This is a genomic window from Aerophototrophica crusticola (genome assembly GCF_012913305.1).
Taxonomy (GTDB): Bacteria; Pseudomonadota; Alphaproteobacteria; order Azospirillales; family Azospirillaceae; genus Niveispirillum; species Niveispirillum crusticola.
Genome location: NZ_CP051775.1, coordinates 941,969 through 1,167,980 on the forward strand (window position 1 = coordinate 941,969; position 226,012 = coordinate 1,167,980).

Here is a 226,012-nt window from a genome sequence, read left to right on the forward strand (position 1 = left end):
ACCCCGTCGAAGGCTTCCGCGGGAAGGCCCGGATCGGCCAGGTCCCGTTCCCAGACGGGGCAGCCGCTGTATGCCCGCGCCGCGGCGGCAAGGGTGGGGGAGCCGTCCAGGCCGACGGCGCGGTGCCCGGCCGCGGCGAAAGCCTTCAGGTCCCGACCGGGGCCGCAGCCCAAATCCAGGATGTCCGCCGCTTCCTTGGCGATGGCTGCCAGGAAGCGCCGGCGGCTGTCGCCTGTGTCATGGCCCAGCAGGGCAGTCCCATACTCGGCGGCGTGTGCCTCGTAATGGGCGATGCTGCTCACCGGATCGCCCCCTGCCGCCTCAGCTGCCACAGCAGCAGGGGCGCCGACAGGATGGGGTGGCGGCGTTGCCAGGGCGTCATTTCCAGCCTCACGCCGGAATGCCGCTCGATCTTCCAGGTGATGTAGTCCACCCCGCCGACGAAGGTGAAGGCCGCCTTCGCCAGCCGGCTGACATTCAGTGCCTTGCCCGCGAGCCGCCGCAGGGCCCAGCCGCGCCGCGCGGCCTTCCGCTGGGCTGGCGTGAGGGCCGGGGCCAGCGCCCCGCCGCCAACCTCCCGCCAATCGAGCCCCGCCTGGGCCAGGGCGGGGCGGAACAGGTCCCGGTAGCGGGCAGGGTCGTGGCCGACGATGCTCACGGCCCGCTCCCCCGTCTCCACCCGCAACTCGGCCGCGTAGGTGTGGCGGAACAGGGCGTCCCAATAGTCCAGCGGCGTCCCCTGGTCGGGGCCGAGTCGGGCCGCCCAGGCGCAGGCCGTGGTGGTTGCCGTCGCCACCAGCCCCGCCGCCTTGTTCCTGGCCGCCGCATCACGGGCGTAGGCAAGGCGGGCAGGCTGGGCGAAGCGGGCCCAGATGGTGGTGTCCAGGCTGCCCGGCCGGACGGCGCGGGCGAACTGGTCCGGCCGCATCACCGCCACCTTGGCCCGGAGGATGCGGCCGTCCACCGGGACCTCCCAATACTCCACCGTCGGCGGCAGCAGCCGTGTGGCCAGGGCCAGCCCCGGGCTGCCGTGCCAGGCGCGCAGGGAGTCCACCAACACGTAGAAGTCCAGGATGCCGTCCAGATCGCCGGTGCGCAGGATGGAGCCGTAGAACAGCACGGCCGCTACGGTGCCGCCACCCTTGGCCGCCAACGCGTCCACCATGGGCCGTGTGCCCGCGGGGATGGGCCGGTCCAGTTCCGCCGCCAGCACCTCCGCCAGGGCGGCGCTCATGGCACGACGAAATCGATCAGCGGCCCGCTGGACAGGTGCACCACACCGCCGGGGCCGGGCTGGTAGACCTCCCCGTCCAGGATGAAGGGCCGGGTCAGGCCCCAGGTCAGCCGGTCGGTCACGCCGCTGCGATAGCCGTCCCGCTTCATCCAGCGTGTGGGCTTGCCGCGCAGGATGCGGGGCAGGGCGCAGGCCAGGTGCGCCGGGTTGGCGGCCACGTCCAGGTAACGCACGGACCCGTCCCCCTCACCCCAGAAGGGCCAGAGGCCAAGCATCAGCCGGTGCAGCGTGGTAGCCAGGGTGATGAAGCGGCTGCCGGCGGGGCCGTTGCAATCCGGCGTCACCACCGACATGGGTTCCCCCGCCAGCCAGCCGTCCCGGTCGTTGCCCACCAGGGCGCGGCCCAACACGCCGGCCATGGTGGCGATGACGGCGGGCCCCTGGGTCAGGCCCTTGGCATGATAGCCCTGGGCCAGCTCGGTCCCCCGGGTGAAGGCGCCCGCCCCGGCGAACATGCCCAGGACCGGCGCCTGGCTGCCGTCGGCCCAGCTCACCTCCAGCGCGTGGCGGCGGCGGATATGGCCGCCCAGGGTGCCTTTCCGCGCGCCCTCCACCAGCCGAGCCAAGCCTTTCAGCCCGGGGCCGGGCGTGCCCACGTCGGCGGCGATCAGGTTTGTCTTGCCCGACGCCAGGATGCTGAGCTGGGGCAGGCTGTCGCCATAGGCCTGGGGCAGGGCGGTCAGCACCTCCCGCACCGTGCCGTCGCCCCCGTCCACGCAGATGATCTCCACCCCGTCCCGGGCGAAGTCGGCCAGCACGTCCGACAGCTCCGCCGGTGTGGCGGGCTCGGCGAAGTAAAGGCCCAGCATGGCCGCCGCCCGGTCGCGCGCGTCCGATCCCGCCGCCTTGTTGCGGGTGCTCTTGGGGTTGCGGATCAGGCCGAGGCGGACCATGGCGTCACGTCAGCTCGCCAGCCAGGACCGGATCGGGCCGGCGCGGCGGGCGGCGAGTGCCTGGAGGATCTGCACCATGTGGACGCCGAAGCAGAACAGGGTCCACAGGGCCACCGCCACCATGCCCCATTCCGGCCGGTCCGCCACGGCGAAGCCGGTCAGCAGCAGCAGGTTCGGGTTGCGGCGGGCGGTGATCAGCCGGAAGAAGCTGTCGAACCGGCGCCAGATGTGGATCTCGATCTTGAACACGGACAGGAAGACACCCTCCTGCACCCGTTGCAGCACATAGCCGCCCACGACGATCCAGAAGACCAGGTCGGGGTACAGCGTGTCATACCCGTTGGACCAGAGGCCCACCATCCAGGCCCAATACCAGAAGGGCGGGTGGACCAGGTCGATGCCGTGGTCGAAGACATTGCCCCACTTGCTGCTGGTCAGGGTGACGCGGGCCAGCTTGCCGTCCACCGTATCCAGGAAGGTCATGCCCCACGCGGCGGCAAGGCCCAGCAGGAAATGCCCCTCCCAGAACATCCAGAAGGCGATGCCCACCAGCACGGCGCTCAGCGTCGTCACCATGTTCGGCGTGATGCCCAGCAGGGCACAGGCCTTGGTCACGTGCCGGGCCGGCCAGGGCCAGACATATTTGGTCACCAGGTCGGTGACGCCCTTGTAGCTGCCGGCGAACATGCGCTGCTCGATCCTCGGCAGGGCCTCCGGCGTCAGCCGCAGCAGGAAGGGCGGCTCCTTCTTGCGCAGGGCGTTGTTGTAGGTGCTGGTCAGCTCACCGGGGCCCACCACCCGCAGCCGCTCCCGCAGTTCATCCGGCACGACGCGGGATGAGCCCAGCATGGACGCCACGGCGGCGGCGTCGGCAGGTTCCACATGGGCGGCCACCGGCTCCCCCGACCGGCTGTCCACCAGGATGGTGCCCGGTGACTTGGCCAGGTCGCGCACCAGCGCCTCGTCGAACACCCAGTCCGCGCGCAGCAGGATCTGCGGGAGGCCGCCGTCGAACCCGTCCCAACCGCGCACGTCGGTGATGCCGCTGCGCACCAGGGACCGGCGCAGCCGCTCCGCCGAGGTCATGCCCCACAGGCGCACGGGGCTTTCGCCCACGATGGCGCCCTGGGGTTTCCGTGCCGTTTGGGTGTCGTCCTTGCCCACGTCCGCCGCCAACTCTAGAACCATTGCCACGCGCTGCTTCATACCTGGGGTGAGGGGGTTTGCCTACCCACCCGCGTGACGGTTGCGTGACATGGTGGCATGGTTGCCACTTTCATCCCCTGGCCGTCACCGCGGGCAAGCATGGTCGCCTTTCGTTTCGCGCATCTCTCCGACCCACACCTGCCGCTGGTGCCTGGGGAAACCAAGGCTTCGCACCTGTTTTCCAAGCGGGCGCTGGGGTTCCTGTCCTGGCAGCGCAAGCGTCGCCGCATCCACAGCCCTGCCATGCTGGCGCGGCTGGTGGAGGATGTGAGGGCCGCTGCCCCCGACCATGTGGCCGTCACGGGGGACCTGGCCAACATCGCCATGGCCGGGGAATTCGCGCGGGGGCGGGATTGGCTGCGTTCCCTGGGCAACGCGGAAGCTGTGACGGTCATCCCCGGCAACCACGACACGCTGGTGCCGTTCCCCTGGGACGAGGGGCTGGGACTCTGGACCCCCTGGATGGCCGCCGACCCGGGGCAGGAGGGGGAAGGGCCGTTCCCCGCCGTGCGCGTGCGCGGCCCGGTGGCCTTCGTCTGCCTCAACTCCGGCCTACCCACCCCGCCGCTGCTGGCGACCGGCCGGTTGGGTCCGGCCCAGATCCGCGCCGCCCGCGACCGGCTGGAATCGCTGGGCCGCCAGGGGCTGTTCCGCGTGGTGCTGGTCCACCACCCCGTGGCATCGGGCGTGATCTCCCCCCGCAAGGCCTTGTCGGACCAGCAGGATTTCCGCGCCATGCTGGCGGGGGTGGGGGCGGAGCTGGTGCTGCACGGCCATGCCCACCGGAGCTGCTTCAGCACCGTGCCGGGCCCGTCTGGGCCCATCCCGTGCCTTGGCGTTCCGTCCGCCTCCTCCGCCCCGTCACGCCGCCGGGCGGACAGCCACAAGGACGAGCCGGCGCGCTGGCACCTCCTGTCCGTGGCGCGGACGGCGGAAGGCTGGCGCCTGACGGTCACGGCCCGGGGACCGAAGGCCAGCGACGGCGGGTTCGGGACGTTGGGGGAGTATGTCATGGACCTGCCGGCGGCAGCGGCCTTGCCGTCTGCCCTCAGTAGCGCAGCCTGATGGTCACGCTGTTGTCGCCCGCCTTGGCGTCGAACCGCACCTCCTGGAACCGGGGCAGGCCCAGGGTCGTCTCCGCGTTGTTGGAGAAGCCATAGCCTTCCTTCGGCATGCCAAGCATGGTCCGGTTGAAGTCCTTGTCCCCGTTCTCATCATGGTACACGGCGATGGCATAGCCGCCAGCCTCCGGCGCGGGCAGGCAGATGCTGGTGGCGGGGACGGTCGCGGGCACCCGGATGCGGGCGATCTTGCCGGTGCGGGCCAGGAACTTGTCCGGGTCGTCAGGGTAAAGGGTGATGGTGACGTTGCCCGCCGCCCTGCGCACCCCCTCTACCGTCAGGTTCAGCCGCACTTCCCCGTCACCGCCGTCACAGGCGGGGGCAGGGGTGGCGGCAAAGGCCTTCGCGACCCCGGCCAGCATCAGGATCGAGAGGGCGAGGCTGGTCTTGCGCATGCGCGGGTCCTGGTCTGTCGTGCCGGGGAAGGGGCCGGGCAAGGCTCGCAGTCTAGGGCTGCCGTCCGCCCCGTCCACCCCTTTCGGGACATGGCTTGTCCAACCCGGGATCAACCGGCGGTGTGATGGCCGTCATCGAACGAAGGGCATTGGTGGTGTCATGCTTCGCTTTCTCGGGCATCACCCGCCTGGCCGGGGTCGCGGATCGTTTGGCAGGTGACATGATTGGCACTAGAGTAGCGCCGCGCCGCCGGCACCCCTGCCCATGTCCCGACACACCCGGTTCCCGATGCAGCCCAACGCGACCATGCTGAAGTTCGGCTATCCCGCCACCCTGGTGGCGGAGACGGAGCACTGGTGCGTGCTGGTCCGGCCGCAGCAGCCCACCCTCGGCTCCCTGGTGTTGGCCTGCAAGCAGCCGGCGGCCGCCTTTGGGCAGGTGGACCCGGCCGGGTTCGCCGGACTGCAGCCCGTGGTGGCCGCGGCCGAGTCCGCGCTGGCGGACCTGGTGGGCTACCAGAAGATCAATTACCTGATGCTGATGATGGTGGACCCCGACGTGCACTTCCATGTCATCCCCCGCTATGAGGGGAGCCGGACGTTCGAGGGTGTGGAGTTCAGGGACGCCGGTTGGCCCGGGCAGCCCGCCCTGTCCCCGGCCGTCGCCCTGGCGGACCCGGTGCGCGATGCGCTGGTGGCCGCACTGAAGGCCCGCTGGCCGGGGCAGGCGGCCTGATGGGGAGATTCCAGACCCAGGGGCGGGGCCGTCCGTGACAGACCTCGCCCAACCGGCCCCCGCCTTGGCACGCCCGGCGGGACGGGCCTGATCGATCGCTATATCCTGGTGGAGCTTGCGAAGCCGCTGCTGGCATCGCTGGCCGTCGTGCTGGTGGCCCTGCTGATGGAGCGGGTGCTGCGCCTGTTCGAGCTGCTGGCCCAGCATGGCGGCGCCTTCGACACGGTCATCCTGATGGCGGCCAACCTGGTGCCGCACTATCTGGGCCTGGCCCTGCCGGCGGCCTTCTTCATCAGCATGTTCGTCATCGTCGCCCGCATGGGGGAGGACAACGAGCTTGACGCCCTCCAGTCCAGCGGCCTGTCGGTGGCCCGGATCGCCCGCCCGCTGCTGTTCACCGGCTTCGGGCTGATGGTGTTCAGCGTGCTGCTGTTCGGTTTCCTGCAGCCCTACAGCCGCTATGCCTACCGCGCCCTGTTCCATGTGGTGACCAATACCGCCTGGGACGCCACCGTGCCGGAGACCAGCTTCGTGCAGGCCGGTGACGGGGTCACCATCAGCGCCGACATGGTGGACTCCACGGGGCGGGAGCTGACCGGCGTCTTCATCCACCAGCTCCGCCCCGACGGGGAGGAATGGGTGACCACCGCCGCCGGCGGGCGGCTGGACGCGACGCCCGACCGCAGGCGCATCCTGCTGACCCTGGAGAACGGCACCCAGCTCCGCACCCGACCCGACGGGCGGCAGCAGTTGCTGGACTTCAACACCCTGACCGTTGACCACCCCTTCAACCTGGAAGCCCCGCCCTTCCGCGCCCGCGGCGGCAGCGAGCGGGAACTGACCCTGCTGGAGCTGTGGCGGGAGATGCACGACCCCACCTCCCTGCTGCCCAAGCGCAAGCTGGCAGCGGAGTTCAACGGGCGGCTGGTGCGGGCGGTGACGCTGCCGTTGCTGCCCCTGCTGGCGGTGCCCATGGGCATGGCGGCCAAGCGGGCCCGCCGCGGCCTGGGCATCACCCTGGCCGCGGTGATCCTGGTCGTCTACCACCACTCCGTCCAACTGGGTGAGAGCCTTGCGGACGTGGGCCGGTTGCCGCCGGGCATCGGCGTATGGGTGCCCTTCGTGCTGTTCACCGCCCTGTGCCTCTGGCTGTTCCACCGGGCCCAGGTTCGGCCGGGGACAACCCCTTCGTCAACGCCTTCGAGCGGATGGACGCCCTGCTGCACCGGCTGGGCCGCAGCCTGCCGAAGCGCCGGAAGGAGCCGGCGGCATGAGCACGCCCGTCCTGACCCGCTATCTGACCCGGATGTTCGTCACCCGCTGCCTGGCGGTGCTGCTGGCGCTGTCGGCCCTTCTGCAATTGCTGGACCTGCTGGACGCCGCCAGTACCGTTTTGGAACGGGGCGGCGGGGCGGGGGACCTGGCGCGCTACATCGGCTACCGGCTGCCGGTGATCGTGGAGCAGGTGGTGCCCCTGTCCGTGCTGGTGGGAAGCCTGTCCACCCTGTGGACCCTGGCCGGGGCGAATGAGGTGGTGGCCATGCGCTCCATCGGCATGACGCCGTACCAGCTTCTCGGTGCCCTGTTCCCGGCGGCCATCGCGGTGGGCCTGCTGCATCTGGTCCTGTCCGACCAGGTGGTGCCGCGGGTGGAGCGGGGCTTCATCGACTGGTGGGCCAGCACCACCCCGCCCAACGACGAGCCGGAGGTGCCCAAGCCCCTTTGGTTCCGCCTTGGGGACCAGGTGGTCACCGCGAAGGTGGTCGCCCGCGACGGGCGGCGGCTGGAAGGGGTGGAGGTGTTCCGACGCACGGCCGACGGCGCCCTGGTCGCCCGCCTGACCGCCGAGGCGGCCATCTATGACGGCAAGGCCTGGACCCTGGCCAACGTGGCCCGGACGGAGCTGGAGCCCACCCTCGTCACCACCCGGGCGGAGACGCAACCCTGGGACACCGCCCTGACCCCGTCCAACCTGCGGGACCTGAGCGCGCCCACGGACCGCCAGCCCGTGTCCCGCCTGCGGGGCATCCTGCGCGGCACCTATGCGGGCACGGAAAGCCGGGCCTTCTACCAGACCCGCCTGCATGAGACCTATTCCGGCCCCTTCGCCACCCTGGTCATGCTGCTGCTGGCCGCGCCCGTGGCCCACGGCCTGCGCCGCCGCGGCGGGGCCATGGGCAACATGGCGCTGGGCGTGGTGATCGGGCTGGCCTTCCTGCTGGTGGACGGCCTCCTGGCCGCCATGGGGGAGGCGGGGAGCATGCCCCCGTTGGTCGCCGCCTGGGCACCGACCCTGTTCTTCGCCGCCGTGGGCGGGGCGATCCTGGTGCATGTGGAGGGGTAGCGACGCCACTCCAAACCTGTCGCGCCCGCGACACAGGCATGCCCGCAACCCGGCCCTGCGACTCCCGATGTCTTGATAGGTCGGGCGAACACCCATAGTTTCTGGGGATTCCGCATCGCGGCAGCGGTGCCTTGACGGTATCAGACAAAGGGGCAAGGGCATGTGGGGCGACGCGTGGCGCGGCCGCAGCTATGACCTGGGCAAGATGAACCTGCGCGACCTGACGGTGGCGTACTGGACCTATCCGGCCATCCAGGCTTATGCGGCGTTGGCCCTGGTGGCGGCCGTCCTGTCCCTGTCCCTGACGACGGACTGGCTGCGCTTCGGCCTGGTGATCCTGGTGGCGTCGCTGGTCTACCCGCTGGCCTGGTACGGCATCCACCGCTGGATCCTGCACGGACGCTGGCTCTACAAGATGTCCTGGACGGCCGCCCTGTGGAAGCGCATCCACTTCGACCACCACCAGGACCCCCACAAGCTTGAGGTGCTGTTCGGCAGCCTGCTGAACACCCTGCCGACCATCGCCGCCATCACCCTGCCGGTGGGTTGGCTGATCGACGGGCTGCCCGGCGCGATGACGGCCCTGGCCACGGGCTTGGCCACCACCTGCTTCTATGAGTTCTGCCACTGCATCCAGCACCTGAACTACAAGCCGCGGAACGCCTACTTCGCCCGGATCAAGCAGCTCCACCTGTCCCACCACTTCCATAACGAGGACGGGAACTACGGCATCACCAGCTTCCTGCCCGACATCCTGTTCGGCACCTTCTACAAGGACGCCAAGGAGCGGCCGCGCAGCCCGCACGTGTTCAACCTGGGCTACGACGTGAAGGAGGCGGAGCGGTATCCCTGGGTGATGGAGCTGACCGGTTCGCCGCCGCGGGACCGGCCGCCCCGGGCCAACGCCAACAAGACCGACACCGACCTGAAGGCCGTGTCGTGAGTGCCGCCGAAGCCCTGGCCCCGCGGGATGCCTCCCTGCGGGTGGTTCCGGTGTCGCCGGACGACAAGGCGGCGATGGCGCGCTTCATCCGGCTGCCCTACCGCATCAATGCCGGGACCCCAACTGGGTGCCGCCCCTGCTGATGGAGCGGGAGGAGTCCCTCTCCCCCGCCAAGAACCCGTTCTTCGGGCATGCCGAGGTGCAGTTCTTCCTGGCCGTGCGGGACGGGCGGGACGTGGGCCGGATCAGCGCCCAGGTGGACAAGCTTTCCCCCCTCACGGCCGATGGGGTCGGCTGTTTCGGCATGATCTGCGCCGAGGACGACCCGGACATCTTCGCCGCCCTGTTCGAGGCGGCAGAGGCTTGGTTGCGGGCCAAGGGCATGCGCGCCGCCCAGGGTCCCTTCAATCTCTCCATCAATGAGGAGATGGGCCTGCTGGTGGCCGGCCACGACACGCCGCCCGTCATGATGATGCCCCACGACCAGCCCTATGTGGCCCGCCGGATAGAGGCGCTGGGCTATGCCAAGGCGAAGGATGTCTACGCTTACTGGTATGACATCCGGAAGGAACTCCCCAAGTATGTCCGCCAGATGCTGGAGCGGAAGCTTCCTGGCCAGGTCGTCCTGCGCAAGCTGGACATGAAGAACTATGCCCGGGACGTCCGGTACCTGACGGAGATCTTCAACGACGCCTGGATGGGCAACTGGGGCTTCGTCCCGTTGACCGACGCCGAGACGGAGCATCTGGCCACGTCGCTGCGCCCGCTTGTGGTGGCGGACATGGTCTGGTTCGTGGAGATCGACGGGGAGCCAGCGGCCTTCGGCGTCTGCCTGCCCAACCTGAACGAGGCGATCCGCGATCTGGGCGGCAGCCTGTTCCCCCTGGGCTGGGCCAAGCTGCTGTGGCGGCTGAAGGTGTCCGGCGTGAAGACGGCCAGGGTGCCGCTGATGGGCGTGAGGCAGAAGTTCCAGGTGGGCCTGTCTGGCGGCATCCTGCCGTTCCTGGTGATCAACGGCATGCGGGAGAACGCGATCAAGCGGGGGATCGAGTTCGTGGAGCTGTCCTGGATCCTTGAGGACAACCTGCCCATGCGGAAGATCAACGAACGGATCGGCAGCATCCCCTACAAGACCTATCGAATCTACGGCAAGGCCCTGTAGCGCTGCCATGGCCCCCGTCACCACCCTGGTCCTTGCGGGCTCCCGCGGGGCGGAAGACCCGGTCGCCAAGCTGGCCGGTGTCAGCCACAAGGCTTTCGCCCCGGTGGCGGGTGTGCCCATGCTGGTCCGTGTCGTCCGCGCCCTGCTGGCCACCCCTGACGTGGGCACCATCGCCGTCGCCATCGAGCGGCCGGAACTGGTGCGGGAAGACGCGGAACTCTCCCCCCTGCTGGACAGCGGGCGGCTCGTCCTGCTGCCGGCGGAGGGCAGCCCCAGCCGCAGCGTCGTGGCAGCGCTCAAGGCCCTGGGCACGCCCCTGCTGGTGACCACCGCCGACCATGCCCTGCTGCGGCCGGAGTGGGTCAGCCACTTCCTGGCCAACCTCCCCGACGATGCCGACGTGGTCGCCGCCCTGGCCCGGGACAGCGCCGTGCAGGCCGCCGTGCCTGGGACGCAGCGCACCTACCTGCGCTTCGCGGACGGCCGCTTCAGCGGCTGCAACCTGTTCGCCTTCCGCACCCCTGCCGCCATGCGTGCCGCGGAGGTCTGGCGGCAGGTGGAGGCGCAGCGGAAGCATCCCTTGAGGATGATCCGGCTGCTGGGTCCCTGGGCCGTGTTCCGCTTCCTCATCGGGCAGCTCAGCCTGGGTGCCGCCCTGGCCCGCCTTGGTGCCATCACCGGTACCCAGGCCGCCGTGGTGGAAATGCCATTCGGTGCCGCGGCCGTGGATGTGGACAAGACAGCGGACCTGGAATTGGCCGAAAGGCTGCTGGCGGGGCGATAGGGCAGGGCGCTCAGCCGCCCAACCGCGCCCGGACTATCTCCACCGCTTCGGCTACGGCCGGGGTCCAGTCGCCCTGGACCCGCTGCCGGGCGAGGTGCAGGGTCGGGTACCAGGGGGTGCGCGTGCCCGCGGCGCCCCAGCGCCAATCCGCGTCCTGGTGCAGCAGCGCGACCGTCGGCACGGCCAGCGCCCCGGCCAGGTGGGCGGCCATGGTGTCCACCGCCACCATCAGGTCCAGACTGCACATGGCTTCCGCAAGCGCCTCCAGCCTGTCCACCGCCCCGTCGCGGACAGCGGGGAAGGCCGCCAGCTCTTCCCGCGCGGGGCCTTGCTGCAAGCTGACAAGTTCGACCCCGGACAGGCCCAGCAGTGGCTCCAGCGCGGCCAGGGGCAGGGACCGCCTGGCATCCCATCCCCCTGCCTGCCAGACCAGGCCCACCCGCATCGCCTCCCCCGCGGGCCTGACCCGGCGTGGCAAACCACGGCCGAGGTACGGCACGTCGTTCGGAATGGTGTGGGGCAGGGTGCGCAGGGCATGGGACAGTTCCATGCTCTCCACCTGCACCTCCCAGCCGCGTTCTTCCACCAGCAGGTCGTCCGCCTCGCCCAGGGCCACCGCCTCGGCCACGCCGGGGCAGTCGCGGGCGAGCGACAGCAGCTCCGGCTGGATTTCCACCGCCACCCGGCAGCCCTGCGCCTCCAATGCCGGGGCGTAGCGCAGGAACTGCACCGAGTCGCCCAGCCCGTGATAGCAGCGCACCAACACCCGGCGCCCTGCCAAGGGCGTGCCGTCCCAGACGCAGCGGGTGTGGTAGGGCGTCCAGGGCCGGTTGAAATCTTCCGGGGCCCGACTGGCCAGCACGCTGTCGGACAGGCGCCAGGCCCACTCGTACCTGCCCAATAGCATGGCCGCCTTCCAGCGCGCCTCCACCTCTGCCAAGGGATCGGCGCCCAGCCGCTCCGCCCGGCGGAACAGGGCGGCGGCCCGCGCCACCCGTCGCGCCTCCAGGGCCCTCGTCCCGGCCCTCAACAGCGCCTCGGCCTGGGGTCCCGTGCCGAACCCGCCGTCAGCCATGGGCGGCCATTCCCGCCGACAGTTGGGCAGCCCCGGCCAACCGCTTCTCCAGCAGGATGCGCCGGCCGCCGGAGCTGCGGATGGTGGGCGCCACCCGGTCCCAATGCTTCGGCACGGTCAGGTAGCCCAGCCGGGCATAAAGTCGCCGGGCGGTGAGGTTCGTCTCCTCCACCTCCAGGGACAGGCCCGTATGCCCACGCCCCATTGCCAACCCCTCCAGCGCGCCCAGCAGCCGGGCGGCGATGCCCTTGCGGCGGAAGGCGGGTTGCACCCGAAGGCCCCAGACCATGGGCAGCTTGCCGGCGGCGGCGGGGCGGTAGTCCGCCCAGGCCTGGCCCACGGGCACGTCGCCCACGGCGGCCACCAGCATGTCCACCTCACCCAGGTGCTGGCGCTGGTGGATGGCCTGGAACAGGTCGCGCTGGTCGCGGAAGGCGCCGGACCATTCCAGCCCCTCCAGGTCCTGGGGCCCGCAGGGGCGGATCACCACGTCCAGGGACAGGGTAAGCCGGTCCAGGGACCCGCACCGCCAAAGCCCGTCCATCCGAACCCGCTCCCCTCACCGGACACTGCCGCAGCAACGGCGGCGGCGGGGGAGGGTTCCTCACCAGCGGCATGAGGCCATGGTTCATGTCACGGGAGGCGGGCGCCCGGCGTTTCAGGGGGCCGTTGATCGGTCCAGATCAACGGCCGACAAATCAAGTCCGCCCGAGGGCGATGTCCACCTCGCGCCCCCGGCCGTACTGGTCGAGGAACTGCATGAACTCCATGTTCGTCGGCCCGACGCGGCGGTACAGCGGCTTCACCGCCTCCACCAACTCACCCCCGCGGCCCAGCAACCGGTCGCCGATCTCCAGGATGCGCAGGTTGGGCCAGGCGCGGTCGCGGATCCGGAACACCTCCTCGATCGCTTCGGCGGCGGGCCGGTCGGGCCGGGCCTGGGCCAGGATCAGGGCCATGGACGCGGTGGAGCGGGACACGCCCATGTGGCAGTGGACCAACAGGTGGGCGCCATCCCCCTCGGCCTCCAGCTCCTTGCCGAAAGCCAGCAGGGCCTCGACATGCGCCTGCTCCGGCGCCTGCTTGCCCTCCAGCTCCTCGATGATGTCGTCGAAGCGCAGGTCCAGCCGGGCATGCTCCCCATAGCTGCCGAAGGCGGGCGGCGCCTCTCGGCCCGGGTCCATGATGGACAGCACGTGGCTGACCCCCACGGCGCAATGGGCGCCCAGTTCCTCGATCCCGCAGACGGTGATGCGGAAGGGGACGAAATCGGACTGGCTCACGGCTCGGCACTCCGGTCGACGGGTCGGGCGGGCCAAGCTGTACCCGCTTTCCCGCCCCCTTGCCAGCCGACAACCGGCGGGGTGGGGCAGCCGTTGCCCCAAAAGCGAAAGGGCCGCCCCAGTGGGACGGCCCCTCGTCATTGGTCGGAGTGAGAGGATTCGAACCTCCGCTCTCCTGCTCCCGAAGCAGGCGCTTTACCAGGCTAAGCTACACTCCGTCAGGCCCCGTCGTCGGGGTGGGCGGCTATATAGCGCCCTATCCCGGACACTGCAAGCGTTCAATCACGCTTGCGATGCAGGGATTTCAGAAATCCCGGTCGACGACGAAATCGATCACGTCCAGCAGGGCGCGCTTCACGGGGGAGTTGGGGAACAGGCCCAGCGCGTCGCGGGCCACGGCGCCGTAATGGCGGGCGCGCTCCACGCTGTCGCGCAGGGCGTTGTGTTTCACCATCAGCTCGATGGCCCGCTCCAGGTCGCCGTCCTGCTGCTCCATCTCCTCCATGGTGCGCCGCCAGAAGCCGCGCTCCTCCTCGCTGCCGCGGCGGAAGGCCAGGACGACGGGCAGGGTGATCTTGCCCTCGCGGAAGTCGTCGCCGATGGTCTTGCCCAGCCGGGCCTGCACGGCGGAATAGTCCAGCACATCGTCCACCAGCTGGAAGGAGATGCCCAGGTTCAGGCCGTAGGAGCGCAGCGCGTCCTCTTCCGCCGCCGGGCGGTTGGCCACCACGGCGCCGATGCGGCAAGCGGCAGCGAACAACTCCGCCGTCTTGGCCTTGATCACCTCCAGGTAAGCTTCCTCGGAGGTCTCCGTGTCGTTGCTGGTGGTGAGCTGCAGCACCTCCCCCTCGGAGATGACGGCGGAGGCGTTGGACAGGATGCGCAGCACGTCCAGGCTGCCATCCTCCACCATCACCTGGAAGGCGCGGGCGAACAGGAAGTCGCCCACCAGCACGGACGACTTGTTGCCGAACACGGCGTTGGCGCTGGCCTGGCCGCGGCGCAGGTCGCTCTCATCCACCACGTCGTCATGCAGCAGGGTGGCGGTGTGGATGAACTCCACGCAGGCCGCCAGGGCCTTTTCCCGCCCGCCCTGCGCGCCGCACAGCTTGGCGGCGGCCAGCGTCAGCACCGGCCGCAGCCGCTTGCCGCCGCCCGCCACGATATAGCCGGCAAGCTGCGGGATCAGCTCGACAGGGGAGTGCATCCTTTTCAGGATGATGTCGTTGACGTCCCGCAGTTCCGGCTCGACCAGGCTGATCAAGGCGTCCAGCGCGTCCGTACCGCCCTTGCGGCGCTTGGGATCCAGGGTGGTGACGGTGGCCAAGGATGCGCTCCTGAACGACGGGGGTACCGACAAAGGGCGGGCCGGGTTGACGGCCCCGCTTTGGTTGGGGAGCATAACTGTGAACCCACGGGGGTCAAGGCCCCGGCGGATTCGCCGCAGACCGTATGGGGACATGCCCGCCATGCCAGCCGGGGAGCCATGAAAGAGCTGCTGCGCACCAACAACCCGGTGGAGCTGTCCTTCCTCCAGGCCCTGCTGGCCGACGCCGGCATCGAGTCGCTGGTCCTGGACCAGCACACCTCGATCCTGGAAGGCAGCATCGGCGCCATTCCCCGCCGTCTCGTGGTGGATGATGAAGATTACCACGCCGCCCGCCGCGTCCTGGCCGAGTCCGGCTGCCTGCCCGATGGCTGAGGTGGGGGAGACGGCGCTGCTGGGCGGCCGGGTGCGGCTGCTCCAGCCCGAAAAAGGTTACCGCGCCGCCATCGACCCGGTGTTCCTGGCCGCATCCGTGCCGGCGAGGGAGGGGGAACGGGTGCTGGAGCTGGGCTGCGGCACCGGCGCCGCACTTCTCTGCCTTGCCGCCCGGGTGCAGGGATGTGCCCTGACCGGGTTGGAGCTGCAACCCTTTGCCGCGGGTTTGGTCAGGGAAAGCGCCGACCTGACCGGGGTGGCTGACCGGGTCACGGTGGTGGAGGGCGACCTGTCCGACCCGCCGCCCGACCTGAAGCCCAACAGCTTCCATCATGTCATGATGAACCCGCCCTTCCATGAGGCCGGCCGCCATACCCCCTCGCCCCACGCCCACAAGGCCCAGAGCCATGGGGAGGGCACGGCGGACCTCGCCGCCTGGGTGCAGGGTGCCCTCCGCTTCCTGAAAAGCCGCGGCACCCTGACCGCCATCTACCCCGCCGACCGGCTGGAGCATCTGCTGGCCTTGTTGGCCGGCCGGTTCGGGGACATCCGCGTCTTCCCCCTCTGGCCCCGCCAGGGCTTGCCCGCCAAGCGCGTCATCGTGCAGGCCCGGCGTGACGCCCGCGGCCCCACCTTGCTGCTGCCCGGCTTGGTGCTGCATGGGGAGGGAAGCGGCTATGCCCCCCAGGCGGAAGCTGTGCTGCGGGATGCCGCCCCCCTGGATTTGTCCGGCAACAATCCCAACCTATAGGGTCATGTCCATCCGGTCCCGCCTGCGGAAGCTGTTCCGCCGCCCCGCCCGCCCCCTCGTCACCGTCCTGCGTCTCTCCGGCGTCATCGGCGCCGGGGTCGGCCCCATGCGCGGCGGGCTGTGCATGGAGTCCACCGCCGAGTCCATCGAGCGCGCTTTCGCGCCGGATGAGCTGAAGGCCGTGGCCCTGGTCATCAACTCCCCCGGCGGCAGCCCGGTGCAGTCCGCCCTGATCGGCAATCGCATCCGCGCCCTGTCCGTGGAGAAGAAGGTGCCCGTGGTCGCCTTCGTGGAGGATGTGGCAGCCTCCGGCGGCTATTGGCTGGCCTGCGCGGCGGATGAGATCATCGCCGATGCCGGGTCCGTGGTCGGATCCATCGGCGTCATCTCCGCCGGGTTCGGCTTCCAGGATCTGATCGCCAAGCTGGGCGTGGAGCGGCGCGTCTACACCGCCGGCCGCAACAAGGCCATGCTCGACCCCTTCCGCCCGGAGCGGGAGGAGGATGTGGAGCGGCTGAAGTCCCTCCAACTCGAGATCCACCAGAACTTCATCGACTGGGTGAAGTCCCGCCGTGGCGATAAGCTGCGGGCCGACGACGATACTCTGTTCACGGGGGAGTTCTGGACCGGCAAGCGCGGCCTGGACCTTGGCCTTGTGGACGCGCTGGGCGACGTGCGCACTGTGATGCGCGCCCGGTATGGGGAGAAGGTGCGCCTTGCCCTGGTCGAGACCCGCAAGCCCTGGCTGGCCCGCCGCTTCGGCCTGTCCGGCAGCAGCCTGGGCGCGGAGGTGGCGTCGGCCGTCGTCTCGGCGGCGGGGGAACGGTCCCTGTGGGGGCGGTATGGGTTGTGAGTTACCCACCCGCGGAGCCGCAAGCTGTGCTAGGGCTTAACCACTGACACCCCAGGTCGGCCGCCCATGTTCTCAAAGCTCCTCGTCCTCGCCCTGCTGATCGCCGTGGCCTGGTACGGCATGAAAGCCTACCGCCGCATCCAGGAGGACCGCGCCCGCGCCATCAAGCGGGGGAGGGGCCGGCCCCGGCCAAGCCCAAGACCCCGGCTGTCATGTCGGAGGACATGGTGAAGTGTACAGCCTGCGGCGTCTATGTCGCGCCGGACGCGCAGGCTTGCGGCAAGCCCGGCTGCCCCCAGCGGGGATGACCGCCTTGTCCGAATTGCCTGGATTCCGGCTGCTCCCCTGCCTTGATTCCACCCAACCGCCCGACTAAGGTGCACCGCACCGCAACATCGGGCAGAGTACCAAGGGCATGGCAGGCGGCACGGGCGCGAAGCCCCTCAGTTTCCAGGGCGTCATCCTCACCCTCCAGAACTTCTGGGCGGAACAGGGCTGCCTCGTCCTCCAGCCCTATGACATGGAAGTGGGCGCCGGCACCTTCCACCCGGCGACCACCCTGCGCGCCCTGGGCCCCGACACCTGGAACGCCTGCTACGTGCAGCCCTCCCGCCGGCCGAAGGACGGGCGGTACGGGGAGAACCCGAACCGGCTGCAGCATTATTACCAGTTCCAGGTCATCATGAAGCCGTCCCCGCCGGACATCCAGGACCTGTACCTGAAGTCCCTGGTGGCCCTGGGCATCGACCCCGCCCTGCACGACATCCGCTTCGTGGAGGATGACTGGGAAAGCCCGACCCTGGGCGCCTGGGGCCTGGGCTGGGAGGTCTGGTGCGACGGGATGGAGGTGACCCAGTTCACCTATTTCCAGCAGGTGGGCGGCATCGAGTGCAACCCCGTCGCGGCCGAGCTGACCTATGGGCTGGAGCGGCTGGCCATGTATATCCAGGGTGTGGAGAACGTCTACGACCTGGACTTCAACGACGCCGTCGGCAACCGCCCCGCCAAGAAGTACGGCGAGGTGTTCAAGCGGGCGGAGATCGAGTACAGCGCCCACAATTTCGAATTCGCAAACACGGAAATGCTGCTCCAGCACTTCCAGGACGCGGAGAAGGAATGCGCCGCCCTGCTGGACCGCGGTCTGGCCCAGCCCGCCTATGACCAGTGCATCAAGGCCAGCCACCTGTTCAACCTGCTGGACGCCCGCGGCGTGATCAGCGTGGTGGAGCGCCAAAGCTACATCCTGCGCGTCCGCACCCTGGCCAAGGCCTGCTGCGAGTCCTGGCTGGCCGACCGCTTCCGCCGGGAGCGGGCGGCGTGACCCCCTGCTTCGACATCGCTCCGAAAAATTGACATCCACGAACACACACAAACACACGCACGAACACGCACAGGGGAAAAGATGGCTGCGCCGCAGGCAGTATTTCTTTTTGTGAATGTCCGTGAGTGTATTGTGCGTGTTCGTGAATGTTTACTGCACCATCCCGCAGGCGTTGAGCGCCTGAGAAACACCTGACCGGACCCCCGCCCCATGGCCGAGCTTTTCATCGAACTGTTCATGGAAGAAATCCCCGCCCGCATGCAGGTGCGGGCCGCGGAGGATTTCCGGCGGCTGGTGACGGACAAGCTTGCCGCGGCGGGCCTGTCCTTCGATCACGCGGAGGCGCACAGCACCCCGCGGCGGCTGGCCCTGGTGGTGGATGGCCTGCCCACGAAGCAGGCCGACGTGCGGGAGGAGCGCAAGGGCCCCCGCGTCGGCTCCCCCGAGCAGGCGCTGGCCGGCTTCCTGAAGGCGGCGGGCCTGACCGACATCTCGCAAGCGGAGCAGCGGGACACCGGCAAGGGCGTGTTCTACTTCGCCGTGATGGAAAAGCCGGGCGGGCAGACCATCGACGCGCTGCCCGCCATCATCGACGCGGCGATCCGGGAGCTGCCCTGGCCCAAATCTATGCGCTGGGGCGATGCCCAGTTCCGCTGGGTCCGGCCGCTGCACGCCATCACCGCCCTGTTCGACGGCCAAGTGATCCCCGGCGCCCTGACCCTAGGTACTTCTGAGCCGGCGCCGGAGGCGTCCGACGGCACCGTCTGCCTGGCGGGGGAGGTGACGGCCACCGTCCTGCGCTATGGCAACATCACCTACGGCCACCGCTTCCTGGCGCCCGACGCCATCACCGTGACTGGCTTTGCCCAGTATGCCGAGGCCCTGCGCAAGGCCTGCGTGATCCTGGACCGGGAGGAGCGCAAGCGCCTGATCCTGGACGGCGCGCGGAAGGCGGCGGAGGCCGAAGGTTACGTCCTGAAGGACGACCCGGGCCTGTTGGAGGAGGTGGCGGGGCTGGTGGAATGGCCCGTCGTCCTGACCGGCGCCATCGACCAGCAGTTCATGGATGTGCCGGCGGAGGTGCTGACCACCTCCATGCGCACCCACCAGCGCTATTTCGCCCTCGAAACGGCCGACGGCAAGCTCGCCCCCCGCTTCGTTGTGGTGGCGAACCGACCCACGGCGGACGGCGGCAAGGCCGTGGTGGCGGGGAATGAGCGTGTACTGCGGGCGCGCCTGTCTGACGCCAAGTTCTTCTGGGACCAGGACTTGGCCACGCCGCTGGAGACGCGCCGCGAGGCCCTGGCGCAGATCACCTTTCACGAGAAGCTCGGCACCATGCTGGAGCGGGTGGAGCGGATCGAGAAGCTGGCCGTGGAGATCGCCGGCGCCCTGAACTACGACGCCGAAATGACCGATCAGGTCCGCACCGCCGCCCGCCTGTGCAAGGCCGACTTGGTCACCGGCGTGGTGGGGGAGTTCCCGGAAGTGCAGGGCATCCTGGGCGGCTACGTCGCCCGCGCCCAGGGCCAGCCGGCGGCCGTCGCCACCGCCATCGCCGACCACTACAAGCCCTTGGGGCCGAGCGACCGCGTACCCACCGACAAGGTGGCCGTCGCCGTGGCCCTGGCCGACAAGATCGACACGCTGGTGGCCTTTTTCGGCATCGACGAGAAGCCCACCGGCAGCCGCGACCCCTTTGCGCTGCGCCGTGCCGCGCTGGGCGTGATCCGGCTGGTGGTGGAGAATGGGCTGCGGATAAATCTTTCGACGCCATTAACAAAAGCCTATGGTCCTGTCATCGCTTCAGTCTCCAGAACTGGATTGCTTTTCAATTACGATCATAAATCGAACGAGGATTTCTTCTTCCAAACATATGAGGGCTGGCTAAGTCAGAATCATCGCTTGGGCCTGCTTCGGCAGAAACCAAAGTCGATGAAGGACTTACAGATCGACATGGATAACGGTGATTGGCAGGCCGTGCTTCCGGCAGCCGAGCTTGCAAACGACCTCCTCACCTTCTTCGCCGACCGCCTGAAGGTCACCCTCAAGGACAAGGGCGTCCGGCATGACTTGATCGACGCGGTGTTCGCCCTGGGCGGCCAGGATGACCTGGTGCTGTTGCTGAAGCGGGTGGACGCGCTGGCCGGGTTCGTGACGTCAGAGGACGGGGCGAACCTGCTGACCGCCTACAAGCGGGCCGCCAACATCCTGCGGATCGAGGAGAAGAAGGACGGCACCACCTTCTCCGGCAAGGTGGACGTCACCAAGCTTGCCCTGGCGGAGGAAATGGCCTTGTTCGGCGCGCTGGAGGACACCGGCGCCACCGTCGGCCCGCTGCTGGAGGCGGAGGACTTCACCGGCGCCATGAAGGCCTTGTCGGCCCTGCGCGCCCCCGTGGACGCCTTCTTCGACAAGGTCACCGTCAACGCGCCGGAACCGGAGCTGCGTGCCAACCGCCTGCGCCTGCTGTCCCAGATCCGCGACACGCTGAACCGCGTCGCCGACTTCTCCCGCATCGAGGGCTGAGCCATGGCCCAACCCCGCCCCCCGCAGCCCGACAAGGGGCTGGGCAGGGGTGCGGGGGTAGTGGAATTACCGGCTGTGGCGCCTGGATTTGTTGCAATGCAACAAAGCGCGTCGTGCAAGTCACCGGATGTCACCCCGGCCTTGAGCCGGGGCCCTTGGGAAAGCGGATGTGCCAAGGGGTGGCAGTGGGCTTGTGGAGGCGTATTCGGGCTTTCGGTGTGCTGCATCGGCCGATCCCAAGGGCCCCGGCTCTCCGCTGCGCTCCGGCCGGGGTGACTTCCAGTGCCCTGCACATCCCTGCCCCTCCTGCGACCCGCTGCCGCCCCCGGCTGCGTCCTTCGCGGCGGCGGTCTGGCTCAGCAGGCGTAATCCCCCAGCGCGACCCTTGGATTTCCCGCGCTTTCGGGAACACGCTCCCCCAATGCGGCGTATTCCCCATCCAATCAGGATCGATTTCCGGCCATTTGACCGCGATCCGATCCAGCGCTTACCTTCCACGCACCCGCGCCGGCGGGCCTGCGTTTTTCCCCACCCAACCTTAGGACAGGACCGGGACCATGACGAAGTGGGTCTACAGCTTCGGTGAAGGCAAGGCCGAGGGCCGGGCGGACATGAAGAACCTGCTGGGCGGCAAGGGTGCCAACCTGGCGGAGATGTCCAACCTGGGCCTGCCGGTGCCCCCCGGCTTCACGATCACCACAGAGGTCTGCACCTGGTTCTACGCCAACGGAAAGCAGTACCCGGCCGAGCTGCAGGGGGAAGTGGCCGCCGCCCTGGCCAGCGTGGAGCGGATCGTCGGCACCAAGTTCGGCGACCCGGACAACCCGCTGCTGGTCTCCGTCCGCTCCGGCGCCCGCGCCTCCATGCCCGGCATGATGGACACGGTGCTGAACCTGGGCCTGACCGACGTGACCGTGGCCGGGTTGGCCCGCCGGTCCGGCGACGCCCGCTTCGCCTATGACAGCTACCGCCGCTTCATCCAGATGTTCGGCAACGTGGTGCTGGGCGTGGACCACCACCATTTCGAGGACGTGCTGGAAGAGGTGAAGCGCGACCGCGGCCTGTCCTATGACACGGAGCTGAAGGCCGAGGACTGGCAGTCCGTCATCGCCGGCTACAAGCAGGTGGTGGAGAACGAGCTGGGCCGCCCCTTCCCGCAGGACCCGCAGGAACAGCTGTGGGGCGCCATCGGCGCGGTGTTCAGCTCCTGGATGAACCAGCGCGCCATCACCTACCGAAAGCTGCACGACATCCCGGCCAGCTGGGGCACGGCGGTGAACGTGCAGGCCATGGTGTTCGGCAACATGGGCGACGACTGCGCCACCGGCGTCGCCTTCACCCGCAACCCCAGCACGGGTGAGAACCTGTTCTATGGCGAGTACCTGATCAACGCCCAGGGTGAGGACGTGGTGGCGGGCATCCGCACGCCGCAGCACCTGACCATCGCCGGCAAGGACGCCAACGGCTCCACCCTCCCGGCCATGGAGGAGAGCATGCCGGAGGTGTTCCGGCAGTTGGATGAGGTGCGCCTGAAGCTGGAGCGGCACTACCGCGACATGCAGGACATCGAGTTCACGGTGCAGCAGTCCAAGCTCTACATGCTGCAGACCCGCACCGGCAAGCGCACCGCCGCGGCCGCCCTGAAGATCGCCGTGGACATGGTGGGGGAGGGGCTGATCTCCGAGAAGGAAGGCGTGCTGCGGATCGAGCCCAAGTCGCTGGACCAGCTGCTGCACCCCACCCTGGACCCCAAGGCCAAGCGCACCATCATCGCCAAGGGCCTGCCCGCCAGCCCCGGTGCCGCCAGCGGCAAGGTGGTCTTCACCGCCGAGGAGGCGGAGAAGGCGGCCGAGCATGGGGAGGCGGTGATCCTCTGCCGCGTGGAGACCTCGCCGGAGGACATCCACGGCATGCACGCCGCCCAGGGCATCCTGACCACCCGCGGCGGCATGACCAGCCACGCCGCCGTGGTGGCCCGCGGCATGGGGCGCCCGTGCGTGGCCGGTGCCGGTGAGCTGCGCATCGACTACAAGCGCGGCACCATCACCGTGCGCGGGGTGGAGGTGAAGGCCGGTGACGTGGTCACCATCGACGGTTCCACCGGTGAGGTGATGCTGGGCGAGGTGCCCACCATCCAGCCGGAGCTGTCCGGCAACTTCGCCGAGCTGATGGGTTGGGCCGACCGGTTCCGCCGCATGAAGGTGCGCACCAACGCGGAGACCCCGCTGGACGCCCGCACCGCCCGCAAGTTCGGGGCGGAGGGCATCGGCCTCTGCCGCACGGAGCACATGTTCTTCGACGCCGACCGCATCATCGCGGTGCGGGAGATGATCCTGGCCGACACGGAGGGTGGCCGCCGCGCCGCCCTGGCCAAGATCGCGCCCATGCAGCGCCAGGACTTCGTCGAGCTGTTCAAGATCATGAAGGGCCTGCCGGTGACCATCCGCCTGCTGGACCCGCCGCTGCACGAGTTCCTGCCGAACAGCGACGCGGAGATGGCGGAGGTGGCCAAGGCCGCCGGCACCGACATCCAGAAGGTCCAGCACCGCGCCGTGCAATTGCACGAGGCGAACCCCATGCTGGGCCACCGCGGCTGCCGTCTGGGCATCTCCTACCCCGAGATCTATGAGATGCAGGCCCGCGCCATCTTCGAGGCGGCGGTGGCCGTGTTCAAGGAGACCGGGGAGACGGTGACGCCGGAGATCATGATCCCGTTGGCCGGCACCAAGAAGGAGCTGGACATCCTGAAGGCCGTCATCGACCGCGTGGCGGGGGAGGTGGCGCAGGCTTCCGGCCACACGGTGGATTACCTGGTCGGCACCATGATCGAGCTGCCGCGCGCCGCCCTCCAGGCCGGGCAGATCGCCCAGACGGCGGAGTTCTTCAGCTTCGGCACCAACGACCTGACCCAGACCACCTTCGGCATCAGCCGCGACGACGCCGGCAGCTTCCTGCCCGACTACCAGCGGGCCGGCATCTTCGAGCACGACCCCTTCGTGACCCTGGACACGGAGGGCGTGGGTGAGCTGGTGAAGATCGCGGCGGAGCGGGGCCGCAACACCCGGGGCGATATCAAGCTCGGCATCTGCGGCGAGCATGGCGGCGACCCGTCGTCCATCTACTTCTGTGAAAAGGTGGGCCTGGACTACGTCTCCTGCTCCCCCTACCGCGTCCCCATTGCCCGCCTCGCGGCGGCGCAGGCGGCCATCCTGGGCGAGCAGGCGGCCAGCGAGGCTTGATCACCTCCGTGTAGGTCGGATTAGGCGCCGCAAGGCGCCGTAATCCGACGGCCTAGCGACGGATGTCGGATTACGCATCGCCAATCCGACCTACGAAAAACCCCCGGGCCTCGCGACCCGGGGGTTCTTTCATTCCAACCCCAAGCCTCAGCGGCTGCCGCCACCGCCGCCGCTGCCGCCGGCGGACCCCGTGGTGCCCGGATTGTTGGTCAGGCTGCCGGTGGGATTGCTGGTCCCGCCCATGTTCTCCCCGGCGGAACCGACGGTGCCGCTGGTGTTCGGCGCGCTGCCGGAGCGGCTGGCCGCGTTGGACCCAGCCTGGGAACCCTCACCGTCCGTGTTCCGGCTCAGCGAGACGGTGTTGTCGTCATATTCGAACTCCTTCATGGCCTGGAGCTGGTCCTGGGTCAGGCTGCTGACCTGCACCTTGTCCTGGCCCGGCTGGATCTGCGCCTGGGTCATGTCCACGGCCACCGTGCGTTCCCCGATTCCCAGGAAGCCGCCGCTAGAGATCACCAACTGCTTGGCCTGGCCGGTGGAGGGGTCCAGCACCACGTCCGACACCTCGCCCAACTCCTGGCCATTGGCGCCGACCACGGTCTTGCCCATCAGCTCCTGGGCGGACTGGCGGTCAAAGGCGGTGGTGCCCATGCCGGTGCTGCCCATGTTGTCGCTGCCGGTCATCCCGGCGGTGGTGCCGGCCGGGTTGGTGCCGGAGGATTCGGGTGCCATGCTGCCGGGGGCGCCGGCCGACGTCGTATCGGACGTGCCACGGTCCATGGATTGGCTGCTGTCCCGGTTGGTATCGCTGGGGGTCACCGGGGCAGGGCTGCTGCTGGCCGGCGGGCTGCCGGTGGCGCTGTCGGTCCCGGCAGGGCTGCCGCCGGGACCGGTGCTGCCCTGGGCGTAGGCTGCGCCCGACAAAAGAAGGGCGAGGGCCGACGTGGCCCCGATCAGGTCCTTGCGCATGGTGCTCTACTCCCGCGTTCTGGGTGGCCCGGCCACGGCCGGGCTTTCCACCCATCAACACGCGGGCGTGCCGCTTATTCCCGCGGGGCGTGCGCGCGAAAGGGTCACATCCCCACTGCGCTGCCGCGAAGCTGCTCGGCGATCTGGGCCAGCCGGTTGCCCAGGTCGCGGGTGGCCTGGGCATTGGCCGCCTCTGACTGGCGGTTGGCGTTGCGCAGCCCGTCGATGGAGCGGGACAGGTCCACCGACAGCCCGTCCAGCCGCAGCACCCGCTCCCGCAGGTTCTGGGCCAGGTCGGTGATGACCGCCAGATCGGTGCTTTCCCGCTGGCGGTTGGCCTCCACCAGCAGCTTCACCGCGTCGGCGCTGCCGTCCAGCCGCTCGCCCAGCCGTTCCACCGCCGCCAAGCGGTCGCGCAGGGCCTCCGCGATGGCGGCCAGCTCCTCCGCCCCCCGCTTTTCCTCACCGGACGCGATCAGGGCGTGGACGGCCTCCGTCGCCGCCCCCAGCCCGGCGGCCACGCCCTCCACATGGTCCAGACGGTCCTTCAGGCTGGCCACGAGGGCCAGGGCGTCGCGCACGCTGTCCGCCTCCCGGCTGTCCGTGCTGGCCACCAGGGCATGCACCGCGTCTGTTGCAGCGCTGAGGCCCGCCGCCACCTCCAGCAGCCGTTCGGGCGTGCCGTCCTCCCGCCGTGCCGCCAGCTCATCCGACAGGGACTTCAGCCCCTCCACCACCTGCTCTTGCCGCACGGCGGTGCGGGCCAGGGCGTCGGTCGCCTCCGTGGCGCCGGCCATCAGGCTGCGGGCTTCCTGCCGCAGGTCGCCCGTCACGTCGCGCAGGCGGGCCGTGGCATCGTCCACGCCGCCCGCCAGGGTCTGGGCCAGGCGCTGGGCCGTGCCGCCGATTTCCTGCACCCGGTCGGCGATCTGGGCGGCGCTGCCGCGCATGCGGGCCAGCAGGTCCGCCATGGCCTCCTGCTGGCCGGGTTCCACCTTGCGCCGCTCGAACTCCGCCCGCAGGTCCTGGCCGGTACGGCGCAGGGCATCCACCGCGTCCGCCATCTCCCCCGACCGGGCGGAGATGTCGCCCAGCAGCGCCTCGTACCCAGCCTGCACCTGCTCCATCTGGTCCGCCAGCGGTTCCAGCTTGTGGGTGGCGAGGTCGGCGGAGGATTCCATGATGGTCTGCGCCCGGGCCATGCCGTCCAGGGCGATGTCGAAGCGGTCGTTCAGGCCGGCGGTGCGGTCCTCCAGCAGGTCGGCGGCCCGGGCCACCTGGGTGCCCGCATCCTCCAGCCGGGCGCTGGCCTGGGCCGTGGCGCTGTCCAACCGCTCCGTGGCGGCACCCAGGGCCGCCACCAGGGCCTTCTCGCCTGCGTCCACCGCCTCCGCCGCACGGGCCAGGCGGTTGCCGGTCTGCTCGGCGGAATTGGACAGCAGCTCGCCAGAGGCCTTCAGCAGCTTCACGGCGCTCAGCAGGTGCGACTGCGCCTCACCCATGCTGGCCATCAGGCCCTGGGCGGCCTCCCGCGCCTGGGCGCTGGCGGCCCGCATCTGGCCGTCGCTGCCGGACAGGCTGCGCATGGTGCTGTCCACCTGCTCCCCGGCCGTGGAAAGGGTCTCCGCCAGCGTGTCGGCATGGCGGCGCAGGGTCTCCACGACCCCGTCCAGCCCGCCGCCCGGCCCCTCCGCCTCGAAGGCGCGGATGCGGGACACGGCGTGGGCCAGGATTTCCGTGGCCTGCCGGACCTCGCGGTTGCTCTCGCTCACCGTGCGCACGGCGGCGGTGCAGAGGTTGTTCACCTGGGAAAGCGTGTCGGTGAGCTGGGTCTTGGTGTCAGTGACCATACGGCCCACGTCGGTGCCCAGCACCGCCAGGGTGCCGCCGGCGCCGCGCAGCCGGGCCGACAGGGCCTCGAACAGGTCGGCATAGTCCCCTTCGAACTTCAGCCGCATCCGCCCGCCGTCGGTGAGGACGGAAATGTCCGGCACCTCAGCCGCCGCCTCGCGGAAGCCGTCCACCGCCCGGGCCAGTTCCCCGAATTCATCCCCGCGCGTCGTCCCCCAGACGGGGCTGCGCCAGTCACCCTTCGCCACGGCGGCCACGCTTGTGCCCAGCTCCGCCAACGGCCGCAGCACGCGGGCATGCACCAGCACCAGCACGGCGGCCAGCAGGGCCAACAAGGCCGCCACCGCGCCGGTGCCCAGCCAGAAGCCGCGGGCGGCGGTGGCTTCCAGCCGGTCCAGCGCCAGCACCGATTGGGCGCGGCGCAGCTCCGCGATGCGGTCGGCCAGGGCGGCGTGGCGGGTCAGCAGGGCGACGCCGGTGCCCCCGCCCAGGGCCTGCGGCCTGTCCCCCGCGGCGGCCAACGCCTGGCGGTAGGTCTCCAGCAGGCGCTTCAAGTCGGCGGCGAGCTGCGACTCGGTGGGCGTCAGGCGGGTCGCCTCGAAGCCGCGCAGGGACTGCTCGGCTGCCTCCAGGTCCTTGCCCATGGCCGCCTTGGCGTCGGCGGAGCCTGTCTCCGCGAACAGGGCCAGGTTTTGCAGGAATCCGCCATGGCCCAGCCGGTCGCGCACCCCGTCCAGCAGCCGGGCCTTGGCCTGGGCGTCCCCCGGCGTCTCCAGCAGGGCGGATTGCACCTTGCCGAACCAAGCCAGGTGGAAGGCGGCCGCGGCGGCCAAGCCCCCCACCACCAGGACGGCGACGACCGTGATCGCCGCGCTGAGGCCGCGCAGCGAGGACAGCCGCGATGCCTTGCCCCGGTCCATGTCCGCCCCCCTGTAACCGATCTTGTGGTGTACCGCGGAGACGCTAACAAATTGTTGCCCCCTCATCATCCTTTCGTTCGGTCAGGGCCGCCCCGGGTCTGGACGAAAGGGGGCGCATCTGGCAGGCAGGAGGCCATGCGCGTCCTGCAGATGATCTTTTCCCGCAACTTCCGCGGGGCCGAGCGGCACGTGGCCGACCTCGCCAACGGCCAGGCGGGGCGGCATGACCTGCTGCTGCTGCTGCGCGCCGATCATGAGGAGGACGGCGCCTCCATCATGCGGGCCCTGGACCCGGCCGTGCCGGTGCGGCTGGTTCGGCCGTCGCTCCTGGGCTGGGACAGTTGGCGGGCGGCGCGGGCCTTTCGGCCTGACGTGGTGCACAGCCATGGCGGGCGGGCAGGCAAGGTGGCGGGCGCTTGGCTGCGGCGCTGGCCGCGGCTGGCCACCATGCATTTGGACTACCGCCCCGCCTGGTACCGCCGCCAGGACGCGCTGGTGGCGCCGACGGGCTGGCAGGCGGAGGACGCGCGGGCCAAGGGCTTCACCGGGTCGATCCACAGGTTGGACCTGTGGGTGAAGCCCGCCTTGCCACTGACGCCCGGGCAGGTAGCCGCCTTGCGCGCTGAACTGGGTGCTGGGCCGGGCACGGCCCTGCTGGGGGCCGTTGGTGCGCTGATCCCGGTGAAGGGCTTCGACACCCTGGTCCAAGCCTTCCGCCGCCTGCCCGGCGACCATCTGCGGCTGGCCTTGGTGGGGCAGGGGCCACAACGGGCGGAGCTGGAATCCCTGGCCCAAGGGGACCCGCGCATCCGGTTCGCCGGCTTCCGCGACGATGCCGCGTCGCTCTATCAGGCCTTCGACCTGTTCGCCTTCCCCTCACGGGAGGAACCCTTCGGCCTCGTGGCGCTGGAGGCGCTTGACGCCGGACTGCCCGTGGTCGCGACGGACACGAAGGGCGCCCGGGCCACCCTTGGCCCTGGCGGGTTGGTCCCGCCGGGCGACGTGGACGCCCTAACGTCGGCATTGGCCGCCCGGCTGAGCCAAAGCCTGACCAAGCACCGCCCCGACCTGTCCCGCTGGTCCATGGAGCGGCATCTGGTTGGATTGGATGAAGTCTACCAAGGGCTTCGTAGGTCGGATTAGGCGCGCCAGCGCCGTAATCCGACGGCCAACGCCGAATCCGCCATCCGGCCTTCGGTCATCTGATACCAGTGGCCGTTGATCGTGACCGATCAACGGCCCCCTCAGGCGCCGGGCGCCCGCATCCGCGGGCTTGGCTCACGCGGGCACGGGCCCGCGGGCCGGCGGTCGCCGGCCTCCAGGCGCATGAGTCAAAAGCTCATTCGCCTGGTATGAGACGTCGGATTACGCTTCGCTGACCCGACCTACGCCCCTGCCTTCTCCGGCAGCCGAACCCACTCGGGCACCTGCGGCACCAGCCGCGCCTCCCCGGCGGTCAGGTCGGCCTCCAGCGCGTCCAGCCGGACCAGGGCGAGGGCTAGGCCGTCCGCCCCGCTGCGCACCTCCCCGGCCTCCCGCTCCCCGGCCATGACCAACGTGCCCGGCGGGGGCAGGGGACCTTGCACCGCCACGGGCAGCAGGCGCTTCTTGACCAAGCCACGGTACTTGGTCCGGGCGGTCAGCTCCTGGCCCACATAGCAGCCCTTGTCCCAGGCCACGCCGCGCAACTCGTCAAAGCCGTTCTCCAGCAGGATGGACTTGTCCACCACCAGGTCGCGGCTGCCGTCCGGCACGCCCAGCATCAGGCGCAGCCGGTCCCAATCGGCGAAGCTCCCCTGGGCCAGATCGGGCGTAGCGCCGGCGGGCAGCAGCAGGCGTGCGCCCAACCCGGCCAGCCGCGGGTCCGCATAGGCCACGCCCCCGCGAACGCCGCCACGGTCCCCGGCTCGCCGGCCAGCCCCACCGCTTCCGTGGCACCATCACCGATCACGGCGAAACTCGCGAACTGGTCGGTCACATCCGCCAGCTCGACCTTGCTGCGCAGCTTGTACATGCGCAGGCGCCGGTACAGGTCGTCCCGCCGGCCTGCCTCGCACTCCAGCAGCAGCCGTTCCCCGTCCGGCACCACGAAGAAATCGTGCAGGTACTTGCCCTGCGGCGTCAGCAGGGCGGCCCAGACGGCGCGGTCGGGCTTGGCCACGTCGTTGCTGACCAGCCCTTGCAGGAACGCCACCCGCTCCGGCCCCGACAGGGCCAGCACCCCGCGGTCGGCCAAGGGAACGAGGGTGGATACCGGGGGACGGGACGACTCGCTCATGGTCGGGGGCCGGCTGCACGGAAGGGGGATGGTCCCCAGACGTAGGCGCTCCCCATCGGCACGGCAAGGCCGCCCTGCGGCGAGTCGCACCTGCCCGCCTTGGCAAGGGCGCGGGCCGGCGTCTATAAGCGGCCTTCGGGGGGCTTGACTGCCCCGATCCCAACCCGATGGCCTGCTGCCGGTGGACGTCCTCTTCATCACCTCGAACCGCCTGGGCGACGCGGTCCTGACCACGGGGCTGCTCGGCCATCTGGTGGACACGCTGCCCGCGGCCCGATTCACCGTCGCCTGCGGCCCGATCCCGGCGCCCCTGTTCCGCACCGTGCCGCGCCTGGCCAGGCTGATCCCCCTGCGCAAGCGCCGCTGGTCCGGCCATTGGCTGGAGTTGTGGGCGCAGGTGGTGGGTACCCGCTGGGATCTGGTGGTGGACCTCCGGGACAGCGCCGTCTCCCGCCTTATCCCCGCCCGGCGGCGGGCCATCTTTCGAAATCGAAAGCTCGGTTTGCACAAGGTGGCGGAGTTGGCGGGCGTGCTGGGCGTGGACCCGCCGCCGTCCCCCCGCCTCTGGCTGGATGCGGAGACCCAGCGGGAGGCCGCGGCCCGCCTGGGGCCGGGCAACTTCCTGGCCCTGGGCCCGGCGGCCAACTGGACCGGCAAGGAATGGCCTGCCGAGCGCTATGCCGACTTGGCTGAACGGCTGACCGCCCCGGGCACCCCCCTGGCCGGGGCGCGGGTGGTGGTGCTGGCCGGCCCGGGGGAGGAGCAGCGCTGCCGCCCCGTCCTGGACCGGCTGGGCGACCGGGCCATCAACCTGGTGGGCAGGACGGACCCTTTGCTGGCCGGGGCCTGCGTGGCCCGGGCGCGGCTGTTCGTCGGCAATGATTCCGGCCTGATGCATGTGGCCGCGGCGGTGGGCACGCCCACGCTGGGCGTCTTCGGCCCCACCCCGGTGGAGACCTATGGCCCTTGGGGCGAGCACTGCCGTTACGTGCTGGCCCCCCGGGTCGAGGGGGACACGCCGGAGGACCGCATGCGCCGTATCACGGTGGAGGAGGTGGAGCAGGCCGCCCTCGGCCTGCTGGCGCGGACGCCGGAACTGGCCGCATGGTGACGGCCCCCCTCCAGGAGGACCGGCCGCAGCCCCGCCCGGACGCGTTGCCGCCGGCAGTGGACAGCTTCGCGCCGCCCTTCCTGCCCCTGGTCATGGGCCTGCTGGCCCCCGGCCTCGCCATCCTGGCACCGCTGGTGCCCCTGGGCATGGCGCCCCTGCTGATCACGCTGGCGGTCCTGGCCGGGGGGCTGGTGCTCTGGCGGACCCGCCGGCTTCCGCCCCTTCCGCGGGACATGCTGCTGCCCCTGGCCCTGTTCTGGGCCCTGGGCACCGTCAGCATCGCCTGGACACCCGTCCCCATGGACGGCTTGGCCCAATCCATCACCTTCGTGTACGAACTGGTACCCGGCTTCCTGCTGATGGGCGGGATCTGGGCCCTGGGGAACGGGCAACGGTGCCGACTCCGCCGGGTGGTGGTGGTGGCTTTCGCCATCGGCTTGGGTCTCTATGCCGTGGAAAGCCTGTTCGGACAGCCCCTGTACCACCTGGCCAAGTGGCTGGAGGGCACGAAGGTGGCGCAGGAACGGGCCTTGAACCGGCCGTCGGTCATCTTCACCGTCCTGGTCTGGCCGGTGGCGCTGCTGCTCTGGCAGCAGGGCAGGGCGTGGGCCGCCTTCCTGCTGCCGGCCGCCTATGGCCTGTTGACCCTGGCCACGCCCAGCGCCTCCGCGGTGGCGGGAATGGCGGGCGGGCTGCTGCTGCTGCCCCTCGCCTGGTATCGGCCACGGTTGGCCGTGTGGCTGCTGGCCGCCCTGCTGGTGGGCGGGTTCCTGTTCTGCGTGCCCGTCGCGGGCCTGCTGGCGGGGCTGGGGTTGGAGAAGCATCCCGACTTCCCCTTCAGCTTCGCCCACCGCATCGACATCTGGCAGTTCGCCGCCGAGCGGGCGACGGAGCGGCCCTGGTTCGGCTGGGGTTGGACGCCTCCCGCGCCATCCCGGAGGGCAACCGGGTCACGGAAGGTCTGGCGCTGGAGCGGCCGGTCATGCCTTTGCACCCGCACAACCTGTTCCTCCAGGCGCGGCTGGAACTGGGCTGGGTGGGGTCCGCCCTGCTGGCGTGGTTCGGCGTCGTGCTCCTGGCCCGCATCGGCCGCCTGCCCCGGGCACCCCGCGCCTTTGCCCTGGCTTGCTATGGCTCGTCGGTGCTGGTGGCCTGCTTCGCCTATGGGGCGTGGCAGACCTGGTGGGTCTGCACCCTGCTGCTGGCCGGCTTCCTGTTCGTGGGCGTGGCGGAGCGGCCGGGGCTTACGGCTTCCGCACCAGGCAGTCCCCGCCCGCTTCCTTGATCCGGCGGCACAGATCCTCGGCCGCCGCCTTGTCCGGCAACCCGCCCAGCAGGATGCGTGTGTAGACGCCCTTCGCCCCCAGGTCCACCTGGGCAAAGCCGGCCTCCCGGTCGCCCAGCACGGCCGCCAGCCGCCGACGCTGGGCCTGCCATTCCTTCTCCGCCTCCGCCCGGCTGGGCAAGGCCGCGAGCTGCACGGCCCAGGCACCGGCGGCGGGTTGGGGCGGCGGTGTCGGTGCCGGGGCGGGCGCCGCCGGGACAGGGGCCGGGGGCGGTCCGGCTTCCCGGGGCGTGGGGACGACCAATGGCTCAGGTTCCGGCCTCGGCGGCGCCGCGGCGGGGGGAGGGGGCGAGGCGACGGCCTGGGGGGCAGGCCTGGCCGGCACCTGGGCGACAGCGGCGGGCCGCGGCGGGCCCTTCAGCGGCTGGTTCGACCGGCGAAGGGCCTCCGCCTTCATGGCCGGGCTCGCCTCGGCCTCGATCTCGCTGCGCAGGCGAATGGCGGTGACCACATTCTGCCGTTCCGCCAGGATGGCCCAGCGCAGGGCTTCGGTCAGGTCCTTGGGCGTGCCCAGGCCGAAATAGAACAGGGTGGCCGCGTTGTTCTGGGCATTGGCATCCCCCGCCTCCGCCGCGGGGACCAGCAGGGCCAGGGCCTTGGCATAATCCGCCGGCACCTCCTCCCCGAAGGCGTAAAGGGTCCCGGCCGCGCTCATCGCCCCCACATGGCCCGAGGCGGCAGCCTTCTCCAGCCAGACCAGGCCCGCCGCCGGGTCCTTGTCCACGCCGCGGCCCTGCAGCAGCATCTGGCCGACCAGGAACTGGCCGGTGGGGTCGCCGGCTTCCGCGCTGGCCAGGAAGGCCTTGTGGGCTGTGGTGAGGTCCCCTGCCGCGAACGCCTTCCGCCCGACATCCAGGTCCGCCCGCACAGGCGGTGCCGCGCCCCAGGCGACCAGGCCGGCAAGCAGCAACATGGGGACCAGGCGGGACATGGGCGGGACCATCGGTGGTGGGGCGACCGGCCCCTAACATGCCGGACCGGCACGCCCCGGCAAAGCCCGTTGGAGGTAGCGCACCCCTTTCGCGGGCAAGTGGCGCGCCAGTCCTTGACGGCGGGGTCCCGGACGCGGTTCAACCCATCCCCACATCGACCGACCGCGCCGGAGGGCCCATGGCCGCCAAGAAGAACCCGCTGAACCTGAACCCCCTCCAGCTCAAGACCCTGACCCTGTTCCAGGCCCTGGCCGAGTTCGAGGAGATCGCCCGTCCGGCCGGCGACGGGGAGGTGGAGGTGCTGGAGATGCCCTTCACCGCCCATGGCAACCATTTCCACCTGGGCCCCTGGCTGGTCTATGCCCAGGATGCCACCGGCCTGCGCAACCCCGCCCCCTGGGCGGTGCTGGAGCGCAAGGGCCTGATCCGCGGCAACTTCCCCATCAGCGTGGTGCTGACCCGGGCGGGCCTGGAGTATGAGACGGGCATGCGCCGCCAGATCCTCCAGGGCTCCGACCACTGATCCCGGCAAAGAAAAAGGGCACGGGAGCCGCGGCCCCCGTGCCCTTCCGGTTCAAGCGGATGCTTACTCTGCCACCGCCGGCATGGGCCGGCCCAGGGCGGTGTCCAGGTAGTCGTCCACGATCTTGCCCAAATCGTCCGCCCGCTCCGTGAAGAAGTGGTTGGCACCCTCCAGCTTCTGGTAGGCGATGCGGATGTCCCGCTGGTGGGACAGCTTGTTCACCAGCCGCTGCACGCTGGCCTCCGGCACGATATCGTCCCGGTCGCCATGGACGATCAGGCCCGAGGCGGGGCAGGGGGCCAGGAAGCTGAAGTCGAACATGTTGGCCGGCGGGGCCACGCTGATGAACCCGTCGATCTCCGGACGGCGCATCAGCAACTGCATGCCGATCCAGGCGCCGAAGCTGAAGCCGCCGATCCAGCAGGAGGAGGCGTTGGGGTTGTAGGTCTGCAGCCAGTCTAGCGCGGAAGCCGCGTCGGACAACTCCCCCTCACCCCGGTCGTAGGTGCCCTGGCTGCGGCCAACGCCCCGGAAGTTGAAGCGCAGGGCGGAGAAGCCGCGCTTCGTGAAGGCGTGGAACATGGTGTAGACGACGCGATTGTTCATCGTCCCGCCATGCTGCGGGTGTGGCTGGAGCAGCAGCGCGATGGGCGCGTTCGGGCCCTTGGCGTGCGTGTAGCGGCCTTCGATGCGGCCGGCCGGCCCGTTGATGATCACGTCAGGCATTGTTCACCGGTCCCGCGTCGGGCCGCCCGTCCGGGCGGGCATGGATCTGGCATGGCAGCGGCTTGGCCCGGAGCAATTGGTCCGGCCGCCGAAATGTTCGGTAAATGGCCGAAAGGCCAGGAAAAAAACTGGGAGGTGGAATACTTGACCCTCCTGGTAGGTCTTCTTATATCGCACCCTAGGGGTGTCGGGGGACATGGCTGGCGGCCGCAGGCGCGACAAACGCCCAGGCTTTCAGCGGTGTCCCGCAGGTACCCACTTCTGTCCGCGGTGGGGTGACCCGCCCGGACAGGGCGCGGACTATACCACAGCGGGTGGCAGCCTATTCAAGCCTCTTCGCGTGGTGGCCGCGAAGGTCACCGGGGCCGGGCCGTACCGGTGCGCGGGGGACCTGGGGACGGGGCGTCATGACCGCCTGTCGGACAGGTTTTCCGAGCGCCGTGAAGGGCCTTGCCGGGGTTGGGGCGTCACTCCATCTCTGGCGCCTGAGGGTTTGCGGATTTTCCCTGTCTGGGTGTGGCGGGGTGGTCCGTCGGGCCGGGCCCTGCACGGGGCCGCGTCCCGGGGCAACCGGCGGCAGCAGATCGCCGGGACAATGGGCAAATGACGGGCAACGCGCCTGCGCCGATGGCCAGGCCTTATGAACGGAGGGGTACAGTGAGGCTCAGCACCAAGGGTCGGTATGCCGTCATGGCGATGGTAGACTTGGCGAAGTCCAGCAAGGGGCATCCGGTGGCCCTGGCGGAGATCGCCGACCGGCAGGAAATCTCCCTGTCCTACCTGGAGCAGCTTTTCGCGAAGCTGCGCAAGGGCGGGCTGGTGAAGAGCGTCCGCGGCCCCGGCGGCGGCTACCTGCTGGCCCACCCTTCGGACGTGATGCGCATCAGCGACATCATCCTGGCCGTGGACGAGCCCATCCGCACCACCCGCTGCGCCGCCAACAGCCCCAACGGCTGCCACGCCAACAAGACCCGCTGCCTGACCCATGATCTGTGGGAGGAGTTGGGCAACCAGATCCACATGTACCTGTCCTCGGTCACCCTGGCCGACGTGGTGGAGCGCCGCGTGCTCTCTTCCAGCCAGATGATCGTCCAGGACGCCCGCCGCGCCCCCGTGCCGGCGGAGTGAGGCGGGGAGGGCACCCGGTCGGATGCCGGCAGCCGCTGGCGAGGTTCGCCTCGACAGCGGCAGGCCGCCGACCGGCGGCCCGCGGCTCCATGGCCGCGCAAGCCTGGCCGCGGATGCGCCCGCCCGGCGCTTGAGGGCGAGATGAGTATCTATTTGGATTGGAACGCGACGGCGCCGCTCCGGCCTGAGGCCAGGGCGGCGCTTGTCGCGTCGCTGGACCTGCCGGGCAACCCGTCCTCGGTCCATGGCTTCGGCCGCCGGGCGCGCCGGGTGGTGGAGGATGCGCGCGCCCGGGTGGCGGCGCTGGTCAACGTCCCTCCGTCGCAGGTGGTGTTCACCGCCAGCGGGACGGAAGCCAACAACCTCGCCCTCCGCGCCACGGGCGTGGCCCGGCGGCTGGTGCTGGCGACGGAGCATGCCTCCGTGCTGGAGGCGCGGCCTGACGTGGAGGTAGTCCCCGTCCACCCCGACGGCTTGGTCGACCTGGACGCGCTGGCCCGCCTGCTGGCCGGTGGGCCCGGCCCGGCCCTCGTCTCCGTCCAGGCGGCAAACAATGAGACGGGCGTGATCCAACCCTTGGGCGACGTGGCGGCCCTGGCCCGCGCCCATGGTGCTTTCCTGCACAGCGATGGGGTCCAGGTGGCCGGGCGGCTGCCGCTGGATCTCATGGCCCTGGGTGTGGACCTGTTCACCCTGTCCGCCCACAAGATCGGTGGGCCGCAAGGCGTCGGCGCCCTGGTCGCCGCCCCCCGCGTCGGCCTTGAGCCCATCCTGCGCGGCGGCGGGCAGGAGCGGCGGCAGCGGGCGGGGACGGAGAACGTGGCGGGAATCGCGGGCTTCGGCGCGGCGGCAGAGGCGGCGATGCATGACCTGGACGCCTATGCGCGGTTGGCGGACTTGCGTGACCGGCTGGAGGAGCGGCTGCTGGAAGCGGTGCCGGAGGCGGTCATCTTCGGCCGTTCCGCCGCCCGCCTGCCCAACACCACCTGCGTTGCCCTGCCCGGCATCCCGGCAGAGACGCAGTTGATGCGCTTCGACCTGGCCGGCATCGCCGTCAGCAGCGGGGCCGCCTGTTCCAGCGGCAAGGTCAAGGCCTCCCACGTCCTCACCGCCATGGGGGCCGGGGCTAACCTGGCGGGCTCTGCCATCCGGGTCAGCCTTGGCTGGACCACGACCGAAGCCGAGCTGGACCGCTTCGCCAGCACCTGGGTCGCCATGGCGAAGGGACTGCGCAAGGCGGCGTGACGGGATGTCCCATGCCGTCCGCGCGGTTGTCATCGGAGCGTTGGTCGCCCATCCTCCCGGCCCATGAGCAATGACCGCCCCCGCCCCGTGCCCGTCCAGGGCGACCTGGGCCCCTGCTGGTTCTGCGGCAAGGGCGTCAGCCCCCGCGCCCTGTTCTGCCATGCTTGCGGCAGCGTGCAGCCGCCGGCGGACCTGGACGCCTTCGCCCGGCTGAACCTGCCGACCCGCTTCGACCTGGAAACCACCGCCATCGAGCGGCAGGCCACCGGCTTCCGCCGCATCCTGGACCCCGCCCGGTTCGAGGCCAAGGGCCAGCGGGAAAAGGCCATGGCCGAGCGGCAGCGCACCGCGGTGGGGTCCGCCGCCGCGATCCTGTTGGACCCGCTGCTGCGCGCCCGCGCCCTGCTGGGCCTGAACGGGCTGGAGCCCGGCCCCGCCGGGCCGACCCTGGCGGAATGGGAGATCGAGCTGGCCATCGCGCCCGACGCCATCTCCGTGGACCGCGTCGCCGCCCGCATCTCCGCCGCCGTCGGCACGGAGCTGCGGCAGCTCTCCACCGCCTTCCGCCTGGGCGACCTGGACCAGGCGGCGATGCTCGTCGGACGGCTGGAGGGGCTGGAGCGGGCGGGGGAGGCGGCCCACCGCCGGCGGCGCGACGTCTCCGCCTGACGTGGCCGCCCCGCCAGCCAATTAGGCACCCGCGGAGAGGGGACCCGCGCTGAAACGGCACTGGACTTGACGCGGGCGGGCTTCTAACAACATCCCCGATCACGGGGCGGACACGTCCGCCGGTTGTCTGGTTTGGGAGTTCTGGCGCGATGCCGAAGATGGTGTTCATCGAGACCGACGGGACCCGCCGCGAGGTGGACGCACCCCTGGGCCTGTCGATCCTGGAGGTGGCCCGCCGCCACAACATCGACATCGAGGGGGCGTGCGAGGGCTCGCTGGCCTGCTCCACCTGCCATGTGGTCGTGGACCCGCAGTGGTACGACCTGCTGCCGGACGCCAGCGAGGACGAGGAGGACATGCTGGACCTCGCCTTCGGCCTGACCAAGACCTCCCGCCTGGGCTGCCAGATCCGCATGACCGAGGAGCTGGACGGCCTGACCGTGAAGCTGCCCGGCGGGTCGTGAGCCCCGTGGCGGGCGCCGCCCTGCCGGACCTGGCCACATCAGGCGGCCTGTTCGCGCGCCTGCGCGACGCGGCGCGGCCGTCCTGGGAAAGCTATGTCGCCCATCCCTTCGTCAAGGGCATGGGCGACGGCAGCCTGCCGGAAGCCAGCTTCCGCCATTACCTGGTGCAGGATTACCTGTTCCTGATCCACTTCGCCCGCGCCTACGCCCTGGCCGCCTACAAGGCGGACAGTCTGGCGGACATGCGGTCGGCGGCCCGGTCCATGTCCGCCATCCTGGACCTGGAGATGGGCCTGCACGTGAAGTACTGCGCCGGCTGGGGCCTGTCGGAAGCCGACATGGCCGCCACGCCGGAGGCCCAGGCGACCCTGGCCTATACCCGCTTCGTGCTTGAGCGCGGCATGGCCGGCGACCTGCTGGACCTGCATGTGGCCCTCGCGCCCTGCGTGGTCGGCTATGCGGAGATCGCCGCCGGGCTGCTGGCCGACGCGGCCACCAGGTTGGACGGCAACCCCTACCGCGCCTGGATCGAGATGTATGCCGACCCGGAGTACCGGACCGTGGCCCATGCCCAGGTGGAGTTGCTGGACCGCCTGTCCTCGGCCCGGGGCGGGGAGGCCCGCTTCGCCGACCTGACCCGTACCTTCGATGCCGCCTCCCGCCTGGAGGCCGGCTTCTGGGAGATGGGGCTGACCCTGGCGGGTTGAGCCTCCGGGGGAACCCCCATGCCTGCTGACCGCCTGCGCTGGCTAGCCCCATTCCTGGTGCTGCTCGCCCTGCTGCTGCCGCCCATCGGTGGCGGTTTGGCTAAGGAGGTGGCGGCGGGGAAGGATATCCTCGGCCTCGCATTCCTGCGCAACGCCGTTGGCGCCGCCATCCTGCTGGCCCTGGTCCGGCCCTCCCTCGCGGGGCTGACGGGGGAACAGTGGCGCGCCGCCCTGTCCCTGGGCGCCGCGCTGGCCGTGATGAACGCCAGCTTCTACCTCGCCATCGCGCGCCTGCCCCTGGGCGTGGCCGTGGCGGTGGAGTTCCTGGGGCCGCTGTCTGTGGCCGTGCTGGGCAGCCGCCGGCCGCTGGACTTCGCCTGGCCCGTGCTGGCCCTGGCCGGCGTGCTGCTGCTGACGCCGCTTGCCGGGGTGGAGCACCTGGACCCCGTGGGCCTGCTGTTCGCCCTGGTGGCCGGAGCCGGGTGGGCTGCCTATATCCTGACGACGGCCCGGGCCGGGCGGCTGATCCCGGGGCTGGACGGCTTGGCGCTGGCCCTTGCCTTCTCCGCCCTGCTGACGGCGCCCGTGGGGCTCTGGTCGGCCCCATCCTTCCTCACGGACAGCCACACCATCCTGCTGGTGCTGGGGGTGGCGCTGTTCTCCACCGTGCTGCCCTATATGCTGGAGTTCGTGGCCCTGCGGCAGGTGCCCACCGCCGTGTTCGGCATCCTGCTGAGTACCGAACCGGCCATCGCCGCCCTGGTGGGCTTCCTGCTGTTAGGGGAACGGCTGGGCCTCCAGGCCTGGACCGCCATCGCCCTGGTCAGCGCCGCGGCGCTGGGGTCGACCTTGTGCCGTAGGTCGGATTAGGCGCGTCGCGCCGTAATCCGACGATCCCCTGTACCGACGCGTCCTGTCGGATTACGCGGCCTCCCGGCCGCTAATCCGACCTACAGTCCCGAAATGAAACGGGGAGGTGGTCGCCCACCTCCCCGTCGCGTCATTCCGGACTGTACCGGGGCCAAGCTTACTTGCGGCTCCACCAGCCCCGCTTCGGCGCCTCCACGGGCGGGTTCACCACCACATGGGGGTTGGCCGGGGGCTCCTCGGGTGCAGCCTCGGCAGCCGGGGCCGGCGGCTCGGTGGCCGGCTCACCCGACACGTCGGGCGGTGCGTCCTGGAAGGCCGGCTGGTTCTCCGGGGCCGGCGGCTCCGCCACGGCCACGGTCTCCGTGGCGATGGCGGTCTCGGCCGGGGCCTCGGCGGCCGGGGCCACCTTCTTGCGGCTGCGGCTCGGGCGCTTCGGCTTGGCCGGGGCGGGCTCCTCGCCGGCCGGGGCCTCCGACGCCACCGCGTCGGCGACGACCGGGGCAGGGGCCTCGGCCGCGGGGGCGGCCGTTTCCTCCGCCGCGGGCTCAGCGACCTTCTTGCGGCTGCGGCTCGGGCGCTTCTTCGGCTTCGGCTCCTCGGCGGGAGCGGCGGCCTCGGCCACCGGCTCCGTCACCGTCTCGGCCGGGGCAGCTTCGGCGGCGAGCACCGGCTCGGCCGTCTCCACCACCGGGGCCACGTCGGCCGTGGCGGCGGGCAGATCGTCGGCGACCGGCTCGGCGCCGTCCTCCGCTGTGCCCTCGTCGCCGCCTTCGGCACCCTCGGCGCCCTCGGCGGACACGCCATCACCCTCGAACCGGCCGCGGCCACGGCGGCGACCACCGCGCTTGCCGCGACGGCGACGACGGCGCTCCGCCGCCTCGGCTGCGGTCTCGCCCGGCACGGCGCCCTCGTCAGCCTCCTGCGCCTCGGCGCCCTCGGAAGCTTCCTGGCCCTCATCGGCCGACGCCTCGGCCCCCTCGGCATCCGCCTCGGAGTCACTGCCCTCGGCGCCGTTCGCCTCGAAGCGACCATCGCCCCGCTCACCACCACGGCGGCGGCGGCGGCGGCGGCGGCGGCCGCTCCGGTCACGGTCGCCGTTCCCGCCGTTGGCCTCACCGGCCTGGGCGCCATCAGAAGCCTCGGCCTCTTCCTCCTCGGCGGCGTCCATCGCCTCCTCTGCGGCCTCGGCCTCCAGGTGGCGCTCGGTCTGGGCGAAGACCTTCTCGGCCTGGACCGGGGCGGCGGCGGCCACGTCATCACCGGGCTGGCGGGCGCGCAGCCGCTCCAGCCGGTGGTCCGGGCCGTTCAGGTGGTCGTCCGCCATCAGGTAGACGCGCAGCCCATGCCGCCGCTCGATGTCGGCCAGCACCTCGCGCTTGTGGTTCAGGATATAGAGCGTGACGCTGGTGGCGCAGGTCACCGTCACCTCGGCGGAGCGGCGGCGGATTCCCTCCTCCTCGATGGCGCGCAACACGGCCAGGGCCGCGCTCTCCAGCGACCGGACCATGCCGGTGCCCTGGCAGTGCGGGCAGCGCTCGAAGTTGATCTCCTGCAAGGACGGGCGCAGCCGCTGGCGCGACAGCTCCAGCAGCCCGAAGGCGCTGATGCGGCCCAGCTGGATGCGCGCCCGGTCGGCCCGCATGGCCTCCTTCAGGCGCTTCTCGACGGCCGCGTTGTTGCGGCTGTCCTCCATGTCGATGAAGTCGATGACGATCAGTCCGGCCAGGTCGCGCAGGCGCAACTGGCGGGCCACCTCGTCCGCGGCCTCCAGGTTGGTCTTCAGCGCCGTCTCCTCGATGTTCCGCTCCTTGGTGGAGCGGCCGGAGTTGACGTCGATGGCGACCAGCGCCTCGGTCTGGTTGATGACGATGTAGCCGCCGGACTTCAGCTGCACCACCGGGTTGAACATGGCCTCGATGGCGCCCTCCACCTGGAAGCGGTGGAACAGCGGGATGGCCTCGTCCTTGTAGAGCTGGATCTTCTTGGCATGGCTGGGCATCAGCATCCGCATGAAGTCCTTGGCGGTGCGATAGCCTTCCTCGCCCTCGACATGGATCTCGTCGAAGTCGTTGGCGTACAGGTCGCGGATGGACCGCTTGATCAGGTTCGCCTCTTCATAGATCAGCGCCGGGGCGACGGATTGCAGCGTCGTCTCCCGGATGCTGTCCCAGAGGCGCATCAAATATTCCAGGTCGCGCCGGACCTCGGGTTTGCTGCGCTCGATGCCGGCGGTGCGCAGGATGACCGACATGCCCGTGGGGATGTCGAACTCCTCCAGCATCTCCTTCAGGCGCTTGCGGTCGGCCGGGTTGGTGATCTTGCGGCTGATGCCGCCGCCGCGCGGCGTGTTGGGCATCAGCACCGCATAGCGGCCGGGCAGGGACAGGTAGGTGGTCAGCGCCGCACCCTTGTTGCCGCGCTCCTCCTTGGTCACCTGCACCAGCAGGATCTGCCGCCGCTTGATGACTTCCTGGATCTTGTAGGACTTCATGGGCCGGCGGCGGGGGGCGCGCTCACGCCCGGCGGTCTCGCCGTTGGCGGGACCCTCGTCCTCGTCCTCCTCGACGTCGTCCTCGCCGGGGAAGCGCACCGTCTCGCTGACGGTCTCCTGCCCCTCGACGGCGGCGGGCATGCTGCGGCGCAGGCCGTTGCTGTGCTGGAACAGGGAGGAGGTACCCAGCTCCCCGCCCTCGGACCCCTGGGCCAGGGGGCTCACGCCCTCGGCAGTGTCGCCGGCGGCCTCCGCAGGCTCCGCCGTGTCGTCGGCCGCCTGCTCGGCGCTGTCCTCATAACCGGCATCGCCATTGTCCTGGCCGGCGGAACTGTCGCCGCCCTCCGCCAGGATGGGGGCGGGGGAGGGGGCGCCAACCTCGTCCCTCACCTCGAAGTCGCCGGGCTGGTCCTCGACGCTGCCGCCGTCGGCGTCGCGCTCGGCGCGGGCCAGTGCCCGGGCCTCCCGCTCATCCTCCAGCTCCTGCTGCTCCCGCATCAGGGCTTCGCGGTCGGCGACCGGGATGCGGTAATAGTCGGGATGGATCTCGCTGAAGGCCAGGAAACCGTGCCGGTTCCCGCCATACTCCACGAAGGCGGCCTGGAGCGACGGCTCCACGCGGATCACCTTGGCGAGATAGATGTTGCCCTTGAGCTGCTTCCGGGAGGCTGTCTCGAAGTCCAGCTCTTCCAACCGGTTCCCATTCACCACGACAACCCGGGTCTCCTCCGGATGCGTGGCGTCCACAAGCATACGCTTGGCCATATGTCGTCCCCGTGGCCTGACCGGCGACCCGCGCGACGAACGGGCCAGCCGGCAGTAGCCACCGTCTGGTGCGAGGCATGTCGGCGCGGGACCTTTGTGGCCTGTCGAACGGCGCTCCCCCCGAAGGCGAAGCGGCCAGGACGGGCCGGGGGCCGCCGCGGCCGGGCCCGGACCCGCAGGGCGGGGACGGAACCAACCTCGTGGTTTCCACAGCACCGCGGGCCCTGAAGCGCCTCAACCCTCTGGTCGCGAGGCGGGCGCATACGGCCGGCAGCACGGGTCCCGGGGGCGACGCCGGCGCCCCGGAAAGGGGCGCGGTGGCAGGGTGCGGTTGTCGCGGTTGGGGAGGATAAACATCCATACCCACTTCCACAATGAAAGAATTTGTCCCGATCGCTCTATCCCATCGATTGTCGTGATGCGGGGCCGCCACAGCCGCGGCGACTGTGGTCCGGATGAGACGCGGACTCATGAACGCCCTTGAAGTGCCTGATTCCTGGAAAGTATAAGCGGTAAGGGCGGCTCACCGCCGTCACCTGATTCGGGGGCCTCCGGGTGGTATCCGGCCTGGGACATCGCGCGCGCCGCCTGCTGGCGGGGATCAGGGCCGGGCTGCTGGCCCTGGCCTGCGCCGCCCTGTCGGCCGGTCCCGTGGCGGCGGCCGGGAACGTGCGGCAACCCGCGGTGGCACCGGTACAGACCGCTGCCATGCCCGCCGTGCCGTCCACCGCCGCGGTCCTGGATGCCCGGCTCGGCGCCCACCCCGACAAGACCCGCTTCGTCCTGGACCTCACCCGTGACACGGATTTCCGGGTGGAGGTGCAGCGGGACCCCTGGCGCGTCCGGCTGGACCTGCCGGACCTGGCCTGGTCCGTGCCGAGCCTGCCCGCCGGCAAGGGCCTCGTCTCCGCCATCATCAAGGACCCCACGGCCAAGGGTCGTCTGCGGCTGCTGCTGGCCACCACGGGGCCGGTTCGCGTGGCCTCGGCGGAGGTGATCCCGCCCCGCGACGGCCGCCCGCCCCGCTTCATCCTGGACCTGGCGCCCGGCGACGGCAGCCTTGAGGGCAAGCCGCTCGGTACCCTGGCGGCCCTGACCGTGCCGCTCGCCCCGCCGGTGCCGGAGGTGCGGGACCAGGCGGTCCCCGCCACGCCGAAGGCCATCGCCGCCGCCGGCCTCGCCGCCCCCGTTCCCGTCCCGCCGCGCAAGCCGGCGGAGCGGCAGAAGCCCATGATCGTCATCGATGCCGGCCATGGCGGCCAGGACCCCGGGGCCATCGCCGTGAACGGCAAGAGGGAGAAGGACATCACCCTGGCCATGGCGCGGGAACTGCGCCAGCAGTTGCTGGCCACCAAGCGCTACCGCGTCACCCTGACCCGCGACGGGGACAGCTTCATCCCCCTGCGCGACCGGGTCGGCATCGCGCGGGAGCAGGGGGCCGACCTGTTCATCAGCCTGCATGCCGACAGCATCGGCCGGTCGGAGGTGCGGGGCCTGTCCGTCTATACCCTGTCCGACAAGGCCTCCGACCGGGAGGCGGAGATGCTGGCCCAGCGGGAGAACCGGTCCGACGCCATCGTCGGGCTGGACCTGTCCGACCAGCCCAAGCAGGTGGTCAACATCCTGATCGGCTTGGCCCAGCGCGACACGATGAACGAGTCCCGCCGCTTCGCAAACCTGCTGGTGGACAGGATGGACCCGCAGGTGACGGTGCTGCCGTCGCCGCTGCGTTCCGCCGGCTTCGCGGTGCTGACCGCGCCGGACGTGCCGTCGGTGCTGGTGGAAATGGGCTACCTCTCCCATCCGAAGGACGCAAGGCTGCTGACCAGCAGCGCCCACCAACGGCGGCTTGCCGCGTCCCTGGCCCGGGCGGTAGACGGCTATTTCGGCCGGGGCGTGTCCTCCGGCCGGTCATGAGCAGGCCATAATCGGCCTTACGCTGTGCTAACATCCGGGCCGGGTCGCGGGACGCTGCCCGGTGGCGGCTTTTCCGTGTTTAGCCGACGGGCCGTGCCAGGGGCATGGCCGATGCGGCAGGTTGGGTGAGATGAAGCGCATCATCGTCGGGATCGTGGCGTTCATCGCCGTGCTGGGCGGCATCGGCGTCGGGGCCGCGGCCTGGGCCTTCTGGCACTATGGCCAGGACCTGCCGGAGTACCGGCAGCTTGCGGACTATCGCCCGCCCGTGGCCACCCGCGTCCATGCCGGCGACGGCCGCCTGGTGGCGGAATTCGCCCAGGAGCGCCGGGTCTTCGTGCCCATTCAGGCGATCCCCAAGCGTGTGTCCCGCGCCTTCATCTCCGCCGAGGACCAGAACTTCTATGAGCACCGGGGCGTGGACTGGTTCGCCGTCGTCCGCGCGCAGCTCCAGAACATCAAGAACCTGGGCTCCGACCGCCGCCCCATCGGCGCCAGCACCATCACCCAGCAGGTCACCCGACTGTTCTTGCTGAACAACGAGGTGTCCTACGTCCGCAAGATCAAGGAAGCCATCCTGGCCCACCGGATCGAGCTGGCCATGTCCAAGGACCAGATCCTTGAGATCTACCTGAACGAGATTTTCCTGGGCAACCGGGCCTATGGCGTGGGCGCCGCGGCGCTGAACTATTTCGACAAGGCCCTGGACGAGGTGACCATCGCCGAGGCCGCGTTCCTGGCCAGCCTGCCCAAGGCGCCGGACCGCTACTTCCGCGACCGTTTCCGCGACGCCGCCATCCAGCGCCGCAACTATGTCATCGGCCGCATGCTGGAAGACGGCTTCATCACCAAGGAGGAGGCGGAGCAGGCCTCGGCCGAGCCGCTGCGCTTCCGCGACACCACCGACCAGGAACTGGTGCAGGCCGACTACTTCGTGGAGGAGGTGCGGCGCGAGGTGGCCAACGTCTATGGGGAGCAGGCGCTCTATGGCGGCGGCCTGTCCGTGCGCACGACCCTGGAGCCGGAAATGCAGGGCCTCGCCACCCGGGCCCTGCGCGCCGGCCTGATCGCCTATGACCGGCGCGACGGCTATCGCGGCCCCGTGTCCAGGTTGGAGGGCATGGACAGCTGGAAGGACAGGCTGGCCGACGTGAAGGCACCGGCGGGGGCCGAGGGCTGGCATCTCGCCGCCGTGCTGGAGGTGTCGGCGGAGGAGGCGCGCATCGGCCTTGCCGACGGCACCCGGGGCCGCATCCCCCTGTCCGAGCTGAAATGGGCCCGCAGGACCAAGGGCGGGGAGTTCGTGGGCCCGCCCGTCCAGAAGGCGTCCGATGCCGTCAGCGTGGCCGACGTGGTGCTGGTGGAAAAGCTGCCGCCCCAGCCGGCCAAGGCCCAGGCGCCGTCCAAGACCAAGGACGGCAAGCCCGCCAAGCCGGCCGCGGAGGCCCCGGCGGCCACGGACCTCTATGCCCTGCGCCAAGTGCCGGAAATCCAGGGTGCCCTGGTGGCCATGGACCCGCACACGGGCCGCGTCCTTGCCATGGCCGGCGGCTTCAGCGCGCGGATCAGCGTGTTCAACCGCGCCACCCAGGCCCTGCGCCAGCCCGGCTCCGCCTTCAAGCCCTTCGTCTACCTGGCGGCCCTGGACCAGGGCTTCACCCCCAGCTCCCTGGTGCTGGACGCGCCCTTCGCGCTGGACCAGGGCGGGGGGTTGGGCAAGTGGAAGCCGTCCAACTACTCGGAACGCTTCTACGGCCCCACCCCGCTGCGGGTGGGCATCGAGAAGTCCCGCAACGTCATGACCGTGCGGCTGGCCCAGTACATGGGCATGGAGCCGGTGGTGAAGGTGGCCCGCGACTTCGGCATCTATGACAACCTGCCGCCACAGCTCTCCATGGCCCTGGGGGCGGGGGAGACGACGGTGCTGAAGATGACCACCGCCTATGCCATGCTGGTGAATGGCGGCCGGAAGATCACCCCCACCTTCATCGACCGGGTGCAGGACCGCACGGGCAAGACCATCTACCGCCACGACAACCGCCCCTGCGAGGGCTGCGCCAACCCGCTGCCGGAGAACTCGCCCGCGGAAGTGGCGGATGCCGCGGCACCCTCCGTCGTGCCGGTGAACAGCACGGCCGCCACCCAGGTGGTCGACCAGGCGGCGACGACCGTGCCTGCCGACCCGGGCGCGGTCCCCGTCGTGCCTGACGACCGGACTCAGGTCGGTGATCCCCGCACCATCTACCAGATGGTCTCCATGCTGGAGGGGGTGGTTCAGCGGGGGACGGCCGCCCGGCTGAAGGAGTTGAACCGGCCCCTGGCCGGCAAGACCGGCACCACCAACGATGCCCACGACGTCTGGTTCATCGGCTTCTCCCCCGACCTGGTGGCGGGCGTCTTCGTCGGTTTCGACACCCCGCGCTCCCTCGGCGACAATGAGAGCGGTTCCAGCGTGGCCGTGCCCATCTTCAAGGACTTCATGGAAGGGGCCCTGAAGGACCAGCCGACCACGCCCTTCCGCGTGCCGCCGGGCCTCAACCTGGTGCGCGTGGACCCGGAGACGGGCCGCCCCGCGGCCTTTGGTGCCCGCAACGCCATCTGGGAAGGCTTCATCCCCGGCACCGAGCCGGGCGCCGATGAGGGCGTGCTGGACGGCGGTGACGAGGGGGCGGGCTTCGTCTCACAGTCGGATACCGGCGCCCCCGGCCAGCCCTCCACCCAGCCCGCCAGTGTGGGTTCGGGCACTGGCGGGGTGTATTGATCCCGTTCAGCCCCCGGAGCCGGAAATTTTCAGACCCCGCCGGAGCTTCCGGCGGGGTTTTTCGTACCAACTGCGACAAACCTTCACATTTCGTGGGGGAATTGATCCACGTCAGGGAGACGGGGCAAGTAGGGGTTTAGACATCTCTCCCGTGAAGCATAACCAAAAGTGCTTGCCGCCAAGAAAAGTTAGCTGGCAGCACAATGAAGGAGAGCTTGTCATGAAAGGTTTTGGCGTCCTGGCTGCTGCGTCCTGCGCCGCTATTGCTCTGCTCGCCGGGTCCATGTCGGCCGAGGCGGCCAAGAGCCAGGGGGATCTGCTTGTCCGCCTGCGCGCCATCTACATCGAGCCGGACGTCTCCAGCTCCCTGAAGCTCGGGAACACTGCCATTGCCGGCAAAGTGGATGCCGATTTCCAGGTCGTGCCCGAGATCGACTTCAGCTACTTCCTGACGGACAACATCAGCCTGGAGCTGATCGCCGCCACCGCCAAGCACGATGTGTCGGTGAAGGGCAGCCCGCTCGGCGCCAATGTCGACCTGGGCCATGTCTGGGTCCTGCCGCCCACCCTGACCGCCCAGTACCACTTCGCCCCGAAGGCCGCCTTCAGCCCGTATGTGGGCGCCGGCATCAACTACACCATCTACTACAACCAGAAGGATGGTGCGGCCCGGAGCGTGAACTACGACAACGACTTCGGCCTGGCCCTGCAGGCTGGCGTGGACTACTGGATCAACGACAAGTGGTTCATCAACCTGGACGTCAAGAAGCTGTGGCTGAATGCCGACGCCAAGGTTGACGCTGGTCTGGGCACGCTGATCAACGCCAAGGTCGACCTCGACCCGTGGATCTTCGGCGTGGGCGTCGGCACCAAGTTCTGATCTGCCGATCCCGGTCTGAAGCGTAGGACGGCGTCCGGGTGACCGGGGGCCGTCCCGGCGGCGACCGCCGCCGCGCGGGCTCATGCCCGCGTAAGCCAAGCCGCGGATGCGGCGCCGGCGATTGAGGCGCAAGAAAAAGGGGCGCGGTCCTTCGGGGCCGCGCCCTTTCCCATTTCGGCATCGTCATTGATGGGGCTTGGCGATCCGGGCCATCGCCGCTACATAAGCCCGTTCATGCAACGGGCCGCTTCCGGCCCACGACCGACGACCGAACGGAGACCGCCATGCGGGCCGAGATCCAAGCGGTGGCCGAGGACATCGAAAAGTCCTTGTCCCTGCTGAGGAGGCATCTTTGACTGGGAGAAATCCCTCTTCCGCCTCGACGAACTGAACGCGCTGACCGAAGACCCCAACCTCTGGAACGACCCGGAGCGGGCGCAGAAGCTGCTGCGTGAGAAGAACCAGCTCGACACCGCCCTGACCGGCACCAAGGGCGTGGAGAAGGACTTGAAGGACGCCCTGGAGCTGGCCGAACTGGCCGAGCTGGAGGGTGACCAGGCCATGCTGGACGAGGTCCAGGCATCCCTGGCCGGCGTGCGTGACCGCGCCGCCAAGCTGGAGCTGGAAAGCCTGCTGTCCGGTGAGGCCGACGCCAACGACTGCTTCGTGGAGGTGAACTCCGGCGCCGGCGGCACCGAGTCCCAGGACTGGGCCAACATGCTGCTGCGCATGTACACCCGCTGGGCGGAGCAGCACGGCTACAAGGTGGAGCTGCTGGACGAGACGCCGGGCGAAGAGGCCGGCATCAAGTCCGCCACCATCCAGGTGAAGGGTCACAATGCCTATGGCTGGCTGAAGACCGAATCGGGCGTGCACCGGCTGGTGCGCATCAGCCCGTTCGACAGCCAGGCGCGCCGGCACACCAGCTTCTCCTCCGTCTCGGTGACCCCCGTGATCGACGACAAGATCGTGGTGGACATCAACGAGAAGGACGTGAAGACCGACACATACCGCTCGTCGGGCGCCGGCGGCCAGCACGTCAACAAGACGGACTCCGCCGTCCGCCTGACCCACCTGCCCACGGGCATCGTGGTCGCCTGCCAGCAGGAGCGCAGCCAGCACAAGAACCGGGCCAAGGCCTGGGACATGCTGCGTGCCCGCATCTATGAGATGGAGCTGCGCAAGCGGGAGGAGGCGGCGGCCGCCCTGGAGGCGACGAAGACGGAGATCGGCTGGGGCCACCAGATCCGGTCTTACGTCCTGCAGCCCTACCAGATGGTGAAGGATCTCCGCACCGCTGTGGAGACCAGTGACAGCGGCGGCGTGCTGGATGGCGACCTGGACCAGTTCCTCCAGGCAGCCCTGGCCCACCGCATCAAAGGGCATGAGGACGCGGCGGCGTAACAACCGACCGGTCCGGGTTACGCTTGGTGGCGGCGGTTCCCCTAGGGGCCGCCGCCATTTTCTTTAGGTCACGTGTTTGGGTCGGCTAGCACAAGGACAGGATGTTGGACTTACAGAACGGTTGCCTAAACAAACGATAGTTGCCAAAGAATTATGCACTCCTATACTTTCGTCTAGGATGCCCTCATCCGAATTCGCTATCATCGTCCCCGCCGAATCTCACCTGCCGCGACGGTGATGCATGCCCACCGCTGATTTCCTGCGCAACCTGACCATCCCCCAACGCTTGTCCGCCATCGTCGGCGTGTTCGTGCTGGGCATCCTGCTGCTGATCGCGTTCAGCCTGTATGCCCTCCAGGGTTCGGTCATGGACGGACGCAAGACCCTGGCCCAGTCCGCCGTGCAATCGGCGCACAGCGTGGTCGCCGCCTATGGGGAGCGGGAGGCCAAGGGCACCCTGTCCAGGGCCGACGCGCAGGCCGCGGCCTTGGCGGCCCTGCGCGCCATGCGCTTCGACGGCGGGGAATATGTCTGGGTGAACGACACCCGTCACGTCATGGTCATGCACCCGGTCAAGCCGGAGCTGGACGGCAAGGACATGTCCGGTTTCAAGGACCCGGCCGGCACCCAGATCTTCCAGCTTTTCGTCAGCACGGCAACGGCTGCCGAGGCAGGCGGCTTCGTGGATTACATGTGGCCCAAGCCCGGCCATGACGAACCGGTGGCCAAGACCTCCTATGTCCGCCAGTACCAGCCCTGGGGCTGGGTCATCGGTTCCGGCGTCTATGTGGACGAGGTCCAGGCGGAGGCCTGGCGGGAATCGGTGATGGTGCTGGCGGAGGCCTTTATCGTCTCCACCCTGGCCATCCTGCTGGCCGTTTGGGTGGGGCGGGACCTGCTGCGCGCCTTCGGCCGCCTCACGACCGCCACCCAGAGGCTGGCGGACGGGGCGCTGGAGACGGAGATCGCCGACAGCGACCTGCGGAATGAGATCGGCGCCATGGCCCGCGCCCTCACCATCTTCCGTGACGGCCTCGCCACCGCCCGCCGCCTCGCCAGGGAACAGGCCGCGGAGCAGGAGGCCAAGCTGCGCCGGCAGGAGGCGCAGGAACAGCTCGCCCGCGACTTCAACGCCGCGGTCAGCGGGCAGCTCCGCGCCGTCGCCGCCGCCGCGACGGAGCTGGAGGCCACCGCCGCTTCCCTGTTGCAGCAGGCGGAACAGACCGGCAGCCTGTCCGACCGGGTGGCCGACCAGGCCGGCCAGGCCCGGTCCAACTCGGAGGCCGTGGCCGCGGCGGCGGAGGAGCTGACCGCCTCCACCGGCGAGATCGGCCACCAGGTGGAACGCACCACCATGACCACGGGGGAGGCGGTGGAGAACGCCGCCCAGGCGGAGACCATCGTCAAGGACCTGGCCGCCGTGGTCACGGACGTGAACGCCGTCGTCTCCTTCATCCAGGACATCGCCGCCCAGACCAACCTGCTGGCCCTGAACGCCACCATCGAGGCTGCCCGCGCCGGGGAGGCCGGCAAGGGTTTCGCCGTGGTGGCGGGGGAGGTCAAGGCCCTTGCCAACCAGACCGCCCGGGCGACGGAGGACATCCAGGCCAAGGTGCAGGCCGTGCAGGCGGCCGCCGCCCATGCCGGCCAAGCCATCAACGCCATCGCCCGCACCGTCGCCGCGGTGGATGAGAGCAGCACCGCCATCGCCTCCGCCGTGACGGAGCAGGGCGCCGCGACGGATGAGATCAGCCGCAACATCCACCACGCCGCCCACATGACGGCGGAGGTGGCGGCCAGCATGGGCCAGATGCGGGAAAGCGCCATCTCCACCAAGGCGGCCTCCACCCAGCTCTTCGCCGCCGCCGGCGAGCTGTCGGAGAAGGCCGAGGGGCTGCGGCGGGAGGTGGAGGACTTCCTGTCCGCCATGGCCAGCGCCCAGGATCGCCGCCGCTTCGCCCGCCGCGACATGGACCTGCCGGCCGCCCTGACCCTGCCCGGCAACCGCAAGGACCCGTCCCGCACCGGCCAGGGCCGCCTGCTGAACCTGTCCGACGGCGGCGCCGCCGTGCGCGTGGACCTGCCGGCCCATGTGGGGGAGGAAGTGACCCTGGAGCTGTCCGGCGAGACCCTGGCCGGCCGCGTCGTGGACGTCACAGACGGCGTCATCCGCCTGCAATTCCGCCACGACGACCGCACCACCGCCGCCGTCCACAAGCTGCATGACCGGCTGCTGGCCGCGTAAGTCCCCCTCTCCCCACCGGGGAGAGGTCGGACGCGCAGCGTCCGGGTGAGGGGGTGGTGCCGCGGCACCGACCTCCGCAGTCTTCCTGCTCCCGGCCCCCCCCTCACCCCAACCCTCTCCCCGGAGGGGAGAGGGGGTAGAGGCCGTGGCCCGTCACGCCCCCCGCCGGCTCTCCACCCACTGGCCCACCACCTCCTCCAGGATCGGCAGGGTGACGCTGCCGTTGGTCAGGACGGCGTCGTGGAACCCGCGCAGGTCGAAGCGGGGGCCCAGCTTGGCCTTGGCCTGCTCCCGCAGTTCCAGGATGCGGTTCATGCCCACCTTGTAGGCGGTGGCCTGGCCCGGCCAGACGAAGTAGCGCTCGATCTCGTTCTCGTTGTCGGCCAGGCTGTTGGCCGTGTTGTCGTTCATCCACTGGATGGCCTGCTCCCGGGTCCACTGCTTGGCGTGGATGCCGCTGTCCACCACCAGCCGCCCGGCACGGAACAGCTCGGAACAGATGCGCCCCGCCTCGGAGATGGGCTCCTTGTAGAAGCCGTGCTCCTTGGCCAGCCGTTCCGTGTACATGGCCCAGCCCTCGCCATAGGCGGTGTCGAAGCTGAAGCGGCGGAAGGTGGGCAGGCCCGTCATCTCCTGGGCGATGGCCACCTGCATGTGGTGGCCCGGGATGGCCTCATGGTAGCAGAGCGCCTCCAGGTCGTGCCGCGTCTGCACGCTCATGTCCGACAGGTTGGCATAGAACACGCCTGGCCGGCTGCCGTCCGGGCTGGACTGCTCATAGAAGGCGGACGGGGTCGCCTTCTCCCGGAACGCCTCCACCGGCTTCACCACCACGGGGGCCTTGGGCTTGGTGCCGAACAGCTCATCCAGCCGGGCACGCATGGCATCGATATAGCCGGTGGCCGTGGCCAGGTACTCCTTGCGCCCTTCCTCCGTGTCCGGGAAGCGGAAGGACTTGTCCGTGCGCAGGTGCGTGAAGAACTCCTGCACCGTGCCCTTGAAGCCCAGCTTGGGCAGGACCTGCCGCAACTCCTCATGCAGCCGCGCCGTCTCCTTCAGGCCCAGCGCATGGATCGCCTCCGGCGCCAGGGGCAGGGAGGTGTGGTTCAGGATCATGGCCTGGTAATAGGCGGCACCGTCCGGCAGGGACCAGGCGCCCCGGCTCTCCTTCTGCCGGGCCGACAGCCCCTCCACCACGGTGATGAAGCGCTGGTAAGCCGGGGCCATCCGCTCCGCCAGCGCCTTCGTCCCGGCGGTGGCCAGGGCGTCCTTCTCCGCCGCCGGGGCGTCCACCGCCGCCAGCTTCTCCTTCAGGTTCGCCAGCAGGGCCGTGTCAGGCTTGCCCGCCTGGAACGGCGCGCCCTCCAGTACCGCCTTGGCCGAGATCAGCAGGCGGTTGTAGCTGAAGGCCGGCAGCAGGATGCCGCGATTGGCCTGTTCCGTCAGGTAGGTGCTGGCCGCGTCCATCACCTCCGGGATGCGCTCCAGCCGGGCCACATAATCCTTGGCGTCGGCCAGCGACTCGATGGCGTGGAAGCCGATCAGGAAGGACGGGATGCCCGTGTGCGGGCCGTACAGATGGCTCACCCCGCATTCATGGAAGCGCCAGGGGTGCAGGCGGATGCGCTCCGCCATCTGGTTCTCGAACAGCCGATGGCTGACCCGCGCCGCCGGGGACAGGCGGGACAGGTCGAAGCCCTTCAGCCGCTCCAGGTTCGCCTTTGATATGGCCTGCGTCTCTTCCCGGAACGCCTCATCCACCACGGTCCAGCGGTCATGGGGGCCGGGCATCTCCAACTGGGTGCGCAGTTGCGGGTCCCGCGTCAGGTCGCGCTGCCAGGCCTCCTCCAGGAAGGCGTTCAACCGCTCATCATCCGGACCGGGCGCCGCCGGCGCGCGCGGCGCCTGCGCCAGGGCGGACAGGGCCAGCGGGGCGGCGGACAGGGCCAACAGGCTGGCCAGGGTGGTGCGGCGGGTCATGGCGATGGACATGGCGGTTCCGGCAAGCGTCGGGGCGGGCCCGGGCATCCTAGCCTGACCGCAGGAAGCGCCAACCGGCAAGGTGTAACGGACGTGTAAACGGTCCCGTAAACGGGAACTCCCCGACGACACTGCCATTCTCTTGCCACCAGACCGCGCCAGCCTTTCCCGGTTTGACAAACCCAGGAATCCCGCCATGACCGCCCGCGCCTTGCCCCTGATCCTGGCCGCCAGCCTGATTGCCGCGCCGGCCACGCTGGCCCAGACCCGCGACCCCGGGGTGCGGATGCGGGACTGTGCCGAGACCAGCCTGACCCCCGACCAGCAGGCCGCCCTGGTCAAGGCCACGCAGCAGGAGCTGGCCATCTCCGGGTTCGATGCCGGCAAACCCGACGGCACCTATGGCCGCGGCACGGCCCAGGCCATCCGGGCCTACCAGAAGGCCGCCGGCATGCCCGTCACGGGCTGCCCCAGCCAGTTGCTGTTGGAACGGCTGCGCTTCGGCATGCCCAAGATTTACTCCCCCACCCGGCCCCAAGCCCCCTCCGACGTGGTCCTGATCCAGGAGGAACTGCTGCGCCGCGGCTACTGGCCCGGCCCGGCAGACGGCCGCGCGGGCAAGCTGACGGAGGAAGCCATCCGCCAGTTCCAGGTGGACACGGACCAACCCCTGACCGGCGAACCCACACCGCAGATCCTGACCCAACTCAAGGTGGGGAACCAGAACGCGCGGCGGTGATCCCTTCTTGTACGTCGGATTGGCGAAGCTTAATCCGACACCCATCCGGCGCCGGAAGCTGTCGGACTACGGCGCATCCGCGCCTAATCCGACCTACGAGGCCAACGGCTCGTACCAATCCATGGGGAAGCCGGCCTTGCCGCGGCTGACGTCGTTGAAGGGCCGCTTCAGCTCGCCCTTGAAATAGGTCCGGACCAACTCCTGCCACCAGGCCCCGGCATCGCGCCCCGCCGCGTCGGCGCAAGCCTGGAACCAGCGGCGGCCGGCGGCCACGTGGCCGATCTCCTCGTCATGGATGGTCTGGAGCACCTGGCCGCTCTCCGGGTCGCCGGCCTTGTGCAGGCTGCCCACCATGGAAGGGGTCACGTCAAGGCCGCGCGCCTCCAGCACCATGGGGACCACGGCCAGCCGGGCCGGCAGGTCGTGGGCCGTGGCCTCGCTGGCCTGCCACAGCCCGTCATGGGCCGGCAACTCGCCATAACCGCTCCCCATCGCCTCCAGCCGCCCCTGCAACAGGGCGTGGTGCTTGGCCTCGTCATCCGCCACGGTGACCCAGTCGTCGTAGAAGGCGCGGGGCAGGGGGCTTCCATCGGGCAAGGCCTGGAACCGGGCGACGATGTCCCAGGCCAGGTCGATGGCGTTCAGTTCGATATGCGCCAGGGCATGCAGCAGCGCCACCCGCCCCGCCAAGCTCTGCGCCTTGCGCCGCTTCGGCATGTCCCGGGGCAGCAGCAACTGCGGCCGCTCGGGCCGCGCCGGCCGGTCGGGCGGGCGCGCCATCCCCACCGCCGCGATCCGCCCCTCCCGCCACGCCGCCGCGAAGGCACGGGTCAGCCGTACCTTGTCAGCCGGGGCGGCGGTGGTCAGCACCGCCACGGCGGCGTGGGAAAGGGTCTGGGGCAGGGTGTCCATGCCCGCCAGATGGGCGCGATGCGCGACTGTCGTCAAGACTTTGCAGGGCACGGGAGGTCACCCCGGGCTTGACCCGGGGCCCTGGGGATCGGTCGATGCAGGGCACCGAAAGCCCTTTTCCCTTATCCTGTGATCCGCTGCCGCCCCTTGGCAAATCCGCTTTCCCAAGGGTCCCGGCTCAAGGCCGGGATGACATCAGGTGACCTGCACACGAAGGGGGGCTTTCACTCCCCCTGCTTCAGATAATACTCCGCCGGCATCTTCGGCGTGTAGTAATGGCCGGATTCCATCAGGGCGCGCTCCTTCTGCGCCTGGACATGGTCCAGCACGGGAAGGGACCAGGCGGCGCCCAGCATGCCCACCCAGATCAGGGCAGTGATGGCGCGGTCCTTCAGGGTGGCGGGGGCAGCGGGGGCGGTCTCGGCAGTGCTGGTCATGGCGCGGGTCCGTTCCGTCGTGTGACGGCATGAATGCGCCTTATTGATTGCCCAGGGCTTAACCGCGGTGGGGCCGGGCCGCGACCGCGGTGGGACATTTTCGGGGCGGTCCCGCCATCTTCCTTAACGAGGCCCCGTCACCCGCCCCGCGCCACGAAATGGGGGTTGAGGAAGCCCGGCTTGCCATAGGGCAGGGGCTGCCCGTCCATGGTGTCCACGGCCCCGCCGGCGCCCAGCAGCACGGCATGGCCGGCGGCGGTGTCCCACTCGCAGGTGGGGCCCAGGCGGGGGTACAGGTCGCCGCGCCCCTCGGCGATGCGGCAGAACTTCAGGCTGCTGCCTGCCACCACCCGCTCCGCCACCCGCAGGTTGGCCAGGTAGCCGTCAAGCTCCCGGTTATCGGCATGGGACCGGCTGGTCAGCACCGTCAGCCCCTCCGGCGGCACCGGCCGCACCCGGATCGGCTCATCCGCCTGCCCCGGCAGACCGCGCAGGGCCGTCCCCGGACCGGCGGCGGCGAAGCACTCCCCCGTGACCGGCAGCAGCACCACGCCCAGCACGGGCGTGCCGTCCCGCACCAGGGCGATGTTCACCGTGAACTCCCCGTTGCGGCGGATGAATTCCTTGGTGCCGTCCAGCGGGTCCACCAGCCAGAAGGTGCCGCCGGTCACGTCCGGCGTCAGCCCGGCGGCGGCCTCTTCCTCCGACACCACGGGGATGTCCGGGGTCAGGCAGCGCAGCACCGGCAGGATCACCGCCTCTGCCGCGTGGTCGGCGGCGGTCACCGGGCTGCCGTCCGCCTTGCGGGTCGTATCGCAGCCCGCCTCGTAATGCAGCAGGATGGCTTTCGCCGCCTCCTCCGCGGCGCGGCGGACGGGGGGCAGCAGGGCGGGGAGGTCGAGGGGCATCAAGGTCACTCCGCCGCCAGGGCCGGGGCGCCCTGCCGGATCAGGCGCCAGAGCTTCTCCGGCGTGGCAGGCATGTCGATGTGGGTCACGCCGTACGCCGCCAGCGCGTCCACCAGGGCGTTGATCACGGCCGGGCAGGCGCCGATGGTCCCGGCCTCTCCCGCACCCTTCATGCCCAGGGCGTTGGTGGTGCTGGGCACGGGGGCCAGGGTCAGGTCAACGGTTGGCATGTCCGCCGCCCGTGGCAGGGCATAATCCATGAAGGACCCGGTCAGCAACTGGCCACTGTCCGGGTCGAACACCGCCTGTTCCAGCAGGGCCTGGCCGATGCCCTGGGCGATGCCGCCATGCACCTGGCCCGCCAGCAGCAGCGGGTTCATCACCGTGCCGAAATCATCCACCACGGTGTAGCGGGTGACCCGCGGCACGCCCGTTTCCATATCCACCGCCACCTCGCAGACATGGGTGCCGTTGGGGAAGGTGGGGGCGGGGGGCTGCCAGCGCTCCACCACGGCGAAGGCGTTGCCGTCGGCATCCGCCGTCGCCTTCGCCGCCACCTCCGCCAGGCGCAGGGTGCGGTTGCTGCCCTGGGCGAAGAACAGCCCGCCCTCCGGGTCCACGCGGAAGCCCACCTCGGCCTCCGCCACCTCCAGCAGGCCGGCCGCCACGATCTTCGCCGCCTCGACCAGCTTGGCGGCGCCCGCGCGGATGGCGGCACCGCCCACGGGCACGGAGCGGCTGCCGCCGGTGCCCTGGCCATAGGTCACCCGGTCGCTGTCGCCCTGTACCACCTCGACGTCGTCCAGGCCCACGCCCAGGCTTTCCGCCAGCACCTGCTTGTAGGCGGTCTCATGCCCCTGGCCGTTGCTCTGCGTGCCGATCAGCACCAACACCTTGCTGGCGGGGGACAGGCGGATGTCCGCCTGCTCCGGCGGCCCGCCCGAGCATGCCTCGATATAGCTGGCGATGCCCAGGCCCAGCAGCTCCCCCTTGGCCCGCGCCGCCGCCTTCCGCGCCGAGAATCCGTCCGCGTCCGCCCGTTGCAGGGCCGTTTCCAGCGTTCGGCGGAAGTCGCCCGTGTCGTACTTGTGCCCCAGGGGGGTCTGGAAGGGCATGGCTTCAGGCGGGATGATGTTGCGGCGGCGGATCTCCACCGGGCCCAGCCCCGTCTCCCGCCCCGCCTTGTCCACCAGCCGCTCGATGAGGTAGGCCGCCTCCGGCCGCCCGGCGCCGCGATAGGCGTCCACCGGCTGGGTATGGGTGAACACGCCCCGCACCCGGGCATGGATGGAAGGGGTCCGGTAGATGCCGGAGAACATGCGGCACTGCCCGTCCGTGGGGATGAAGGGCGCGTAGTTGGACAGCCATGCCCCCATGTTGGCGATGCAGTCCACCCGCAGGGCCAGGAAACGGCCATCCGCGTCCAACGCCAGCTCGGCCTTGGTCAGGTTGTCCCTTCCATGGTCGTCGGACAGGAAGGCCTCCCCCCGCTCCGAGGTCCAGCGCACCGGCACGCCCAGCTTCTGCGTGGCAAAGGCGGCCAGGGCATATTCGGGGTAGGCGAAGATCTTCATCCCGAACCCGCCGCCCACGTCGGTGGTCAGCACATGGAACCGGTCGGCGGGCACGCCGAACACCTTGGCCAGCATGTCCCGCTGCATGTGGACGCCCTGGCTGGAGACCCAGATCTTGGTCCGCCCCGTCGCCCCGTCGAAGCTGGCAAGGCAGCCGCGGCCCTCCATGGGGTTCGGCACCAGCCGCTGGTTGACGACATCCAGGGTCACCACCCGCGCAGCACCGGCGAACGCCGCGTCCACCGCCGCCGAATCGCCCTTCTCCCAATCGAAGCACAGGTTCCCCGGCGCGTCCCCATGCACCAGGGCGGGGGAGGACAGCGCGTCCCCCGTCACCACCACCGCCGGCCTGTCGGCATAGTCCACCAGCACCAGCTCCGCCGCGTCGCGGGCCTGGGCGGCCGTCTCCGCCACCACCACGGCCACCGGCTCCCCCGCATGCCGCACGGTGCCGGATGCCAGCACCGGCCGGTGCTTCATGGCCATGGTCGTGCCCGCGCGCACCTTCAGCGGCACGACGCAGGGGATGGGCTTCAGCCCCGCCGCGTCCAGGTCGGTTGCCGTGTAGACGGCCTTCACCCCCGGCGCGGCCAGGGCCGCGGCGGTGTCGATGGCGCGGATGTCCGCATGGGCGTGGGGGCTGCGGACCACGGCCAGGTGCAGCGCGCCTTCCAGCCTGATGTCGTCCGTATACCGACCTTCCCCCGCAGCAGGCGGGCATCCTCGGTGCGGGGGACGGGCTGGCCGATGCCGAACTTGCTCATGGGCGGGCGACTCCCTGGGGGCGGGGAGGGGGATCATAGGCCCGCCCGCTGCCGCGGGTCAGCAGGAACCTGCTGCGCCCTGGCCGTTACCGCTGCTACCCTGACGGCAGGAGGATCAACACCATGTGCGGTCGTTTCGTGCAGGCCACCCCGGTGGCGGAGCTGGCGCGGATGTTCGGCGTCCCGGAGCTGCCGAACCTGGAGCCCAACTGGAACGTCGCCCCTACCCAGGACGTGTCCGTCATCGGAAGGGGGAGGACGGGGGCCGCCACCTGCGCACCATGCGCTGGGGCCTGGTGCCCTTCTGGGCCAAGGACATCGGCATCGGGTCCAAGATGATCAACGCCCGGGCCGACGGCATCGCGGAGAAGCCCGCCTTCCGGGAGGCGTTCAAGCGCAAGCGCCTGCTGATCCCCGCCGACGGCTTCTATGAATGGCAGGCTGCGGAGGGCGGCAAGAAGCAGCCCCTGTATTTCAAACCGGCCGACGGCCGCCCCCTGGTCTTCGCCGGCCTGTGGGAAAGCTGGAAGGGTCCCAAGGAAGCCCCGCTGGACAAGGCCCTCTTCACCACGACCATCATCACGACAGACGCCAACGCGTTCATGCGGCCCATCCATGACCGCATGCCCATGATCCTGGAGGAGGGCGACTGGGACACCTGGCTGGACCCGGAGGCCGACCGGGATACGCTGCTGTCCCTGCTGAAACCGGCGCGTGACGGCGGACTGGTGGCCGTGCCAGTCTCCACCCGGGTGAACTCCGTCCGCAACAAGGGGCCGGACCTGGTGGAGCCGGTGGGCGCCGCGGGCACGCTGATATGAGGGGCGCTCTCCCCCTGGCCCTTCTGCTGCTGGCGGCACCACTTCCCGCTGCGGCGGGCGCGGGCAAGCCGATCACCGGCACCCCTTCCGCAAGGGAGGGGGACGTGCTGGTGGTGGGCGGGCAGGAGGTGCGGCTCTACGGCATCGACGCGCCCGACCAGGGGCAGCGCTGCGAGAATGTCCGCGGCAAGGACTATGACTGCTTCGAGGTGTCCCGCAAGGCGCTGGAGGTGCTGGCCGGCACCGAGCCGGTGAGCTGTGAGACGCGGCCCGGCGGCGGCCGCATGCAGGTGGGCGTGTGCAAACGCCCCGACGGGCAGGACATCGGCGCCGCCATGGTGCTGACCGGCTACGCCCTGGCGTACCGATCCGTCTCCACCAACTACCTGCGGGAGGAGGCCCAGGCGGTCTCCCGCCGTCGCGGCCTGTGGGGTGGGCGGGTGGAGCCGCCCTGGCTCTGGCGGTCCCGCCAGTTGGAGGAAAAGCTCAACCAACGCCCCACAGCCATGACGCGCTGACGGGCGCCCGCCGGTTTCCCGGGGACGACCGTCGTCACGCGAACCTTGGACCCGGTATCATGCCAGGCGAGTGAGTTTTTGACTCATGCGCCTGGAGGCCGGCGACCGCCGGCCCGCGGGCCCGTGCCCGCGTGAGCCAAGCCCGCGGATGCGGGCGCCCGGCGCCTGAGGGGGCCGTTGATCGGTCACGATCAACGGCCACTGGTATCAGTACGTCGTCGTGCTGCGGCGGCCCGCGATCATGCGGTAAAGCGCCAGCAGGACGACCGCGCCCACCACGGCGCCGATGAAGCCCGCCCCTTCGCCCGCCCGGTACCAGCCGATCGCCTGGCCCAGGTAGGTGGCGACGAAGGCGCCGGCGATCCCCAGCAGGGTGGTGATGATGAAGCCACCGGGATCCCGGCCGGGCATCAGGAACTTGGCGACGATGCCGGCGAGCAGGCCGATGATCAGCGTCACGATGATGGACATGTATTTCCCCCGTTCTGCGTTCGGGCCCCGACGGGCTCCCGGTCGCATGAACGTCCATCAGGGAAAAGTGGTTCCCGGCTTTTCCGGGCGGGTTACCCGAACCCGGCTATTCCGTCCCGTGGCGGGGCACCAGCCGCCCCTGCTGTTGCGGCAGGGTGAAGGTGTCGCGCCGCCCCGTCAGCGCATAGAAGGTGCTGCGCAGCAGCCGCCAGTACAGGGGGCTCCGCTCCGCCAGGAAGCGGTTGCGGAAGGTCTCCCGGTCCGACACCCGGTCCGGCGCGATGAAGGCCGGGTGCAGCAAGGGGAACCGCATGGGCGCGACCGGCGCCCCGGCGAATCCGGCGCGGAAGCCCGTGGTGCTGGCGTCGGGCCGGAAACCCAGGTTGCTCACCAGGTTCACGTTGGGCACGGCACATAACGCCCCGTTCAGCCAGGCGCTGAGCTGGAATCGGTAATGCCAGGAGTTCAGCCGCCCCTCATAGGTGTTGTTGAACCGGGCGCCCCAGAAGCGCGCTGCCTCCTCGTCGCCCAGGATGTCGATCAGCCAGCCGCCGTCCCGCACCCGGGGCCACAGGCTCATCCCCATGTCCAGTTGCGCATAGGCCCGCCGCCAGGTTGCCCAGCCCCAGCTGTGGTGGAAGATGCTGAAATGGTAGCTGTCCCGGGTCCGTGCCCGGCCGTTCAGGAAATTGTTGCCGGCGATGCTGCCCACCCGCGGGTCGTCGGCATAGCGCTCCAGCAGCTCGTCGCAATAGCGGAAGAAGCTGGGGTGGGGCAGGCAGTCATCTTCCAGGATGATGGCCCGGTCCACCGCCTCGAACACCCGGGTAAGCCCGCCATGGATGCGGCGGCAGAGGCCCAGGTTCTCCTCCGCCTCGTCGCGCACCACCTCGCAAGGCCAATCCACCCGGGACAGGGCCGCCCGCGTCGCCAGGCACAGCTCCCGCTCCCCAGGACGGCCGGGGCGGGGGCCGTCGGCGATGATGAACAGCCGCCGAGGCCGCACCAGCCGCACCGTCTCCAACATCCGCGCGGCCAGGTCCGGGCGGTTGAAGACGATCAGCACGACAGGTGTCTCGACGGGGACGATCATCAAGCGGATTTCCGACCGGACGGTGGGCAGGTCCCCCGGCAAGGGGACGGGCATGGGCCACTATTGCGGCTCAAGTTCCGAACCGGAAGCGTGCAAGGTTAGTAGTTCACGCGGGTCCTGCCCCGGATGCGCGGGGTGACAGGCGGGCGATCCCCGCAATTCAGGGGTATGCCGACAGGCCAGGTCCCAGGACGCGAAGCGGCAATCCCCGGGGAGGGGCGGCCGTGCTTGCTTCGGTCTTGTAGGGGAGGACGGATGGTGGGCGCGGTAGGGATTGAACCTACGACCCCCGCCGTGTGAAGGCGATGCTCTCCCGCTGAGCTACGCGCCCATCCGTCGTCGGTGGAGCGGGCTTATAGGGCCCCTGCCGGGACCTGTCAAACCCCTTTTCGCACCCGCGCGGCGTTTTCTTTTCCGATCGCCCGGAAAGCCGCGCAACGCCTTGTGCCCCGGGTGCGTTCGACTATCTCTAACCGACAGAAGGCCCCAAGCCAGGATCGCGCCATGGCACTGCCCCGCACCCGGATGCTGTTCCCGCTGCTCACAGCCGGCCTCCTCGCCGCCGCACCGGCCAGGGCGGAGCTGGGGCCGAAGCCGGGGGACTGGTCCCTGGGCTATGCGGTCTATGTGGGCGGGGTGCATGTTCTGGACGCCACGGCCCATGTGGGGCTGGGCTCGTCCGACTACCGCATCGGCCTCGCCGCCGCGACGGAAGGCTTCCTGGGCCGGGTGGCGAGCTGGAAGGCCGACGTGGCGTCCCATGGGGTGCTGGAACCGGGCGCCGCCGGCCCGCTGCGCCCCAACTTGTTCCGCTCCCACGGGGCGTGGCAGGACAAGCCGCGCAACACGGTGGTGGAGTATACGGCCGACGGCCTGCCCAAGGTCACCGTCGCCGACCCCCGCCGGAGAAGGACCGGGAACCCGTGCCGGAGAACCTCCGCCCCAACACGGTGGACCCCATGTCCGCCGTGGTCGTGGTGCTGCAGGCGGTGGCACAGGGGCAGGGCTGCAAGGCCACGGTGCCCGTCTATGACGGCCGCCAGCGCTATGACCTGTCCTTCACGCCCAAGGGGACGGAGGACATCGCCAAGTCGGACCTGTCCGTCTTCGCCGGTCCGGCGCAGGCCTGCGGGCTCGACTTCAAGCCCGTGGCCGGCCGCTGGAAGGAGGACCGCGCCCGCCGCGACCGGGATGAGGAAGGGCGCCGCCGCAACCCCCGCGACGTCACCCTCTGGGTCGCCCCGGCCCAGGCCGACCGCCCGCCGCTGCCCGTGCGCCTGGAAAGCGATTCCCCCTGGGCAAGGTGGTGGTCCACCTGTCCAGGCTGGAGCGGGTGGGCGGGGAAAAACGGGCGGAGGCCAGGTAGGTCGGATTAGCGGCCAACGGCCGCGTAATCCGACGGCCCGACGGGACTTGCGAATTCGAAAGTTCGGTTTCGCAGGCGTTGGATTACGCGTCTGCGACGCTAATCCGACCTACGAGGCCGCCAACCTTTCCAACGCCTCCGGCAACTCGTCGAACCGGTCGATGATGATGTCCGTGCCCAGCTCCGACAGGGGCATGCGCGGGTAGCCATAGGCCACGGACACCACCGGCATCCTCGCCGCCCGCGCGGCCAGCACGTCATTCTTGTTGTCGCCGGTCATCACGGCCCCGTCCGGCGTGCCGCCCAGCTGCTCCACCACCCACAGCAGCGGCTTGGGCGAAGGTTTGCGTTCCGGCAGGGTGTCACCGCCGCAGACCGCGTCCAGCAGCCCGCCCATCCCCAGCTCCCCCAGCACCTTGTGGGTCAGCACCTGGGGCTTGTTGGTGGCGAGGCCCAGCCGGTGGCCCGCCGTCTTCAACCGCTCCAGCGTTTCCCTGACCCCGGGATAGATGCAGTGCGGGTCGGTGGGGATGGTGGCATAGATTTCCAGGTAGCGGGCCAGCACGCCCGGCAGCGCCCCCGGCGCCAGCGGCTCCCCCGTCGCCTCGAAGCCCCGCTCCACCAGCCGGGCGGCGCCGTCGCCGATGAACATGCGGATCTGCGAGTCGGTCACCGGCGGGCGCCCATGCTCCGCCAGCAGGTGGTTCAGCCCCTCGCCGATCTCCGGCGCGCTGTCGATCAGGGTCCCGTCGAAGTCGAAAACAAGGACCGGGAAGCGGCGCAGGGCGGTGCTGGTCATGGCAAGGTCACCAACGTTTGCGTGGTCTCCGAACGGGTGATATGGCACCTAGGCCGTTCCCGCCATCCAACAATGCACGTGCCCCGCCCCATGAGCCACCGTCCACTCGCCTGCGTCATCCTTGCGGCCGGCAAGGGTACCCGGATGAAGTCCGCCTTGCCGAAGGTGCTGCACCCCTTGGGCGGCAAGCCCATGGTCAACCATGTGGTCGACACGGCGCTGAGCCTGTCGCCCGACAAGGTGGTGGTGGTGGTCGGCCCCGGCATGGACAACGTGGCCGCCGCCGTCGCCCCGCACCCCACCGTGGTGCAGGTGAACCAGCGCGGCACCGGCGACGCCGTCGCCGCCGCGCGGGGGGAGCTGGAGGGTTTCCAGGGCGACGTGATCGTCCTCTATGGCGACACGCCGCTGATCCGGGCGGAGGTGTTGCGGGCCATGGTGACCGCACGGGCGGAGAAGGACGCCGCCGTGGTGGTCATGGGCATGCGGCCCGCCGATCCCGGCGCCTATGGGCGGCTGGTGGTGGGGGCCGACGGCGGCCTGGACGCCATCGTCGAGTTCCTTGACGCCACGCCGGAGCAGCGGGCCATCACCCTGTGCAACGCCGGCTTCATGGCATTCGACGGGGCCCGGCTCTGGACCCTGGTCGACGGGATCGGCAACGACAACGCCAAGGGCGAGTACTACCTGACCGACGCGGTGGCCGTGGCCCGTTCCAAGGGCTGGGCCTGCGCCGTGGTGGAGGGGCCGGTGGAGGATGCCATCGGCGTCAACTCGCGCGCCGAGCTGGCGGGGATCGAGCGCATCTTCCAGGACCGGCTGCGCAAGGCCGCCATGGACAACGGCGCCACCCTGCTGGACCCGGCGACGACCTATTTCTCCGCCGACACGAAGCTGGGCCGGGACGTGGTCGTCGGCCAGAACGTGGTGTTCGGGCCGGGGGTCGAGGTGGGCGACAACGTCACCATCAAGCCCTTCTGCCACTTCGAGGGCGTGCGCATGGCGGCGGGCGCGGAGATCGGCCCCTTCGCCCGCCTGCGTCCCGGCACGGTGGTGGAGGAGGGCTGCCATATCGGCAACTTCGTGGAGTTGAAGAACACCACCCTGGGCAAGGGCTCAAAGGCCAATCACCTGGCCTATCTGGGCGACAGCGACATCGGGTCGGGCAGCAACATCGGTGCCGGGACGATCACCTGCAACTATGACGGCTTCCTGAAGCACCGCACCACCATCGGCGATGGCGTCTTCGTGGGCAGCAACAGCACCCTGGTGGCGCCGGTGACCCTGGAAGACGGCGCCTATGTGGCCGCCGCGACCACCGTGACCCGCACCGTCACCACCAACTCCATGGCCATCAGCCGGGTGCCGCAAGAGGTCAAGGAAGGCGCCGCCGCCCGCTTCCGGGACCGCAAGAAGGCGGAGAAGGCGGCCAAGGCGGCCAAGAAGGGGTGATCGCCCCGACGGTCTGCCTTGCGCAACCGTCGGGGGTTCCAGCAGCGTCTCCCAGGGGTTAAGGTGCCGGCCAAAACCGGAACCTGGGAAGAAGCGCCATGGACCAGCACGTGAAGGATACGCCCACCGCCCTCGGCCTGAAGGACCCTGGCCTGTTCCGGCAGCAGGGCTTCGTGGCCGGCGAGTGGGTGGACGCCGACAGCGGCAAGACCATCCCCGTCACCAACCCGGCGACGGGGGAGACGCTGGGCACCATCCCCGACATGGGTGCGGAGGAGACCCGGCGCGCCATCGAGGCGGCGAACGCGGCTTGGCCCGCTTGGCGTGCCAAGACCGCCAAGGAGCGGGCCGGCATCCTGCGCAAATGGTTCGAGCTGATGCTGGCGAACCAGGAAGACCTGGCCCGAATCATGACGGCGGAGCAAGGCAAGCCCCTGACCGAGAGCCGGGGGGAGATCCTCTATGCCGCCAACTTCCTGGAATGGTTCGCGGAGGAGGGCAAGCGCGTCTATGGCGACGTGATCCCCACCTTCAAGGCCGATGCCCGCATCGTGGTAGTGAAGGAGCCCATCGGCGTCACCGCCGCCATCACGCCCTGGAACTTCCCCGCCGCCATGATCACCCGCAAGGCCGGCCCGGCGCTGGCTGCCGGCTGCCCCATGGTGATCAAGCCCGCCACCGCCACCCCCTACAGCGCCTTCGCCATGGCCGTGCTGGCGGAGCGGGCGGGCGTGCCCAAGGGGGTGATCTCCGTCGTCACCGGCTCCGCCCGCGCCATCGGCGGGGAGATGACCGGCAACCCCATCGTCCGCAAGCTGTCCTTCACCGGCTCCACGGAGATCGGCAAGGTGCTGATGCAGCAATGCGCCGGCACGGTGAAGAAGGTCAGCATGGAGTTGGGCGGCAACGCCCCCTTCATCGTCTTCGACGACGCGGACCTGGACGCCGCCGTCAAGGGCGCCATCGCCTCCAAATACCGCAACGCCGGCCAGACCTGCGTCTGCGCCAACCGCATCCTGGTGCAGGAGGGCGTGTATGACGCCTTCACGAGCAAGCTGGGGGAGGCGGTGCGCGCCATGAAGGTGGGCAACGGGGCGGAGGAGGGCGTGCTGCTCGGCCCCCTGATCGACTCGGCCGCCGTGGAGAAGGTTGAGGAGCACATCCAGGACGCCCTGTCCAAGGGCGCCAGGATCGCCCTGGGCGGCAAGCGTCACGGCCTGGGCGGCAGCTTCTTCGAGCCCACCATCCTGACCGACGTCACCACCGACATGAAGGTGGCGCGGGAGGAAACCTTCGGCCCCCTGGCGCCCCTGTTCAAGTTCAAGGACGAGGCCGAGGCCATCCGTATGGCCAACGACACGGAGTTCGGCCTCGCCGCCTATTTCTACAGCCGCGACATCGGCCGGGTCTGGCGGGTGGCGGAGAGCCTGGAATACGGCATCGTCGGCATCAACGAGGGCATCATCTCCACCGAGGTCGCCCCCTTCGGCGGCGTCAAGGAAAGCGGCATCGGCCGCGAGGGCAGCAAGTACGGGATCGAGGATTACCTGGAGATCAAGTACCTGCTGATGGGCGGGGTGAAGTAGGCCGCCTGTAGGTCGGATTAGGCGCGCCAGCGCCGTAATCCGACGGCCGACGGTGAAGCCGTCGGATTACGCGGCCACGGCCGCTAATCCGACCTACGACGCTCACGCCGCCCGCCTCGCCCCCGCCACCGCCTCCACCACCCGGACCGCCTCGCCCAGCCCGTCCTCCGCCCGCACCTTCTCCCCCAGCGCCGCGGCGCGGGCGCGGATTCCTTGGTCATCCAGCGCCCGCCGGATGGCGGCAGCCAGGGTGTCCGCGTCCAGGCTGCGATAGGGGACGCTGCCGCCGCTGATGCCCAGTTGCCCCGTCCGCCAGGCCCAGAAGAACTGGTCGGCCAGGAAAGGGACATGCACCCCCGGCTTGCCGGACCGTACCGTCGCCCCGGTCGTCCCGGCCCCGCCATGGTGGACGATGGCGGCCATGTGGGGGAAAAGCTGGCCGTGGGGCGCGGCCGCCAGGGGGAACACGGTGTCCGGAAGGTCCGCGGCCCCCAGCCCGCCCCAACCGCTGGCCAGCACGGCCCGGCAGCCGGCCTTCCCAATGGCGGCGAGCAGCAGGTCGGTGGTGGCCTTCGGGTCCCTCGGCTTCATGCTGCCGAAACCCACATAGACCGGCGGAGGGCCGGACTCCAGGAAGCGAGCCAGCTCCGGCGGCAGGGTCCAGGACGGTTCCTCCAACCACCAATAACCGGTCACATGGACATGGTTCGGCCAGTCCGTCGGCACCGGCACCACATGGCGGCTGTAGCACATCAGGATCGGCCGTTTCTCGCGCCGCATCCGCCCGAACGGCCCGAAGAAGGGCTCCGGCCCCAACCCGAAGGCGGCTTGGCGGCCCAGGTTCGTGCCGGGCCGCATCATCTGCCAGAAGAACTGGCCCAGCACATGGTGTTGCAGCTTGTAGGCCAGCCCCGGCAGGGGGCGCCTGGGCGGTGGCACCAAGGGGCTGGGAAAGGCTGACGTGGGGTATAGGGGCTGCGGGTAGGCGGCGACATAGGGGATGCCCCAGGCCTCCGACACGGCCGTGGCGGTCAGGGCGGAGCCGCCGCCGGGCACCAGCACGTCCGCCCCACGGCTGGCCTCCCGCCCGATCAGGGCCCATTCGGAGGCGTATCTCTTCACCATGTCGCGCATGGCGCCAGCCACGGCGACGGGGCTCGCCCCCTCGTCGAACATGCGCCGGCCGGCCTCGCTGTCCAGGTCGTCCTGGATGTTGCCGGTGACAGGGTGCAGCGTGACGCCCCGGCCCGCCACCAGCCCCTCGAACTGCGCGTGGGTGACCAGCCGCACCTCATGCCCGCGCCCGGCCAGCGCCACGGCCAAGGCGGCGAAGGGCTGCACGTCGCCGCGGGAGCCCAGGGCGGTGACGGTGACGATCATGTATCTGCCTCCGGATGCCTCAACCTGCTGCCCCTTCCACGGACCGCGTGCCCTTTCTTGCCGCGCGCGACCCAACAGGGGCATGGATACCCCTTTCGCCAGCGCAACATGATCCCCGAAGTGGACCGCCGAATGCCCGCGTGACCGCAACGCACCCCAACCGGACATTAAACGTGTTTGTACTGCGCCTGACCGCACACCACGCACCGCGAGGGGACCATGCCCGCACAGCCGCGCGTACTGATCGTCGAGGATGACGCCGTCACCGCCCTCATGCTCCAGAACGTCCTGTCGGACATGGGGTGTGAGATTTGCGGCCTCGCCTCCACGGCCCCTCGGGCCGTCGCCCTGGCCGATTACCACCGCCCCGACGTGGCGCTGGTGGATGTCCGCCTTGCGAAGGGTACGGACGGGTTGGCCGCCGCCAAGGAGATGCGCGACTTCCTGAAGCTGGACGTCCTGCTGATGACCGGCTGGCGGCTGGAGGATGACGGGGAAGGCATCAACCTGCCCCTGATGCAGAAGCCCCTGGACCCCACCCGCGTGAAGGACACCGTCCGCCAGATCCTGGAACGCCGCAAGGCCCCCGCCATCGCCGACGCCTGACCGGGGCAATTTCCCTTAATCGCCCGTCCGCGCCGCCGGCCGGGGCATAGGCCCCCGGTCGGCGGCGTACCCGTTCGGGGCATGGCTGGGCCGACGCTGGACCCCATGCCCCCGTCCGTGGCACACCCCATTTACCCCAGGGTGAATGGCCCGGTGTCCCGGGCGGCAACGGAGGATCGGCGATGGCGCGCTTCGACTATGACCTGTTCGTGATCGGGGCCGGTTCCGGCGGCGTGCGGGCGGCCCGGATCGCAGGGCAGCACGGCGCAAGGGTCGCCATCGCGGAGGAGCGCTACTTCGGCGGCACCTGCGTGAACGTGGGCTGCGTGCCGAAGAAGCTGTTGGTCTTCGCCGCCCATTTCGGCCACGACTTCGAGGATGCCGCCGGCTTCGGCTGGGACGTGCCGCAGAAGCCCACCCTGGACTGGGAGCGGCTGAAGGCCAACGTGGCGGGGGAGGTGGGCCGCCTCAACGGCATCTACCGCCGCCTGCTGGAAGGGGCGGGCTGCACCATCTTCGAGGGCCGCGCCCGCATCGCCGGCCCCAACACCATCAGCATCAACGGCCAGACCGTGACGGCGGAGCACATCCTGGTGGCCGTGGGCGGCTGGCCGGAGCTGCCGGACCAGCCGGGGGCGCAGGAATATGGCCTGACATCCAACGAGATGTTCTCGCTCCCGAAGTTCCCCAAGCGCCTGATCGTGGCGGGCGGCGGCTATATCGCGACGGAGTTCGCCTGCGTCTTCAACGGCCTGGGCGCGGAGGTGACGCAGCTCTACCGCGGCAAGCAAATCCTGCGCGGCTTCGACCGTGACGTGCGGGAGTTCCTGGGGGAGGAGCTGGTCAAGTCCGGCATCAACCTGCGCTTCAACACCATCATCAGCCGGATCGAAAAGTCCGGCGATTGCCTGATGGTCAGCCTGTCGGACGGGCGGGAGCTTGAGGCGGACGCCGTGCTCTACGCCATCGGCCGCCGGCCCCACACGGCGGACCTGGGCCTCGAGACGGTGGGCGTCGAGCTGGACGACAAGGGCGCCATCCGGGTGGACGCGGACTACCAGACCACCGCGCCCGGCGTGTACGCCCTGGGCGACGTGACCAACCGCATCAACCTGACCCCCGTCGCCCTGGGGGAGGGCCATGTGTTGGCGGACCGGCTGTTCGGCAAGATGCCGGACCGGGCGGTGAACTATGACAACATCCCGACCGCCGTCTTTTCCATCCCCCCCGTCGCCACGGTGGGCATGCCGGAGGAGGAGGCGCGGGCCAAGGGCATCCCGGTGGACGTCTACCGCACCAACTTCAAGCCCATGCGCAACGCCATGGCCGGCCGTGAGCAGCGCACCCTGATGAAGCTGGTGGTGGAGCGGGAAAGCCAGAGGGTCATTGGCGTGCACATGGTGGGCGCCGACACGCCGGAGATGATCCAGGCCGTCGCCGTGGCCATGAACGCCGGGGCCACCAAGCAGACCTTCGACCAGACAATCGGCCTTCACCCCACCGCGGCGGAGGAGTTCGTCACCATGCGCACCAAGGCGCCCGAGCCGCTGCCGATGGATTGACACCCCCGAAAAGAAAAGCCCCGCCGGTGGGGACCTGGCGGGGCTTGAAGTCGTACGAGTGACCGGACCGGCAGGGTAAGGGAGGGGAGACGTGCCGGACCGGTACCGACTGAGCGGGGAACGATCAGTAAGGCGAAACTAATCCCCTGGCCCCGGCCCCGCTGTGACGGTGGTCACGCCGGGTTAAGGTCGATCAGCTCGCCGTGCAAAGCACACGCGGGCATGCAGAATTCGATGATGGACGGGGCGACCTCCGCCGGGGTGCGCAGGGTCTTCGCGTCCTCCCCGGGGAAGGCCTTTTCCCGCAGCTTGGTCGCCACCGGGCCGGGGTCCACCAGGTTCACCCGCAGGCTGGTCTCCAGCGTTTCCGCGGCCCACATGCGCCCCATCATGTCCAGGGCGGCCTTGGAGGCGGCATAGGCGCTCCAATAGGCGGTGGGCTGGCGGCCCACCCTGTCGGTCAGCAGCACGGCGCGGCCGGCGTCGGACCGGCGCAGCAGCGGGTCCACGGTACGCACCAGGCGCATGGTAGCCGTGACGCCCACGCCGAACACCCGGTCCCAATCCTTGGGGTCCGCATGGGCCAGCGGGCCGATGGTGCCGAGCTGGCCCGCCGCGTGGACGAACACGTCCAAGCGCCCGAACCGCTCATAGATCGCCGGGCCCAGGCTGTCCAGCTTGGCCCCGTCCATCAGGTCCTGCGGCACCAGCGTGGCGCTGCCGCCCACGGCCTTGACCCGATCGTCCACCTCCTCCAGCCCGCCAACGGTGCGGGCCACCAGCACCACATGCGCGCCTTCCGCGGCCAGCCGCTCCGCGACGGCGGCCCCGATGCCGCGGGAAGCGCCGGTGACGAGCGCGACACGGCCGGTCAGGCGGCCGGTGGGGGAGGGGGTGGTCATGATGGGATCCGGATTCTTCTTTGTAGGTCGGATTAGGTGCGCAGCACCGTAATCCGACGTCTCTGATAGGGGTAGGCAGTCGGATTACGCGGGCTTGCGCCCGCTAATCCGACCTACGGGGACGGCCGTCAAGCCCGCCGCTCCGCCAACTGGTGCACGTCCGCGGGCCGGGGGGCCTCGAAGTCGGTCAGGGGGATGGGGTAGTCGCCGGTGAAGCAGGCGTCACAGTACTGGGCCCCGGCATCGCGCTTGGCGTGGCCCAGGGCCTTGTAAAGGCCGTCCAGGCTGATGAAGGCCAGGCTGTCGGCACCGATGAAGCGCCGCATCTCCTCCACGCTCAGCTTGTGGGCCAGCAGCTTCTCCTTCTCCGGCGTGTCGATGCCGTAGAAGCAGCTATGGCTGGTGGGCGGGCTGGAGATGCGCATGTGCACCTCCTTGGCGCCGGCGTCGCGCATCATCTCCACGATCTTCACGCTGGTGGTCCCGCGGACGATGCTGTCGTCCACCAGGATCACGCGCTTGCCCTGGATATAGGCGCGGTTGGCGTTGTGCTTCAGCTTCACGCCCAGCCGGCGGATTTTGTCGGTCGGCTGGATGAAGGTGCGGCCCACATAGTGGTTCCGGATGATGCCCAGGTCGAAGGAGATGCCGCTCTCCTCCGCATAGCCCAGCGCCGCGGGCACGCCGCTGTCCGGCACGGGGATGACGATGTCCGCGTCCACGTTGCTCTCGATGGCGAGCTGCGCGCCGATCTTCTTGCGCACTTCGTAGACGGAGTGGCCCTCCATGAAGCTGTCGGGCCGGGCGAAGTAGATGTACTCGAAGATGCAGAACTTGGACGGGGCGGACTGGAAGGGGCGCAGGGACTGCACCTGGCCGGCCTCCAGCACCACCATCTCACCCGGCGCCACGTCGCGGATGTACTCGGCGCCGATGATGTCCAGGGCCACGGTCTCCGACGCCAGCACCGGGTGCTCCCCCAGCATGCCCAGCACCAGGGGGCGCACGCCGGACGGGTCGCGCACGCCGATCACCTGGTCCTTGCCCAGGCAGACCAGGCTGTAGGCGCCCTCTACTTGCCGCAGCGCCTCCACCAGACGGTCGATGACGTTGCCGCCGCGGGCGGTGGCCATCAGGTGGATGATGGTCTCCGTATCCGTGGTGGACTGGAACAGGCAGCCGCGCCGCACGAGCTGCCGCCGCAGCATCAGGGCATTGGTCAGGTTGCCGTTGTGCGCCAGGGCGAAGCCGCCGAACTCGAACTCCGCATACAGGGGCTGCACGTTGCGCACCGCCGTCTCACCGGTGGTGGCGTAGCGCACATGGCCGATGGCGGCGTTGCCCTTCAGGCTCCGCATCACGGCCTCGGAGCCGAAGATGTCGCCCACCTGGCCCAGGGCGCGGTGGCTGGGGAAGTCGCGCCCGTCGAAGCTGACGATGCCCGCCGCTTCCTGCCCGCGGTGCTGCAGGGCGTGCAGGCCCAGCGCCACCAGTGCCGCCGCGTCCAAGGGGCCGAGCACGCCGAACACGCCGCACTCCTCGCGGAGCTTGTCGTCATCGAAGGGGTGGGTGGTGAGCATCGGCGGTCTGCCTTCCATGCTGGGACGTCGGGGCCAGGCCTATCGTCCGGCCGGGGTGGGCTGGGGGGCCTGGGGGTCGGGGGTATCGGTGTTCTTGATCAACTGGTCGAGCCGGCCCAGCGCCTCGCCGTTATAACCCTGATCCGCGGCGGGCGCACCCGCCTTGGTCGCCCCGGCTGGGGCGGGGTTGGACAGGCGTTCCAGGGCCTGTTTGGCTTCCATGGCGCGCCGGGCCTGCTCCTGCGCCTCCCGCGCCGCGCGCTGGGCGGGGTCCAGGGTGGTGTCCGGCAACAGGCCGCGGATTGTCTCCGCCCCCGCGGCCATCAGGGGCCGGGTACGGGCATTGGCCAGCCAGTCCGGCGGCGTGTCGGGCCAGAGCCACTGGCTGAACATGAAGGCCAGGCTGACCACCGCCGCCCCGCGCACGGCGCCGAAGGCGAAGCCCAGGCTCCGGTCGATGGCGGACAGGCCGCTGTCCTGCACCCGGCCGGACACGGCATGGGTCAGCATGGAAAAGGCGATCAGGGCCACCGTGAACACGCCCAGCACGGCGGCGCCGTCGGCGATGATCTGGGTGCCGATGTACTGGCGGGCGACAGGGGCCGCGTGGGGAAAGGCCCAAAGGGTGGCGAAGGCGGCGCCGATCCAGGCGGCGATGGACAGCACCTCCCGCGCGAAGCCGCGGGCGAAGGCCATGAGGGCGGACAACAGGACGATGACGATGACCGCCACGTCCACGGGGTTCAGGCCGTTCCCGTCCATCGCCTTACCCCTTCACCCGGGCCGGCGCCCGCGGCGGCACGTTGCCCGGCTGGAACAGCGGCAGCAGGTCCGACAACTGGTCCAGCTCCAGCCGCTTCAGCCCGTCGTCGCCGGCATTCCCGCGCGACCGGCGGGGCGACGGCATCAGGGCGCGGCCGAAGCCCAGCTTCGCGGCCTCCTTCAGGCGCTGGTCGGTCTGGCTCACGGCGCGCACCTCCCCCGACAGGCCGATCTCCCCGAACACCACGGCGTCGGCCGGAACCGGCTCCCCCGTCAGGCTGCTGACCAGGGCGGCGGCCACGGCCAGGTCGGCGGCCGGCTCCGTCACCTTCAGCCCGCCGGCGACGCTCAGATACACGTCGTTGGCGCCGATGGCGACGCCGCAGCGCGCCTCCAGCACCGCCAGCACCATGGCGAGGCGCGCCGAGTCCCAGCCCACCACAGCCCGCCGCGGCGTGCCCAGGGGGGAGGGGGCTACCAGCGCCTGCACCTCCACCAGCACGGGCCGCGTGCCCTCCAGCCCGGCGAAGACGGCGGTGCCGGTGATGTCGCCGCGGCGGTCGGCCAGGAACAGCTCCGACGGGTTGGTGACCTCCACAAGGCCGTCCTCGCCCATCTCGAACACGCCGATCTCATCCGTCGGGCCGAATCGGTTCTTCACGGCGCGCAGGATGCGGAACTGGTGGCCGCGCTCGCCCTCGAAGTACAGGACCGTGTCCACCATGTGCTCCAGCACGCGGGGGCCGGCGATCTGGCCGTCCTTGGTGACGTGGCCGACGATCAGCAGGGTGATGCCCCGGCGCTTGGCGACGCGGATCAGTTCCGACGCGCTGGCCCGCACCTGGGCAACGGTGCCCGGCGCGCTGTCCAGCGTGTCCACATACATGGTCTGGATGGAGTCGATCACCGCCACCCGCGGCCCCTCCGCCGTGTCCAGGCTGGCGACGATGTCGCGCACGTTGGTGGCGGAGGCCAACTCCACCGGCGCGTTGACAAGGCCCAGGCGGGCGGCGCGCATGCGTACCTGGTCCACCGCCTCCTCACCGCTGATATAGGCGCAGCGCACCTCCTGCGCAAGGCAGGCCGTGACCTGCAGCAGCAGGGTGGACTTGCCGATGCCCGGGTCGCCGCCGATCAGCAGGGCCGAGCCGTGGACGAGGCCGCCGCCGCAGACCCGGTCGAATTCCTGGATGTGGGTCATGCGCCGCGGCGCGTCGCTGGACACGCCGGACAAGGGCACGAACTCGATCCGCTTCCCGGACGCCTTGCCTAGGCCTTTCGGCACGGATTCGGCGGCCTGCTCCTCCACCAGCGTGTTCCACTCGCCGCAGGCCTCGCACTTGCCCGCCCATTTGGGAAAGCTGGCGCCGCAGTTCTGGCAGACATAGCGGGTGTTGGCTCGGGCCAAGGCCAGGGCTCCGGTTCATGACAGGCGCGTTTCATATAGCGCCTTCGGCCGATGGATCGGAGTGCCTCATAACACGATTGCGTTGGACGCGGGGACCCCACACGGGGTAGGGCACGGAATGTCACTCTATGCGCGCCGCCGTTGATCGTGACCGATCAACGGCCCCTCAGGCGCCGGGCGCCGCCATCCGGCGGCTTGGCTCACGCGGGCACGAGCCCGCGGGCCGGCGGTCGCCGGCCTCCGGGTGCATGAGTTGAAGCCTCAAGCACCCGGTGCCACCGGGGTCGATGGAGGTGTCAGGCGGCGTCCAGCGTCGGGATGCGCTCGATCTCCGCCGCCATCTCCCGCCGAAGTCTGGCCAAGTCATGCCGGGCCTGGAGAGTCAGCCAGAGGTCCGGCCCGTTGCCGCACAGCTTGCCCAGGCGCAGGGCCATGGCGGGGGTCACCGCCGCCTTCTCCGCCAACAGCCCATGCAGCGCTTGGCGGGACACGCCCAGCAGGGCGGCGACATCCGATACCGGCTTGCCGAGGGCGGGCAGGATGTCCTCCCGCAGCAGTTCGCCGGGATGCATGGGGGGCAAGGCGGTCATGGCCGGGCTCCGGTCAATGGTAATCCTCGATATCCACGTCGACGGCGTCGGCACCGTCCCACCCGAAAGTCAGCCGGTAGTTGCCGCTCACCCAGACCGACCAACGCTTCGGCTTCCCATGCAGGCCGTGGAACCTATAGCCGGGAAGGTTCATGTCCTCCGGGCGGCCGGCCGCGTCCAGGGCCAACAGTTGGCGACGGACGCGCTCACGGTTTTCAACCGGCAGACGCCGTGGATCCCCGGTGTCCCAGAACTGCTTCAACACCTTGTTCCGAAAATCGCGGATCATGCGGTGATGGTCGCATGGGCACGCGTGAGTGTAAAGTGTCGCTTTACGCGCCTTGCCCCTCTGCCGGCACCAGCACCACCGCCGCCCGGCCGGGGATGTGCCAGCCGTCCTCCTGCTCCACGGGGGAATAGCCCAGGCCGCCATATCTGGGGTCCTCGCTGGACCAGCAATGGCACCAGCCGGCGCGGGTGGGGGCGCCCAGCAGGGGCTCGGGGGCGGGGGACAGGTGCAGGTCCGGGCCCAGGTTCACCAGCAGCACGCGGTCCCCCTCCGGCCCGAACCAGCGCAGGACAAAGCATTCGGGCGCCAGCACCGATCCGTCCAGCACGCTGGCGTCCTGGCGGCGAAACACCGGGTCCTCCCGCCGCAGGGCCAGCAGGTCGTGGTGCAGGGCCAGCCACTCTGCGTTGGTCTCCCGCTCCCCATGGTCCAGCTTGCAGGCCTCGAAGGTCTGGCGGTCGGCGGGGTCGCACAGCTCTTCCTTCACCTCGCTGTGGGCTATGGACTGGAACTGGTTCAGGAACTCCCGCCGGCCGCGGCGCACGGCCTTGGCCAGGTCGCCCGAATGGTCGGCGAAGTAATGGAAGGGGGTGCTCGCCCTGAACTCCTGCCCCTGGAACAGCATGGGCGTGGCGGGGATCAGCAGCATGTAGGCGGTCATGGCCCGCAACTGCCCCGGCCCGGTCAACCGGTCGATCCGCCAGCCGCGGGCGGAGTTCGCCACCTGGTCATGGTTCTGCAGGAAGGACACCATGGCCGCCTGGGGCTGGCCGAAGATGTTGCTGCCGCGCCGCTTGCCCTGCCAGACATAGTGCTGCCCGGTATAGAGGAAGCCGTATTTGGCGGCGGAGACGAATTCCTGCGGGCTGCCCCGGTAATCCTTGTAATAGGCCTCACGCCGGCCGGTCAGGGCGACGATGGCCGTGTGGTGGAGGTCGTCGTTCCACAGGGCGTCCAGCCCATGGCCGCCCTGGTCCCGCGGCAGGACCTGGCGCAGTTCCTGCGGTTCGTTCTCCCCCACGATGAAGGTGCCGCGCTCGCCTCCCGCCTCCCGCACCGCCGCCGCGACCTCGGCGATGATGTGGGGGGTGCTGGCGTCGAAGATCTGCTGGGTGGCGTCCAGGCGCAGCCCGTCCAGGTGGAACTCCTCCACCCAGTAGCGGGCGTTCGATACCATGTAGTCGCGCACCGGCCCGCTGTCGGGCCCGTCGAAATTCAGGGCGTCGCCCCACTCGTTCTCGTACCGGTCGCTGAAATAGGACTTGGCGAACTGGGACAGGTAGTTCCCGTCAGGGCCGAAATGGTTGTAGACCACATCCAGGATCACCCCCAGGCCCAACCCGTGCGCCCGGTCCACGAAGCGGCGGAAGTCGTCGGGCGACCCGTAAAGCCGGGTGGGCGCGAACAGGTTCACCCCGTCATAGCCCCAGCCGAAGCTGCCGGCGAAGTCCGCCACCGGCATCACCTCCAGGCAGGTGACGCCCAGGTCGCGCAGTTCCTCCAGCCGCCCGATGGCGGCGTCCCAGGTGCCCTCCGGCGTGAAGGTGCCCACATGCATCTCATAAAGGACCATGCCCTCCCGCCGGACACCCTCCCAGCCGTGGTCGGTCCATTGGAAGCTGGCGGGGTCCACCACCTGCGACGGGCCGTGGGGACCGTCCGGCTGGAAGCGGGACATGGGGTCGGGGTAGAGGTAGTCACCGCCGTCCAGGCAGTATTTGTAGCGGCTGCCGGGCTTGGCTTCCGGTACCAGGGCGGCGAAGAATCCGTCCCCCTCAGGGTTCAGCGGCAGTTCCGCCCCGTACTCCAACCGCAGGGCCACGCGGGACCGGTCGGGCGCCCAGATACGGAAATGCACCCCGCCGCCGGGCTGTACCTCCGCCCCCTGCGGCAACCGCCGCGCCGCCGAGCCCCGCCTCGCCATGTGCATGTTCCCTGATGGCCCCGACCAGAGGCGACAACCGGGCGGGCAGGGGAAATGTCCCGTGACGAAGAAAGGGCCGGCCACGGGGATGGCCGGCCCCTTGTCGGGCATAAGTCCAGGAGTGCGGGCCTACTTGCCCATTCCGCCCATCATCATCGGCGCGTAATCCTGGCCGTTGACCAGCAGCTGGCCCGTCTCCGTCACCTGGATGCGGTAAGTGTGGGTGGTGGCACCCTCCGGCGTCTTCCCGGCGGTGCCCATGCCCTGGGCCATGCCCAGCAGCATGGCGGCCTGGGCCCGGCTCTCATCCGCCTTCTGTCCGGGCTGCGGGCTCAGGGCCTTCACCGCCTTGTCCAGGTCGCGCAGCACAAGGGTGAAGTCCGCGACGGCGTTGAACGGTGTGCCGGGCTTCAGTTGCGTGGAGCCTGACATGTCCAAGCCGGCACCCGGCGCGGTCGCCGCCACCTTTTCCACCTTCAGCACGGCGCCGGACTGCATCACGGCCCCCATCAGCGGCATGATGGCAAGCTGTTCCGCCGCGGACCGCTCGGGCGAGCCTTCCTCCCCCGTGGACTGGGCGGCCAGCAGGCCCTTCATGGCCGGGCCCAGCGCCGCCAGGGGCAACTTCTCCGCCGAGAGCTGGATGGTCATGCCGGTGGGCACCAGCTCCTGCATGGGCGGGGTGGGGGACATGGACAGGCCGCCATAGCCGAGGCCCAGGGACACGGTCCCCTGGCCGTCGCCGGCCTTGGCATAGCCCAGGCTGTACTGCGCGTCGCCCAGGGACACCCGGTTGCCGTCGCCGGAGACATCCAGCCCCTTGACGGAGAAGGTCATCTTCATGGTGCCCAGCACGTCGAACATGCGGCCGACGTCGTCGAACATGGCGGCCACCTGGGCCGGGGCCGGGTCGCCGCCCGTGGACGCCGCCTCCAGCGCCTTCACCTTTTCCTGCATGGACCGCGCGACGGCCATGTAGGCCGCCATGTCGGTGCCGCTGGTGGTCATGGCCACCCGCGCCTCGCCCAGGCTGAAGCCCGGCCCGGCGGCCTGGGCGGCCCGGAAGCCGGTTGCGGCGTAATCCATGGCGATGTCGAACTTGCCGGGGGCGGACTGGGTGCCCTTGGTCGTCCCGGCGATCCCGTCCACGCTGCCCAGCACCGTGGCCCCCTCGGACAGCACGACCTTGCCCACGGACAGGGTCGAGTCCACCGTCGTATCGAACTGCGGCAGCCAGACACCCGACAGGGTGCCGCCGGCGATGCCCACCGTCACCGGGGTCCCGCCGTCCGCCGGCTTGGCCGTCATGGTGGCGGGCAGGGCGGCCTCGAACTTGTAGTTGCCGTCCTCCAGCGGGGTGACCTTGGCGGTGAGCACGCCGGCGTCGAACGTGCCTGCGCCGTCGGCCAAGTGGGCCAGCACCCGGGCAGGGTGACCTCGTAATGGTCCTTGGCGGGCTTCGCCACCGGCCCGCCCTGGATCTCGATGGTGTAGCTGCCGGGGCTGTCGGCCAGGTAGAGCGGCAGTTGCTGCTTGATGCCGTTCTCGATCTTCCGCGCGCCCGCCTCATCGATCTGCGGTCCCTTCTCGCCGCAGGCGACAAGGGCAAGCAGGGTGCTGCCAGCAGGGCGGCGCGGAAGGGATGGCGAAGCATGGCGTCTCCAGGACGGGTTGGCGCGGGCCGCGCCCGCAAGCCCGCACAAACTATAGGAGTAGGGCGTTCCCGTCCACCGGCTGGGGGGCGGTCAGAACCGCAGGGCGAAGGCCGTGCCGCCCCCTTCCGCCGGGGCCACGGCGATGCTGCCGCCATGGGCCAGCATGATCTGCCGGGCCAGCGACAGGCCCACGCCCGACCCCTCACGCTTGGTGGTGAAGAAGGGGACGAAGATCTTGTCCGCCACCTCAGGCGGGATGCCCGGCCCATTGTCCGCCACGGTGACCAGCACGCGCCCGCCCTCGTCCAGGTGGGCGGTGACCTTGACCACCCCGTCCTCCCGCCCGCCCAGGGCTTCGACGGCGTTCTTCAGCAGGTTGATCAGGATTTGGTCCAGCAGGTCCGGGTCGGCGGACACCTCCAGCTGCGGCGGCAGGACCAGCGCCTCGAACCGGATGCGCTTTTCTGCCATGGCGGGGGTCATCAGCCGTTCCATCCGGTCCACCACGTCCCGCACCTTCACCCGTTGCAACTGGGGCTTGGGCACGCTGGTGAACTGGCGGTAGCGCTCCACGAAGCGCAGCAGCCCGTCGCTGCGGCGGGCCACCGTGTCGATGGCCTGCTCCGCGTCCTGCATCTCCTCCGCCAGGTCGGGACGGTCCTCCACCTTCTCCCGCAAATCCGCCAGCACCGCCTGCGCCGTGCGGGTGAGGGAGGAGACGGGGGTGAGGCTGTTCATCATCTCATGCGTCAGCACCCGCACCAGGTCCTGCCAGGCCTTGACCTCCGTCGCCTCCAGGTCGCCGGCGATGTTCTGGAGGGAGACCAGCAGCCGCGGTTCCCCCAGCAAGGTCAGCTGCGTCGCCGCGACGGTGAGCTGCTGCGGCCCGCCGCCCACGCCGGCCGCCACCCGCAGCAGCAGCCGGTCGCCCGGCTTCAGCTCCCGCAGCGCGTCCTCCACCGTGTGGCCGTCCGCCGTCCGCCGTGCCAGGTCCTCAGGCCCCAGCAGGCGGCGGGCAGCGTTGTTCAGCAGCTCCACCCGCCGGCCCTGGCGCGGCTCCGGCCAGACGGCGGCCAGGGCCACGGGCACATGCTCCAGAAGGGCGTTCAGGTACTCGGCCTGCCGCTCCGTGTCGGCGCGGGTGGCCTTGAACCGCTCCAGCACCGTGGTGAAGGCGGAGCCCAGCTCATCGAAGGCACTGCCCAACCCCCTCATGCCGAAGGTCTGGCTGAAGTCGGAATGGGCGATGGCGGTCAGGAAGCGGGACAGCTCCCGGTTGGTCGTCGTCACCGTGCGCAGCAGCCCGCCCACCTGAACCAGGATGGCGACGGCCACCAGCAGGGTCGTGGCGCGATACTCCGTCGCCACCAGCAGCACGCCCAGCAACATGGAGGACAGCGCCAGCAACGCCACCCGGACCGTGACGTTCAGCTCGAACCGCTTAGAGCCCATGGCGGCCCCCGTGGGATTGGCCTGGGTGGGAGACCAGCCCCCTCTCCCAGGGGGAGGGGGATCGCGTTGCGCCCGGTGGTGCAGGGTTCCCCATCTCACAGCCCATGCTTTTCCATCCGCCGGTAGAGGCTGGCCCGGGTGATGCCGAGGTCGTGGGCCGCGTGGCTGATGTTGCCCTGGTGCTTGGTCAGGGCCCGGCGGATCGCCTCCTTCTCCACCGCTTCCAGGTCCAGCGTGTCCAGCACAAGGGCCGCGTTCCCGCCCGGTGCCGCGGCCGCGGCGGAGGGCGCCGACGCCGCCGGCTGCTGCCCTGAGGTGGAGGGGAGGGAGAAATCCTCCGCCTCCAGCACCTCACCCCCCGCCAGGATCATGGCCCGTTCCACCGCGTGGCGCAGGGCGCGCACGTTGCCGGGCCAGCGATAGGCCATCAGCCGCCGCAGCGCCTCAGCCGACACCCGCTTGGGCGGCATGTTGTATTTGCGGGCGTACATGCCGATGAAGTGGTCCAGCAGGGCGGGGATGTCCTCCGGCCGGTCGCGCAACGGAGGCAGGTGCAGTTCCACCGTGTTGATGCGGTACAGCAGGTCCTGCCGGAACACGCCCTCCTTGTTGAGCTGCTCCACCGGCATGTTGGTGGCGGAGATCAGGCGCACGTCGATGGGGATGGGCTTGGTCCCACCCACCGGCACCACCACCCGCTGCTCCAGCACGGTCAGCAGCTTGGATTGCAGGTGCAGGGGCAGGTTGCCGATCTCATCCAGGAACAGGGTGCCGCCGTTGGCCGCCACCAGCCGGCCCACCCGGTCCTCCCGCGCGTCGGTGAAGGCGCCCTTCTTGTGGCCGAACAGCTCGCTCTCGAACAGGCTCTCCGCCACGGCGCCCAGATCGACGCTGACGAAGACCTGGTCGCGCCGCTTGGAGCGGCGGTGGATTTCCCGGGCGATGACCTCCTTGCCGGTGCCGTTCTCCCCCAGCACCAGGACGTTGGCCTCCGTGGGGGCGGCGCGGTCCAGCAGGGTGAAGACCCGCGCCATGGCGGGGCTGGACCCGATGACGGGGATGGGCGGCCCGTCCAGGGCGGCGGCCAGCTCCTTGGCCTTGCCGCCCAGCTCCTGCGCCTCGCGGCGGGAGGCGGTCAGCTTCAGGGCGGAATGCAGGGTGGCCACCAGCCGCTCGTTCTGCCAGGGCTTCAGCACGAAATCCGCCGCCCCCTGCTTCATGGCGTCCACCGCCGTGCCCACGTCGCCATAGGCGGTCATCAGCACGATGGACAGGGTGGGGTCGATCTCCAGGATGCGCTTCAGCCACTGGAAACCCTCGCGCCCCGTGTTGGCGCCGATGGCGAAGTTCATGTCCAGCAGGACGGCGTCGAACCCCTCATCCTTCAGCAACTGCGGGATGCGGTCCGGCCGCGGCTCGGTATGGCAGGCGATGCCTTCCCGCTTCAGCAGCAGCCGCGCCGCCACCAGGATGTCGGCATCGTCATCGACGATCAGAACCCGTCCCGCCACGTCCAATCCCCCTTCACGCAGCCCGTCCGCCGGTGGCCCGTTCGTCGGGCGCCCTTGTGTCCGTCCATGGACAGCGGACTGTCCGGAAGCGTACACCCCGAACGGGGTGCCGCGCAGCCGGAATCCGGCAAATCCGCCGTCTCCAGGGGCACCGGCGCCCCTGGCATGCCCCTTGCCTGCAAACCCCGGGCCTACATGGGGGAGCGGAGGGGGGACACCATGCTAAGCCACTATGCGAGCATCACGCTGCGGACCCTGGCCCGGCACAGGCTCTATGCCGCCATCAACCTGTTCGGCCTGGCGGTCGGGCTGGCGGCGGCGCTGCTGATCCTGGTCTATGTCCGGCATGAGACCTCATACGAGCGGCACTTCCCCGACCTGGACCGCATCTTCCGCATCGGCGAGGACTCCGCCGACCCGGCGCGCCAGGGGCCTGTGCGCTTCACCTTCGTCTCCCAGCCCATGGCGGACCTGATCCGCAGCCAGAAGGACAGCCTGGGCGTGGAGGCGGTGACGCGGGTGGAGCCGGGCCGGCCGGCCCTGACCCGCGGCGACAACCCGCTTTATCAGGACGTGGCCTATGTGGACCCGGACTTCCTGCGCATCTTCCGCTTCCGGTTCGTGGCAGGGGACCCGGAAACGGCGCTGGCCACCCCTGACAGCCTGGTCCTGTCCGAGACGGCGGCCCGCAAGTTCTTCGGTGACGAGGACCCGCTGGGCCGCACCCTGACCAGCAGCCGCGGCACGGCCTTCCGCGTCACCGCCGTGATCGCCGAGCCCGAGGGGCCCAGCGCCGTCTGGTTTGAGGCGCTGATGTCCACCGCCGCCCCCGGCTTCGGCGCGCCGCTCTGGATCAACAGCAATGGCCCGGTCTATGTACTCACCAAGCTAGGCGTCACGGCGGCGGACCTCCGGCAACGGCTGGAGGCCGTGGTCATCCCCCTGATCCCCCAGGACGTGCGCGACGACTCCAACGGCATCAGGCTGACGCCGGAGCCCATGGCCGACACCCACCTGCATTCCGGGCGCTGGGACAGCCTGACGGAGCCGCCCGCCAGCGCCGGCACCGTGTATGCCATGGCGGGCATCGCCCTGCTGCTGCTGGGCATGGCGGCCATCAACTACACGAACCTCGCCACCGCCCGGGCCAGCCTGCGCACGCGGGAGGTGGGCCTGCGCAAGACCGTCGGCGCCAAGCGGCGACAGCTCATCCTGCAGTTCCTGGGGGAGTCCGTCATCGTCGCCGCGGGCGGGCTGGTGCTGGCCCTGGTCCTGACGGAGATCCTGGCCCCCGGCTTTGCCGACCTGGTGGGGATACGCCTCTATGTCAGCCCCTGGTCGGACCTGCCGCTGATGGCCGGCGCGGTGCTGCTGACCCTGGGCGTGGGCATCGCCGGCGGGGCCTACCCGGCCTTCTTCCTGTCCGGCATCCGCCCGGCTGCCGTGCTGCGGGCGGGCAAGGGTGGGGTGGGGAGCGCCGGCCGGCTGCGGGCCTTCCTGGTGGTGGTGCAGTTCTCCGCCGCCGTCGCCTTGGCGGCCGCGACCCTGGTGGTCCTGCAACAGACGCTGCACGCCGCCTCCGCCGACCTGGGGTTCGACAAGGAGAACCGCGTCGTCCTGCGCGGCATCGGCCATCCCGACGTGCGGCCCCGGCTGGACGCGCTGAGGGCGGAACTGCTGCGCATCCCGGGTGTCCAGGCCGCCTCCGCCTCCTGGATGGTGCCCGGCGGGCAGGGCAACCAGAGCCGGGACATCAACCGCCCCGGCGCGCCGGAGGCCGACCGGGTGAACGCGGAGATCTACCGGGCCGAGCATGACTTCCTGTCGGTCCTGGGCGTCCGCATGGTCGCCGGCCGGGGCTTCGACCCGGCGCGGGCGGAGGATGAGATGCGCTTCGCCGAGGGGGCGGAGGGCACGCGCACCTTCAGCACCATCCTTAACGCCACCGCCGTGCGGCAGTTGGGTTTCCCCTCGCCAGAGGCCGCCATCGGCCAGTTGGTGACCACCAGCGACGACACGCCGGTGCCCACCCAGCTCCGCGTCATCGGGTGGTGGAAGATTTCCGGTCCCGCAACGCCCGCAACGCGCTGCGTCCCATGCACTTCGTCTATGGCGACCTGCAGTACAGCTACAATTTCCTGCTGCTGAAGCTCAGCCCCGGGGCGGACGTGCCCAAGGTGCTGGCCCAGGTGGATGCCGTCTGGCGGTCCATGTTCCCCCGCATCCCCGTGGCCCGCGGCTTCCTGGACCAGTCCATCGAGCGGATGTATGAGCGGGAATGGCGCATCGCGGGGGTGCTGGGTGCCTTCGCCGGCCTGACCATCGCCATCGCCTGCCTGGGCCTTTACGCCCTGGCCGCCTTCGAGGCGGAGCGGCGGACGAAGGAGATCGGGGTGCGCAAGGTGCTGGGGGCGGGGTGATGGACATCGTCCGCCTGCTGGTCTGGAACTTCTCCCGCCCCGTGCTGATGGCGAACCTGGTGGCCTGGCCCTTGGCTTGGCTGGCCATGAGCCGCTGGCTGGCGGACTTCGCGTTCCGCATCGATCTGGGCCCGTCGCCCTTCCTGGCCGCCGGCCTTGGCTCCCTCGCCATCGCCTGGGTGACGGTGGCCGGCCATGCCGCCCGGGTGGCGCGGGAACGGCCGGTGCGGGCCCTGCGCTACGAATGACCGGGAAAAGGGGGCGGTGCCGCCGACCCACGTGGCACCGCCAGGTTGGGAGGATCAAGGGCGTGTCCACGCTTGGCGTAAACACACCCCGGCGGCGACCGCCGCCGCGCCCGCCCCGACCGCCCCTGAGCCGGGGGCGACCGGGGAACTGAAAGGGTCAGTCCGCGTCGTTGGGCCCGCGCCCCCGGTTGGGCCAGACGGTGGCGCAGATGCCCGCCAGGGTCTCAAGCCCCGGTTCCGGGGTGAAGGGCTGGTTCAGGATGGAGTTCTCGTCGTGCAGCAGCAGCCCGACGAAGGTCTCCGCCAGGATGTAGGCGCCGGTCCCGGCCAGACGCTTGCCGCCGCCCACCACCTCCGCCTCGCGCAGGACATAGTACCAGAGCGGGGTATGGGCCTCGATCTCCTCCCGCACGGCCGGGTCCAGGGTCTCCAGGCCCAACTGGTCGTTTGACAGCGGCACCGCCCCGATGGCGCGGGCCACGGCTTGGCCGCTGGGCAGGCAGGCGGCCCGGCCCCGCAACAGGTTGCGGGTCGCCAGCACGGGTTCCGTGCCGTCCGGGATCCCGGGGGGCTTCAGGTTCGCCAGGGCCCCCGCCAGCTTCGCGTCGAACCGCCGGCTGAAGTTGCGGGGGACGGTGGGCTCGTCCCCCGACAACTCGGACAGCTCGAAGAAGAAGTCCCAGTTGATCCGGGCATCCTCCGTGATGGGATGGCTGCCGTTCAGGTCCAGGTCGCCGGGCACGAACAGCCGGCGTCCCCGCGGCTGCCCACCAGTGCCCATGTTCAGGCTGTACCCGCCTCGGACCTGCGAATGCCCGAACCGGAAGGCGGCGAAGGCGAACTCCACCGGCATGATCAGCTTGGTCGGGCATTGCGAGACCATGTGCCGGTAGCGCGGCACGTCCCGCAGCATCGCCGCATCCACCGCTGCCCGCCCGGCGATGCGGGGCAGGTAATCGTTCAGGACCACATGCTGGTAATGCTGCACGGTCTTCCGCCGGGCCGCCTCATAGCGCGCCAGATCCCCCGCGGCACCCGGCGTGTGGCCGAGGAAGCGGTTGTAGAGCCGCATGAACACCGTGTGCAGCTGGGCGATGATCAGGTTCTCGGAATTGCGCGGGTCGCCCAATGTCCGGGACACCGACGGCGACGCGCCCTCCGGCAGGTCGGCGGCGGCGACCTCCTGGGCTGGCGGGCCGAAGCCGCCCTCACCCAGCCTCAGCCGCAAGGTGGCGGGGTCATAGAGCGGGGCGCTGTCGCTGTAGGCGGGACCCGTGCCGAAGACGGAGTCCAGGTCCAGCCGGGGCGTGCGGCCATTGTGGACGGTGGAGAAGTCGAACACGCCATCCGGGTCGGGCGGCGTGCCGGCCGACAGGGTGATGTCGTGGTCCACGAACTGGCCGAAGAAGGTGAAACCTGCGGGCTGGGTGGAATCCAGGTCGGCCGTGGGCGGCCCGGGCGGCTCCACCATGGTCTCGGCCAGCTTCTTCAGCGCCTCGACGCTGGGCTGGGACCTGTCCTGCTCGAACAGGATGCCGAACGAGGTCGGCGTGTCCCCTGACGCAAGGAAGACATCCTGGCTGCCCTTCTTGGTCACCGGTATCCCGTGGTGCATTTCCCTCTCCCTGTCCCGTATGGATTGTTGTCCACGATCCCTTTTCCTGGCCGCGACTACCGGGGAGTTGACTACGGGTTGTCGATCACAGACAGGCATCATCACGGACGATATACCGGCTAGGTATATCGTACCGCCATGTTCCCGGCACCGGTTCCGGACCATCCTTCCGCACTGGCGGATCGGCGGCGGCCCACCCCCATCCGCGGAAGCGGCGACGCATGTTCCTGTCCGTTATCACCGTCCCAAGTGTCCGCCAGCGGACACTGTCCGGATGCGCACACCGCCTGATGTCGCAGGCGATGCAGGAATCCCGCGGCTTTCCGGACTGGCACAACCCTTGCGGATAGGGCGTCGACAGCGGGGGCAGGGGCGCCCCCTTCGACAACAAGGGATGACGACCATGGCCACGAACCCGGACCCCACCGGCCCCGCCCGCTCCGCCTGGGAGCGGATCGAGGAAATGGTGACCGACGTGAACCCGGACCTGTGGCTCGCGGGGGCCGTCTTCGCGGTGATCGTGCCATGGCTCAACATCCTCGTCTGACCGTCGTCCCGCCAGGAGGGGATGCACCAATGCCTATGGACCGTCGGGTCGAGAAGACGACCTGGAAGAAGCATCGCTCGAAGGCCGCGGCGGCGGCCGTCGCCCTGCTCGTGCTGGGGGGCGGCTACGTGGCGTTCTCAGGCAGCGGCGGGCAGACCGTGCGCATGGCGGCGGAGCGGCTGGCTATCTCCCCCGTCACCGAAGGGACCTTCGAGGACTTCATCCCCGTCCGCGGCGCGGTGGAACCCCTGACCAGCATCTTCCTGGACAGCGTGGAAGGCGGCCGGGTGGAGCGCCGCTTCGTGGAGGCCGGCCAGATGGTCAAGGCCGGCCAGCCGCTGGTGGAGTTGTCCAACACCGACCTGCAGCTGGAGGTCATCAGCCGCGAGGCCCAGGTGATTGAGCAGCTGAACCAGCTCCGCACCGTGGAGCTGGGCCTGGAGACCACCCGCCTGTCCAACCAGCGGGAACTGGTGGAGGTGGAGTACCGCATCACCCAGCTCGGCCGGCAGCTGGACCGCCGCTCCACCCTGGTGAAGAGCAACGCCGTCTCCCAGGCCCAGTTCGAGGACACCAAGGACGAGTTCGAATACCTGCAACGCCGCCGCACCGTCCTGAAGGAGCAGCAGCAGGTCACCGACCGGCTGCGCAGCGAGCAGTTCACCCAGTTGAAGGCCGCCACCACCAAGCTCCAGGACAACCTGGAATTCACCCGCAAGAACCTTGAGAACCTGGTGGTGAAGGCGCCGGTGGACGGCCAGCTCACCTCCCTTGAGGCGGAGGTCGGCCAGACCAAGCAGCGGGGCGAGCGGCTGGGCCGCATCGACCGGATGGACGGCTTCAAGGTCGTGGCCCAGGTGGACGAGTTCTACCTGCCGCGCCTGAACGTGGACCAGACGGCGGAAGTGGGCATCGGCAGCGGCACCTATACCCTGCGCGTGGCCAAGATCTTCCCGCAGGTGCGCGACGGCACCTTCCGGGTGGACCTGGAATTCCAGGGCGACGCGCCCAAGGACATCCGCCCCGGCCAGACCCTGCAGCTCCGCCTGCGGCTGGGGGCCAACAGCACGGCCCTGCTTATCCCCAACGGCGCCTTCTACCAGGACACCGGCGGCGACTGGATCTTCGTGGTGGACGCCGACGGCAAATACGCCACCAAGCGCCGCGTCCAGCTCGGCCGCCGCAACACCCAGGTCATCGAGGTTCGCGGCGGCCTGGAGAAGGGGGAGCGGGTCATCACCTCCGCCTACGGCGACGCCACCAAGATGGACCGCATCCAACTGAATTGACGAATTTGCCCCTCTCCCCACCGGGGAGAGGGTCGGGGTGAGGGGGTGCCGGGAGCAGGCCGATGGCCACAACCCCGACACCAAGCGCAGATGCAACGATGTCGGGGTTCCCGATGGTCACCCCGACCTACGACAGGGAAACCAACCACATGCTGAAGCTCGTCAACCTGACCAAGGTCTACCGGACGGAAGAGGTGGAGACCACCGCCCTCAATTCCGTGAACATCCACGTCAAGGACGGGGAATTCGTGGCCATCATGGGCCCGTCCGGCTGCGGCAAGTCCTCGCTGCTGAACATCATCGGCATGTTGGACAACCCCAGCTCCGGCGAATACTGGTTCGCGGGGGAGGACGTGGCCGGCTATGGCGAGCGCAAGCTGGCCGACATCCGCAAGCGCAACATCGGCTTCATCTTCCAGAGCTTCAACCTGATCGATGAGCTGACGGTCTTCGAGAACGTGGAGCTGGCGCTGCTCTACCACGACATCCCGGCGCGCGAGCGCAAGGAGCGGGTGAAGGAGGCGCTGGAGAAGGTGCGCATCAGCCACCGCGAGGGCCACCTGCCGCAGCAGCTTTCCGGCGGCCAGCAGCAGCGCGTCGCCATCGCCCGCGCCGTCGTCTCCCGTCCCAAGATGCTGCTGGCGGACGAGCCCACCGGCAACCTGGACAGCGCCAACGGCGACGAGGTCATGCGCATGCTGACCGACCTGAACGGGGAGGGGACCACCATCGTCATGGTCACCCACTCCATGCCCCACGCCCAGTATGCCCGCCGCATCATCAACCTGTTCGACGGACAGGTGGTGGCCGAGAACCTGCGCGCGGCGTGACGCGGCCAAGAAGCTGACAAGAAGCCGACCATCGGCCGGAGAAGACCCATGTTCCGGAACTACGTCACGGTTGCCCTGCGCAACCTGGTCAAGCACAGGCTTTATTCCGCCATCAACATCGTCGGCCTGGCGGTGGGGTTGGCGGCCTGCATCCTGATCCTGCTGTTCGTGCGCAACGAGCTGACCTTCGACCGCCACATCGCGGACGCGGAGCGCGTCTACCAGGTGATCATGCGGGCCCAGTTGCCCGGGCGCCCTGCCGACACGGTGGCCAACACCCAGCTTCCCATGGGCGACGCCATGAAGGGCGCCTTCCCGGAGGTTGAGCTGCGCGCCGCCATGGTCCAGCAGAACATGACCTTCCGGACGGGGGAGAAGCTGTTCTCCGAGACCGTCTTCGCCGCCGACCCCGAGTTCCTGCAGATCTTCGACCTGCCCTTCCTGGAGGGCGACCGCCCTACGGCCCTTGAGGACCGCAGCGGCATCATCCTGTCGGAGGAGGTCGCGCGGAAATACTTTGGTGACGAGCCGGCGCTGGGCCGCGTCATCACCGTGGACGGGCAGCATGATTTGCGCGTCTCCGGCGTCTTCAAGAAGCTGCCGCCCAACACCCACCTGCAGTTCGACGTGCTGGCCCCCATCGGCTCCCCCGCGGTGCGGAACCTGGAACAGACCCGGGCCAACTGGGGTGCCATCAGCTCCACCACCTACGTGAAGCTGAAGCCCGGCGTGGACGCGGCCGACTTCAACCAGCGCTTCCTCGCCTGGTCCAAGACCGCCTTCCCCGAGATCCGCAGCCCCAACGGCATCGTGAAGCTGTCCGACATCTTCACCCCCAGCATCCGGCCGCTGCTCTCCATCAACACCGACCCCATCGCCACCTCCATGCGGCAGGGCACGGCCATGACGGAGATCTACACCTTCTCCGCCGTGGCGGTGCTGGTGCTGGCCATCGCCTCCATCAACTTCATGAACCTGGCCACCGCCCGGGCCACCCAGCGGGCGCGGGAGGTCTCGGTCCGCAAGGTGGTGGGCGCCAGCCGCGCCCAGCTCGTCACCCAGTTCGTCAGCGAGTCCGTGCTGCTGACCCTGGTGGGCCTGGTCCTGGCCGTGGCGCTGGTGGAGCTGGTCCTGCCCGCCTACTCGGCCTTCCTGGGCAAGGAGCTGAGCTTCAACTTCCTGTCCGACCCGGGCCTCGCCGCCATCCTGCTGGGCCTGACCGTGTTGGTCGGCATCGCCGGCGGCACCTACCCGGCCTTCTTCCTGTCCGGCTTCAAGCCCGCCGCGGTGCTCAAGGGTGCCTCGTCGGGCGTGGGCGGCGGGTCGGGGCGGCTGCGTATGACCCTGGTGGTGGTGCAGTTCGCCATCTCCATCGCCCTGATGGTGGCCACCGCCATCGTCTACGGCCAGTTCCTCTACGCCCAGAACAAGGACCTGGGCTTCGACAAGGAGAACCTGGTGGTGCTGGAGGGCTTCTCCACCCGCGCCATGCGGGAAAAGGCCCGCTCCGTCGCCGAGCTGATCGCCAAGGACCCGCGCGTGGCGGCCGCCTCCGCCACGGCCATCACCCCCGGCACCTTCGACGAGAACAACACCAACGTGCGCATGCCCGGCCGCGGTTCCAGCGAGCTGCTGGTGGTCCGGAACGAGCCGGTGGACTTCGACTTCTTCGACACCATGGGCATGAAGCTGGTCGCCGGCCGCATGTTCGACCGCAACCGCGGCACCGACTACGTGACCCGGCCGGAATGGATGCGCCCCGGCGGCCAGCGCCCGGCCGGCACGCCGGAAGACTTCCAGATGCCCGCCGCCGTCATCCTGAACGAGACCGCGGTGAAGCGGCTGGGCTTCGCCTCCAACGAGGCCGCCCTGGGGCAGACCTACCTGGCGGGTGCCGGGCAGGGGGCCAGCTACAACTTCACCATCATCGGCGTGGTGCAGGACTTCCACTTCCGCTCCGTCCGCGACCCCATCGCCCCGGCGCAGTTCTACGTGGACCCGGTGCAGTTCGACGCGGTTGCGGTGCGGGTCAAGCCGGGTGACGTGCCGGGCGCCCTGGCGGCCATCGACAATGCCTGGAAGCAGTTCTTCCCGGACACCCCCGCCCAGCGGGTCTTCCTGGACGACCGCATCCAGCAGCTCTACGACCAGGAGCGGCAGATGGCCACCATGTTCGCCGCCTTCGCCGGCCTGGCCATCATCATCGCCTGCCTCGGCCTGTTCGGCCTGGCCAGCTTCACCGCCGAGCGCCGGACGAAGGAGATCGGCCTGCGCAAGGTGCTGGGCGCCAGCGTCCCGGACATCGTCCGCCTGCTGGTCTGGCAGTTCAGCAAGCCGGTGCTGGTGGCCAACCTGATCGCCTGGCCCATCGCCTGGTACGGGATGGGCCACTGGCTGCAGGGCTTCACCTACCGCATCGACATGAACCCGGCCCTGTTCCTGGGCGCCGGCGTGGTGGCCCTGGCCATCGCGTGGCTGACGGTGGGCCTGCACGCCGCCAAGGTGGCCCAGGCCAAGCCGATCAAGGCGCTGCGGTACGAGTAAGGGCGGGCACGGGGGTGGGGAGGGGGCTCGCCCCCTCCCCGGCGTTGGGGAACGACGATCATGCTGGGCAACTGGACCACGGTGGCTGTGCGCAACCTGCTGCGGCACAAGCTGTTCACCGCCATCAACATCCTGGGCCTTGCCGTCGGCCTGGCGGCGGCCCTGCTGATCGCCGTCCATGTGCGGCATGAGCTGTCCTACGACCGGTTCCACGCCAAGGTGGACCGGATCCACCTGGCCTGGTCCACCCAGTTCATCCCTGGCCGCACCCCGGTGCCGAGCCCCGTCTTCAGCTTGCCCATGGGCCGTGTCCTGGCGGAACAGGTGCCGGGGGTCGAGGCGGTGCTGCAAGTCACCCGCACCGCACAGGTGGTGAGGTTGGGGGAGGAGACGCGGCTCCTGCGCCTTGCCACGGCATCCCCTGCCTATTTCCGGATGTTCGACGTGGAGGTCCTGTCCGGTGACCCGGCCACCGCGCTGGAAAAGCCCTACAGCCTGGTCCTCAGCGCCAAGGAGGCCCAGGGCCTGTTCGGCACCACGGACGTGCTGGGCCGCACCCTGCCGCTAGCCAACGGCACCATCCTGACGGTGACGGCGGTGGTGGGCGACCCGCCGGTCAACAGCGATGTCCTGGCCCCGGCCCTCGTCTCCATCAGCACGCCGCTGCCCTTCCTGGAGCGCATCCGGGAGAGCTGGGGCAACAACTCCTTCCGCACCTTCGTGCTGCTGCAGGAAGGGGCGGCGCCGGATGCCGTGCGCACGGCCATGCAGGAAGCGGCCAAGCGCAGCTACCCCAACTACAACGAACCCGGCAGCGGCCAGTTCAGCTTCCTTGTCGAGCTGACGCCGCTGGCGAAGCTGCACACCAACCCGGACATCCTGTTCAACGCCACCTCACCGGAGGTGATCTGGGCCTTCATGGCCCTGGCCGTCCTGATGCTGGCGATCGCCGGGATCAACTTCGTCAACCTCTCCACCGCCCGGGCGGGGCTGCGGGCGCGGGAGGTGGGGCTGCGCAAGGCGTTCGGCGCCCGGCGCCGCGCGCTGGTGGCCCAGTTCATGGGGGAGGCGGTGCTGCTGACCCTGGTGGCGGGCCTCATCGCCGTCGCGCTGGTGGAGCTGTCCTTGCCCGTCGTCATGGAAATGCTGGGCGTCCAGATCGACGCGGCCCACCGGTCCTTCGGCACGCTCGCCATGCTGGGGATGGCCCTGGCCGTGCTGGTGGGCATGGCCGGCGGCGTCTACCCGGCCCTGGTGCTGTCGGGCTTCCGCCCAGCGGTGGTGCTGCGCGGGGGCAAGGCCACGGGCGGGCCGGGGCGGCTCCGGGCGGTGCTGGTGGTGGGCCAGTTCAGCGCGGCCATCGCCCTGGCCGTCTGCACCTGGGTGATCCTGGACCAGACCCGGCATGCCCAGTCCGCACGGCTGGGGTTCGAGCGGGAGAACCTGCTCCTGCTGCGCGGCGTCCCTGACGGCGGGAACCCGACCTGGGTCACGCTGCGCGACCGGCTGCGGCGGGAACCGGGGTGCTGGACGCCTCCGGTGCCGCCTGGGTGCCCACCGACCAGTCGGAATCGACCAGCAACTATGTGGTGCTGGACGGCCCCCGGGCGGGGGAGGAGACCACCCTCCGCACGGAGCGCGCCGACCACCGGTACCTGAAGGCCATGGGCGCCACCCTGATCGCCGGCCGCCTGCTTGACGAGCAGCGCGCCACCGACCGGGTGCGCGGGACGCCGGATGGCGGCGCCGAGTCCGTCGATGGCAGGGAAACCGGGGTGGTGGTGACCCGGTCCCTGGTCCAGCTCATGCGCTGGGGCACGCCGGAAGAGGGGCTGGGCAAGGCCATGACCCTGGGCCGTGGCGACGGCGCCCTGCGCCTGCGGGTGGTGGGCGTGGTGGACGACGTGCAGTTCGGCTCCGTCCGCCAGCCAAAGGTGCCCACCGTCTTCCTGGCGGACCCGGACACCACCACCCTTCTGGTGGTGCGGGTGGCGCCCGATACCCTGCCGGGCATCTTGGGCCGCATCGACGCCCTGTGGAAGGAAACCTATCCGGAGCGGCCGGTGAACCGCCAGTTCATGGATGAGGAGGTGGAGAAGCTCTATCGGGCGGAGCAGCGCCAAGCCCAGGTGCTGGGCCTGTTCGCCGGCCTTGCCATCATCGTCGCCTGCATGGGGCTGTTCGGCCTCGCCGCTTTCCAGGCGGAGCGGCGGACGAAGGAGATCGGCGTGCGCAAGGTGCTGGGCGCCGGGTCCTTCGACATCGTGCGCCTGCTGGTCTGGCAGTTCTCCCGCCCCGTGCTGGTGGCGAACCTGATCGCCTGGCCCGTCGCCTGGTACGCCATGGGGGAGTGGCTGTCCGGTTTCGCCAGCCGGGTCAGCCTGGACCCGCTGGTCTTCGTCGCCGTCGGCGCCGTGGCCCTGGCCATCGCCTGGGTGACGGTCGCCGCCCACGCCATCCGCGTCGCCGCCCGCAAGCCCGTCGTGGCCCTGCGGTATGAGTGAGCATGTAGGTCGGATTAGCGAAGCGTAATCCGACGGTCACCGTCGCCGTCGGATTACGGAGCCTTGGGGCTCCTAATCCGACCTACGGCCACCTCCGCCAACACCCCCGCACCCGGCCCATCCGCCCGGCCGGGTCGTCCCAGGTCACCCGCAGTTTCCCATCGTCCCGCACCTCCGCCCCTGCGGGCGGTTCCACCCCGGGGCGCAGGCCCAGCACGGCGCCTTTCGGCCCGATATCCAAACTTTCCACCCCTGCCCGGCGGCAGAGCAGCTTCAATTCGGCAAGGTCCAGCAGCGCCTCCGCCTCCGCCGGCAGGGGCTGGCCGGGGTGGCGGAGGTCGGCGGCCAGGGCGTCGCGCTGGGCCGGGTCGGTCATGCGTGACAGGCGGGCATAGATTTCCATGCGGCGTCCCGGCTCCGGCACCAGGGCCGGGGGCAGCAGCGCCGGGCGGTCCAGGGCGATGCGGGGGGACCAGGTCGCATCAGGCGTTTCCCCCTTTGCCGCGGCCATGGCGTCCCGCACCAGGGCCTGGAACAGAGCGGGGCCCACGTCCCTCACATGGCCGGACTGGGCCTCCCCCAGCAGGTCGCCGCCGCCGCGCAGCTCCATGTCCCGCTCCGCCACGGCCCAACCGGCGCCCGGCCCCGTCAGGGCCGCCAGGGCGTGCAGCCGCTCCATCCCCTGGGGGGAGGGCGGCCGGTCCTCCGGCCAGGTCAGGTAGGCCCAGGCCTGCCGCCGCGACCGCCCGACCCGGCCGCGCAGCTGGTGCAGCTGGGCCAGGCCGAATCGGTCGGCCCGGTGGACGATGATCGTGTTGGCGTTGGGGATGTCCAGGCCGGTCTCCACGATGTTGGTGGCCAGCAACACGTCGCAGCCGCCGCGGGCGAATCGCTCCACCCGGTCCTCCAGCTCCTCCGGCCGCAGCTTGCCATGGGCCTCCACCAGCCCCAGCTCGGGCACCAGCCGGCCCAGCCGCTCCTTCATCGGTTCCAGGTCGTCGATGCGCGGCACGATGACGAAGCCCTGGCCCCCCCGGGCCGCCTCCCGCCGCAGGGTGTCCCGCAACAGCCCGTCGGACAGGGTCACGGCCTCCGTCCTCACCGGGCGGCGCTCTGCCGGCAGGGTGGTGATGATGCTCACGTCCCGCAGCCCTTCCAGTGCTTGGCGCAGGGTGCGGGGGATGGGGGTGGCGGACATGGCCAGGGTATGGGTCCCGGCGGACAGCTCCCGCAGCCGTTCCTTCTGCTTCACGCCGAACCGGTGCTCCTCATCCAGCACCAGCAGGCCCAGATCCCTGAAGGTGACGCCCTTCGCCAGCACCGCGTGGGTGCCGACGACAAGCCGCAGGGACCCGTCGGCCAGACCCGCCTTCACCGCCTTGGCGTCCGCCGCCGGCTGGCCGCGGCCAAGATAGCCTGTACTGACCGGGAAGCCGGCGAAGCGGTCGGCGAAGTCCTCCAGATGCTGCCGGGCGAGGGGGGAAGTGGGTGCCACCACGGCCACCTGCCGCCCGGACATGGCCACGGCAAAGGCCGCCCGCAGGGCCACCTCCGTCTTGCCCACGCCCACGTCGCCCACCACCAGCCGGTCCATGGTGTGTCCGGCGGCCAGGTCGGCCAGCACGGCGTCGATGGTGGTTTCCTGGTCGGGAGTCAGCTCGTAGGGGAAGCCGGACAGGAAGGCCCGCCAGGCCCGGCGCGGCGGCTTGATCGGGGGATGACGCGTGGCCTTGCGCCGGGCCGCCGCTTCCAGCAGGGCCCGGGCCATCTCCTCCGCCTGGGCCTTGGCCTTGTCCAGCCGGTTGGCCCAGCCCTGGCCGCCCAGCTTGTCCACCCCGGCGCCGGGCCCCGCCGGATGCAGCAGGTCCAAATTCTCCACCGGCACGAACAGGCTGTCGCCGTCCTTATAGACCAGCTTCAGGCAGTCGTGCGGCGCCCCCGCCGCCTGCACCGCCTCCAGCCCGTCCGCCAGGGCCACCCCATGCTCCGGGTGGACCACCAGCGCGCCCAGGGCCAAACCCGCCGATTCCGGCAAGGTGGCCGGACCCGCCACCTTGGCCGCCCCCTGTTTCAGCAGGTCCGTCCGGGCCAGCACCCCGATCCCTGGGGCCGTGAAGCCGGACTCCAGCGGCAGCACCGCCGCGGCGATGGTCCCCGGCGGCAGGGCCTGGGCCTCCGCCCAGTCCTTCACCACCGCCCCATCACCCAGCCCCCGCCGGCCCACCAGGCGCGCCAGGGCCAGCGCCTCCGACGGGCGGGACACGGCGGCCACCAGGCGCCGCCCCTCTTTCCGCCAGCCCTCCAGGAAGCTGCGCAGGCCGTCCAGGTCGTCCGGGTCCGGCACTGTCTCCAGGTGGCGCCCACCCCGGTCGTCCGCTTTCCGCCCCGTTTCCGGCGGGTCGTCGTCCAGTGACGTGACCTTGCGGGTCGCGAGCCCGAAATCCCAGTCGGCCGCGCCCAGGAAGGCGCTCGCCACCGGCACGGGCGGGTAGGGCGGCAGGCCGGCCTTGCGGTCCAGCTCCATCCGGGCTTGCCGGCGCCGGTGCGCCTCGGTGATCTCCGCCAGCCGCAGGTCGCGCACCCCCTCCGCCCGCTCATCCAGGCTGACGGGGCAGCCGGGCAACAGGTCGAACAGGCTGTCCATCCGGTCATGGAACAGGGGCAGCCAGTGCTCCACCCCCGACGGGCGGCGCAGGCCCGCCACCCCCTCCCGCACCGGGTCCCGTCCCGCCGCGGGCCCGGCCAGGGCCGCGTAGCCCCCCTCGAACCGCCGCGCCGCCGCCGTGTCCAGCAGCAGTTCCGACGCCGCACCCAGGGTGACGCGCTCCACCGGCTCCCCATCCAGGGTGAGCTTGTCCAGGGTCCGGCCGGATGGGTACTCGGCCAGGACCACCGCGTTGTCCACCGCCCGGTGGATACGCAGCCGGGTGCCGTTCACCATGGCCTCCCCGGGCTCATCCGCCTCCGGCAGCAGCACATGTCCCAGCCGCGCCAGCTCGGCCCGCAGGGCGTCCGGGTCAAGCTCCTGCCCGGCCGCCAGCTCCACCGCCGCCCCGGCCAGCGCCTCCCGCCCCGGTACTCGGCGCAGCAGGCTCGCGGCGGTGGCCAGCACGATGGCCGGCCCCTCCACCTCCCCCCGCGCCAGGGCGCGAAGGCTCTCCATCCGCCGGGCCATGATGCCGACGCTGGGGAAATCCGGTCATAGGGCCGCGCGTCCCAGGCCGGGATGGGGAAGACCCTCACCTCGGGCGCGAAGAAGGCCAGCGCCCCTGTCAGCATGTCCAGCCGCCGCCGGCTTTCCGCCACATGCAGCAGCGGCACGGGCCCTGCCTGCCGCGCCAAGTCGGCGATCACCTGCGCGTCCCACCCCTCCGGCGCCCCCGCGGCAAGGCGGCGGGTGCTGGTCGGGGGCAGGGGGCTGTCCGGGGGCATGGCAGGGTCCGTCTTGGGGGCGGTGGGGGAGCAACCCGCGCCGCCGCCCGTCGTTCCGTGGCGTCAATGCTGCTCCACCACCCGCACCAGCTGCTTCCCCGCGCAGGCGGGGGTCCATAGTTCTTCAAACGACGGTCGTGTGGGGGGGCGGGTCAAAAACAGTGGACCCCCGCCTTCGCGGGGGAGGCGGGGGTCCTTGTGTCCAGGTGGGGACGACAGCAGCTGTGTCGCTGCCTACCCCTCCCGCTTGCCGTGGCTGGCGCCGCCCTGGCCGCGGCCGGTGCGGCTTTGCAGCTCGTCGATCTTCTCCGACGCCTTGGCCTTGGTCAGGTCGGCGTCGAACGTCTCCCCGGCCTCTTCGGACAGGGTCTTCAGATAGCTGGCCTGGGCGCCGGTCATGGGCTCGTCGCCGGTGGTCCAGTCCTCCGGGTCCTTCACCCGATTGCTGGGCGTGTTGCCCACATCCTCGGTCTTGGGATTGGGCGCGTGCTGCTGCTTGTCAGCCATCTCGGTTCTCCAAAACAGGAACAGATAGCGAACAAGTGATGGCGGCATTGGTTCCCGTCTGGCAGGCGGCGCCACGGTCGGCTACACCAAATCCCAGACCGGAACCATGAGGCGGACATGAGGATCGAGGAGCAACTGGCGATCAAGCTGCTGGCCCAGGCCTCCGCCATGCTGGGCCGCGCGGTAAACGAGACCCTCTGCACGGAACCGGACCGCCGGGTCGTCCGCGGCATGGTGGCGGAGGCGAAGGAACTGCTCCAGGAGTTCGAGGAACAGTATTTCGACGACCCGGCGCCGAAAGCTTAGGCCGCAGGGCAGTCCAGCGCGGCGCCCCAGCTTCGGAACACCTGGCCGCGGCTGTCCTGGCGGGGGGAGTGGCCCTTGCCCCGGGCCGCGGATTCCAGGGCGCGGCAGGCCCGTTCGGCCGCCGCGGCGTTGGCGAAGGACTTGCCTTCCAGCGGGGAGAACAACGGGGCTGAGGCGTAAAAGCGGAAACCGGTGCGCTCGGCAATGATGATGCCGGCCGTGCTGCGGCCGGTCTCGATGACGATGGCGTTGCTCATTCCAGTATACCTCTGGCCGCTGGCGGGGTGCCGCGGCGCGACGGACCTTTTGGGCTCGGGATGGTGGCTGTGGCGGGCCGATACGGCCGGCCTCAGCGTCCGGGCATGCGACAACACATGGGACCGGCCCATTGGTTGCCGCGAGGGTTACGCGCAGAGGGGGTATGTTGGCCTGATATCCGTGGCAGAACCATGAATCGCATGGCGCCCTTCCTCCTGGACAGACCGGAGAACCACGAAGGGACTTCGTGGCGCTTTAGCGTTTGGTGACGCGGCGCAAGCTGCTTCCGTCAAATCTCCGCGGGCCCTGAGGCGGCGGGCCAGTCCGGGGCCGAAGCCTTGACGTCAGAGTTAAGCACGCGACGGCGCCTGTCAATGCCCGACAAAGGGGAGCGTGCGCCATTTCGCGCTGCTGGCATGCGGAATTCACTCTAACAACGCATTCACGATGTAATTTAATGAATTCTACGCAGACAGGTTGACAAGCCTGCCCGCATGGGGAAGCCTCCCCAAGCCGTGAAATACCGACCCGGCCAAGACCCAACCCCCGAGGGGTGCCATGTCCTTCATCCGCCGCCTTGCCCTGACCTCCGTTGCCCTGCTGTCCCTCACCGCCGCCGCGCAGGCTGCCGACCCCGTGGTGGTCCGCGCCGGCTACATCCCCGTGCTGGGGGCGGCCCAGGCCTTCGTCATCGACAACCTCGGCTGGGATAAGGAGGCGGGCTTCGACCTGCAACTGAAGCAGTTCGACAGCGGCCCCAACATGATCCAGGCCCTGGCCTCCGGCACGCTGGACAGCTACATCGCCGGTGTCGGCCCCGTGATCGTGGCCAAGAGCCAGGGCATCGGCGTGCGCATCGTCGCCGCCACGGCACTGGAGGAGCTGGTGGTCGCCGCCGGGCCGGAGCTGGCCGCCACATCAGGCAGCGCGAAGGAATCCTTCGCCGCCCTCTCCAAGAAGCTGGGCCGCCCGCTGAAGGTCGCCACCCAGCCCGCCGGCTCCGTCCCCAACACCATGCTGCAATACTGGCTGTGGGAGCGGGCGGGCATCGACAAGGCCGCGGTTGAGCTGGTGCCCATGGGCATCGACGCCACCCAGCAGGCCCTGCTGGCCGGTGCGGTGGATGCCGCCATCATCCGTGAGCCGGCGCTGACCATCATCACCGACCGGAACCCCAAGGTGAAGGTGCTGGCCTATGGCGGCGACATCCTGCCGAACCAGCCGGGCAACGTCATCGCCTTGACCGAGGAGTTCATCAAGAAGCACCCGGACGTGGCCCAGAAGCTGGTGGACCTGACCGTGCGCGCCACCGAGCTGATCCAGAAGAACCCGGACGTGGCCGCCAAGGCCGTGGAGTCCGCCATCGGCAAGGGCATCATCGACGCCAAGACCATGTCCCGCGCCCTGGCCTCCAAGGCCGTGCGCTTCAATGTGGACCCCACGGTGATCGTCGAGCAGACGGCCATCCTCCGCGACTACCAGGTGAAGCTGGGCGCCGTGAAGCAGGCCCCCGCCCTGGACGGCCTGTTCGACGCGACCTTCTATGAGAAGGCGGCGAAGAAGAAGTGACGCCGCTATGATGGCCCGGCGCAGTGGGGCATGGCCCCATCGCGCCGGAGGCCGGCGACCGCCGGCCCGCAGGCACGTGCCTGCGTAAGCCAAGGGTGCGTGAGCGCCCGCCCGGCGTTTGAGGGAACATGTAAGCGGTATGCCTAAGCCTTCACAATCCAAGCGCCTGCTGCTGGCCTTCGCCGGGGTCGCCGCCTTCCTGTTGCTCTGGGAGGCGGTGCCCTGGTTCGGGCTGGTGCGGCCGATCCTGTTGCCGCCGCCCTCCGCCATCCCGGAGACCTTCTGGCGGGAGGTGCAGTCGGGCGCCTGGCATACGGCGGTGCTGAGCAGCCTGGGCCATTACCTCTGGGGCCTGTTCCTGGGCTCCTTCCTGGGTGTGGCGCTGGGCGTGCTCGCGGGGATGAGCCGGTCGCTGGAGGACTTCACCAGCTGGGTGGTGCGCCTGCTGCGGCCCATCCCGGGCTTGGCCTGGGTGCCCTTCGCCATCATCTGGTTCGGGGTCACGCCGTCCGCGGCCATCTTCATCATCGTGGTCGGCGTCTTCTGGATCAACTTCTTCGCCGCCCTGGGCGCGGTGCAGGCCGTCGACCGTGACCTGATCGAGCTGGCGGACGCCTTCGGCCACCGCGGGCCCGTGGCCAAGCTGTTCAAGGTGATCCTGCCCGCCAGCGTCTCCCCCATCATGGCGGGCCTGCGCACCGGGTTGGGGCAGGCCTGGATGGCCGTTGTGGCGGCGGAGCTGTTCGGCGTGCCGGGCCTGGGCCAGCGCATGATGCAGGCGTCCAGCCTGCTCGCCACCGACATCGTGGTCGTCTACATGATCACCATGGCCGTGCTCTACGGCATCATCGACTCCACCTTCGTCGCCGTGCGCGACCGGCTGCTGCGGTGGAAGGCATGATCAGCATCAAGGACCTGTCCCTGGCCTTCCCGGGGGAGCGCGGGCCCACCACCGTGCTCCAGGACTTCGACCTGACCATCGGGCGGGGGGAGTTCGTGGCCGTCGTCGGCGCGTCCGGCGTCGGCAAGTCCACACTGTTGCGGGTCATCGCCGGTCTGGTCAGGCCGCAGTCCGGCAGCGTGGTCTCCGACCAGGGACCCACCCCTGGCCGCCGGCCCTATGCCCTGGTCTTCCAGGACTCCCGCATGCTGCCCTGGCGGCGGGTGGTGAAGAACGTGGAGTTCGGGCTGGAGGGCCTGGGCCTGCCGAAGGCGGAGAAGCGCCGCCGCGCGCTCGACGCTCTGGCCCTGGTTGGGCTGAAGGACAAGGCCGACCGCTGGCCGCACCAGCTTTCCGGCGGCCAGCGCCAGCGCGTGGCCATCGCCCGGGCCCTGGCCGTGGACCCGGACCTGTTGATGATGGACGAACCCTTCGGCGCCCTGGACGCCATCACCCGCCAGACCCTGCAGGATGAGCTGGTGGATCTCTGGCAGCGCACGGGCAAGACCATCCTGTTCGTCACCCACGACATCGACGAGGCCGTGTACCTCGCCGACCGGGTGGTGCTGCTGGCCGGCAGCCCCGCCGGCGTGCGGTCGGAGGATCAGGTCACCACCCCACGCCCGCGCCGCCGTGACGATGCCCAGGCCCGCGCCACCGCCGCCGCCATCCGCGACCGCCTTTCCGACTATGTGGAGCAGGGGGCTGGCATCTGACCCTGGTCCGGGACCTATGACTTTCCTGCGCCTTTGTTGAATTCCGCCTGCCGCAGACCTAGCCCCATCCGATCTTTCGGGTTAGTACTGTCGGCGGGGAGCGGCTCGTGATGCCGGCTCCGGTCAACAGGCGGGCAGGGGGCGGCATGGTGGATCTGCTGGAACGGCCGGACACGCGGGCGGGCGCGGGCGACATGGACCCATCCCCCGCCCGGCTTCCCCCTGCATCGGCCGCCCCGATTGCAAGCCTCGGCCCGCTGTCGGGCGAACTCCGGCAGGAGTGTGAGGCCATGCTGCGCCATGCCCTGGGCCAGGGGATGGCCCTGCCGCCGGACGTGATCGCCCTGACGGCCCCGCTGGACCGGCCGGAACCCCCGACCCTGGTGGAGGTGGCCGCCCTGCATGGCCGCCTGGCCCAGGTCATCGCCCCCGCGTCCCCGCGCACCGTCTGGCTGCTGCAGAACGACCCCTACCGCGACTCCCTGCTGGGCGCGTTCGGTGCCTTGCCGAACATCCGCCGCATGTTGCTGGCGACACTGGTCTTCCTGGGCCTGTTCATCCTCACCAGCCTGTCCGACCAGGTGAACGACCAGACCGTGTCGAAGGACATGCTGGAACTGGGCGGTGCGGAGCTTCTGCTGGTCCTGACCTTCATGATCTGCGCCGCCGGGCTGGGGGCCTGCTTCCATGCCCTTTACACGGCCCACGGGTACGTGACCAAGGGGACCTATGACCCCCGCTATGACAGCTCCTATTGGATCAAGATCGTGCTGGGGGTCGTGGCCGGCCTGCTGCTGTCCCAGGTGATCCCGGTGGAGCAGCAGACGGCGCGGGACGTCTCCATGACCAAGCCGCTGCTGGCCCTGGTGGGCGGCTTCTCGGCAGAGCTGGTGAACACAATCCTCCAGCGGCTGGTCCAGACCATCCAGTCCCTGTTCAAGGGCGACCCGTCGGAAAGCCAGGACGCCAAGGAAAAGGCCATGAAGGCCCAGGCGGACCGGGACCTGGGCCAGCGCAGCCTGCTGGCTGCCAGCGACGTCTTCGCCCTGCGGGAGGCCGTGGCCTCTGGCGCCCCGCCGGAAAAGGTGTCGGCCCTGGCGGACCAGGCCATCGGCACCCTGCTGCCAGAGGCGGCGGACCGGCTGAAGCAGGCCACCACGGCAGCACCGGCGCCCTGACCGGGGGCGGTCACTTCTCCTCGGAGTTCCCCAGCGCCTTGCGCAGCCGGCGGACCCCCAGCCAGACCGCGGCGATGACCACGGGCACCGCCAGCGCCCCCATGGTCTCCTTGGGGAAGTGGACTCCCAGGGCCGGCAGCCCCTCCACCATGTACTTGCCCAAGCCCAACAGGTAATAGGCGATGGCGAAGACCGACAGGCCTTCCACCGCCTCCTGGATACGCACCTGGGCGGCGGTGCGCTCCTCCAGGCTCTTCAGGATCTCGGCGTTCTGCTCCGCCCGGTGCACGTCCACGCGGGTGCGCAGCAGCCCGCTGGCCCGGGCGATGCCGTCGGCCAGGTCCTCCTGGCGGCGGGCCACCGCCTCACAGGTGCGTACCGCCGGTCGGAACCGTCGCTCCAGGAAGCTGCCCAGCCGTTGCAGCCCCTTGATCCGCTCCTCCCGCAAGCCGCCGATCCGCTGTTCCACCAGCTCCGCATAGGCGGCCGTGGCGCTGAAACGGTAGCGGCAGCGGCTGGACAGGGCCTCGGCCTCCGCGGCCAGCCGGGTCAGCTCATCCAGCAGGCGGTGCTCCTCCGCCGCGTCGCCGGCCGTGTCGGGGGCGGCGGTGCGGGCCACGATCTCCGCCAACCTTTGCTCCATCCGTGCCAGGGGCCGGCCCGACTCGCGGGCGGGGATCAGGCCCATCAGGGCCATCATGCGATAGGTCTCCACCTCCAGCAGCCGCTGCACCAGCCGGCCCGACCGGTTGGGCGACAGGGCCACGTTGCGCACCAGGATGCGCACATGGCCGTCCGGCCCCATGCGGAAATCGGTCCAGACCAGCGCGTCCCCGCCATGGACGATGCTGCCCACCACGTCGCCGCTGGGGAAGTACAGGGCCAGGCTCTCCGGCCCGTGGAACGGCTCCGTGTCCACCTCCAGCTTCAGGTGCACGGCCGCCAGCCGCTCCCCCGGCAGCCGGGCGATCCAATCGGCCAGGGCGGGCGTCAGGGCGCTCCAGTCGTCGCCGTCCGCATCGGGCACCGTCTCCACCACCATGACGGAGGTGAATTCCGTGTGCCGCTCCCACTTCACCCGGCGGCCCTCGACCTCAAGCTGGACCTGCCTTGCGTCCGCCGGTGGTTCGGGAAGGCCATGGGCCTGGCACAGGGCGGCCAGGTGGCTGCGGTCGCGGGCCAGCTCCCCCGTCAACTGGGCCACATGGGTGATCCGCGCCGGGCTGTTGATGCGCATGGACGGGCGCGCATGCACCTCGTCGTTCAGCATGGCGCGTAGGGGATGGTCCACCGGGCGGACCGGTTCCTGCTCGAGCGGCACGGCGATCCTCCGATCGGTTCGCTCCCATCATGACCCCTGAACAACCCCGCCGCCAAGCTGCGCGTCTCGTCGCAGCCCATCAAGCGGGTGCCCGTCCCCTCTCCCTGGGGAGAGGGTGTCGAGCGAAGCGAGGCGGGTGAGGGAAGTGGGCGTAGGAACCGACGCCAAACCACCTCGTCTCGCGGATCCCGTCCCCTCATCCGGCGCTGGCGCGCCACCCCCGGATCAAGTCCGGGGCAGGCTTTCTCCCCAGGGAGAAGGGGCAAGGCTCAAACGTTCGCCCCCCGGCCCCTTGCCTGGGGCCGGACCCAGCGGTGGGCGCCGGTCTGGAAGGACAGGTTGCCGGTATAGCCCGCCACGTCCAGGCTGGCGCGGAAGATGCCGCCCAGCTCCTGGGTCAGGCCGGTGGGCAGCAGGTCCCGGGTGCGGACCACCAGGTCCAGTTGGCCCGGCCGCACCAGCCCGTCCAACTGCATGGGCCCCAGCCGGTTGAAATCCAGGTCCAACAGGAAGCGCCGGGCCTTCTCCTTCTTCTCCCCCTCCGCCTCGGCCTCCTCGTCCCCGCCTTGCGGACATAGAGTTGCAGCCGCGTGACCTGGGCCTGTTCGGCGAAGGGCAGGGCGTAGCAGCGCCAGCCTTCCGGCAAGGGCTCCTGCGCCCGGGCCTGGATGGCGCGGAAATCTTCGGACAGGCGGGACAGCAGGTCCTGCCGCCCGGCCTTGGACAGGGCGCCCTCTCCCTGTTCACCCAGCCAGTCCGCCGCCTCACCGCCCCGCAGGGCTGCCAGGAAGAAGGCGATGTTGGCGGCCAGCCGCTTGTTGGGCTGGGGCAGGATGGCGGCCGCCAGGGCCTTGGCAAGGCTGGGGTCCGTGGCGACCAGAACGGCCATGGCCTCCTTCAGGGCCGGCCAGTCCCGGCCATGCAGCGGGTCGATGGCGGGCAGTGTGGGCGCCGCCAGCTCCGGCGCCAGCACCGCCAAGGCCAAGGCGGTGCCCGGGGGCAATCCTTGCGGGATGCGGGCCTGGAGCAACAGGGTCCCTTGCGCCGTGGTCACCAATGGCTGCCCGGCCAGGGACGTGCCCACAAAGGTGCCGGGCAAGGTCGGCTCCTCCGCCGGGACGGGCGCGGTGATGCCGGGCGCGGGCAGGCCCTCGGCCGCACCGCCCAGGGACAGGATGCGCACCTGCACCGGCTGCCCCGCCGTCAGCCGGGGAACGGACGCCTCCACCGCGCTGCCGAAGGGGCGGGCCAAGGGTGCGGCCGGCACGGCGGGGCCTCCCTCGGAACCTGTTGCGGCAGGTATTCCGGTCGCCGGCGTCGGCAGGCCAGGCCCTGCCGGGGCTGGGGCGGCCGGGGCCAGGTTCGGATTATCCGGTGCCATAGGCGGAGAAGGGAGCGGGACCGCTCCGCCGGGGGGAAGCGGGGGCGGCTGCGCGCTTCCGGTGGCTGCCGGGAGGGGGATGCCGGCCGGGGACGGGGTACCGTCGGCCCGGCCGGGACGGGCAAGGCCGTGCCGGCTCGGGCGGGCGGGGTCTCGGCCGTGGGGGCACCTGCAACGGGGCCGCCAGCCGATGTACCGGGACCCTGGGGTGGGGGTGGCGTCCGGCTCCCGTCCGCAGGGGCTGTCGGCACGGGGGTTGGCGTTGGCGCGATCGGGACAGGCCCGGCAGAGACGGGTGGGGCCGGCGCTGCTCCTGCCACGGCCGGCTGTGCCGCCAGGGTGGGGGTACCCACCGGGATGGCGGCCCCTTGGCTCCCGCCTGCCGCCGCCACGCTGGGGCCGGCCTGCCCCTGGGATGGTGATGGGCTTGGCCCGGACGGGGCCTGGGTGGGCGTGGCAGGACCCGCCGACGCTGGTGCCGCCGGCTGCGGCGGGATGCCGGCGGGACCGTCGGGGTGGCAACAGGGCCCGGAGGGGATGGGGCTGCCGCCAGGGTCGGCGTCGCGCTTCCCGGCAGGCCGGCCGGCGCGAGCGGTCCCCCCGGCATGGGGACTTGGGCCGTACCGCCTGTCCATTGCCCCGGCTGTAGCTGTCCCTGGGCTGGCACGGTACCGCCGGCCGTCACCGGCGTGGTGGCCTGGCCGGGGACTGTCGGTGCCGGTGGCTGGGGTGCCGGGGCTTGGCCATTCGGAGCCGTCATTATCGCTGGCCCGGTCTGGCCGAACATCCCGGCGGGGTCCGGGCCCGTCCTGGCTAGGAAGCGGCCATAGGCGGCGATGGCGCCGGGCAGGGCGTTGTTGCCGGGCAGGAAGGTCTCGGTCCCGACCGTGCCCGGTGGAACTTGCCCGGTGCCTGGTGGGCCGGGGTTGTGCCGGGGCTGGCCCTGCGGTTGCGGCGTGGTGCCGGGATCGGGGACCGGGGCAGGTTGGCCAGGGATGCCAGGAAGGATGTGGCCGCCGCCGGAACCGGCTTCGTGGCGGGGCTGGCCGGGGGTGGTGTGGGCGCGGGGGCGGCCTGCGACGGGGTTGCCGCAGGGACGCTGCCCTGGGGCTGCTCGGGGCTTCCGCCGCCGCCGGTGCTGCCGCCCGTGGGCCGGAACAGGCCCAGCCCCGCCGACGGGGCCGGTGCGGGCGCGGGGGTGCCGGAAGCGGCCGGGGCCGGGGACTCGCCACCGGGGGACGGCCGGGCCGGACTGGCCGCCGGGTCCTTGGGCGGGTTCTGCTTCGGCGGTGCCGCCACCAGCACGGCACTCACCACCACGCCCGGCTGCATCACCGGTTGCTGCGCTTGCGGCGGCGGGGTCGGGGCCTGTGCCTGTGCCGCGGGGGCGGGGGCCTGGGCCTCCGCCGGGCGGGCCAGGGGGGCTAGGGCGGCGGCCCTCATGGTGGCGCCGGGCACCTGTGGCGGCACCTGCAACGTCACCGGACGGTCCGTGGGCAGGGGGCTGCTGGTGCGGACCTGCACGTCGCCCGCCTGGGTGCGCAGGGTGGCCGTGCCTTCCTGCTGCTCCACCACCTTGCCCGCCAGGGTCAGCGCCTGGGGCAGGCCCGCCAGCTTGTCCGGCAGCCTGGTGACCAGCACGTCCCCAGCGGGACAAGCCCCGCCGTCCCGCCGGCCACGGGGCCGGCGGCGGTGAACAGGCTGCTGGTGATGCTGGCGCCCGTCATGGCCGGGGCCGGCGGTTACAGGGTCTGGGCCAGCTTCTGCGCCACCGTGTCGATGTCGTGTGCCGCGTCGCTGGTGGGGGAACGGGTCAGCAGGGGCACCTGGGTCTTGATGCTTTCCCGCACCTTCAGGTCGCGGCGGATCACGCCGGCCACCTGGGGCACCTTGTTCAGGAACTTGCGGCAGGCCATGGACAGGGTGTCGAAGGTCTTGTCCCCCTCGGTCCGGGTCTGGGCCATGTTCACCACCACCCGCAGGTCCGCCATGGGGTTGGCCTGATAGGCCAGCTTCAGGAAGGCATAGGCGTCGGTGATGCTGGTGGGCTCATCCGTCGTCACCACAAGCGTGGTCCCGGCCAGGCTGGAGAAGGTGCGTACCGTGCGGTCCACCCCGGCGCCCAGGTCGATGATGATGACGTGGTAGATCTTGGCCAGGTCCACCAGCTCGCTGCGGATCTGGGCCAGCTTCTGCGGCGGCAGGTTGGCCAGGTTGCCGGAACCGCTGCGCCCGGCCAGGATGTCGAAGCCCCCGTCGGGATAGCGGGTGATGGCCCCCGACATGGGCACCAGCCCGTCGATCACCTGGCCCAAATCCCGCTTCGGCATCAGGCCGAGCTGGATGTCCACGTTGGCGAGGCCCAAATCGCCGTCGAACAGCAGGACTTTCCTGCCCAGTCGCGCCAGGGCATGGGCAAGGGTGATCGAGAAGAAGGTTTTGCCTACCCCGCCCTTGCCGCTGGCGACGGCCAGGATGTTGGGGCGGCGCAGCGGGGTGACGTTGGCCGGCATGGCCATGGAGCTGAGGTCGGTCATGCGTGGGTCCCCGTCTGCTTGGTGCGGCGCGGCTGCTGCTGGGCGGCTTCCATCTCGGGCATCATCAACTTGGCGAGCGTGGTGGGGGTGAGGGGGTCAGGCCCCCCGCCACCTTGGTGGTCGTCCCGGCATCTGCAAAAGCCAGGCCAGCCCCGTGGGCCGCCGCCAGCAGGCTGCCCAGGCGGCGGGCCATGTCCAGCCGGGTGGGCAGCAGGCGCTTCGCCCCCACCTGCCGGAAGGCCAGCGCCGTCTCCACCGCCTCCACCGCGTCCATGCCGGCGGGCAGCACCAGGATGGGCTCGATGTCCGCGGCCACCAGCAGGTCGCGCAGCTCCTTCATCTCGGCGGCGGAGTAGGGGTTGCGGCCGGCGCTGTCCACCAGCACCTGCTCCATCCCCTTCTGCACCAACAGGGCGTCGGCCAGGGCCATGGGGTCCTCCACCGTGATCAGCCGCAGCTTCAGCACGCGGGTGAAGGCCTGCAACTGCTCGATCCCGCCGGCCCGGTCCGTGTCGGTGGAGATGACGCCGATGGGCTTCTTGGCCAGGGCGGCGCGGGTGCACAGCTTGGCCACGGTCAGGGTCTTGCCCGCCCCCGGCGGCCCCACCAGCATGACGGGCCGGGGGAAGCGGCCGTCGCTCAGGGGCTGGAAGGCGAAGACGCTGTCCAGGGCGGCTGACAGGGCCATCAGCGGGTCGCGCACGTCCAGGGTCTCGATGCTCTCCATCATCGCCTGGTTCACGTCCGGCGGCACGCCGTGGCGGATCAGCGCCTCCGACACCTGGTCCAGCGGGTCCGGCCCGACCGGGTCGATGAAGCTCAGGGGCGACGCCGCGGTGCCGTTGGCGGGCCCGCCGGCCCCGGCGCCGAACAGCTCCTCCTCCTCGATGGCGGCGGTGACCCGCACGCCGACCCCTTCCTCCTCGCGGGAGGCGACGATGATGGCATCGTCGCCCAGGACCTCGCGCACCAGGCGCATGGCCTCCTGCATGGTAGGGGCGTGGAAGGATTTCAGCCGCATGCCGTGCCTGCCTTCCCCGGCGTCACGCCGTCATGTTGTCCTTGCCACCCCATCAGATCATCCCCAGCGTCTTGATCTTGGCCTTCGGGTGGATCTCGTTCTGCGACATCACCACCGTGGACGGGCGGAACCGCTCGATGATGGAGCGGACATAGGGCCGGATGCCCGGCGTGGTCAGCAGCACCGGCGCTTCCCCCTGCATGGCGAACCGCTCGAAGCTCTGCCGCACCGCGCCGATGAACTGCTGGAGCTGCGTCGGCGCCATGGCGAGCTGCTTGTCCTCCCCGTCGCCGACGATGCTCTCGGCGAAGGCCTGCTCCCAGTCGGGCGACAGGGTGACCAGCGGATATAGCCCATCTCGTTGGTGTTGGCGTCGCAGATCTGCCGCGCCAGCCGGGCACGGACGTGCTCGGTGATCTGGTTCATGTTGCGGGTATAGGCGGTGGCCTCCGCGATGCCTTCCAGGATGGTGGGCAGGTCGCGCACCGACACCCGCTCGCTCAACAGGGTCTGCAGCACGCGCTGCAACCCGCCGACGGTGATCTGCCCGGGCACCACGTCGGCCACCAGCTTCTGGTGCTCCTTGCCCATCTCGTCCAGCAGCTTCTGCGTCTCGGCATAGGACAGCAGCTCCGCCATGTTGTCCTTGATCACCTCGGTCAGGTGGGTGGTCAGGACGGTGGGCGGGTCCACGACGGTATAGCCCTTGAACAGGGCCTCCTCGCGATAAGCCGGCTCCACCCACATGGCGGGCAGGCCGAAGGTGGGCTCCACCGTCGCCTCGCCGGGCAGGGTGATGCGCTCGCCCCGCGGGTCCATGCAGAGCAGCATGGTGGGCCGGATGTCGCCCCGGCCCGCCTCGATCTCCTTGATCCGGATGACATAGGTGTTGGGCGGGAGCTGCAGATTGTCCTGGATGCGCACCGACGGCAGGATGATGCCGATGTCGCCGGCCAACTGCCGGCGCAGGCCCTTGATCTGGTCGGTCAGCCGGTGGCCCACCTCCGTGTTGATCAGGGCCAGCAGGCCATAGCCCAGCTCCAGCCGGATCAGGTCGATGGCCAGGGCGGTGGAGATGGGCTCCTCCACCGGCGGGGGCGGGGCGGCGCTGGCCACCACCTCGGCCGCCAGCGCCTCCTGCTCCTTCTCCTTCAGCTTCGGCAGGTAATAGGCCGCCGCCGCCAGCCCCAGCCCCATCAGGAAGAAGGGGATCTTCGGCATGCCGGGCAGCAGGCCCACCACGAACACCAGGAACGCCGTCAGCCCCAGCGCCGCCGGGTAGAAGGTGAGCTGCCCCACCACCGCCTTGTCGGTGGAACCCTGCCCGCCCGACTTGGACACCATCAGACCGGCCGCCAGCGACACCAGCAGGGCCGGGATCTGCGAGACCAGGCCGTCGCCGACGGTCAGCAGCGTGTAGGTCTGGGCCGCCTCGGCGAAATCCATCCCCTTCTGGCCCATGCCGATGACCATGCCGACGCCGACATTCAGGAAGGTGATGACCAGGCCGGCCACCGCGTCGCCGCGCACGAACTTGCTGGCACCGTCCATGGAGCCGAAGAACTGGCTCTCCTCCTCCAGCTCCTTGCGGCGCTTCTTCGCGTCGTTCTCATCGATCAGGCCGGACGACAGGTCGGCGTCGATGGCCATCTGCTTGCCGGGCATGGCGTCCAGGGTGAAGCGGGCCGCCACCTCGGCGATGCGGCCCGAACCCTTGGTGATGACCGTGAAGTTCACCAGCATCAGGATACCGAAGACGGTCACCCCGATGATGAAGTTGCCGCCCATGATGAAGGCGCCGAACGTCGCGATGACGTGGCCGGCCGCGTCCTGGCCCTCATGCCCATGGCCCAGGATCAGGCGGGTGGAGGCGAGGTTCAGCGCCAGCCGCAGCATGGTGCTGACCAGCAGGATGGTGGGGAAGCTGCTGAACTCCAGGGGCTTCTGGATGCTCAGCACCACCATCAGGATCAGGATGGAGAAGGCGAAGGAGATGACCAGGCCCACATCCAGCAGGAAGGTGGGCAGCGGCACGATCAGCACGGTGACGATGGCGACGATGGCGAGCGCGAAGCCCACCTCGCCGCGCTTCACCGACTCGCCGATGATGCGCAGCGCGTCCATCGCTGACGCGACGTTCCCCCCTCCACCTGGTTGCGTCTGGTCGGTCATGGCTCAGCCCGTCACGCCGTCGCCCGCTCGTCCGCCTCGACCCCGCCGGCCGGCGGCGGGATGGACAGGCCGCCCTCGGAATACTCCTTCAGCTTGTTCCGCAGGGTGCGGATGGAGATGCCGAGGATGTTCGCCGCGTGGGTCCGGTTGCCCAGCGTGTGCTTGAGCGTGTCGATGATCAGGTCGCGCTCCACCTCCGCCACGGTGCGGCCCACCAGGCCCTGGGTGCCGGTGGAGCCGGCGGGGGCCGGGGCGGCAGCGGCAGGGGCCGCCGGGGCGTAGGCGTTGGCGGCGTAGGGGTTCGCCGCATAGGGGTTGGGCTGCGGCGGGCGGGCCACCACGGGCGGGATCACGGGCGTCGCGGCCGGGGCCGGGGGCTGGTAGCCCGGCTCCGCCCCGGTCAGCATGATGGCCTCCGGCCCGATCTCCGTCCCCCGGGCCAGCAGCACCGCGCGGTGCAGGGTGTTCTCCAGCTCGCGCACGTTGCCGCGCCAGTGGTGTGACTGGAGCAAGGCCATGGCCTGGGCGCCCACGGTGCGTTCCGGCAGGCCGTTGGCCTCCGAATACTTCTTCGCGAAGTGCCCCGCCAGCAGGGCCACGTCCTGGGGCCGCTCCCGCAGGGGCGGCAGGTTCAGGCTGACCACGTTCAGGCGGAAATACAGGTCCTCGCGGAACCGCCCGGCCTTGGCCTCCGACAGCATGTCCCGGTTGCTGGTGGCCAGGATGCGGATGTTGACCTTGACCGGCTGGTTGCCGCCCACCCGGTCGATCACCCGTTCCTGGATGGCGCGCAGCAGCTTGGCCTGCAGGCGCAGATCCATCTCGCTGATCTCGTCCAGCAGCAGGGTGCCGCCGTTGGCCTCCTCGAACTTGCCGATGCGGCGGGCCACGGCGCCGGTGAAGGCGCCCTTCTCATGGCCGAACAGCTCCGACTCCAGCAGGTTCTCGGGGATGGCGGCGCAGTTGACGCTGATGAAGGGGCCGTTGGCCCGCTTGCTCTTGCGGTGCAGGTAGCGGGCCATCAGCTCCTTGCCTGTGCCGGACTCGCCGGTGATCAGCACGCTCGCCTCCGACGGGGCGATCTGGTCGGCCAGGGCCAGGGTGGCGGCCATGGCCGGGTCACGGCTGACGATGCTGTGGCTTTCCTCCGCGATGGCCTCCAGCACCGCGCCGATCAGGGCGGCGTCGGGGGCAGGGGATGTATTCCTTCGCCCCGGCGCGGATGGCGCGCACGGCGGCCTGGGCATCGGTGCCCACGCCGCAGGCCACGACCGGGGCGGCGAACCGCTCGGCCTTCAGCGCCTCCACCAGCATGCCCACGTCCAGCTTGACGTCCACCATCACCAGGTCGGCGCCCTGGCCGGTGCGCAGGGCGTTCATGGCCCCGTCGATGCTGTCGGTATGGGCCACCTTCGCGCCCTTCTGCAGCGCGATCTTGCCGGCGGCGCTGATATAGCCCTCGAGCGTGCCAACGATCAGGAGACGCATCGGTCCAACCCCTTTGTGGGCTTGTCTTGGTGGTGTGCCGGGTAGCATGTCGGCGTGGCAGGCACCGGTACGGCGGATGGATGAGCTGATTCCCCGCGAAGGCGGGGGTCCACAGTTCTTTCACCCCGGTCCAGGCGGTAACCCGGTCAAAAATCGTGGACCCCCGCCTTCGCGGGGGAAGCGGATTCCTCCGGGGAAGCCGTCGATCCATCCCATATCCCGCCATCATCTCACTCATAGGCGCTCACCCTCAGCTCCGGGGCAGCACCGTGTTGATCAGGATCTCCAGCCGGCGCGGGTTCTCCTGCCGGGCGACGCTGCCGGCGGCCAGCATGTACAGCCCGTCCACCAGCGCCTCGTTCTCCGCGTTCCGCTCCACCTTGGCGGCCAGGGGGGACAGCACCATGCTGCCCAGCACCGCGCCATAGAAGGTGGTCAGCAGGGCCACGGCCATGGCCGGGCCGATCTTGCCGGGGTCGTCCAGGTGGCCCAACATCTGCACCAGCCCCACCAGCGTGCCGATCAGCCCCATGGCCGGGGCCACCTCCGCCGCGCGGCGCAGCACCGCGGCCCCGGCCCGGGCGCGGGCCAGGTTGGCGTCGATCTCGGTGCGCAGGATCGCCTCCGCATCCTCCGCCGGCAGCCCGTCCACAATCAGCTCGATGGCCCGGGCCAGCACCGGCTGGGACCGGGCCGGGCCCACCAGGGGTTGGAGCGCCAGGGGCCCGTTCTTGCGGGCGAAGTCGGCCAGGGCCAACACCCCGTGCGCCACCTCCCGCACCTCCTCCGACGGGGCCACCGTCGCCCGGGCCAGGCAGCGGCCCGCCGCCCTCATGTCGCGCAGGGAAAAGCTGGCCATGGTCACGGCCAGGCTGCCGCCCAGCACGATCAGCATGGACGGCAGGTCCAGGAAGGCTCCCGGGCTGCCGCCCAGCACCAGGGCGGCCAGGATCATCAGCAGGGCGGCCCCCAGCCCCAACAGGGTGGCCAGGTCCAACCGCTTGCCGCCGCCGGGCAGGCGGGGCAGGCCGCCGCGGCCGGGGACCGCCTCGGCCCGCCTGTTCCCCGATCTGGTGTCGGCCGCTGTCATGGCGTCAGCCCCGGTCCGACTTGATGATTTCGGTCATGGTGATGCCCAGCCGGTCCTCCACCACCACCACCTCGCCGCGGGCGACCAGACGGTTGTTCACATAGATGTCGATGGCCTCACCCACCTTGCGGTCCAGCTCCACGACGGAGCGGGGGCCCATCTTCATCAGGCTGCTGATGGGCATGGTGCAGCGGCCCAGCACGGCGCTGATCTGCACCGGGATGTCGTAGACGGACTCCAGGTCCTTGACGACCGGCTGGACCTCCAGGTCCGTCCCGGTCGTCCTGCCCTCGAAGTCCTTGAGGCTCATGTCGCTGGCCATGGCTCACGAATCCTTGCGCGTCATTCGGCGGGGACGGGGATGGGGTCGGGCAAGGCGGCAGCCACCGGCACGGGCGTGACCGCCGCCATGGGCACCGGCGTGCCGGGCCCGCCCGGCCTGTCGGCCAGCAGGTCGCCAGCAAGCCGCTCGATCTCGCGCCACAGGGACGTCGCGTCGCGCTCCGCGCCGCCGGCGCCCCAATCGGCCTTCACGTCCAGCTCCCCCAGCCGGTGGTCGGCAAGCACGGTGACCGTGCCGGGGAAGCCGTGGCGGGCGGCCAGGGCGTCGATCCGCTCCCGCAGCCGGTCCAGCCAGGCCTCGTGCACCTTGATGACCAGCTTGGGTTCCTCAGCCAGCTCCTCCAGGAAGCCGGCGACCACCGCCTCCACCTCCGCCAGCCCGTGGCGGCGGACAAAGGCGGGGAACAGCTTGCGGACCACGGACAGGGCGATGCGGGGCGTGTTCTCCCGCCGCAGGGCCAGTTCCGCCTGCTGGGCCCGCACCAGGGCCGCCAACTGCTGCTCCACCCGGCCCAGCGCGTCAGCCAGGGCCTTGTCGGCCTCGCGGTCCGCCTCGGCCCGGCCCAGGGCGCGGCCTTCCTCCACGCCGGCCGCGTGGGCGTCACGCTGGGCCTGCTCCACCTGCTGCCGCACCTCGGCGATGGTGAAGGTGGGCTCCGGCGGGGCGGCGGGGGTGGGGGCGGCTTCGGCAGCTCCACGGGCTGGGGCGCGGCGGCCCGCGTGGTGCCGTCGTCGAAGGAATGGTCGAACAGGAATTTCTGGATGGTGGCCATGTCCGGTCAGCCTCAGCTTTCCTGGTACAGCCAGTTGCGGATGATGGAGACGGCCTCCTCCGGGTGCTTCTCCACGATCTCGCCCACCTTCCGCAGGGAGGAGGCGCGCACGCGCCCGTCCACGCGGTTGATGTCGATCATCTGTTCCAGCTCCTCGTTGGCCTGGGCGGCCTCCATGGCCAGCTCGCGGGCCAGGGCCCCGCCGCCGGGGCCGGCAAGCTGCGGCACGCCGCCACCCTCGGACAGCAGGTCGGGCTCGTCCTCAAGCTGCGGGGTGCGGTCCAGGGCGCGGGCCACCAGGGGCTTGATCACAAGCAGGATCACCAGGATGGCGACGATGGCCAGGATGACCGTCTCCGCGATGCGGTAGATGTCCTCCTTCGGCATGCCGAACGGGCCCAGCTCCTCGCCGGCCAGATTGTCCTCCGGCACGGCGAACTGCATGTTCACCACCTCCACCGTGTCGCCGCGGGTGGCGTCGAAGCCGATGGCGCCCTCCACCAGCCGGCGGAGCTGGGCCAGCTCCTGCTCGTTGCGCGGCTGGTAGGTGCGGGCCCCGTCCTGGGCGACCGTGTAGTTGCCGTCCACCAGCACGGCCACGGACATGCGGCGGACCTGCCCGCCCTCCCGCTCATGCACCTTGACGGTCTTGCTGATCTCGTTGTTGACCGTCTCTTCCGTGCGGGTCCGCTTCTCGGAGGAACCTGACGTGGCCGCGTTGGCCGCGTCCGCGGTGGGCAGGTTGTTGGCGACGGTGACCGGGTCCACCCCGTCGCGGTTCTGGGACTCGCTGTTCTCGTTGATGGTCTGGGTGCTGCGGGTCACCACGCTGTCGGGATCGAAGATCTCGCTGTTGGTGGTGACGCGGTCGAAATCCATGTCGATGGTGACGCGGGCCTGCACCTTGCCGTGGCCCACGGACCGGCCCAGCAGTTCCTCGATGGTGCTGGTCACCTGCATCTCGCGGGCGACGCGCTTCTCCTCGGCGGAGGCCAGCAGCGCTTCCGGCGTGTTGGACTGCATGCCACGGGACAGCAGGTTGCCCTTGTCGTCGATGATGGACACGTTGCCGGGGTCCAGGGCCGGCACCGCCGCGGCCACCAGCGTCTGGATGGCCACCACCTGCTCCCGCTTCAACTGCTGGCCGGGGCGCAGCTTCAGCAGCACGCTGGCCGTGGCGGTCTGCGCCTGGCGGGCGAACAGCTCGCGCTTGGGCAGCACCAGGTGCACCCGGGCCGCCTGGACCGGTTGCAGCGTCTGGATGGACTTGACCAGCTCCCCTTCCTTGGCGCGGAGCTGCTGCACGTTCTGCATGAAGCTGGTGGTGCCCAGGCTTTCAGGCTGGTTGAAGATTTCGTTCCCCACCGTGCCGCCGGCGGGCAGGCCCTGCTGGGCCAGTACCATCTTCAGCCGGCCCACCTGGTCGGCCGGCACCTCGATCCGCGACCCGTCGACGCTGGCCTTGAACGGGACCTGCTGCGCCTCGAGCTGCTGCACGATGGCGCCGCCGTCGGCGGGGGTCAGGTCGGTGTAGAGCGGCACCAGGTTCGGCTGGGACCATTGGGTGCCCATATAGGCGATCAGCCCCACCACCAGCAGCATGACCGCGCCGATGCCGGCCAGCCGTGCCGGACCCAGGTTCCGCAAGGTCTGCAGAAACGACTCCACGGGTGGTGCCTCCCCAAGGCAATGCCGGATAGGGTGAATCTACAAGGGATTACCCGACATTTCGAGGGAGGATGACCCCGAACGATGAAGCTTGGCTTAATCAAGTGGGCAAAAATTGCCGGATTTGCCCGGGGTGTGTCAAAAGAATCACGCTTTCGGCAAGGGCGGATTCCCCTTTCGGAATCACATGCAGAATGCAAGGGCAGGGGCGCGCCGACACTGGGCCGGCCATGACGGCCCAGCCATCGCGCGGATGGACAAAATTCCTATGGTCTGGCATCCTGCCAAGCGGCACCCCCAGCGGGGCCGCGGGTCTTGGACAGGGTGAAGCCGTCAGGGGAATAGGGTGGGGCACTGTCTCGATCCCACCCCTTAAGGAGACAACGGAGACACAATCCGAAACCGGTCGCGTTAGTCTCCTTAAGGCGTAAAGCCCAGCAATATCAACACTCTGTCATGAGACACGCGTCACCTTAAGCGTCACCTTTGGTCACCTTAAGGTAAGGTTAGTCACCGCCGCCGCTTCCGGTGGGCCCAGCTCCAATCCACTTGGTGGATCAGGGATTGCAGCGGCCAGCGGGGCCGTTCCGGGTCCAGCAGCTCGGCCTCCACGACGAAGGCACCGGCGGGGCCCAGCCCGTCGCTGTGCAGGGGCATCAGGGTCCGCCCCGGGCGCTGGCGCATGGCCTCCACCACCGCGACCATGGAGCCGTGCTGCGCCTCCGCCGCCCGTACCTCGTTGACGCTGCTGCCAAGGTGCTCGGCCAGCAGCCGGTACCGGAAGCTGGCAATGGCCTGGGCCTGCTCGTCGGTCTCGGCCTCCACGGCGATGTCGCATTCCGTGTCCAGGCCCATGGACCGGTTGTTCACGTTGCTGGACCCCACCCGCAGCAGCCGGTCGTCCACCACCAGCACCTTGGCATGGACATAGATCTTCCGGCCGCGGGCGGTCAGGGGGGCGTAGATGCCGAAGCGGCCGGGCGGGGCGGCGGCGCGCAGGGCGGCGACCAAATGGTCGCGGGCGGTGCCCATGGCCTGCTCCTCCAGCCAGCCATTGGCCTCGGTGGGGTTGATGACCACCACCTCCGGCCCGTCCGGGTCCTGCACCTTCTCCAGGATGGCCTTGGCGATCAGGCGGGAGGCGAAGTACTGGCTTTCCAGGTAGATGCGCCGCCGGGCGCCGCGGATGGCGGCCAGCCACAGGGCCTCCACCTCATGGGCCTCCTCCTGGTCGGCGAAGGCCGGCTGGGTGCGGGCGATGCCCAGCCGCACGTCGGTCATCAGCGGCCGCAGCCGCTCCGGCCAGGCATCCTTGCCCGGGGTGGGGGCGGGAAGCTGCACGCCGGTGGCATGCCGCCAGCGCTCCCGGGCCAGCTCCCCCAGCGCCTTGGCCGCGTCGCCGTCCACGGCGGTGGTCACGTCGTGGAAGGGTTGGTAGCGCAGCCCGCTGGGCCGCCGCCGGTGGTGGTCATAGTCCAGGTGCTCGCTGGTGTCCCAGCGGTCCGACGTCATGTCGATCCCGCCGCAGAAGGCCAGGGTGTCGTCGATCACCAGGATCTTCTGGTGGTGGCAGGCCCCCACCGGATGGTCCGACGCCAGCCGGTACTGCAGCCGGTCCCCGGCCAGCCAGTCCAGGACGAACAGGGGCGCCATGCCGCGGAAGGTGGCATTGAACATGGCGTAGCGCCACTTCAGCACATGGATGCGCAGGTGGGGCTTGGCGCGCACCAGCCAGGCCAGGAACCGCCCCAACTGCCGCGGCGGCCCGCGCCGGGGGGCGTCGGGGTCCAGCTTGATCCGCGTGTCGAAGTCCCAGGCGACCAGCATCACCTGGTGCTCCGCCTTCATCAGCGCCTCGCGCGCCGCGGCGAAATAGTCGGCGGCGTCCACGATGGTGGCGAAGCGCCCGGCATGCTCGATGCGCCAACAGGTTTCGCCCGGCCGCAGGACGCGGCCGGGCGATTCAAGGTCGGACTGGGATGCAGCCTGAGGGGCCATCAGCGCTTGAGGTCGCGGATGGCGTCCTTCACGTGGCCCTTCATCTGGTCGATCTTGCCCGACGCCTGGTCCTCGCGACCCTCGCGGCGCAGCGCCGGGTCACCGGTCAGGTCGCCGGCAGACTCCTTCAGCTTGCCCTTGGCCTCATCGAAGCGGCCCTTGGCCTTGTCCTCGTTCATCGCTGCCTCCAATCGGTTCGCGCCCCGCCAACCTTGGTTGGGCGTCCGCATCAGGAAACAGCGGCGGCGGCGTTTCGGCCCAACTCAGCCCGGCGGGCCCTCCAGCAGCAGCAGCTTCAGCTTTTGGAGCCGGGGCGGTGCCCCGTCCTCCTGGCGCAGGGACAGTTGCACGACATGGACCCGCACCCGCCGGGCGGGCCCGGAGACATCAAGGAACCCCGCCACCCCGGCCTCGTCCGGCTTGACCCGAAGGAGGTCGAGGGGGGCCAGCCGGTACCGCGTGTCCCCGCCCAGGTCGATAGCCAAGCCATCCTCCCAGCCCGCCTCCAACCAGGGGATGGGTACCGGGCTGGCTTGGGGCATGCCTTTCTCAGACCAGACGAAGACAACGTGGCGGACCCGGGTGAAGCCGGTCGTGTCCAGCCCGACGGCCCTGTCCGTCGGCAGGGCGGCACGGATCGAGGTGGCGGGCGGGGACGGCGCCTCGCCGCCGCCGGCTTGGCGCTTCGGGGCCCGCCGGCGGTCCCACGGACCGATGTACTGGGCGCCCAGCCGCTCCGTGATGTACTTCGCGCCCGACAGTTGCCCGACCTCCGGAAGCCAGCGCTCGAGGCGCCATGTCTCCCCCGCCTCGACCAGGGCATCGACGGCGGCGGAGACCTCCTGGTTCACGCTGTCCGGCAGGACCCTCTCGCCCACCTGCAGGACGCCCCCGACCAGCACGCCCGCCTGGGCCAGCTCCGCCTCCAGCCGGACAACCTGGCTCCGCCCGGTCAGGGCGCCGGCGGATAGGGGGCCCACGGTACCCAGCAACAGGACCGCGCAGCCGATGCCCAGCAACGACCTCGTCCCCAGGTCGAAACGGTGGCGGGCGACCCACCAGCCGATGGACAGGGCGAAGCAGAAGGCGGCCAGGGCAAGCGTCACCCGGTCCGCCGTCCAGCCATGGGCCGCGACGCGCTCGTACACCGCGAAGGCCAGCAGCCCCGTCGGCAGCACCAGTCCCGGGAAGAACAGGCGCAGGAACAGCCGGACATGCCGTGGCCGCCCCTGGTCCGGGGCATGGGCCGCCAGCCAGGCCGCCAGCCCGACCACCCCCAGCGCCCCCGCCAGCATGCCGATCTCCCCGTTGGGAACGGCCCCCCGGATCGGGATCAACAAGGCATAGAGGTGGACCAGCAGCACATAGGCCCCGGCAAGGGGCACCAACAGCCAGACGATGGCCAAGCGGAGGGCCCCGGGCTCGAAGGGGTCGGCGTCCTGGTCCGGGCGCGGGATCCCGGCCAGCGCCACCGCCTGCGCCACGAAGCAACTGACGTAGTAGGGGATGATGCCTTGCACCTTCACGCCGAAAAGCACCTTCAGGGCCCCCGCCAAGGCGAAGAAGGCAAGAAGCGTGGCGACGCCGATCAGGATGCCCAACCCGGCCCCAACCCAGGCGCGCGCGTTGGCATTCCGCGTCACCGCGTCCCCCTCCTTTCCGGGCCCGGCGACGGCGATGGCGGCCGACAGCAGGCTCGCGACCAGCAGCAGGCCAAGCTCCACCTCGGCGAGGCCACCCAGGGTGCCCAGGGCGAAGGTCAGGGCGGCCCCGCCCAAGGCGAGGCCGTGCCGCGTCGCGTCCCCCGGGCCCCGCCGCTCCCCGAAGGCGGTGCAGGCCGTGGCCACGAAGAAGCATGCGAGGACGGCCGGGTCGAAGGGTTCATCCCCCAGGCTTTGGCGCTTCAAGCCCATCCATACGTTGGCGACCAGCGAGACGCCCGCGACCAGCAAGGGCACGGGGAAGCGCCGGATGAGCCCGATCACCGACGGGCCACCGGTGAATGCCTGGAGGTCGCTCATTGACTTACCCCGCCACCAGGACCAGCCGGCCCCACAGGAGCAGCAGCACCGCCCAGCCCGTGAGATAGGCGAACAGCCGATGCCGGACGTCGTTGTAGGACAGGTGGATGAAGGCCTGCACCACCCGCGCCGCCACATAGGCCCAGGCCAGGGCGACGAACAGCCCGTCCGCCTTTCCCAGGGCCAGCACGGCCACGCAACCGGCATAGAAAACCGGCGGCGCCTCGAACAAATTGTTCAGCGCCCGGGCCGCGGCGGCCACGGGGCCCGGCGGCTCCGCCCCGGTCATGGCCTTGAAGTGGGACAGCTTGATCTGGCCCGACTTCACCGCCCCCACCCGCAGGTAAAGGACTCGGCAGGCCACGGCGAAGGTGAAGAAGACAAGCGCCGCCATGGGATAGAGCAGACCCGACACACTCATTCTCGAAACTCCTCCCTTATGGTCCGGCCATCATACCCCTTCCTGGCGGGGGAGGGGACAACCATCGGCGCGCCCTAACCCCGCCCTTGTCCCGCCCAAAACCGATGCCTACGCTAGGGTATGGGCCAAGGGGACGCGATCCCCACAAGGCCATGACGGGAGCAAGGGGGTTCGCGATGTGCCGGTGGCTCGCCTATGGCGGTGAACCGATCGCCATGGACACGCTGCTGTTCAAGCCGTGCAACTCGCTGATCCGGCAGAGCTTGTCGGCCCAGCGCAGCATCGCGCCGACCAACGGCGACGGCTTCGGCCTGGGCTGGTACGGCCACCTGGACCAGCCGGGCCTGTACCGCGACACCATGCCCGCCTGGAACGACGCCAACCTGCGGTCGCTAGCCGAGCAGATCCGCTCGCCCCTGTTCTTCGCCCATGTCCGCGCCTCCACCGGCCCGGCCACGGCGCGGCTGAACTGCCACCCGTTCCGCTATGACAAGTGGCTGTTCATGCACAACGGCCAAGTGGGCGGCTGGACCGACATCCGCCAGGCGGTGGAGGGCGGCATCGACAAGCGCCTGTACAAGCACCGCGAGGGCTCCACCGACTCCGAGGCGCTGTTCTACCTGCTGCTGGGCCATGGCTTCGCGGAGGACCCGGCCGGCGCGTTCGCCCGCGCCATCCGCCAGGTGCTGGGCCTGATGGCGGCGGAGGGGGCGACGGAGCCCTTCCGCATGACCGCCGCCTGCTCCGACGGGCGGAAGATCTACGCCGTGCGCTGGTCCAGCGACGGCAAGTCCCCCAGCCTCTATTGGGCCCGGGGCAGTGTCCTGGAATGCGCGGAGGGGAAAATCCGCTTCGGCAAGGGCCAGGACGGCGTCCTCGTCCTCTCCGAACCGCTGGATGAGGACACGGAGCAATGGACCGAGGTGCCGGAGGGCAGCCTGCTGGTCGCTGATCGCGGGCGGGTGGAGGTGATGCCGTTCGGGGTGTGAGGGCCTGATGCCGCCGGGCATCAGGTCCTGGCGGCGGCGGCTGCCGCGCGGCCTCATGGCTGCGTAAGCCAAGCCGCGGATGCGGCGCCCGGCGCTTGAGGGACGGTAAGGACCCTCAGCCCTTCAGGTCCACCAGCTTCACCCGCTTGTCGCTGATGGCCAGGGCAAGGTGCCCGTGCTTCAGGCGCAGGGCGGCGTCGCCGAACAGCTCCCGCCGCCAGCCGGACAGGGCGGGGACATTGGCGTTATCGTCGGCGGCGATGGACTCCAGGTCGGCGGCGTTGGCGACGAGGCGGCTGGCCACCTCATTCTCGTCGCAGACCATCTTCAGCAGGACGCGCAGCAGCTCTACGATGGGGGTCAGGCCCGGCGGCATCTCCGGCCGTGGTTCGGGCCGGGGAAGCTCCCGGTCGGGGATGGACAGGGCGGCCTGCACGGCGGCCAGGATCTCCGTGCCATAGCGGCCGCGGGCCAGCCCCTCGCCCAGGCCGCGGGTGCGGGCAAGGTCGTCCACGCTGGTGGGGGCATGGGCGGCGATCTCCATCAGCGCCTCGTCCCGCAGGACGCGCTGGCGCGGCAGGTCCTTGCGCTGGGCCTCCCGCTCCCGCCACGCGGCGACTTCCTTCAGGATGGCCAGGAAGCGGGGCTTCTCGGTCCGCACCTTCAGCCGCTTCCAGGCGTCCGCCGGCTCCAGCCGGTAGGTGTCCGGGTCGGTGAGGATGCCCATCTCCTCCCCCAGCCAGCCCTGGCGGCCGGTCTTGGCCAGCTTGCGGGCCAGCTTCTCATAGGCCGGGCGCAGGTGGACCACGTCGGACAGGGCGTATTGCAGCTGCCGGTCGGTCAGCGGCCGGGCGGCCCAGTCGGTGAAGCGGCTGGACTTGTCGATCCTGGCATTGGTCAGCTTGGTGATCAGCGTCTCATACCCCACCGAGTCGCCGAAGCCGCAGACCATGGCGGCGACCTGCGTGTCGAACAGCGGGGCAGGGATGCGGCCTGTCAGGTGGAAGAAGATTTCCACGTCCTGCCGCGCCGCGTGGAACACCTTCAGCACGCCCGGGTCGTCCAGCAGGGTGAACAGGGGCGCCAGATCCATCCCGGGGGCGAGGGGGTCGATGGCCGCGGCTTCCTTCGGCCCCGCCACCTGCACGAGGCAGAGCTGGGGCCAGTAGGTCTTCTCCCGCATGAACTCGGTGTCGACGGTGACGTAGTCGGCACCTTTTTGGCGGTCGATGAAGGCGGCGAGGTCGGATGTCGTCGTGATCAGGGTCATATCGGGTGTTTACACGACCAAGCGGCCCGAACGGAAGCCGATAGGTGACAACGCCGTGTACCTTCTTGGTCTGCCCGGCGGCCCGCCCCACCTTGACAAGCCGCCCGCATCCGTGCGGTGTTGCGCGCCGCCGCCTGCGGACCGTATCCCGCGGGCCCAACCGCCATTGCCCCTGGATCGGTCGCCCGATATGCACGCCTACCGCACCCACACCTGTGGCCAACTCCGCGACACCGACGCTGGCGCCATCGTGCGCCTGTCCGGTTGGGTCAACCGCAAGCGCGACCATGGGCAGTTGCTGTTCATCGACCTGCGGGACCATTACGGCCTGACCCAGTGCGTGCTGGACATCTCCGGCCCCCACTTCAAGACGGCGGAGTCCCTGCGGCTGGAGTCCGTCATCACCGTGACCGGCAAGGTGGTGAAGCGCACGGCAGAGACCATCAACGAGAAGCTGCCCACCGGCCACATCGAGGTGCAGGTGCAGGACCTGGAGGTGCAGAGCGCGGCCGACCCACTGCCGCTCCAGGTGAACAGCGACCAGGACGCGGGGAGGAGCTGCGCCTGCGCTACCGCTTCCTGGACCTGCGGCGGGAGAAGATGCAGCGCAACATCCTGCTGCGCAGCCACGTGATCGCCAGCGTCCGCCGCCGGATGATCGACCAGGGCTTCACCGAATTCCAGACGCCCATCCTGACCGCCAGCAGCCCGGAAGGGGCGCGCGACTTCCTGGTGCCCAGCCGCAACCACCCCGGCAAGTTCTACGCCCTGCCGCAGGCGCCGCAGCAGTTCAAGCAGTTGCTGATGGTCAGCGGCTTCGACCGCTATTTCCAGATCGCCCCCTGCTTCCGCGACGAGGACAGCCGCGCCGACCGGTCGCCCGGCGAGTTCTACCAGCTCGACTTCGAGATGAGCTTCGTGACGCAGGAGGACGTGTTCGCCGCCATCGAGCCCGTCATCCACGGCATCTTCGAGGAGTTCAAGGACTTCACCGGGGTGAAGAAGACGGTCAGCCCGTACCCCTTCACCCGCATCCCCTATGACGAGGCGATGCTGAAGTACGGCTCCGACAAGCCGGACCTGCGCAACCCGCTGGTCATCACCGACGTGACCGCCGTGTTCCAGCGGCCGGACGTGGAGTTCAAGGCCTTCAAGGGCGTGATCGAGAAGGGCGGCGTGGTCCGCGCCATCGGCGTGCCCGGCGTGGCCGACCAGCCCCGCAGCTTCTATGACAAGCTGAACGACTGGGCCCGCGGCCTGGGCGCGCCGGGCCTCGGCTACATCATCTTCAAGGACGGCCAGGGCACCGGCCCCATCGCCAAGTTCGTGCCGGAGGCGGCCCAAGCCGACCTGCGCGCCGCAGCCGGTTTGGAGGACGGCGACGCCGTGTTCTTCGTCTGCGACCAGGCTGGTCCCGCGGCCAAGCTGGCCGGCCAGGCGCGGACGGAGATCGCCAACCGGCTGGACCTGATCGACAAGACCAAGTTCGAGTTCTGCTGGATCGTCGACTTCCCCATGTACGAGTACGACGAGGAGCGGAAGCGCATCGATTTCAGCCACAACCCCTTCAGCATGCCCCAGGGCGGGCTGGAGGCGCTGCTGACCAAAGACCCGCTGGAGATCAAGGCCTTCCAGTACGACATCGTCTGCAACGGCGTGGAGCTGTCGTCGGGCGCCATCCGGAACCACAAGCCGGAGATCATGTACAAGGCGTTCGAGATCGCCGGCTACACGGCGGAGGACCTGGAGGCCAAGTTCGGCGGCATGCTCAGCGCCTTCAAGCTGGGCGCCCCGCCGCACGGCGGCTCCGCCCCCGGCATCGACCGCATGGTCATGCTGCTGGCCGATGAGCCGAACATCCGCGAGGTCATCGTCTTCCCGCTGAACCAGCGCGCGGAGGACCTGCTGATGCAGGCCCCCAACAGCGTGGCGCCGGAGCGGCTGAAGGAACTGCACATCAAGTTGGACCTGCCGAAGAAGGCCGTGCAGGGCTGAACTTCCGGCCACGAAAGACAAGGGCGCGGGACTTGGTCCCGCGCCCTTTCCCATTCCCGCCGGGGTCTTGCCGGTCAACCGCCACCCGGGTCAGCGCGCGGCCTTCCGCGTGGACTTTACCCGGTACATGGCCGCGTCCGCCTGGCGCATCACCTTGTCCGCGTCGTCATGGGGGGCATAGGGCTGCACGCCGAAGCTGGCGGACAGCGGCAGGGACTGGCGCTGCCACGGGCAGGCGGCGGCATGGAAGCGCTTGGCCAGCGCCTCGGCCCGGGCCTCACCCTTGTCGGCGGCGGTGCGGGTGAGCAGCACCACGAACTCGTCCCCGCCCAACCGCGCGACCACGTCCTGAGCGCGGACATTCTGCTTCAGCACCTTGGCCACCTGGCGCAGGTACTGGTCGCCGCAGAGGTGGCCATGGGTGTCGTTGATGGCCTTGAAGCCGTCCAGGTCCACCATGACCAGCACGCCGCCGCTTCCGCCGCGCATGGCGCCCGCCAACTCCCGCCGGAAGGCGTCCATCAGGCCGCGCCGGTTCAGCAGGCCGGTCAGCTCGTCCGTCATGGACAGGGTTTCCAGGTGCTCGATCCGCTCCCGCTGCTCGGCGATGGTGGCCTCCGCGTCTCTCAGCCGGCGGATGGCATCCCGCAGCAGGGCGCCTTGGCTCTCCGAAGGCAACTCCAACGGGATCAGGCTTGGGGGCAGCGACGGGCGACGGCGGGCCACCGGCAGGTGCAGGTCCGTCACCAACTCATGCGGCAGGGCGGAATCGAGCGGGGTCATGGCGGTGCTCCGAACTCTGGTCAAGCTCACCCGAGCAGTGGCAACCGCCGTGCCAGCCGGATTTAGTTGCATTATCAATTGGTTAGACTGGATTGTCAGGCCGGCGACCTTCGCCGACCGGCAGCTTTTGCCGGACCGGCCGGACCCGTGGGGCAAGGGCTGCCGGGCGGGGTCCCCCGTGCGGGGCGCGCGAAACCCCTTGCGTCGGCCCGGCGGAGGGGGACAATGGCGCTCCAGCTTCCGCAGCCCCGTGGTTCCGCGTGACGAAAATCGCCGCCCGCCCGAAGCTCGCCCACCTCGCCGGTGCCGCGGTGCTCACCCTCGCCGCCGCCATGCCCGCCTGGTCTGCCCAGGCGGTCCCGGACATCGCCCCCCATCTGGCGACCTACAAGCTCTCCCTGGCATCGGCCCGTTCGCAAAGCCCCGTCAGCGGCGTGGACGGCAAGATGACCTTTGCCTGGAACGACTCCTGCGACGCCTGGACCATTGAACAGCGCTTCCAGGTCAACTTCATCTACGCCGAGGGCGAGCAGATGGAGCTGAACACCAGCTACGCCACGTGGGAGGCGAAGGACGGCCGGTCCTACCGCTTTAACGTGAAGAAGCTCAGCAACGGCGAGCTGGAAGAGGAACTGCGGGGGGAGGCGACCCTGGACGGCGGCCAGGGAGGCGTCGCCCGGTTCAGCAAGCCGGAGGCCAAGGAGGTCAAGCTGGCCCCCGGCACCATGTTCCCCACGGCCCACACGCTGAAGCTGCTGGCCCAGGTGAACACGCCGGAGACCTTCCTCTCGGCACCGGTCTTCGATGGCGCCGAGTCTGACGGGCCCAGCGGCGTCGGCGCCCTGATCGGCAAGCCGCGCCCGGTGGCGCCGGCCCAGGTGGACGCCGCCGAGCTGTTGAAGGGCAAGGCGTGGCAGGTCTTCCTCGCCTTCTTCCCCACGGACCCGCTGGAAGCCCTGCCGGAGTACGAGACCTCCCTCGTCCTGCTGGAAAACGGGGTCGTCCGCTCGATGGTCATCGACTATGGCGAGTTCAAGGTGGACGTGGAGCTGGAAAGCCTGGAGCGCCGGCCCAAGGGGCCCTGCTGAGTCCCCGCTCGGCCTGCCCTGACCCTTTCCTACAGACACTGAGTCGCGGCGGACCCTGGCGGCCCGGCGGTACGCCGTCGCGTTCCCGTCACAGGTTCCTTAACCTTTGCCTGTTCTGCTACGCGGGCTTGCCGCCCGACATAGGATGCCGCTTCCGAAAGTGGTAACAGCCGATTAACCTTTTGGGTTAAAATTGGTGCAGGCAAAGCAGGGCCCGCGGCCGGGACGGTAGCCGTGGCCCATCCCGATTGTCTGTGTCCCGGGAGCGTCGTAATGTGTGCGCAGTCAAACGGGGTAGGCACGGAGTCGACCACCTTCACGCCCAAGCGCGTGCTGATCGTGGAAGACAACGAGCTGAACATGAAACTCTTCCACGACCTGCTTGAGGCGCACGGGTACGTCACCCTGCAGACGAAGGACGGGATGGAGGCGTTGAAGCTGGCGCGGCAGCACCGGCCGGATCTGATCCTGATGGACATCCAGCTTCCCGAGGTCTCGGGGCTGGAAGTGACCAAGTGGATCAAGGAAGATGACGACCTGCGGTCAATACCCGTGGTCGCCGTCACGGCTTTCGCGATGAAGGGGGATGAGGAAAGGATACGCGATGGAGGTTGTGAAGATTACATCGCCAAGCCAATCTCCGTTGCCAAATTCTTGCAGACAGTCCAACGTTTCCTTGGATGAGCCCGGTTCCGCCCGGGCCGGTGGATAAGAAAAGACCATGTCGGCTCGGGTCCTCGTCGTTGATGACGTCCTCCCCAATGTGAAGCTGCTCGCGGCGAAGCTGACGCGCGAGTACTTCGAGGTGGTGACCGCGAACAGCGGCCCCGAGGCGCTGGAACGCATCAAGGCGCAGTCGCCGGACATCATCCTGCTGGACGTGATGATGCCTGGCATGGACGGGTTCGAGGTGTGTGAGCGCATCCGCTCCGACCCGGCGATCATGCATATCCCCGTGGTCATGGTCACCGCCCTGTCCGACGTATCGGACCGGGTGCGCGGGCTGGAGGCGGGGGCGGACGACTTCCTGACCAAGCCGGTGAACGACGTGGCCCTGTTCGCCCGCGTCCGGTCCCTGGTCCGGCTGAAGATGATGATGGACGAGTGGCGGCTGCGGGAGAGCACCTCCGGCCAGCTCGGCATGCTCGTCGCCACCGATTCGGTGCAGACCCAGTCCGCCGAGGGTGCGCGCTGCCTCGTGGTGGAAGACAGCGCCATTGACCTGGACAAGATCACCGAGACCCTGGCCCGCGACCGCAACAGCACCGTGGCAGCCGAGAGCTGCGCCGCCGCGCTGGAGATGGCGCTGGCAGAGGATTTCGAGCTGATCGTCATCAGCCTGACCCTGATGCGGGAGGACGGGCTGCGCCTGTGTTCCCAGCTCCGCAGCCATGAGCGCACCCGGCAGGTGCCCGTTCTGCTGCTGGCGGATGAGACGGACATGGACCGGATCGCCAAGGGGCTGGAGCTTGGCGCCAACGACTACCTGATCAAGCCGATCGACCGGAACGAGCTGTTGGCCCGCACCCGCACCCAGGTCCGGCGCAAGCGCTACCAGGACCGGCTGCGGGCGAACTATGAGCAGAGCCTGTCCCTGGCCCTGACGGACAGCCTGACCGGCCTGTTCAACCGCCGCTACCTGTCCGCCCACCTGCCGCGCCTGCTGGACCGCGGCGGCGGCAACCAGAAGCCGGTGGCGGCCCTGCTGTTCGACATCGACCATTTCAAGATCGTCAACGACACCTATGGCCACGGCGTTGGCGACGAGGTGCTGAAGGAAGTGGCCAACCGGGCCAGCCGCAACCTGCGCAACTTCGACCTGGTCGCCCGGCTGGGCGGTGAGGAGTTCGTCGTGGTGATGCCCGACACGGACCTGGTGCAGGCCCTGAACGTGGCCGAACGCCTGCGCCGTCGCATCGCGGAGACGCCGTTCCCCGTCTCCGCTCCCGTGGGCCAGATCACCATCAGCATCAGCATCGGCGTGGCCGTCGCCGACGGCACCCTGGATGCCGATGGCAAGCCGGAGTCCGGTGACAGCCTACTCCGCCGCGCCGACACGGCCCTCTACCAGGCCAAGCGCAACGGCAGGAACCGCGTGGTGGCCGACGGGGTGGGGGAGTAGCCCTGCAAGGCGCCTGATGTCACCCCGGGGTTGACCCGGGCCCCTCGCGGGAAAGCCCTCATGCCCAGGGGGCGGCAGCGGACAAGCGGCGCAGGCAGCCCCCGCCGTCAACCGCGGGCCACCGCCTCATTCGTCTGTCGGCAAATACTCCCTGACCAGATAGTCAAGCCCCGCCCCCATCCACACCGCCCGCGCCGCCTCCCTGCACCGCGCCGCCTCGTCCTCGCTGTCGGCGACTTCTGACAATGCGAGATACGTGAAGCCGATCGAGAACGGGGCAGAAATTCGCTGATAAAGCGCCAGAGCTTCCAGAAAATGGGACCGGGCTTGCCGGGCATCCGTCGCCCGAACCACGTCGCCCAGGCTCTTGATGCAGTTCGCCTCGCCCAGTCGGTCGCCCACCTGCCGGTAGAGCGTCAGCGCCTGCTCGAAGCGCGTGCGGGCGCCGTCATGGTCGGAGCGGCGCAGGGCGATGTCGCCCAGGCTCTGGATGCAGTTCGCCTCGCCCAGCCGGCTGCCCACCTGCTGGTAGAGCGTCAGCGCCTGCTCGAAGCGCGTGCGGGCGCCGTCATGGTCAGCGCGGTAAAGGGATATGTCGCCCAGGCGCTGGATGCAGTTCGCCTCGCCCAGCCGGTCGCCCACCTGCTGGTAGAGCGTCAGCGCCTGCTCGAAGCGGGTGCGGGCGCCGTCATGGTCGGAGCGGCGCAGGGCGATGTCGCCCAGGCTCTTGATGCAGTTCGCCTCGCCCAGCCGGTCGCCCACCTGCTGGTAGAGCGTCAGCGCCTGCTCGAAGCGGGTGCGGGCGCCGTCATGGTCGGAGCGGCGCAGGGCGATGTCGCCCAGGCTCTGGATGCAGTTCGCCTCGCCCAGCCGGCTGCCCACCTGCTGGTAGAGCGTCAGCGCCTGCTCGAAGCGCGTTCGGGCGCCGTCATGGTCAGCGCGGTAAAGGGATATGTCGCCCAGGCGCTGGATGCAGTTCGCCTCGCCCAGCCGGTCGCCCACCTGCTGGTAGAGCGTCAGCGCCTGCTCGAAGCGCGTGCGGGCGCCGTCATGGTCGGAGCGGCGCAGGGCGATGTCGCCCAGGCTCTGGATGCAGTTCGCCTCGCCCAGCCGGCTGCCCACCTGCTGGTAGAGCGTCAGCGCCTGCTCGAAGCGCGTGCGGGCGCCGTCATGGTCAGCGCGGTAAAGGGATATGTCGCCCAGGCGCTGGATGCAGTTCGCCTCGCCCAGCCGGTCGCCCACCTGCTGGTAGAGCGTCAGCGCCTGCTCGAAGCGGGTGCGGGCGCCGTCATGGTCGGAGCGGCGCAGGGCGATGTCGCCCAGGCTCTTGATGCAGTTCGCCTCGCCCAGCCGGTCGCCCACCTGCTGGTAGAGCGTCAGCGCCTGCTCGAAGCGCGTGCGGGCGCCGTCATGGTCGGAGCGGCGCAGGGCGATGTCGCCCAGGCTCTTGATGCAGTTCGCCTCGCCCAGCCGGTCGCCCACCTGCTGGTAGAGCGGCAACGCCTGCTCGAAGCGCGTGCGGGCGCCGTCATGGTCGGAGCGGCGCAGGGCGATGTCGCCTAGGCTAATGATACAGTTCGCCTCGCCCAGCCGGTCGCCCACCTGCTGGTAGAGCGTCAGCGCCTGCTCGAAGCGCGTGCGGGCGCCGTCATGGTCGGAGCGGCGCAGGGCGATGTCGCCCAGGCGCTGGATGCAGTTCGCCTCGCCCAGCCGGTCGCCCACTTGCTGGTAGAGCGTCAGCGCCTGCTCGAAGCGCGTGCGGGCGCCGTCATGGTCAGCGCGGTAAAGGGATATGTCGCCCAGGCTCTTGATGCAGTTCGCCTCGCCCAGCCGGTCGCCCACCTGCTGGTAGAGCGTCAGCGCCTGCTCGAAGCGCGTGCGGGCGCCGTCATAGTCAGCGCGGTAAAGGGATATGTCGCCCAGGCCCTGGATGCAGTTCGCCTCGCCCAACCGGGCGCCTACCTGCTGGTAAAGCGGCAGCGCCTGCTCGTAACAAGTGCGGGCGCCGTCATGGTCGGAGCGGCGCAGGGCGATGTCGCCCAGGCTCCGGATGCAGTTCGCCTCGCCCAGCGGGTCGCCCACCTGCTGATAAAGCGTCAGCGCCTGCTCGAAGCGCTCCCTGGCGCCGTCATGGTCGGAACGGGTTAAGGACAGGTTGGCAGCATAGAGTAGCCAACGAGCCTGGACGCGCACGTTCCCTTCCTTCCGCGCCTGATCGATGGCCTGATGAATAAGAGTGGCGGAGCCCATCCCGGTGAAGCGCTGAAACTCAGCGAAGCCAGCGACGGCGGAATGCAATCGATCACAGGGCAGCATCGACAGTTGCCGCTCCAGAATTGCCTCCACATTGAAGAATTCCGGCGTCAGCCGCTGGATCGCCTCGGCACCCCCTGTCGTGCCTGCCTTATCTCCATCCTCCGCCAATTTCAGGAACAGGCCCAGCAACCGATCCCGATCCCCATGATCTGGCGGCATCCCCTCCACAATGCACTCCCGGACTGGCACGAGCAGTCGTAACCGCCCACCCGTCTCAATCACCAGCCCCAGATGCCGCAAGGCCCTGGCGCCTTGCGCACCATCCTCCGGCAACAGTTCATCCCGCATCTCCGGCGTCAGCCCATCGGGCAGCCAGCCCAGCAGGGACGCCAACCGGCGCGCCGCGTCGCTGAACTGGCGGCTGTTGAGCGACAGGGCCAAAGACGCCTTGAAATTGACCGTCCGGTCGTCCCCCGGCCCCCGTTGCAACAGGCCGGCCCGCTGCCGCTGCCAACTCTTCCACAAATCGTCCAGGCTCATTTCACCCTGCGCCAGATGCGCCAGCAGCGTCAGGGCCAGCGGGATGCCGTCAACGGCCTTCAGCAGGGTCGGCAGGTTCTTGTCGTTGGCGAGCCCCTTTCCGGCAATCTCCAGGAACAAGGCCCGTGCTTCGTCGGGGTGCAGGGGGATCAGCGACACCCTCTCCCATGCCAGCCCCGCGGGCGCCGCGTTTCGCCGGATGGACAGGATCAGGCCGACGCCGGGGACCGTGCCGAGTTCCGACAGCGCCTCTTCTGTGCCAAGCGTTTCCGCCTCCCATGGCGTCTCGGCATTGTCCAGGATCAGCAGGGTCGGTTGCGCCGCCAGGGCGGCCAGGGTGCGGGGCATTGGGTCTGGCCCCACCTCCAGCCCCAGCGCCTGGGACACCAGTTGCACCATGTCGCCGGCGGTCCTGGCGCCTTCCAGCTTCACGAACAGCCGCCGCGGATAGTGGCCTAATATCTCCCGGTCATGGGCGACTGCCAGGGACAGGGCGGACTTGCCCATGCCGCCGCCGCCCAACAGGGCTACGGGGACCGGCGGGGCCGCCAGCAGCGCCGCCTTGGCCTGCGCCAACTCCGTCACCCGGCCGGTGAAGTGCGGCGGCTTGGGGGGCAGGCGGCCGACCAGGGGTGGGGGGGCTGCCTTGGCTGCGGGTGGCAGGCTTGGCGCCGCCTTGGGCAGCAGGCCGGTCAGGAAGCCCGGCAGGTCGCCATGGTTCTTGCCGAAGGGGACGGGGTACAGGCGTTGCCAGCCACGGTCCTGGTATCCCGGAACCTCGCTTTCCCGGCACAGCAGATAGTGCCGATGGTGCGTTTCCGGCAGGATGGTGTCGATCCATTCCAGCAGCTGCCCCAGGTTCGGGTCGTCCACCGTGCCTCCGCACCCGACGAACAGCAGCGACGTATGCATGGCAAAGGATTGCTGGAGGACCTGGGTGAAGCCATGCCCGAGCGTGCGGGCGTAGTCCCGGATGCCCAGCACGACGCTGCCTGGTGTCTCCCAATGGCCATGCAGGTGCAGGATGCCCTTGCGGTCGCGCTGGATGAAGTCACCAACCTTCGCCACATCACTGACCAGGATGGGCTGGCAGCCCGTTACCTCGGTCAACAGCGAATCGTAGTTGGTGGTGGACAGCCGGTTTCCCGGTTCGGCCAGCCGCGCGATGGCCCGGGGCAGGGCGGGATCGGCAGCCGTCAGGCTGCCCACCGTATCCCTCAGCCATCGCGAAAACTCACCGGGCGGGGTGAGCTTGGCCTGTAGGAACTCTGCCACATTGAGCAGCGTGACTATGTCCTCATCGTCCAGGTCAGCCAACCTGCCATCGAGCTGCTTTTGGGTAATCCGCCCAAGCTCCTTCGCCCGCTCCAACCCGTGCCGGACCAGCCCCTTCCAACTGGTGAAGGGCATCCCCGGCGCCGCGGCCATGCCCACGCCCGCACCGGCCACCACCAGTACCTCGCCTTGCGCCACCTGCTCCTTCAAGGATTTGAGAAGCTCCACCGCACCACCTCTATCCCATTCCGGCAAAGGGTGGCATAGCTCATCCCTGGCGACAACGGGTGTGCGGGCGTATCCCTGCTACCGCAAGCTTCCGGAAGCCCATGTCCACCATCACCCCCCTCGAGCCCGACGTCACCCCTGACCCCACCGCCGTCGCGGCCATGTGGTCAGCCTACTGCACCGCCACCGGCTTGGCCCCCGACACGCCCCATGGCGCCTTCGCCTTCGGCAGCGGGGCGGCCATGGCGGATGAGTTGTTGGTGCCCATCCTGTCCGGGGCCAAGCGGGCCACGGCGGGGGTGTTGGTGGAGTATGAGGCGGAGGGGGCGCCGTGGGACCGGTCCGGCTACCATGAGGTGGTGGTGGACGGTCGGGGGCAGCCCGCCTGCATCCTGCGCTACACGGCCTGCGAGGTCCGGCCCTTCGACTAGGTGGACGAGGGGTTCGCCCGGGCGGAGGGGGAGGGAGACCTGAGCCTCGCCTGGTGGCGGGACGCGCATCTCCGTTATTTCGACCCTTATGTCCGCGCCAAGTTCGGCCGCCCCTTGGCCCCGGACGAACCCATGGTCCTGGAACGCTTCACCATCGTCTGGCCGCCGGCGCTGGCGGACAAGTAACCTAGGTGCAGGGCACGTCAGGTCACCCCGGGCTTGACCCCATGGTGCCAAGCTAACTGGCCTGAGGTTTTCTGTGCTTCCCCCGCGAAGGCGGGGGCCCACTGTTTTTCAAACACGGTGACGGCCCGCATCGGGTCAAGAGCTGTGGACCCCCGCCTTCGCGGGGACGCGGTGGTGTTTTTGTCACTCTCGGTTCAGTCCCAACTTCCTGCCCATAGGGTCAGGCCCGGATTGACATCGGGCGGGCTAATCACCCGGAACATGGACAATCTTCCTATCCCATGCCACCATGTCAGACGCGCCCACCCCGGCGCCGGGTCTTGCACAGGTCCATCCCCCAGCACATCCGGGACGATCCGGGCACCATCCGTGTGCATCCATGTCCCAAACTGTCCGCACCCCTAAACGAGACACAAAACCGGACCGGTCACCTTTGTCTCCTTAAGCGACAGACATCAACGAATCCAACAGCTTGGAAGGAGACATACGTCACCTTAAGCGTCACCTTTGGTCACCTTAAGGTCTCCTTATGTCACCTGCCGTCACGCATCCCGGCCCTCACACCTCCACCAGCGCATACGGCTTCCCCGTCGGCTTCTCGATATGTGCGGCCACGTTGAACACCGGGTTCCCGGCGCGGGTATGCCCGGCATAGGTGCCGCGGTGGGCGTGGCCGTGGAACACGGCTTTCACGCCGTCGAAGCGGTCGATGGTCTCGGCGAGGCGGGAGGAGCCGAGGAAGGGGAAGATGGCCTCCGGCTCCCCCACCACCGTCTCGCAGATGGGGGCATAGTGCAGGACCACCACCTTGCGCTCCGTTTCCAACTGCTTCAGCGCGTGCTCCAGCCGCAGGGATTCGTCGATGGCCTCCTGCACGAACTGCTTGATGGCGGACTCGCCGAAGGCGTCCAGCATCTTGCCGTCAAAGCCGCCGCCGAAGCCCTTCACCCCGGCGAAGCCCACGCCCTTCACCACATGGGTCTCGTTCTCCAGGAACTTGACCCCGGCGTCGCGCAGCACCTTCTCGATCTCCTCCGGCTTGTCGCACTGGTGGTCATGGTTGCCCAGCACCGCCAGGACGGGGATGGCGATGCCGCGCAAATCCTCGGCCAGGGCCTCCGCCTCGGCCGCGGTGCCGATGTTGGTCAGGTCGCCGCACAGGCACAGCACGTCGGCCGAGTGCCCCACTTCGGCAAAGGCGTCGCGCCACTGGCCCCGCTGGTTGGGGCTGGCATGGACGTCGCCGATGGCGGCCACCCGCAGGGGCCCCGGGGCGATGATCACGTCGTCCGCCATGGCTCAGCTCCCCACGCCGCTGGCCGGCTGGGCGGCGCCGATGATGTCGGCAAAGCCCCACTGCTTCACGTCCACCTCATAGTCGACGGGGCTGAACAGCCGGCCACGGCAGACCTTGGTCTGCGGGATGGGCAGGTCGGCATGCATGCGGGCCCGCTCCAGCAGCTCCTCGTACAGCCAGCGGGGCACGTTGTCCCGCTCCGTCGGGTAGATGAAGCGGAAGTTCAGGACGTGCATCAGCAGCACCTCCCAATACTGCTCCATGTGGTTCAGCAGCCGGCGCCAGTCGATCCGGTCGGCCTGCTTCAACATGATGTGCGCCACGTCCGCCCCGTCATAGCGGTGGCGGAGCTGGAGCAGCGCCTTCGACCAGATCATCTCCGTCGGCGGGGTGAGCTGGACTTCCACCCCGTAATACAGGGCCGGGTGGCTTTCCTTGAACCAGGCGTCGGTGATGGGCACCACGGCCACGGCGCTGCTGAAGATCACGTCGAAGAAGCACTGGCCGCGCCGGACCTTGGCGATCCAGCGCTCATCCTCGATCTCGGTCTCGAAGCCGCGCTCCTGGAAATGCAGCAGGATGCGGGGGAAGTCCCCCGCCTTGCAGAAGATGTCCAGGTCCTTGGTGGCGCGGTTGATGCCGGTATAGCAGTTCACCGCGAAGGTGCCCGCCACCAGGAACGGGATCCCGCTCTCCCGCAGGATGCGAAGGCTCTCCGCATAGAACTGGTCCGCCTCCGGCGGGGCCAAGTGGGAGGAGGGCGGCGGCGCCCCGGTCAGCAGCGGCGCGGCACCGCCGGCCACCGGGATGCTGCCGGGCTGGTCGTTGGTCTCGGCCGGGTCGGACGTTTCCAGGGTCGTCACGGGGGGCTTCCGGGCTGTGGCGCACATGCCCGGGGGAACAGCCCCGTTCGCCACCCGGTTCCCCGGCCCGGCCGGGGCAGCGCATGGATCAGCCGGTTTGATGGGTGGCAGAAGGATTTTTGCCGTTGACAGACTTAGGATGTATCGGCATCTATTCCGACGTCGGATGTATCAAGCGGGCGGCGTTCCGGTCTGGGGCGCCGCCTTTGCCGTCCCCGGAGTATCCTCCCATGTTCGCGACCCTGTTCCGTCCCAGCCTCGACCGGGCCATGCGCGCCGTGCGCATCGACAGCCTGGAGGACCAGGACCGCGCCTTCTCCTGGGAGGATGCGGAGCCGGTCCGGCCGCTGCCCCGCAAGCCCTTCAGCTTCATCACCGCCCTGATCCGGGAGAAGTTCCTGGGACGGCTGACGCTGATGGTCCTGGCCGTCGTGCTGGGCCAGACCATCGAGGCGTTCGAGCCCTATGCCCTGAAGGCGGTGGTGGACGCCCTGACCGCGGCGGCCGACGGCAAGCCGATCGAGGGGCTGGGCCTGACCGGCTGGTTCCTGGTCCTGCTGGGCATCTGGTTCGGCGGCATCGGCATGTACCGCGTCTACCAGGTGATCGACATCTACACCTCGCCCAGCATCCGGGCGCTGGCGCAGAAGCGGATGTTCGCCTGGCTGATGGGCCACAGCCCCACCTACTTCCAGGACAACTTCGCCGGCAAGCTGGGCCAGAAGATCAAGCAGGGCGCCAACGCCATCCTCGGGATCATCGAGATCCTGATGTTCGACGTGATCCGGGTGCTGGTGCTGCTGCTGGTGTCCCTGGGCCTGCTCTGGACGGCGTCGCCCTTCTTCTCGGCCATCCTGGGCGTGTGGATGCTGGCCTATGTGGGGGTCAGCGCCTGGCTGGCGCGACACTGCTTCCACCTGTCGGAAGCCATGTCCGACGCGGTCAGCTCCTCCTCCGGCCGGATCGTGGACGCCATCACCAACGCCGACCTGGTCCGCGGCTTCGCCCGCACGGCGTTCGAGCGCAGCTTCCTGGGGCACTGGATCAACGAGGAGCGGTTCCGCTCCCGCCGGCTCCGCTGGTTCCTGGTGCTGATGCGGCTGTTCCAGATGGCCAGCATCATCCTGCTGCTGGCGGCCCTGATCTGGCTGGCCATCGGCCGCACCCTGGCCGGCCAGATGACGGTGGGGGAGTTCACGCTGGTCTTCACCCTGGCCTTCCAGATCTCCAGCACCGTCTGGCACCTGTCCGACCGGCTGCTGAACTTCTTCGAGGAGCTGGGCACCCTGTCGGAGGCGCTGGAGGTCATCTCCGCCCCGCATGAGATCGTGGACGCCCCCGGCGCCAAGCCGCTGGCCGTCCGCGACGGCGGGATCGAGGTGAAGGGCCTGCACTTCGCCTTCCCCGACGGCACCAAGGTCTTCCAGGGCCTGGACCTGTCGATCCGGCCGGGGGAGAAGGTGGGGCTGGTGGGCCGGTCCGGTGCCGGCAAGAGCACCCTGGTGAAGCTGCTGCGCCGCCAGTACGAGCCCCAGGGCGGGCAGATCCTGGTGGACGGGCAGGACATCGCCTTTGTCACCCTGGAAAGCCTGAACGCGGCCATAGCGGAGGTGCCGCAACAACCGGGTGTCTTCCACCGCAGCGTCGGGGACAACATCGCCTATGGCCGCCAGGACGCGCCGCAGGAGATGGTGGAGCAGGCGGCCCGCCAGGCCCATGCCCACGACTTCATCCTCCGCCGCCCCACGGCCTATGGCACCATCGTGGGGGAGCAGGGGATCAAGCTGTCGGGTGGGGAGCGCCAGCGGGTGGCCATCGCCCGTGCCCTGCTGAAGGACGCCAAGGTGCTGGTGCTGGATGAGGCGACCTCCGCCCTGGACAGCGAGAGCGAGCACCTGATCCAGGAGGCCCTGTGGACCCTGATGGAGGGGCGGACGGTGATCGCCATCGCCCACCGCCTGTCCACCATCACCGGCATGGACCGCATCCTCTACCTGGAGGGCGGGCAGGTGGTGGAGCAGGGCACCCACAGCCAGCTCCTGGCCCTGGGCGGCCGCTACGCCGCCCTGTGGCATCGGCAGAGCGGCGGTTTTTTGGCAGCGGCGGAGTAAGGTGCAAGGAGGAGACGGGGACGGTGACATGGCAGAGCGGTTCACCTTTTTCTGGAACGGCCCCTTCTCCCAATGGCACCGCTCTCCCTTCTGCTTGGACGGGATCCTGTACGTCACGGCCGAGCAGTACATGATGGCCAGCAAAGCCAGGCTGTTCGGGGATGACGTGCGGCTCCGCCAAATTCTGGAAGCGGACCACCCACGGGACCAGAAGGCCCTCGGGCGAAAAGTTTCCGGCTTTGACCAGCAGGTTTGGGACAGGCATGCGCGTGAAATCGTCTATCGGGGCAACCGTGCCAAGTTCACGACACACCGTGACCTGTTGCGGCAGCTGCTCGACACGGCAGGGACGATCCTCGTAGAGGCAAGCCCACTGGATACTGTCTGGGGTATTGGTCTCGCGGCCGACGACCCGGACGCCACAGTTCCGTCGCGATGGCGCGGCAAGAACTGGTTGGGTGAGACCCTGACCCGGCTTCGGGACGACCTGTTGGCGGAGCAAGCTGAGGGCGGCATACCGGAACTGGTGGCCAGGGCTGGGCGCAAGGAACGGAAGGGCTGAGGGCGGCACCCGCCCCGGCGGAGAACGATGTTTCGCCCCACGGATGGGCCAAGGTAAAAGAAAGGAGCCAAGCCATGCACCTGCGCTGGACGGCTTTCGAGGACCTCTCGGTCCATCAACTGTACGAGCTGCTGGCCTTCCGCCAGTCGGTCTTCATCGTGGAACAGGCGAGCGCCTACCCGGACCTGGACGGTCTGGACCAGACCTGCTGGCACCTGATGGTGCGCGACCGGCCGGGCGGGGCGCTCATCGGCTGCCTGCGTGCCCGCGGCCCCTGGGGGGAGGAGCCGGCCCTGATCGGCCGCATCGTCGTCGGCCCCGCCGCCCGCGGCACGGGCCTGGGGCGGCGGCTGGTGGCGGAGGGCTTGCGGTTCCTGGAACGGGAATATCCCCGCACCGACGTGCGCATCGGGGCGCAGGCGCACCTGCAGAACTTCTACGCCTCCTTCGGCTTCGTCACGGAGGGAGGGGAGTATGACGACGGCGGCATCCCCCACGTCACCATGTGGCGGCGGGTCGGGGTGGCGCTTGCGGCCTGAGGCGGGGGAGGGATAGGCGCATGCCGGTCGGTCCCGACCCCCTGGACCCGCATCCCATGGAGGGCCACCCCCGCGTCGGCTTCCTGAAGCCGCTGCTGGCGGGCGTGCCCAACGTGGAGGTGGGTGACTACAGCTATTACGACGACCCCGGCGGGCCCGAGCGGTTCCGGGAGAACATCCTGTACCATTTCGACTTCACCGGCGATCGGCTGGTGATCGGGAAGTTCTGCGCCATCGCCTGGGGCACCCGCTTCATCATGAATGGGGCCAACCACGCGCAGGGCGGCCTGTCCACCTACCCCTTCAACATCTTCGGCCAGGGCTGGGACAGCGTGCCCCTGGACCGGCTCGACTTCCCCCACAAGGGCGACACGGTGGTGGGGAACGATGTCTGGATCGGGTACGAGGCGCTGGTCATGCCCGGGGTGACGATCGGTGACGGGGCCATCGTCGCCGCCCGGTCGGTGGTCACGGCGGACGTGCCGCCCTATGCCGTCGTGGCCGGCAACCCGGCCCGGCTGGTCAGGATGCGCTTTCCTGAGGAGGTCGTGGCGAGGTTGCTGGCCCTGCGCTGGTGGGACTGGGAACCGGAGCGGATCACCCGTGCCATCCCCGCCATCATGGCCGGCGACCTGGACGCCTTGGCGACTTTCGCCCCCGGTGCGTGAGGGCCACCCCTTTCCCGCAGGCACCGGACTCCTTATCTCTGCCGGGCAAGAACGAACCGGGAGAGTGAGAGCATGACCCGCCGCGCCGGCCTGACGGCCCTGTTCCTGACCACCGCGTTGGCCGCCCCGGCGCTCGCCGCCCCGCCCGAGTTCCAGACCCTGCCGGCTCCCAAGGCCCGCCATGACGTGAAGGTGACCACCGTCGTGGAGGGGCTGGACCACCCCTGGGGCATGGCCTTCCTGCCCGACGGCCGCATCTTGGTGACGGAGCGCACGGGCAAGCTGCGGGTGGTGCAGGAGGGCAAGCTGCTGCCGGAGCCGGTGGACGGGCTGCCGGAGATCGAGGAGATGGGGCAGGGCGGCCTGCTGGACGTGGCCCTGCACCCGGACTATGCCAACAACCGCTGGGTCTACCTGTCCTGGGCAGAGAAGGTGGCCCCCGGTGCCGGCGGGGAGGCGAAGCCGCGGGATGCCAAGTCCGGCAACCGCACCGTCGTCGCCCGCTTCAAGGACCAGGGCGCCAAGTTCACCGACATGCAGGTGCTTTACCGCGGCACGGTGGTGAACAGCCGCCACCATTTCGGCAACCGGCTGGTCTTCGGCAAGGACGGCAAGCTGTACTTCACCATCGGCGACCGGGGTGACAAGGACCGGGCGCAGGACCTGATGGATGCCTCGGGCAAGGTCATCCGCCTGAACGATGACGGCACCATCCCCGCCGACAATCCCTTCGCCGGGCGCAAGGACGCGCTGCCGGAAATCTGGACCTTCGGCAACCGCAACCCGCAAGGGCTGGCCCTACAGCCCTCCACCGGCCTGCTCTGGGCCAACGAGCATGGTCCCCAGGGCGGGGACGAGGTCAACATCATCCGTCCCGGCACGAACTATGGCTGGCCGGTGGTCACCTACGGCAAGACCTACGGCCTGGGCCTGCCCATCGGGGAAGGCACGGAGAAGGCTGGCGTGGCCCAGCCGGAGACCTACTTCGTGCCGTCCCTGGCGGTGAACGGCATGGCCTTTTATGACGGCTCCGGCATGCCCCAGTGGAAGGGCGACATCGTCATGGCCCTGCTGGCCGGCGGCATCGTCCGGCTGGACGTGGAGGGGGACAAGGTGGTGGCCGGTGAGCGCCTGCTGGAGGAGGAACTGGGCCGCACCCGCGACGTGGAAGCCGCGCCCGATGGCCGGCTCTATGCCCTGGTGGACGACAGCGCCCCGGGCGGCAAGCTGGTGCGGATCGAGCGCAAATAGCACAAGTTGCGTGAGTAGAACCTCCCGGCCCCCTGTGCTACCTTCTTCGATAGCGTGGCAACCGGGGGCCGGCCATGGGCTTGGCAGGCGTGACACTGGCGGGTTTGAGGATTGCGGAGCGTCCGCGACCGGCGCAGACCCGTCTCTTGCCGCAGCCGGGTGCGGATGACGCGCCCGCCAAGCTGGGGTCGAAGGCCGACACGACCAGACCGGGGCTGGAATTGCTCCTGGACCCGGAATCCCGGGACAAGGTCAAGGCCAAGGAATCGGAAACCAGGCAGGCCCTGGAACAGCTCCAGCAGTTGAAGCGGTCCACCAGCCCGAAAGAGGCCGCTGCCCGCCGCGTGGAGTTCATCAAGCGCCGGCTGGAAGCCCTGAAGCAGACCATCCAACTGATGGAAGCCACCGGCGACCGCAAGGCCGCCGCAGGTGCCGCGCGGGAACTGGCCCGGCTGGCCAAGGAATTGGGCGCCGCCGCCCGCGACTATGCCGGCGCCGGGGGTGGGGCCACGGCAAGCCCCCAGGTTGCCGCTGAACCGACGGCCGGGACCGCTGCGCCGGCTGGCGGGGCTACGGGCGACGACGGCACGGCAGAGGCCGCAAAGGTGCAGGCCGATGCCCAATCCCTGGCCCGACAGGCTGCCGCCGGGACAGGCGCGGCCACGAACCCCGCCCCGGGCCCCGACCCGGAAACCGCAGACGCCGACGGGGCCGGAAAAGCGGAAGCGGCGGATACCCCGGCCGCGGAAAGCACCGGCAGTCCCACGAGCCGGCTCAGCCCACAGGAACAGCTCGCCCGCCAGCAGCGGGAGGAGAGGGCAAGGGATCAGGCCTTCGCCGCCGATGTGCGCAAGACCCTGGATGAGATCAAGGCACTCTTCATCCGCCTGTCACGGATCGCCCGCCGCGACGCGTCGGAGGAGGAAAGCCGGGAGATGGACGCCGTTACCCGCGACATGGCCGATGCCGCCCGCACCGTCCAGGCGGCCACCGCGCCGATGGTGGCCCAACCGGGCTTGTCGGTGGATGTGATGGCATAGCGGGACGGACTGGTTCCAGGACCCGGCTACGGTCCGGCCGGCCCTGGTGCGAGCTTGCGCGCTCCTGTCAGCCGCGCTGCGGGAAGCCGACACACCCCCTTGCCCTTCGCCGCGAATCCGGCCAAAACCGCTGGATCGTTTTCCGAGACAGAGTGCTGGCGCGATGGCTTACCGGATTGAGGGCGAGACGGGTGCGTGGGAAGTGGTGATCGGGCTGGAGGTGCATGCCCAGGTCATCTCCAACGCCAAGCTGTTCAGCGGGGCCGCCACGGCCTTTGGTGCTGCGCCCAACAGCCAGGTCAGTTTCGTGGACGCGGCCTTCCCCGGCATGCTGCCCGTGATCAACGGCTTCTGCGTGGAGCAGGCGGTGAAGACCGGCCTGGGGCTGAAGGCGAAGATCAACCTGCGCAGCATCTTCGACCGCAAGAACTACTTCTACGCGGACCTGCCAGCCGGCTATCAGATCAGCCAGTACAAGGACCCCATCGTGGGGGAGGGCACCATCGTCCTCGACCTGCCCGACGGCTCCACCCGCGAAGTGGGGATCGAGCGGCTGCACCTGGAGATGGACGCCGGCAAGTCCCTGCACGACCAGCACCCCAGCAAAACCTATGTCGACCTGAACCGGGCCGGCGTGGCGCTGATGGAGATAGTGTCCAAGCCGGACATGCGCAGCCCGGACGAGGCGGCGGCCTATTTGCGCAAGCTGCGTACCATCCTGCGCTACCTGGGCACCTGCGACGGCAACATGGAGGAGGGCTCCATGCGCTGCGACATCAACGTGTCGGTGCGCAAACCGGGCCAGCCCTATGGTACCCGGACGGAGACGAAGAACGTCAACTCCATCCGCTTCGTGCAGCAGGCCATCGAGTATGAGGCCCAGCGCCAGGTCGAGGTGTTGGAGGGTGGTGGCAGCATCGTCCAGGAGACTCGGCTGTGGGACCCGAACAAGGGCCTGACCCGCGCCATGCGGTCGAAGGAGGAGGCGCACGACTACCGCTATTTCCCCGACCCTGACCTGCTGCCACTGGAACTGGACCCCGCCTTCGTGGAGCGGATCAAGGCGACCCTGCCGGAGCTGCCCGACGACAAGAAGGCCCGCTTCATCGAGCAGTACAAGCTCACCCCCTATGACGCCGGCGTGCTGGTGGCGGAGAGGGCGCGCGCCGACTTCTATGAGGAGGTCGCCAAGGGCCGTGACGGCAAGATGGCCGCCAACTACGTCATCGGCGATCTGCTGGGCGCCCTGAACAAGACCGGCAAGGACATCACCGAGTCGCCGGTCTCCGCCGCCGACCTTGGCGCGCTGATCGATCTGGTGACCGACAACACGCTGTCCGGCCGCCTGGCCAAGGACGTGTTCGCGGAGATGCTGGAGTCCGGCAAGGCCCCGGGCGTGATCGTGGAGGAGAAGGGCCTGCGGCAGGTCACCGACACGGGCGCCATCGACTCGGCCATTGACCAGGTCATGGCCGCCAACGCCGACAAGGTGGCGGAGTACCGGTCCGGCAAGGACAAGCTGTTCGGCTTCTTCGTCGGCCAGGTGATGCGCGCCACCCAGGGCAAGGCCAACCCGGCCCTGGTGAACGACATCCTGGCAAAGAAGCTGAAGGGCTGACCTGCCGTAGGCCGGATTGGGCGCGGCCAGCGCCGTAATCCGACGGCTACGGCCGTCGGATTACGCGCCGCGGGCGCCAATCCGACCTGCGAATCACCCCTTCGGCCCGCTTTCCACCAAGCCGGCGATCTGCCGGGCCCAGCGGCGCAGGAAATTGTCCGCGTCGCCATACTCGGTCCGAATGTTCAGGTTCTCCGGGAAGGGCGCGCCAACGTCGGCGTCGGCCAGCACGGCCACGACTTGCCCGCTCTGGCTGTCAGTGAGGGTGGCCTGGAACGCGGCCGCACCCACACCGACCGAATCCAGGAAGTACCCGCCGAACCGGCGCCGCGGGTCCGCCGGGCTGTTGGGCACGAACTCCGTCACCGTCACCTCCAGCCGCAGCACGCCGGGGCCGGGCTGCTCCGTGACGGCGGAGCCCAAGGACTTGCGCAGGCGCTCGGTGAAATACTCGGCGGCGTGGCGCCGGTCGCGGTCGGAGAACTCCAGGTCACCCCGCTCCCGCGTGACGGCGACGTTGATGGGGGCCAGCAGCACCTTGCCATAGCTGCGCAGGTCGGTGCCCGGCCGGACATAGACCTTGTCCAGGTCCGAATCCTCCACCCGTTGCAGCCCCTGGACGGGCAGCTCGTTGGGTGGCGTGGCCGCCTGGGCCGACAATGGGGCGAGCATCAGCAAGGACAGGGTGGCGACGGTGGTCAAGGGACGCATCGGGTTGGACATGGCCGTGTTTCCTCATTGGTCAGGCGACACCCGCGACGGCTTCTTTTCTCTCCGGCCCCGTCCATCATCACCCCACCCGGACCGGAAACCGCCTTCGGGCATCAGGTTTTTAGCATGGCGCTCGCCGCTGCCGTTGACAAGGTGCCCGCCGCCCCTTAAACACCGGGGCCTACCGGCGCTGTCCCGCGGTTCACTGCGGCGCCGCCGGTACGGAGGGGTGGCCGAGCGGCTGAAGGCAACGGTTTGCTAAACCGTCATAGGTCTTAAAAACCTATCGTGGGTTCGAATCCCATCCCCTCCGCCACTTCCCTCCCGGACATCGACGACATCGCCAATCGGTCCTTAGAGCGTGTTTACGCTGACCATAAACACGCTCCGGCGGCGACTGCCGCCGCGCGGGCCCATGCCCGCGTAAGCCAAGCCGCGGATGCGGCGGAGCCTGCCCCGGACCCCGATCCGGGGGCGTGTGAGGGACACGAAGGGCTAGACCCGTTTCCAGTCTGCGGGAAACGGGTCTAAGCTGGCGCCCCCGCGGGTTGTCCGCCGGTTCAGAGGCGTTGCGCCCACAAACAGATAGGGCGGACCCTGGTGGGCCCGCCCTTGTTCAACCGCCGGTGACCAAGCTCACGTGGGGCGCTTGATCCTGTATTCCTTGATGTCAGCCGGGTCCCACACGGCACCGCGCCGACGGCGCTTCCCGTTCGGGTCATCGTCCCCAGCTTTGGCCGAGGCCCGGCGGATGGACGGCGCACGGGCCGGTGACGGCTCCTGCCCGGCGGCAGGCTCCTCGGCGGCTGGCGGCTCCTCGATGTACCCTGCGTTGGGGGACACGGCGCGCAGCAGAGAGGACACGGCGTCGGACACTTCCGACGGAGCGGTCTTCCAGGCGCGCAGCAGGTCCAGTTCCCGGCGGGACAGGATGGGGGAGGGGGACTGATCCCCTTCCGCCCCGACCGCCTCTGGCGGGCGGCCAACGCCGGACGTTTCCAGACCGTCGAAGAAGAAGGTCAGCGGCACATCCAGGATCTCGGCCAGGCGGTACAGTTTTCCCACGGAGACGCGATTCGATCCCCGCTCATATTTTTGCACCTGCTGGAAGGTGATGCCCAGCGTGCGTGCCAGATCGGACTGGCTCATGCCCAAGAGGCCGCGGCGCAGGCGGATCCGCCCTGCCACATGATTCTCGATCGTGGTCTCAAGCGCAGCCACGGCTGCGTTCTTGCTGCGTCTCGGCATCGACGTCCTTTCGCCCCCTCAGGCTGTTCTTTGTATCTATTGGGTGCCCGCCGCCCAATCCCTTACTAGAATAGGACAATTCGGCTGGTGTTGACAACCTTCGGGATACTTCGGTGCCGGACTCACCAATCCGGCACGAAGCAGGCCCCGGGCATCCAACCCATCACCCACACCATTGTGTGATCAGATTAGCGCACGGGGAATTTCTGTCCACACTTTGTGCGCGATAATCGGCTTTTTGACTGTGCCTAAGTAAGCGAAAGACCGCACCCGACAAGCCATGCCCAAATGGCGATGGTAAACATACCGACGTGCGCAAAGCGACTCCCACCTCCTGCGGGGACTCGGGGGACGGTGGTTGTGGCCCCAATCCTAGCAAGACAGATATCGTTCGGCGAATCGAACTTTGGCATGCAGTCATAGCATCACTCGGCGCATAGGCTTGTGGCTCTTTCCAGGACGGGTCGTCGTCACCCTTGACCCTGCTGGCCGGACGGGGCTCTGGTCATGCATGCGTCACCATCCAGTCCGGGCCGCCATGCGACTGACCTGTTACCCCATCCCAGGTTCCGAGCTGCTTCTGCGTCCCGCCCCCTTGTCCAGGCCCTGGATGGAGGCGACACCCGACCGGTTCGCCTACCGGTGCCTTCCCCTCAACATCGCCAACACCCACGGTTGGGAGGTGCTGTGCCCGGCGGAGTTCACGGCGACCTGGGACGGCTCGGGCGGGAAGGAGGCGATCCGGATCGAGTCCGACGCGCTCCCGCACCACCTGCCTGTCAGCCATTTCGGGTCCGGTGTGCTGACGTTCCATGTCCCCGGCCTGTTTCGCACGCCGCCGGGCCTGAATTTGTGGGTCGGCGGACCACCCAATCTGCCCAAGGACGGTATCCAGGCCCTGTCGGCGGTGGTCGAGACCGACTGGGCACCCTACACCTTCACCATGAACTGGCTGTTCACCCGGCCCCACCACCCCGTCCGTTTCGCGAAGGGAGAGCCGTTCTGCTTCTTTTTCCCCCTGTCCCGCGGCCTTGTTGAGGAAATGGAGCCGGAGGTGCTGCCCCTGGACAGCGCCCCGGAACTGGCCGCCCAATACCGGGCCTGGTCGGAGGGGCGGGCCGATTTCCTGGAGGAATTGCCGAGGGAGGGGTCCGCCGCCCGGGCGGAGGAATGGCAGAAGGCCTATTTCCGGGGACGCCTGCCGGATGGGCGGCCCGGCTGCCCCGACCATCGCACGAAACTGTCCCTGAATTCTTTCAGGCTCGGCGTGCCGCAGAAGCCGGGTTCCTGAGCCAAGTCACCGGAACATCGTTCCATTCACGCCGTCACGGAACACGGGCTGTAGACCAACGTTAGACGCGGAAACAACTTGGCTGGGATAGAGGGGCGAGTGATGGCTGACTTGGAGGAGCGTATCCGCCGGCGTGCCTACGAGCTTTGGGAGCAGCATGGCCGGCCCGAGGGCCAGCAGGACTCCCACTGGGAAATGGCCCGGCAGGAGATCATGGCGGAATCCGCTGGTGGGGGTGACCCGGTGACCGGGCCCGAGGGGATGCCCGCGGCCGGCACGGGCGAGGGGATGTTGCAGGGGGCGGGGTCCGTCGCCGCCCCCGCCAAGCGGTCCCGCTCCAAGCCCCCGGCTGCCAAGGAAGCCGCCCCGGCCAAGGTGCCTGAGCCGGAGCCCGCGGCGAAGCGCGGCTCCAGCCGCAGTCGCTCCAAGGCGACGGAGGGAGCCGAAGCCGGCATCTCCGCCACGCCCACGGGGGATGAGGGGAAGGGGATCAGCACCGCCAAGGCGGCAGCTGCGGCAGCCAGCACGCTGGAGGCGGAAAGGGCTCCTCCCCGCCGTGCCAGCCGACCCGGATCGCGGAAGGCGGAGGCCTGAACCGGCCCTGCCCGGGTCGCGTCAGGTCAGGCGGCGTTTTCGATGACCGGCATCAGCACCGGCGCGACGCCGCCGATGACGCCATAGGCGCGACGCTCGTTGCGCAGGGTTTCCAGCAACTCGCGGAGGCTCTCCTCCACGAAGCCGTTGGCGTGGCGGGCCAGTTCCGCCTCGGTCAGGGCGATGAAGCTGTCCAGCAGGCCGGCATGGACCCGGGCGGAATGACGAACCTCGGACTCGATCATGACGCCGCGCATGGAAGCTTCCTTCATTTGGTCTTTGGCGGTGGCTGGGGTCCAGCACTTCAATGTGGGCGTATCTAAAGGCCGGGCCAGTTAAGGACTGGTAAAGCGGGTTTTGCGACTGCCGCCACCTTTGGCGTTACTCCGCCAACGTTGCCGCGGGTTCCAGCCAGTCTTGGGCTGGAACCCGCGAACTCTACCCCGAAAGCAACAACCCGATCTAAAGGGTTACCCAAAGGGGGTATGCGTCAACCGTTCCCGGCGGCACCCCGGTTCAGGTCCGTATTCAGGGATACCGGCGGGTCGCCCAGCCGGGCCCGATAGACCTGCAGGTTCTCCAGCACGCGCTGTACATAGTTCCGGGTCTCGTAGATGGGGATGGTCTCGATCCAGTCCACCACGTCCACGCCCGATGCCCGTGGGTCGCCGAACTCCTTGATCCAGTTGCCCACACGGCCCGAGCCGGCGTTGTAGGACGCGATGGCCAGCACGTAGGACCCGCCGAACCGGTCGATCAGTTCCTGCAGATAGGTGGTTCCCAGGCGGACATTGTAATCCGGGTCGCTGGTCAGCTTCTCATGGGTGTGGCGCAGGCCCAGGCCCTTGGCCACCTGCTGCGCCGTGCCGGGCATCAGCTGCATCAGGCCGCGGGCGCCGGCCGGGCTGACGACACCGGGGGCGAAGGTGCTCTCCTGCCGCACGATGGCATGGACCAGCCCGCGCTCCGGCCGCGGGTTCAGCCGCGCATCCAGTTCGGGATAGCCGGATTCCAAGATGACGAAGCCATCCTGCAGGGCGGTGCGGGCGTTGAACACGGCCAGGTCCTGGCGGCCCAACTCCAGCGCCATGGCGCTGACCTGCCGGTATTCCTCCGCGGTCTTGGCCTCGCTGCCCATGCGGCGCACGAACAGCTCCAGCCGGGGGCTGTCCCGCCCCTCGATCCTGGCCAGCAGCTTGGCCACGCGGGCCAGCTCGTTCCGCTCGAAGGCCTTCTTCGCCTCGGCGGTCAGGGGCCGCTCCTTCGGGATGGAGGAACCCGGCGCCAGGCCCAGCTTGTCCACGGCCAGCATGCCGTAGAAGGTGGAGCCATAGGACATGGCGGCCTCATAGAAGGCCTTGGCCCGTTCCTTGTCGCCCAGCGCCTCCGCCGCGCGGCCCGACCAGTATGCGCCGCGGGACTTGCTGACCGGGGAGCTGGTGCCGCGGGACAGGGCCTCGAAATGTTTCAGCGCCTGGTCGGGCTTGTCCAGGAAGCGCAGGGCCAGCCAGCCGGCCAGGAACTCCGCCTGGGCGAAGGACAGGCCGTCCTTGGTGCCATGGGCGGCCGCAAGCTGGTAGGCGCGGGCGTGCTGCCCCGTCTCCATCAGGCGGCGGGCGATGATGTGCCGCTCGGTCCACCAGGCTTCGGCCCGCCCCATGTCCTTGGGTGCCTTGGCCAGGATCTCCAGCGCGCCGGCATCCTGGTCCTTGCGGCGCCGGAAGCGGGCGCGCTCATACAGCAGGCCGGGGTCGTTCGCCAGTTGCGGCGGCACCTTGGCCAGGGCCTTCTCAGCTCCCCCCGCCATGCCGGCCAGGGCCATGCGGGCCTGGGCGACGGCCTGCTTGCCAGGTTCCACCAGGGGCAGCATGCGCTTGGCGCCGTCATCGTCCCCGTCCCACAGCAGGCGGTCCAGCCGTGCCCAATGGTCCTGCGGCCGCAGCAGGCCCACATAGCGCTTGCGGAAGTCCTGCTCCTCCACCCGGCCGAAGCCGCCCTCCACATAGCGTCGGCGCACCTGTTCTATGGCCTTGTCGCTGGCCCCTGTCTCCATCAGCGAATCCACATAGCGGAAGAAGCCGGCGATGGTCAGGGGTGGGCGTGCCTCGAACCAGGCCCGGACCTCGCGGTAGGGCATGTCGGGCATCTTCGCCTCGGCGTTCCGGCGCAGGGCGTTCTGGTTGGGCCAAGCGGGGTTGTCCCGCATGAAGGCCGTCAGCTCTTCCCAGCTTGCCGTGGTGTCTGGCCGGGTCAGCTCGATCCAGCGCAGCACCTTGTCGGGCAGGTCCTCCCGGGCGCGGCGGGCGATCTGCCGCGCCTCTTCCATCTTGCCGCCATCGGCCGCCTTGAAGGCCTGGCGGTAGGTCTGCACGTCCGCGGCCGACAGCTCCGCCCCGGCGGGCAGGGAGGCCAGCGCGAGGGCGAGTGCAACGGTGAGGGCGGGGAGGGGGTTACGTCCGGGGGCCTTGTTTCGCACGGAATGGGCCGCTAAGGTTCGCCGCTTCATCAGGTCTGGCCGAAAGGTATCGCTATGTTCAGGGGGTCTATCGTCGCACTGATCACGCCGTTCCGCGACGGGAAGGTTGATGAGCGCGCTTTCCAGGACTTCGTGGACTGGCAGATCAAAGAGGGCACGCACGGCGTGGTTCCCGTGGGCACGACGGGGGAGTCGCCGACCCTGTCCCATGAGGAGCACCGCATCGTCGTGGCGCTGACGGTGGAGGTGGCCAAGGGCAAGATCCCGGTCATCGCCGGCACGGGCAGCAACTCCACCGAGGAGGCGATCGCCCTGACCAAGTACGCCAAGCAGGTCGGTGCCGACGCGGCCCTGGTGGTCACGCCCTATTACAACAAGCCGACGCAGGAAGGCCTGTACCAGCACTACAAGGCCATCCATGACGCCGTGGACCTGCCGATCGTCATCTACAACATCCCGGGCCGCAGCGTCATCGACATGACCGTGGCCACCATGGCGCGCCTCGCCAAGCTGCCGAACATCGTCGGCGTGAAGGACGCCACCGGCGACCTGGTCCGGCCGCTGCGCACGCGGGTGGAGATCGGGCCGGACTTCTGCCAGCTCTCGGGGGAGGACGCCACCGCCACGGCGTTCAACGCCCAGGGCGGTGTCGGCTGCATCAGCGTCACCGCCAACGTGGCACCCCGGCTCTGCGCCCAGATGCAGGACGCCTGGGCCCGCGGCGACATGGCCGAGATGGCCCGGATCCGTGACCAATTGATGCCGCTGCACCATGCCCTCTTCCTTGAGACCAGCCCCGCGCCGGTGAAATATGCCGCCAGCCTGTTGGGCAAGGGCACGCCGGACGTCCGGCTGCCGCTGGTGCCGTGCAGCGAGCCCACCCGCGCCCTTGTCCGTGATGCCATGGTCAAGGCGGGAGTTTTGACCTGATAGCTTAAGAAAAGGTTTTAAGTCCATGGCCCGCGCAGAAACGGCGCCGGATCGCATCGCCGCGCAGAACCGGCGGGCGCGCTTCGACTACTTCATCGAGGACACCATCGAGGCCGGCATCGTGCTGCTGGGCACGGAGGTCAAGGCCCTGCGCGCCGGCCGTGCCAGCATCCAGGAGAGCTATGCCGGGGAGCAGGGCGGGGAGCTTTTCCTGGTCAACGCCTACATCCCCGAATACGGCCAGGCCGGCCGCTTCTTCCAGCATGAGCCCAAGCGCCCCCGCAAGCTGCTGGTGAAGAAGCGGCAGCTTGCCAAGATGCTCCAGGCCATCCAGCGCGAGGGGATGACCCTGATCCCCATGTCCGTCTACTTCAACGACCGCGGCTTGGCGAAGGTCGAGATCGGCATCGCCAAGGGCAAGAAGAAGGGCGACAAGCGCGAGACGGAGAAGGAGCGCGATTGGCAGCGCGACAAGGCCCGCCTGATGCGCGACAAGGGCTGACGCATGGCCGCAGGGCTGGCGGGGATCGGCCCTTTTCCCGCCACTGTCCGGGGATTATCCTCGCCGCCTAACCCTTTCGGATGGGCGCCATGGCCAAGCGGGTTTCCTTAGCCGTCTTCCTGCTGTCCCTGTTGGCAGCAGCGCCAGCAGCAGAGGCACGGCTGACGGTGTGCAACCGCAGTGCCGACCCCGTGCGCCTCGCCCTGGGGCAGGAACAGGGGCAGGACTGGGTGTCCCAGGGCTGGTGGACCCTCCAGCCCGGCGCCTGCGCCACGCCATTGCCCGGTGAGCTGACATTGCTCGAGTATTATCTACGCGCCGAACCGCTGGTGAAGGGCAAGACCGGCTGGGGCGGGGAGTTCCCGTTCTGCGTGGCGGATGGCAAGGACTTCCAGGCCAAGGGCGACCAGGACTGCGAAAAGCGCGGCCTGCGCACGGCCGGCTTCTTCGCCGTCGTGACGGATGGGGCCACGTCCGTCACCCATAACCTGACCGAGTAACCCTTGGAGCGTGTTTACGGTCATCGGAAAACGGGTCTAGCCCAGGTACTGCCGCACCGCCGTGAAAACGTCCTCGAACATCGCCGTCGTCAGCCGGCCAGTGTTGGTGTTGTAGCGGGAGCAATGGTAGCTGGCGAACAGGCGCACGCCGGGTTTCAACTCATGCTGCGCGCCATGGCCGAAGGGCAGGCGGGACGGCTTGCCGCCGAAGGTCCGCACCGTGCTGTCATGGCTGTCCTTGCCCAGCACCACCACGGCCCGCAGGTTGGGCATGGCCGCGATGTCACCCGTCAGGAAGCGGCGGCAGGTGTTGGTCTCCGCCGGTTCCAGCTTGTTCTGGGGCGGCACGCAGCGGGCCGCGTTGGTGATGCGGCAATCCACTAGCCGCAAGCCGTCGTCAGGGTCCCGCAGGTAGGTTCCCTGGGCGAAGCCGAACTTCAGCAGCGTGGCGTACAGCAGGTCGCCAGCATAATCGCCGGTGAAGGGCCGCCCGGTGCGGTTGGCCCCGCGCAACCCCGGTGCCATGCCCACCACCAGCAAGCGTGCCCCCACCTCGCCGAACGAGGGGACGGGGGCGTTGTGGAAATCCGGGAAGGCCTGCCGGTTGGCGGCGCGGAACGCCGCCAACCGGGGGCACAGGGGACAGTCGGCAGGCGGCACCGGCACGCCCGCCGCAAGGCCCGACTCGTCACGGAAAACCATGCCCGTCAGCCGGCCGTTTCGTCGGTATCCAGAGGCTGGGCGGCATCGGAGCCCGAGGCCGGCGGCACCACATTGTGTTGCTGCTGGTAGCGCGGGCTGTGCATGCGCTGGATGGCGGGCGCCAGGTCCTGCAACTCCAGGAAATTGTCCGCCTGCCGTCGCAGCTCGTCCGCCACCATGGGGGGGGCGGAGCGGACGGTGGACACGACCGTGACCCGCACGCCCTTGCGCTGCACCGCCTCCACCAGCCGGCGGAAGTCCCCGTCACCGGAGAACAGCAGGATGTGGTCCACCTTCTCGGCCATCTCCATCACGTCGATGGCCAGCTCGATGTCCATGTTGCCCTTGATCTTCCGGCGGCCGGAAGCGTCCGTGAACTCCTTAGTCGGCTTGGTCACCATGGTGTAGCCGTTGTAATCCAGCCAATCTACCAGCGGTCGGATCGGGGAATATTCCTGGTCCTCTACCAGCGCGGTGTAATAGAACGCCCGGATCAGGCGCCCCTCTGCGGCGAACAACTCCAGCAGTCGCTTGTAGTCGATGTCAAAGCCCAGCGCCCGCGCCGCCGCGTACAGGTTCGCGCCGTCGATGAACATTGCCAGCCGTTCTTCCTGATAGAAAATCTTCCGAGCCATCGTTTCAGTTCCTTATGCGCGGCTACCGCTCAAATGCTTTGGCGGGCCAGGTCGTGGAAGTAGGCTTATGCGCAAGGCCTGTGCGCATGCGCAATGCCAATCGTCACGGTAGGGCAAGAGAAAGGCCCCGGCAAGTCAGGATATGCGCGATTATGCGTGAATTCAGGTCGATCTTCTTCGCCTCTGCTGGTAATTCAGGGGTGGAATCTCCAGCAAAGTACGTCACGTGATCCTGATCGGCATCGGCTCGAACCTTTCCAGTCCCGAGCATGGCGGCCCCCGCCAGGTCTGCGCCGCCGCCCTGGCACGGCTGGAGGGCGCCGGGGTCCGTGTCGCCGCCCGGTCCCGCTGGTATGAGAGCGCGCCCGTGCCCGTCTCTGACCAGCCCTGGTTCGTCAACGCCGTGGCGGCGCTGGAGACCAGCCTGTCCCCGGCCGACCTGCTGGCCGCGCTGCACCGGGTGGAGGCAAGCTTCGGCCGGGTCCGCCGCGTGGTGAACGAGGCGAGGGTCCTGGATCTGGACCTGCTGGACCATGAAGGCCGGGTCCAGGCGGGCCCGCCTGTCCTGCCGCACCCACGCCTGCAGCAACGGGCCTTCGTCCTTCTTCCCCTGCTGGACATAGCGCCGGGCTGGCGGCATCCCGCGACGGGGGAGGCGCTGGCCGACTTGATCGCCGCCCTGCCGCCCGACCAGGGCATCCGCCCGGCGGCGGATCAGGACTGACCCGCGGATTCCAGGGTTCCCGTGCCTTGCAATGGCCTGACGCGCCGCATATAGATAGGGGCTTGTCCGTCGTTGGAGTTTTACTGGTATGGCTCGCGTTACCGTCGAAGACTGCGTCCTGAAGGTCCCCAACCGTTTCGAGCTGGTTATGATGGCCGCCCAGCGCGCCCGTGACATCGCCGCCGGTTCGCCCCTCAGCGTCGACCGTGACAACGACAAGAACCCCGTCGTCGCCCTGCGTGAGATCGCGGAGGAGACGGTGGTGCTGGACAACCTGAAGAACGCCCTGATCAAGGGCCACCAGCGCGTCGCCGAGCAGGACGAGCCCGAGGAGGAGATCGTCGAGCTGATGGCCGGGGAGAACGCCTGGTCCGCCATGGACACCGGCCGCGGTGACGCCGGCGAGTTGGGCGACGAGGAGGGTGATGCCGTCGCCGATGCCGCCGACAGCAGCGACGAGGGCGACATGGACATCCCGCTGGCCGACCTGGCCGACGAAGACGGGATCTGAGTCGCTGGGCGCGGCATGATGCAGGGCCCAGGTCTGCGTGATCATTCCGGCGCGGGGCCCATGGCATGATCCGCCAGGCAAAGATCATCCGCCAGTACGAGTTGGTTGAGCGCGTCCGCGGCTATGACCCGAACGCGGATGAGGACGCGCTCAACCGCGCCTACGTCTTCACCATGAAGGCGCACGGGTCGCAGACGCGCGCGTCCGGCGACCCGTATTACATGCACCCGATCTGGGTGGCCTGGCTGCTCACCGGGCTGAAGCTTGACGCGGCCAGCATCATCACCGCCCTGCTGCATGACACGGTCGAGGATACGCTGACGACGCTGGAGGAAATCCAGCGCCTGTTCGGGCCGGAGGTGGCGCGCCTCGTGGATGGCGTGACCAAGCTCAGCCGGATCGAGCTGGCCAACATCGGCGAACAGTCGGACCAAGCCAAGCAGGCGGAGAACTTCCGCAAGCTGGTGCTGGCCATGTCGGAGGACATCCGCGTCCTCCTGGTCAAGCTGGCCGACCGTCTCCACAACATGGAGACGCTGCAATACCTGAAGCCGGAGAAGCGCCGCCGCATCGCCCGCGAGACGCTGGAGATCTACGCCCCATTGGCGGAGCGTATCGGCATCCAGCGCTGGAAGGACGAGCTGGAGGAGCTGTCCTTCCGGGAGCTGAATCCTGACGCCTACGAGTCCATCAAGAAGCGCCTGGACGATTTGGAGGCCCAAGGCGCCGGCCGGGTTGACCGCATCATCGAGGAGCTGAAGCGGACCGTCAGCCAGAACAACGAGATGCCGGTCCCTGACGCCGAGATCTACGGGCGGCGCAAGTCGCCCTATTCGATCTGGCGCAAGATGCAGAAGAAGGATGTGGCGTTCGAGCAACTCTCGGACGTGATGGCCTTCCGCATCGTCGTGAAGACGGTGGCGGAGTGCTACCAGGCGCTCGGCATCATCCACGCCAAGTACCCGGTGGTTCCGGGCCGCTTCAAGGACTACATCTCCACCGCCAAGCCCAACGGCTACCAGTCCATCCACACCACCGTCATCGGCCCTGAGCGCCAGCGGATCGAGGTTCAGATCCGCACCCGGGAGATGCATGAGGTGGCGGAGCTGGGCGTGGCCGCCCATTGGTCCTACAAGCAGGGCCAGCCGCCCAGCGGCGTGAAGACGGAGGGGCGCCAGTACCGCTGGCTGCGCGAGCTGCTGGACATCCTGGAGCACGCCACCCGGCCGGAGGAGTTCCTGGAGCACACCAAGCTGGAGCTGTTCCAGGACCAGGTGTTCTGCTTCACGCCCAAGGGAGACCTGATCGCGCTGCCCCGCGGTGCGACGCCGGTGGATTTTGCCTATGCCGTCCACAGCCAGGTGGGCGACACCTGCGTGGGCAGCAAGGTCAACGGCCGCATGGTGCCGCTACGGTCGCAGTTGCAGAACGGCGACCAAGTTGAGGTGCTGACCTCCAAGAACTCCACGCCCTCGCCGGACTGGGAAAGCTTCGTCGTCACCGGCAAGGCCCGCGCCCGCATCCGCCGCTTCATCCGCACGCAGCAGCGGACGGAACACGTGAAGCTGGGCCGCGGCCTGCTTGAGCGGGTGTTCAAGCAGGAAGGCTACGACTATTCCGACAAGGCGCTGGACGGGGTCATCAAGATCTTCCAGCAGCCCTCGGGCGAGGATCTGCTGGCCGCCATCGGCGCCGGGCAGACCGGCGCGCGCGACGTCTTCAACGCCATCTTCCCCGGCCACCGCGCGCCCGTCGTCCCGCTGACCGAGGACAAGGTCGTCCCCATCAGCAAGGCCAAGGGACGCAAGGGCAACCTGACGCCCCTGGCCATCCGCGGCCTGATCCCTGGCATGGCCGTGCACTATGCCCGCTGCTGCCACCCGATCCCGGGCGACCGCATCGTCGGCATCGTCACCACGGGCAAGGGCGTGACCATCCACACCATCGACTGCGAGACGCTGGAGAGTTTCCAGGACACGCCGGAGCGCTGGATCGACGTTTCCTGGGACCCGGATGCCGACGCGCCGGACGACATGGTCGGCCGCCTGTCCCTGATGGTGTCGAACGAGGCAGGGGCGCTGGGCACCCTGTCCACGGTGATCGGCAAGAACGGTGGCAACATCACCAACCTGAAGATCACCAACCGCACGCCCGACTTCTTCGAGATGCTGATCGACATCGACGTGAAGGACGTCAAGCACCTGACCAACATCATGGCGGCGCTGCGGGCGACGCCGGTGATCAACTCCGTGGAGCGGGCCCGCGGCCGCTGACGCCGCGGGTGCCGTCTGGGCCCCATGTTCCAACGCCGCCACCGATTCAGCCTGCGCCAACGCGCCCGTGAGCTGGTCTGGCCGACCATGGGCTGGCGGCGGGTGGGGCGCTACTTCGCCCACCGGGTCGGGCGCATCCCCGGCACGCCCCACGGCATCGCCATCGGCTTTGCCTGCGGGGCCGGCTTTTCCTTCACCCCGTTCCTGGGCCTGCATTTCCCGCTGTCCTTCGCGTTGGCCTGGCTGCTGGGCGGCAGCGTGGTGGGAGCGACGGTGGGGACCCTGGTGGTGGGCAACTTCTGGACCTTTCCCTTCATCTGGGTCGCCAGCTACGAGCTTGGGAACTTCCTGCTGGGGGTGGACATGGTCGTGGACGGGGCGGCAGGGGCCAGCCTGTCCATCGGATACCTCCTGTCCCACCCCTGGGACGTGCTCTGGCCCATGACCGTGGGCGGTTGCCTGCTCGGGTTGCTCGCGGGCCCGCTCTCCTATTTCCCAGCCCGTTGGGTGGTCCAGCTCTTCCAGGACAAGCGGCGCCAGCGGCGCATGGCCAAGGCCCGGGCACGCAGCCTTCCGTTGGAGGAGGGGGCGCCGTGATCCTGGGCATCGGCAACGACCTGGTGGACATCCGCCGCATCGCCAGGTCGCTGGACCGGTTCGGCGACCGCTTCACCCAGCGCGTGTTCACGGAGACGGAGCGCGCCCGCGCCGACACCGACACTCACCCGGACCAGCGCGCCGCCAGCTATGCCAAGCGCTATGCCGCCAAGGAGGCCATGGCCAAGGCTTTGGGCACCGGCTATGCCGACGGCGTCCACTTCTGCGACATGGAGGTGGCGAACCTGCCCAACGGCCAGCCCACCATGCGGCTCACGCGCGGCGCGCTTGCCCGGTTGCAGGCGCTGACGCCGCCGGGCATGGTGGCGCATATCCACCTGTCCATGACGGACGAGCCGCCGCTGGCCCAGGCCTTCGTCGTCCTGTCCGCCATACCCAAGGGCTGAGAGCCGACCCATGCCGTCCCCCAACCCCCGCCGCGCCGCCAAGGCAGCCACCACCACGGCCGACGGCGGCTGGGGCGAGACCCTGCGCACCATCATCTATGCCATCCTCATCGCCTTCGGCATCCGCACCTTGGCGGTGGAGCCTTTCAACATCCCGTCCGGCTCCATGATCCCGACCCTGCTGGTGGGGGACTACCTGTTCGTCAGCAAGTGGAGCTACGGCTACAGCCGATACAGCCTGCCCAGCTTCCTGGTCTGGGACGCGCCGCCGGCCACCACGGCTGACTGCAAGGCGGTGCCCGGCCGCCTGTTCGGCCGAATGCCGGATCGCGGCGACGTTGCCGTGTTCAAGCTGCCCCGCGACCCGTCGGTGGACTACATCAAGCGCATCGTCGGCCTGCCCTGCGACCGAATCCAGGTGATCGGCGGCGTGCTGTTCATCAATGGCGAGGCGGTGCAGCGCGACCGGATCGAGGATTTCACCAGGGCCACCGTTCTTGGCCGTACCTTCACCGTCGCCCAGTATGTGGAGACGATGCCGGAAGGGCGCCAGCACCGGATCATCGAGGAGTTCGGGGACAACGGCAACCTGGACGACACCCAGGTCTTCACCGTGCCGCCGGGCCACGTGTTCGGCATGGGCGACAACCGGGACAACAGCGAGGACAGCCGCGTGCTGGACGCCGTGGGTTTCATCCCGCTGGAGAACATGGTCGGCCCCGCACAGGTCACCTTCCTTTCCCTGCGTGAGGGCACCCGCTTCTGGGAGTTCTGGGAGTGGCCCTCCGCCCTGCGCCCGTCCCGCATGTTCATGGCCATCGAATGAGCAGCCTGCCGCCCCCGCCTGACCTGCGCCTCTTGCTGGAGCGCCTGGGCCACCGTTTCGCCGACCCGGCCCTGCTGCAGCAGGCACTGACCCACACCAGCCTGGGCGGCCATGACCGCATGGCGGTTGGGCACGGCTATGAACGGCTGGAGTTCCTGGGCGACCGGGTCCTGGGCCTGACCATCGCCGAATGGCTGCTGGAGCGCTTCCCCAAGGAGGCGGAAGGGGCCCTGGCCCGCCGCCTGACCGCCCTGGTCCGGGCGGAAACGCTGGTGAAGGTGGCCAACACCCTGGGCCTGGGCCCCCATATCCGCGTCGGTACCAGCGAGATGGACCATGCCGGCGGCATCAAGCCCGTGATCCTGGCCGACGCGTGCGAGGCGGTGATCGGGGCCCTGTACCTGGACGGCGGGTTCGAGGCGGCCCGCCGTTTCGTCCGCACCCATTGGGAGGGCTATTTGGAATCGGCCACCGCGCCACCGCAGGACGTGAAGACGGCCTTGCAGGAATGGTCATTGGCACGGGGCGGGAAATTGCCCAGTTATGAGGTACTGGGCCGTAGCGGCCCGGACCATGAGCCGGTCTTCACGGTGCGGGTCGCCGTGGACGGCTTCCCGCCGGTCGAGGCGGAAGGTGCTTCCAAGCGGCTGGCCGAGAAGGCCGCCGCCGCGGCGTTGTTGCAAGTGATCAAGGCGAAGAAGGCATGAGCGAGAAAGAGCGGGACATCGTATCCGAGTTTCTGGAGGCCAACCCCGGCGAGGCCTATCCGGAGCCGGAGAACCCGCGCGCCGGCTTCGTCGCCCTGGTGGGCGCCCCCAACGCGGGCAAGTCCACCCTGCTGAATGCCCTGGTCGGCTCCAAGGTCTCCATCGTCAGCCCCAAGGTCCAGACCACCCGCTCCAAGGTGCTGGGCATCGGCATGCATGGTGAGAGCCAGCTGCTGTTCGTGGACACGCCGGGCATCTTCACGCCCAAGAAGCGGCTGGAGCGGGCCATGGTCGCCGCGGCTTGGCAGGGCGCCACGGACGCGGACCTCATCGTCGTGCTGTTCGACAGCAGCAGCCCGCGCATCGACGAGGACACGGCCGGCATCATCCAGCGCCTGAAGGATGCCGGCCGCACCGCCATCCTGGCCCTGAACAAGATCGACCTGATCAAGCGCGACCGGCTGCTGGCCCTGGCGGAGCAGTTCCAGGCCACGGGCATCTTCACCGACGTGTTCATGGTTTCCGCCCTGAAGCAGGACGGGCTCAAGGACCTGATGGACCATTTGGCCAAGTCAGTGCCTGAGGGTCCCTGGCTTTACCCGCCCGACCAGCTTTCCGACATGCCGGAGCGGCTGCTTGCCGCCGAGGTGACGCGGGAGAAGCTGTTCCTCCAGCTCCACCAGGAACTTCCCTACGCCGCTACCGTAGAGACGGAGTCCTGGGAGGAGTTCGAGGACGGCAGCGCCAAGATCTCCCAGGTCATCTATGTCCAGCGCGACAGCCAGAAGGCCATCGTCCTGGGCAAGGGCGGCAGCCGGGTGAAGCAGATCAGCACGGCGGCCCGCACCGAGCTGGAACGCATGCTGGACCGCCGCGTCCACCTGTTCCTGTTCGTGAAGGTCCGTGAGAACTGGACCGATGACCCGGAGCGCTACAGCGCCTGGGGGCTGGATTTCAACGCGTGAGGCAGGGGGTATCCGGAAGCCGCTATCTGGTTTACGGATAGGCAGCCTTGCGCTAATGTTGCGGCATGATTAAGTCTGCCGCCGACAAGCGCACGGCCAAGTTTCTAAAGGGCGAACGGGTGCCTGAGTTCCAGGCCGTGGAGAAGCAGTTGACGCGGAGGCTGACCATCCTCGGTGAGGCCACCAGCATTGAGGATCTGATGCTGCTCCCCTCCAACCGCTTCGAGGCGCTTGGTGGGGATCGGAAGGGGCAATTCAGCATCCGCGTTAACGATAGGTGGCGGATCTGCTTCACATTCCTGGATGGAGACGCCCATGACGTCGAGATCGTCGATTACCATTGAGGCGACCGCCCTGGCCCCTGTCCATCCGGGCGAGGTCCTGGCCGAGGAACTGGAAGTCCTGGGCGTATCCGTGGCGGCCCTGGCCCGGGCACTGGACGTGCCACAGAGCCGGATGGCGGAACTGGTCAAGGGGACTCGCTCGGTGACGGCGGATACGGCCCTGCGCTTGGGCACCTATTTCGGGAACAGCCCGCGATTTTGGCTGAACCTCCAGGCCGCCTACGATCTGGCGGTGGCCCGGGAGAAAAGCGGCAGCCACATCGCTGCCGTTGTCCGACCCCACGCGGCCTGAGGCGTCCATTCACGTCCCCCGCCGCTTCGCCCTTGCCGTGGCCTCCGCCACCAGCGGGTCGTCGGGCCAGTAGTGGCGGGGGTAGCGGCCGGCCAGGTCCTTCTTGACATCCTTGTAGGCCCCGGCCCAGAACCCGGCCAAATCCCGGGTCACCTGCACCGGCCGGTGGGCGGGGGAGAGCAGGTGGAGCAGGACCGGGACCCGCCCACCGGCAAGGCGCGGTGTCTCCGCCAGCCCGAACATCTCCTGCAGCCGCACCGCCAGCACCGGCTCTTCCCCGCCATAGTCGATGGGGATGCGGGACCCGCTGGGCACCTCCACATGGCTGGGGGCGACACGCTCCAACTCCTGCCGCTTCCCCCAGTCCAGCATTCCCGTTAGGGCCGCGTGCAGGTCCACCCGCTCCAGGTGGCCCTTGCGGCTGACGCCGGAGAGGTAGGGCGCCAGCCAGTCCTCCAGCCCCTCAAGCAGGGCGGAGTCGGAGACATCCGGCCACCCCGCCGGGTCGGCGCGGTGCAGGAAGGCCACCCGCGCCCGCCACGCCTCCAGCTCCTTGGTCCAGGGCAGGCAGCGCAGGCCCATCTCCCGGATACCCTGGAGCATGGCGGGCAGCACCAATTCGGCCGGCGGGTTCTGGATCGGCTTGTCTTCCAGGACCACCCCGAACAGCCGGCGGCGTCGGCGGGCCAGGACGACGCCCTCGCGCCCGTCCCAGGCCACCACCTGCTCATCCCGCACCTGGTCGGCGAAGTCCTCCTCCAACTCGGCCAGCGTCAAGGGGGCGGCCAGGAAGATGCGGGCCGTGGCACCGGTGCCCGCATCCAGGTCGGCCACGGCCAGCCAGTCGGCGGCGGACAGGGGGTCGCTGGGGTCAAGTGCTGCGCCGCGTCCGTTGGACAGGCGGAACTGCCCCGGCGTGCCCGGGCGGCGCTGGGCGATGCGGTCGGGATAGGCCAGGGCCAGCAGGCTGCCGGCATCCTGGTGGTCCACGGGACCCGGCTCCCCCCGCACCTGCCGTTCCAACTGCCGGGCCGATTCCCGCACCTGGTGGATGGCACCCCGGTCCACGCCGGGCCCGTCGGCGCGACGTTCCTCCAGCAACTCCAGCCGCGTGCGCAGGTCTGCGTCCCGGCCTGGCCCGCGCAGCAGGTCCCGCTCACCCAGCAGCGCGGCCAAACGGCAGGCCAGCCGCAGCCGTCCGCGCTCCGCCCCGCGCAGCACCAGGTGCGCCAAACGGGGGTGCAGGCCCAGGCCCGACATGCGCCGGCCATGGGGGGTGATGCGGTCCTCCCCATCCAGGGCGCCCAACTGCCGCAGCAGGTCCCGCGCCTGGGCCAGGTTGGGGGCGGGGGGCGGGTCCATCCAGGGCAGCTCGCCCACGTCACGTACGCCCCAGTTCGCCAGTTCCAGCGCCAGCGGGGCGAGGTCGGCGCGCAGGATTTCCGGCGGGGTGAAGCCGGCCAGGGCGCGGTCGGACGCCTCGCTCCACAACCGGACGCAGATGCCCGGGCCCAGGCGGCCGGCGCGGCCCCGCCGCTGGTCGGCGGCGGCGCGGCTGGCGCGCACCGTCTCCAGCCGTCCCATGCCGCTGCGCGGGTCGAAGCGGGCGATGCGGGACAGGCCCGAATCCACCACCACCCGGATGCCTTCGATGGTCAGGCTGGTCTCCGCGATGCTGGTGGCCAGCACCACCTTGCGCTGGCCGGCCGGGGCGGGGCGGATGGCCGCGTCCTGCGCCTCCAGCGACAGGTCGCCATAGAGCGGCGTGACCAGCACCCCGTCCGGCACGCCGCGCTCCGCCAACAGCCGCTCCACCCGGCGGATTTCCCCGGTGCCGGGCAGGAAGACCAGGATGCTGCCCGGTTCCTCCCCAGCAGGCGGCGCACGGTGCGGGCGGTCCAATCCTCCACCCGCTCCCCGCCGGCGGCTCGGCCCAGCGCGTCTCCACGGGGAAGGCGCGGCCCTCGCTGGTGATGAGCGGCGCGCCGCCCATCAGCTTGGCCACCGGCTCCCCGTCCAGGGTGGCGGACATGACCAGCAGGCGCAGGTCGTCCCGCAGCAGCCCTTGGGATTGCAGGCAGAAGGCCAGGGACAGGTCGGCGTCCAGGCTGCGCTCATGGAATTCGTCGAACAGCACGGCGCCCACGCCTTCCAGCGCCGGATCGGCCTGGAGCTGGCGCAGGAACAGGCCCTCCGTCACCACCTCGATGCGGGTCTTGGGGCCGACGCGGCTGTCCAGCCGCACCCGGTAGCCCACGGTCTGGCCGACCTCTTCCCCAGGGTCTGCGCCATGCGTCGGGCGGCCCCGCGGGCGGCCAGCCGACGGGGTTCAAGCATGACGATCTTGCGTCCCGCCAGCCAGGGCTGGTCCAGCAGCGCCAGGGGCACACGGGTGGTCTTGCCCGCACCCGGCGGGGCCTGGAGCACGGCACTGGGCCCGGCGGCCAGGGCAGCCAGCAGGCCGGGCACGGCTTCATCGATGGGGAGCGGGGGGAGCGGGGCAGGGGCAGGCGGCATGGCGCCCCTATAGCGCAGGGCCGGGCCGCTTGACCAGCGGCGGCCCCGTCAGAGGGCCATCAGGTTGTACAGCCGGTGGCGCAGATCTTCCACCCGGTAGGGCTTCGCCAAAAAGCCGATTGGCTTGGCGGCGGCAGCGCGCTCCCGCACGGCCTGGGCATCCACGGCGGTCATGATCAGGCTGGGGATGCCGAAGCGCTGGCGGATCTGAAGCGCGGCCTCGATCCCGTCCGGCTCCCCACGCAGCATGACGTCCATCAACACCACGTCGGGCCGGTCGCGCCCCGCGGCCTCCACCGCATCGTCGGCCGTGGCGCAGATGTCGCAGACCTGGTGGCCCATGGCGAGGAGCATCTGCTCCAGCCCCAAGGCGATGATCGCCTCATCCTCACAGATGAGGATCTTCAGGCCGGGCGATGGTCGATCGAGGCGGTGCATTGTCGGGAGTCGCCGCTTTCCCGCCACGACGACTTGTGACAGCCCCCTGCCCAGGCCCGTAGCAACCCAAAATTTGCCGCATTTTCAGGTGGGTGTTAACTCGAACTTGCAGTGTTATCCGCCTATGCCCTTCGCCATAGAGGGCCATTCCCAGGGTCACATGGCTGAATTGGCTTAAATTCGCCCGCCCTGATGACTACTATGCCCGCACTGGCAACCTCTTCCGGGTAAGAACCCCCTGACATGTCCGCGCTCAAGACCGTCATCGTGCCGATCAACAAGGCCGGCTATCCCTTCATCGCCGCCTTCTTCGTCGTGGCGCTGCTGCTGTTCACCGTCTCGCAGCCGCTGGGCTGGATCGGCCTGGTGTTGACGGCATGGTGCGTCTACTTCTTCCGCGACCCCGACCGCGTCACCCCCACCAAGCCCGGCTTGGTCATCAGCCCGGCAGACGGCACCGTCATCATGATCACGGAGGCGACGCCGCCGCCGGAACTGGGCATGGGCAACCAGCTCTTTACCCGGGTCAGCGTCTTCCTGAACGTGTTCGACGTGCACGTGAACCGCATGCCGGTGGACGGCACGGTGCGGGACCTGCAGTACCACCCCGGCAAGTTCCTCAACGCCTCGCTGGACAAGGCCAGCGACGACAATGAGCGCATGTCCGTGCGGATGGAGCTGCCGGACGGCCGCGACATCGTCTGTGTGCAGATTGCCGGCCTGGTGGCGCGTCGCATCGTCTGGTGGGTACAGCCGGGCCAGCCCCTGCGGGCCGGCCAGCGCTACGGCCTGATCCGGTTCGGCAGCCGCTGCGACGTCTACCTGCCCCTGGGCACGGCGCCGCTGGTCTGCGTGGGCCAGAAGACCATCGCGGGTGAGACGGTGCTGGCCGACCTGAACGGGGCCGAGGCCGCCCGCGACGGGGAGGTCCGCTGATGGTCCGGCCGCCCCGCGTGTTCCGCCCGCGGAACCGCCGCCTGCGCCCGCCGCGGCTGGGCGGCCTGACCCTGAACAAGCTGTTGCCCAACATGCTGACCATGCTGGCGCTGGCGTCCGGCATGACCGGCATGCGCTTCGCCATTGAGGGCAACTTCAAGGCGGCGGTGCTGGCCATCGCCGTGGCCGCCGTTTTCGACGCGCTGGATGGCCGCATCGCCCGCCTGCTGAACGCCCAGAGCAAGTTCGGGGAGGAGCTGGACAGCCTGTCCGACGTGGTCAGCTTCGGCGTGGCCCCGGGCATGATCCTGTACCTCTGGTGCCTGGGGGAGGCGAACACCTTCGGCTGGATCGCGGCCCTGTTGCTGGGCGTTTGCGCCGCGCTGCGCCTGGCCCGGTTCAACACCATGATCGGTCTGGCGGCGGAGAAGCCGGCCTTCGCCTTCAACTACTTCACCGGCGTGCCCGCCCCGGCCGGCGCCTTCCTGGCCCTACTGCCCCTGGTGGCGACGCTGGAGGTGGGGCCCGGCTGGTTCGACACGCCCTGGCTGGTGGCGCCCTGGGCCGCCTGCATCGGCGCCCTGATGATCAGCGCCCTGCCGACCTTCTCCCTGAAGGGGCTGCGCATCCCGCAGCGCTATGTGGTGTTCGTGCTTCTGGGCGTGGGCATCCTGGCCGCCGCCCTGGTCAGCGCCCCTTGGGCGACCCTCAGCCTGCTGGGCCTTGCTTATCTGGCGTCCATCCCGTTCAGCGTGAAGCGCTACCAGGAACTGTCGGAAGAGGCCGCCAAGCTGCGCGAGCCGGCGGACGATGACGCCGGGCCGGTCGGGCCGGAAGGCGGGGAGGGGGCCGACGCCACGGGCCCGCTGCGCCGGCAGGCCCCGGACGTCTGAAGGCCGGAGAACTGGCGCCGCCGGTTTCGAATTCGAAAGTGCAGTTCCGGCAACGCCTCAGCCGCGACCCACAGGTTCCAGCGTCAGCCGCGTGTCCCCCACTGGGATGGTTGTGACCTTGCCCACGGGGCGGACCCCCGCCGGGTTCGGGACCGTCACGCGATAGCGGCGGAGGATGCAGGAGACGGCCAGCAGCATCTCCGACATGGCGAAGGCCATGCCGATGCAGATACGTGGACCTCCGCCGAAAGGCAGCCAGGTGAAGGGCCGGCCCGCCTCCGGGCTGCCGGGCAGGAACCGCTCCGGCCGGAACTGATCCGGCTGATCCCACAGGCTGCGGTGGCGGTGCAGCACCCAGGGGGAGACGAAAACGATCTGCCCCGGCGCCACGGGCACGCCACCCAGCCGGTCCGGCCCCGCCGCCATGCGGGAAAAGGTGTGGGCCGGCGGGTAGAGCCGCATGCTCTCCTGCAAGACCGCGCGGGTGTAGGGCAGCCGTTCCAGCGCCGAGGCATCCGGCATGTGGGGCAGGCCAGCCGCCTCCGCCCGCACCCGATCCTGCGCCTCAGGGACGCAACCCAGCAGGTAGAAGGTCCAGTACAGCGCCATGGCCGTCGTCTCGAACCCGGCGGCGATCATGGTGCTGACCTGGTCGCGCACCTCCGCCGCGTCCAGCCCCTTGCCCGTGTCCGGGTCGCGGGCGGCCAGCAGCAGGTCCAGCACGTCGCGCGGGCGGGTAGGGTCATCAGGCCGGTTCCGCCGCTCGGCGATGAAGCCGTCCACCATGACGCGCCAGCGCCGCTTGAAGCCGGCCCGGGACGGGTCGGGCAGCCAGGGCATGCCTGCGGCAGCCAGTAGGTCCAGCAGGCCGGGCCGTCCGACGCTGTGCTGGTACTCCATCACCAACCGCGCGAACTCCTCCAGCCCCGGCCCCAGCCGGGCGGAGAACATGGTGCGGGCGGCGAGGTCCAGGGCCAGGTGCTGGAAGGCGGCGAGGCCATCCACCTCACGCTTGCCCTCCCATCCCGCCAGCATGTCCTCCACCCCCGCCGCGAAGGCGGGCAGGAAGCCGGAGACGGCCCGCGGCGTGAAGGCAGGGGCCAGCGTGCGGCGCTGCCGCTGCCAGGTGGCCCCCTCGCTCAGCAGCAGCCCCTCGCCCAGGCCGGGACCCAGCAGGCGGCGCAGGATGATGCTCTTGCGGTAATTGGCCTCGTTCTCCACCAGCACGTGGCGGATCAGGGCCGGGTCACTGACCAGGATGTTGGTGCCGCCCAGCATCCGCCATTGGCGGATGGGCTGGCTGTAGGACTCCGCCGACCAGGCGCCCAGCATGTCCTGGCCAACGGCGCGGATCGTCTTCCACCAGGAACCGCCCCGCTGCACCGGGGTGGGGGCCGGCGGGACCCAGGGCTGGGCGGCGGCGTCGGTCGGGGAGGTGTCGATGGCCGTCACGGGCTCGGTCCCTTGGCGTCGGGGGGCCCGGTATCATACCCCAGGCCGGCCCCGGCACCGAAGGGAGCGAGAGCGACTATTCGGCGACGCGGCTGGTCTGCAGGCCGGCGTCCAGCAGGCTGGTCCGGTTCTTCTCCAGATAGTCCGCCGCCGCCACGTACAGGGCGCGGCTGAGCCCGTCCACGAAGCGCTCGCCGGGCGAGGCATGGGCATCGGGGGTGCGGTCCATCTGCTCCACCAACCGGCGGAAATAGGAGATGCGGTCACCCACCACCCGGTCCAGGTGCCGGGGCGGCAGCAGGTGCCCGAAGGAGACAATGAACATGAAATCGCTGCGCAGCTTGTCCGGGGAGGGCTGGCGTGCCAGGGCCTGGTACAGCGCGCTCCGCCCCGCCGGGGTGATCCGGTAGACCTTCTTGTCCGGCCGGCCTTCCCCCTCCTGCGGCAGCAGTTGGATGTGCCCGTCCTCCAGCAACCGCTTCAGCGCCGGGTAGATGGAGCCGAAGCCCGCGTCGCTGAAGTGGCTCAGCGCGCCCTCGTCGAATGCCTTGCGGATCTCGTAGCCCGAGGCGTCGCCGCGGCTCAGCACTCCCAGGCACAAGGTCTTGACATCAATCATGGAACAGCCTTCTCGAATAGAGGGGCGGCACCTTAGTGCCCGCCCCCCGCCTGTCAAGCAACCTATCGGCCCGCCACGGGGTGCCGGTCGGCCGATGCGGATCGGCCGAGGTCGCGGTTGAACCCTTGTCTTACCGTGCGGCCCCGGCCCCCAGGACCACGTGCATGTCCACCGGGACCAAGCCGCGGCCATCCGCCAGTCCGGCGAAATGGGCCGCGATCCTCGCCTCCAGGGCCTCGCGCCCGGACGGCGACAATGTCGCCAGCGCCGGGCTGAAGGCCATGTCCAGGGTCGCCTTCCAGAACGGACGGTCGGCCGGCACACCCTGGGAAAGGCGGAGGTGTCGTACCTCTACCCCATCCAATCCACCGGATTCCAGCACTTCCGCCAAAAATCCCGCACCCGAATGCCGGAACAGCACATCCAGCCCCGCCAACGCCCCCGGGCCGAGATGCCGGTCGAGCACGGCCGCCAGTTCCCGGAACAGGATGTTGCCCTCCAGCGGCCCCCACACGGCCACGGCCGCCCGACCGCCCGGGCGCAGCACCCGCGCCATCTCCGCCACCGCGGCGCGGTCGTCGGGGACGAACATCAGGCCGAAGCGGCAGGTGACCCGGTCGAAGCTGCGCGCGCCAAAGGGCAGGGATGTCATGTCGGCAAGGCTGAAGGCGAGGTGCGCCCCGTTGGCCGCGGCGCGCCGCCGGGCCCCGGCCAGCATGGGTTCCACCAAGTCGCTCGCCACGACAAGTCCCGACGGGCCGGCCAGGGTGGCTGCGGTCAGGGCCGGTTCCCCCGCGCCGGAGGCGAGGTCCAGCAGGCGGTCGCCCGCCGTCACGCCGCAAAGGTCGAGCAAGGGCCGGTTCACCCGGTCCGCGGGGTCGGCCATGGAGTCGGCCCAGCGGTCCCAGGCGGCACCACTGGCGGCCCAGCGGGCCCGCTCGGCCGCGGCGTCAGGTTTGCCAGGATCCGTCATGGCTGTCAGTTCAGGTAACGGGGCTTGGGCGGCAGCGCCATGCGCGGGCCGTCACTCCCAGCCGGGCGGCCCCGCAGTGTCTCCAGCTCGTCCCGCAGCCTGGCGTTCGCCGCAGCCAGAGCCAGAAGCTGGGCCCGGTTCTCATTCTGCTGGCGGTGCAGTGTGCGAATGCTCTCCGCCATCTCTCGGATGGCGCGGGATTGCGTCTCACCATAGGACTGCATCAGTCGGCGGACGCCCAGCATCACGCCGACCATGAACACCAGTAGCAAGGTGCTATCGAACAGCCACGTGTCGAACCAACCCATCAGGGCCCCCGGGGACAGGGAAGGGGGTGCCGGCGTCACCGGCTATCCCAACCCTTCCCTAAATGGGGGCATGATGCGGCAGGAAAAAGGCGCGAGGGGGCGCCAGGGGCATCAGGCCGCAGGGGCGGGGCGGCGGGACAGGCTGGCCAACTGCTCCCCGAAGGCGCGCAGCACGGGGGTGACGCGGTCGATCTGGTCCTTCACCACATGGGCGTCGGTCTTCAGGATGATGCTGGGGGCGGAGGCCATCAGCCGTTCGGTACGGAACGGGCCGATCTTCTCATCCAGGAACATGGACATGCCCATCAGCATGCCCAGGCTGACATCGTCCGGCGCGGCCGGGTCGGCCAGGGCGCCGTGGAGCTGTTCCAGCATCGCGTACATGACGATGGAGGTGCGCTCGATCGTGTCGTCGTGCGTGGTTTCCCGCGTGGGTTCGATGTTCGACATGGGATCGGCACTCCGCCAAGCTTGTTTGGGTAACAAACGCTAGGGCGCGGGCAGTAACGAAACCGTTAAAATACAAAACCGCATTTGGGGGGGGAAGGTGGGGGGTGAAGCGAAAGGGGCTTGTGCCAGAACCCATACGTAGGGATAGGTACCGGCCACACCGGTAGTACACCCACCCCGGCGGGGTTATCGTGCGCCGGCCCGTCCACCCGAATCCGGCGCGCCATGTCTCGGCACACGTCCAGCGGCAAGTTCTATCGCTTCGACGGCCTGTGCGTCCTGGTGGCGGACGACAACCGTTTCGTCCGCTCCATCCTGGTGACCATCCTGAAGGCGTTGGGCGTGGGCAAGATCCTCCAGGCCGACAACGGGGAGGAGGCGACGGCCATCCTGGACGTGTCCGCCCAGATGGTGGACAGCCGCGACATCGACATCGTCTTCGCCGACCATTTGATGGAGCCGACGGACGGACTGGGCCTGCTGACCTGGATCCGGGCGCATGAGAGCGACAAGGTCAAGTTCCTGCCCTTCGTGATGATGAGCGGGGAGGCGGACGTGAAGGCTGTCTGCGCCGCCCGCGACGCGGGCGTGACGGAATACCTGGCCAAGCCCATGTCGGTGATGAACGTGGCCACGCGCCTGCTGGCGATCATCGACAAGCCGCGCCCCTTCGTCCGGGCGCCCGGCTATTTCGGGCCGGACCGGCGCCGCCAGACCCTGCCCTATGACGGCAGCGACAAGCGCCTGATGCGGCCGGAGGATGTCCGGCTGGTGGATGAGGGCGAGCACATGGTGATCGAAAGCCAGTCGGCCGCCGAGGGGGCGCCGACATCCGAAGAAGCCAAGCCGGCCCCGGCCGAGCCCTCCGTGCCGGAACCGGTGGAAGCGGGGGCGGCGGCATGAGCGGTCGGGTCGGCGGGGAGCCTATGGTCGGGGGTGCGGGATGAGCGATCAACCGAAGCCGCGGGTGGAGATCATCCAGCGGGAGAACAAGCTCAGGGCCAAGGTGGGCGGCAGCCCTGACGGCAAGCCCGGCCGCATCGACCCGGCCGCCCTGGAGCGGGCCTCCACCCATGTCTCCCGCATGGCGGAGGCGCACAAGACCCAGACACGGATCGACCTGTCCGACCTGCAGGAGGCCTTCCAGAAGGCCATGACCGACCCGCAGAACCGCGCCACCCACCTGCGGCGCGTGTTCAAGATCAGCGACGGCATCCTGACCCTGGGCAAGACCTTCGGCTATGACCTGCTGTCGGATTTCGCCAACAACCTGAACCATTTCCTGGTGGGGCTGGACAACCCGACCCCTCAACAGATGCAGGTGGTCGCCCTGCATGTGGACGCCATGCATGTGCTGGTTCGCGACGACATGAAGGGCGACGGCGGCCCTATCGGCCGCGCCCTGTCGGAGTCGCTACACATGGCCCGGAGCAAGTTGGGCGGGAAGCGGGGGTAGGGTCCGGCACCCGGGTTTCCCTCTCTCCCCGGTGGGGAGAGAGGGAAGGGCGGCGGTTCAGCCCTTCTTCTTCGCCAGGGCCGCGGCCCATGCCTCTGCGAGGGCGCCGGAGGGTTCGGGTTGGCGTTGCTGCGGGGCGGCCGGGCGGGGCTGCTGCGGCTTGCCCTGGGGCGGGCGGCCCTGCTGGGGCGGGCGCTGGCCCTGGGAGGGGCGGCTGTCGCGGCGGTCGGCCTGGGGCTCGGGGCGGCGGGGGGCGGGGCGTTCGTCCAGCTTCATGGTCAGGGCGACGCGCTTGCGCTTCAGGTCCACTTCCAGGACCTTCACCTTCACGATGTCGCCCGCCTTCACCACCGTGTGCGGGTCCTTCACGAAACTGTGGGAGAGCTGGCTGACATGCACCAGCCCGTCCTGGTGCACGCCCACATCCACGAAGGCGCCGAAGGCAGTGACGTTGGTGACCACCCCTTCCAGCACCATGCCGGGCTCCAGGTCCTTCAGCTCCTCCACACCCTCCTTGAAGGTGGCGCTCTTGAAGGCGGGGCGGGGGTCGCGGCCGGGCTTCTCCAGCTCGCGCAGGATGTCCGTCACGGTGGGCAGGCCGAACCGCTCATCCGTGAAGTCGGCCGGGTCGAGGGAACGCAGGAACGCCACGTCGCCCACCAGCTTGTCCAGCGGGCGCCCGCTCTTGGCCAGGATGCGCTGCACGACCGGATAGGCCTCCGGGTGGACCGACGACGCGTCCAGCGGGTCGTCGCCGTCGCGGATGCGCAGGAAGCCGGCTGCCTGCTCGAACGCCTTGGGGCCGAGGCGGGACACCTCCAGCAACTGCTGCCGGCGGCGGAATGCGCCGTTCGTGTCGCGGAAGGCCACCACGTTCTTGGCGACAGACTCGGACAGGCCGGAGACGCGGGCCAGCAGAGGCACGGACGCCGTGTTCAGATCCACGCCCACGCCGTTCACGCAATCCTCCACCACGGCGTCCAGGGTACGGGCCAGCTTGGTGGGGCTGACGTCATGCTGGTACTGGCCGACGCCGATGGCCTTCGGCTCGATCTTCACCAGTTCCGCCAGCGGGTCTTGTAGCCGCCGGGCGATGGAAACGGCGCCGCGCAAGGACACGTCCAGGCCCGGGAACTCCAGGGCCGCCACCTCCGACGCCGAATAGACGGAGGCACCGGCCTCCGACACCATCACCTTGGTGAGGTTCAGTTCCGGGTGGCGCTTCATCAGGTCGGCGGCCAGCTTGTCCGTCTCCCGGCTGGCGGTGCCGTTGCCGATGGCGACCAGCTCCACCTTGTGCTTGGCGGCCAGGGTGGCGAGGGTGTGGATGGAGCCCTCCCAGTCCTTGCGAGGCTCATGGGGGTAGATGGTGGCGGTGTCCACCAGCTTGCCCGTGCTGTCCACCACCGCCACCTTCACGCCGGTGCGGATGCCGGGGTCCAGGCCGAGGGTGCAGCGCATGCCGGCCGGCGGGGCCAGCAGCAAATCCTTCAGGTTCCGGCCGAAGACGGTGATGGCCTCATCCTCCGCCCGTTCGCGGACCACGTTCATCAGGTCCAGCTCGATGTGCAGGGCGACCTTGGTGCGCCAGGTCCAGCGGCAGGTGTCCAGCAGCCACTTGTCCGCCGGGCGGCCCCGGTCGGCGATGCCGGCATGGGCGGCGACCATCACCTCCGCCGGGTGGGGGCTGCCGGGCTGCGGGTCCTCACCCACCGCCAGCTTCAGGTCCAGCACGCCGGCGGCGCGGCCGCGGAACAGGGCCAGGGCCCGGTGGCTGGCGATCTTGGTCACCGGCTCGGCGAAGTCGAAATAGTCGCTGAACTTGGCGCCTTCCTCCTGCTTGCCCTCCACGACAGTGGAGACGATGCGCCCCTCCCGCTGGGCGAACTCACGCAGGCGGCCCACCAGGGCGGCGTCCTCGCCGAAGCGTTCCACCAGGATGGCGCGGGCGCCGTCCAAGGCGGCCTTCACGTCGGCCACCCCCTTGCCCTCATCCACGAAGCCGGCGGCCTCGCCCTCCGGAACCAGGGTGGGGTCGGCCAGCAGCCGGTCGGCCAGGGGCTCCAGCCCCGCTTCCCGGGCGATCATCGCCTTGGTGCGGCGCTTGGGCTTGTAGGGGAGGTACAGGTCCTCCAGCCGCACCTTGGTGTCGGCCGAGTCGATGTCCCGCTCCAACTCAGGAGTCATCTTGCCCTGCTCGACGATGCTGGCCTTGATCGCCGTGCGCCGTTCTTCCAGCTCCCGCAAGTAGCGCAGCCGCTCCTCCAGGTTCCGGAGCTGGGTGTCGTCCAGGCCGCCCGTGACCTCCTTGCGGTAGCGGGCGATGAAGGGGACCGTCGAGCCCTCGTCCAGCAGGGCCACCGTGGCCTCCACCTGGGCGGGACGGACGGCGAGTTCCTGGGCGATGCGGGCGGAAATGCTGAGCATGGGGCCGGACAGGTTGCTGTGGGGAAGGACGGGTGCATAGCGCAGGTGCGCGGCCAGGGCTAGCCCAACCGTGGCCGGCCGCCCCAGGAGCAAGATTGCGACAGCGGAACGAAAAAGGATGATGGGTGCTTTTTCCGGTCCGGCAACAATGCTGTTAACGATTACTTAGGTCCCGGGCCGATATACCGGGAGCGCAACATTGGTTGCGTTTCCTCCCTAGCAGACTTGGCAAGGCCCCGTCGCTCCTGCGCCGGGGCCTTCTTTTTTGCCCAGGTTCCGACTGCGGCCCATTTCCCAAGGGGCATGGATGCCGCTTGCGCGGGCGTCAGACCATGTTCGGCATCATCGCCCGCAACATCTGGAAGGGGCCGCAGGTGGATGCCGGGTCCTGCAATGCCTGCGAACTGGAAATCCACGCCCCGAACAACCCGCTCCATGACCTGGAGCGGTTCGGGTTGAGCTTCGTCGCTTCCCCCCGCCATGCCGACGTGCCGCTGGTCACCGGCCCGGTGACGACCAACATGCGTGAGGCCCTGTTGCGGACCTGGGAAGCGACGCCGGACCCGAAATGGGTGGTGGCCCTGGGCCACTGCGCCATCGATAGCGGACTGTTCGCCGGCAGCTATGCCGTGGCCGGGGGCGTGGAGAAGGTGTTGCCGGTGGACCTGGTCATCCCCGGCCGCCCGCCGACCCCGCAAGAGATCCTGGCGGGGCTGCTGGGCCTGGTGGAGGCGGAAGCCCGCCAGCCTTCCCTCACGGGCGGAGGGTAGGCAACGGCGGTTCGTCCGCAGGCGGGGATTCCGGCGTCGTCTCCCTCGGGAGGGTGCGGAGGATACGGGTAGCCACGTCCTCCTCCGCCGGTGCCGGTGCCGGTCGGGCGGGTGGCTTCTCTGCCTTGGGCGGGGCGCGCTCCGCCCTGGCGGGGGTGGGTTTGGCCGCGTTGCGCGGGCCGTCGTCCCTGGCGACCCGACCGCCGCGTCTGCGGTTGTCCAGGCTGTCCAGCAGGTTGGTCACCTGCTGGTCGGCGGGGTCGATGCGCAGGGCGCGCTGGTAATACAGGCGGGCATACTCCCATTCACCCCGCCGCTCCGCGTTTCGGCCCCATACACGGTAGCTCTCCACCATACGGGCCTTCAGCATCCCGGCGGAGGGATGCTCGGGGTCCAGGGCGACGATGGCGTCGATGGTCTCCATCGCGTTGTCGCCCTTCGGCGTGACGAACTGGCGTTCGTCGATCTGCCGCTCCGCCTTTTCCACGAGGTCGGCCAGGAGGGGCGCGTTCTCCTTCGCACGGGGGGTCACCGGCTCCGTCGGTGCCTTCGGGCCCTGCACCGCCGGTTCGGCGGCTTCCGGACCGGTACCGTCCATCTCCGGGGTCTGCGGCGGCGGTGGCGGCGGTACGGCCAGGGCCACGTCACCCGGGTCTGCCGCAGGCTGTCCCACCGGGCCGGTGGAAGCCTGTGGGGGCGGGAGCGGCTCGGCGGGGATGGAGGGGCCGTCGACGGGGGCCCCCGGCAAGGGAGCCGGCACCTCCACCGTCCGGTTGGGGGCGCGGCCGGTCAATTCCTGCGCCGCCGAGCGGAGATCATCCAGGTTGCGGTCCCCGAGGAAGTAGACGCCGCCAGCCGCCGCCAGGCAGAGGCCGGCGATGCCGAACCAGACCGCGGTGCCCCGGCGGGAAGGCTCCGCCTGGTGGCGGTATGGCGAAGCTTGGGCCCGGAAATCCTGGCGCCCCTCCATTGTCCGCAACAGGGGCGGGGGCCGGTCCGGGTTGAGGCGGACGTCCCGTTCCTCCGCCATGCGGACGACACCACGCTGGGGCTGGTGGCCACGGCCGGGTTCCGCCTGCTGTGGCCGGTTGGTCGGGAAACCCCGCGAAGGCGGCTGTGGCCGGCTGTCCAACCGGTACAGTGTCCCCACGGCCCGCAGGGTGGGCAGCAGGTCGGCCTGGTCCAGCCTCTGCTCCAGGACGGGGCCGCCAGCCACCAGCACCTGCATGAAGCGCCCGGACCCGCTGACCTCCCCGGTCAGGTCCACCAGGTCGCGCAGCGTCTCCAGCGACAGCTTGTCAGCATCCTCGACCATGAGGATGCCGGTGCCCGCCCGCTCAAGCCGGTCCTCGAGCGTGTCCACCAGCTGGTCGAACTCCAACGTCGCGCTGGTGGGGCCCAGGTAGGTCCGCCCCGCGACCTCCACCAGGTCTTCCACCGTCACGCCCGGGCTGGAGGTGACGGTCATCACCAGGGAGCCGTCGATCTCGATATGCCGGGCCAGGCGGCCAAGCAGGGAAACACGCTCGCCCTGGTCCTCGCCGACAAGCACGAGCAGCCGCCGCCGGCCGATCACCGCCAGCAGCAGACCATTGAAAACGGCATCATGATCCAGGTTGGCATCCCCCTCATCCGGGTCGAGGGAAGCCAATGGGGCGCTCCGCATGTCGCGACCGCTCCTTGACAGTTTGCGTCGGACAGGAAACAGCGGGCCGGGCGACTTGGTCGCGCGGCCAGGCTGCCGATACCGGTGACTTTAGTGGAGTTGCAGGCATTTTGCTGCGACGCGGTAGGGGTGCCCCCTGGCCTTCCGGGGGAGGGTTAGCCCGTCTGTGCCCCGCCCGATGGCTTGGCCGCATAAGCGCCACTGCGGTTGGTCGGCGGTAGCGGGGTGCGCCACCGGCGTGCCGGCCCGCTTGTGTCAAATGTAAGACACAAAGGCATTCGGGACAAAGCCTACCCCTGTCGGGCCGGCGACCAGCCGGAAGGAGAGTTGCCCCTCTCCCAACCCTCTGGCAGAAAAAAGGCCGCTCGGGTGAGCGGCCTGAGTTTAGGGAGGAAACGCCCGAAACGGGCACTGCAGCAGAAGCCTGCTGCACTGCACAATGATAGGCCGGTAACGCCGGTTTGCAAGTGCCCAGACGGCCCCCAGCGGGGGCCGTTCTGTTTTCGGTGCAGGTCGCCCCTGGCTGTGGCCGGGGCGCATCACCCGACCCGATCCGTTTCCCCCGGAGAATCGACCATGAACCAGACCCCGGCCGCCCTGGACGATGCGGGCCTGACCCGGCTCGCGCGTGAGATCGCGGCGGCGAACCCGGTGTTCTTCCTGGACTATGACGGCACGCTGACGCCGATCATGCCCCGGCCGGAGATGGCCCAGCTCGACCCGGACATGCGGCTGCGCGTCGAAAGGCTGGCCGGGCGCTGCCCGGTTGCCGTGGTCAGCGGCCGCGACCTGGAGAATGTGCGGCAGATGGTCGGGATTCCCGGCATCGCCTTCGCCGGCAGCCATGGGCTGGACATCGATGCCCCATCTGGCCGGCAGCGCCTGGGCGAGCCCTTCCGTCCCGCCCTGAAACGGGCCATCCCAGCGCTCGAAGGGGCCTTGGCCGGAATCGAGGGCGCGCTGGTTGAGCCCAAACTCTATGCCGTCACCGTTCATACCCGCCTGGTGGACCCGGCGCTGAAGCCGCGGGTCGGCGAGGTTGTGCACGACGTCCTGGCCGGGGAACCCACCCTGCGCCACATGGCGGGCAAGGAGATGCACGAGCTGCGGCCCGAGTTGGACTGGGACAAGGGCAAGGCGATCCTGCACCTGATCGAGGCGGAGGGCTGGGGCGGCCACTACCCCGTCGTGCTGGGCGACGACGTGACGGACGAGGATGCCTTTATCGCCGTGAAGGGACGGGGCCTGGGCATCCGGGTGGATGACGGCAGCGGCCGCCCCACGGCCGCCACGGTGGTCTTGCCGGACATCCCGTCCGTAGGCCGCTTCCTGGATGCCGTGGTCGCTGCCCTGGGCTGACCGCCTGGGTGCCGGCGACCGCCGGGCCGCATATCCTGCCTGCGCGCTTGGGCCGGGTTCATGGGATTGGCGTGCCCGGCGCTCCGGTTGCCCCTGATCAGCGGCGATCAAGGGCCGCCGGCATCATGCCTCCCGCTTCGGCGGGTAGCTGGGCAGGTTGCGCTTGGGATTGCCCTTCTCATCCGTGTCGGGTTCGGGGATGCCGCCGGGGCTGTAGGGCATGGCGGGGTCGTCGCCCGGGTGCATGGGGGACGGGGAATTGTTGCCCTCGCGGGCCGGGCGGCCGGTGGTTACCGGACCATCGGGCGTGGGACGGCTCATGGCATGTCTCCGGTTCATGGGCGGCGGACAGGTACCTGATGCGAACAGGCACGAACGTCCCCCGGTTGCCGCCGGTTCCACCATCGCCCGACGTACTTCTTATTCCCGATCGGATCATGCTTCTCCGTTTTCCCCGCCTTGGTCGGGCGTCCTTACAGTGGCGTTAAGGGGCAAACGACAATCGAGAGGGATCTTTCCATGGTTTTCGCCAAGGCGCTCCGGCCGCTCGTCCTGCTCCTCGGCCTCGCGCTCGCAGCCTGTTCCCAGACCGCGCCGCCGCTGGAAACCAGTGCCATGACGGCCGATGCTGGGGTCTACCGCCTGGGATCCGGGGACAATGTCCGCGTCATCGTCTTCGGGCAGCAGCAGCTGTCGGGCGAGTTCTCCGTGGACGGCTCCGGCCGCCTCGCCATGCCGTTGATCGGCGAGGTGGAGGCCAAGGGCCTGACCCCGCGCGAGCTGGAGGGCCGCATCACCACGAAGCTGGCCGAGGGTTACATCCGTGACCCCAAGGTGAACGTCGAGGTGCTGACCTTCCGCCCCTTCTTCATCATCGGCGAGGTCAACAAGCCCGGCCAGTATCCCTACCAGTCCGGCATGACGGCCCTGAGCGCCGTCGCCGCCTCCGGCGGCTACACCTACCGGGCACGGCAGGACTACGTACTGATCACCCGGACCATCAACGGGCAGCGTCAGGAGCGCTCCGCCCCGCCCGAGACGCCGGTCCTTCCGGAGGATGTAATCCGTGTGCCCGAGCGTTTCTTCTGATTTGACCGGGGCATCTGCACCGCCCGCGCCGAAAATCCGTTCCTAGAGGGAGCCGCCGCAACCCGGCACCAACGGCGGAGGCGGCAAGGCCAGGGGGCCGCGACCAACCAGCCCCCGGCCTTGCCGTCGACAGGGTGTCCGCGGCCTTAACGAAACGCGACGGAAAAATGCGAACCTTCTTCCGAAAGCGGCGCCAACCCGACACCCTGGCGCCCGAATTCGACACGCCGCAGCCGATCCCGGCCTCGGGGTCGGCCCCTTACAATGCCCAGCGGCGCCATGACCCGTTGATGCCGGAGCCCTCGGGCCTGCGCATGGATGGGCCCATGCGCCGCCATGACGACCGCCGGAACGGCCCCATCGTGCCCGAGCGCAGTCCCAGCGCCGGGCCGGACGACGAGATGCCGCGCTTCGCCTTCCCCGTGTCCAACGGGATGCGCGGGGCGCTTGTCTCTGGCATCGAGCCGGAAGTCAGCAAGGCCCTGCGGGAGGCCTTCACCCCGACCCGCCCGAAGAAGGAGGTCAACGCCCTCTTCATCGGCCGCCTCGGCACCATCCGCCGCATCATCTCCGCCATCGAGGAGGAGCGGGCGCATGTGGTGCTGTATGGGGACCGCGGGCGTGGCAAGACCTCGCTTGCCAATGCCGTGGAGCAGATCGCCGTGCAGGCCGGCTATCTGCCGTCCAAGCTGACCTGCTCGGCGGAGATGGGATTCGAGGAGATGTTCCGCACCCTGTTGCGGCGCATTCCCGCCGGCTATTACAGGGGCGACGCCGGGCAGCCCTATATCCACGGGCGGACGACCGGCACCTTCGACGAGCGCCTGCCGCCGGGCCCCTTCACCGTCAGCCAGTTGGCCGAGGTGCTGGACGAGATCGCCGGCACCCATGTGATGCTGGTCCTGGACGAGTATGACCGGCTGGTCAACGAGGACGTGAAGAACAAGCTGGCCGAGCTGATCAAGAACCTGACCGACAAGGGCAGCCCGGTCACCCTGTTCATCATCGGCGTCGCCGAGAACGTGGACCAGCTCCTGGGCAAGCACCCTTCCATCCAGCGTGCCCTGGTCGCCGTCCACCTGCCGCCCATGAGCGACCGGGAGATCGAGCGCATCATCCTGTCCGGCTCGGAGGTGGCGGGCATCACCTTCACACCGGAGTCACGCCGGATCATCGTGAGCCTTTCCAAGGGTTTGCCCTATTACGCCCAGCTCCTCAGCCTCCACGCCGCCCGCGGCGCCGTGGCCCGGGGCAGCCGGGAGGTGCAGCGGACCGACATGACGGAGGCGGTGAAACGCTGCGCGGAGGAGGCGGAGCGGGGGCTGATCGAGGCCTACCACCGGGTCATCGGGGAAGGGCATGGGCGCACGGCCGACGTGCTGTACCTGGCCGCCCAGGCCCAGAGCGACGCCTTCGGCAGCTTCCTGCAGGAGGACCTGCTGGCCGTGCCGCTGCAACCCGGGGAGCGGCATCCGCCGCCGGAGGCGGTCGCGAGCATCCTCGACCAGCTGGCCGGCGGGCCCTATGCCGTGCTTGAGCGGGTGATCCTGCCGGGCGGGCACCGGCTGCGCTTCCGCAACCAGATGATGCGGCAGTTCGTGCTGCTGATGCAGGCGGAGCGCCGCGGGGTCCTATGAGGATCGTCTCCGGGGGCCGGGGGAGCGGTTCTGTCCGCTCCCCCGGCCAAGTCACGCTTGCGACAGGACCGCGCCCGGTGTCTGACCCCGATGATCGTCCGAACCAAGGCCGTGGCGGCAACCCGCGTCGGGTGCAGCCGCGGCCTTTCGCGTCCCGGACACGGGTCGCCATCTGGTTGGCAGCCATCATGCTGCCATGGTTGCTGGTCTTGCTGGCCCTGGCCTTCCTTGCCCGGGTAACAGGCTGACGGGCAGTCTTTCTTACATCCGTGTGTCAAAGGTGGGGCGGCCAGATTTCAATGGCCTGCTTGGTTAGCCACGAATGCTCCCAGCCAGAAGGCGCCCCTGGCGACAGTGGGGAATAGGCCGTTCGGCATGGGTCTTAATCCCATATTGCTGGGGGTCTAAGCGAACCCGTCCAAGCACATATGGCGGCTTAGCTGGCACAAGGCCCTACATTTTGTCTGTCAGCTGAGGGCGGCAGCGGCACTGCCGGTCTTCCTCAGCGTTGTGCAATTCTTTATCAGATGCTGTGAAACATTATTCATCATTGCCCGCATGTTTGTGGTCGTAGTCGGGTCCAATAATGAACATCACTGAATCACAGGGTTTCTTTCAGCCGTCTATCATCAAGGAAATGCTTCGAAATCAGATATAAAGACCATCCAATCTGATAGGCCGACGGCTTCTCCGAATTGGTAGGATGAAATCCGACCTATGCCAAAAGCGGCCGAGGTTTACTGCCTTCGAGCGATATTAATCGAATCGACACCGGGGTATTTTTCACCCGAAAGAGGACGACGGAATCGTCCCAGAAATCCGGGAGGCAGGGGGAAATGCCGACCGGCAAGCCGAAAGCGGCACCAAAAGTTAATCAACTAGCCAAATCTAGCGCGGGAGCATGAGCATGGAGAACGTTACGGCCTTCCTGATCGACGCCAACAAGCTCTTCCGTGAAGGGCTGAAGCGGCTGCTCGATGAGTCCCCGTTCCACATCGTCGCCGAAGCCGGCAACGTCCGTGAGGGCGTCACCATGGCCGAGCAGGGCCTGAAGCCGGACCTGATCCTGCTGGATCTGGTCAATGGCGGCGAGGAAGAAGCGGAGGCCATGCGGCGCCTGCGCCAGGTCCTGCCGAATTCCCGGATGGTGGTGCTGACCACCGATCTCTGCACCCGCCGTCTGTCCAACGCGCTGGAGGCCGGCGCTGACGGCTACCTGATGAAGGACCTGTCGTCCGACGCGCTGACCCAGTCCCTTCGGCTGGTGATGATGGGCGAGAAGGTGTTCCCGACCCACCTCGCCGCCCTGCTGATCAGCGGCCGCGTGAACGGCAATGGCCTGGAGATGCCCGTCTCCCGCAAGGGCTTGTCCCAGCGTGAGATCCAGATCCTGCGCTGCCTGCTGAACGGCGACAGCAACAAGATGATCGCCAACCACCTTAACATCACCGAAGCCACGGTGAAGGTGCACCTGAAGAGCTTGCTGCGGAAGATCAACGCCAGCAACCGCACCCAGGCCGCCATCTGGGCCCTCAACAACGGCATCGGCGGCGAGTTCAGCGGCGCCAACCAGCCGGCGGTCCAGGCCGTGGGCTGATCCGGCACACGGATCAAGGTACAGGACGGCGCGGCAGCGATGCCGCGCCGTTCTTTTATTGGGGATGGCAGGGCAGGGGGGACGGCCCCCGTAGCGCCGGCAATAAAAAAAGTCGGATCAGGCGGCCTTCCGACCGCTCAATCCGACCCGGACGAAAATTCCCGAGTCGCGCCCGATCAGGCGCTGCGGGCCTCATTCTGGCGCATGGTGGCCTGCCGCGCGGCAGGCAGGGCGCCCTGCTGGCGGGCGGCGAAGACGCCGGCCTCGGTACGGTTGCGGAAGTGCAGTTTGGCCAGGACGCTGCGCACCATCGACTTGATCACCGCCTCCGACAGGCCCAGCCGTTCCGCGATGGTACGGTTGTTCAGGCCTTGGCCCAGGAGCTGGAGGCAGCGGAACTCCACGTCGGTCAGCCGCGGCAGCAGGGTCAGGCGGATTTCATCCACCCCCATCCGGGACAGGAACTGCTTCGGGAGGATGCAGTGGCCTTCCACGCCCAGCTCGATCAACTCATTGACCCGGCTGAGGTTTATGTCCTCGAAGACCCACGCGTCGGCGAAGGCGAGGATATGGGCCGCATCCAGCAGCTCGCGGCTGCTGAGGATGACGATGATCCGGGACCGGCGGGAAAGCCGGAGATAGACCATCGGTTCATTCTCGCGCAGCGCGGCGAATTGCTGCACGTCGATCAGGATGACATCCGGCGTCGATGTCGCCTGGCTCAGTTCCGCAATATCCTGGCACACCGTGACCCGGTGTCGGCCATCGCGGTCAAGGGAAGCGAGTAGCTGGCTCGCGACCAGCTCGTCTCCCGGTACCAGACAAACATGCATTGTGTTCACCTTGCCTCGGCGGGATTTCTGCGCTGGCTCCATGGGGCGGCTGTTCTGGGCATCCATGTCGTCGCTCTTCTTGGGATATCTTCGCCAGGCGTGAACAATTTTGTTGTTCCGTTGCTTCCTGATTCCATTCGAAGTCAATCTAGGTGCTTAATACCTCCGAGCCAGTGCGGAATGCATGAAAAAGCATCGAATTTCCGCACTTTCGGGGTATATTTCTCCTCGTTGACTTGAAGACCATAAGATACGCAGGGGCACGGTTTCTCAAGGCAGGCAAACGGTTAGACCCCCATATCTTGTGATACCCCAGAGGATAGCCTGTACCTAGTGGACAGCTACCCCCCTTCTTCCGGGCGCGGCAGCGGCCGACCTTGAGGGTTAAGCAGTGAACCCATAATCGTATGGCCGGATTAGGCGGCCTGTTGCCTCTGGTTGCCGATGCTGCATCCGGGCAACGGTCGCACACGCGCAGGTCAAGAAAGTGCGATTGACGCTTGCATAATTCTGTATGGAACTGGCTACTAGTGTATAATCCGTACGCCCGGCCTCATTCGAGGCGCCGGTTCGTGCTTCAGCCAGAGCCCAAGACCGATGCACCTGCTGTACTCCGACCAAGACCCGGCCTTCCGCAAACGCCTGAACGCCATCCTGCGCCAATTCACCGGCGTGCGCTCGATAGCGGAATATGAGACCTTCGCTGAACTGTTGGATGCCCTAACCGGCCAAGCCTCCACGGATCGCTTGGTGGTGGCTGCCACCAACGGCCTGCAAAGGGGGGACATCCAACGCTTCGTCCAGGACAGGCCGACGGTCCCGCTGATCGTCGTTGGCGGCAACGACCCCGAGCGGATGCGCGCGGCGCTGGGGGAAGGCGCCCGCGGCTATGTCCGCCGCAGCGACATCGGCAGCGAGCTGGCCACCGCCGTGTCCGTGGTGCGGGACGGCGGCGTCTATGTCCCCCCGGTCATCGGGATGCGGGCGGGCAGTGAGCCGCTGATGACCACCGCCGGGCCGGTGCCGGCCGGCTTCTTCCGGGAGGATGCGGGCCAGACCCTGACCCCGCGCCAGCGGGAGATCCTGGCCATGATCCGGGCCGGCCACAGCAATACCGACATCGCGGAGGCGCTGGCCCTCACGGTGGGTACGGTGAAGATCCACATCACCGCCATCTTCAAGGCCCTGGGCGTGAAGAACCGTACCCAGGCCATCGTCGCGGCGGAATGGCTGGACCTGCCGGAGGTGCCGAAGCCCAAGCCGGCCTCGTGAGCCTGGGCCGTTGGCCGCCGGTCCCGCGGCGGCTCCCGTAACGTGGGGCCGCCCGCCGGGCACCGCCATATTTACGGCCCGATCATGCCTTTTCCTCCAAGTCCGGGGCAGGGCGCTAAGCCGTTCGGCGGGGGCCGTCCTTGACCGGCGGCGGGGCGTCTGCTATCCGCGGCCTTTGTCCATCGTTGCCGGCCGGCGGCCGGGGGTGAGTGCATGTCCGACATCTTTCGCGAGGTCGATGAAGACCTTCGCCGAGACCAGCTTGCGAAGCTCTGGAAGCGGTACGGTTCGGCCATCATGGCCGGTGCCGTCATCATTGTCGCCGGGACCGCTGGCTATGTCGGTTGGGAGCGGTACACCGCCTCCCGTCAGGAAGCCCGTACCGCTGTTCTGACCGAGGCCCTGGACAAGGCCCGACCTGCCGAGGGCCAGGCGTTCGACGCCAAGGCCGCGGCGGACACCCTGGCCAATGCCGCGGGCCAGCTTGATGGCGGCCCCGCCGTCCTGGCGCGGTTCTATCAGGCGGCGGCGCTGGTGAAGGCCGGCGACACGGCAGGGGCCATCGCCCTGTACGACCAGCTCGCCGGGTCCGGCGACGTCGGTCCTGCCCTGCGCGACCTGGCCGTCGTCCAATCCGTGATGCACCAGGTGGACATCGGCGACCCCGCCCAGCTCCAGGCCCGCATCGCCCCGCTGATGGGCGCCGACAGCCCCTGGCGCTGGTCAGCCCGGGAGATTGCCGGCCTGCTGGCCATCCGCGCCGGCGACCAGGCCAAGGCCCATGAGATGTTCAAGCAGTTGGCGGAGGATGTGGACAGCCCCCCGGGCATCCGTAGCCGCGCCACCGAACTCGCCGCCCTTTACGCGCCGCAGCCATGACGGCAGGAAAACCGACCGTGCAGATCCATGCTCCCCTGGCCGCCCCCGTGAATCGGGCCCGTTCCACCCGCGCCCGCATCGTGGCCGCCCTGGCCGCCTGCCTGATGCTGTCCGGCTGCGGCATCACCGATTGGTTCAGCGGTGACGACGAGGATGTGGAGAAGCTGGCCGGCAACCGGATCTCCGTCCTTCAGCTCGAGCAGCGAATCGAGGTCGACCCCGGCCTGGCCGAGCGTCAGGTCGCGCTGCCGGCGCCGGTGGTGAACACGGCCTGGGCCATGCCCGGCGGGACCCCTGCCCACAACATGGGCCACCTGGCCCTGCCGCCCACCCTGTCCAAGGCCTGGAGTGCCAGCATCGAGGGCTCCAGCGGCACCACGCGCCTGCTGTCCAGCCCCATCGTGGTGAATGGCCGCGTCTATGTGCTGGACACGGATTTCGAGCTGCACGCCTTCGACGAATCCAACGGCCGCCGGCTCTGGTCCAAGGACATGCGGCGGGAGAACATCGGGGATGAGGAGGCGCTGGGCGGTGGCGTGAGCTTTGGTGACGGCCGCCTGTTCGTCACTACCGGTTTCGGTGAGGCCATCGCCGTGAACCCGGACAATGGCGACGTGATCTGGCGGCAGCGGATCGCCGGCCCGACCCGGTCCGCCCCCACCGTCGCGGCCGGCCGGGTCTTCGTGTTGGCCACGGACAACCAGCTCATCACCCTGGCGGCCGACAGCCGCCTGCTGCAATGGACCCACACCGGCCTGCTGGAGCCCACGACCCTGCTGGGCGGCTCCGCCGCGGCGGTGGAGGGTGACACCGTGGTGGTGCCTTACTCCAGCGGCGAGCTGTTCGCCCTGCGGGTGGAGAACGGCCGCCAGAACTGGCAGGAGACCCTGGCCGCGGTGCGCCGGGGTGAGAACCTGACCGGCCTTGCCGATATCCGCGGCCTGCCGGTGGTAGACAATGGCCAGGTCTTCGCCATCAGCCATTCCGGCCGCATGGCCGCGGTGGACCTGCGCACCGGCCAGCGGGTCTGGGAACAGGATGTGGGCGGCCAGACGACTCCGGCCGTGGTGGGCGAATGGATATTCGTCACCACGAACGATGCCCAGGTGGTCGCCCTGGCGCGCGACACGGGCCGCATCCGCTGGATCAGCCAACTCGACCAGTTCGAGGACCCCGGTGACCGCGAGGGCCCCATTTCCTGGTCCGGCCCCTTGGTGGCAGGCGGGCGCCTGCTGCTGGCCAGCAGCCACGGGCAGATGGTGGAGCTGTCGCCGGAGACCGGGGACCGCATCAAGAAGACCGACCTGCCGGACCCAGTGATGGTGCCGCCTGTTATCGCCAACAACACGCTGTTCATCCTCACCGAGGATGGCGAGCTGGTGGCTTATCGCTGATCAAAGGGGAATGCCCGTGGCCCAGCGGCTCACGGTTGCCATCGTCGGCCGGCCCAATGTGGGCAAGTCCACCCTGTTCAACAGGTTGGTGGGCAAGAAGCTCGCCCTGGTGGACGACACGCCCGGCGTGACCCGCGACTGGCGGGCCGCGGACGCGCGCGTGGGCGGCCTGGACCTGACGGTGGTGGACACCGCCGGCCTGGAGGAGGTCTTCGATGACAGCCTCGAGGCCCGCATGCGCCGCCAGACGGAGCGGGCCATGGAGCGGGCGGACGTCATCCTGTTCATGGTGGATGCCCGCGCCGGCATCACGGGCATGGACCGGCACTTCGCCACCTGGCTCCGCCGCAGCAACCGTCCGGTTGTCCTGGCCGCCAACAAGGCGGAAGGGGCCGCCGCCCGCTCCGGCCTGATCGAGGCGTATGAGCTGGGGCTGGGGGAACCCATCGCCATCTCCGCCGAGCATGGTGAGGGCATGGCGGACTTCGTCCAGGCCCTGCTCCCCTTCGTGAAGGAAGAGGAGGAGGGGGAAGCCGGGGAGGCGGAGGTTGCCGAGCCGGCTGAGCTGGATGCGGAGGCCGCGGCCGCGGCAGGCCTGGACTTGCCGGCCGAGCCGGAGCCCAAGGCGCTCCAGATGGCCATCGTCGGCCGCCCGAACGTGGGCAAGTCCACCCTGGTCAACAGCCTGGTGGGTGAGGAGCGGGTGCTCACCGGCCCCGAGGCCGGCATGACCCGCGACGCCATCGCCGTGGAATGGTCCTGGAAGGGCCGGCCCGTGCGGCTGGTGGACACGGCGGGCCTGCGCAAGCGCGCCCGGGTGGAGGCCAAGCTGGAAAAGCTTGCCGTCGCCGACACGTTGCGCGTCATCCGCATGGCCCATGTGGTGGTGCTGGTGCTGGATGCGGACGGCATCCTGGACAAGCAGGACCTGACCATCGCCCGGCTGGTGGTGGAGGAAGGGCGCTCCCTGGTCATCGCGCTGAACAAATGGGACGCGGTGCAGGACAAGCAGGCCGCGCTCCAGCAGATGAAGGACCGGTTGCAGACGTCGTTGCCCCAGGCACGCGGCGTGCACACGGTGACCATCTCCGCCCTGAAGGGCCAGAAGCTGGACACACTGCTGGACACGGTGTTCGAGGCCTATGCCCTCTGGAACCGCCGCATCCCCACGGCCCAGCTGAACCGCTGGCTGAAGGAGATGACGGAGGCCCACCCGCCGCCGCTGGTGGATGGCCGGCGGCTGAAGATCCGCTACATGACCCAGGTGAAGGCCCGCCCGCCCACCTTTGCCCTGTTCGTCAGCCGGCCGGTGGAGCTGCCTGAGCAGTATTCCCGCTATCTGGTCAACGGCCTGCGGGAGGTGTTCGGCATGCCGGGCGTGCCGATCCGCATGCTGTTGCGCAAGGGCAGCAGCAATCCTTACGCGGACGACTGACGGCGGAACGACCCGCATTTCAGCTTAGGTGATGGCCTCCTCCGGCGGTATTATCCCCATCGGAGGGGTGCCCCGTGTTCTTCGGTCTCGGCTTCTGGAACCGCAAGGTCAGTTATGAGGTCTTCCTGCAATCGGAAGGTCGCTGGCAGCTCGACTGTGTCTGCGATGAGGAAGAAGTCGCCATCGCGGAGGCCAAGCGCATCCTCGCCACCGGCCGCAGCACCCTGACCAAGGTCGTCCGGCTGCGCACCCTGGTGAATGGTGCCAGCAGTGAGACGGTGGTCTATGAGCAGGAGGTGAAGGTCGCCTCCGTCAAGCCCATCAGCATCTCCACCCCCTCGGGGGAAGTGGTCGTCTGCCGCGGGGTGGACGACATCCTCGGCCCCGCCGGGCGGCGAACGGTGGGGCAGGTGATGCGGGACTACCTGCAACGCACCGGCATCACGGCCACGGAACTGCTGCACAACTACAGCCACCAGCGGAAGCTGCAGGACAAGGGCGGGCTGATCATCGCCGCCGTCCACAAGGTCGCCGGACTCCAGGCCGCGGCCACGGGGGAGACGGCGAAGGCCCGGGTGGGCGTGCTGGACAAGCTGGTGGATGAGGTGGAGCGCAAGGCCCGCATGTTCGCGGGGGAGCGGGGCGGCTATCCCCCCTTCAGGGGGAGCGACTTGGCAGGCTACAGCGCCGCCGTTCGTGCCAAGGCAGGGGACGAGGCCCATGACTATGCCCTGCGCTCCCTGCTGAGTGTCTGGCTGTTCGAGTTCCGCAGCCTGCCGGCCAAGGTGGAGGTCCTGGCCAACTTGGCGATGGAGACGCCGGACCCGGCCTTGTCGCCGCTGCTGGACGGAATGCTGGCCGACGGGCTGATCTTCGCGGAAGTGGTGCAGGAGCTGTTCGGCGCCCAGCCCAGCCTGGGCCACTGCCTTGTGGCGATGGCCGGAATCCTGGTGGGCCATGACGAGGCCGTCGCCAATGCCCCGTCCCCCGCGCTGAAGCAGATCGCCGGCCTGATACGGTCGGGCATCGCGCCCGAGTCCCGGGATGCCATGGCGGAGCGGCTGCTGCGTGAGCTGGCCAGCGACCGGCCCTTGGACAGCCGCAACCCGGAAAACGACCCGACCCTGCTGGAAGCCCTGGTCCCGCTGCTGACGGCGGAGAACATGCCTCTGGACAGGGAGCGGGTGGAAAAGCTGCTGGCCGAGCGCCGCACCCGCCAGCGCCAGGCCGTGCTGCGGGCCCATGGCTTGCACAGCGTGGCGGACAACCTGCGGCCGTGAGGGCTACGGCACGGACTTGCGAGGCCCGTAGGTCGGGGTGGCCAACGGGAACCCCGACATCATCGCCAGCCTCAGCAACACCGGTTCACCCCGCTCCACCGCCGGTCCAATTCGGACAGGTAGAACGCCTCCCGGTCCAGGGGCGGTTCCTCCGGGTGGGTGACCGCGTGGCGGGCCAGGTAGGTCTCATAGGCACTGTCGCCGGACACCTCCCGCAGGACGGTCCAGGCGGTGCGCAGGAAGCCGGCCGGGCCCGCCATCATGGCCTCAATCCTCCCCGGCCATGCGCGGCGTCAACTGGTCCATGGCCACATAGGGCGCCTCGGACAGGGGCGGCACCGATTTGCCCTGGGTATGGCGGAGGGAGATGCGGACCATCTCGATGATGGTCACCCACAGCACCAGGATGAAGAACACGGTCAGGCCCGCGTCCAGCCGCTGGTTGAAGATGAGCTGTGGCGCAGCGGCTGCCTGGGCCGCAGACAGGGTACCGGCTTCCAGCTTGGCGGCCATGGTGTCGGCCCCGGCGATGAACCCCACCCGCGGGTCGGCGGAGAACAGCTTCTGCCAGGCGGCCACCGTGGTGGTGACGGCCAGGAAGGCCATGGGCAGGCCGGTGACCCAGGCGAAGCGCAGCTTGCCCTGCTTCACCAGGATGGTGGTGGCGATGGCGAGCGCGATGGCGGCCAGCATCTGGTTGGAGATGCCGAACAGGGGCCAGAGGATGTTGATGCCGCCGTTGGGATCGATGACGCCCACATAGAGGAAATAGCCCCACGCCCCCACGAACAGGGCGGAGCAGATCACGGTGGATACATAGGACCCGGTGTTGCCCAGGGGCCGGTAGATGTTGCCCAGCAGGTCCTGCAGCATGAACCGGCCCACCCGGGTGCCGGCATCCACCGCCGTCAGGATGAACAGCGCCTCGAACATGATGGCGAAATGGTACCAGAGGGCTATCAGGCCCTGGCCGAAGGCGCCGGCGAAGATGTGGGCCATGCCCACCGCCAGGGACGGGGCCCCGCCGGTCCGGTGCATCAGCGTGGTCTCACCCATCTCCTTGGCCAGGGCCGTCATGGTCTCCACCGTCACGGGGAAGCCCCAGCTGCTTATGGTGGCCACCGCCTGCTCCGGCGTGGCGCCCACCACGCCGGGGGCGCTGTTGATGGCGAAATAGACGCCGGGGTCCAAGACGCAGGCGGCGATCAGGGCCATGATGCCGACGAAGCTCTCCATCACCATGCTGCCATAGCCTACCAGCCGCAGGTCCGCCTCGCTGGCGATCAGCTTGGGCGTGGTCCCGCTGGAGATCAGGGCATGGAAGCCGGAGACGGCACCGCAGGCGATGGTGATGAACAGGAACGGGTAGATGTGCCCGGCCACCACGGGGCCCGTACCGTCCACGAAGCGGGTGACGGCGGGCATATGCATGTCCGGCCGCAGGATGATGACGGCAAAGGCCAGCAGCAGGATGGCGCCCAGCTTGATGAAGGTGCTGATGTAGTCCCGCGGCGCCAGCAGCAGCCAGACCGGCAGGATGGCGGCCACGAAGCCATAACCGATGACCGCCAGGGCCAGGGCCGGCCCGTCATAGTCGAACAAAGGCGCCAGGGTCGGGCTTTCCGCCACCCAGCCGCCGCCCACCGTGGCGGCCAGCAGCAGCACCAGGCCGATCAGCGACCCCTCAAGCACCCGGCCGGGCCGCAGCACGCGCATGTAGATGCCCACCAGGATGGCGATGGGGATGGTCATGGCCACGGTGAAGGTGCCCCAGGGGCTGTGCTTCATGGCGTTGACCACCACCAGGCCCAGCACGGCCACGATCAGCACCATGATCAGCAGCGTGCCCACCAGGGCCGCGGCCCCGGCCACGGGCCCCAGCTCGTCCCGCGCCATCTGGCCCAGGGTGCGCCCGTCGCGCCGGGTGGAGCCCCAGAGGATGACCATGTCCTGCACGCAGCCACCCAGGACGGAGCCCACCAGCAGCCACAAGGTCCCCGGCAGGTAGCCGAACTGGGCCGCCAGCACCGGCCCCACCAACGGCCCGGCCCCGGCGATGGCCGCGAAATGGTGGCCGAATGTGATCCAGCGGTGGGTGGGCACATAGTCCCGCCCATCATTCAGCCGCAGGGCCGGCGTGGCCCGCGTCGGGTCTGCGGACAGCACGGTGGCGACGATCCAGCCGGCATAGAGCCGGTAAGCCACGGCATAGATGCCCGCAGCGGCCGCGATGAACCAGAAGGCGTTGATCGTCTCCCCCCGGTTGAGGGCGATGCCACCCAGGCAGGCGGCCCCGAAGATGCCGACGACCACCCAGACAAGGTTTTTCATGAGCGTTTGCACCGGACATGCCTCCGCGACGGGCCCGCCACCCGGCGTGGCGTCCTGCCGGTGAAACGCTGGAACTCAGGAATAGTCACACGGGGTTTGTGGGTTTTACCGTCCGGCCGGGGCGGGACGGTCGAACCACTCGGCCATGTTCTCCCACAGCCGCTCGGCACCCTTCTTGAACATGCCCAGATGGCCCACCCGCTCCGGTCCCACCTCCGCCGGGGTCAGGTGCCAGCGGGTGATCCTGGCGCCGGCGAAATTCTCATGCAGGTCATCGATGGGGCGGGGCGGCATGATCTCGTCATCGCTGACGCTGAGCACCAGCATGGGCCCCTGCCACTTGGCGAAACTGGGGTTGGGCGGGTGGCGCGAGGTGGGGCGGACATAGCCCGGCGTGTTGCACATGCGCGCCCATTCCAGCGCCGCCTCCCGCGGGATGTCGCCGACGACACCCATCCGGCTGCCGGGAAACCAGCCGATGGTGTGGGCGAAGGCAGGCATGACCATGGTCCACAGGGTCGCCCGCATCACGTTCTGCGGATAGGGCTGGAACCCCCAATAGCCGTTGCCGCTGGCCACGGATATGACGGCATCCACAAGGGTGTTGTTCGGAGACAGGCCGAAGGCCATGGAGCCCAGGCTGTGTCCCGCCAGCCGCAGCGGCACGCCGCCCAGTTCCCGCGCCCGCTGCGCGGCCACGTCCAGGATGGCGGCAAGGTCCAGCGTGCCGAAGCCGGTGAAGCCGCCCACCGCGTCCTTGCGGCTGGCCGGGCCGGACCCGCCGGTGCCGCGGACGTCGAAGCTCAGGACCGCATGTCCCCGGTCCGCCATCCGGGCAGCGAAGTGCCGGTAGAAGCCCCGCGGCACGCCCATGGCGGAGGCGATGACCAGGACCGCCTTGGGGTCGGCTGGGACGGTCCAGGTGGCGGCGAGGGGGAACCCGTCCCGGGCGGGAATCACCGTGTCCCCGCCGGCCAGCGCCTCGACTTGTTTCATGGTCCCATCCCCCCTTTGTCTCTCGACGGCGGGAGGATGGACCGATACGCCGCTTTTGTCAGCCGCGCCGGTAGTCTTGCAACCGGGTCACCCGAAGGGCGGAGACGCCATGCCGGTCGATCAGGCGCTCCCAGGACTGGAATTCCTCCTCGGAAAGCTGGTAGCGGGCCAAGGCCTCCTCCCGGGTGATCAGGCCTTGGCGAACCCCTTCCACCACCTCCGCCTTGCGGCGGGTGACCCAGCGGCGGGTATCGGGCGGCGGCAAGTCCTCGAGTGTCAGCAGGGTCGGCCGGGCCGGCCCCCGGTGCTGTGCCTCTGCCGTGTACTCCAGAACATGGGCGCCGGCGGTATCGGCTGCCATCGTGCAAGTCCCTCGTCGAACCGGAAATCTAACCCCATCGATAGGGTATGCCACTTAAGATCCGGTGAACGGGGTTTCTTGCTGCCTTGATGTCAGCGGACCGCGGTGACCTTGCCCATCACCACGGGCATGTCGCCCACCATCAGGTATGGGTTCTCCGTCGTCAGGTCGACGCCGGTCACCCGGCCGGCAACGCGCATGATGCCGCCAATCGCCTTGCCGTCCTTGCCCTGGGCGACCAGCTTGGCGTCATAGGTGCCGTCTTCCACCTGCTTCCCGCTGGCGTCCTTCCCGTCCCAGCTCACCGCCTGGGTGCCGGCCTTGTTGGACAGGGGAAGGGTCCGGATCACCTTGCCCTTGGAGTCCAGGATCTGCAGCTCGGCGGAGGACGTGGTGGCGTCGAAGGTCATGGCCAGGTCGGCCCGGCCGTCCTGCAGGGGGATCTGCTCGCTCACGGTCTCGATGGTCCGGCCCATGTAACCGATGGCTTGGCTGGGCTGGCCCCGGTTGATGGAGGAGATGACGTTCTCCAGGTTCTTGTTGGTGGCGATGGACTGCTCCACCTGTGAGAACTGGACGAGCTGCTGCGTGAACTGGGACGGGTCCTGCGGGTTCAGGGGGTCCTGGTTCTGGATCTGCGTGGTCAGCAGCTTCAGGAACAGCTCGTAGTTCTGGCTCAGCTCGGCGGAGCTGTCCTTCTTGCCGTTGGCGGCGGTGGTGGCGCCGGCGGTCTGGGCGTTGGCGGCAGAGATGGTCATGGCCCGGGTCCTCCTCGAACGTCAGATCCGCACATCGACCCGGCCGGGGGCGATGATTGGCGTGTAGGCCGGCGGTGCCTGGACCTCGTCCGCCCTCGCGTCCGCGCCCATCCGCATGCCGAAGCCCCTGTCGCGTTGGCCCTGGTCCTCCCGCTGGGCCTGCTGGCCCTGGTCACGCAAGGAGAAGCTCAGGCCGCCCGCCTCGGGGCGCAGACCGACGTCTTGCAAGGCCCGTTCCAACGCTCGGGAGTCCTTCTGCAAAAGGTCGAGGGTGTAGGGATTCTCGGCCATGATCTTGGCCTTCATCCGCCCGTCGCCGCCGAACTCGATCTGCACGTCGATGCGACCCAGGTCGGTGGGGCGGAGCTGGATGGACAGGCGGTCATTGCCTTCCTGCACCGCCCGCTGCACGTGCACCGCCACCTGGTTCAGTGCGGGTGGGTTCGGCCCGCCGCGGCCTTGGCGCGCGGCGGCAAGTTGCTGGGCAAACTCCGTCGTGCCGGCCCGTGGGGCCTCCCCGGACACTGCCGGGCGCAGGGTGGGGTCCGTGGTCGGCTCTGCCAGGGACCGGCTGTCCGGTTGGTCACCGGCATTGTCCAGGGACGCCTCCGCGCCAGCACCCGCGGCGGCAACGGCAGTGGCTGTCAGGCTGCCCTGGGCAGCCTGGGGGGCCGCGGGCTTGGCGGCAGTTTGTGCCGGCGCGGCAGGATTTGCCGAGGCCCCGGCAAGGTTGGCCGCCGCGTCCTCCGCCACGCCGTTCTTCTCGCCGGCTTGCCGCTTCTCCTCGATCCGCGCGGCGCGCTGGGCAGCACCGGATTCCTCGCCGGCTTCCGTCGCCGTGGCTTGGAGGGCCATGCCGTCACCGGCGGGAACTGCCGCGGCGTCAGTGGCTGCCCCCGGCTTCGCCCCGTGCGGTTTGGCGGCCTGGACCTGCGCTGTCGCCGGCCGGGTCGGTGCGGCGTTGGGCGTGGTGGGGATGGCTGGTGCTGCCTCCACCACGACCGGGTCGGAAGTGGGCGCATCAGGGGACGCGGCGACCGCCAGCTCGTCGCCGGCAGCGACATCGTGGGCTTCCGGATCGGCCTGGACCATGTCAGTCGCCACGACCGTCCGGGCGTCGGAGACACCGGTCGGGGGAGGGGCTTTGTACCGGACGCCGGCTCCCATGCATCAGCCTGTGTCCCGGCTGGCGGCTTGGCGGGCTGCGGGGCCGCGACCGTCGGCTTCCCCGAATGGCTTTCCGCTTTCGCTGCCGCTGGTGGCTGTGCGGTGCCGGCCACCGGCGTGGGCTGCGCGACGGGCTCGGCCTTGGGGACCGTGGGCGTTTGCTTGACCTCGGCCGCCGCCGTTTCCCCGTCACCGGACGGGCGCGCGACAGCCTTGTCCTCTGGCATCCGGGCCTTGGGAGCGGGAGACGGCACCAGGGGCGGTGCGACCACGGGGGCGGCCTGCGCCTGGTTGGGCTGGGGAGGCGTGACGACGGCCTCAGCCACTACCACGTCCTGATCCGCCCCCGCAGACACCGTCTCTGCCTCGGCAAGCTCCGGAATGTCCTGATGTGGCCGGTCTGTCGTCTCGAACGGAACCGCAGACATGCCGACCCCCTCGACCGGGACCATGGCAGCCGTGTCGGTGGGGACGGCAGGAGCGGGCAGGGGCTTGTCCGCCGTCAGCTTGGCTGCCACCGCGCCGCGGGCGAGGGGGACGGGGGTGGGGACCGTCGCCGGGGCCGGTGCCATGACGGGCGCCGTTCCCCCGGTGGCCATCGCTTCAGCCTCCCCCGGGACCAGCTCGGGCATCGCAGCCCTGGCGACCAAGCCGCCCGGCAGGGCACCACCCGCTGCCCCGTCGCCCGCCGCCGGAACCGGCTCGACCACGGGGAGGGCAGGGGATGGCGCAAGGCCAGCCGTCTGGACCTGCCCCGGCTGGGCCGGCGGCACCGTGCCGTCGGTCATCAGCCCGGCGAGCAGGCCGTTGAACAACCCCGCCGCCTCACCCGCCGTCGGGGTGGGTACCAGGGGGACGACGCCGGGAAGGGCGGTCTTCGACGCGGACGGGAGAAGGGCTGTCGTGGTCATGGGCGGGGGTCCTGCACTGGGTCCGTCCTGCGATATGCAACCGGCGGGCCAAACGTCTTGCCGTGGTTTGCCGCCTGGGCCGGCCGCGTCCAGGCACAAGGCGGAACTCTTTTCCCGGTCAGGGCCGGCCGCCGGGCAGACTTTGCCGGTTGGGCCGGCGCGCGGCGGCCGAACGCACGACGACAGGCCCGGCCCCGTTGGCAGGGCCGGGCAGGATTGCTTGCGGACGCTTCAAAGCGTCTTGTTCAGGGAAGAGGGGCGGGTGGTCTTCCGGCCATAGGGGTCCTGGACGCCCAAGGTCGCGCGGCTGCTGTAGGGCCCGTCGTCGGCCCGGACCTGCTTGATGCTGGCGACGAGCGTGTCCACCACCGCCTGGGCGGCCTGGGTGGCGGCCTGCACGATGCCGGCATTCTCGGCCGCCAACTCGGCGAAGCGCCGGCCGGTGCCGTGCAGCCGCTCCTTCATCTCCGGGTCCAGGGCCTTGAAGCCCTCCACGTCCAGCCGGACGGTGCGGACCGCATCCTCGTAGGCCCGCAGCAGGATACCCTTCTTCTCCGCCACCTCGCCGAGCTGCTTCAGGTTGCGGCTGCGGACGATGCGGTTTTCCTCCTCGAACAACCCGGCCAACCGATCCATGGCGTCGATCAGCCCCTCGGCGCGGGCCAGGGCGGCGGTCATGCCGGCCCCCCGGCCACTTCCTGCATGCGCAGGAGCTGGGCCTTCATCTGCTGGGCGATGCCCACGCCGCCGGAGGAGGCGACCATCTTGCCGTACTCCTCCACCATCATGCCGCGCCACATCTCCTCGGCATGGCCGCCGCCGAAGGTGGGGTCCACCTCCAGCCCGGACCACATCTGGGAGAACATGCTGGACAGGAACACGGCCTCGAAGTCCCTGGCGGTCTTGTCCAGTTCCGGACCGGCGCCCTTGCCCAGCCGGGGCATGTTGAGCCCGCGGGCCTGGGCCAGGGACTGGGCGTCGTAGCCCGGGGGGAGAGGGTCATGTCGGCCATCACATCACCTCGATCTCGGCTTGCAGCGCGCCCGCCGCCTTGATCGCCTGGAGGATGCTGATCATGTCGCGCGGGCCGATCCCCAGCGCATTCAAGTTCTGTACCAACTCCTGAAGGGTGACACCGGCGGGAAGCACGGCCAGCTTCTTGTCGGCACCCTCGTCCGCCTGGATCTGGGTACGCGGCACCACCGCAGTCTGGCCGCCCTGGCTCAGGGCATTGGGCTGGCTGACCTGGGGCGTCTCCGTGATGGTGACCTTCAGGTTGCCCTGGGCCACGGCCACCGGGCTGATCCGGACATTGTCGCCGATGACGATGACGCCGGAGGCCTCGTCGATCACCACCCGGGCCGCCTGGTCCGGGGTGACGCGGAGCTGCTCCACGTCCCGAATGAAGCTGACCAGGTCGGCGCGGCGCGCCTGGGGCACGTCCACCACCACGTTGGCCGGGTCCGCGGCGCGGGAGGCGTTGGGCCCGAACACCCGGTTGATGGCTTCCGACACCCGCATGGCCGTGGTGAAGTCGGGGTTGCGCAGGGACAGGCGCATGCTGCCCAGGTCGCGCAGGTCGAAGTCGATGGACCGCTCCACGATGGCGCCGCCGGCGATGCGGCCGGCGGTGGGCACCCCCTTGGTGATGCTGGCCGCGGCGCCTTGCGCGCTGAAACCCGCCACCGCCACGGCCCCTTGGGCCACGGCATAGACTTCCCCGTCGGCGCCCATCAGCGGCGTCACCAGCAGGGTGCCGCCCATCAGGTTCTTGGCGTCGCCCAGGGTGGCGACGGACACGTCGATGCGGGTGCCCTGGCTGCTGAAGGGCGGCAGGGTGGCCGTGACCATCACGGCGGCGATGTTCTTGGTCCGCAGGGTCTGGCCGCGGACGTTCACGCCCAGCCGCTCCAGCATGCCGATCAGGCTCTGCTCGGTGAAGGGGCTGTTGTTGATCGTGTCGCCGGTCCCGTTCAGGCCGACCACCAGGCCATAGCCCACCAGCATGTTGTCCCGCACGCCCTCCACGTCCGCGATGTCCTTGATCCGGGACTGGGCCATCACTGGCGCCGGCAGGAACAGGCAGGCGCCCAGGGCCAGGGTGCCCAGCAGGCGCAGGGCGGTCCGGATGGGGCGGCGGGCGGCGGTGCGGTCGGTTCTCATGGTCCTGGCCCTTCGGCTCTGGCCCCCGTCGCACCCGGCAGAATTGGCCGGGCAGGGCAGGGGCATGCAACGTCTCGCGACCCATGATGCCAGAAGCGTGCCAACCCGCCCCCGGCCGCCGGGCTGCAAAATTGCCCTAGTCGCGCCATTCGGCCGGGTGGTACCTATATGAGGCGGGGTGGGCCTCCGCCCCCCATGTCGGCTTCCCAGCCCCGCAGCCCGGAAAGACAGTGTCGCCACGGCCATGAAGATCGAGGGTCCCGGTCAACTCCGCCCCGGACAGGTCCGCAAGGCCCCGCGCAGCGGCAGCGGTTCCGACTTCCTGCGCCATTTGGGCGGCGGGGACGAGTCGGGTGCCAAGGTGGCCGGCGCGCAATCGGCTGCCGCCATCAACCCCCTGTTCGCGCTGCAAGAGGTGGACGACGCCCTGAACGGCAAGCGCAAGGCCGTGGAGCGGGCGGAGGATATCCTGGACCGGCTGGACGAGCTGCGGCTGGGCCTGCTGACCGGCAGTTTCCCCGGGAAAAGCTGGTTGAACTCGTGCGCATGGTGCAGGCCCGCCGGGCTGGCGTGGACGACCCGGGGCTCCAGGCCGTGCTGGATGAGATCGACCTCCGGGCGCAGGTGGAGATCGCGAAGCTTACCCCTGGGCCGTGATCGATTCACTATAACGCTGTTTTATCAAGCATTTAGTGATCCTTGCGAGTAGCAGGGCTCCTCCCTATACTCCGGCGCGTCTCGGCCCTAAGGATCGGACCGTCATAATGCCGTCGTCATCCTACGCGCAGCTTCCCCCGGACTACCGCCCGTCCGAAGACGAAGAATTCATGAATCCCGTCATGAAGGAGTATTTCCGCCAGAAGCTTCTGCGCTGGCGGGCCGAACTCCTGCGGGACTCCACGGAAACGCTCCAGAGCCTGCACGATGATGGCGGCCTGCAGGAGCCGGACATCTCCGACCGTGCCACGCTGGAGACCGACCGCGCCCTGGAACTGCGGACCCGCGACCGGGAGCGCAAGCTGATCGCCAAGATCGATTCGGCGCTGGAGCGGCTGGAAGCCGACGAGTACGGCTTTTGCGAGGAGACGGGGGAGCCCATCGGCGTCCGCCGGCTGGAAGCCCGCCCCATCGCGACGCTGAGCCTGGAAGCCCAGGAGCGCCATGAGCGCCTGGAGCGTACCCACCGCGACGATTGAGGCGCCGTCATCCACGGCGCCTTTTTTGTGGGACGGGCCCCGCCATGACGGCGGGGCCCGTTTTGATTCCGTAGGTCGGGGTGACCATCGGGAACCCCGACAACCCGGCGAACGTGACGTGTTGGGGTTCGCATGCGCTCACCCCAGCCTACAAGGAACAAAGGCCTATCGCGGCGCAGGACAGTTTTCCTGCGCCGCGATTGCCTACCCCACCGGCAAGTCCTGCCGGGTCAGAAGGGGTTCAGCACTTCCAGCACCTGCTGGCCCCAGCGCGGCTGCTGCACGTCGCTGACCGTGCCCTTGCCGCCGTAGCTGATGCGGGCCTCGGCAATCTTTTCATAGCTGATGGAATTGGCGTTGGTGATGTCCTCGGGCCGGATGATGCCGGACAGCAGCAGCTCCCGCAGCTCGTGGTTCACACGGACCTGCTGCTTGCCCTGGACGACCAGGTTGCCGTTGGGCAGCACCTGGGTGATCAGCGCCGCGACGCGGAGGTTGATCTGTTCCTGCCGCTGGATCTGGCCGTCGCCGGTGCTGCTGCTGGCGCCGCTGGTGCTGACCAGGGAACCCGTGTCCGACAGCCCGGTGGCCCGGGCCACGTTGCGCTCGAAGCCGAAAAGGGTGGGGATGCCCAGGCTGTCGCTGCCGTCGCGGCTGCGGGTGGTGGAATTCTGCATCTGGGCGCGGTCGTTGATCTGGATGGTCACGGTGAGGATGTCGCCCACCCGGGTGGCGCGCTGGTCCTTGAAGAAACCGCGGGCGCCGGTACGCCACAGGCTGTTGGGCTGCTGCTCCATGACCGGGGCCTGAGGCATGGGCATGTGGACCGGGCGGTAGTTGGGGTCCGTCTGCGGGTTCTCGATCCCCGCCAGGGTCGGCGCCTTCCCGATCTCTGCCAGGCGCTCCGCGGTGCTGCAGGCGGAGAGGCCGAGGGCCGAGACGGCCAGGACTGCGAGGGTGGGGATGCGCTTGGACGGCTTGCGGGCGGACATGGGGCGGCTCCTCAGCGGGCGAGGGTGGTATTGGCGTCGGCGGCGCGGATGCGTGACGCCGGGGTCGCCTTGGGCTGAGCAAGAGGCATGCCAGTCGGGTCCACCACCACCAGGTCCGGCCCGGCCACCACCGCTTCCAGCACCCGGTTGCTGCTGGTGTTGCTGACCCGGATGGGCTGGCCGGCGGCGCCGTCGGTCAGGGCGCGGCCCTGGGCCGTCAGGGTCATGCTGGGGGACTTCACCATAATGGTGACCAGCGTGCCCTTCTGGATCACCGTGGCGGCGCGCACGTCGCGGGCCCGCACGGGCTGGTTGGGGTTGATGCCGCTGCGGGCCACCATGCCCACCAGGGCCTTGGCATCCGTCACCACGTCCGCGCCGGCCTTGTCACGGGCCACCTTGCCCCAGACCACGTCGGCATCGGTCACCAGCTCGCCAGGGTTCAGGCGACGGGACAGGACGGGGACCTCCAGCACCTCCACGGCGCGGCCGCCCACGGCCTGCCGCAGCACGGTTTCCCCGCCCGCGGTGCCGACGATCTCCGCCGTCACCCGGCCGCGGGCGGCGTCATAGGCAAGATTTTCCACCCGCACCGCGCCATCGCTGCCGGTGGGCAGGAACAGCATCAGGGAGCGGTTGTCCAGGGTCACCTCGAGATTGGCCGGGGCGCCGGACCGCTCCAGCGCCTCGACCAGCGCCTCGCGCACGGCCGCCGCGTCCACCTGCACCGCGTCCCGCTGCACGCTCACCCGGTCGGCGCCGCCCAGGGGGCGCCAGGCCAAGCCGTTGGCGGCGGCGATGCGGGCCAGGGCATTGGCATCCAGGGTCACCGACCGGCCCAGGTTGGGGGCGGCACCCACCACCCGTGCCGCCTGCTCCGGCTCCAGCCCATCGAACAGGTCGCCCAGGGTCACCTGGTTCCCGGCAATCCGCGCCTCGGCCTTCAGCGTCGCGGCGGCGGCCGGGCCGGCCAACAAGCTGCCGGCGAGCAGCAGGGCGGCGAGGGGGCGCAACAGCTTGGAGGGGGCGGCGATCATGGCGGCAATCCTTTCCCGGTCGGGCGACATCAACGGTCAGGCGACGCGATCAGCGGAGCTGGCTGACCGACTGGAGCATCTGGTCGGTGGTGCTGATGACCTTGGAGTTCATCTCGTACGCCCGCTGGGCTGTGATCAGGCTGGTGATCTCGGAGACGATGTTGACGTTGGAGGTCTCCAGCGCCTCCTGCATCAGCCGGCCATAGCCGGGGGCGCCGGGATTGCCGGCCACCGCCTGCCCTGACGCGGGGTCTCCAGGTACAGGTTGTCGCCGATGGCCTCCAGGCCGCCATTGTTCGGGAAGACCGCCAGCTGGATCTGGCCCACGTTCTGCGGCTCGGTCTGGCCGTCCAGCTTCACCAGCACCTCACCGTTGGCGTTCACGGTGATGTCCACGGCGTTCTGCGGCACCACCAGGCCCGGCTGGACCTGGTAGCCGTCGGCGGTGACCACCGTGCCCTCGGCATTCAGCTGGAAGGACCCGGCGCGGGTGTAGGCGGTGTCGCCGTTCGGCAGCAGGATCTGGAAATAGCCCTGGCCGTTGATGGCGAGGTCCAGCTTGTTCCCGGTGACGGAGATGTTGCCCTGCTCGTTGATCCGGTAGACGGCGGTGGTCTTCACGCCGGCGCCGATCTGGATGCCGGACGGCACGACCGTGCCCGCGTCGGAGGAGGTGGAGCCGACCCGGCGCTGGTTCTGGTACAGCAGGTCCGTGAACTCGGCCCGCTGCCGCTTGAACCCGGTCGTGGTCATGTTGGCGATGTTGTTGGAGATGGTCTCCACGTTCAGCTGCTGGGCCAGCATGCCCGTGGCGCCGATGCTGAGGCTGCGCATTGTCCGGCCCTCCTTTACTGGGTCTTCGCAAGGGTGCGGACCGCGCCGCGGATCCGCTCATGTTCGTTGTCCAGCATCCGCTGCACCGACTGGTAGCTGCGGACCACGTCGATCATCTGGGTCATCTCGACCACGGACTGCACGTTGCTGCCTTCCAGGGCGCCCTGGGCCACCTGGGGGGTGGCCACCGGCTGCTCTTCCTGGTCGGTGGTGTAGAGGCCGCCGCCCAGCTCTTGCAGGCGCTGCTCGTCGGCGAAGGTCACGACCTTCAGCTTGCCCAGCGGGCCCTGCTCGGTCTCGACGCCGCCGTCGCCCTTGATGCTGATGTTGGTGGCGTCGGCGGGGATGACGATGCGCTGGCCGCCCTCGGTCAGCAGCGGCAGGCCGTTGCGGTCCACCAGCTCCCGGTCGTTGTTCAGCTGGAAGCTGCCGCCGCGGGTGTAGCGGGTGCCGGACAGGGTCTCGACGCCGAAGTAGCCCTCGCCGCGGATGGCCACGTCCAGCGGGTTGCTGGTGACGTTGATGGGGCCGGCCTGGGTGTTGCGCATCAGGCCGAAGTCCTGGACGAAGCTCATCCGGTCGCCCTGGCGGTCCGGGCGCTCCAGGTACTCCAGGAAAAGCATGCGCTGGGCCTTGAACCCTGTGGTGTTCATGTTGGCGATGTTGTTGGAGACCACCTCCATCTGCCGCCGCAGCGCTTCCTGCCGGGAGAGGGTGATGTAGATTGAGGTTTCCATCGCCTGCCTCGAACCTTCGCTTGCCGGCCAGCCGCCGGACGTTCCGGGCAGACCATATGCAGACAGCGTGCCAAGTCAGGATTTGTGCGGGTTCCCACGGGGTGGCGGCAGATTTTTCCGCCCTTGTCCAACAGGGGTCGGCATGGGATCCGGCGACAGGGGCGGGGTGATGGCCCTTCAGGTCATCCCAAGGCTTTCCCTTGCGGCCGACACCAGGGGGAAAGGAACGCCTGCCTAGGTCAGCGTTCCTTGCGGTCGGCCACCGTCTCCGGCGCCAGCGACAGGTAACGGGACGGGTGGATGTCGCGCAGATTGTCCTGCCAGCCGCGCACCGTGGGCGCTACCAGCCGGCGGCTGGCGGGATAGAGCACGGGAACCACCGCCATGTCGGCCAGCAGCCTTGCCTCCGCCGCCCTCAGGCCGGCCAGGTGGCCGGGCATGTCCGGCGCGTCGTTGGCCCGTTTCAGCAACTCGGCGAAGGGCTTCCCGCCATAGCCGGCGCTGTCCAGCGCGCCCGGGCGGAACGGCTCCAGGAAACGCGCAAGCTGGGGCGTGGACTGGATGCGGAGCAGGATGTCCTGGAAGTCCCGTCGGCGGAGGCGCTCCACGACGTCGCGCGCCTCGTCATTCTCAAGCCGGGTCCGCACGCCCAGCAGTTCCCGCCACCGGCGGCTGATGGCCACCACGACGGCCTTGTTGCTCTCCCCGCTGGGATAGAGCAGGTGCACGGTGAGGGGCTTGTCCGGCCCATAGCCGGCGGCGGCATACAGTTCCCTGGCCTTTGCCTCCCGCGCCGCGCGGTCCAGCCCCGCCCAGGGACCCGGCGGGGGCTGGTAGCCATCCAGTCCCGGCGGGATCAGCGTCTCGGCCGGCCGGGCGCCCTCGCCGGCGTCAGCGGCCAGGGCCTCCCGGTCGATGGCCAGCGACAGCGCCTCACGCAGCCGCGTGTCGTCCTTCCAGGGGGCCAGGGTCTGGTTGAAGACCAGCGACATGGTCTGCGCCCGGGGCACGATGCGCAGGGAATCCGCCAGTTGCCGCTGCACCCAGGTCGTGTGCCCCGTGGGCAGGGTGCTGGTTACATGCAGGGTCCCCGCCCGGAACTCCCGCAACTCGGCCTGCGGGTCCTCGACCAAATGCATCACGACCCCATCCAGGGCGACATCGCGGGCCGCGTGGAAATGCGGGTTGCGGACCAGCCGGTGGCTGGTGCCGGGCACCGTCTCCACCAGCATGAAGGGCCCGTTACCGACCAGCTTCCCTGCCTGGAATGCCCGGACCCCTTCGGCCTGTAGCGACGCCTTGTGGATGGGATAGGCGGTGCGGCCCGCCAGCACGACGGACAGGGTGGGGGCCGGTTGGTCCAGCGTGATCTCCAGGACCAACCGGTCCACGGCCCGCACGCCCAAGGCCGACGGGGGCAGGTCGCCGCGGAAGACCTGCCGGGCATTCCGGATCGGGAACAGCAGGTCGGGGGAGAAGGGCCGGATCGGCTGGGCCAAGGCCCGGCGCAGGCCATAGACGAAATCTTCCGCCGTCACCGGGCTGCCGTCGGACCATTTGCCCGCGGCGCGGAGTTGGAAGGTCCAGGTCAGCCCGTCCTCGCTGGTGCTCCAGGTCTCCGCGGCTCCGGCCACCAGGTTTCCGCCAGCGTCCCATGCCAGCAACCCTTCATACAGGTCGCCCAGGACCCGGTCGGCGGTGGGGGACGTGGCCCGATGCGGGTCCAGCAGGTCCGGTTCGCGGCCCACGCTGATGTGGAGGACGCTTCCCCTGTCGACGGTACGCGCCGTCTGCCCCGTGCCGGGCGGGACCAGGCAGAGGACCAGGAATGCCAGGAAGGCAAGCAGTCGCGGGACGGAAGGGGCGGTGCGCATCGTCGGGACCAGGGCAGGGGCCCATGACGATGGGGCGGGGGCGGGGCCGCCGTCCACGGTGCGGAAGCGTGCCCCCATCAGCACCGGCCCACCCCTCCCGGTTGCCCATTCGGCACGAAAAAGGGCGGCGGGTATCCCCCGCCGCCCTGGTTGGCCGGATCGTTCCGGGAGGTCGGTCAGGCCGCCGCCGCGTCCGCAGCAACCTGCAGCTTGACGATCTTGTCGGGGTCGCGGACCTCCCCGTTGCGGCCTTGGCCGCGCTTGATCTTGTCCACGGCTTCCATGCCCTCGGTCACCTGGCCCCAGACGGTGTACTGGCCGTCCAGGAAGCGGCTGTCCTTGAAGCAGATGAAGAACTGGCTGTCGGCGCTGTTCGGGCTGGCCGCGCGGGCCATGGAGCAGGTGCCGCGCACATGCGGCTCCCGGCTGAACTCCGCCGGGATGTTCTGGCCGCTGCCGCCGGTGCCGTTGCCGTCCGGGTCGCCGCCCTGGGCCATGAAGCCCTCGATCACCCGGTGGAAAGCCAGCCCGTCATAGAAGCCCTGGCGGGTCAGTTCCTTGATCCGCGCCACGTGCTTGGGCGCCAGGTCCGGACGCAGCTTGATCACGACCCGGCCGTGCTCCAGGTCCATGTACAGGGTGTTCTCCAGGTCCATCGCCCGTATCCTTGTTGTCTGGTCGCGCCGCGGCGCCTTCCGGCCGGGACCATACAACCCTGCCGCTGCGTTGGGAACCATCCGGACGGCAAATCGTGCCAGGACAGGAACGGTTGCCATGCCTGCGCCATGCCGGGCCGGCCATGGTAAACTTTCGAATTCGAAACCGGACTTTCCTGGATGACCCGAGCCGCCCGCCACCGCCTGAGCCGCCTTGCCGCCAGCCTGACCGGCCTGCTGGCGTTGGCGCTGTTGGCCGGGGTCTGGTGGCTGCCCCGGCTGGTGGAGGACCGGGCCGCGGCAGCCCTGCGGGAAGCCGGCTTCCCGGACGGGGCGGTGGTGCTGGACAGCATCAGCACCACCCGCGCGTCCGGCGGGCTGAAACTGGCCGGGGACCAGGGCATCGACCGGGTGGAGGCGACATACGGCCTGTCGGGGCTTCTGGCCGGGCGCCTCGACACGGTGCTGGTTCAGGGAGCCCGCGTTCGCTTGCTTCTGGACGGTGGGGGCGTCCGGGTCGAGGGACAGCAACCCGTGGCTGGGCCCGAACCCTCTGGTGAGATCAGCCTTCCCGTGGACCGGCTGGAAATTCGCGACTCCCGTCTCACCCTGCTGACGGAGGCAGGGGCGATCGAAGTTCCCCTGGCCGCCACCCTGATCCGGGGTGAGGCTGGCGTGGTCGGCGGCGAGGCTACCCTGGGCCTGCAAGGGGCCGGGCTGCGCAGTGACATCGCGATCCGGGCAACCCGAAACGCGGACGGCAGCCTTGCTGCCGACTTCACCGTGACGCCCACCGGGGAGGGGCCCGCCCGGCTGGAAGGGCGCGGTCAGTTCGCCTGGTCCGGCCAGGGCCTGCCGCTGGGCACGGCCGACCTGTCCCTCACCGGATTCGCCTTGCCGAGCGGCGGGACGGCCGTCGGCGCCCTCGCCTGGGTCGGCGAGGAAAAGGGCCAGTCCCTGGCGTTGGACGCCAAGGCGGCGGGCTGGGGTGCCCTGGACGCCAAGGCGGCACTCGCCCCCGGCAGCACGGCGGCCGACCCCTCGGTCACCTTCCAGGCGGCGGGCAAGGGCGTGACGCTGCCGGGCTGGCTGACTGACGCCTCCTTCACCGTTGCCGGCCAGGCCAATGCGGCCGGGGAAGGCTGGCGCATCGACCTGCCTCAAGGCGCCACCTTTGCCGGCAAACCCGCCCCCGCCCTGCGGGGCCGCCTGCCGGAAGCCGTTGGCCCAGGCCCCCTCCGCCTCACCCTGCGGCCGTTGGGGAAGGGGCCTGTGGTCCTGACGGTGCGGCAGGCGGAGGAGGGGATGTCGGCAGACATCGGCAAGTCTGGCTTCGGCCTCGAACTCGGTGATGTCGCCGCTGGCGGCGCGCTGGAGTCGGCGGTGGTGCGCTGGGCCGACGATGGGCTGGCCGACGTCGGGCTTGTTATTTCCGGCACGACCTTGTCGGCGGAGCCCTTCGCCCTGTCCGCCCGCGGCCTGTCCCTGGACGCACGTTACCGTCCGGGCCAGTCGACCCCGGTGCAGGCCAAGGCCCGCGCGGACAGCCTGCGGGTCGGCGGCGACACGCCGCTGGTCGCGCCCCTGGCCGTAACCGCCAGCCTGTCCGGCGACCCGGCGGGCACCCTATCCTTCGTGGGCGAGGGATCCGCCCTGGACGGCCGGATGGTCATTGACGTGGCCGGGAAGCAGCATGTGGGAAAGGGCTGGGGCAGCGCCAAGGCTACCCTGCACCCGATCCGTTTCCTGCCCAACGGCCCGCCGCCCACCGCCTATTTCCCCCTGCTGGAAGGCTGGGCGGAAGAGGGGCGGGGCAGCCTCGGCGCAGTGGCAGAACTGGGCTGGGGCAAGGGCGCGCCCGCCGGCTCTGCCCGGCTGACGCTGGACGGCCTTGCGCTGACAGGCCCCTCCCTGGCGGTGCAGGGGCTCAACGGCGTGCTCACCGCCGCCAGCCTGCAACCCCTCGCCACGGATGGGGAGCAGACGGTGGAAGTCAGCCTGCTGGACATCGGCCTGCCCCTGAGGGACGGGAAAATCCGCTTCGCCCTGGGGAAGGACCAGCGTCTTGCCCTGCGCCAGGCGACCTTTGCCTGGGCCGGTGGCACGGTGCGGGCGGCACCTTTCGAATCAGGACTGTCGGACCCGAGGCACACCGTGGTGCTGGAGGCTGAGGGGCTGGGGTTGGGCCCGGTGCTGGAACTGGCCGGGGTGGACGGGCTCCAGGCGGATGGCAGGCTGGCCGGGCGCATCCCCGTCGTCATCGCCGGCCGCGACATCCGCTTCGACGATGGCAAGCTGGAGGCGGTGGGTCCTGGCAGCATCCGCTACGACCCCGCCAAGCCGCCCGCTTTCCTGAGCGCGGCCAAGAATGACAGCACCGGGCTGGTCCTGGAGGTGCTCCAGAACTTCCGCTACAAGACCCTGGCCCTGCTGATCGACGGGGCGGCGGGGCGGGAGATGACGGTAGCCCTGCGGGTGGAGGGGGCGAACCCCGACTTCTATGGCGGCTACCCGGTGAAGCTGAACGTCAACCTTTCCGGCGCGCTGTACACCATCCTGCGCCGGGGCCTCGGCGCCTACCGTATTCCTGACACGATCCGCGGGCAGATTGAGCAGCAAGGAAAAGGGAACCCATGACCGTGAGACCAACCCTCCTGCTGCTGCCCGCCCTGGGCCTGCTCGCCGCCTGCTCCCCCACCGTGAAGGTGCAGGCCCCGGACAAGCCCATCGAGATCAACCTGAACATCCGGGTGGAGCAGGAGGTCCGGGTCAAGATCGACCGGGAGCTGGACCAGGTGTTCCAGAACAACCCGGAACTGTTCGGCCTCCCGTCGGAGAAGAAGAAATGAGCCCGCGTCGCCTTCTTGCCGTCCTCGCCCTGGTGCTCGCCACCCTGCTGGGCGGCGGCATGCCCGCCTTAGCCCAGGACGACCTCGCCTCCGCCAAGGCGCAGGGGTTAGTGGGGGAAAGGCCGGACGGGCTGGTCGGCACCGTTGCCGATGCCGTGCCCGCCCCCGTGGCCGCCCTGGTGGAACGGGTGAACGCCGAGCGCCGCAAGCAGTACGGCCAAGTGGCCCAGAGCACCGGTCGCCCGGTGCAGGAGGTCCAGGCCATCGCTGGCGACAAGCTGGTCGCCAACACCCCCTCCGGCCAGTACGTGATGAACGCGGCCGGACGCTGGGTGAAGAAGTGAGGTATTACGGCAGCTTTCCCTCAAGCGCGTTCATGTAGATGCCGCTGACCCCTTCCTCCGTCAGCGGCACGGGGTTGGTGGCGGCGAAGGGGTCGGCCAGGGCGGCGGCCACCAGGGGGCGGACCCGGGCCTCGTCCAGGCCGAGGCCGCGGAGCGTGTGGGGGATGCCCAACTCCTGCCGCAGGGACAGCAGGCAGTGCAGGAATCCCTCGAACCCGCCCTTTTCCAATCCGACATAGGCAGCCAGCCGGTCGATGCGACCCTCCACGGCCGGGCGGTTATGGACCAGCACATAGGGTGTCAGCACCGCCGTGGCCAGGCCGTGGTGGGCGTTGGTCAAGGCGGCGATGGGGTCCGTCAGGGCCTGCACCGCGCCCAGGCCGCGGCGGAAGGCGATGCCGCCCAGGGCCGCCGCGGCCAGCATCATGGACCGGGCCATCAGGTCATGGCCGTTGCGGTAGGCATTGCCCAGGTTGGCGCGGACCAGCCGCACCCCCTCCGCCGCGATGCCCTCCGCCGCCGGGTCGAAGCCGGGGGCGCAGAAGGCCTCCAGGTTGTGTGTCAGCGCGTTCATCCCCGTGGCCGCCGTCAGGTTGGGCGGCAGGTCGATGGTCAGCACCGGGTCCAGGATGGCTACCGCCGGCATCAGCGCGGGATGGCGCAACACGCGCCGCTGCCGTGTCTCCGGGTCCGTGATGACGGCGGTGGAACGTACCTCCGCCCCGCTGCCGGCGGTGGTCGGTACGGCGATCAGCGGTGGTGGCGGCGTCGGCGTGGGCACCGCGGCCATGGCGTCGTCCACCTCCGCCCGCCAGGGGTCGTTCAGGCCCGTGGCCATCAGCCCAACGACCTTGGCGACGTCGATCGCGCTGCCGCCCCGAAGGCCACCAGCCCGTCATGGCGCCCGGCCTTGTAGGCCGACAGTCCAGCCTCCGCATGGCGCAGGGTCGGGTTGGACCGGATGTCGGAGAAGACGGCCACCTCGATCCCCTGTCCGGCACAGGATGACAGTACCTGGCGCAGGATGCCCAGCCCTGCCACGCCCGGGTCGGTCACCAACAGGGGCCGCTCCATGCCGTGGTGTCGGCATAGGCTTGGCAGTTCCTGCACCCGTCCCACCCCGAACCGAACCGGAATCGGTTCCGACCAGTCAGCCCGCAGGGTATTGACGTCGCCTTCCATGTCCCGCTCCTCCGCTACCCCCTGACCGTGACAACATCAGGATAGCGGCCAGGATCACGGAATGGGGCGGGGGATAAGGGGAAGGGTGCCCGGGTTCAGGGAAACGGGCAGCGTGTGCCGTTGATTTCGACGAAGGACCGCGCGCCCTGGTTCACGGTGAAGCGGAACTCCTTGTCGCCCACCACCACGGAATGTTCCAGGGGCAGGGGCCCCGTGGCGCTGGTGGCTTGGCCGTCGGCCTGGACGAACTTCAGGGTCACCGGCTTGGTGGGATCGAACCAGGCTTCCACGTTCCCGGCGGCATTGCGGGCCGGCTGGCCCCCGCCGGTCACGGTGATGGCCCCGTCGGCAAAGGCCACCTGGGTGTTGGCCCCCTTGTAGACGGGGGTGGGCAGCACGAACCGCTTCACCTCCGCCGGGGCGCAGGCGCGGCGCATGCCGGTCTGCTCGATCACGAAGGCCAGGCGGGTCGGGTCCACGCCCTCCGCCAGCCGCTTGGCCAGCAGGTCCCGCAGCTTGGCAAGGTCGCCGCTCGGCACCTCCCGCTGCAGGCGGATCTCCAGCTCGTTGGCGCGGATCTCCTGGGTCTGGGCAATCTGCTGGAGCTGGGCGGCACGCTTCTCCGCCTTGTCCTTGGCGGCGGCCATGGCGGCCACCTCCTGCTCAAGGGAGTCGGCCCTGGATTTCACCTGCTCCACGCCCACGGTGTAGGAAAACCCCGCGATGCCAGCGAGCACCACCAACCCGGACAGCCAGGTCAGCAGGCGGGACCAGAAGCGCCGCCGCCGGCGGCGGTTGTAGTCATAGAGGCCGTAGCTCATTCCGGGATCAGCGCCGCGCATGGGGTGGGGTGCCGCCGGCTAACCCGGACGGATGAGTGCGGACCCTAACGGCAGGGCCAGGCAAACTCAAGGCGCAGCGCTGTGGCCTTTGCCGCTACTGCTCAGCGCGGCAGCACTTTCTCGATGGCATCCTTCAGCACCGCGCTCTGCGGCGCGACGGTGGAGGGGAAAGCGGCTACCAGCGTGCCGTCCGGGGCCACCAGATACTTGTGGAAGTTCCATTTCGGCGGCCCCTTCTCCGCCCCGGCCCATTTGTAGAAGGGGTGGGCCTGGGGGCCAGTGACGGCCACCTTGGCGGTCATGGGGAAATCGATGGCAAAGTTCACGGCGCAGAATTCCTTGATCTGCGACTCGGACCCCGGCTCCTGGCCGCCGAAGTCGTTGGACGGCACGCCAAGTACCACCAACCCTTTGTCCCGGTAGGCCTGCCACAAGGCCTGCAACCCCTCATACTGCGGGGTATAACCGCAGAGCGACGCCGTGTTCACGACCAGCACGGCCTTGCCCTTATAACCGGACAGGGGCAGGGGCCCGCCCTCGATGGCGGTGAAGCCGTAATCCAGCGCACCCGCCGCCCAGGCGCCGGGCGAAGACAGGGCCGTGAAAGCGACCAGGGCGGGAAGAATCAGGCGGCGCATGGCAGGTCCGTGGCGGTGTCTGTCCCTACAACATAGGCCCGCCGAACCCCGTCGCCAGGGCGTAGAGCGTGTTTACGCAAGCCATAAACACGCTCCGGCGGCGACTGCCGCCGCGCGGGCCCATGCCCGCGTAAGCCAAGCCGCGAATGCGGCGCCGGCGTGTGAGGAACAGGGAACGCTAGGCCCGTTTCCAGTCTGCGGGAAACAGGCCTAGCGCGCGTCCTGCTGGCCGAAGACGTTGCCGGAGATGGAAGGGCTCAGGAACTCGCCCAGGTTCTTGAACACCAGGCGGAAGAACACCCTGTCCCCGCTGTCGATGCCAGAGCGCTGGGTGAAGTCGCGCTCGCCTACCAGCTGGAAGGTCAGGCACTCGTCCTGGTAGGTCAGCACCAGGCCCGTGGCGATAGGACCGCCGTTTTCCGCCAGGTCGCGCCGGTGGCTGACGCCCGCCGACCAGTAGCGGGAGAAGGAGGAGTTGACGCCGACCGTCAGCTCCTCCCGGTTCTGGGAGGCGGTGCCGCGCTCCAAAGTCAGCCGGTCCAGGTACAGGTAGCTGGCATTGACCCGGAACTCCGCCGGCCCGGCGGACACATAGGCCTCGTGCCGGCGCTGGGCCAGGGTGTCGCTGTCCAGGCGGAAGGAATAGGACAGGTCCAGCCAGGGGCTGGGGGTGAGTTGCAGCCGGCCGACCACGTCCGACCATTTCTTCTCCAGGCCGGAGCCCTGGGGGAAGTCCGTCTCCTCCTGCAAGCGGTAGCTCTGGCCCAGGAACAGGGAGCTGCTGCCGCCGCCGAAGCCGAACAGGCCCGCCTTGACGCCGTAGGTCACCCGTTGGCCGCCCTCCAGCCGGTCCACGCCGGGGAAGCGCGACGGCAGGAACAAGTTCGAATGGTCGAACTCGATGTCCTGGCTGTCCTCATTCGGGATGTCGTCGTCGTTCACATTGTTCGGCGCGGCCGAGAACATGACAATGGGCTCGATAAGCTGCTGCACCGTCCCGCTCTGCCGGGCCAGCGGGAAGCTCATCATCCACTGGGCCTGGGGGAAGACCCGCAGGCTTGTCTCGTTGTCCCGCTCCGCCGCGGCCAGGGTGGGCCTGTAGTCATTGGCCCAATAGGCGTCGGCCCGGATGCTGGCGGCGAAGGTGTTCACCAGCCCGATGGGCGCCACCAAATCCCGGCGCCAGCCGGTCTGGGCGGAGATGCGCCGCGTGTCGGTGCCGTCGGCCCGGGTCAGGGCCAGCAGGTTTCCGTCAACGGACCAGCGCCCGCCCAACAGGCTGCCCGGCTCCCCCAGCGCGCTGTAGGTCGCCAGAGGGAAGACCAGCGGCTCCTCTTCCGGGTTGCCGGGCCGCAGGTCCTGGAAGCTGTAGGCGTTGAGCGACAGGTAGTCCCGTGCGTTGAACCGCTCCACGAAGGCGCGGGAGGTCAGCAAGTCCTTCTCGCTGTAATCATAGCGCCGCAAGTGGCTGTCGTCCGACGTGCGCTCCAGGTCGAAGCCCCAGCGCCATTGCTGGTTAATGTCGAAGCGACCATTGCCGAAGGCGTGCCAGCGGAACTCGTTGTCGGCGGTCTGGGCCGCGCCGAATCCTTCCGTCCGCTCCGCATAGGTGGCGCTGCCCGACAGGGTCATGCTGCCGGAGCTGAAACGCTGGCGGTACTGGCCGCCCAGCAGCAGCCCGTCCTCCGTGCTGGGCGTGACCTCCAGGGTGAAGTCCTTGGAAGGGTCGATGTCGAAGAAATAATAGATGCGGGCGTAGGTGCCGATGTCGCTGTTGAAGCCGCCACCCGGCGCCAGGAAGCCGCTGCGCCGCTTCACCGACGGGTCGGGGTGGGAGAAGAAGGGTGTGTAAGCCACGGGGATGCCCCCGATCTCCAGCAGCGCATCCCGGTAATAGATTTCCTTCGCTTCTGTGTCATGGGTGACGCGGGCGGCCCGGATCTGCCAGAGGGGTGACCGGGTCGGGTCCTCCTGGCACAGGTCGCAGGGGCTGTAGACCGCCTTCTCCATGCGCACATAGCGCCCGTCCACCCGCTCACCCTCCGCGGCGGCGATGCGGGAATTGTCCGCCATCAGCACGCGCACCCGGTCGATGAAGCCCTGGCGCATGTCGTCGGCCAACTCGACATAGTCGGCGAACACCACTTCGCCGCTGGGCTCCAGCATGGAGACGTTGCCGCTGGCGGTGACGACGTTGGTCTTCTCGCTGAACTGGACCTTGTCGGCCAGCAGGATCCGGGTGCCCTGGGCCAGCTCCACCCGGCCGGAGGCCGTGACGATGCCCGTCTTGTCGTCATAGTCCACCGAATCCGCGCTCAACAGCACGGGCTGGCCGCTGCCCGTGGGCTGGGCCAGGGCCGGGCCGGCCAGCAGGAAGCAGGCGGCAACGGCGGTGCCGAGGAGACGGCGGCGGAATGTCATGGGGGAGGGCATCAGCAGACGGGGGCGTCGGGCAGGGATCGCGCCCACCTTTCCCTTACCCCGCCTGGAAGTCAACCGCGCGGCCGTGCGGGCGGGGCTTAACGCGTCCAATACTTGGGATGGCCTGTGGACGGCCATGCCCCGCGTCAGACGAAAGCCTTGAAGGTGATGATGGTGAAAGTGTCCTTCACCCCGGCCAGGGTCTGGATACGGCCGGTGACGAAGTGGCCGATATCGTCGCCATCGGCCAGGAAACACTTCATCATCAGGTCGTACTGGCCGGAGATGGAGTGCACCTCGGAGACCTCCTCCACCGTCTGTACGGCGAGGTCGGCCACCTCATAGGCCTTGCCAAGCTCGCACTTCACCTGGACGAAGATGGTCTGCATGGCCTTCAGCCCTCGGAGTCGGCCCCGGTCTCGGTCGCCGACGCGGCCTTGGGCGGGCGGGCGGCGCGCAGGATGAAGGCCGGCACGTCGTCACCGAAGCCGATGACCGGCACCCGATCCTCGTCCTGCTCCTCCCGGCGGCGGCGGCGATCCTCGCGGTGGTCGCGATAGTCACTGCGGTCGCGGCCCCCCTCCACGCGGGGATACGCCTCGACCCGGTCGCGACGCTCACCCCGGGCGGGACGCTCGGCGCGCTCCTCCTGGGCAGGGCGCTCATCGCGGCGGCGACGGTGGCGCGGCTCCTGGTCCGGCTCGGCGGCGGCGACGGCTTCCACGGGCGCAGCCTCCGCGGCCTCGCCCCGGGGGCGGCGGGAACGGTCGCGGTCACGCCTCGGCTCATCCTTCTTGCCACCGCGGCCACCGCGGCGGCGGCCGGCGCCCTCGGAGAAGTCCAGCTCGGGCGACTCTAGCCCGTCCACCAGGACGCGCGGAATCTCCTTGCCGATGAGCTTCTCAATGGCCAGGACCAGCTTGCCGTCCTCCGGCGTCGCGATGGTGAAGGCGCGGCCGGACTTGCCCGCCCGGCCGGTGCGGCCGATGCGGTGGACATAGTCCTCGGAGTGGTGGGGCGTATCGAAGTTGAAGACGTGGCTGACGCCGGAAATGTCGATACCGCGGGCCGCCACGTCGGAGCAGACCAGCAGGTCCAGCTTGCCTGCCTTGAAGGCCTCCAGTGTCTCCGTCCGCTTGGACTGGACCATGTCGCCGTGCAGGGCGCCGGCGTTGAAGCCGTGCTTGACCAGCGACTGGTGCAGGATCGCCACGTCCTTCTTGCGGTTGCAGAAGATGAAGGCGTTCTTGACGTCGTCCGTCTTCAGGAAGTGGCGCAGCGCCTTGCGCTTGTCCATGTCGTCCACGACGACCAGCGCCTGGGTCACCGTCGCTGCGGGGGAGGCGGGCGGGGCCACCGTCACCTCACGCGGGTTCATCAGGAACTGGTCGGCCAGCCGCTTGATCTCCGGCGGCATGGTGGCGCTGAAGAACAGGGTCTGGCGGATCTTGGGAAGCAGGCCGACGATGCGCTCGATATCGGGGATGAACCCCATGTCGAGCATGCGGTCCGCCTCGTCGATCACCAGGATCTTGATGTCGGTCAGCAGGATGTTGCCGCGGTCGAACAGGTCCATCATGCGGCCGGGCGTGGCGATCAGCACGTCCACGCCACGTTCCAGCTTCTTGATCTGGTCGCCGAAGGACTCGCCGCCGATCAGCAGCGCCATGTTCAGCTTGTTGTACTTGCCGTAGGTCTCGAAGTTTTCGGCGACCTGGGCGGCCAGCTCGCGGGTCGGCTCCAGGATGAGCGAGCGCGGCATCCGCGCCTTGGCCCGGCCCTGGGCCAGGATCTCGATCATCGGCAGGGTGAAGCCGGCCGTCTTGCCTGTCCCGGTCTGGGCGCAGCCGAGCACGTCCCGCCCCTGGAGAACCCACGGGATCGCCTTTTCCTGGATGGGAGTCGGCGTGGTGTAGCCGGCATCCTCAACGGCGCGCAGGACTTCGGGCCCGAGCCCAAGTTCCGAAAAGTGCATTCGGCCTTCGTCTTATGCTGGGACGTCGATCAGTGCCGTGACGTCAGCGGCATAGATGGGTTGCTTCACCCGCTGGTCAATGCCGGTGGGGCGAGCCCGGCGGGCAGACAGCAGACAAGCCGCGCGGCTTGGCACCGGCGTCGGCCTGGGCTACGGTCCGGGTTTCCCTATCAAGGTTCGGGCCACAGGGCAAGGATTTCGGGCGATGTCGGCGCAATACAGGAACGCAAGGCTGCCCCTCGTGCTGTTGCCGGGCTTGTTGTGCGACGCACGGCTCTGGAATCATCAAGCTTCGCACCTGTCGGACATGGCCGACATCTCCGTGCCGGACATGACCGGTGCGGACAGCATGGTGGCCCTGGCGGGGCAGGTCCTGGCCCACATGCCGGACCGATTCGCCCTGGCCGGCCTGTCCATGGGCGGCTACCTGGCCTTTGAGATCCTGCGCCAAGCACCGGGGCGTGTGTCCAGGCTCTGCCTGCTGGACACCACCGCCCGCCCCGACACGGCGGAGCAGCGGGCGCGCAGGGAAGGGCTGATCCGCTTGGCCGAGGGCGGCAAGTTTGCCTCGATTCCCGGTTTGCTGCTGCCGAACCTCATCCACCCGGACCGGCTCCGCGACGAGTCCCTGGCCGGCACCATCACCGCCATGGCCCTCGACATCGGGGTGGAGGCGTTCTGCCGGCAGCAGCGGGCCATCATGGACCGTCCCGACAGCCGTCCCGGCCTGCCAAGCATCCAGGTACCCACCCTCTGCATCGTCGGGCGGGAAGACGCCATCACCCCGCCGGACCGGGCGGAGGAAATGGCGGCCGGCATCCCTGGCGCCAGGGTCGCCGTCGTGGAGCGCTGTGGCCACCTGTCGACGTTGGAGCAACCGGAAGCCGTCACCGCCTTGATGCGGGAGTGGCTGGCCCAGCCCTGACCTTCACCCCCGCGGCATCGGCGCGGTTGCAGGGGCAGGGGCCAGCGGCTAGGGTCTCGCCATCCTGAGGGAGGGTTCCATGAGCTTCGCCGCCATCGGCGTCCTGTTCGTCGTCACCGCCATTTCCGCCGTCTGCATCTTCGCCCTGAAGGCGCCGGAGGGGGACGGCCACGGCCACCACCATGGCCACGGGCACGGTCACCACTGAGGTCGGGCAAGGCCGCTACCGGATCAGCGCCAGGATGTCCCTGAACTCCGGCCGGTCATAGCGGCCCATCCACTCGAACAAGGCCATTTCCACGGTGACCACGTCCACCCCGTGGGCGCGCATCCGTTCCAGCGCGGCGGCCTTGTTCTCGGCATGGCGGGAGCCGACGGCGTCTGCCGCCACCGCGACGGGCAGGCCGATGGCCCGCAAGCCCAGTGCCGTCTGCAACACGCAGACATGCGCCTCTGCCCCGCACAGCACCACGGTGCCGCCGGCCTCAGCCCAGGTGCGGAAGGCCGGGACATGGGTGGCGTCGAACGTGGCCTTGTCGAAGGCCTGTTCGGCCAGCCCTGCCAGGGGTTCCACGGTCCCACCGATGCCCGCGGGGTTCTGTTCCGTCGCCACGACAGGCACCCCCAACCGCCGCGCCCCTGTCGCCAGGATGCGGCAGCGGTTGGTCACGTGGTCACCATGTTGCACGGCCCGCAATAGCCGGCCCTGCATGTCGATGATGGCGAGGCGAGAGGAAGAGCCGTCCAGGGTCAAACGTGCCATCCCACCCGGCCTCCTGTCCTAGACGTCCAGATCCTGCGCGAACTTGGCATTCTCGGTGATGTACTTGAAGCGCAGTTCCGCCTTGCGGCCCATCAGGCTTTCCACCAGGCTCTGCGTCGCCTTCACGTCGTCTTCCTGGTCCGGGTCCTTCAGGTCGGGCACGACCACGCGCAGCAGGGTGCGCTTGGACGGGTCCATGGTGGTTTCCTTCAGCTGCCCCGGCGGCATCTCGCCCAGACCCTTGAACCGGCTGATCTCCACCTTGCCGCGCACGTTCTTGAAGACGGTCTTCATCAGCTCGTCCTTGTGCGCGTCGTCACGGGCATAGCGCACCGTGTTGCCGCCGGACAGGCGATAGAGTGGCGGCAGGGCCAGGTACAGGTGCCCCGACTGGATCAGGCCCGGCATCTCCCGGTAGAAGAACGTCATGAGCAAGCTGGCGATGTGGGCACCGTCCACGTCCGCGTCGGTCATGATGATGACCCGCTCATACCGCAGCTTGTCGACGCTGAACTCCTTGCCCGTCCCGCAGCCCAGCGCCTGGGCGAGGTCGGCCAGTTCCTGGTTGCCGCGCAACTTGTCCACGGACGCGCTGGCCACGTTCAGGATCTTGCCGCGAAGGGGCAGGATGGCCTGGGTTTCCCGGTTGCGGGCCTGCTTGGCGGAGCCGCCGGCCGAGTCACCCTCGACGATGAAGATCTCCGTGTTCTCGGCACTCTGCCGGGAGCAGTCGGCCAGCTTGCCGGGCAACCGCAGGCGCCGTGTGGGCGACTTGCGGGCCATCTCCTTGGCAGCGCGCTTGCGTGCCCGCTCCTCCGCCTTCTCGATCAGCCGCTCGATCAGGGCCTTGGAGGCGTCGGGCGTGGCGGAGAGCCAGTGGTCGAAATGGTCCTTGATGGCCACGTCCACTAGGCGCTGCGCCTCCGGGCTGACCAAGCGTTCCTTGGTCTGGCCCTGGAACTGCGGGTCGCGGATGAAGACGGACAGCAGCACGGTGGCCCCGTCCATCACGTCGTCCGCCGTGACTTGTGCCGCCCGCTTGTTGCCCACCAACTCCCCATATCCCTTCAGCGCCCGGGTGAGGGCGGAGCGCAGGCCCTGCTCATGGGTGCCGCCCAGGGGGGTGGGGATAGTGTTGCAGTAGGTGTGGCTGAAGCCCTCATCATCGTCCGGCCAGGCGATGGCCCATTCCACCCGACCCGCCTCATTGGGGAAGGCGGTTTCCCCCGCGAAGGGTTGCGGGGTGACGGAACGGCGGTCCTTCAGCGCGCCTGAGAGATAGTCCAGCAGGCCGTTCGGGAAATGCAGCGTCTCCGCCGCCGGCACGGGGCTGTCGGCGGCCAGCAGGCCGGGGTCGCAGCTCCAGCGGATTTCCACGCCCCGGTACAGGTACGCCTTGGAGCGGCAGAGGCGGTACAGCCGCTCCGGCTTCAGCTTGGCGTCTTCCCCGAAGATCAGGGCGTCGGGGTGGAAGGTGACGACGGTGCCGCGCCGGTTGTGCACGGGGCCCACATTGACGATGGGGCCCAGCGGCACGCCGCGGCTGTAGGTCTGGGTGAAAAGCTGGCGGTCGCGCGCCACCTCCACATGCAGCCGGTCGGACAGGGCGTTCACCACGGCGGAGCCCACGCCGTGCAGGCCGCCGGACGTGGCGTAGACCTTGCCGGAGAACTTGCCGCCGGAGTGCAGGGTGGTGAAGATCACCTCCAGCGCCGACTTGCCGGGGTACTTGGGGTGCTCGTCCACCGGGATGCCGCGGCCATTGTCGCGCACGGTCACGCTGCCGTCGGCCGCCAGCTCCAGGTCGATGCGGCTGGCATGGCCTGCCACCGCCTCATCCATGGCGTTGTCGAGGATTTCCGAGGCGAGGTGGTGCAGCGCTCGCTCATCCGTGCCGCCGATATACATGCCGGGGCGGCGGCGTACGGGTTCAAGCCCTTCCAACACCTCGATATCCGAGGCGGAATAGCTGTCCTGCTTGCGGGCGGTGTTCTGGAACAAGTCGCTCATGGTGCAGGATTATAAGGCTGATGCCCGCGCTTGTTCAAGGAATGCGGCATCCTGGCACTGCCTGCCACCAGATTTTGTAACCTGAGGGAAACACAGACCATGGCCCCACCGGACGACGGCGTTCCCGACTTCGACCGCGACGCGCCGGCCCTGCGCACCTTCGCCATGCCCCGGGACCTCAACGGCAACGGGGATGTGTTCGGCGGCTGGGTGATGTCGCAGATGGACCTGGCCGGGGCGGCGGTGGCTGCCCGCCGGGCCAAGGGCCGGCTCGCCACCGTGGGCGTGGAGGCGATGAAGTTCCTGCGCCCCGTCAGCTTAGGCGACGAGGTGAACTTCTATGGCCGGATCGAGAAGGTGGGCACCACCTCCATCCGCGTGAAGATCGACGTCTGGAGCCGCCGCTACAGCGGGGAGGCATTCAAGGTGACGGAGGGCGTCTTCACCTATGTGGCCCTGGGTGAGGACCGCCGGCCACGCCCCGTGCCGCCGGAATGACCTGCTGAAAAGCGAAGGGCCGCCCCGGAGGGGGCGGCCCTGGCCTTGTGCGCTGCCGGGACGGCTTAGCGGGGCGTGCCGCCGGTGCCGCTGCCGCTGCCCGTGGTGCCGCCGGACGTGTCCGGGGTGGTCGGCGGGGTGGTGGCGCCCGGGGTCGTGGTGTCACCCGTGCCGGTGCCCGGCGTGGTCGGGGTGGTGGTACCCTCGGTGGCCGGAGGGTTGGAGGTGGCCGGCGGCGGGGAGCTGGTGTTGCCCGCGTTGTTGCCAGCGTTGTCGCCACAGGCGGCAAGACCGAAAACCATGGCGGTGGACAGCAGCCAAATCTTGGCGCGCATCTGCATGCTCCTTGTCACGTGGTCACGAGCGGTCACGTCTGGCCCAGGACCGACTCCCAGGCCTGCCATCCCCTGAACACGCCGGTTGCCGGTATTATTCCCGCGAAAAATGCCGGTCTCGACAATTCGCGGCCGCTGCTCAGGCTGTGCCGCTTTCCCCGGGCTGGCTCAGCCGCCGGAAGGCCAGTTCCAGCGCCGCCCGGAGCTGGGGCGCGGAGTAGGGTTTCTGCACGAAACCCAGGGGGAAGGTCTGCGCCACCCGGGCCAGGGTGTGCTCATCCGCGTAGGCTGACAGGTAGACGGACCGGGTGCCCAGTTCCGAGCGCAGGCGCCGGGCCGTGTCGATCCCGTCCACCGGCCCGCGCAACCGGATGTCCATCAGGGCAAGCTCCGGCCGCTCCGCCGTGGCCAGGGTCACCGCCTCCGGCTCGGACGCGGCGATGCCCACCACCTCATAACCCATTTCCTGGAGGGTGAGCCGGATGCCCAGGGCAACCAACGCGTCATCCTCCACGATCAGGATGCGCCGCCGGGCGGTGTGGGTGCTGGTCTGTTCCGCCGTCGCCGTGCTTTCCGTCATCTCTATCCGTCTTGGCCGCGTCGCGGGTCCCGTGGCGCACCCGTAAACCATCACCTTATCGGTTGCAGAGATGACGGCATCTCATTCCGATCAGGCAACTGGATGGTTATGAGAACCCGAGGGAACGGGCAACCCGAATTCTAGGCCGACGGCATCGGCCGAAAGTTAGACCGGATTTCGAAGCATCTGAAACACACTCAAAATGCTGTTCAACTATCCGTTTGACAAAGCTTTGATGAGGAAATAGCGTCCCACCCATGGTCGGCGCCGATTTGAGCCTCAGCTTGCGGGCGCCTAAGAAATGCGGCTAAAGCGGGGGGCGAGGTCAGAGATGATGTCCGCCCCAGCCCACGCTGCGGCGGACTTTTTGTTTCTGACCAAGGAGATGGATGATGATCTTCCGCCGTACCCTGATCCTCGCCGCCGGTGCCCTGGCGCTGGTCGGCGCGGCCTCCGGACTGCTGCCGGGCAAGACCCTGGCCGCGGACAAGCCTGATACGGTCACCCTGGACTTCGCCACCTACAACCCCCTCAGCCTGCTGCTGAAGGAGCGGGGCTGGGCGGAGCAGGAGTTCGCCAAGGACGGCATCAAGGTCCGTTGGGTGCAGAGCCTGGGCTCCAACAAGGCCATCGAGTTCCTGAACGCCAAGGGCGTGGATTTCGGGTCCACCGCCGGCGCCGCGGCCCTGCTGGCCCGGATCAATGGCGGGTCCCTGAAGTCCGTCTATGTCTTCTCCCAGCCTGAATGGACGGCGCTGGTCACGGGCAAGGACAGCGCCATCGCCAAGGTCACCGACCTGAAGGGCAAGCGCGTCGCTGTGACGCGGGGCACCGATCCCTACATCTTCCTGCTGCGCGCCTTGGCCGACCACGGCCTGACCGAGAAGGACATCAAGGTCGTGCTGCTGCAACACCAGGACGGACGGACGGCGCTGGAGGCAGGGCAGGTGGACGCCTGGGCCGGGCTGGACCCGATGATGGCCCAGACGGAGCTGCAGGCCGGCAGCAAGCTGTTCTACCGCGCGCCGGAGCTGAACACCTGGGGCGTGCTGAATGTGCGGGAAGATTTCGCCGCCCAGCAGCCGGAGATCGTCGCCAAGGTCCTCCAGCTCTATGAGAAGGCCCGGGCGGAGGCGAAGGCCAACCCCGCCGTGCTGCAAGGGATTCTGGCCAAGGTGGCGAACCTTGACCCGGCCGTGGCAGCCAAGCAGCTTGAGCGCACCAAGCTGAACAACGGGCCCATCGGCGCCGCCCAGCGGGATACCATCCTGAAGGCGGGCCAAGCACTGCAGCAGGCCGGCGTGGTCGCGGCGGACGTGGACGTGGCGGCCCAGGTGGATGCGCTGATCGAGCCGTCCTTCGGCAAGCGCCTGTCGGCCGCGAACTGAGGGGAGGGGCAGGCCATGGCGTCCGTCGAGCGCACCGACCCTGCCCCCTCCGCCCCGCCGTGACAGGCAATGTCCTGTCACGGCTGCGGCAGGGCGGGTTGGCGGACCTGGCCGTCGGGCTGGTGGTCCCGGTCACGCTGCTGCTGGCGTGGGAGGTGGCTGGCCGAGCTGGCTGGATTTCCACCAAGCTGCTGCCGGCCCCTTCCACCGTGCTCGCCGCTATCGCCACCCTGGTGGAGAGCGGGGAACTGTGGACCCATGTCTGGGCCACGCTCTGGCGGGTCCTGGTGGGCTTCGGGCTGGGCGTCGCCGCGGGCACCGCCATCGGTGCCCTGACCGGCTATTCCACCCTGGCGCGGCGGCTGCTGGACCCCACCATCCAGGCCCTGCGCAACATCCCCAGCATCGCCTGGGTGCCGCTGTTCATCCTGTGGTTCGGCATCTTCGAGACGTCGAAGGTCCTACTGATCGCGGTGGGCGTCTTCTTCCCCGTCTACCTGAACCTGGCCAGCGCCATCCATGACGTGGACCGCAAGCTGGTGGAGGTGGCGCGGGTCTATCGCTACAACGGCTGGCAGATGGTCACCCGGGTGCTGTTGCCCGCGGCCCTGCCGACCTATGTCATCGGCCTGCGCTCCGGCCTGGGGTTGGGCTGGATGTTCGTGGTGGCGGCGGAGATCATGGGCGCCAGCGAGGGGTTGGGATACCTGCTGGTGGACGGGCAGATGAGCGGGCGGACGCCCGTGATCCTGGGCAGCATCACGCTGTTCGCCATCCTGGGCAAGATGACCGACCTGGCCCTGGCCAGGGCCACGGCCCCGCTGGCCGCCTGGCAGGACGGGTTCAAGGGGAAGGGGTAAGGGATGCTGCGCCTGACCGACGTGGCGAAGCGCTACGCCAACGGCTACCTGGCCCTGTCCGGCATCAGCCTGGGCGTGGGGCGGGGGGATATACTGGCCCTGGTGGGCGGTTCCGGCTGTGGCAAGAGCACGCTGCTGCGCCTCGTCTCCGGCCTGGACCAGCCCACGGGCGGGCTGGTGGAGCTGGACGGCTCCCCCGTCACCGGGCCACGGCCGGACATCGCGGTGGTGTTCCAGGAGCCGCGGCTGATGCCCTGGCTGAAGATCGCCGACAATGTGGCGTTCGGCCTGACGGGCGTGCGGCGGGCGGAGAAGTACCAGTTGGTGGCGGACGCGTTGGAGCGGGTGGGCCTGACCCGATTCGCCACGGCCCTGCCGCGGCAACTCTCCGGCGGCATGGCCCAGCGCGTGGCCCTGGCCCGGGCGCTGGTGACGCGGCCCAAGGTGCTGCTGCTGGACGAACCCTTCAGCGCCCTGGACGCCCTGACCCGCGCCGATCTGCAGGACCATCTGGTGGATGTCTGGTCCGGCTACCCGCCGGAGGAGCGGCCGACCCTGGTGCTGGTCACCCACGACATCGACGAGGCGCTGGTCCTGGCCGACCGGGTGGTGGTGCTGGCCGGTAATCCCGGGCGGGTGCATGTGGAGGAGGCGGTCATCCTGTCCCGCCAGGGCCGCCGGGACGACGAACGGCTGCCGGCCCTGCGGACGAGACTATTGGAGGCGTTGCGCGCCGCCCAGCGCGCGGGCCAGGATGCCCGTCGGAGGAACCCGGGCCGGCGCCCTCGCCAAGCTTCCGCGAGCAGCCGGCCTGAGGCGGCCTGTCAGAAACAGCCCCTAACGCACGGAAGAAGAACGATGAAGGCGGATGAACTGCGCGGGCTCCAGGCCCCGCTGAAGCAGCGCTACAAGGACCAGCCGGACGCTGCGGTGGTCACCCTCAAGGCCCAGGGCACCCTGGACAGCGACAAGCTGGTCTGCAAGGTGGAGACGGGCCGCGCCCTGGTGGAGGCGGGCCTGCACCCGGCCACGGGCGGTCCGGGCAGCTTCGCCTGCTCCGGCGACATGCTGCTGGAGGCGCTGGTGGCCTGCGCCGGCGTGACCCTGAAGGCCGTCGCCACGGCGCTGGAACTGCGGGTGACCGGTGGCAGCGTGCGGGCGGAGGGTGACCTGGACTTCCGCGGCACCCTGGGCGTGGCCAAGGACGCCCCCGTGGGCTTCCGCGACATCCGCCTGACCTTCGACCTGGAAGGCGACCTGAGCGAGGAGCAGAAGGCCACCCTGGCCAAGCTGACGGAGCGCTACTGCGTGGTCTACCAGACCCTGCGCCAACCGCCGCCGGTGGACGTGGCCTTCAACGTGGCGCCACCCACTGCCCTGGCGTGACCCGTAGGTCGGATTAGGAGCCGCAAGGTTCCGTAATCCGACAATCCCGGGCCGCCACGCGTGCCGTCGGATTACGCGGGCTTACGCCCGCTAATCCGACCTACGGCGCCTTACTTCAGGCTGTTGAGATAGGCGATCAGGTAGTCCTGCTGCGCCTTGTCGGCGATGGCCACGTGGCGCATGCGGGTCTGCGGCACCAGGGCGGTGTTGTCCGCGATCCAGAGGCGAAGATTGTCCTCCGTCCAGGTCAGGCCGGAGTCCTCCAGCGCCTTGGAATATTTGAACCGCGGCTGGGACCCGGCCTTGCGGCCAACCACGCCCACCAGGCTGGGGCCGAACGTGTTCTTCGACGGGTCGGCGGAGTGGCAGGCATGGCAGTTGGCGTTGAACACGCCTTCCCCGGCCGCGGCCATCGCCGCCTTGCCATCCTCCGCCCGCGCCGCCGCCGCGCCCAGCACGCCCGCCAGCACGACGCCGGCCAGCAATCCTGCCTTCCTCATTCCCGCTCTCCCGAAGGACGGCCGGCCCCGTGGCCGACCATTTCTGATGACGGGAAGCAGCGTAGGCAGGCCTGGGGCAGGACGTCCCTGCGGTAGATCAAATCGACAGGGGCAAAGAACTTGCCCTATAGTTGGTCTGGATGGGGTTTCACTGCTGTCGCGCAATAAAACTATTGTACTTTAGTATTGTGCGGACCAGGAAACAGGCTGGCGGATGGGGTGGGATTCGAACCCACGGTGAGTTGCCCCACGGCGGTTTTCAAGACCGCTGCCTTAAACCACTCGGCCACCCATCCGTACCGGCCCTTTCCTAGCGGCCCGCGCCCTTTCCGGCAAGGGGGTCGCTGCCATGTCGCATCCGGGAGGGGAAGACCCCATACCCCTTCTGGGTGAAGCGGGCCCTCTTCTATGTTAGCGTCCGGGTTGATCGGCCCCGGCCCGCACACGGCATCCGCCTTGGGCGGCAA

The 226,012-nt window shown here is 69.4% G+C and carries 201 protein-coding genes, 4 tRNA genes and 10 pseudogenes (1 of these 215 only partly in view); 107 read left to right on the plus strand and 108 right to left on the minus strand.

Annotated features, from left to right (window positions below; translation table 11 throughout):
* The 4 genes in view from HHL28_RS04585 to HHL28_RS04600 are tightly spaced (at most 9 nt apart) and all read right to left on the minus strand, a layout consistent with a single transcriptional unit that may run on beyond the window.
* Window positions 1-302: the 5' portion of a class I SAM-dependent methyltransferase gene (locus HHL28_RS04585; RefSeq protein WP_404326514.1), read on the minus strand. It extends 286 nt beyond the left edge of the window; only the first 302 of its 588 coding nucleotides appear in the window; its start codon is at window positions 300-302; its stop codon lies beyond the left edge, outside the window.
* Window positions 299-1,234, minus strand: a complete 936-nt coding sequence (locus tag HHL28_RS04590) for a hypothetical protein (protein ID WP_075770094.1) — start codon at window positions 1,232-1,234, stop codon at window positions 299-301. Before HHL28_RS04590 ends, HHL28_RS04585 begins: the two co-directional genes overlap by 4 nt.
* Window positions 1,231-2,187 carry a diacylglycerol/lipid kinase family protein gene (locus HHL28_RS04595; RefSeq protein WP_075770095.1) on the minus strand — a complete coding sequence of 319 codons (957 nt, stop codon included), beginning with the start codon at window positions 2,185-2,187 and terminating at the stop codon, window positions 1,231-1,233. Before HHL28_RS04595 ends, HHL28_RS04590 begins: the two co-directional genes overlap by 4 nt.
* Window positions 2,188-2,196: 9 nt before the next feature.
* Window positions 2,197-3,375, minus strand: coding sequence for a CDP-alcohol phosphatidyltransferase family protein (locus HHL28_RS04600; protein ID WP_075770096.1), 1,179 nt, complete (start codon window positions 3,373-3,375; stop codon window positions 2,197-2,199).
* Between the two features lie 117 nt (window positions 3,376-3,492).
* Between HHL28_RS04600 and HHL28_RS04605 the strand changes: the two genes are divergently transcribed.
* The gene (locus HHL28_RS04605) at window positions 3,493-4,458 is read left to right on the plus strand and encodes a metallophosphoesterase family protein (protein WP_075770097.1); all 966 of its coding nucleotides are present in this window, start codon (window positions 3,493-3,495) and stop codon (window positions 4,456-4,458) included.
* Here the strand turns inward: HHL28_RS04605 and HHL28_RS04610 are convergent.
* Window positions 4,442-4,909, minus strand: a complete 468-nt coding sequence (locus HHL28_RS04610; RefSeq protein WP_075770098.1) for a DUF2141 domain-containing protein — start codon at window positions 4,907-4,909, stop codon at window positions 4,442-4,444. The two genes, HHL28_RS04605 and HHL28_RS04610, sit on opposite strands and share 17 nt — an antisense overlap.
* Before the next feature lie 265 nt (window positions 4,910-5,174).
* On the opposite strand from HHL28_RS04610, the gene HHL28_RS04615 reads away from it, so the two are divergent.
* The 7 genes and pseudogenes from HHL28_RS04615 to HHL28_RS04640 all read left to right on the plus strand — a co-directional run bounded on the left by HHL28_RS04615 (window position 5,175) and on the right by HHL28_RS04640 (window position 10,878).
* Window positions 5,175-5,645, plus strand: coding sequence for an HIT family protein (locus HHL28_RS04615; protein ID WP_404326517.1), 471 nt, complete (start codon window positions 5,175-5,177; stop codon window positions 5,643-5,645).
* A gap of 153 nt (window positions 5,646-5,798) precedes the next feature.
* A pseudogene (locus HHL28_RS04620) lies at window positions 5,799-6,746 on the plus strand (LptF/LptG family permease); the annotation flags it as partial.
* A gap of 205 nt (window positions 6,747-6,951) precedes the next feature.
* On the plus strand, window positions 6,952-7,989 hold the full coding sequence (gene lptG, locus HHL28_RS04625; protein ID WP_404326874.1) for an LPS export ABC transporter permease LptG: 1,038 nt from the start codon (window positions 6,952-6,954) through the stop codon (window positions 7,987-7,989).
* 160 nt (window positions 7,990-8,149) lie between these two features.
* A complete protein-coding gene (locus HHL28_RS04630; RefSeq protein WP_075770101.1) occupies window positions 8,150-8,932 on the plus strand; it encodes a sterol desaturase family protein in 783 nt (260 codons plus the stop codon).
* Window positions 8,929-9,075, plus strand: coding sequence for a hypothetical protein (locus HHL28_RS18325; RefSeq protein WP_404326519.1), 147 nt, complete (start codon window positions 8,929-8,931; stop codon window positions 9,073-9,075). The genes HHL28_RS04630 and HHL28_RS18325 overlap by 4 nt, the downstream gene beginning before the upstream one ends.
* On the plus strand, window positions 9,060-10,094 hold the full coding sequence (locus HHL28_RS04635) for a dATP pyrophosphohydrolase (protein WP_404326520.1): 1,035 nt from the start codon (window positions 9,060-9,062) through the stop codon (window positions 10,092-10,094). The genes HHL28_RS18325 and HHL28_RS04635 overlap by 16 nt, the downstream gene beginning before the upstream one ends.
* A 7-nt stretch (window positions 10,095-10,101) precedes the next feature.
* Window positions 10,102-10,878: a nucleotidyltransferase family protein gene (locus HHL28_RS04640; protein WP_075770102.1), complete on the plus strand. Its 777-nt coding sequence runs from the start codon at window positions 10,102-10,104 to the stop codon at window positions 10,876-10,878.
* Between the two features lie 10 nt (window positions 10,879-10,888).
* On the opposite strand, the gene HHL28_RS04645 is transcribed toward HHL28_RS04640, so the two are convergent.
* From HHL28_RS04645 to HHL28_RS04665, 5 genes are all read right to left on the minus strand, one after another.
* Window positions 10,889-11,953 (minus strand): glycosyltransferase family 9 protein, encoded by a 1,065-nt coding sequence (locus HHL28_RS04645; RefSeq protein WP_083698933.1) that lies wholly within the window; start codon window positions 11,951-11,953, stop codon window positions 10,889-10,891.
* A complete protein-coding gene (locus HHL28_RS04650) occupies window positions 11,946-12,497 on the minus strand; it encodes a GNAT family N-acetyltransferase (protein WP_075770103.1) in 552 nt (183 codons plus the stop codon). The genes HHL28_RS04645 and HHL28_RS04650 overlap by 8 nt, the downstream gene beginning before the upstream one ends.
* 154 nt (window positions 12,498-12,651) lie before the next feature.
* Window positions 12,652-13,236 carry a tyrosine phosphatase family protein gene (locus tag HHL28_RS04655; protein WP_169654782.1) on the minus strand — a complete coding sequence of 195 codons (585 nt, stop codon included), beginning with the start codon at window positions 13,234-13,236 and terminating at the stop codon, window positions 12,652-12,654.
* A gap of 141 nt (window positions 13,237-13,377) precedes the next feature.
* Window positions 13,378-13,454 (minus strand) — tRNA-Pro (locus HHL28_RS04660).
* Window positions 13,455-13,540: 86 nt separating this feature from the next.
* Window positions 13,541-14,563 carry a polyprenyl synthetase family protein gene (locus HHL28_RS04665; RefSeq protein WP_075770104.1) on the minus strand — a complete coding sequence of 341 codons (1,023 nt, stop codon included), beginning with the start codon at window positions 14,561-14,563 and terminating at the stop codon, window positions 13,541-13,543.
* Window positions 14,564-14,722: 159 nt separating this feature from the next.
* On the opposite strand from HHL28_RS04665, the gene HHL28_RS04670 reads away from it, so the two are divergent.
* The 7 genes from HHL28_RS04670 to ppdK all read left to right on the plus strand — a co-directional run bounded on the left by HHL28_RS04670 (window position 14,723) and on the right by ppdK (window position 23,631).
* Window positions 14,723-14,938, plus strand: a complete 216-nt coding sequence (locus HHL28_RS04670) for a putative signal transducing protein (protein WP_075770105.1) — start codon at window positions 14,723-14,725, stop codon at window positions 14,936-14,938.
* On the plus strand, window positions 14,931-15,689 hold the full coding sequence (locus tag HHL28_RS04675; RefSeq protein WP_075770106.1) for a tRNA1(Val) (adenine(37)-N6)-methyltransferase: 759 nt from the start codon (window positions 14,931-14,933) through the stop codon (window positions 15,687-15,689). Before HHL28_RS04670 ends, HHL28_RS04675 begins: the two co-directional genes overlap by 8 nt.
* A gap of 4 nt (window positions 15,690-15,693) precedes the next feature.
* Window positions 15,694-16,542, plus strand: a complete 849-nt coding sequence (locus HHL28_RS04680) for a S49 family peptidase (RefSeq protein ID WP_075770107.1) — start codon at window positions 15,694-15,696, stop codon at window positions 16,540-16,542.
* Between the two features lie 66 nt (window positions 16,543-16,608).
* Window positions 16,609-16,773 carry a hypothetical protein gene (locus HHL28_RS18330; protein ID WP_404326523.1) on the plus strand — a complete coding sequence of 55 codons (165 nt, stop codon included), beginning with the start codon at window positions 16,609-16,611 and terminating at the stop codon, window positions 16,771-16,773.
* 184 nt (window positions 16,774-16,957) lie between these two features.
* A complete protein-coding gene (locus HHL28_RS04685) occupies window positions 16,958-17,863 on the plus strand; it encodes a glycine--tRNA ligase subunit alpha (protein WP_075770109.1) in 906 nt (301 codons plus the stop codon).
* 210 nt (window positions 17,864-18,073) lie between these two features.
* Window positions 18,074-20,392, plus strand: coding sequence for a glycine--tRNA ligase subunit beta (gene glyS / locus HHL28_RS04690; RefSeq protein ID WP_075770110.1), 2,319 nt, complete (start codon window positions 18,074-18,076; stop codon window positions 20,390-20,392).
* Between the two features lie 557 nt (window positions 20,393-20,949).
* Window positions 20,950-23,631 carry a pyruvate, phosphate dikinase gene (gene ppdK, locus HHL28_RS04695; protein ID WP_075770111.1) on the plus strand — a complete coding sequence of 894 codons (2,682 nt, stop codon included), beginning with the start codon at window positions 20,950-20,952 and terminating at the stop codon, window positions 23,629-23,631.
* Window positions 23,632-23,778: 147 nt separating this feature from the next.
* Here ppdK and HHL28_RS04700 read toward each other — a convergent pair whose 3' ends face one another.
* Window positions 23,779-24,600, minus strand: coding sequence for a PRC-barrel domain-containing protein (locus tag HHL28_RS04700; RefSeq protein ID WP_075770112.1), 822 nt, complete (start codon window positions 24,598-24,600; stop codon window positions 23,779-23,781).
* Between the two features lie 104 nt (window positions 24,601-24,704).
* Window positions 24,705-27,371, minus strand: coding sequence for a HAMP domain-containing protein (locus tag HHL28_RS04705; RefSeq protein ID WP_075770113.1), 2,667 nt, complete (start codon window positions 27,369-27,371; stop codon window positions 24,705-24,707).
* Between the two features lie 135 nt (window positions 27,372-27,506).
* Between HHL28_RS04705 and HHL28_RS04710 the strand changes: the two genes are divergently transcribed.
* The gene (locus HHL28_RS04710) at window positions 27,507-28,514 is read left to right on the plus strand and encodes a glycosyltransferase (protein ID WP_075770114.1); all 1,008 of its coding nucleotides are present in this window, start codon (window positions 27,507-27,509) and stop codon (window positions 28,512-28,514) included.
* A 242-nt stretch (window positions 28,515-28,756) separates the two neighbouring features.
* Here HHL28_RS04710 and ygfZ read toward each other — a convergent pair whose 3' ends face one another.
* Entirely contained in the window at window positions 28,757-29,218 is a 462-nt protein-coding gene (ygfZ, locus tag HHL28_RS18335) for a CAF17-like 4Fe-4S cluster assembly/insertion protein YgfZ (protein ID WP_404326526.1), read from the minus strand.
* Window positions 29,134-29,607 (minus strand): hypothetical protein, encoded by a 474-nt coding sequence (locus HHL28_RS18340; RefSeq protein WP_404326528.1) that lies wholly within the window; start codon window positions 29,605-29,607, stop codon window positions 29,134-29,136. The genes ygfZ and HHL28_RS18340 overlap by 85 nt, the downstream gene beginning before the upstream one ends.
* A gap of 223 nt (window positions 29,608-29,830) precedes the next feature.
* Between HHL28_RS18340 and HHL28_RS04720 the strand changes: the two genes are divergently transcribed.
* The 3 genes and pseudogenes from HHL28_RS04720 to HHL28_RS04730 all read left to right on the plus strand — a co-directional run bounded on the left by HHL28_RS04720 (window position 29,831) and on the right by HHL28_RS04730 (window position 32,045).
* Window positions 29,831-30,760 (plus strand): glycosyltransferase family 9 protein, encoded by a 930-nt coding sequence (locus HHL28_RS04720; protein ID WP_075770116.1) that lies wholly within the window; start codon window positions 29,831-29,833, stop codon window positions 30,758-30,760.
* A gap of 680 nt (window positions 30,761-31,440) precedes the next feature.
* Window positions 31,441-31,623: pseudogene (locus HHL28_RS18345) on the plus strand (hypothetical protein); the annotation flags it as partial.
* A 50-nt stretch (window positions 31,624-31,673) separates the two neighbouring features.
* Window positions 31,674-32,045, plus strand: a complete 372-nt coding sequence (locus HHL28_RS04730; RefSeq protein ID WP_169654786.1) for a hypothetical protein — start codon at window positions 31,674-31,676, stop codon at window positions 32,043-32,045.
* On the opposite strand, the gene HHL28_RS04735 is transcribed toward HHL28_RS04730, so the two are convergent.
* Window positions 32,005-33,036 carry an SPOR domain-containing protein gene (locus HHL28_RS04735; protein WP_169654789.1) on the minus strand — a complete coding sequence of 344 codons (1,032 nt, stop codon included), beginning with the start codon at window positions 33,034-33,036 and terminating at the stop codon, window positions 32,005-32,007. The genes HHL28_RS04730 and HHL28_RS04735 overlap by 41 nt on opposite strands.
* Before the next feature lie 179 nt (window positions 33,037-33,215).
* Here HHL28_RS04735 and HHL28_RS04740 point away from each other — a divergent pair, with 179 nt between their 5' ends.
* Window positions 33,216-33,560 carry a hypothetical protein gene (locus tag HHL28_RS04740; protein ID WP_075770119.1) on the plus strand — a complete coding sequence of 115 codons (345 nt, stop codon included), beginning with the start codon at window positions 33,216-33,218 and terminating at the stop codon, window positions 33,558-33,560.
* A 63-nt stretch (window positions 33,561-33,623) separates the two neighbouring features.
* Here the strand turns inward: HHL28_RS04740 and HHL28_RS04745 are convergent, their stop codons facing one another.
* On the minus strand, window positions 33,624-34,286 hold the full coding sequence (locus HHL28_RS04745; protein ID WP_075770120.1) for an alpha/beta hydrolase: 663 nt from the start codon (window positions 34,284-34,286) through the stop codon (window positions 33,624-33,626).
* Window positions 34,287-34,943: 657 nt separating this feature from the next.
* On the opposite strand from HHL28_RS04745, the gene HHL28_RS04750 reads away from it, so the two are divergent.
* From HHL28_RS04750 to HHL28_RS04775, 6 genes are all read left to right on the plus strand, one after another.
* On the plus strand, window positions 34,944-35,414 hold the full coding sequence (locus tag HHL28_RS04750) for an Rrf2 family transcriptional regulator (RefSeq protein ID WP_075770121.1): 471 nt from the start codon (window positions 34,944-34,946) through the stop codon (window positions 35,412-35,414).
* 141 nt (window positions 35,415-35,555) lie between these two features.
* Window positions 35,556-36,659 (plus strand): cysteine desulfurase family protein, encoded by a 1,104-nt coding sequence (locus HHL28_RS04755; RefSeq protein WP_075770122.1) that lies wholly within the window; start codon window positions 35,556-35,558, stop codon window positions 36,657-36,659.
* Window positions 36,660-36,722: 63 nt separating this feature from the next.
* Window positions 36,723-37,328: a zinc ribbon domain-containing protein gene (locus tag HHL28_RS04760; RefSeq protein ID WP_075770123.1), complete on the plus strand. Its 606-nt coding sequence runs from the start codon at window positions 36,723-36,725 to the stop codon at window positions 37,326-37,328.
* A 149-nt stretch (window positions 37,329-37,477) separates the two neighbouring features.
* Entirely contained in the window at window positions 37,478-37,792 is a 315-nt protein-coding gene (locus HHL28_RS04765) for a ferredoxin family 2Fe-2S iron-sulfur cluster binding protein (RefSeq protein WP_075770124.1), read from the plus strand.
* Window positions 37,789-38,499 carry a thiaminase II gene (gene tenA / locus HHL28_RS04770; protein WP_075770125.1) on the plus strand — a complete coding sequence of 237 codons (711 nt, stop codon included), beginning with the start codon at window positions 37,789-37,791 and terminating at the stop codon, window positions 38,497-38,499. Before HHL28_RS04765 ends, tenA begins: the two co-directional genes overlap by 4 nt.
* A gap of 18 nt (window positions 38,500-38,517) precedes the next feature.
* A complete protein-coding gene (locus tag HHL28_RS04775; protein ID WP_075770126.1) occupies window positions 38,518-39,369 on the plus strand; it encodes an EamA family transporter in 852 nt (283 codons plus the stop codon).
* 157 nt (window positions 39,370-39,526) lie between these two features.
* Here HHL28_RS04775 and HHL28_RS04780 read toward each other — a convergent pair whose 3' ends face one another.
* A complete protein-coding gene (locus HHL28_RS04780) occupies window positions 39,527-42,625 on the minus strand; it encodes an Rne/Rng family ribonuclease (protein WP_169654792.1) in 3,099 nt (1,032 codons plus the stop codon).
* Window positions 42,626-43,180: 555 nt separating this feature from the next.
* On the opposite strand from HHL28_RS04780, the gene HHL28_RS04785 reads away from it, so the two are divergent.
* The 5 genes from HHL28_RS04785 to HHL28_RS04805 all read left to right on the plus strand — a co-directional run bounded on the left by HHL28_RS04785 (window position 43,181) and on the right by HHL28_RS04805 (window position 51,832).
* On the plus strand, window positions 43,181-44,542 hold the full coding sequence (locus tag HHL28_RS04785; protein ID WP_169654794.1) for an N-acetylmuramoyl-L-alanine amidase family protein: 1,362 nt from the start codon (window positions 43,181-43,183) through the stop codon (window positions 44,540-44,542).
* 130 nt (window positions 44,543-44,672) lie between these two features.
* The gene (locus HHL28_RS04790; RefSeq protein WP_075771521.1) at window positions 44,673-47,303 is read left to right on the plus strand and encodes a penicillin-binding protein 1A; all 2,631 of its coding nucleotides are present in this window, start codon (window positions 44,673-44,675) and stop codon (window positions 47,301-47,303) included.
* A 220-nt stretch (window positions 47,304-47,523) separates the two neighbouring features.
* Window positions 47,524-48,183 (plus strand): OmpW/AlkL family protein, encoded by a 660-nt coding sequence (locus tag HHL28_RS04795; protein ID WP_075771522.1) that lies wholly within the window; start codon window positions 47,524-47,526, stop codon window positions 48,181-48,183.
* 284 nt (window positions 48,184-48,467) lie between these two features.
* Window positions 48,468-49,587 (plus strand): peptide chain release factor 2 gene (gene prfB, locus HHL28_RS04800; RefSeq protein WP_169654796.1). Its coding sequence is split into 2 segments (ribosomal slippage): window positions 48,468-48,536 and window positions 48,538-49,587, totalling 1,119 coding nucleotides; the frame shifts between segments, so codons are not numbered across the junction.
* A 241-nt stretch (window positions 49,588-49,828) separates the two neighbouring features.
* Window positions 49,829-51,832: a cache domain-containing protein gene (locus tag HHL28_RS04805; RefSeq protein WP_075771524.1), complete on the plus strand. Its 2,004-nt coding sequence runs from the start codon at window positions 49,829-49,831 to the stop codon at window positions 51,830-51,832.
* A gap of 153 nt (window positions 51,833-51,985) precedes the next feature.
* On the opposite strand, the gene HHL28_RS04810 is transcribed toward HHL28_RS04805, so the two are convergent.
* Window positions 51,986-53,824: a DUF885 domain-containing protein gene (locus HHL28_RS04810; protein ID WP_083699169.1), complete on the minus strand. Its 1,839-nt coding sequence runs from the start codon at window positions 53,822-53,824 to the stop codon at window positions 51,986-51,988.
* 184 nt (window positions 53,825-54,008) lie between these two features.
* On the opposite strand from HHL28_RS04810, the gene HHL28_RS04815 reads away from it, so the two are divergent.
* Window positions 54,009-54,551 (plus strand): peptidoglycan-binding domain-containing protein, encoded by a 543-nt coding sequence (locus HHL28_RS04815; protein WP_075771525.1) that lies wholly within the window; start codon window positions 54,009-54,011, stop codon window positions 54,549-54,551.
* Between the two features lie 93 nt (window positions 54,552-54,644).
* On the opposite strand, the gene HHL28_RS04820 is transcribed toward HHL28_RS04815, so the two are convergent.
* From HHL28_RS04820 to HHL28_RS04835, 4 genes are all read right to left on the minus strand, one after another.
* Window positions 54,645-55,463 (minus strand): ferritin-like domain-containing protein, encoded by an 819-nt coding sequence (locus HHL28_RS04820; protein WP_075771526.1) that lies wholly within the window; start codon window positions 55,461-55,463, stop codon window positions 54,645-54,647.
* A gap of 224 nt (window positions 55,464-55,687) precedes the next feature.
* Window positions 55,688-55,900 (minus strand): hypothetical protein, encoded by a 213-nt coding sequence (locus HHL28_RS04825; RefSeq protein ID WP_075771527.1) that lies wholly within the window; start codon window positions 55,898-55,900, stop codon window positions 55,688-55,690.
* A 137-nt stretch (window positions 55,901-56,037) separates the two neighbouring features.
* Window positions 56,038-56,808 (minus strand): 3'(2'),5'-bisphosphate nucleotidase CysQ, encoded by a 771-nt coding sequence (gene cysQ, locus HHL28_RS04830; RefSeq protein ID WP_075771528.1) that lies wholly within the window; start codon window positions 56,806-56,808, stop codon window positions 56,038-56,040.
* Between the two features lie 5 nt (window positions 56,809-56,813).
* Window positions 56,814-59,033, minus strand: a complete 2,220-nt coding sequence (locus HHL28_RS04835) for a xanthine dehydrogenase family protein molybdopterin-binding subunit (protein ID WP_404326536.1) — start codon at window positions 59,031-59,033, stop codon at window positions 56,814-56,816.
* 284 nt (window positions 59,034-59,317) lie between these two features.
* Here HHL28_RS04835 and HHL28_RS04840 point away from each other — a divergent pair.
* A pseudogene (locus HHL28_RS04840) lies at window positions 59,318-59,967 on the plus strand (SOS response-associated peptidase).
* The gene (locus HHL28_RS04845; RefSeq protein WP_075771531.1) at window positions 59,964-60,485 is read left to right on the plus strand and encodes a thermonuclease family protein; all 522 of its coding nucleotides are present in this window, start codon (window positions 59,964-59,966) and stop codon (window positions 60,483-60,485) included. The pseudogene HHL28_RS04840 and the gene HHL28_RS04845 overlap by 4 nt, the downstream one beginning before the upstream one ends.
* A gap of 207 nt (window positions 60,486-60,692) precedes the next feature.
* Here the strand turns inward: HHL28_RS04845 and HHL28_RS04850 are convergent, their stop codons facing one another.
* From HHL28_RS04850 to HHL28_RS04860, 3 genes are all read right to left on the minus strand, one after another.
* Complete coding sequence (locus HHL28_RS04850) at window positions 60,693-60,956, minus strand: GlsB/YeaQ/YmgE family stress response membrane protein (RefSeq protein ID WP_075771532.1); 264 nt, start codon at window positions 60,954-60,956, stop codon at window positions 60,693-60,695.
* A gap of 106 nt (window positions 60,957-61,062) precedes the next feature.
* Window positions 61,063-62,103: a hypothetical protein gene (locus HHL28_RS04855; protein WP_075771533.1), complete on the minus strand. Its 1,041-nt coding sequence runs from the start codon at window positions 62,101-62,103 to the stop codon at window positions 61,063-61,065.
* A 202-nt stretch (window positions 62,104-62,305) separates the two neighbouring features.
* Window positions 62,306-62,380 (minus strand) — tRNA-Val (locus HHL28_RS04860).
* 592 nt (window positions 62,381-62,972) lie between these two features.
* Here HHL28_RS04860 and HHL28_RS18355 point away from each other — a divergent pair.
* On the plus strand, window positions 62,973-63,425 hold the full coding sequence (locus HHL28_RS18355) for a DUF3108 domain-containing protein (RefSeq protein ID WP_404326539.1): 453 nt from the start codon (window positions 62,973-62,975) through the stop codon (window positions 63,423-63,425).
* 99 nt (window positions 63,426-63,524) lie between these two features.
* Here the strand turns inward: HHL28_RS18355 and gph are convergent, their stop codons facing one another.
* A complete protein-coding gene (gph, locus tag HHL28_RS04870; RefSeq protein ID WP_075771535.1) occupies window positions 63,525-64,214 on the minus strand; it encodes a phosphoglycolate phosphatase in 690 nt (229 codons plus the stop codon).
* Window positions 64,215-64,304: 90 nt separating this feature from the next.
* Between gph and glmU the strand changes: the two genes are divergently transcribed.
* Window positions 64,305-65,666, plus strand: a complete 1,362-nt coding sequence (glmU, locus tag HHL28_RS04875) for a bifunctional UDP-N-acetylglucosamine diphosphorylase/glucosamine-1-phosphate N-acetyltransferase GlmU (RefSeq protein WP_075771581.1) — start codon at window positions 64,305-64,307, stop codon at window positions 65,664-65,666.
* A gap of 98 nt (window positions 65,667-65,764) precedes the next feature.
* Entirely contained in the window at window positions 65,765-67,252 is a 1,488-nt protein-coding gene (gene gabD / locus HHL28_RS04880) for an NADP-dependent succinate-semialdehyde dehydrogenase (protein WP_075771536.1), read from the plus strand.
* Between the two features lie 102 nt (window positions 67,253-67,354).
* Here the strand turns inward: gabD and HHL28_RS04885 are convergent, their stop codons facing one another.
* On the minus strand, window positions 67,355-68,632 hold the full coding sequence (locus HHL28_RS04885) for a glycosyltransferase (protein ID WP_075771537.1): 1,278 nt from the start codon (window positions 68,630-68,632) through the stop codon (window positions 67,355-67,357).
* A gap of 219 nt (window positions 68,633-68,851) precedes the next feature.
* Between HHL28_RS04885 and HHL28_RS04890 the strand changes: the two genes are divergently transcribed.
* Window positions 68,852-69,238: a response regulator gene (locus HHL28_RS04890; RefSeq protein WP_075771538.1), complete on the plus strand. Its 387-nt coding sequence runs from the start codon at window positions 68,852-68,854 to the stop codon at window positions 69,236-69,238.
* A 182-nt stretch (window positions 69,239-69,420) separates the two neighbouring features.
* Window positions 69,421-70,800, plus strand: a complete 1,380-nt coding sequence (gorA, locus tag HHL28_RS04895; protein ID WP_075771539.1) for a glutathione-disulfide reductase — start codon at window positions 69,421-69,423, stop codon at window positions 70,798-70,800.
* 173 nt (window positions 70,801-70,973) lie between these two features.
* On the opposite strand, the gene HHL28_RS04900 is transcribed toward gorA, so the two are convergent.
* From HHL28_RS04900 to HHL28_RS04950, 11 genes are all read right to left on the minus strand, one after another.
* On the minus strand, window positions 70,974-71,702 hold the full coding sequence (locus HHL28_RS04900; RefSeq protein WP_075771540.1) for an SDR family NAD(P)-dependent oxidoreductase: 729 nt from the start codon (window positions 71,700-71,702) through the stop codon (window positions 70,974-70,976).
* A 128-nt stretch (window positions 71,703-71,830) separates the two neighbouring features.
* Complete coding sequence (gene purF, locus HHL28_RS04905) at window positions 71,831-73,282, minus strand: amidophosphoribosyltransferase (protein WP_075771541.1); 1,452 nt, start codon at window positions 73,280-73,282, stop codon at window positions 71,831-71,833.
* A 39-nt stretch (window positions 73,283-73,321) separates the two neighbouring features.
* A complete protein-coding gene (locus tag HHL28_RS04910; protein ID WP_075771542.1) occupies window positions 73,322-74,044 on the minus strand; it encodes a CvpA family protein in 723 nt (240 codons plus the stop codon).
* Window positions 74,045-74,048: 4 nt separating this feature from the next.
* Window positions 74,049-75,452, minus strand: coding sequence for a DNA repair protein RadA (radA, locus tag HHL28_RS04915; protein WP_075771543.1), 1,404 nt, complete (start codon window positions 75,450-75,452; stop codon window positions 74,049-74,051).
* A gap of 296 nt (window positions 75,453-75,748) precedes the next feature.
* Entirely contained in the window at window positions 75,749-76,042 is a 294-nt protein-coding gene (locus HHL28_RS04920) for a HigA family addiction module antitoxin (RefSeq protein ID WP_075771544.1), read from the minus strand.
* A gap of 13 nt (window positions 76,043-76,055) precedes the next feature.
* Window positions 76,056-76,331, minus strand: coding sequence for a type II toxin-antitoxin system RelE/ParE family toxin (locus HHL28_RS04925; protein ID WP_075771545.1), 276 nt, complete (start codon window positions 76,329-76,331; stop codon window positions 76,056-76,058).
* A 43-nt stretch (window positions 76,332-76,374) separates the two neighbouring features.
* Window positions 76,375-78,255, minus strand: a complete 1,881-nt coding sequence (gene treZ / locus HHL28_RS04930) for a malto-oligosyltrehalose trehalohydrolase (RefSeq protein ID WP_075771546.1) — start codon at window positions 78,253-78,255, stop codon at window positions 76,375-76,377.
* Window positions 78,256-78,384: 129 nt separating this feature from the next.
* On the minus strand, window positions 78,385-79,665 hold the full coding sequence (locus HHL28_RS04935; protein ID WP_169654802.1) for a YdgA family protein: 1,281 nt from the start codon (window positions 79,663-79,665) through the stop codon (window positions 78,385-78,387).
* Complete coding sequence (locus HHL28_RS04940) at window positions 79,560-79,958, minus strand: hypothetical protein (RefSeq protein ID WP_169654804.1); 399 nt, start codon at window positions 79,956-79,958, stop codon at window positions 79,560-79,562. The genes HHL28_RS04935 and HHL28_RS04940 overlap by 106 nt, the downstream gene beginning before the upstream one ends.
* A gap of 42 nt (window positions 79,959-80,000) precedes the next feature.
* Window positions 80,001-81,362: a sensor histidine kinase gene (locus HHL28_RS04945; RefSeq protein WP_075771548.1), complete on the minus strand. Its 1,362-nt coding sequence runs from the start codon at window positions 81,360-81,362 to the stop codon at window positions 80,001-80,003.
* 95 nt (window positions 81,363-81,457) lie between these two features.
* Complete coding sequence (locus HHL28_RS04950) at window positions 81,458-82,873, minus strand: sigma-54-dependent transcriptional regulator (protein ID WP_404326544.1); 1,416 nt, start codon at window positions 82,871-82,873, stop codon at window positions 81,458-81,460.
* 219 nt (window positions 82,874-83,092) lie between these two features.
* On the opposite strand from HHL28_RS04950, the gene HHL28_RS04955 reads away from it, so the two are divergent.
* The 3 genes from HHL28_RS04955 to HHL28_RS04965 are packed head-to-tail and all read left to right on the plus strand — an operon-like array spanning window position 83,093 to window position 85,541.
* Window positions 83,093-85,021 carry an ABC transporter permease gene (locus tag HHL28_RS04955; protein ID WP_169654806.1) on the plus strand — a complete coding sequence of 643 codons (1,929 nt, stop codon included), beginning with the start codon at window positions 83,093-83,095 and terminating at the stop codon, window positions 85,019-85,021.
* The gene (locus HHL28_RS04960) at window positions 84,970-85,293 is read left to right on the plus strand and encodes an ABC transporter permease (RefSeq protein WP_169654808.1); all 324 of its coding nucleotides are present in this window, start codon (window positions 84,970-84,972) and stop codon (window positions 85,291-85,293) included. Before HHL28_RS04955 ends, HHL28_RS04960 begins: the two co-directional genes overlap by 52 nt.
* On the plus strand, window positions 85,293-85,541 hold the full coding sequence (locus HHL28_RS04965) for a hypothetical protein (protein WP_169654810.1): 249 nt from the start codon (window positions 85,293-85,295) through the stop codon (window positions 85,539-85,541). Before HHL28_RS04960 ends, HHL28_RS04965 begins: the two co-directional genes overlap by 1 nt.
* A gap of 157 nt (window positions 85,542-85,698) precedes the next feature.
* On the opposite strand, the gene HHL28_RS04970 is transcribed toward HHL28_RS04965, so the two are convergent.
* Entirely contained in the window at window positions 85,699-87,156 is a 1,458-nt protein-coding gene (locus tag HHL28_RS04970; RefSeq protein WP_075771551.1) for a peroxidase family protein, read from the minus strand.
* A gap of 403 nt (window positions 87,157-87,559) precedes the next feature.
* On the opposite strand from HHL28_RS04970, the gene HHL28_RS04975 reads away from it, so the two are divergent.
* From HHL28_RS04975 to HHL28_RS18360, 6 genes are all read left to right on the plus strand, one after another.
* Window positions 87,560-87,703: a hypothetical protein gene (locus HHL28_RS04975; protein WP_169654813.1), complete on the plus strand. Its 144-nt coding sequence runs from the start codon at window positions 87,560-87,562 to the stop codon at window positions 87,701-87,703.
* 29 nt (window positions 87,704-87,732) lie between these two features.
* Window positions 87,733-88,992: an efflux RND transporter periplasmic adaptor subunit gene (locus tag HHL28_RS04980; RefSeq protein WP_083699174.1), complete on the plus strand. Its 1,260-nt coding sequence runs from the start codon at window positions 87,733-87,735 to the stop codon at window positions 88,990-88,992.
* A 98-nt stretch (window positions 88,993-89,090) separates the two neighbouring features.
* Window positions 89,091-89,822: an ABC transporter ATP-binding protein gene (locus HHL28_RS04985; RefSeq protein WP_404326547.1), complete on the plus strand. Its 732-nt coding sequence runs from the start codon at window positions 89,091-89,093 to the stop codon at window positions 89,820-89,822.
* 48 nt (window positions 89,823-89,870) lie between these two features.
* Entirely contained in the window at window positions 89,871-92,366 is a 2,496-nt protein-coding gene (locus tag HHL28_RS04990) for an ABC transporter permease (RefSeq protein WP_075771553.1), read from the plus strand.
* Window positions 92,367-92,426: 60 nt separating this feature from the next.
* The gene (locus tag HHL28_RS04995) at window positions 92,427-94,025 is read left to right on the plus strand and encodes an ABC transporter permease (RefSeq protein WP_169654815.1); all 1,599 of its coding nucleotides are present in this window, start codon (window positions 92,427-92,429) and stop codon (window positions 94,023-94,025) included.
* Entirely contained in the window at window positions 93,917-94,870 is a 954-nt protein-coding gene (locus HHL28_RS18360) for an FtsX-like permease family protein (protein WP_404326876.1), read from the plus strand. Before HHL28_RS04995 ends, HHL28_RS18360 begins: the two co-directional genes overlap by 109 nt.
* A gap of 82 nt (window positions 94,871-94,952) precedes the next feature.
* Here HHL28_RS18360 and HHL28_RS05000 read toward each other — a convergent pair whose 3' ends face one another.
* Together HHL28_RS05000 and HHL28_RS05005 are read right to left on the minus strand one after the other, a co-directional pair.
* On the minus strand, window positions 94,953-98,033 hold the full coding sequence (locus tag HHL28_RS05000) for a DEAD/DEAH box helicase (RefSeq protein WP_404326550.1): 3,081 nt from the start codon (window positions 98,031-98,033) through the stop codon (window positions 94,953-94,955).
* Between the two features lie 503 nt (window positions 98,034-98,536).
* On the minus strand, window positions 98,537-98,809 hold the full coding sequence (locus HHL28_RS05005; protein ID WP_075771556.1) for a DUF3072 domain-containing protein: 273 nt from the start codon (window positions 98,807-98,809) through the stop codon (window positions 98,537-98,539).
* A 117-nt stretch (window positions 98,810-98,926) separates the two neighbouring features.
* On the opposite strand from HHL28_RS05005, the gene HHL28_RS05010 reads away from it, so the two are divergent.
* The gene (locus HHL28_RS05010; RefSeq protein WP_075771557.1) at window positions 98,927-99,115 is read left to right on the plus strand and encodes a hypothetical protein; all 189 of its coding nucleotides are present in this window, start codon (window positions 98,927-98,929) and stop codon (window positions 99,113-99,115) included.
* Here the strand turns inward: HHL28_RS05010 and HHL28_RS05015 are convergent.
* Window positions 99,112-99,372 carry a hypothetical protein gene (locus HHL28_RS05015; protein WP_075771558.1) on the minus strand — a complete coding sequence of 87 codons (261 nt, stop codon included), beginning with the start codon at window positions 99,370-99,372 and terminating at the stop codon, window positions 99,112-99,114. The two genes, HHL28_RS05010 and HHL28_RS05015, sit on opposite strands and share 4 nt — an antisense overlap.
* Window positions 99,373-99,931: 559 nt before the next feature.
* Here HHL28_RS05015 and HHL28_RS05020 point away from each other — a divergent pair.
* The 4 genes from HHL28_RS05020 to HHL28_RS05035 all read left to right on the plus strand — a co-directional run bounded on the left by HHL28_RS05020 (window position 99,932) and on the right by HHL28_RS05035 (window position 103,776).
* Entirely contained in the window at window positions 99,932-100,942 is a 1,011-nt protein-coding gene (locus HHL28_RS05020) for an ABC transporter substrate-binding protein (RefSeq protein ID WP_075771559.1), read from the plus strand.
* A 139-nt stretch (window positions 100,943-101,081) separates the two neighbouring features.
* Window positions 101,082-101,843 (plus strand): ABC transporter permease, encoded by a 762-nt coding sequence (locus tag HHL28_RS05025; protein WP_075771560.1) that lies wholly within the window; start codon window positions 101,082-101,084, stop codon window positions 101,841-101,843.
* Window positions 101,840-102,598, plus strand: a complete 759-nt coding sequence (locus HHL28_RS05030; protein WP_083699175.1) for an ABC transporter ATP-binding protein — start codon at window positions 101,840-101,842, stop codon at window positions 102,596-102,598. Before HHL28_RS05025 ends, HHL28_RS05030 begins: the two co-directional genes overlap by 4 nt.
* Window positions 102,599-102,888: 290 nt before the next feature.
* Window positions 102,889-103,776 carry a hypothetical protein gene (locus HHL28_RS05035; protein ID WP_169654819.1) on the plus strand — a complete coding sequence of 296 codons (888 nt, stop codon included), beginning with the start codon at window positions 102,889-102,891 and terminating at the stop codon, window positions 103,774-103,776.
* A gap of 10 nt (window positions 103,777-103,786) precedes the next feature.
* Here the strand turns inward: HHL28_RS05035 and HHL28_RS05040 are convergent, their stop codons facing one another.
* From HHL28_RS05040 to HHL28_RS05115, 16 genes and pseudogenes are all read right to left on the minus strand, one after another.
* A complete protein-coding gene (locus HHL28_RS05040; protein ID WP_075771562.1) occupies window positions 103,787-105,097 on the minus strand; it encodes a DUF3422 family protein in 1,311 nt (436 codons plus the stop codon).
* Window positions 105,098-105,366: 269 nt separating this feature from the next.
* Window positions 105,367-105,531 carry a hypothetical protein gene (locus HHL28_RS05045; RefSeq protein ID WP_169654821.1) on the minus strand — a complete coding sequence of 55 codons (165 nt, stop codon included), beginning with the start codon at window positions 105,529-105,531 and terminating at the stop codon, window positions 105,367-105,369.
* Window positions 105,495-106,364: a hypothetical protein gene (locus HHL28_RS05050; RefSeq protein WP_169654823.1), complete on the minus strand. Its 870-nt coding sequence runs from the start codon at window positions 106,362-106,364 to the stop codon at window positions 105,495-105,497. The genes HHL28_RS05045 and HHL28_RS05050 overlap by 37 nt, the downstream gene beginning before the upstream one ends.
* 927 nt (window positions 106,365-107,291) lie before the next feature.
* Window positions 107,292-108,119 carry a hypothetical protein gene (locus tag HHL28_RS05055; protein ID WP_169654825.1) on the minus strand — a complete coding sequence of 276 codons (828 nt, stop codon included), beginning with the start codon at window positions 108,117-108,119 and terminating at the stop codon, window positions 107,292-107,294.
* 101 nt (window positions 108,120-108,220) lie between these two features.
* Window positions 108,221-109,015, minus strand: coding sequence for a MinD/ParA family protein (locus HHL28_RS05060; RefSeq protein ID WP_075771564.1), 795 nt, complete (start codon window positions 109,013-109,015; stop codon window positions 108,221-108,223).
* Between the two features lie 64 nt (window positions 109,016-109,079).
* A complete protein-coding gene (locus tag HHL28_RS05065) occupies window positions 109,080-110,036 on the minus strand; it encodes a flagellar biosynthesis protein FlhF (RefSeq protein ID WP_404326554.1) in 957 nt (318 codons plus the stop codon).
* Between the two features lie 52 nt (window positions 110,037-110,088).
* Window positions 110,089-112,208 (minus strand): annotated as a pseudogene (gene flhA, locus HHL28_RS05070) (flagellar biosynthesis protein FlhA).
* 11 nt (window positions 112,209-112,219) lie between these two features.
* A pseudogene (locus HHL28_RS05075) lies at window positions 112,220-113,696 on the minus strand (sigma-54-dependent transcriptional regulator).
* A gap of 250 nt (window positions 113,697-113,946) precedes the next feature.
* Window positions 113,947-114,786, minus strand: coding sequence for a motility protein A (locus HHL28_RS05080; RefSeq protein ID WP_169654827.1), 840 nt, complete (start codon window positions 114,784-114,786; stop codon window positions 113,947-113,949).
* Window positions 114,787-114,790: 4 nt separating this feature from the next.
* Window positions 114,791-115,108 (minus strand): flagellar motor switch protein FliN, encoded by a 318-nt coding sequence (gene fliN / locus HHL28_RS05085; protein ID WP_075771568.1) that lies wholly within the window; start codon window positions 115,106-115,108, stop codon window positions 114,791-114,793.
* A 20-nt stretch (window positions 115,109-115,128) separates the two neighbouring features.
* A complete protein-coding gene (locus tag HHL28_RS05090) occupies window positions 115,129-115,749 on the minus strand; it encodes a FliH/SctL family protein (protein ID WP_169654829.1) in 621 nt (206 codons plus the stop codon).
* Window positions 115,750-115,913: 164 nt separating this feature from the next.
* Window positions 115,914-117,569, minus strand: a complete 1,656-nt coding sequence (gene fliF / locus HHL28_RS05095; protein ID WP_075771570.1) for a flagellar basal-body MS-ring/collar protein FliF — start codon at window positions 117,567-117,569, stop codon at window positions 115,914-115,916.
* Between the two features lie 510 nt (window positions 117,570-118,079).
* A complete protein-coding gene (locus HHL28_RS05100) occupies window positions 118,080-119,567 on the minus strand; it encodes a phospholipase D-like domain-containing protein (protein WP_075771571.1) in 1,488 nt (495 codons plus the stop codon).
* The gene (locus HHL28_RS05105) at window positions 119,567-119,746 is read right to left on the minus strand and encodes a CsbD family protein (RefSeq protein ID WP_075771572.1); all 180 of its coding nucleotides are present in this window, start codon (window positions 119,744-119,746) and stop codon (window positions 119,567-119,569) included. The genes HHL28_RS05100 and HHL28_RS05105 overlap by 1 nt, the downstream gene beginning before the upstream one ends.
* Window positions 119,747-119,830: 84 nt before the next feature.
* Window positions 119,831-121,588, minus strand: a complete 1,758-nt coding sequence (locus HHL28_RS05110) for a DUF4153 domain-containing protein (RefSeq protein WP_075771573.1) — start codon at window positions 121,586-121,588, stop codon at window positions 119,831-119,833.
* A gap of 4 nt (window positions 121,589-121,592) precedes the next feature.
* Window positions 121,593-122,009, minus strand: coding sequence for an MAPEG family protein (locus HHL28_RS05115; RefSeq protein ID WP_083699177.1), 417 nt, complete (start codon window positions 122,007-122,009; stop codon window positions 121,593-121,595).
* A 176-nt stretch (window positions 122,010-122,185) separates the two neighbouring features.
* Between HHL28_RS05115 and HHL28_RS05120 the strand changes: the two genes are divergently transcribed.
* The gene (locus HHL28_RS05120) at window positions 122,186-122,998 is read left to right on the plus strand and encodes a class II glutamine amidotransferase (RefSeq protein ID WP_075771574.1); all 813 of its coding nucleotides are present in this window, start codon (window positions 122,186-122,188) and stop codon (window positions 122,996-122,998) included.
* Window positions 122,999-123,113: 115 nt separating this feature from the next.
* Here the strand turns inward: HHL28_RS05120 and rnd are convergent, their stop codons facing one another.
* A complete protein-coding gene (rnd, locus tag HHL28_RS05125; RefSeq protein ID WP_075771575.1) occupies window positions 123,114-124,268 on the minus strand; it encodes a ribonuclease D in 1,155 nt (384 codons plus the stop codon).
* Window positions 124,269-124,458: 190 nt separating this feature from the next.
* Here rnd and aspS point away from each other — a divergent pair.
* Window positions 124,459-126,263, plus strand: a pseudogene (gene aspS / locus HHL28_RS05130) (aspartate--tRNA ligase).
* A gap of 90 nt (window positions 126,264-126,353) precedes the next feature.
* Here aspS and HHL28_RS05135 read toward each other — a convergent pair.
* Window positions 126,354-127,046 (minus strand): GGDEF domain-containing protein, encoded by a 693-nt coding sequence (locus HHL28_RS05135; RefSeq protein WP_083699178.1) that lies wholly within the window; start codon window positions 127,044-127,046, stop codon window positions 126,354-126,356.
* A 260-nt stretch (window positions 127,047-127,306) separates the two neighbouring features.
* Between HHL28_RS05135 and HHL28_RS05140 the strand changes: the two genes are divergently transcribed.
* The 3 genes from HHL28_RS05140 to HHL28_RS05150 all read left to right on the plus strand — a co-directional run bounded on the left by HHL28_RS05140 (window position 127,307) and on the right by HHL28_RS05150 (window position 130,256).
* Window positions 127,307-128,134 carry a cell envelope integrity EipB family protein gene (locus HHL28_RS05140; protein ID WP_169654831.1) on the plus strand — a complete coding sequence of 276 codons (828 nt, stop codon included), beginning with the start codon at window positions 127,307-127,309 and terminating at the stop codon, window positions 128,132-128,134.
* A gap of 273 nt (window positions 128,135-128,407) precedes the next feature.
* Window positions 128,408-128,818, plus strand: coding sequence for a response regulator (locus HHL28_RS05145; RefSeq protein ID WP_075771577.1), 411 nt, complete (start codon window positions 128,408-128,410; stop codon window positions 128,816-128,818).
* A gap of 37 nt (window positions 128,819-128,855) precedes the next feature.
* Complete coding sequence (locus HHL28_RS05150; RefSeq protein ID WP_075771578.1) at window positions 128,856-130,256, plus strand: PleD family two-component system response regulator; 1,401 nt, start codon at window positions 128,856-128,858, stop codon at window positions 130,254-130,256.
* Window positions 130,257-130,382: 126 nt separating this feature from the next.
* On the opposite strand, the gene HHL28_RS05155 is transcribed toward HHL28_RS05150, so the two are convergent.
* Window positions 130,383-134,555, minus strand: a complete 4,173-nt coding sequence (locus HHL28_RS05155; RefSeq protein WP_169654833.1) for a tetratricopeptide repeat protein — start codon at window positions 134,553-134,555, stop codon at window positions 130,383-130,385.
* A 242-nt stretch (window positions 134,556-134,797) separates the two neighbouring features.
* On the opposite strand from HHL28_RS05155, the pseudogene HHL28_RS18365 reads away from it, so the two are divergent.
* Window positions 134,798-135,172, plus strand: a pseudogene (locus HHL28_RS18365) (ASCH domain-containing protein).
* Window positions 135,173-135,730: 558 nt separating this feature from the next.
* Here HHL28_RS18365 and HHL28_RS05170 read toward each other — a convergent pair.
* Window positions 135,731-136,468, minus strand: a complete 738-nt coding sequence (locus tag HHL28_RS05170; protein ID WP_075769201.1) for a metallophosphoesterase family protein — start codon at window positions 136,466-136,468, stop codon at window positions 135,731-135,733.
* Between the two features lie 3 nt (window positions 136,469-136,471).
* Complete coding sequence (locus HHL28_RS05175; protein WP_404326559.1) at window positions 136,472-137,332, minus strand: nucleotidyltransferase family protein; 861 nt, start codon at window positions 137,330-137,332, stop codon at window positions 136,472-136,474.
* A gap of 230 nt (window positions 137,333-137,562) precedes the next feature.
* On the opposite strand from HHL28_RS05175, the gene HHL28_RS05180 reads away from it, so the two are divergent.
* The 7 genes from HHL28_RS05180 (at window position 137,563) to gatB (ending at window position 145,121) form a co-directional block, all read left to right on the plus strand.
* Window positions 137,563-139,443, plus strand: a complete 1,881-nt coding sequence (locus HHL28_RS05180) for an ABC transporter ATP-binding protein (protein WP_083698813.1) — start codon at window positions 137,563-137,565, stop codon at window positions 139,441-139,443.
* Between the two features lie 28 nt (window positions 139,444-139,471).
* Window positions 139,472-140,005, plus strand: a complete 534-nt coding sequence (locus tag HHL28_RS05185; RefSeq protein WP_075769202.1) for an NADAR family protein — start codon at window positions 139,472-139,474, stop codon at window positions 140,003-140,005.
* Window positions 140,006-140,079: 74 nt separating this feature from the next.
* On the plus strand, window positions 140,080-140,544 hold the full coding sequence (locus HHL28_RS05190) for a GNAT family N-acetyltransferase (protein WP_075769203.1): 465 nt from the start codon (window positions 140,080-140,082) through the stop codon (window positions 140,542-140,544).
* A gap of 20 nt (window positions 140,545-140,564) precedes the next feature.
* Window positions 140,565-141,212, plus strand: coding sequence for a CatB-related O-acetyltransferase (locus HHL28_RS05195; protein ID WP_075769204.1), 648 nt, complete (start codon window positions 140,565-140,567; stop codon window positions 141,210-141,212).
* A 72-nt stretch (window positions 141,213-141,284) separates the two neighbouring features.
* Window positions 141,285-142,463, plus strand: coding sequence for a PQQ-dependent sugar dehydrogenase (locus tag HHL28_RS05200; RefSeq protein WP_075769205.1), 1,179 nt, complete (start codon window positions 141,285-141,287; stop codon window positions 142,461-142,463).
* A 146-nt stretch (window positions 142,464-142,609) separates the two neighbouring features.
* A complete protein-coding gene (locus HHL28_RS05205; protein WP_075769206.1) occupies window positions 142,610-143,503 on the plus strand; it encodes a hypothetical protein in 894 nt (297 codons plus the stop codon).
* Between the two features lie 163 nt (window positions 143,504-143,666).
* Window positions 143,667-145,121 (plus strand): Asp-tRNA(Asn)/Glu-tRNA(Gln) amidotransferase subunit GatB, encoded by a 1,455-nt coding sequence (gatB, locus tag HHL28_RS05210; RefSeq protein WP_075769207.1) that lies wholly within the window; start codon window positions 143,667-143,669, stop codon window positions 145,119-145,121.
* A gap of 93 nt (window positions 145,122-145,214) precedes the next feature.
* Here the strand turns inward: gatB and HHL28_RS05215 are convergent, their stop codons facing one another.
* Window positions 145,215-145,844, minus strand: coding sequence for a DUF3313 family protein (locus HHL28_RS05215; RefSeq protein WP_075769208.1), 630 nt, complete (start codon window positions 145,842-145,844; stop codon window positions 145,215-145,217).
* 211 nt (window positions 145,845-146,055) lie between these two features.
* Between HHL28_RS05215 and HHL28_RS05220 the strand changes: the two genes are divergently transcribed.
* Window positions 146,056-146,148, plus strand: a tRNA-Ser gene (locus HHL28_RS05220).
* A 320-nt stretch (window positions 146,149-146,468) separates the two neighbouring features.
* On the opposite strand, the gene HHL28_RS05225 is transcribed toward HHL28_RS05220, so the two are convergent.
* Window positions 146,469-147,053, minus strand: coding sequence for a helix-turn-helix domain-containing protein (locus HHL28_RS05225; RefSeq protein WP_404326563.1), 585 nt, complete (start codon window positions 147,051-147,053; stop codon window positions 146,469-146,471).
* Between the two features lie 565 nt (window positions 147,054-147,618).
* On the opposite strand from HHL28_RS05225, the gene HHL28_RS05230 reads away from it, so the two are divergent.
* Both HHL28_RS05230 and HHL28_RS05235 read left to right on the plus strand, forming a co-directional pair.
* Window positions 147,619-148,371, plus strand: coding sequence for a DUF6065 family protein (locus HHL28_RS05230; RefSeq protein ID WP_075769210.1), 753 nt, complete (start codon window positions 147,619-147,621; stop codon window positions 148,369-148,371).
* 102 nt (window positions 148,372-148,473) lie between these two features.
* Window positions 148,474-148,965, plus strand: coding sequence for a DUF2934 domain-containing protein (locus HHL28_RS05235; protein ID WP_075769211.1), 492 nt, complete (start codon window positions 148,474-148,476; stop codon window positions 148,963-148,965).
* Between the two features lie 26 nt (window positions 148,966-148,991).
* Here the strand turns inward: HHL28_RS05235 and HHL28_RS05240 are convergent, their stop codons facing one another.
* Both HHL28_RS05240 and HHL28_RS05245 read right to left on the minus strand, forming a co-directional pair.
* Complete coding sequence (locus HHL28_RS05240; protein WP_075769212.1) at window positions 148,992-149,222, minus strand: hypothetical protein; 231 nt, start codon at window positions 149,220-149,222, stop codon at window positions 148,992-148,994.
* Between the two features lie 233 nt (window positions 149,223-149,455).
* The gene (locus tag HHL28_RS05245; RefSeq protein ID WP_404326566.1) at window positions 149,456-151,441 is read right to left on the minus strand and encodes a lytic transglycosylase domain-containing protein; all 1,986 of its coding nucleotides are present in this window, start codon (window positions 151,439-151,441) and stop codon (window positions 149,456-149,458) included.
* A gap of 54 nt (window positions 151,442-151,495) precedes the next feature.
* Between HHL28_RS05245 and dapA the strand changes: the two genes are divergently transcribed.
* From dapA to HHL28_RS05260, 3 genes are all read left to right on the plus strand, one after another.
* Window positions 151,496-152,371 carry a 4-hydroxy-tetrahydrodipicolinate synthase gene (gene dapA, locus HHL28_RS05250; protein WP_075769214.1) on the plus strand — a complete coding sequence of 292 codons (876 nt, stop codon included), beginning with the start codon at window positions 151,496-151,498 and terminating at the stop codon, window positions 152,369-152,371.
* Between the two features lie 25 nt (window positions 152,372-152,396).
* Window positions 152,397-152,873: an SsrA-binding protein SmpB gene (smpB, locus tag HHL28_RS05255; RefSeq protein WP_075769215.1), complete on the plus strand. Its 477-nt coding sequence runs from the start codon at window positions 152,397-152,399 to the stop codon at window positions 152,871-152,873.
* 89 nt (window positions 152,874-152,962) lie between these two features.
* Window positions 152,963-153,373, plus strand: coding sequence for a DUF1036 domain-containing protein (locus HHL28_RS05260; protein ID WP_075769460.1), 411 nt, complete (start codon window positions 152,963-152,965; stop codon window positions 153,371-153,373).
* Between the two features lie 36 nt (window positions 153,374-153,409).
* Here HHL28_RS05260 and HHL28_RS05265 read toward each other — a convergent pair whose 3' ends face one another.
* A complete protein-coding gene (locus HHL28_RS05265) occupies window positions 153,410-154,075 on the minus strand; it encodes a uracil-DNA glycosylase (RefSeq protein ID WP_075769216.1) in 666 nt (221 codons plus the stop codon).
* 5 nt (window positions 154,076-154,080) lie between these two features.
* Window positions 154,081-154,710, minus strand: a complete 630-nt coding sequence (locus HHL28_RS05270) for a LabA-like NYN domain-containing protein (RefSeq protein ID WP_083698815.1) — start codon at window positions 154,708-154,710, stop codon at window positions 154,081-154,083.
* Between the two features lie 226 nt (window positions 154,711-154,936).
* Between HHL28_RS05270 and folK the strand changes: the two genes are divergently transcribed.
* The 10 genes from folK (at window position 154,937) to HHL28_RS05320 (ending at window position 162,356) form a co-directional block, all read left to right on the plus strand.
* On the plus strand, window positions 154,937-155,434 hold the full coding sequence (gene folK, locus HHL28_RS05275) for a 2-amino-4-hydroxy-6-hydroxymethyldihydropteridine diphosphokinase (protein ID WP_075769217.1): 498 nt from the start codon (window positions 154,937-154,939) through the stop codon (window positions 155,432-155,434).
* 88 nt (window positions 155,435-155,522) lie between these two features.
* A complete protein-coding gene (rpoZ, locus tag HHL28_RS05280; protein ID WP_075769218.1) occupies window positions 155,523-155,945 on the plus strand; it encodes a DNA-directed RNA polymerase subunit omega in 423 nt (140 codons plus the stop codon).
* An 83-nt stretch (window positions 155,946-156,028) separates the two neighbouring features.
* Window positions 156,029-158,218, plus strand: a complete 2,190-nt coding sequence (locus tag HHL28_RS05285) for a RelA/SpoT family protein (protein WP_075769461.1) — start codon at window positions 156,029-156,031, stop codon at window positions 158,216-158,218.
* Window positions 158,219-158,242: 24 nt separating this feature from the next.
* Entirely contained in the window at window positions 158,243-158,815 is a 573-nt protein-coding gene (locus HHL28_RS05290) for a DUF2062 domain-containing protein (protein ID WP_075769219.1), read from the plus strand.
* A complete protein-coding gene (gene acpS, locus HHL28_RS05295; protein ID WP_075769220.1) occupies window positions 158,812-159,222 on the plus strand; it encodes a holo-ACP synthase in 411 nt (136 codons plus the stop codon). The genes HHL28_RS05290 and acpS overlap by 4 nt, the downstream gene beginning before the upstream one ends.
* 10 nt (window positions 159,223-159,232) lie before the next feature.
* Window positions 159,233-160,048 (plus strand): signal peptidase I, encoded by an 816-nt coding sequence (gene lepB, locus HHL28_RS05300; RefSeq protein WP_075769221.1) that lies wholly within the window; start codon window positions 159,233-159,235, stop codon window positions 160,046-160,048.
* Window positions 160,045-160,755 carry a ribonuclease III gene (gene rnc, locus HHL28_RS05305; protein WP_075769222.1) on the plus strand — a complete coding sequence of 237 codons (711 nt, stop codon included), beginning with the start codon at window positions 160,045-160,047 and terminating at the stop codon, window positions 160,753-160,755. Before lepB ends, rnc begins: the two co-directional genes overlap by 4 nt.
* On the plus strand, window positions 160,752-161,720 hold the full coding sequence (gene era, locus HHL28_RS05310) for a GTPase Era (protein ID WP_083698816.1): 969 nt from the start codon (window positions 160,752-160,754) through the stop codon (window positions 161,718-161,720). Before rnc ends, era begins: the two co-directional genes overlap by 4 nt.
* A 65-nt stretch (window positions 161,721-161,785) precedes the next feature.
* Window positions 161,786-162,064, plus strand: coding sequence for a type II toxin-antitoxin system RelE/ParE family toxin (locus tag HHL28_RS05315; RefSeq protein WP_075769223.1), 279 nt, complete (start codon window positions 161,786-161,788; stop codon window positions 162,062-162,064).
* Window positions 162,036-162,356: a HigA family addiction module antitoxin gene (locus HHL28_RS05320; RefSeq protein ID WP_075769224.1), complete on the plus strand. Its 321-nt coding sequence runs from the start codon at window positions 162,036-162,038 to the stop codon at window positions 162,354-162,356. Before HHL28_RS05315 ends, HHL28_RS05320 begins: the two co-directional genes overlap by 29 nt.
* Window positions 162,357-162,365: 9 nt before the next feature.
* Here HHL28_RS05320 and hrpB read toward each other — a convergent pair whose 3' ends face one another.
* Both hrpB and HHL28_RS05330 read right to left on the minus strand, forming a co-directional pair.
* Complete coding sequence (gene hrpB, locus HHL28_RS05325) at window positions 162,366-164,258, minus strand: ATP-dependent helicase HrpB (RefSeq protein ID WP_404326572.1); 1,893 nt, start codon at window positions 164,256-164,258, stop codon at window positions 162,366-162,368.
* A 663-nt stretch (window positions 164,259-164,921) separates the two neighbouring features.
* Window positions 164,922-165,311 carry a response regulator gene (locus HHL28_RS05330; protein ID WP_075769226.1) on the minus strand — a complete coding sequence of 130 codons (390 nt, stop codon included), beginning with the start codon at window positions 165,309-165,311 and terminating at the stop codon, window positions 164,922-164,924.
* A 243-nt stretch (window positions 165,312-165,554) separates the two neighbouring features.
* Between HHL28_RS05330 and HHL28_RS05335 the strand changes: the two genes are divergently transcribed.
* Window positions 165,555-166,247: a phosphatidylserine decarboxylase gene (locus tag HHL28_RS05335; RefSeq protein ID WP_075769227.1), complete on the plus strand. Its 693-nt coding sequence runs from the start codon at window positions 165,555-165,557 to the stop codon at window positions 166,245-166,247.
* Complete coding sequence (gene pssA, locus HHL28_RS05340; RefSeq protein ID WP_075769228.1) at window positions 166,247-167,140, plus strand: CDP-diacylglycerol--serine O-phosphatidyltransferase; 894 nt, start codon at window positions 166,247-166,249, stop codon at window positions 167,138-167,140. Before HHL28_RS05335 ends, pssA begins: the two co-directional genes overlap by 1 nt.
* 57 nt (window positions 167,141-167,197) lie before the next feature.
* Here the strand turns inward: pssA and HHL28_RS05345 are convergent, their stop codons facing one another.
* The 5 genes from HHL28_RS05345 to HHL28_RS05365 form a co-directional block, all read right to left on the minus strand.
* Window positions 167,198-168,592 (minus strand): cytochrome P450, encoded by a 1,395-nt coding sequence (locus tag HHL28_RS05345; protein WP_075769229.1) that lies wholly within the window; start codon window positions 168,590-168,592, stop codon window positions 167,198-167,200.
* Window positions 168,593-168,668: 76 nt separating this feature from the next.
* Window positions 168,669-169,211, minus strand: a complete 543-nt coding sequence (locus HHL28_RS05350) for a PadR family transcriptional regulator (RefSeq protein WP_075769230.1) — start codon at window positions 169,209-169,211, stop codon at window positions 168,669-168,671.
* 130 nt (window positions 169,212-169,341) lie between these two features.
* On the minus strand, window positions 169,342-170,184 hold the full coding sequence (locus HHL28_RS05355; protein ID WP_075769231.1) for a methyltransferase domain-containing protein: 843 nt from the start codon (window positions 170,182-170,184) through the stop codon (window positions 169,342-169,344).
* A 5-nt stretch (window positions 170,185-170,189) separates the two neighbouring features.
* Window positions 170,190-170,492 carry a hypothetical protein gene (locus tag HHL28_RS05360; RefSeq protein WP_075769232.1) on the minus strand — a complete coding sequence of 101 codons (303 nt, stop codon included), beginning with the start codon at window positions 170,490-170,492 and terminating at the stop codon, window positions 170,190-170,192.
* Window positions 170,493-170,603: 111 nt separating this feature from the next.
* A complete protein-coding gene (locus HHL28_RS05365; RefSeq protein ID WP_075769233.1) occupies window positions 170,604-170,942 on the minus strand; it encodes a hypothetical protein in 339 nt (112 codons plus the stop codon).
* A 225-nt stretch (window positions 170,943-171,167) separates the two neighbouring features.
* On the opposite strand from HHL28_RS05365, the gene HHL28_RS05370 reads away from it, so the two are divergent.
* Window positions 171,168-171,845 (plus strand): response regulator, encoded by a 678-nt coding sequence (locus tag HHL28_RS05370; RefSeq protein WP_075769234.1) that lies wholly within the window; start codon window positions 171,168-171,170, stop codon window positions 171,843-171,845.
* A 40-nt stretch (window positions 171,846-171,885) separates the two neighbouring features.
* Complete coding sequence (locus HHL28_RS05375) at window positions 171,886-172,398, plus strand: hypothetical protein (RefSeq protein WP_075769235.1); 513 nt, start codon at window positions 171,886-171,888, stop codon at window positions 172,396-172,398.
* Window positions 172,399-172,455: 57 nt separating this feature from the next.
* On the opposite strand, the gene HHL28_RS05380 is transcribed toward HHL28_RS05375, so the two are convergent.
* The gene (locus tag HHL28_RS05380) at window positions 172,456-174,825 is read right to left on the minus strand and encodes a Tex family protein (protein ID WP_075769463.1); all 2,370 of its coding nucleotides are present in this window, start codon (window positions 174,823-174,825) and stop codon (window positions 172,456-172,458) included.
* 314 nt (window positions 174,826-175,139) lie between these two features.
* On the opposite strand from HHL28_RS05380, the gene HHL28_RS05385 reads away from it, so the two are divergent.
* Complete coding sequence (locus HHL28_RS05385; RefSeq protein WP_449687375.1) at window positions 175,140-175,595, plus strand: NADH-quinone oxidoreductase subunit B family protein; 456 nt, start codon at window positions 175,140-175,142, stop codon at window positions 175,593-175,595.
* Here HHL28_RS05385 and HHL28_RS05390 read toward each other — a convergent pair.
* Window positions 175,579-177,261, minus strand: a complete 1,683-nt coding sequence (locus HHL28_RS05390; protein WP_169654835.1) for an AAA family ATPase — start codon at window positions 177,259-177,261, stop codon at window positions 175,579-175,581. The genes HHL28_RS05385 and HHL28_RS05390 overlap by 17 nt on opposite strands.
* Before the next feature lie 576 nt (window positions 177,262-177,837).
* On the opposite strand from HHL28_RS05390, the gene otsB reads away from it, so the two are divergent.
* Window positions 177,838-178,620, plus strand: a complete 783-nt coding sequence (gene otsB, locus HHL28_RS05395; protein ID WP_075769237.1) for a trehalose-phosphatase — start codon at window positions 177,838-177,840, stop codon at window positions 178,618-178,620.
* A gap of 123 nt (window positions 178,621-178,743) precedes the next feature.
* On the opposite strand, the gene HHL28_RS05400 is transcribed toward otsB, so the two are convergent.
* The gene (locus HHL28_RS05400; RefSeq protein WP_075769238.1) at window positions 178,744-178,941 is read right to left on the minus strand and encodes a hypothetical protein; all 198 of its coding nucleotides are present in this window, start codon (window positions 178,939-178,941) and stop codon (window positions 178,744-178,746) included.
* Between the two features lie 198 nt (window positions 178,942-179,139).
* Here HHL28_RS05400 and HHL28_RS05405 point away from each other — a divergent pair, with 198 nt between their 5' ends.
* The 3 genes from HHL28_RS05405 (at window position 179,140) to HHL28_RS05415 (ending at window position 182,943) form a co-directional block, all read left to right on the plus strand.
* Window positions 179,140-179,709 carry a polysaccharide biosynthesis/export family protein gene (locus HHL28_RS05405; protein ID WP_075769239.1) on the plus strand — a complete coding sequence of 190 codons (570 nt, stop codon included), beginning with the start codon at window positions 179,140-179,142 and terminating at the stop codon, window positions 179,707-179,709.
* 167 nt (window positions 179,710-179,876) lie between these two features.
* A complete protein-coding gene (locus HHL28_RS05410) occupies window positions 179,877-181,346 on the plus strand; it encodes an ATP-binding protein (RefSeq protein WP_075769240.1) in 1,470 nt (489 codons plus the stop codon).
* 907 nt (window positions 181,347-182,253) lie between these two features.
* Window positions 182,254-182,943, plus strand: coding sequence for a LuxR C-terminal-related transcriptional regulator (locus tag HHL28_RS05415; protein ID WP_075769241.1), 690 nt, complete (start codon window positions 182,254-182,256; stop codon window positions 182,941-182,943).
* Window positions 182,944-183,119: 176 nt separating this feature from the next.
* Here HHL28_RS05415 and HHL28_RS05420 read toward each other — a convergent pair whose 3' ends face one another.
* Window positions 183,120-183,842, minus strand: coding sequence for a response regulator transcription factor (locus HHL28_RS05420; protein ID WP_404326578.1), 723 nt, complete (start codon window positions 183,840-183,842; stop codon window positions 183,120-183,122).
* A 531-nt stretch (window positions 183,843-184,373) separates the two neighbouring features.
* Here HHL28_RS05420 and HHL28_RS05425 point away from each other — a divergent pair.
* From HHL28_RS05425 to HHL28_RS05445, 5 genes are all read left to right on the plus strand, one after another.
* On the plus strand, window positions 184,374-185,048 hold the full coding sequence (locus HHL28_RS05425; protein WP_075769242.1) for a response regulator transcription factor: 675 nt from the start codon (window positions 184,374-184,376) through the stop codon (window positions 185,046-185,048).
* Window positions 185,049-185,261: 213 nt separating this feature from the next.
* Entirely contained in the window at window positions 185,262-185,927 is a 666-nt protein-coding gene (locus HHL28_RS05430; RefSeq protein WP_075769243.1) for a tetratricopeptide repeat protein, read from the plus strand.
* 17 nt (window positions 185,928-185,944) lie between these two features.
* A complete protein-coding gene (locus HHL28_RS05435) occupies window positions 185,945-187,321 on the plus strand; it encodes an outer membrane protein assembly factor BamB family protein (RefSeq protein ID WP_083698818.1) in 1,377 nt (458 codons plus the stop codon).
* 10 nt (window positions 187,322-187,331) lie between these two features.
* Window positions 187,332-188,756, plus strand: coding sequence for a ribosome biogenesis GTPase Der (gene der, locus HHL28_RS05440; RefSeq protein WP_075769245.1), 1,425 nt, complete (start codon window positions 187,332-187,334; stop codon window positions 188,754-188,756).
* A 74-nt stretch (window positions 188,757-188,830) separates the two neighbouring features.
* Window positions 188,831-190,036: a hypothetical protein gene (locus HHL28_RS05445; protein WP_075769246.1), complete on the plus strand. Its 1,206-nt coding sequence runs from the start codon at window positions 188,831-188,833 to the stop codon at window positions 190,034-190,036.
* A 71-nt stretch (window positions 190,037-190,107) separates the two neighbouring features.
* On the opposite strand, the gene HHL28_RS05450 is transcribed toward HHL28_RS05445, so the two are convergent.
* The 9 genes from HHL28_RS05450 to HHL28_RS05490 all read right to left on the minus strand — a co-directional run bounded on the left by HHL28_RS05450 (window position 190,108) and on the right by HHL28_RS05490 (window position 198,723).
* Entirely contained in the window at window positions 190,108-190,299 is a 192-nt protein-coding gene (locus HHL28_RS05450; RefSeq protein ID WP_075769247.1) for a YbdD/YjiX family protein, read from the minus strand.
* Window positions 190,300-190,303: 4 nt separating this feature from the next.
* Window positions 190,304-192,367 carry a carbon starvation CstA family protein gene (locus HHL28_RS05455; protein ID WP_404326582.1) on the minus strand — a complete coding sequence of 688 codons (2,064 nt, stop codon included), beginning with the start codon at window positions 192,365-192,367 and terminating at the stop codon, window positions 190,304-190,306.
* A gap of 105 nt (window positions 192,368-192,472) precedes the next feature.
* A complete protein-coding gene (locus tag HHL28_RS05460; protein WP_075769249.1) occupies window positions 192,473-193,363 on the minus strand; it encodes an alpha/beta hydrolase family protein in 891 nt (296 codons plus the stop codon).
* 58 nt (window positions 193,364-193,421) lie between these two features.
* Window positions 193,422-193,724, minus strand: coding sequence for a CtrA inhibitor SciP (gene sciP, locus HHL28_RS05465; RefSeq protein ID WP_075769250.1), 303 nt, complete (start codon window positions 193,722-193,724; stop codon window positions 193,422-193,424).
* 92 nt (window positions 193,725-193,816) lie between these two features.
* Window positions 193,817-194,482, minus strand: a complete 666-nt coding sequence (locus HHL28_RS05470; RefSeq protein WP_075769251.1) for a flagellar hook assembly protein FlgD — start codon at window positions 194,480-194,482, stop codon at window positions 193,817-193,819.
* Window positions 194,483-194,503: 21 nt separating this feature from the next.
* Window positions 194,504-195,574 carry a flagellar hook-length control protein FliK gene (locus HHL28_RS05475; protein ID WP_169654837.1) on the minus strand — a complete coding sequence of 357 codons (1,071 nt, stop codon included), beginning with the start codon at window positions 195,572-195,574 and terminating at the stop codon, window positions 194,504-194,506.
* 1,217 nt (window positions 195,575-196,791) lie between these two features.
* On the minus strand, window positions 196,792-197,238 hold the full coding sequence (locus tag HHL28_RS05480) for a hypothetical protein (RefSeq protein ID WP_075769253.1): 447 nt from the start codon (window positions 197,236-197,238) through the stop codon (window positions 196,792-196,794).
* On the minus strand, window positions 197,235-197,504 hold the full coding sequence (locus tag HHL28_RS05485; protein WP_169654839.1) for a rod-binding protein: 270 nt from the start codon (window positions 197,502-197,504) through the stop codon (window positions 197,235-197,237). Before HHL28_RS05485 ends, HHL28_RS05480 begins: the two co-directional genes overlap by 4 nt.
* 67 nt (window positions 197,505-197,571) lie before the next feature.
* Entirely contained in the window at window positions 197,572-198,723 is a 1,152-nt protein-coding gene (locus HHL28_RS05490; RefSeq protein WP_075769255.1) for a flagellar basal body P-ring protein FlgI, read from the minus strand.
* Window positions 198,724-198,967: 244 nt separating this feature from the next.
* Here HHL28_RS05490 and HHL28_RS05495 point away from each other — a divergent pair.
* Window positions 198,968-199,380, plus strand: a pseudogene (locus tag HHL28_RS05495) (flagellar assembly protein FliX).
* 107 nt (window positions 199,381-199,487) lie between these two features.
* A complete protein-coding gene (gene dksA / locus HHL28_RS05500) occupies window positions 199,488-199,919 on the plus strand; it encodes an RNA polymerase-binding protein DksA (RefSeq protein ID WP_075769257.1) in 432 nt (143 codons plus the stop codon).
* 230 nt (window positions 199,920-200,149) lie between these two features.
* On the opposite strand, the gene flgH is transcribed toward dksA, so the two are convergent.
* From flgH to HHL28_RS05530, 6 genes and pseudogenes are all read right to left on the minus strand, one after another.
* Window positions 200,150-200,911, minus strand: coding sequence for a flagellar basal body L-ring protein FlgH (gene flgH, locus HHL28_RS05505; RefSeq protein ID WP_075769258.1), 762 nt, complete (start codon window positions 200,909-200,911; stop codon window positions 200,150-200,152).
* Window positions 200,912-200,922: 11 nt separating this feature from the next.
* Window positions 200,923-201,948, minus strand: a complete 1,026-nt coding sequence (gene flgA, locus HHL28_RS05510; RefSeq protein WP_075769259.1) for a flagellar basal body P-ring formation chaperone FlgA — start codon at window positions 201,946-201,948, stop codon at window positions 200,923-200,925.
* 49 nt (window positions 201,949-201,997) lie between these two features.
* A pseudogene (gene flgG / locus HHL28_RS05515) lies at window positions 201,998-202,782 on the minus strand (flagellar basal-body rod protein FlgG).
* A 14-nt stretch (window positions 202,783-202,796) separates the two neighbouring features.
* Window positions 202,797-203,519, minus strand: a complete 723-nt coding sequence (flgF, locus tag HHL28_RS05520; RefSeq protein WP_075769261.1) for a flagellar basal-body rod protein FlgF — start codon at window positions 203,517-203,519, stop codon at window positions 202,797-202,799.
* Between the two features lie 239 nt (window positions 203,520-203,758).
* Window positions 203,759-205,471, minus strand: coding sequence for a peptide ABC transporter substrate-binding protein (locus HHL28_RS05525; RefSeq protein ID WP_404326879.1), 1,713 nt, complete (start codon window positions 205,469-205,471; stop codon window positions 203,759-203,761).
* A 98-nt stretch (window positions 205,472-205,569) separates the two neighbouring features.
* Window positions 205,570-206,049: a peptidylprolyl isomerase gene (locus tag HHL28_RS05530; protein ID WP_075769263.1), complete on the minus strand. Its 480-nt coding sequence runs from the start codon at window positions 206,047-206,049 to the stop codon at window positions 205,570-205,572.
* 180 nt (window positions 206,050-206,229) lie between these two features.
* Between HHL28_RS05530 and HHL28_RS05535 the strand changes: the two genes are divergently transcribed.
* From HHL28_RS05535 to HHL28_RS05545, 3 genes are read left to right on the plus strand one after another with little or no spacing between them, the layout of a single operon-like run.
* Window positions 206,230-208,686 (plus strand): YdbH domain-containing protein, encoded by a 2,457-nt coding sequence (locus tag HHL28_RS05535; RefSeq protein ID WP_075769264.1) that lies wholly within the window; start codon window positions 206,230-206,232, stop codon window positions 208,684-208,686.
* Complete coding sequence (locus HHL28_RS05540) at window positions 208,683-208,898, plus strand: YnbE family lipoprotein (RefSeq protein ID WP_075769265.1); 216 nt, start codon at window positions 208,683-208,685, stop codon at window positions 208,896-208,898. The genes HHL28_RS05535 and HHL28_RS05540 overlap by 4 nt, the downstream gene beginning before the upstream one ends.
* Window positions 208,895-209,242, plus strand: coding sequence for a YdbL family protein (locus tag HHL28_RS05545; protein WP_075769266.1), 348 nt, complete (start codon window positions 208,895-208,897; stop codon window positions 209,240-209,242). Before HHL28_RS05540 ends, HHL28_RS05545 begins: the two co-directional genes overlap by 4 nt.
* A 4-nt stretch (window positions 209,243-209,246) precedes the next feature.
* On the opposite strand, the gene HHL28_RS19095 is transcribed toward HHL28_RS05545, so the two are convergent.
* The 7 genes and pseudogenes from HHL28_RS19095 to HHL28_RS05580 form a co-directional block, all read right to left on the minus strand.
* Window positions 209,247-209,888, minus strand: a complete 642-nt coding sequence (locus HHL28_RS19095) for a hypothetical protein (RefSeq protein WP_449687603.1) — start codon at window positions 209,886-209,888, stop codon at window positions 209,247-209,249.
* 33 nt (window positions 209,889-209,921) lie between these two features.
* Window positions 209,922-210,424, minus strand: a pseudogene (locus tag HHL28_RS19100) (iron-containing alcohol dehydrogenase); the annotation flags it as partial.
* A gap of 95 nt (window positions 210,425-210,519) precedes the next feature.
* Window positions 210,520-211,245 carry a hypothetical protein gene (locus HHL28_RS05560; protein ID WP_075769268.1) on the minus strand — a complete coding sequence of 242 codons (726 nt, stop codon included), beginning with the start codon at window positions 211,243-211,245 and terminating at the stop codon, window positions 210,520-210,522.
* A gap of 122 nt (window positions 211,246-211,367) precedes the next feature.
* The gene (locus tag HHL28_RS05565; RefSeq protein ID WP_075769269.1) at window positions 211,368-211,904 is read right to left on the minus strand and encodes a glutathione peroxidase; all 537 of its coding nucleotides are present in this window, start codon (window positions 211,902-211,904) and stop codon (window positions 211,368-211,370) included.
* A gap of 210 nt (window positions 211,905-212,114) precedes the next feature.
* Entirely contained in the window at window positions 212,115-214,325 is a 2,211-nt protein-coding gene (locus tag HHL28_RS05570) for an LPS-assembly protein LptD (protein ID WP_404326588.1), read from the minus strand.
* Between the two features lie 146 nt (window positions 214,326-214,471).
* Window positions 214,472-214,714: an Lrp/AsnC ligand binding domain-containing protein gene (locus HHL28_RS05575; protein ID WP_075769271.1), complete on the minus strand. Its 243-nt coding sequence runs from the start codon at window positions 214,712-214,714 to the stop codon at window positions 214,472-214,474.
* A 5-nt stretch (window positions 214,715-214,719) separates the two neighbouring features.
* The gene (locus HHL28_RS05580) at window positions 214,720-216,300 is read right to left on the minus strand and encodes a DEAD/DEAH box helicase (protein WP_075769272.1); all 1,581 of its coding nucleotides are present in this window, start codon (window positions 216,298-216,300) and stop codon (window positions 214,720-214,722) included.
* Window positions 216,301-216,505: 205 nt separating this feature from the next.
* On the opposite strand from HHL28_RS05580, the gene HHL28_RS05585 reads away from it, so the two are divergent.
* On the plus strand, window positions 216,506-217,225 hold the full coding sequence (locus HHL28_RS05585; protein ID WP_075769273.1) for an alpha/beta fold hydrolase: 720 nt from the start codon (window positions 216,506-216,508) through the stop codon (window positions 217,223-217,225).
* 79 nt (window positions 217,226-217,304) lie between these two features.
* Complete coding sequence (locus HHL28_RS18370) at window positions 217,305-217,433, plus strand: hypothetical protein (RefSeq protein WP_404326590.1); 129 nt, start codon at window positions 217,305-217,307, stop codon at window positions 217,431-217,433.
* Window positions 217,434-217,448: 15 nt separating this feature from the next.
* Here the strand turns inward: HHL28_RS18370 and HHL28_RS05590 are convergent, their stop codons facing one another.
* Complete coding sequence (locus HHL28_RS05590) at window positions 217,449-217,988, minus strand: isochorismatase family protein (RefSeq protein ID WP_075769274.1); 540 nt, start codon at window positions 217,986-217,988, stop codon at window positions 217,449-217,451.
* A gap of 18 nt (window positions 217,989-218,006) precedes the next feature.
* Window positions 218,007-219,998 (minus strand): DNA topoisomerase IV subunit B, encoded by a 1,992-nt coding sequence (gene parE, locus HHL28_RS05595; protein ID WP_075769275.1) that lies wholly within the window; start codon window positions 219,996-219,998, stop codon window positions 218,007-218,009.
* A gap of 99 nt (window positions 219,999-220,097) precedes the next feature.
* Here parE and HHL28_RS05600 point away from each other — a divergent pair, with 99 nt between their 5' ends.
* Window positions 220,098-220,496, plus strand: a complete 399-nt coding sequence (locus HHL28_RS05600; protein ID WP_075769276.1) for an acyl-CoA thioesterase — start codon at window positions 220,098-220,100, stop codon at window positions 220,494-220,496.
* Window positions 220,497-220,561: 65 nt separating this feature from the next.
* Here the strand turns inward: HHL28_RS05600 and HHL28_RS05605 are convergent, their stop codons facing one another.
* A complete protein-coding gene (locus tag HHL28_RS05605; RefSeq protein WP_075769277.1) occupies window positions 220,562-220,831 on the minus strand; it encodes a hypothetical protein in 270 nt (89 codons plus the stop codon).
* A 139-nt stretch (window positions 220,832-220,970) separates the two neighbouring features.
* A complete protein-coding gene (locus HHL28_RS05610) occupies window positions 220,971-221,411 on the minus strand; it encodes a response regulator (RefSeq protein ID WP_075769278.1) in 441 nt (146 codons plus the stop codon).
* 392 nt (window positions 221,412-221,803) lie between these two features.
* On the opposite strand from HHL28_RS05610, the gene HHL28_RS05615 reads away from it, so the two are divergent.
* The 3 genes from HHL28_RS05615 to HHL28_RS18375 are packed head-to-tail and all read left to right on the plus strand — an operon-like array spanning window position 221,804 to window position 225,045.
* A complete protein-coding gene (locus tag HHL28_RS05615; RefSeq protein WP_075769279.1) occupies window positions 221,804-222,799 on the plus strand; it encodes an aliphatic sulfonate ABC transporter substrate-binding protein in 996 nt (331 codons plus the stop codon).
* A 59-nt stretch (window positions 222,800-222,858) separates the two neighbouring features.
* Window positions 222,859-223,659 carry an ABC transporter permease gene (locus HHL28_RS05620; protein ID WP_169654851.1) on the plus strand — a complete coding sequence of 267 codons (801 nt, stop codon included), beginning with the start codon at window positions 222,859-222,861 and terminating at the stop codon, window positions 223,657-223,659.
* A gap of 3 nt (window positions 223,660-223,662) precedes the next feature.
* Complete coding sequence (locus tag HHL28_RS18375; RefSeq protein WP_404326595.1) at window positions 223,663-225,045, plus strand: ATP-binding cassette domain-containing protein; 1,383 nt, start codon at window positions 223,663-223,665, stop codon at window positions 225,043-225,045.
* A gap of 110 nt (window positions 225,046-225,155) precedes the next feature.
* On the opposite strand, the gene HHL28_RS05635 is transcribed toward HHL28_RS18375, so the two are convergent.
* Both HHL28_RS05635 and HHL28_RS05640 read right to left on the minus strand, forming a co-directional pair.
* On the minus strand, window positions 225,156-225,545 hold the full coding sequence (locus HHL28_RS05635; RefSeq protein WP_075769283.1) for a c-type cytochrome: 390 nt from the start codon (window positions 225,543-225,545) through the stop codon (window positions 225,156-225,158).
* Between the two features lie 208 nt (window positions 225,546-225,753).
* Window positions 225,754-225,841: transfer RNA gene (locus tag HHL28_RS05640), tRNA-Ser, on the minus strand.
* Window positions 225,842-226,012 lie beyond the last annotated feature (171 nt).

Excerpts from the sequence above, each read along its gene's own strand:
- HHL28_RS05490 (WP_075769255.1), bottom strand. The coding sequence starts at position 198,723 with ATGAGAACCGACCGCACCGCCGCCCGCCGCCCCATCCGGACCGCCCTG.
- HHL28_RS05410 (WP_075769240.1), top strand. The coding sequence starts at position 179,877 with ATGCGAACCTTCTTCCGAAAGCGGCGCCAACCCGACACCCTGGCGCCC.
- gph (WP_075771535.1), bottom strand. The coding sequence starts at position 64,214 with ATGACCAGCACCGCCCTGCGCCGCTTCCCGGTCCTTGTTTTCGACTTC.
- HHL28_RS04825 (WP_075771527.1), bottom strand. The coding sequence starts at position 55,900 with ATGACCAGCACTGCCGAGACCGCCCCCGCTGCCCCCGCCACCCTGAAG.
- HHL28_RS04590 (WP_075770094.1), bottom strand. The coding sequence starts at position 1,234 with ATGAGCGCCGCCCTGGCGGAGGTGCTGGCGGCGGAACTGGACCGGCCC.
- HHL28_RS05610 (WP_075769278.1), bottom strand. The coding sequence starts at position 221,411 with ATGACGGAAAGCACGGCGACGGCGGAACAGACCAGCACCCACACCGCC.
- HHL28_RS04595 (WP_075770095.1), bottom strand. The coding sequence starts at position 2,187 with ATGGTCCGCCTCGGCCTGATCCGCAACCCCAAGAGCACCCGCAACAAG.
- HHL28_RS05190 (WP_075769203.1), top strand. The coding sequence starts at position 140,080 with ATGCACCTGCGCTGGACGGCTTTCGAGGACCTCTCGGTCCATCAACTG.
- otsB (WP_075769237.1), top strand. The coding sequence starts at position 177,838 with ATGAACCAGACCCCGGCCGCCCTGGACGATGCGGGCCTGACCCGGCTC.
- HHL28_RS05600 (WP_075769276.1), top strand. The coding sequence starts at position 220,098 with ATGGCCCCACCGGACGACGGCGTTCCCGACTTCGACCGCGACGCGCCG.
- HHL28_RS04900 (WP_075771540.1), bottom strand. The coding sequence starts at position 71,702 with ATGACCACCCCCTCCCCCACCGGCCGCCTGACCGGCCGTGTCGCGCTC.
- HHL28_RS05230 (WP_075769210.1), top strand. The coding sequence starts at position 147,619 with ATGCGACTGACCTGTTACCCCATCCCAGGTTCCGAGCTGCTTCTGCGT.
- cysQ (WP_075771528.1), bottom strand. The coding sequence starts at position 56,808 with ATGCCCCTCGACCTCCCCGCCCTGCTGCCCCCCGTCCGCCGCGCCGCG.
- HHL28_RS05235 (WP_075769211.1), top strand. The coding sequence starts at position 148,474 with ATGGCTGACTTGGAGGAGCGTATCCGCCGGCGTGCCTACGAGCTTTGG.
- HHL28_RS05400 (WP_075769238.1), bottom strand. The coding sequence starts at position 178,941 with ATGAGCCGTCCCACGCCCGATGGTCCGGTAACCACCGGCCGCCCGGCC.
- HHL28_RS04925 (WP_075771545.1), bottom strand. The coding sequence starts at position 76,331 with ATGATCCGCGATTTTCGGAACAAGGTGTTGAAGCAGTTCTGGGACACC.
- HHL28_RS05480 (WP_075769253.1), bottom strand. The coding sequence starts at position 197,238 with ATGACCGCCGCCCTGGCCCGCGCCGAGGGGCTGATCGACGCCATGGAT.
- HHL28_RS04740 (WP_075770119.1), top strand. The coding sequence starts at position 33,216 with ATGGCCGCCAAGAAGAACCCGCTGAACCTGAACCCCCTCCAGCTCAAG.
- HHL28_RS04680 (WP_075770107.1), top strand. The coding sequence starts at position 15,694 with ATGTCCATCCGGTCCCGCCTGCGGAAGCTGTTCCGCCGCCCCGCCCGC.
- HHL28_RS05375 (WP_075769235.1), top strand. The coding sequence starts at position 171,886 with ATGAGCGATCAACCGAAGCCGCGGGTGGAGATCATCCAGCGGGAGAAC.
- HHL28_RS05615 (WP_075769279.1), top strand. The coding sequence starts at position 221,804 with ATGATCTTCCGCCGTACCCTGATCCTCGCCGCCGGTGCCCTGGCGCTG.
- HHL28_RS05100 (WP_075771571.1), bottom strand. The coding sequence starts at position 119,567 with ATGGCCCCTCAGGCTGCATCCCAGTCCGACCTTGAATCGCCCGGCCGC.
- pssA (WP_075769228.1), top strand. The coding sequence starts at position 166,247 with ATGGTCCGGCCGCCCCGCGTGTTCCGCCCGCGGAACCGCCGCCTGCGC.
- HHL28_RS05430 (WP_075769243.1), top strand. The coding sequence starts at position 185,262 with ATGTCCGACATCTTTCGCGAGGTCGATGAAGACCTTCGCCGAGACCAG.
- glyS (WP_075770110.1), top strand. The coding sequence starts at position 18,074 with ATGGCCGAGCTTTTCATCGAACTGTTCATGGAAGAAATCCCCGCCCGC.
- ppdK (WP_075770111.1), top strand. The coding sequence starts at position 20,950 with ATGACGAAGTGGGTCTACAGCTTCGGTGAAGGCAAGGCCGAGGGCCGG.
- HHL28_RS05380 (WP_075769463.1), bottom strand. The coding sequence starts at position 174,825 with ATGCTCAGCATTTCCGCCCGCATCGCCCAGGAACTCGCCGTCCGTCCC.
- HHL28_RS05570 (WP_404326588.1), bottom strand. The coding sequence starts at position 214,325 with ATGACATTCCGCCGCCGTCTCCTCGGCACCGCCGTTGCCGCCTGCTTC.
- era (WP_083698816.1), top strand. The coding sequence starts at position 160,752 with ATGAGCGAGAAAGAGCGGGACATCGTATCCGAGTTTCTGGAGGCCAAC.
- HHL28_RS05540 (WP_075769265.1), top strand. The coding sequence starts at position 208,683 with ATGACCGTGAGACCAACCCTCCTGCTGCTGCCCGCCCTGGGCCTGCTC.
- HHL28_RS05455 (WP_404326582.1), bottom strand. The coding sequence starts at position 192,367 with ATGAAAAACCTTGTCTGGGTGGTCGTCGGCATCTTCGGGGCCGCCTGC.
- HHL28_RS04615 (WP_404326517.1), top strand. The coding sequence starts at position 5,175 with ATGTCCCGACACACCCGGTTCCCGATGCAGCCCAACGCGACCATGCTG.
- rnd (WP_075771575.1), bottom strand. The coding sequence starts at position 124,268 with ATGACCCTGATCACGACGACATCCGACCTCGCCGCCTTCATCGACCGC.
- HHL28_RS05215 (WP_075769208.1), bottom strand. The coding sequence starts at position 145,844 with ATGTCCAACCCGATGCGTCCCTTGACCACCGTCGCCACCCTGTCCTTG.
- HHL28_RS04960 (WP_169654808.1), top strand. The coding sequence starts at position 84,970 with ATGCACTTCGTCTATGGCGACCTGCAGTACAGCTACAATTTCCTGCTG.
- HHL28_RS05565 (WP_075769269.1), bottom strand. The coding sequence starts at position 211,904 with ATGCGCCGCCTGATTCTTCCCGCCCTGGTCGCTTTCACGGCCCTGTCT.
- HHL28_RS18370 (WP_404326590.1), top strand. The coding sequence starts at position 217,305 with ATGAGCTTCGCCGCCATCGGCGTCCTGTTCGTCGTCACCGCCATTTCC.
- HHL28_RS04965 (WP_169654810.1), top strand. The coding sequence starts at position 85,293 with ATGGACATCGTCCGCCTGCTGGTCTGGAACTTCTCCCGCCCCGTGCTG.
- HHL28_RS05390 (WP_169654835.1), bottom strand. The coding sequence starts at position 177,261 with ATGCGGAGCGCCCCATTGGCTTCCCTCGACCCGGATGAGGGGGATGCC.
- HHL28_RS05560 (WP_075769268.1), bottom strand. The coding sequence starts at position 211,245 with ATGAGCTACGGCCTCTATGACTACAACCGCCGCCGGCGGCGGCGCTTC.
- HHL28_RS05180 (WP_083698813.1), top strand. The coding sequence starts at position 137,563 with ATGTTCGCGACCCTGTTCCGTCCCAGCCTCGACCGGGCCATGCGCGCC.
- flgF (WP_075769261.1), bottom strand. The coding sequence starts at position 203,519 with ATGGAAACCTCAATCTACATCACCCTCTCCCGGCAGGAAGCGCTGCGG.
- HHL28_RS04990 (WP_075771553.1), top strand. The coding sequence starts at position 89,871 with ATGTTCCGGAACTACGTCACGGTTGCCCTGCGCAACCTGGTCAAGCAC.
- HHL28_RS04685 (WP_075770109.1), top strand. The coding sequence starts at position 16,958 with ATGGCAGGCGGCACGGGCGCGAAGCCCCTCAGTTTCCAGGGCGTCATC.
- HHL28_RS04970 (WP_075771551.1), bottom strand. The coding sequence starts at position 87,156 with ATGCACCACGGGATACCGGTGACCAAGAAGGGCAGCCAGGATGTCTTC.
- HHL28_RS04755 (WP_075770122.1), top strand. The coding sequence starts at position 35,556 with ATGAGTATCTATTTGGATTGGAACGCGACGGCGCCGCTCCGGCCTGAG.
- HHL28_RS04675 (WP_075770106.1), top strand. The coding sequence starts at position 14,931 with ATGGCTGAGGTGGGGGAGACGGCGCTGCTGGGCGGCCGGGTGCGGCTG.
- HHL28_RS04805 (WP_075771524.1), top strand. The coding sequence starts at position 49,829 with ATGCCCACCGCTGATTTCCTGCGCAACCTGACCATCCCCCAACGCTTG.
- HHL28_RS05185 (WP_075769202.1), top strand. The coding sequence starts at position 139,472 with ATGGCAGAGCGGTTCACCTTTTTCTGGAACGGCCCCTTCTCCCAATGG.
- HHL28_RS05315 (WP_075769223.1), top strand. The coding sequence starts at position 161,786 with ATGATTAAGTCTGCCGCCGACAAGCGCACGGCCAAGTTTCTAAAGGGC.
- HHL28_RS05330 (WP_075769226.1), bottom strand. The coding sequence starts at position 165,311 with ATGCACCGCCTCGATCGACCATCGCCCGGCCTGAAGATCCTCATCTGT.
- HHL28_RS05135 (WP_083699178.1), bottom strand. The coding sequence starts at position 127,046 with ATGACCCCGCTCGATTCCGCCCTGCCGCATGAGTTGGTGACGGACCTG.
- HHL28_RS05530 (WP_075769263.1), bottom strand. The coding sequence starts at position 206,049 with ATGGACCTGGAGAACACCCTGTACATGGACCTGGAGCACGGCCGGGTC.
- HHL28_RS05370 (WP_075769234.1), top strand. The coding sequence starts at position 171,168 with ATGTCTCGGCACACGTCCAGCGGCAAGTTCTATCGCTTCGACGGCCTG.
- HHL28_RS04815 (WP_075771525.1), top strand. The coding sequence starts at position 54,009 with ATGACCGCCCGCGCCTTGCCCCTGATCCTGGCCGCCAGCCTGATTGCC.
- HHL28_RS05405 (WP_075769239.1), top strand. The coding sequence starts at position 179,140 with ATGGTTTTCGCCAAGGCGCTCCGGCCGCTCGTCCTGCTCCTCGGCCTC.
- lepB (WP_075769221.1), top strand. The coding sequence starts at position 159,233 with ATGCCGTCCCCCAACCCCCGCCGCGCCGCCAAGGCAGCCACCACCACG.
- HHL28_RS05150 (WP_075771578.1), top strand. The coding sequence starts at position 128,856 with ATGTCGGCTCGGGTCCTCGTCGTTGATGACGTCCTCCCCAATGTGAAG.
- HHL28_RS04640 (WP_075770102.1), top strand. The coding sequence starts at position 10,102 with ATGGCCCCCGTCACCACCCTGGTCCTTGCGGGCTCCCGCGGGGCGGAA.
- flgA (WP_075769259.1), bottom strand. The coding sequence starts at position 201,948 with ATGATCGCCGCCCCCTCCAAGCTGTTGCGCCCCCTCGCCGCCCTGCTG.
- lptG (WP_404326874.1), top strand. The coding sequence starts at position 6,952 with ATGTTCGTCACCCGCTGCCTGGCGGTGCTGCTGGCGCTGTCGGCCCTT.
- HHL28_RS05360 (WP_075769232.1), bottom strand. The coding sequence starts at position 170,492 with ATGGGTTGGTTCGACACGTGGCTGTTCGATAGCACCTTGCTACTGGTG.
- sciP (WP_075769250.1), bottom strand. The coding sequence starts at position 193,724 with ATGGCAGCCGATACCGCCGGCGCCCATGTTCTGGAGTACACGGCAGAG.
- fliN (WP_075771568.1), bottom strand. The coding sequence starts at position 115,108 with ATGGCCAGCGACATGAGCCTCAAGGACTTCGAGGGCAGGACGACCGGG.
- HHL28_RS18375 (WP_404326595.1), top strand. The coding sequence starts at position 223,663 with ATGCTGCGCCTGACCGACGTGGCGAAGCGCTACGCCAACGGCTACCTG.
- HHL28_RS05575 (WP_075769271.1), bottom strand. The coding sequence starts at position 214,714 with ATGCAGACCATCTTCGTCCAGGTGAAGTGCGAGCTTGGCAAGGCCTAT.
- HHL28_RS05365 (WP_075769233.1), bottom strand. The coding sequence starts at position 170,942 with ATGTCGAACATCGAACCCACGCGGGAAACCACGCACGACGACACGATC.
- smpB (WP_075769215.1), top strand. The coding sequence starts at position 152,397 with ATGGCCCGCGCAGAAACGGCGCCGGATCGCATCGCCGCGCAGAACCGG.
- HHL28_RS04790 (WP_075771521.1), top strand. The coding sequence starts at position 44,673 with ATGAAGCGCATCATCGTCGGGATCGTGGCGTTCATCGCCGTGCTGGGC.
- rnc (WP_075769222.1), top strand. The coding sequence starts at position 160,045 with ATGAGCAGCCTGCCGCCCCCGCCTGACCTGCGCCTCTTGCTGGAGCGC.
- HHL28_RS05020 (WP_075771559.1), top strand. The coding sequence starts at position 99,932 with ATGTCCTTCATCCGCCGCCTTGCCCTGACCTCCGTTGCCCTGCTGTCC.
- flgH (WP_075769258.1), bottom strand. The coding sequence starts at position 200,911 with ATGTCCGCCCGCAAGCCGTCCAAGCGCATCCCCACCCTCGCAGTCCTG.
- HHL28_RS05270 (WP_083698815.1), bottom strand. The coding sequence starts at position 154,710 with ATGGCTCGGAAGATTTTCTATCAGGAAGAACGGCTGGCAATGTTCATC.
- HHL28_RS05425 (WP_075769242.1), top strand. The coding sequence starts at position 184,374 with ATGCACCTGCTGTACTCCGACCAAGACCCGGCCTTCCGCAAACGCCTG.
- HHL28_RS04605 (WP_075770097.1), top strand. The coding sequence starts at position 3,493 with ATGGTCGCCTTTCGTTTCGCGCATCTCTCCGACCCACACCTGCCGCTG.
- gabD (WP_075771536.1), top strand. The coding sequence starts at position 65,765 with ATGGACCAGCACGTGAAGGATACGCCCACCGCCCTCGGCCTGAAGGAC.
- HHL28_RS04630 (WP_075770101.1), top strand. The coding sequence starts at position 8,150 with ATGTGGGGCGACGCGTGGCGCGGCCGCAGCTATGACCTGGGCAAGATG.
- HHL28_RS05060 (WP_075771564.1), bottom strand. The coding sequence starts at position 109,015 with ATGACCGACCTCAGCTCCATGGCCATGCCGGCCAACGTCACCCCGCTG.
- HHL28_RS05545 (WP_075769266.1), top strand. The coding sequence starts at position 208,895 with ATGAGCCCGCGTCGCCTTCTTGCCGTCCTCGCCCTGGTGCTCGCCACC.
- HHL28_RS04735 (WP_169654789.1), bottom strand. The coding sequence starts at position 33,036 with ATGTCCCGCCTGGTCCCCATGTTGCTGCTTGCCGGCCTGGTCGCCTGG.
- HHL28_RS19095 (WP_449687603.1), bottom strand. The coding sequence starts at position 209,888 with ATGCCGGCGGTAGCCATCCTGGACCCGGTGCTGACCATCGACCTGCCG.
- HHL28_RS05590 (WP_075769274.1), bottom strand. The coding sequence starts at position 217,988 with ATGGCACGTTTGACCCTGGACGGCTCTTCCTCTCGCCTCGCCATCATC.
- purF (WP_075771541.1), bottom strand. The coding sequence starts at position 73,282 with ATGCTCACCACCCACCCCTTCGATGACGACAAGCTCCGCGAGGAGTGC.
- HHL28_RS05525 (WP_404326879.1), bottom strand. The coding sequence starts at position 205,471 with ATGGGGGCACGCTTCCGCACCGTGGACGGCGGCCCCGCCCCCGCCCCA.
- HHL28_RS05290 (WP_075769219.1), top strand. The coding sequence starts at position 158,243 with ATGTTCCAACGCCGCCACCGATTCAGCCTGCGCCAACGCGCCCGTGAG.
- HHL28_RS05110 (WP_075771573.1), bottom strand. The coding sequence starts at position 121,588 with ATGAGCGACCTCCAGGCATTCACCGGTGGCCCGTCGGTGATCGGGCTC.
- HHL28_RS05015 (WP_075771558.1), bottom strand. The coding sequence starts at position 99,372 with ATGAGCAACGCCATCGTCATCGAGACCGGCCGCAGCACGGCCGGCATC.
- gatB (WP_075769207.1), top strand. The coding sequence starts at position 143,667 with ATGGCTTACCGGATTGAGGGCGAGACGGGTGCGTGGGAAGTGGTGATC.
- HHL28_RS04810 (WP_083699169.1), bottom strand. The coding sequence starts at position 53,824 with ATGTCCATCGCCATGACCCGCCGCACCACCCTGGCCAGCCTGTTGGCC.
- HHL28_RS04710 (WP_075770114.1), top strand. The coding sequence starts at position 27,507 with ATGCGCGTCCTGCAGATGATCTTTTCCCGCAACTTCCGCGGGGCCGAG.
- HHL28_RS04650 (WP_075770103.1), bottom strand. The coding sequence starts at position 12,497 with ATGGACGGGCTTTGGCGGTGCGGGTCCCTGGACCGGCTTACCCTGTCC.
- HHL28_RS05470 (WP_075769251.1), bottom strand. The coding sequence starts at position 194,482 with ATGACCATCTCTGCCGCCAACGCCCAGACCGCCGGCGCCACCACCGCC.
- HHL28_RS04850 (WP_075771532.1), bottom strand. The coding sequence starts at position 60,956 with ATGTCCATCATCGTGACGCTGATCATCGGCCTGCTCGCCGGCATCGTC.
- HHL28_RS05605 (WP_075769277.1), bottom strand. The coding sequence starts at position 220,831 with ATGCGCGCCAAGATTTGGCTGCTGTCCACCGCCATGGTTTTCGGTCTT.
- HHL28_RS04760 (WP_075770123.1), top strand. The coding sequence starts at position 36,723 with ATGAGCAATGACCGCCCCCGCCCCGTGCCCGTCCAGGGCGACCTGGGC.
- HHL28_RS05200 (WP_075769205.1), top strand. The coding sequence starts at position 141,285 with ATGACCCGCCGCGCCGGCCTGACGGCCCTGTTCCTGACCACCGCGTTG.
- HHL28_RS04795 (WP_075771522.1), top strand. The coding sequence starts at position 47,524 with ATGAAAGGTTTTGGCGTCCTGGCTGCTGCGTCCTGCGCCGCTATTGCT.
- HHL28_RS05485 (WP_169654839.1), bottom strand. The coding sequence starts at position 197,504 with ATGCCCCGGCTGGGCAAGGGCGCCGGTCCGGAACTGGACAAGACCGCC.
- rpoZ (WP_075769218.1), top strand. The coding sequence starts at position 155,523 with ATGGCTCGCGTTACCGTCGAAGACTGCGTCCTGAAGGTCCCCAACCGT.
- HHL28_RS05010 (WP_075771557.1), top strand. The coding sequence starts at position 98,927 with ATGAGGATCGAGGAGCAACTGGCGATCAAGCTGCTGGCCCAGGCCTCC.
- HHL28_RS05635 (WP_075769283.1), bottom strand. The coding sequence starts at position 225,545 with ATGAGGAAGGCAGGATTGCTGGCCGGCGTCGTGCTGGCGGGCGTGCTG.
- HHL28_RS04855 (WP_075771533.1), bottom strand. The coding sequence starts at position 62,103 with ATGCCCGTCCCCTTGCCGGGGGACCTGCCCACCGTCCGGTCGGAAATC.
- HHL28_RS05475 (WP_169654837.1), bottom strand. The coding sequence starts at position 195,574 with ATGGTCCAGGCCGATCCGGAAGCCCACGATGTCGCTGCCGGCGACGAG.
- HHL28_RS05000 (WP_404326550.1), bottom strand. The coding sequence starts at position 98,033 with ATGGAGAGCCTTCGCGCCCTGGCGCGGGGGGAGGTGGAGGGGCCGGCC.
- HHL28_RS05265 (WP_075769216.1), bottom strand. The coding sequence starts at position 154,075 with ATGGTTTTCCGTGACGAGTCGGGCCTTGCGGCGGGCGTGCCGGTGCCG.
- dksA (WP_075769257.1), top strand. The coding sequence starts at position 199,488 with ATGCCGTCGTCATCCTACGCGCAGCTTCCCCCGGACTACCGCCCGTCC.
- HHL28_RS05035 (WP_169654819.1), top strand. The coding sequence starts at position 102,889 with ATGCTGCGCCATGCCCTGGGCCAGGGGATGGCCCTGCCGCCGGACGTG.
- HHL28_RS05005 (WP_075771556.1), bottom strand. The coding sequence starts at position 98,809 with ATGGCTGACAAGCAGCAGCACGCGCCCAATCCCAAGACCGAGGATGTG.
- HHL28_RS05120 (WP_075771574.1), top strand. The coding sequence starts at position 122,186 with ATGTGCCGGTGGCTCGCCTATGGCGGTGAACCGATCGCCATGGACACG.
- HHL28_RS05335 (WP_075769227.1), top strand. The coding sequence starts at position 165,555 with ATGTCCGCGCTCAAGACCGTCATCGTGCCGATCAACAAGGCCGGCTAT.
- HHL28_RS04765 (WP_075770124.1), top strand. The coding sequence starts at position 37,478 with ATGCCGAAGATGGTGTTCATCGAGACCGACGGGACCCGCCGCGAGGTG.
- HHL28_RS04775 (WP_075770126.1), top strand. The coding sequence starts at position 38,518 with ATGCCTGCTGACCGCCTGCGCTGGCTAGCCCCATTCCTGGTGCTGCTC.
- HHL28_RS04980 (WP_083699174.1), top strand. The coding sequence starts at position 87,733 with ATGCCTATGGACCGTCGGGTCGAGAAGACGACCTGGAAGAAGCATCGC.
- HHL28_RS05080 (WP_169654827.1), bottom strand. The coding sequence starts at position 114,786 with ATGACAGCGGCCGACACCAGATCGGGGAACAGGCGGGCCGAGGCGGTC.
- HHL28_RS04610 (WP_075770098.1), bottom strand. The coding sequence starts at position 4,909 with ATGCGCAAGACCAGCCTCGCCCTCTCGATCCTGATGCTGGCCGGGGTC.
- HHL28_RS04995 (WP_169654815.1), top strand. The coding sequence starts at position 92,427 with ATGCTGGGCAACTGGACCACGGTGGCTGTGCGCAACCTGCTGCGGCAC.
- HHL28_RS04890 (WP_075771538.1), top strand. The coding sequence starts at position 68,852 with ATGCCCGCACAGCCGCGCGTACTGATCGTCGAGGATGACGCCGTCACC.
- HHL28_RS05585 (WP_075769273.1), top strand. The coding sequence starts at position 216,506 with ATGTCGGCGCAATACAGGAACGCAAGGCTGCCCCTCGTGCTGTTGCCG.
- HHL28_RS04780 (WP_169654792.1), bottom strand. The coding sequence starts at position 42,625 with ATGGCCAAGCGTATGCTTGTGGACGCCACGCATCCGGAGGAGACCCGG.
- glmU (WP_075771581.1), top strand. The coding sequence starts at position 64,305 with ATGAGCCACCGTCCACTCGCCTGCGTCATCCTTGCGGCCGGCAAGGGT.
- HHL28_RS04955 (WP_169654806.1), top strand. The coding sequence starts at position 83,093 with ATGCTAAGCCACTATGCGAGCATCACGCTGCGGACCCTGGCCCGGCAC.
- HHL28_RS04745 (WP_075770120.1), bottom strand. The coding sequence starts at position 34,286 with ATGCCTGACGTGATCATCAACGGGCCGGCCGGCCGCATCGAAGGCCGC.
- gorA (WP_075771539.1), top strand. The coding sequence starts at position 69,421 with ATGGCGCGCTTCGACTATGACCTGTTCGTGATCGGGGCCGGTTCCGGC.
- HHL28_RS04705 (WP_075770113.1), bottom strand. The coding sequence starts at position 27,371 with ATGGACCGGGGCAAGGCATCGCGGCTGTCCTCGCTGCGCGGCCTCAGC.
- HHL28_RS05260 (WP_075769460.1), top strand. The coding sequence starts at position 152,963 with ATGGCCAAGCGGGTTTCCTTAGCCGTCTTCCTGCTGTCCCTGTTGGCA.
- HHL28_RS05580 (WP_075769272.1), bottom strand. The coding sequence starts at position 216,300 with ATGCACTTTTCGGAACTTGGGCTCGGGCCCGAAGTCCTGCGCGCCGTT.
- HHL28_RS18330 (WP_404326523.1), top strand. The coding sequence starts at position 16,609 with ATGTTCTCAAAGCTCCTCGTCCTCGCCCTGCTGATCGCCGTGGCCTGG.
- HHL28_RS04845 (WP_075771531.1), top strand. The coding sequence starts at position 59,964 with ATGAGGGGCGCTCTCCCCCTGGCCCTTCTGCTGCTGGCGGCACCACTT.
- HHL28_RS04985 (WP_404326547.1), top strand. The coding sequence starts at position 89,091 with ATGTCGGGGTTCCCGATGGTCACCCCGACCTACGACAGGGAAACCAAC.
- HHL28_RS05025 (WP_075771560.1), top strand. The coding sequence starts at position 101,082 with ATGCCTAAGCCTTCACAATCCAAGCGCCTGCTGCTGGCCTTCGCCGGG.
- HHL28_RS04885 (WP_075771537.1), bottom strand. The coding sequence starts at position 68,632 with ATGATCGTCACCGTCACCGCCCTGGGCTCCCGCGGCGACGTGCAGCCC.
- HHL28_RS05415 (WP_075769241.1), top strand. The coding sequence starts at position 182,254 with ATGGAGAACGTTACGGCCTTCCTGATCGACGCCAACAAGCTCTTCCGT.
- HHL28_RS04700 (WP_075770112.1), bottom strand. The coding sequence starts at position 24,600 with ATGCGCAAGGACCTGATCGGGGCCACGTCGGCCCTCGCCCTTCTTTTG.
- dapA (WP_075769214.1), top strand. The coding sequence starts at position 151,496 with ATGTTCAGGGGGTCTATCGTCGCACTGATCACGCCGTTCCGCGACGGG.
- HHL28_RS05240 (WP_075769212.1), bottom strand. The coding sequence starts at position 149,222 with ATGCGCGGCGTCATGATCGAGTCCGAGGTTCGTCATTCCGCCCGGGTC.
- HHL28_RS05320 (WP_075769224.1), top strand. The coding sequence starts at position 162,036 with ATGACGTCGAGATCGTCGATTACCATTGAGGCGACCGCCCTGGCCCCT.
- HHL28_RS05420 (WP_404326578.1), bottom strand. The coding sequence starts at position 183,842 with ATGGATGCCCAGAACAGCCGCCCCATGGAGCCAGCGCAGAAATCCCGC.
- HHL28_RS04670 (WP_075770105.1), top strand. The coding sequence starts at position 14,723 with ATGAAAGAGCTGCTGCGCACCAACAACCCGGTGGAGCTGTCCTTCCTC.
- HHL28_RS05195 (WP_075769204.1), top strand. The coding sequence starts at position 140,565 with ATGCCGGTCGGTCCCGACCCCCTGGACCCGCATCCCATGGAGGGCCAC.
- HHL28_RS05145 (WP_075771577.1), top strand. The coding sequence starts at position 128,408 with ATGTGTGCGCAGTCAAACGGGGTAGGCACGGAGTCGACCACCTTCACG.
- der (WP_075769245.1), top strand. The coding sequence starts at position 187,332 with ATGCCCGTGGCCCAGCGGCTCACGGTTGCCATCGTCGGCCGGCCCAAT.
- HHL28_RS05535 (WP_075769264.1), top strand. The coding sequence starts at position 206,230 with ATGACCCGAGCCGCCCGCCACCGCCTGAGCCGCCTTGCCGCCAGCCTG.
- HHL28_RS04920 (WP_075771544.1), bottom strand. The coding sequence starts at position 76,042 with ATGACCGCCTTGCCCCCCATGCATCCCGGCGAACTGCTGCGGGAGGAC.
- HHL28_RS05450 (WP_075769247.1), bottom strand. The coding sequence starts at position 190,299 with ATGATGGCGGGCCCGGCCGGCTTCCTGCGCACCGCCTGGACCGTCCTG.
- HHL28_RS04600 (WP_075770096.1), bottom strand. The coding sequence starts at position 3,375 with ATGGTTCTAGAGTTGGCGGCGGACGTGGGCAAGGACGACACCCAAACG.
- HHL28_RS05460 (WP_075769249.1), bottom strand. The coding sequence starts at position 193,363 with ATGAAACAAGTCGAGGCGCTGGCCGGCGGGGACACGGTGATTCCCGCC.
- HHL28_RS05170 (WP_075769201.1), bottom strand. The coding sequence starts at position 136,468 with ATGGCGGACGACGTGATCATCGCCCCGGGGCCCCTGCGGGTGGCCGCC.
- parE (WP_075769275.1), bottom strand. The coding sequence starts at position 219,998 with ATGAGCGACTTGTTCCAGAACACCGCCCGCAAGCAGGACAGCTATTCC.
- treZ (WP_075771546.1), bottom strand. The coding sequence starts at position 78,255 with ATGGCGAGGCGGGGCTCGGCGGCGCGGCGGTTGCCGCAGGGGGCGGAG.
- HHL28_RS04910 (WP_075771542.1), bottom strand. The coding sequence starts at position 74,044 with ATGGACGGGAACGGCCTGAACCCCGTGGACGTGGCGGTCATCGTCATC.
- HHL28_RS04945 (WP_075771548.1), bottom strand. The coding sequence starts at position 81,362 with ATGGGCTCTAAGCGGTTCGAGCTGAACGTCACGGTCCGGGTGGCGTTG.
- HHL28_RS05065 (WP_404326554.1), bottom strand. The coding sequence starts at position 110,036 with ATGCGGCTGAAATCCTTCCACGCCCCTACCATGCAGGAGGCCATGCGC.
- HHL28_RS05105 (WP_075771572.1), bottom strand. The coding sequence starts at position 119,746 with ATGAACGAGGACAAGGCCAAGGGCCGCTTCGATGAGGCCAAGGGCAAG.
- HHL28_RS05115 (WP_083699177.1), bottom strand. The coding sequence starts at position 122,009 with ATGAGTGTGTCGGGTCTGCTCTATCCCATGGCGGCGCTTGTCTTCTTC.
- HHL28_RS04645 (WP_083698933.1), bottom strand. The coding sequence starts at position 11,953 with ATGGCTGACGGCGGGTTCGGCACGGGACCCCAGGCCGAGGCGCTGTTG.
- HHL28_RS04975 (WP_169654813.1), top strand. The coding sequence starts at position 87,560 with ATGGCCACGAACCCGGACCCCACCGGCCCCGCCCGCTCCGCCTGGGAG.
- HHL28_RS04820 (WP_075771526.1), bottom strand. The coding sequence starts at position 55,463 with ATGGACACCCTGCCCCAGACCCTTTCCCACGCCGCCGTGGCGGTGCTG.
- HHL28_RS05350 (WP_075769230.1), bottom strand. The coding sequence starts at position 169,211 with ATGATTGATGTCAAGACCTTGTGCCTGGGAGTGCTGAGCCGCGGCGAC.
- HHL28_RS05355 (WP_075769231.1), bottom strand. The coding sequence starts at position 170,184 with ATGACGGATCCTGGCAAACCTGACGCCGCGGCCGAGCGGGCCCGCTGG.
- HHL28_RS05030 (WP_083699175.1), top strand. The coding sequence starts at position 101,840 with ATGATCAGCATCAAGGACCTGTCCCTGGCCTTCCCGGGGGAGCGCGGG.